We start from the raw sequence: 189,829 nt of genomic DNA on the forward strand, positions 1-189,829 counted from the left end.
CCCTAATTAATTATTTTTCCAAGGCAAAGGCTTATCAAAAACCAAACAGTGGAGAGATAAATTTGGCCTTTGAATCCATGCAAGGGTTATGGAACAAGGATAAGAAATTATTTATTCGGGTTAATCATGCTAAGGCAATAATGCAATCAGTATTGTTTTGTGAAAAATTTGGGATCAAACCAGTAATTGTGGGCGGGGATGATGCTTGGAAAATCACTGACTTCTTAAAGAGCAGAAGTATTTCCATTATTCTTGGTAGATTGCATAGTTTGCCAACCCGGGAAGATGAGCATGTACTTCAGTCTTACATGAATCCATCTATATTAAAGAAAGCGGGTATTTTGTTTGCTTTAAGTGATGAAGGATTTTGGCAGCAACGCAATCTGGCTTTTCAAGCCGGACAGGCAGTTTCAGCAGGGTTGTCTCAAGAAGATGCGCTTGCTTCTATAACATCTTCAGTTGCTGAGATTCTAGGTATATCAGACCGAGTTGGAAGTATTGAAGTTGGGAAAGACGCTACATTTTTTGTGTCGGCAGGTGATGCGCTAGACATTAAAAGTCAAAATATTATCATGGCTTTTATTCAAGGTAAGGAAGTAGATCTGGATAATTTGCACAAACAATTGTATAGAAAATTTACTGAGAAGTATAAAAATCAATAATTTTCTAGGCACTTTAATAATTAAGTATACAAAATACTTAAAAATTCCTTTCTGAGTATTTTAAAAGGTCTGGCCTTGGATACGGCTAAATCTTTGTAATTTTTTTCATTTTATAAGAATATTTAACCTACCTTTGTTTTTAACTAAATGGTTAAACCATATGGTTAAAGCAGGAAAAGAAGATAGTACGCGCGATAAAATACTGGATGCAGCCCGTAAGGTCATGACTCGGAAGGGGCTTGCAGGGGCCAGAATGCAGGACATTGCTGATGAGGCTGGAATCAATAAAGCCCTTGTTCATTATTATTTTCGAAATAAAGAGTCTTTGTTTGAATTAATTTTTAAAGAAGCCTTTATCCTCTTAATCCCCAAAATAAATGAGATATTTAAAGGATCGTCGGTTGATTTTTTTGATAAAATACGGGCGTTTACGGAAGCATACATAGAAATGGCCCTAAAAAATCCCTTTATTCCGATGTTTGTCCTGAATGAGGTAAACACCAATCCTGATGCTTTTAACAATGGACTTTTAACTCAATTGAAAAACTTACCTTTTAATGAATTCTATAAGGAAATAGATTCTGCTGTGCAAAAAAAATTAATCAGACCCATCCATCCGCCTCAATTGATGATGCATATTTTGGGAATGTGTGTATTTCCTTTTCTTGCCAAACCCATGTTTAAAAAATTTCTGAATCTCAACGATAAAGAATTTACTACCCTCTTGGAAATGCGAAAAGTGGAAGTGGCTGATTTTGTAATTCAATCTCTAAAGATTTAAATATTTAAGTAATGAATTTGATAAAATACTCATTTTTAAATTTGTTTCTTGGGATCATTTTAATTCCTTCACTTTGCGCTCAGGATTCCCTCACTCTTGAGCAACTGAATGAAATGGCTATCGGGTACTTTCCATTGTCTAAGCAAAGAAATTTAATTAATGAAGGTACAATACTACAAAATAGCATTCTCCAATCTACATTCCTGCCCCAGGCAAATATCTACGCACAGGCCGGATGGCAATCTGAGGTTACCGAACTACCGATTAAAATCCCAGGAGTGCCAATTAATACGCTCTCTAAAGACCAGTATCGGATACAACTTGAGCTTACACAGTTGTTATACGATGGTGGATTGACCAGGAATCAAAAAAAACTAAACATACTTAATTCGGCAACAGAACAGCAGAAGTTATCCGTAGAACAATACAAGATTAAAGAAAAGATTCTTATGTTGGTGGTACAAATCCACTCACTCGATGCTTTCAATAATCAAACGGTTTTGTTACAGGAAGATCTAAGGCAGGCAATTAATAAAACGGAAGCACAGGTAAGCCAAGGCGTAGCATTTAAATCCGCATTATACAGTTTACAGGCTGAATACATCCGCTCTTTACAAAAGCAAACCGAAATACTAAGTTCGCGTACAACATTATATAAAACGCTTTCAATTTTATCAGGTAAGTCTATATCAGAACAAACAAAATTAATTCTCCCATCTCCAAGTGAAATTAAATTTTCAAATAAAAATCAAAGACCGGAATTGACATTGTTTGAAGACCAAAAAAATGCCTTAAATCAGCAATATGTGTTAAATAGAATCAGAATATCACCCAAGTTTTCTGCATTTGCTCAAGGCGGTTACGGCCGTCCAGGACTTAATTTTCTTAATAATGAATTTGATCCTTTTTTTATTGGTGGATTAAAAGCATTTTGGAATCCTTCCTTATTATATAATTTAAAAAAGGAAAAACAAATGATTCAAATTAACAAAGGAATAGTTGAGTTGCAAAAGGAAAACTTTCTCTTAAATAATAATATACTATTAAGTCAAACAGAAAACGAACTTTTGAGAATAAAAAATTTAATTAAAGCCGATGAAGAACTAATTGTACTGAGACAAAAAATTAAATCTTCTGCAGCGGCTCAATTGGACCAAGGTGTAATAACCAGTGTAGATTATATTAGAGAACTAAACGCTGAAGATTTGGCAAAACAAAATTTAATTATTCACCAATTACAATACCTACAGTCTTTAATCCAATACAAATATACTTTAGGACAATAATATGAAGAATCTAAATTATCTGTTATTATTTATGTCGACCATTACTTCATGTTGGCAACAAAAAGAATCTTATGATGCTACCGGGACATTTGAATCTGAAGAAATTTTAGTATCGTCAGAAATTCCTGGAAAAATTATTCAGCTAACATTGAATGAAGGTGATACAATAGGGGCTGGAAAAGTGGCTGCTATTATGGATACAGTTCAGTTGCAATTACAGATTGAACAATTGCAATCCAGTATTCAAGCATTATATGGTAAAACATTGAATGTTATGCCCCAAATTAAACTTATTAAGGATCAGTTGGAGGTTCAAAAAATTCAACTTAGCAGTTTGCAAAAAGAAAAAATACGATTTGAAAATTTGGTAAAATCGGATGCTGCAACTAAAAAACAATTGGATGACATTAATTCACAAATGGATGTTTTGAAGCAACAAATGAATGTAAGTCAACAACAGTTAAAAGTCCAATCCAATACGACAGGAACCCAGAACCGCAGTATACTTAGTGAACAAGAGCCTTTGGAAAAGCGAATAGCGGTGTTAAGAGATCAAATAAAACGAGCTACAATCCACAATCCTGTAAATGGAACCATACTTACTATTTATGCCAAAGAATCAGAGGTAGTATTACCAGGAAAACCAATATATAAAATTGCAGACTTGAAAAACATGACTTTAAGGGCTTATGTTAGTGGTAATCAACTAAGCAGTATTAAATTAGGTCAGGAGCTTTCAATTTTTACGGATAATGGTGGGAAAAAGATGAAAGAATACAAAGGAATTATTACTTGGATTAGTGATAAAGCAGAGTTCACTCCAAAGACCATCCATACTAAAGAAGAAAGGGTTAACCTTGTGTACGCAATTAAAGTATCGGTAGAAAATGATGGTTATCTCAAACTAGGGATGTACGGTGAGATACGATTAAATAAACAGTAATGAATAGTCTTCTTATTCAAGGTATTTCAAAAAAATTCTTTAAGGAAAAGGAAATAGTTAATGCCCTTCATCCAGTTTCTTTTGAAGTTGGGCAAGGAGAATTATTTGGAATTATTGGACCTGATGGATCTGGCAAAACAACCTTGTTTAGGATACTTAATACATTATTATTAGCCGATTCGGGTGATGCATGGGTGGATGGATTTCATGTAGTTAAAGATTATAAACAAATAAGAAAGAGAGCAGGTTACATGCCTGGAAGATTTTCTTTGTATCAGGATCTAACGGTTCAGGAAAATTTAAGTTTTTTCGCAACAATATTTAACACCAGTATTGATAAAAATTATGATTTAATCAAGGACATATACCAGCAAATCGAACCTTTTAAAAATAGAATGGCCGGAAATTTATCCGGAGGTATGAAACAAAAACTTGCATTGAGTTGTGCATTGATTCATAAACCCACAGTATTATTTTTAGATGAGCCGACAACCGGAGTAGATGCAGTTTCGAGAAAGGAGTTTTGGCAAATTCTTAAGAATTTACAGAAGCAGGGTATTACTATATTAGTCTCAACACCTTATATGGATGAGGCAAATCTTTGTGATCGGGTAGCCTTGTTACAAGAAGGTAAAATATTAAGTATGGATACACCTAAGGGAATTACCGAAAGTTTCCATAAAAATTTACTCGCGATAAAATCAACGGAAAGAATTTCTTTATTAACTGATTTGCGCACGAGACAATTCACGGAACATGTTTATCCATTTGGTGAATATTTTCACTTAATCACCAAAACACCCATGAAACCAATAGAGATTGCAAATGAACTTGCATCTGGGAATCATCAGGGTTTGGAAATTGAAAGGGTAAAGGCAGATATTGAAGATGTATTTATTGACCTTATGAGAAATGAACATGCAGTTTGAAAATAAAGTAATTATCGTCGATTCCCTCACGAAGAAATTTGGAGATTTTATTGCTGTGGACCGCATAAGTTTTGATGTTGGACAAGGGGAGATCTTTGGATTTTTAGGAGCCAATGGAGCAGGCAAAACAACAGCAATGAAAATTTTGTGTGGCTTAAGTAAACCTACCAGTGGCAAGGCTATAGTTGCAGGCTACTCAATTGACAAAGATGTAGAGCTTATAAAAACCAAAATTGGTTATATGAGTCAAAAGTTTTCTTTGTATGATGATCTCACTATTTCGGAAAATCTTAATTTTTATGGTGGAATTTATGGTTTATCGTCGAAGCAGATCAAAAATAAGATGAACCAACTTTTGAACCAACTTGAATTGGAAAATGAAAAGAATAATTTGGTTAAATCCTTACCATTAGGGTGGAAACAGAAACTCAGTTTTAGTATATCCATCTTTCATGATCCTAAAATTGTATTTTTAGATGAACCCACAGGTGGGGTGGATCCTATTACTAGAAGGGAATTTTGGGAATTAATTTATGCTGCTGCTACAAGGGGTACTACTGTATTTGTGACAACACATTACATGGATGAAGCTGAATATTGTGACAGAGTATGCATCATGGTGGATGGTAAAATAGAAGCTTTGAATACTCCAGGTCAATTGAGACAAATTTTTAAAGCCTCGAGTATGGATCAGGTTTTTTACACACTTGCAAGAAATGCAAAAAGATCAGAATTGACTTAAAAGCAAATGAACGAATGAGACAGTTTGGAATTTTCATATTGAAGGAAACACTTCATATATGGAGGGACAAAAGAACCTTGTTTATTTTAATTGGTATGCCAATAGCCCAGATATTGATATTTGGATTTGCATTGACAAATGAAGTAAAAAATTCCAATATAGCCATATTGAATCCTGCAAAGGATAAAGCGAGCAGACAGATAATCGATAGAATTGAAGCGAGCAAATATTTTGATGTTTATCAGGAGTTGAATAAGCCTGAAGATATTGATCTGGCTTTTAAATCAGGTAAGATTAAAATGGTCATCGTATTTCAATCAAAATTTGAAAGCGAACTTGAAAAAAATCACAGAGGAGATATTCAGTTGATTGCAGATGGCTCGGATCCTAATACAGCCACCACTTTAGTTAATTATGCCTCTGCCATTATCAGGGATTACCAAACTGAATTAATTCAATTGAATAAATTACCATATTCCATAAGGACTGAGCTGAGAATGCTTTATAATCCACAATTAAAGGGCGCATTTAATTTTGTGCCAGGTGTGATGTCCATGATTTTACTCCTGGTATGTACCTTAATGACTTCAATCTCCATTGTTCGGGAAAAGGAATTGGGGACAATGGAAATTTTATTGGCATCTCCTGTACAACCATTTATGATTATCGGAGCAAAGGCCGTTCCTTATTTTTTACTTTCATTGGTAAATATTGCTACAATATTATTACTGAGTGTTTATGTCCTGGAAATTCCTATAAGGGGAAGTCTACTTTTGCTTGTTTTGAGTAGCATGCTATTTATCATTACTGCTTTGATCCTTGGTCTATTTATTAGCACTATTACAGATTCACAAATGACTGCCATGTTTATTGCAATGGTAGGAATGTTTCTACCCACGGTGATGTTGAGTGGTTTTATGTTTCCGATTGAGAACATGCCTCTTCCTTTAAGGATCATGTCCAATGTTGTTCCTGCTAAATGGTATTTTATTATTGTTAAGTCGATAATGATAAAAGGTCTTGGTATTTCAGCAATTATAAAGGAATTGGGTATTTTATTTGGCATGATGATTATTTTTTTGGGACTCGCAATTAGAAATTTCAAAATCAGGTTGGCATGAGTTCATTGAGATTTTTATTACAAAAGGAATTCAATCAGATCAGGAGAAATCCAGCTATCCTGAGGATGATGTTCATCATGCCAGTAATTCAACTCATAGTCCTTCCATTTGCAGCTAATTATGAGGTCAAAGAAATTAAACTGGCTATTGTAGATCAGGACCATTCTTCATATACACGTGAATGCACACAAAAAATTATTTCCGGTAAATACTTTAATCTTAGTTCTTACAATCAATCTTATGGTCCGGCTATCATAGAAGTTGAACAAGACAAAGCAGATCTGATTCTTACTTTCCCTCCAAATTTTGAAAAGGATCTAATAAGAGAAAGCGAAGCATCTGTTTTCCTTGCAGTAAATGGAATTAATGGCGTTAAGGCAAGTTTAGGAGCTGCTTATTTGCAAATGATACTTCGTGACTACAATCAAGATATTCGAAGCCGATTGATGCAGTTTCCACGTTTCAATCCGGAACCCTTGGTGGAAATCAGTTACCGATTTTTTTATAATCAACATCTTTTATATCCTGTCTTTATGGTACCGGGTATACTTACACTACTTCTGACTATGATTGGAATGTTTCTTGCATCGCTGAATATTGTGCGTGAAAAAGAAATCGGCACTATTGAGCAGATTAATGTAACGCCAATCAAAAAATACCATTTTATTCTGGGAAAGCTTATTCCATTCTGGTTAATGTCTCAGGTTGTATTGACTATTGGGCTTGTAGTTTCAAGAGTAGTATATGGTATTCATGTAGGCAATCATCTAGAGTTGATCTATTTGTTCAGTGCTATTTATATGTTGGCTGTTTTAGGTTTGGGTTTACTTATCTCGACATATTCTAATACCCAGCAACAAGCCGTTTTGGTCTCCTTTTTCCTAATGATGGTTTTTATTTTGCTTAGTGGTCTTTATACTTCTATTGACAGCATGCCTTTTTGGGCTAAAGTAATTACCTGGTTCAATCCTGTGGCTTATTTCGTTGCGGTAATGAGGATGGTTGTAATCAAGGGTAGTGGATTCTGGGATATTGCAAGCCATTTAGCAATTATCTTTGCGTTTGCATTGTTTCTCATCAGTTGGGCTATCTTAAATTACAGGAAAAGAACCTGATCTGCATTCGTAGAATTCTCAAACATTTACTTCAATGATAAAACTATCTTATTAAACTTACGGAACCTTTTTTATTTAAATTGATTAAACTACCCTGGCCTTCACCAAATTCAAGATCATAGTTAATTTGATAGAGGTAAGATTCCATAGGCGCAGGTTCATTCTCATACCTTCCATTCCAACCTGGGAGATTTGTGTCGTTGGATTCATAAACCATCTTACCCCAACGATTGTATATTTTAAATTTTAATTTAATCAATTTAGCATTACAGTCTGGAGCCAAAACAGGTCTAAAAACATTGTTTAGGTCATCTCCATTTTCGGGAGTAAATACATTAGGAATCATTAAGCAATCCTCACAAGTGGTTGCAAATAGTTGGAGATTGTAATCTTCCACCAGACATCCAGCACTATCCCTTTTTTGTACATTGTAAGTGCCAGATTTTGTATAATTTGTACCATCGATTACCTTCGCTTTTCCACAAAATAATGTATCATATTTTGGATCTGTGTTGACTTTTGATTTTTTAATTATAATTTTTGTAATTTCAAAGCAAGTGCCATTAGTCTTTACCGTATCGGTATATTCTCCTTCTTGTGAATATGTTTTATTGTTGTAATCAAAACTTGTTCCATTACAAATGTTCTTTAAGAGAATAGCCTCTTTATAGGCTGTAACATGGAGAATTCCTGTTATTGAGTCACACCCACTGATGTTTTTGACCTCTATATTGAAGTTTCCACCTTTATCATAATTTATTCCAAAGGTGCTCTTTTTTTCTCCGCATTGAATTGTATCGTAAATTTCTCCAAGGTGAGTATACTTATTTAAACTAAGATTCAAGATCACAAGTGAATCACATTGTCCTGCAGATCTAATGGTATCTATGTATATACCAGGCGTTCTAAGTTCTTTACCATTGAACAAATAAGACTTTCCAACGCATAATTCTGCGTTAATATTTTGACTGATGAAGGAAGAAACATTTATAGTTTTTTCAAATGAGCGGACGATACATCCCACTTGCATCAACCTAATAATTTTGTAAATCCCCGGTACAGAAAAAATATATTTTTTATTTCCGGCACCCTCAATAGTTTGTCCATTGATAATCCATGTGTGGATGGCATTTGGATCTCCGGTGGACAGGTCAATTAACTCGACCTCTGCATCTGCACAAACCCGATCAGGAGCATTAAATTTTGGATTTATATCGAATTCGGTTTCACAGATAGTTTTTGAATAAATTACCGAATCTTTATAATTTTTATAATTAATTATTTGTTGCCCAGACTTTGTTTGATACACAAAATCTTTGACTGTCCAGGTAGGTTCATAATGCGTGAGTTCTTGTGTAACGTCAATATCATTGCATCCGGATAAAAAGTCATTATCTGTTTTAATTACAAGACCTTGGAAATTAACATTTGCTGCGTAAGCAGTGCTGAATCCGGAAAGAATTACACCTCCAATTGATGAAACTCTAACCCGGGTGTATTGAGAACCTTTTCGATTATAAATGAAAGCATTTTTTAAAGAACCATCCTGATTAATTATATACAATGCATTTTTATTTGGAGCGTTCGGTCCGGAGGCAGCATGGGCTGTAAAAGCAAAAGTACTAACCCCTATCGCATAACTACCATCAGATAAAACAGCAAGTCCTTCTCCTATAGAACCGGCATCATTGCCGACGGTTGTTTCATAAACATTGGCAAAAATACTATTGAGATTTTTATCCGTTTTGATCAGGAAAACATCGTATTCGGAACTCTGATAATTTTCTTCAAGTATGGTGGTAGATCCTGTAATTAAGTAATTGTCAGATTTATCCACTTCAATGTCAAAGCAATAAGTTCTTTGATTTTCGTAGCCATAAGTTTTAAAACCAAGCGGAATGCCAATAGGTGAGAGCTTGGCAATAAATGCTTTAAACGTACCATCATCTATACAGCGACCACAGACCACAAGATTCCCCTCAGAATCAGACTTTATAGCATATGCCTCATCATAAGTTGTATTTGGATTACCAAAAGTTTTAGTCCAAAGAATATTTCCATCTCTGTCTAGTTTAATAATGTAAATGTCTGCAGCATTCCTATCTGTGCCATAAAATGCTGTACTTCCGGCTATTACAAAACCACTATCCTGGGTCATAACAATGTCCCTACCAAATTCACTGTTGTTACCAATTTTTTTCATCCATTTTACTTGTCCGGTAGGACTAATTCTTCCAGCAAGGATGGATCCTTGAAAAAAACCTGTTCCAAGGTTAAATGAAAAAACTACATCACCTCCGTCGGCTTCGACTATTCCAAAGTTTGTATTGGTTGGGGATCCTGAGGCCCCTAAAAATTTAGTCCAAACCGGAGTTCCTGTACAGTCGTATTTCGTTAAAATTCCTTGTGAAAAGTTAAATGTATCTGTTACAAACCCCAATGTCGCAAAGCCCCCATCTGAAAAAGATTGAATGTCATAAAAATTGGTATGAGGATTTTTTATGCCCGGTTTATAATCTGACAAAAAATAAAGCTTTTGATATTGAATATTTTGTCCAAGGGCTTGATATGTAATACAAAATATAACTAAAAAAAATAACAAGTATCTCTTCATTACGTACACTAAGAATTAAAATAATAGCCCAAGATAATAAGGATTCAAATAAGTCCGAATGTCACCCAACTAATTTAAACTAATTTAGCCCCAGATTTGGCGACTTTGAAGAAAGAGTTCATCATTAATGTTATGCTGTTGGTCTTGGCGAACGCCCTGATCAAGCCTATTTATTTATTTGGAATAGACCGGAACATCCAGCTGATTGTTGGAACAGAGGAATATGGCAATTACGTAAACATTGTGAATTTTACGTTTATCATGCAGTTTATTAGTGATTTTGGACTCCAGAATTATATGAGTCGATATGTGAGTCAGGATACGGAAAACGCCCGAATTACTTATTCGAAAATCCTTGGTTTTAAAGTCTTTCTTTCACTTTTATATTTTTTAGTGACGCTGGGATTAGCATGGATTTGGTACGGTGAAGATTTCAATATTCGTTTTGTAGCACATGTAAGTTTAAATCAAATTTTGGTAAGTAGTATATTTTTTATCAGAGCTAATATTTCCGGCCTTGGCTTATATAAAACTGATAGTATAATCTCCGTTTTAGACAGATTGTACTTAATTTTATTAGGTGCGATATTCATATTTTCCCCTTCGCTAAAATCGTTTGTAAATATAAATTTTTTCGTTTGGATTCAGACCGTTTCATTGCTGTTGTGTTTATTGAGTGGAATATTCATTATATTGAAACACCAATTTAAATTCAATATCAGTACATTGTCAAAAGATGATCTGATTAAGTTATTCTATGCGAGTATCCCATTTGCATTGATATATTTAACAAGCGCTGTTTTTTATAAATCCGATAACATCTGGCTAGTCAAACTGCTTCCTGATGGTAAACAGCAATCCGGTATATTTGCAGCTTCCTTAAGGCTTTATGAGGCTATGTCAATGATTTCTTTGGCATTTGGAAGTTTATTACTTGCTATGTTTTCAAGGAGCTTTTTGGATAAGAAAGTTCTTCATAATTTGTTGAAAACATCATTGTCAATACTTTTTATTATTTCTTTAGTATTGTCTTTCTCCGGTTACTTTTATGGAAATGAGATTAACAATTTGCTATATCATAATGAAGATCCCTATTGGGTCCGAATATTATCCATTATGATGATATGTTTTATCCCTGGAAGTATTAACTATATCTTAAGTTCATATCTTCAGGCGACTCATAGAGAAAAATTGATGCTAAAGATTTATGTTTTTGCAGCATTACTTTCTGTGATACTTAATTTGTTTTTTGTTCCAAGTCTTAAGGCGGAAGGCTCAGCTATGGTTTTTTTAGTGGTACAATTGGTATTATTTATTACACAATACTATTTTATCCATAAAGAGTTAGAATTTGAATTTTGGTCAGCTTTTAAACAATTAATATTTTTTTTAATTTCTGTATTGATCTATTTTCTTATAGAAAAATATGTTTATATTTCTATATTTTTCAAATTACCACTTTCCGCCACCCTAATCTTTATACTCGCCGTTTTATTAAATATTATTAAATTTTCTGATCTTAAGAAATTTGTACTCCTAAAGAATAAAAATCTTTAAACCCGGTAATGAAAATTACTCCAATTTTCTACCTTTTACAATGATGGTTTTCCTTTCAATGTTTTTTGCACGCTTTAAATCAATGAGTAAACAAGTAAATGCAGATTGTGACGGCGTGTAATAGATTTCATTATTATAGGTTACCTGACCACCATTTCGTTCCCATTCTTTTCCCAGTAATACATATTTATCCCCCATTTTAGGATTTGGACCAAACATCAGATACTTTGGTTTGTCACTTTGTTCGAAACTAATTGCAAATCGATTTTCCTTAGGTAAAAATTCAAGTACCCCTGGTGTGCCTTGCTCAAATACAATTTCTTCAATTTTCTCACCATTTATAGTTTTAATTTTTCCTCCTTGAATTTCTGTAGCACCGCTGGTGGCTTTTCGTCTTAAAACTATTTGATCGGAAAGATAGAATTGTATTTTAGTTAATTCCTTTTCTGTCCATTTATTTTCATCAATCAGATCTTGTGTCAATGGGGACAAAACACGACTACATGAAAATTCAATTAGTACCAAGAAAGGCAATAGAAATAAATATTTTAGATTCATGACCTGTAATTTTATACGAATATAGTTTAGACTGTATTATTGGTGTTAAGTTTAATGTTTAGTTAACCTAATTGTCTTAATTTTAAATCTATTTTAACAAATTGAAAAAAATGGAATCATTTTCTCATTATTTTTACATTTGTTAAGAAAGCTATTGTATATGTTAGAAAAAGGTTCAGTAGAGTTTCATTTTCAATATCCTGAATTTCCACTGGAGATGGATAAAATTCGCAAATGGTTTCATATCATTTGCTCAATGGATAATTCTACTATCGAAAATATCAATTGCATATTTTGTACCGATGAAGAGATTTTGGAGATTAACCGTAATTATTTGAATCACGATTACTATACCGATATCATAACCTTTCCTTTTCAGGAATCCCCAATAGTTGCCGACTTATACATCAGTGTTGATAGAATCAAGGAGCATGCTGAGGAATTGGGAATCAATATGGAAGAGGAATTGTTACGGGTCTTAATTCATGGTTTGCTCCATATGTTAGGTTATAATGATAAAACCAAAGAAGAGATTCAAAAAATCCGAGAAGCAGAGAATAGAGCCATTGCTTTATTTCAACGTGATTTTAGATCTGAGTCACATTACTATGATAAAGTTTATGATGTGGTCAGGATGATACCGCCAGGTAAAGTGACCACTTATGGTGCAATAGCTAATTTTCTTACATTAGGGTCAGCAAGAATGGTTGGTTGGGCTTTGAACCAATTGAAAGGTAGCTTAGGTGATGTTCCTGCACACAGAGTGGTGAATGCGAGAGGCGAACTTAGTGGAAAGTTATTTTTTGGGCCTAATAAAATGAAGCAGCTTTTACAGTCTGAAGGAGTATCTGTGTCGAATGATAAAATTGACAATATGGAAGGCTATTATTGGGATCCTTACCTTGAACTTAAGTGAATATATAGTTGTTTGCTCTTAGATTTAAAAGTTACATTAGGATAAATTACATTATAAATTACCACTATATGTTAAAATATTTTTGTTTTTTTATCTGTTTGTTTTTCCTGGAAGCTCAGTTGGTTGGACAAAATACTGGTATCTTGGGTATTTGGAAAACTATTGATGACGTTTCACAACAGGAAAAATCCCATATAGAACTTTACATGAAATCTGGTAAGCTATTCGGGAGGGTAATAAATTTGCTTCCCAATGCAACGACCAAAGTATGCAATAATTGCCCCGGTGAGAAAAACGGGAAATCACTCATAGGAATGGACATCATTTGGAATATGAGTGTCAATGGATCCACTTGGGAGAATGGTCAGATTTTAGATCCAAAAACAGGTAAAATATATTCCTGTTCCTTGAGTCTGGAGGGCTACGACAATTTGAAGGTTAGAGGGTACCTTGGAATTTCCCTTTTCGGACGAACCCAGATATGGAAAAGGGTAAAATAATTTGTTGCTATACAATAAAGGTGAAGACCTAACAGTTATAAAGTCAAACCACCAATCATCGCCTATGGTCGATACCTTTACACTTCATTCTCTAGTCCGGTATTCCTATCAAGAATGTTCCTTAGAAGAGAGGATACTTCTCGAAGAAATAGCAGAGGTTGATAAGTGCCTCAAGGAGGAAATGAATTTCTTGAAAAAAGCCAAGAGTTTTCTTCCGGATGTGCTTTTCTATCCAAAATCGGGTACCATTGACAGAATTAAGGACTACAGTCAAAGAGCAAGGTAGCTTAGCTGGAATTGCTCTTCAAAAGCCTTTAAGTATTAAGATTAAGGGCTTTTTTTATACAATTAACTTTCTTCGAATAAATATCATATTGCCAGATCTTGTCGGATGCAATTTTGTGTTTAATTTCAAATTTCCATCTTCTAAGCTTGCAGGTTCAAATTGATATGTTTTTAAAAGATTTATAATTTTATGTATTTCCGTTTTATCGTATTCCAATATTAATAATTTTAATTGCGGACTACTTAATATGGATGAAGCGCCTAGAAGGATATTTAACTCATGGCCTTCTGTATCAATTTTTATCGCATGTGGTTTAGTCAGATGGTTTAAATTATCTAGTCTATTAGTTTCTACTGTTTTTCTGCATCCATTTGAAATAATTTTATTGTTAATTCCTAAATCAGTACTAAATTCAGTAAACCCATTTACATCACTTATTGCAAATGGAAATACGGTAACCAGATGTGTAATTGAGTTAAGTATTTGATTTTGCTCATTTAATATGGCGGCGTGTTCATCAGGTTCGAATGCGTAACACTTTATTTTATATTTGGCGGCAAGAAAAATGCTATACAAGCCAACGTTTGCGCCAATATCATAAAAAACGTCACCTTCTTTTAATATTTTGGAAAGGATTATAAATTCCTCCTGTTCAACATGATTATAATAAAATGGATTTTTTGAAGACTGAAATCTTGAATCTACAATCCATTTAATTTGATCAGTCCATGAAATTATAGTTCTTTTTTTAATTACATTAATCCAGAAGGATTTCAATAAATAAATGAGAAAGGATTGATCGGAGTCGGCATATTTTCTAAATAGCCTGTATTTATTTCTCAGCAATTCGTTTTTTATTATGATTTACGTAATTGCATTTCCGCAACTGAAAAGGCTTTATAAATATCTAAACCTATAAGGTTTTGCATTTTATTCGTTGAGTTAAATTTTATTTTTTCAAATATTTTTTTCTGATTTGGTGATAGTAGATGATCTGGATTTTTATTTTCACTAAGAAGTTTATTGATTCTAGTCGCCTGAAGTTCGCTCATTGGAACGTATTTATATAAAGAATTAAATAAGTAATACTTTAATTCAGGATCAACTTTAAATTCACCCAATTTTACATGTTTGATATCGATATTTTTAATATTTGAGACATTCGGATTATCCACATAGATTCTATCTGCATTATTTGATTTTTTTCCATGTGCTATTAATTGTTCTAAACTAATTTTATTTGGATTGTATTTCACTTCAACCACTTCTGCGCCATTTATAAAACCAGCTCTTGTGCCAATGACACCATCCAATTGGGCGTAATTTTTTTCACCGCTCCAAAAACAAAACATTCCCAAAAACGCCTTTTCTGTCCCTAATGCTTTGGCCATTAGTTCCTCCTCCAATAAATTAAGATAATCGGGAATTTTATGGCCGCTTTTCAATAGTGCTGCGGTGATTTTTGCAACCAACCCAAATGCCGTATAATTTCCACTTAATCGATCTACCAATGGACTTAAATCCGGATGTACAATCCTTACTACCGGATTGTTCCAAGAAGGTTCTTTAAAATAGTCTAATGCTATCTGATCCTTACCAGATTTATTATTGTGGATGGCCAAAGGAATAAAGTAACTTTCTATAGCTTCAACAATTAATGGGTGTGACAGGACTTCTGAACCATAATATTTACATGTGCTACAACCCGGGATTTCCTGAAAGAGTATAAAGATTGGTTTTTTATTCTGGACAGCTTTATTTTGAGCTTCTTCAAGATTTCTATTCCAATGAACTGTTCCTAATTCCATGGGGTTTTTGTCAGGAACCTGCTGTTGGCTTAAAGGAATCAATCCCAATATGATGAGTAGGCATTTTAACATTTTTGAACCAGTTTATTTGTTCGCTTAAAATTAACTTTCATTGATGATATCCTTTAAGGATTTTGGATAAAAATCACTTTCTTTGCAAAACAAACAATGGAATTGAAGAAGCTTAGCCCACATGAACGTTTTGAGCTTGAGTTTTTGCCTCATATTGAAGCATTAAATACTTTTGCTTTCCACTTAACTTATAACGAAGAGAATGCCGCCGACCTTGTTCAGGAGACTTACCTTAAAGCCTTTAAATTTATAGATAAGTATGAAGAGGGAACTAATGCAAAGGCTTGGTTGTTTAAGATTCTGAAGAATGCGTACATCAACGATTATCGGAAGAAGAATAAACGTCCGATACAAGTTGATTATGAAGAGGTGTCCGGATACCACGATGGTGATGACGCGCCTTTAGCTAGTTATTTTGATTTGAGGGAAGAGCTCTTTGATCATATGATGGGTGATGAGGTTACTGCTGCAATGAATTCATTGCCTGAGGACTTCAGAACTGTCATTTTACTCTGTGATATTGAAGATTTTAGCTACGAAGAAATCTCAAAAATCATAGATGTTCCAATTGGAACAGTAAGGAGTAGACTCTTTCGAGCCAGGAATATGCTGAAAGAAAAATTAAATACATATGCCAAAACAATGGGTTACAAGGACCATAGAGGTGGGCATGATGATCAGGATTTAAGTGAATAGAATTTACGTGCCCGGTTGTTTCTGGGCAGTTTTAATAATAGCTTTTTTGTCGGATAAACGATTTTGTATGGACCAATTTAACTTTGCTGAAATCAGAAAAAAAATTACCTCCTATTTAGATCACGACATGAGCCCTGAAGATCAGGACAGTTTTCTGACTCAAATACAAAAGGACCCTAATGGTCAGAGTGAGCTTATTCGGGAGCGATTGATTCGTTCTAAAATAAGAGAAAACATACATCGACCACATTTATCTCCAGGCCTTGTAGATCGTATTAAAAACAAGATTGTAAGATAATTTTATTGCCATATTGGGATTTTCGTTAATATAATCGGCTCATTATTTGGGTTTGTCTTATTTAAAGATCGGTTTCATTTTCCGTTTTAGATTTTTTTTTATGTACCTACAGTATAGAAGTTTGTTGTTCATCATGCTAGGTCTTTTCATGACCACATGTTCTCGTAATCCGGTTACCGGAAAAAAGGAGTTGTCTTTAATGTCCGAATCTCAAGAAAAAGCTTTGGGGCTTGAATCTGATCCACAGATACAAGCTGAGTTTGGAATGTATCCGGATTCAAGTTGGCAAAGGTTTCTTCGTGAAAAGGGACAGGCAATGGCTAAAATTTCACATCGTCCTACATTGGGATTCCAATTCAGAGTTATTGATTCTGAGGTGGTCAATGCTTTTGCAGTACCGGGTGGATATATTTATTTTACCCGCGGAATATTGGCACATTTTAATGATGAGGCCCAATTGATGGGCGTTTTGGGTCATGAAATTGGCCACGTCACCGCCAGACATGCCAATGAGCAATACACAAAACAAACTATCGCTCAAATTGGATTGACTGCCGGGATGATATTATCTCCAAAGTTCAGGCAATTTGGCAATCTTGCAAATACAGGTATGCAATTAATGTTTCTTAAATTTAGTAGAGACAATGAAACGCAATCTGATAAACTTGGGGTTGAATATTCTTCAAAGGTTGGATATGATGCGCATCATATGGCTGAATTTTTTCAAACCCTTGGAAGAGTATCTGACGCAGCCGGAGCAAGGATTCCATCTTTTCTATCTACCCATCCTGATCCGGGAAATCGTTTTACTAAGGTGAATGAGCTGGCAACTGAAGCACAAAAACAATATACTGCTGCCACAAAAGTGGAAAGAAATAGTTACATCAAAAGATTAGATGGCATGGTTTATGGACCGGATCCTCGACAAGGGTACAAGGAAAATGATAATTTTTATCATCCTGAACTAAAATTTCAATTTCCTGCCCCAAAAGATTGGACCTACCAAAATTCACCTGCACAAGTTCAATTTGGATCTAAAGATCAAAAGGCATTGTTGATTTTTTCCCTATCATCTGATAAAGATTTGATGAATGCAGCCAAATCTATCCTTAAAAATTTTAATTTAAATTTGATCAAACAAGAAAATATTCAAATCAATGGTATGTCCGCCATAAGATTACTGGCAGAACAAATTCCCGATCAAAATTCTCAAGGTCAGTCAACCAATGTTAACACCCTTAAAGTAGTGAGCACACTTATTCAATATGATAATCTGATTTATAACTTTATTGGTGCTGCAGCACCAAACGATTTTGGCAATTTTGAATCACAGTTTTTACAATGTATGGATGGTTTTAAAAAGCTAACTGATCAAACGAAAATAAATGTTAAACCAGATCGTATTGCAGTTAAAACTGTTCCAAACAAAATGACCTTTAAGGAGGTGTTGAAATTAAATAACCAGGATGTTAAACGGTATGAAGAATTAGCAATTCTTAATGGTCTAAAACAAACTGACATCTTAGAATCAGGAAGTTTAATAAAACTAGTTTCCAAATAACTAAAGTTGACAAATGTCGAGAAGGGATATTGACGAAAAATAGAAAGTTGGCTATGCTCAAATCTCAAACTCTATTTCAACAGTTCTTCCATTATCGGAAAAAGCTACTTTGTTAGAAAGTTTATGCATTAAAAAAACTCCTCTTCCTCCGCATCTTTCCAAATTTTCAGGTAGGGTAGGATCAGGAATTGTATTTGGATCAAAACCACGACCTTCATCTGAAATCCTAAAAGAAATACAACGGTGTTTTTTTTCACTGTTGATGTGAACAAATTTATTTGCATCTTCTCTATTTCCATGAATTATGGCATTGTTGACTGCCTCAGTTATGGAAATGAATACATTGTGATAGTGCTTCTGATCAATCTTGTATTCTTCAAAAATACCTATAAGGTATTTTTCAATCATCGCAATATTATTCGGTATAGAAGCAATTCTAATCATCCTTGCTTCTTTGTACGATTGAAATATTCTTCGACCAGTTTCTTGTAAAAAGGTCTCAAATCCGGTGATACGTGCTGGAACCATTCAGTTTCTGCCTGACGTTGTTTTAGATAATCTTCAAGTCCGGCAGGGAAGTCACGTTCAATTTTCGTACCAGTTTCTGATTTACGTTCTTCTTTATATTCTCTTTCTCTTTCAGCACGCTCTGCTTCCAACAATCTTGTTGTGATTTCTTGTTGTCTTTTAAGCGTTTCATTTGTGAGCTGCTTGTTGACCAGTTCCTTCTCTGTTTTATTCATTTGGTCAATAGCCTCTTTCATTTCCTGGGAGCCGAGACCCTGTTCTTTTTTCTCCTTTTCAAAGTCCTCTAGCATTTTCCTTAACTTGGCTTGTTCAGCCGCCATTTCAGCAAATTCTTTACTCAGTTTCCCCTCACCCTTTTTGCTTTTTTCACCCAGTTTTTTCAATTCCTCACCTACCTTTTGTTGCCCTTCAACAATTTTATCCATTGGAACCTTTCCCTTCTTCCCTTTTGGCGATTTGCTCTTGCCGGGCTTTTTACATGATTTACTTCCAGGTTTATTACAGGATGAATTTTGTTCTTTTTGTTTGTTATTCATAGTCTCAGATAACATCACTGCAAGATCATTCACATTTTTCATGATCTTTCCCTGATGGGTATTGGCCAACTGCACTTGCCTATCTTCAAGTTTTTCTATGCTTTTTCCAAAATTTTCATTAATTTCTGAAACCTTTTCCCCGACAAAGGACTCTATTTCAACTACTCTTTTACTCAAGGCCTCCAAGGTGTCTTGTATTAACTTAAAATTTGTTTTTAACTTGAACTGTTCTTGCACCAGGTTAACATATTTTGGAGATTGGATATTGGTTTGTTCAAATGATTTTGATAACAATTCCTGTTCAAAAGACAATCCCACAAGATTCTCCAATAACTGCCTGAGAACCTTTATATCTTCTTCTTCTTGTTCCTTTTCATTTTGGTCCATTTGACTTTCCATTTGGTCAGCCATTTCATTCATTTTATCTGCACCTTCTTTTTGATCTTTTGACGCACCGTCATTTTCTTTTTTCTCCAACTTATCCTTTGCTTTTTCAAGACTTTTTTGCGCCTCCTCAGCATTCTTTTTTTGATCTTCTATCTTCTTGGGCTGCTCAAGCTCTTGATTTTTTTTCTGAATCTCCTCCTGCTTTTTCTTTAGGTCATCAAATTTCTTATTGATATCCTCTTGTTGCTTTTTAAGGGATGATGGATCTTCGGTCTTCTTCTCAGTTTTATCCTTGAGCTCCATTTGTTCATTAGCCAACTCCCTTAATTTGTCAATCTGATCTTTAATGTTTTTTTCAAGTTCAAGCTGTTTAAACAATTCAAGTAAGCGATCCATTTCTTTTTTCATGTCCTCACTTTTATTCTGAAATTGTTCGGTCATTTGAATGGCTTGATCCTTTTGTAACTCTTGCATCAATTGTTGAATCTGGTTCATCAATTGCTGCATCTCTTTATTCATGCTCTCATTAAAATGTTCCTGAAGTTTTTGTTGCTTTTCCTGTAATTTTTCATCAGGATTACTATGTTGTTCTTGTTTTTTTATGTTCTCTTCAAATTTTTTCTGAGCTTTCTCAAATTTTTGCTGAATCTCCTCCTGTTGTTTTACAAGTTTTTCGAGATCCTTTTTATTTTGCCACTCAAGATCTTTTTTCTGACGTAATTTGCTTCTATACTCATCCAGCTTATCTTGGAGCTTTTGTGCTTCTTTAACAGCTTCTTCAAGATTCTTTTTAATATCCTCACTATTCGTTTCTTCTTTTTGCGCCAATTCTTCCTGACTGGCCAAATGATGTTCCATAATCGTACTTCTGGTAGACTTACTACCATTGACCCCATCATTGTCCCAAACCTCAAAATAAAATGAAATATGATCTCCTGACATAAGTCCTAATTCTTCCATGTCCATTAAATGACGAAACGTTGATGCCTTTCCCCCATTGAATCCCACTTTAACAATTTTTTCAGGGAGAGATTTACCCGATTTGGTTTTGATCTGATAATTAAAGCTTAGATCTTTCAATCCATAATCATCTGTGAGTTCTCCTCCGAAATAAATTATATTGGCTTGCGTACTGTCTTCAAACGATTCTACATTTATGAGTGGATATTGATCTGCTATAGCAGTTATTTGATATTGAATGGTATCAGGCCTGGATAATTTAAGATTATTCAAATACAAGGTATAACTCTGGTCTTTCATAATCCTTGTAGAGAATTGAAATTCATTTTCGGACCTCTTGCTGCTTTCTGATTTTTGGTTTGATTCAGAAAGCCGGAATTGCAATTGATCTGTGTTTTCTGTATTCACATTCCAGCTAACCTTGGTGCCAACCGGTACAATCAACCCACCTGTATTTTTTAGATGTTCATTTTTTCTACCAGTATACGATGGATATTCAAGATAGACCTCAAAAGACGAAATTACAGGCTTAAGTATCACTTCAAGGGTAAACTCCTCTGATTTGATTTCTCCGGAGTAGATCCTGAATTTAATATCTTTTTGGACATTTCCAAATGTGTAATGATATGTACCTGCATCCTCTCCAGGTCTAAGTCTGTATTGAAAATTATCATACTCAATATATGCTTCTGAAGGTAAAAAATTACCTGAGACAGAAACATTTAGTTCAAAGTCCTCATTCTGAATTACTTCAAGTTTTTGATCGTCAAGTCCAAAACTGAAAGGAGCTTCTTTTGAAAAATCTTTATTATTCTGTATTATTCGGGTCGTTGAATCCTTGATGAGGCTTGGGGCCAGAAAGATTATTCCCATAAGTAAGGATACAGGAATTAGTGCATACCGAATATATTTTCTGTTATTGGATAGATCAATCGCAGCTACAAAAGGAATAGGCCTTAATTCTGAGGCTTTTTGATTTATACTCGCTTCAATCAGACTTTTATCGCTGAAATTAATGGACTGAGATTTCAGCTGAAGTACATTTAACAGTTTATCCTTTACATCCTTGAAGTGAGTACCAATTATACGAGAGGCCTCTTCATGACTAATCATTTTACCTAACCTCATATAATGTAAAAAAGGGCTTATGATCCAACTGTAAAAAGCTAAACCGGTTAAACCAAGAAAAGAATAGAAAAGAATTTTCCGTGTTATTTTACTGAAATAAAATTGGTGCTCCAACAATGTGACCAAAATAAAGGCCAGGGTAAGCATACCAATAAAGTATATAGACCCCCTTAATAGCTTATTAAGGTAGAACTTCCTCGTAAACTGATCCAATTTTAAAATCAGCAGATCATAGTAATTTTGATTCCATTCCATACCTTATATATAATTAGTCACAACGCTTATTCTGCAAAAATAATTTCACTTAACAGGAATTGCTGCATCCTGATGAATATTAACAATATATCTTTCTCTTAGGTTTATCAAACTGTATGATATGTTCATCCTTAAAAAAGGTTTAAGCCAATTTTCCTTATTATTTTAAATTCTGTAAATCTGAATAATTGTATTTGTAATTGAAATAATATAAAGTAAATTAAAAATATACAAAATTTAATTTTATAATTAAGGTAAATTTATATATTAGATTTTTAAATTAATAACATTAACATTTGGATTCAAGTACAAATAATTAGATTTGCCCTTTATTTCAAAACTTAAATTCAATATGAAATTTATAACTTTTTCTTCACTTATTCTTTTCCTTTTTGTACAATCGGTAATGGAGCCTCGCAATCCCGAGTTAGAGGTCACAGGAGCTCCGGGAGAATTAACTTGTGCCAAGTCCACATGCCACAGTGGAGGAAATTTTACCGGAACTGTTAACATAGAGGGCTTACCTGATACCATTTCTCCGGGGCAGACATACAATTTGAATTTTGTTCAGAAGAGTAATGCAATTACCTCTGGTTTTGAAATAACTAGTCTTGATCCTCAAAACATGAGATCAGGGACCTTTGTTGCAGGACCAGGATCCAGTGTTGCTATTGGTAGAACTTTTAACAGACAGTATATAAGGCAAATTAGTGCCAGAGCATTAACGAATGGGGAATCAGTTTATTCTTTTAGCTGGAAGGCTCCGACAAGTTTAACCGGAGATAGCATTAGATTTTATTTTGTAGGCTTAGCTGCCAATGACAATGGTAAAAATACGCTCGACAATGTCCTTAGAGCGTCAAAAAGTGTATTTTTTCAAAACACAATATCTTCAACCGAGAATACGCTTAACAGAAGCATTACACTTAGCCCAAACCCAGTCTCAGATTATATAAATTTGACGTCTGATTATAAAGGATCTCAAGGATATCAAATCATCGATCTTGTTGGACAGGAAGTGTTGCAGGGATTAGTTTCTTTAAACGGTAAAATTGATGTTTCAAATTTGGAACATGGGTTTTATCATTTGATAGTCAAATTTCCATCTGGTAATTTAGTAAAATCTTTTCTTAAGAATTAATAAGAAGATTGACCTTCTATCCACAGTATTTTATAAGAAATCAAGCACTTAAAATAATATTTTTTCGATAATAAATTTACCACCTAAAATCAGTAGGTTTAATTTTTCCACCGAAATCTGCGGATCAGATTTTCCTCTGCAATAAGCAAATACTTTGTGTTGACTGCAAATGAGCTGATTTTGGCATTGCTTGTATAGATAGGTTCAGACGGTCTGGCTCCGGGATTCCAAGAATAAATTCGATTATCCTTTAGGTAAAACAATATATTGTCTTTCAAATCAATATATTTAATTTTACTGTCTTCCACAAAAAATTCTTCATTCAGGAATGCAGAAAACTGCCAAAGCCCGATACCCGGTAGCAACAGAAAAATCTCTTTACCATTTGTTTTTAAAATCGAAGTTGTAATTTCATTTTCCCGCTCATAATATATGGATTCACTGTTAACAATTCTTTGATCTAGTATATTTTTAACATGTATTTTTCCTTCAGAAAAATAACAGTATTGAGTTGTGCTAAAAAAACATATGGCACTTTCTAAATTAAAATTAGAATAAAATTCATCTGATAGAGTTCCCAAACTTTCATCTAGAATTTGAACACTTGAATAGGATGGAAAGAACAACATAATTTTCATGGGGTCACTAACATCCAAAGTAACATATTCACTTAGAAAAGGACTCGAAAGCTCCTGATTTGTGGACCAATCTTCGTTCAGTTTGAATAAATGTGAACTACCTTTTTTAAAAGCATAAATTTGATTTAACTTGTCCAGATATAATGAAGAAGCGCTGAGTAAAAAGGAATCCTGAAATAAATATTTTTGGGAAGTGCCAATATTGCAAAGTAAGAACAAAAATATACTATGAATAAACCACTCCTTTATCATTTTTATAAAATTTCAGCTGAAGTGAAGACCCGTCAAACTCTGCATAAGATTGAAAATTTAACCAATCTCCCAAATTTACATAACGTGATTGTGTACCATAAATATTGTAATCAATGGGCAGGTGGCGATGTCCAAAAATATAATAATCTGCCTGAATAGTGGGATGTTTTTTTTGAACATATTGGATTAACCATTCTTTATCAGGACCTAAATATTTTTGGACAGGTGCCTGTGCCTCTCTGCTTTTTCCTGAAAAGTAATTAGCCAGGCTAATCCCAATATCAGGGTGAATCCACCGGAATAACCATTGGGCAAGCGGGTTTTTAAACAATTTTTTCAATCTTTTATAGCCATAGTCACCGGGTCCAAGCCCATCTCCATGTCCAATTAAAAACTTTTTACTACCTAAATTTTCCAAGATTGGTTTTTGGTAAATTGGAATGCCCAGCTCTGTCCACAAATAATCTTTCATCCAAAGATCATGATTCCCAGTAAAAAAACGTACATCAATTCCTTTGTCTTTAAGCTCGGCTATTTTACCAAGTATTCTGATGTACCCTTTGGGAACAACTTTTTTATAATCAAACCAAAAATCAAATACATCCCCTACAAGAAAAAGATGGGTTGCATCATGTGATATTTTATCCATCCATTCCACAATCAATGCTTCTCTTAGGCGGGAAACTATTTTAGAGGAATCACCAAGGTGAAAATCAGAAGTGAAGTAAGCTTTAATCAAAGTATTTTTCTGTTATTAGCTCACAAATCGGGGGTCAGTTTCCATAACAGCGCCACATTTTTTGCAAGTTCTCATAGATTCTGAAGCATAATATTCTTTAAATCTTGGAATAAAATCTTTTTCAATATTTTCTAAAGGAAAATAGCTTTCGTGTAATTTTTCATTACATTTTTCACAAAACCACAATAATCCATCATTTTCACCCGGCTTACGTTTACATTCAATAACCAGACCAATGGTTCCTTCAGGTCTTATGGGTGAGTGGGGCGTATTGGCAGGTAAAAGAAACATTTCACCTTGCCTTATAGGTATATCAACAGGTTTGCCATCCTCTTGAATTCTGACAGTCACATCTCCTTCAATTTGAAAATACCATTCTTCTGTTTCGTTATAATGATAATCCTTACGGGCATTTGGTCCAGCCACAATCATCACGATGAAATCTCCCGCTTCATGATAGAGGTTTCTATTTCCCACAGGAGGCTTCAATTCACTCCTATGGTCCTCAATCCATTGATAAATATTGAAAGGTCTTATTATCGACATAAAGCTTAATTTTAAATAAAGATACGGTATTCAAATAGTCTGTACTAAAATTTCTATTGAATTTTAACGCTGCTGTATTTATTCATACCAGCATAATATATCAGTCTCCAGCCATCGCCGGTTTTGGCAAATCTTCTTATCAAAATAAGATCATTGTGGATATCTTTTATTTTTTCTTCAATAAGTACATCTTTAAGATTGAGGTAATCAGATTCAAAAGTATGGTCTCCTTGAAAGTCTGATTTTTGAAATATCCATTGATCTGCTGACCAAAAAAATTTTTCGCCCCCTATAAAAGCCGGATCAGCATGATTTGGTAAACCCTCCAAAGGAAAAAAAATATGGTTGATCTGGAAAACACTGTCCGCATGAAACTGGGTATAAAAATTCTTAAAATCCTCTGGTAGAAATTCAAAGCTATTTTTCTTTTGATCCTGCACAGCCCTGATTCCGGATTCATTATTTCGGCAAGAGAATATCAAAATTATAATTGCTACCCATGAGAAGTTAGCTGTCCTTAGTGGCCACCAGATAGCAAAAGTTTGCTCCAACCTCGTGATAAATTGCATAATGGATGGTATCATCGGCCAAATATAAGGATGCTGAATGAATCACTAGTGTGTTTTGTTCCACAAGTAATTTAAGGTAAATCTGTGTGTTAAATTGTATACCCCTTTTTCCATGTGCTTTATAGACGGCTTCTTTGGCACACCAGCAGAGTGTAGCAGCAATAACTAGGTCAGGATGGTTCAAAAAATTATTGTTTAGAAATTCCAGTTCGTCAGTACTTAGATATTTGTGGAGAATGCGAATGATCTTTGCATCAAGCATCTGGATATCTAATCCAACTTCATATGGTCCGGTAACAAAACCAGTGTATTCCCCTGAATGTGAGATGGAGAGAAACCTATTGGTTTGTTTAAAATTTAGTTTGCCGAATTCATTCTTAATAAATTCAGGACTTCCTGTAGTTCCCGTAAAAGTATACAGCACATACCTAGATGCCAAGTACTCCAATCTTCTTTTTGGATGAACTTCAACCAACCGGGTAAGTTCATTTTCTGCCCATGGAAATGAAGCCCGAAAAAAGGATTCAGGCTCACTTATTTGCCAGATTAAAAAATGAATATCTGACAATATTTTTTTTTGGATAAATATAGGCATACTGTTTCTGCAGCGAAGCTATATTTTATTTTGTAACTATTTGAAAATTCATTAATAATTAAGGCAGTGAAATTTATTAATTTGGGATTATAAATTAGGAAAACTCAGGGTTTACCCTGATATACCCAAATTATTTTATCTGGGTTTTCCCTGATTTTTCAGTTAAATTCTCATTTTTATTTGCACAGGTTTAAGATTGATCATATCATTGTGTCATCCTTACGGCATATCCTTATAACTTTTAGGTTTTAACATCAATATATTTTGATTATGCCGATTCCAATAATAAGAATTTTTGTCCTCTATTTAAATGTAGTTTTTGTATTAGATTTTTCGTTCGCTCAGATATCTCGACCTGGATATTTGCATGCCGCAGGTGGTGGAGAAGTTTTTTTATCTCCGTCCTTATGCCCAAATAACAGCGAGGAGTTTACCATCGCCTGCGACATGACTGAGCGAAATCTGTTGAGCCAACAATTAAATCAGAATAGCATCTTTAAGGATGGTAATCATGACTCGGAAAGGAGCGTTTAAATGACCAACTCCTTTCCGTTGTGATGATCCGGTTTTTTATTTGATCAGAATCTTTCAAAATTATTAAGTGTTTATCCACACATAAATTTTAGACTACTATGGAGTATATATTATTAAAACCGATTATTTGAAGATGAAGTAGTCTAATTGATCCCCTGGTTTTCGGCATGCTGTCAAAGCATTCGGTAAGTGCAACCAGGGGATATTTTTTATACCATTAGGTCTACTTGATCAATTTTTAATATCTTTCCAAGCGATTAGTATTTAACACCTTACAAATTTGGTAGTTGGACAATGGCAAGGAAAAGGATAAAAACTATTAAATGCTCAAATTGTGGGTATAATTTTAATCATGGAGAGAATTTTTGCCCCTCCTGTGGACAAGAAAATCACGCGCCTAATCAGCCATTTAAGCATTTATTTTTAGAATTCTTTGAATCATTGTTTCATTTTGATACTAAAGTTTTCTTAAGTCTAAAATACTTATTGTTTTATCCAGGCAGGATGACCCTTGAATTTCTTGAAAACAAACGAGCACGATTTGTTCCCCCTGTCAGGTTATATATATTCATCAGTGTCATTTTTTTTGTATTCATCAATAGATTTACAAACAGGATAACAGAAAACATAACAACTAATGAAAATTCAGGATTAGTTGTCTTTAAGGACGGACAGTACGTAGATACGAGTGATTCCGATGTTGTAAAATTGGATTCTTCTTTTAAACGGAAATTGGATACTATCAAGGATTCTGACCCTAAGCAAAGTCCAAAAGCAAATGAAAATATGCAAGATTCAGGAGATGTAAATTTTGGCCTTAGTCAGGGATTTCAACTCACTAAAAATGAGTTGGAAGAATTAATAAAAAGACCATTAAAGGATATAAATTTCGACTCCATACTGGCGATAAAAAAGGTTCCCAACAATTTTATCTACAGACAATTTTTAGTGCAATACCTGAAAGCAAAAAAAGACAGTAAAACATTTGGAATAAATCTAGTACATACATTTGTTAAAAATACAACTATGGCAATGTTCTTTCTTATGCCATTTTTTGGAATGATAATATTTCTGCTTTATTTTCGAAGGGGAAAAAACTATTATGAGTATCTAATTTATTCCATTCATTTTCATACTGCGGTGTTCGCCTATTTAATTATTGTGTTTGTTTTTGATATCTTTTTAGATATGGATTGGATATATACTTATCTCTTTTGGGGATTTCTCTTGTATCAATTCTTTGCTTTAAATTTATTGCATAAACAAAAAATTCTAACAACTGTCTTTAAAGCTTTTATTTCAATCCTGGTATATTCTGTTGTGGTATTGGTAGGACTTTTAGTGTCTATTTTAATCGGAGCTTTTATAGTGTAAATTAAAAAAAAACGGGTAAGCAAAAATGCCCACCCGTTATTAAGATTCTACAATTTGCAAAAGATTACATCATGCCATCCATGCCTCCCGGATGTGCGTGAGCGTGACCTTTATCTTCTTTAGGTTTGTCACTAATAACACATTCTGTCATTAATAACATCGCAGCTATCGAAGCAGCATTTTCCAATGCAATGCGTGTCACTTTAGTAGGGTCTATAACACCTGCTTTTTTGAGATCTTCATATTGCCCTGTGCGTGCATTGTAACCATATGCGCCCTTCTTTGCCTTAACGTGCATAACCACTACTGAAGCTTCATCACCTGAGTTTTCAGCGATCACTCTGAGAGGAGCTTCAAGTGCCTTCCTAACGATGTCGATACCGAATTTTTCATCTTCGTTAACAACATTTTTGATTTTTTCTAAGGAATCAATGGCTCTAACCAAAGCAACGCCACCACCTGCAACGATTCCTTCTTCAACTGCAGCTCGGGTAGCATGTAAAGCATCATCCACACGGTCTTTTTTCTCCTTCATTTCAACCTCTGTGGCTGCTCCAACATATAAAACAGCAACACCACCTGCAAGCTTTGCCAATCTTTCCTGAAGTTTTTCTTTGTCGTAATCGGAAGTTGTGCTTTCTATCTGTTGTTTAATTTGATTAATTCTTGCCTCAATCATCTTTTTGGTACCCTTGCCATTAACCAAAGTGGTATTGTCTTTGTCTACTTCGATCTTTTCAGCCTGTCCAAGATGCTCTAATTCAGTACTCTCCAGTTTGTATCCTTTTTCATCTGAAATTACAGTACCATTAGTAAGCACGGCAATATCTTCAAGCATTGCCTTTCTTCGGTCTCCAAAGCCAGGCGCCTTTACCGCAACTACTTTTAGGTTTGCTCTAAGTCTGTTGACTACCAGAACACCGAGTGCCTGACTGTCTACATCTTCAGCAATAATCAATAATGGCCTTCCGGAAGAAACAACCTTCTCAAGAATAGGCACGATCTCCTGCATGTTGGAGATTTTTTTATCAGTGATCAGAATATATGGGTTATCATACTCTGCGATCATTTTTTCTGCATTCGTAATAAAATATGGAGATAGATAACCTCTGTCAAACTGCATTCCTATAACTTCGTCCACATAAGTATGCGTTCCTTTAGCTTCTTCGACAGTAATTACACCATCTTTTGTTACCCTCTTCATGGCATCTGCAATTAAACCCCCGATCTCCTCATCATTGTTCGCAGATATTGATCCAACTTGCTTTATTTTATTAAAGTCGTTTCCAATTTGCTCAGATTGTTTTTTTAAATCAGCTGTGACGGCCATTACTGCTTTATCAATACCTCTTTTCAAATCCATTGGATTAGAACCACCGGTAACATATTTAAGTCCGGCATTCACCATAGATTGAGCTAAGACGGTTGCCGTTGTAGTTCCATCTCCAGCAATATCAGCAGTTTTGGATGCTACTTCTTTAATCATTTGTGCACCCATGTTTTCTACTGCATCTTCCAGTTCAACTTCCTTTGCAACGGTGACACCGTCTTTAGTGATTTGAGGTGCACCAAAGGATTTCTGTATTACCACATTTCGCCCTTTAGGACCTAGTGTTACTTTAACCGCATTCGCCAGTTTGTCAATTCCGCTCTTCAACTTTTCTCTGGCTTCACTATTGAAATTAATGTCTTTTGCCATAATATATAAATTTTTAATAATATGTTTAAATGATTTAATTATTCAATGATCACTAAAATGTCATCTTCTCTCATAATCAGGTAATCTACACCTTTATATGAAAACTCCTGACCTGCATACTTCCCATAAAGCACGATGTCCCCTTTTGTAACCGTCATCATATTTCCTTCTTTGCCTGGTCCAACTGCGATTACCTCTCCTCTTTGTGGCTTTTCTTTCGCAGTATCCGGAATAATGATTCCTCCCTTTGTTTTTTCATCGGCCGCCGCCGGTTTTACAATTACTCTATCATTAATTGGTTTCATAAAATATAAATTTTAAAAAAAATTAGACAATAAACTGTCCCTTGAGGACACACTCAGACCATTAAAACTGTGCCAATCAAATAAAGTTGAAAATCTGTCAGATTTTTCTGTCAAAAGATGAGTTTTAATCAAAATTCGATTTCATTTGCAAAAAATTAACAAAAAAATGACTTACATTTTGTCATGTTTAGCAAAAAACATTAATTTTTTTAAAAAAATATACCCGGATCTTGATTTCTTGGTATTTGATTTTTTAAATATGTAATGACCTTGACGACTTATCTTTGCGCAAATTTTATTATGCCCAAGGATAGTTCAATAAAATCCGTTCTGATTATTGGAAGCGGGCCAATCATCATAGGCCAAGCCTGCGAATTTGATTATTCAGGAACGCAAGCAGCAAGATCATTAAGAGAAGAAGGGATAGAAGTAAGTTTGATCAACTCCAATCCCGCAACCATCATGACTGATCCGTTAATGGCAGACCATATCTATCTCTGGCCACTTACGATTGAAAGCATTATAAAAATTCTTGAAGAAAGACAAATAGATGCCGTATTGCCCACAATGGGCGGGCAGACCGCTTTGAATCTCGCGATTGAAGCGGATAAGCAAAACATTTGGCAGAGGTATAATGTAAGAATGATTGGAGTCGATATTGAGGCTATCGAACTAACTGAAGACCGAGAGAAATTTAGAGCACATATGCTAAAATTGGGGATAGGCGTAGCTCCATCCCAAATTGCCAATTCTTTTCTAGAAGGTAAAGAAGCTGCACAGCACATTGGCTTTCCACTCGTCATCAGGCCTTCATTTACTTTGGGCGGAACTGGTGGTAGCTTTGTGCATAAACAGGAGCAATTTGATGAAGCATTACGACGTGGTTTAGACGCATCCCCCACCCATGAGGTGTTGGTTGAAAAAGCAGTTTTGGGCTGGAAAGAATTTGAACTGGAATTGTTGAGGGATCAAAATGATAATGTGGTGATCATTTGCACAGTTGAAAATCTCGATCCTATGGGCATCCACACCGGAGATTCTATTACTGTTGCACCTGCCATGACTTTGTCGGATACAGGTTTTCAAATGATGAGGGACCAGGCTATAAGAATGATGAGGTCTTTAGGCAATTTTTCCGGCGGGTGTAATGTTCAGTTTGCTCAAAACCCGTCAAATGAGGAATTAATTGCCGTAGAAATTAATCCCAGAGTAAGTCGTTCCAGTGCTTTGGCAAGCAAAGCTACAGGATATCCAATTGCCAAAATTGCTGCAAAACTAGCCCTCGGATACACCTTGGATGAATTGAAAAATCAAATCACAGGAACAACAAGCGCCTTGTTTGAGCCTTCTCTGGATTATGTCATTGTCAAAATGCCCAGGTGGAATTTTGAAAAATTCTGGGGTGCAGATTCTAGATTAGGATTACAGATGAAATCTGTTGGGGAGGTAATGGCCATTGGGCGTTGTTTCAATGAAGCACTACAGAAGGCCTGTCAGAGTCAGGAGAATGATCGTCATGGATTAGGTGCAGATAAAAAAGAGTGGTTCAACACCCAAGATATTCTGGAGAGATTAGAAAAAGTTAGTGATGACCGAATTTACCGACTTAAGGATGCTCTTCGGCTTGGTGTACCTGAAAAGACTGTTCAAAAATTAACTGGGATAGATCCATGGTTTATACGAGAAATAAAGAAACTTGTGCAAATGGAAGAACAATTGTTGAAATACAATCTTCCTGAAGACATTCCCGTAGACTTTTTTCTTGAATTAAAGAAAAATGGTTACTCTGATTCTCAAATCGCCTGGATTTTACGAGTAGAGGATAAGGATGTAACATCGTATCGTAAAAAAATTGGCCTGCATAGAATTTATAAAACAGTGGACACCTGCGCTGCAGAGTTTCCTGCAAAAACGCCATATTATTATTCCTGTTATGACCAGGAAAATGAAAGTATTGTAAACACAGACAGAAAAAAAATAATTGTTTTGGGTTCTGGACCTAACAGGATAGGACAAGGAATTGAATTTGACTACTGTTGTGTCCATGGAGTTATGGCCATCAAAGAAACAGGGATGGAGGCGATCATGGTGAATTGTAATCCAGAAACAGTTTCAACAGATTTTGATTTAGCGGATAAACTATATTTTGAACCCATATATTGGGAGCATATTGAAGAGATCATTGACCATGAAAAACCAGATGGAATAATAGTCCAATTAGGTGGCCAAACTGCATTGAAATTAGCCGAGAAGATTCACAACAAAGGTATTCAATTGGTTGGCACAAGTTTCAACAGCATGGACATTGCAGAGGATAGGGGTAGATTTTCAGATTTACTCAAAGAAATGGAAATTCCTTATCCGATTTATGGTGTCGCAACGGATGCAGATGAAGCTCTTGAAGTTGCGCGAAAAATTTCGTATCCGGTTTTGGTTAGACCGTCCTATGTACTAGGAGGCCAGAGGATGAGAATTGTAATTAACGATGAGGAATTGGAAAGACATGTACTTTCTATTTTCAAACATATGCCAGACAATAAAGTGCTGATAGACCAATTCCTAGAAAGGGCAAAAGAAGCAGAGATTGATGCCATCTGTGATGGAGAAGAGGTTCATATTATGGGCATCATGGAACATATTGAACCCGCCGGAATACACTCAGGAGACAGTTCTGCAGTATTACCTACCTACAGTCTTTCAGCTAAAAGTGTTGAGACCATGATCGAGTATGCAAAAAGAATTGCCTTTAAATTAGAAATTAAAGGTTTGATCAATATTCAGTTTGCAATCAAAGGGGAACAAGTTTATGTAATCGAGGCTAATCCAAGAGCATCAAGAACCACACCATTTATTGCTAAAGCTTATGAAGTACCATACTTGAATATTGCTACCAAAGTAATGTTAGGCACACATAAGCTAAAGGACTTTTCAATAACCCATAAACTCAAAGGTTATGCAATTAAAGTTCCTGTATTTTCATTTAACAAATTTCCTGGTGTAGACATAAGTCTTGGCCCAGAAATGAAATCTACTGGTGAAGCTATTTATTATATAAAAGATCTACACGATCCATTTTTTAGAGATTTGGATTCTAAGCGATATATGTATCTTACAAGATAATAAAAATGATTTTCCATTTACCTTAATGGTGATAATTTTTTAATTTGTTTTATAACTATGATTCTTCAAACCCAAGGATTGGGAATTGATTTTAAGAATGGAAAATCGATGAGATTTCCGGACTTACTTTTGGTTAAAGGAGAGACACTCTTAATACATGGTCCATCTGGTTGTGGGAAAACCAGTTTGCTCCATTTACTTTGTGGACTTATAACCCCAACTCTGGGCATTGTGGAAATTTTGAATCAGAATATCCATAACTTATCAAAGTTTGAATTGGATTATTTCCGAGGACAACATATAGGAATATGTTTGCAGAAGCCAATATTTATTAAATCTTTATCCGTATTGGAGAATCTATTCTTGGCGAGGCAATTGGCAGGAAAAAATAAAGACATCAAAATTGTAAGCAGCTGGTTAGAGAAATTTAATCTGTTGTCCTTAAAAAACAGAAAGACCTTTTCCTTGTCCCTTGGCGAGCAGCAGCGACTAATGTTCATCAGGGCGTTGGTCACCGAGCCCGATTTAATTTTGGCTGATGAACCGACATCATCTCTGGATGATGTTAATGCAGAAATGATTGCTGAAGTCTTAATGACCAGTTGTCGGGATCAAAAAACATCTTTAGTAGTGGTCAGTCATGATTCAAGATTGAAGACCAAATTTTCAAACCAGATTATTTTGCAATGAGTCTATTTTACCTAGCGTGGAAAAATCTAAGTACTAGACCAGCAAGATTTCTATTTGTGGTCCTATTAATGAGTGTAGCAGCAAGTTTGAGTTTATTAATACTGCTGGTGAATGAACAATTTAGTCAACATTTGGGAAAAAGCAGTGAAAATATAGACCTCATTTTATGTAGTAAAGGAAGTCCGTTACAATCCGTTATGTGTAATGTAATGTATGTGGATGCGCCTACTGGAAATATTTCTTCAGATGAGATAAAACCATTTTTAAATCCTAAGCATCCGGTAATTGAAAGTAGCATTCCAATTTCTAGTGGGGATAGTTATGAAGATTATCGAATTATCGGAACTACACTTGAGTATTTTCCATTTATGCAATTGCAATTAAGTGAGGGTTCTTTCTTCGCTAATGATTTTGATGCTGTTCTTGGTTCAGAAGTTTCAAAATTACAAAAATTAAAACTTGGAGATAAGTTTCAATCCAATCATGGATTAGTAAAAGAAGATGCTTCCCACGAACATGAACAGCAACTTATTGTCAAAGGAATATTATTGCCAAGTGGAACAATAAAGGACAGATTAATATTTACCAATATATCCAGTTATTGGTCAATGCATCATGACGAAAAAGAAGAAGAAAACAAAGAAGAACTTGACCATCACGAATTTGATGGCCTACCACAAAATGTTAACTCATTAGAAAATTTGAGAAACAGTTCTGGAGAAATAACCGCCTTACTTTTAAAATTTAAAGGCAATAATATACAAGCCTTGAATTTTGGCAGAAACATTAATCAAAACACAGGACTTATGGCTGTTAATCCGGCGATTGAAATCAGCAGATTATATGAGCTTAGTGGTTCTGCAAGCGAATTGTTCAATATTATTGGATGGATACTTGGGTTGTTAGCAACTTTTGCCATCATCATAAATTTGTTTCAGGCATTTGAAGAAAGAAAGATAGAAATGGCAATCATGAGGTTGGGAGGAGCAGGAAAAGTTCGTTTATTCACATTAATGATGCTAGAGGGACTAATCATAAGTATTATAGGAATTTCTGTTGCATTTCTAATAGCACATGGTAGTTTGGAAGTAGCGTCAGTATATTTTAAATTGGGGGAGAAGTACAATGTTACTGGCAAATATTTTTCAATGGACGAAATGAAGATTATTGCCGGGGGACTTTTAATAGGTGCTTTTTCTGCAATATGGCCTGCCGTAAAAGCCTATAGACAGGATTTGCATAGAGTGATTTCAAGTATAGATTAAATACTCCTACTATAGAATTGATTTAAAAATATCAGGAGAATTAAGCAATCCAAAATTTTCTATGTGAATCCTATAGTAAAGTAAAATTCCATCTAATAATTTTCTTCTATGTAAATTATTCAGTTTTATTGGAAGGGTCTGTTGAGCATCAGTTTCACTTAAAAGTAGATGCATATATTGACTTAAAACTGGCTCAAGGTGATATGGGCTTTGAATCAAGTAGGAACAAAACTGACCATTTTCTAAATCAAATGCATTGTTTGAGTCAGAAAAATTATTCTCAGGTTGGAATCCGAGAATCTTGGTTAATCTGATTAAAAATTTTAGATGGAAGTCAGAATCAACTATTTCTTGCTTATCCAGAATAATCAGACATCTTTGAATGAATTGAAAAAGCTCAGGATTGGGATGGTGGTCTTTTATTGTTTTACGACAAATTTCCAGAATGAAAGTAGATATTGCTGATTTTATAAGATTATAATATAGGTCATTGTAGACATAGGCGTAATTCACCTCTTTTAATCGGTGTAAATTTTTTTGTTCGCTAAAATAGGCAACTAACTCTATGATGTTTCCGACACTTAAAATGGCCGCAAGCCTTTGATCCCCTTTCTTAAAAACACCATTAATAAGAAAGGAATGTAATCCCAAATCCTCAGTGAAAATATCAAGAATTAAGCTGGATTCCCTGTATTTTAATACTTTAAGTACAATTCCTTTAGTACGGATCATCTTTTGGACAGTAATTAATTCATTACTGTTAAAATCTTATTTATGGTTTATCATCCACTTACTTCAGCAATCCTCTTCTTTTCATTTCCCTAGTAAGTAAATTTAATTCCCTGCTCATGTCTCCTGTAACACTAGTGTTTTCCTGCGCCCTTCTGGTCAGGTAAGGGGTGACATCTCTTATAGGTCCGTAAGGGACATATTTAGCTACATTGTAACCTTGGGAAGAAAGGTTGAATGTAAGATTATCGCTCATTCCGTACAATTGACAGAAATTCATGTGTGGATGATCCCGGGGAATTTGTTTTTGTGCCATTAAATCAACTTGGAGCTGATTGCTCTCCCAATTGTGACTGGAATTACAAAGACTTATAAGTTCAAAATTCTCAATGCAAAATCTTAGGGCATAATTATAATCACGATCTGTTGAGGATTTATCTGGTTGGATTGGATCTGAATATCCTTTCTCCTGAGCTCTTAACCGCTCCTTTTCCATATAAGCCCCGCGCACAATTTTAACACCCAGAATAAAATTATTTTCTTTTGCAGTAATGAAATTGTCCTTTAAAAATTCAAGCCTGTCTTTGCGGTATAATTGGTAAGTATTATATATTATGGGCTTTTCCTTATTGTAAATGGCCATATATTTCATAACTAATTGATCAATTGGATCTTGGATCCAACTTTCTTCTGCATCCACAAAAATCGATACACCCATTTCAAAAGCTTTCTTACACAATTGTGCAAAACGGTCCTCTAGTCTTTGAAATTGAACATTTTCTATTTCATTAAGTCTTTCTCCGGATTGGATTTTTTCAAGAACACTAATTGGCACATAGCCGGTAAGTTTTGTTGAAATTACAGGAACATTAGGATTGCTACACGCAAATTCAATGGCTTTAATATTTTCTGCTAAAGTGTGTTCAAAATCTTCTTCTTTTTCTTTTGCTTCCACACCAAAGTCCAAAATGGTCAGAGTGTTTCGGAAATTCAAACGGTCTACAACTTTCTGACATTCAAAAAGGTTGGTACCACCGCAAAACTGAAAAAAAATTGTTTCCCTAATAAAGGGATCCCCAATCCCAAAAGGCATCCTTGCAGCCAGGTTTCCAAAAAAAGAACCAAGCTTGACTAATGTCGGATTATTCATGAGTTGAAATAATCTATAAGTTTTTACAAGTTCCTTATTTGATTTATAGGAAAAAGCAATTTCCGTATTGTTAAAATCAAGATTCGGGTCTCCAGGTTCTGACATAATTTAATTTGAGATGTTTTATTTTATTTTTGAGATTCAATTGCATCACAAAAACCCTTCAAAAATAACTTTTTTTCACTCCCTGCCGACATCAATTTTACAGAAGTATCAAAATTATTTTCAAAATTTAATTTCTAAGATGATCTGGATGGAGCATTATGACATCCAACTTATGAATCTTGGCATTTCACATAATTTGATAACCCTTAAAATTTAAAATAAGTGTTTGATTTCTAATCATATAAGTATTTTTTTATCTCATTTTAATCCCATAATAATTTCTGACAATTTGTCATTTCATCGTAAATGAGCTATATTTGACCTCTTTTTTTATTACAAATGACGTACCATCAAGTTCCTACTCATGAAGCCCCATTAATGGAGGAAAATCGCCAGGGAGAGATCTTGGATTTCCCCAATATAGCTGCCCAAACTGCCACTCGTTATTTTTATATTGAGAGTTATGGCTGCCAAATGAATTTTAGTGATTCTGAAATTGTGGCATCTATCCTCTCTGAAGAAGGTATGAAATCTACCAGGGATTTTCAGCTTGCTGAATTGATCCTTTTAAATACTTGTTCCATTAGAGAAAAAGCAGAAGAAACTGTAAAAAAAAGATTGAAGGAGTTTGCCAAACTTAAAAAAAGCAAGCCGGATTTGCTCATTGGGGTTCTGGGTTGTATGGCAGAACGCTTAAAGTCCAAATTTCTTGAAGATGAAAAGTTGGTAGATATTGTTGTTGGGCCAGACGCCTATCGCGATTTACCCCGTTTAGTTAATCAAGCTTATGATGGGGATAAAGGGATAAATGTATTTTTATCCAGAGAAGAAACATATGCAGATATAGCCCCTTTAAGGTTAGAAAGTAATGGAATAACTGCATTCATATCTATTATGAGAGGGTGCGACAATATGTGTTCCTTTTGCGTAGTGCCTTATACCAGAGGAAGGGAAAGGAGTAGGAATGCCTTTACCATAATGGCGGAGGCTGAGGACCTATTTTCAAAAGGATTCCGCGAGGTAACTTTGTTAGGACAGAATGTCGATAGCTATAAGTGGGAAAACCCGGAGACTGGACAAATGGTCAATTTTGCAAATCTCTTGCAAATGATTGCTGAGATAAATCCTTTACTTAGGGTAAGATTTTCTACATCACATCCGAAAGACATAACAGATGAAGTTCTGTTGACTATGGCAAAGTATAATAATATATGCAAATATATTCATCTGCCGGTTCAATCCGGTTCCAGCAGAATACTCAAATTAATGAACCGGACCTATGATCGTGAATGGTACCTGAACCGGATTGCATCTATTAAAAGCATCATTCCAGATTGTGCGGTTTCATCTGATGTGATTACCGGGTTTTGTTCCGAAACAGAAATCGATCATCTGGATACCCTATCCATTATGGAATGGTCTGATTACAGTATGTCCTACATGTTTTATTATTCAGAAAGACCAGGGACACCGGCTGCGAAAAAATTGAGTGATGATGTTTCACTAGAAGTAAAAAAGAAAAGGCTAAGTGAAATTATCAGACTCCAGAATCAAATAAGTTACAGACATAATCAAAGGGATATAGGACAAGTTTTCGAAGTGCTCATTGAAGGTGATTCAAAGCGTTCGGATCAAATGTTTAAGGGGAGGAATTCACAAAATAAAATGATTATATTTCCTAAAAAGCCAGGACTTAAATCCGGCGATTATGTATTGGTCAAAGTTGTATCAGCATCAAGTGCCACACTTAATGGTGAGATAGTTTAGAATGATAATGGAAAGTGTTCAGGCAATAAAACAACGATATGGAATTTATGGCCGTTCAGACAAACTGAATCAGGCACTGGACACAGCCATACGTGTAGCTACAACTGATCTCACTGTTTTGATCTTTGGAGAAAGCGGAACAGGAAAGGAAGTTTTTTCAAAAGTTATTCACAACTTAAGTCCCAGAAAACATAACCAGTTTATAGCTGTTAATTGTGGAGCAATTCCAGCAGGAACTATAAATTCTGAATTATTTGGTCATGAAAAGGGATCTTTTACAGGCGCTACTTCTGATCGTAAGGGGTATTTTGAAACTGTTGACGGAGGGACTATTTTCCTGGATGAAATTGGCGAGATGCCTCAGGATACACAGGCCTTTTTACTTAGGGTATTAGAATCAGGAGAATTCATTCGTGTTGGTTCTTCAAAAACCCTCAAATCTAATGTGAGAGTGATAGCAGCAACAAATGTAAACCTATTAGAAAAAGTACGCCGTGGAAAATTTAGGGAAGATCTATACTACAGATTAAATACCGTGCCTATAAGGGTTCCTTCACTTAAAGAAAGAAGGGAGGATATCTTAATTTTCTTTAGGAAATTTGCACAAGACTTTGCTGAAAAATACCGAACCAGTCCTATAGAACTTGAAGATGCTTCAGAGGCATTGATAGAAAATTATGCCTGGCCCGGTAACATTAGGGAACTACGAAATGCTGTGGAACAATTATCTGTTCTTTCTGATCGCAAGAATATAAGCCCAAATGATATCCTTAGGATCATTCCGGATATCCACCAGACCAATTTACCTGCCATCGGGAGTAACGAACAAGGAAGTGATGGTACAGGGTATCATGAACGTGAAATTTTGTATAAACTGCTTTTTGATATGAAGCAAGATTTGAATCAATTGAAGACCATGTTTGTCCAAATGGTGCAAGCTAATGATTTAGAAATGCCACCTTCAATGGATAATGGAATGGCTATGATTCCAAATACGCCACCCTCTTCCTGGCCAGCTTATACAAACACAAGTCATGCAGATCGGCCAATAATTATTCAGAAGAATAAGGAAGAATTTGAAAATGTGGAACTGGTAGAAGAACATTTATCTTTAGATGAAATGGAAAAAGACATGATCCTTAAAGCACTTAAGAAGTTTAATGGGAAGAGAAAGGATGCCGCTGATGAATTAGGCATTTCTGAAAGAACTTTGTATCGTAAAATCAAGCAATTTTCTATAGAAATATGAAGAAATGTATATTTCTAATTTGTTGCATGATTTTTGGGTGTTATTCCTTTAAGGGAACCAGCATAGATCCTGAAATTCAGTTTTTCAATGTTGAACCCATAAAGGACATCTCAGCATCAGCACCAGGTTATTATCCAAATGATTTTGCCGAAGCACTAAACAATAAAATTCGTAGAGAATCAAGATTGGTTTTTAATCCTGCCAATCCGGATATTATTTTCAAAATCAAGATTTCTCAATATTCTGTTAGCTCTCAAGCTCCGATAGCAGGCTCCTTTACCTCCATTAACAGGCTCACTGTAACACTAGAAGTCATTTGTGAAAATGTAAAGAATGAGAAGTCAAATTGGAATGCCAACTTCACTAGATTTGAAGATTTTGATTCATCTTTAAACTTAAACACGGAAGAAAACAGACTTTTAACTAATATTAATAAACTATTGCTTGAAGATATTTTCAACAAAGCATTTTCCAATTGGTAATACTTGGTTATGGAAGAATTAATTATTAAAAAAGAAGACCTTCAGGATTTAGAAATCCTAAAAATGAGATATCCCTTGGCAGGTACTTTTTTCAATCAATTAGATCAAACAAAATCAAATCCAACCAATAATAGATTAGAGGATACCCTTTATCACCACTCTACACATTGGAATAATTTTACCAATATAAATGATCAATCTGTTGAAAATAAAAGTGCAATAGAAAATGTTGGCATTGAATCTGAAAAAAGTGAAACGTTAGAAAAAGCAGTGTCAACTAGGGTGGAACAACCTATAGAAGATTTAACAAACCAGGTGACCCAGGTATCGGTAACTAATTTGGAAACGAAACCAGATGGTCAGAAAATGCGTACTGATTCAATATTAGAATTAGCATCGAAACCTGATACCCACCCAAATGAGAAAAAATTATTAGGCGAAGACGAAATAATTATACCTAAAATTAAGGTTTCTAAAAGCCTGAAAACGCCAGCCCGCAAACTTATTAAATCAAAAGATGCGAAAGTAAAAGTGGACAAGAAAGCTGAAGGACAGTCCTCAAAATTGTCCGAAAATTCAACAGATAGCTTTTATTCTTGGTTGAGCCAGTTGGATTCAAAAGACTCAATAAAAATCAAAGTTCAAAAGCAGTCCGTTCCTAAAACAAAAGCAAAGAGAGGCCCAAAAAAATTGGATGGGATTCAACAACTTGTTGAAGAAAGTCAACACCTTAAAGAAGAAGTAGTTTCAGAAACTTTGGCCCAACTCCTTGATAGACAAGGGCATAAAGAAGAGGCTATTAAAATGTATGAAAAATTGTCCCACAAGTTTCCCGATAAAAGTGCTACCTTTGCAGTCCTTATAAAAAATCTAAAATCCTGATTCATGCTTATTACGCTGATAACCATACTGATAGCCATAGATTGTGTGCTTTTAATTGGAGTCGTATTGATCCAGAATCCAAAAGGAGGAGGGGTTGATTCTACCTTTGGTGGGCAGAGTGCTAATCAAATGTTTGGCGCGGCAAGATCTGCTGATTTTATTGAGAAACTTACCTGGTACTTGGCTGCAATTCTATTTGCTTTGTGCATAATTGTTGCTATAATGGCAGGTTCAGGAGCCGAAGTTGCTCCGTCCATACCGATTCCTCCTCCCCAGTAGTCAATTAAAGCCAATTTTTTTGATTTGGCTTTTAATTTTTATTTCCTGCCAGGGATGCAGGTGATTTATGCATAACTTGCTTCCTGTAAAGTTATGTATATGAAGATTCTGATTACGGATGAAGTACATCCATACTTGATCAGTGGTTTCAAACAAAAAGGATTTTCTGTCGATTACCATCCAAACATTACATTGGAGATGGTCCATAATTTAATTGACAGGTATGAAGGCATCGTTATTAATACAAAGATCAGAATGGATAAGACATTAATTGACAAGGCTATCCATCTCAAATGTGTAGGAAGGCTGGGCTCAGGACTTGACACTCTGGATACACAATATCTTAGTCAAAAGGGGATTCATTATTTTAACACACCTGAAGCTAATTGTCAGGCAGTTGCTGAGATGGCATTGGCAAGTTTTCTTGCACTTGCCAGAAACATTCTCCTCGCAGACCCCGAGCTTAGGAATTTCAATTGGCAAAGAGAGCAAAATAGAGGATTTGAAATAGGATCTATGCATTTTGGTATTTTTGGTGGTGGACATACTGGTCAGGCTTTCATAAAGTTACTCCAACCATTTGACTGTCGAATAATAGTTTATGACCCAAATAAAATGCTTTCATTTGAAAATGAGAAGATTGAGATTGCTAAGAATATGGATGAATTACTGGAATGTTCTGTAATCAGTCTACATGTTGATTTAAATCCAACAACAAAGCACCTTATAAATAAAAAATTTATTGATTCAATGAAACGCCCGTTTTATTTAATCAATACTTCAAGGGGAGCGGTTGTACAAACCAAGGATATAGTAGAAGCCCTGCAGATTGGAAAAATTCTAGGTGCCTGTCTGGATGTTTTTGAAAACGAAAAACCATCAACGTTTAATAATGAAGATGATAAATTGTACTCTAGCCTATACGCTCTAAAAAATGTAATTCTTACGCCACATATAGCTGGTTGGACCTTTGAATCAAAATTAAAAATTGCCGAGGCAATACTAAGGAAATGGCCAGTATAGAATTCAGGATGTAAGTGTTAAAGTTCGTCAGATTAGAAGAATGGGGGCAGCACTTTAAGTCAACTAACGTTTTGGCTTATGGAAGAAAGACATAAATAGTTTGACAAAACCCACATTTATTTAATAAAAATTCACTTTTGATGGAAATTAATTCACTAACACTTAAAATTTTACTCCATGCGTAAAATATTATCTAACAATAAGATATGCCCCAATGATGCTTACTCAAGCGGGTATTTCTTATATTTTCAGGACCCCTTCTTAAAATGGGTTCTTTTGAAAAAACTTAAGAAATACTTAACATTGCAGACTTTTTGTACAAACAAAACAACTTCTAACCACATGAAGCTAAGACTACTATTCATTTTACTGACATTCTTCGCGTTAGGTCCGGTCCTGATGGCCCAAACAAAACTTGAAGGAACAGTCAAAGACAGAGAAACAGGAGAACCACTTATCAATGCTGCAGTTAAGGTATTCAAAGGTAAAGACCTTTACCAAGGGACCATTACCGATTTTGATGGAAACTATAGCATAATTCTGGATCCCGGCAACTATAACGTTGAGGCCAGTTATGCTGGAAATACCCAAAAAATAGAGAGGGTACAGATAAATAGTGGAAAAGTTAACAAATTGGACTTCAGCATTGCCTCCGGAGTGCAGTTAGAAGCAGTTGAAGTAAAAGCTTATAAAGTTCCGATAATTGAAACAGACAAAACCACCAGTGATCAAACCATCACTGCGGAAGACATCAAAACGCTTGGGACACGTAACATCAATGCCATTGCCTCTACTGTATCTGGAGTATCCAGTGTGGATGGAGGAGATGTATCGATCAGAGGAGCCCGAACAGATGGAACGGTTTATTTTTTGGATGGGGTTAGGATCACAGGAAGAGCGCCCTCAGCCGTTGATATTGAACAAGTAACGGTTATTAAAGGGGGACTTGAACCGCAATACGGGGATGTTACCGGTGGGATTATTGCCTTGACAACAAAAGGCCCATCTTCAGAATTTGCCGGATCTATTGAAGGAGAAACTTCTAATTATCTGGATCCCTATGGATATACGTTTCTAAGTGGTAACATAAGTGGTCCTATATACAAAAAGAACAACCGCTCCATTCTTGGTTTCCGATTGTCCGGTCAATATACTAGATTGAAAGATGATGATCCTCCTGCTTTTGGTGACTATTTTGCGAAAGAAAGTACTATTGATCGTCTTTCTAAAGATCCGGTTATTTCTTTTAAAGGAAATCCTGTTACAAATGCCTTCTTTTTGAAAGAAGGGGATGATGTAGAATTTAAGAAGTATAATCTTAATGATGAGAATACTGCCTATGATGTTACTGGAAAACTGGATATAAAACCAAGCCAGAATATTGATTTAACACTTTCCGGAACTTATTCAGATGTTCGAGATCGTTTTGTACCAGGAGATGATATTATTGGTGGAGGTAATTGGCGCTTACTTAATTGGGTAAACAACCCTACTAACCAAAACAATACATATAGAGCTAATCTTAGATTCAGGCACAGACTTGGAAGATTGGCAGATTTGTCACCAGAGGCCCTAGCAAATGCGGAACAGAACAGAAAAATTTCTGTCATACAAAATGCTTATTATACGATTCAATTGGGTTACCAAAATAGAACAGGTTTAAGTCAGGATTTCCGTCACAAGGATAATTTCTTTGATTATGGTTTCGTGGGTCAATTTCAACGTGAATGGCAGCCAATTTTTGACCAAGATCTAATTCATGTGGGTTATATAGATCGGGTGGTAGACTATACGCCAGGAACTGTGAACCCTGCGTTTGCTAATTACAATAAAATTCCAGTAGCAGATACCGGAAATATCCAGTCTTATCCGGCATTTAACGGAAACCTAAGTTCGGCTTTTTCCAATACCTGGGGTGGGATACACACCAATGTAGGAAGTGTTTACAACCGTTACAATAAGTTTGACAATGACCTTTATTCTGCGCAAATTACGAGCGGTTTTGATTTTTTACCCGGAGGTTCAAAAAAAGGTAGACATAATATTCAGTTTGGAATACTTTTGGAACAAAGTATCAATAGAAACTACACTGTAATACCATTCAACCTATGGCGTTATGCACGCTTATTGCAAAATGACCACATCACAGGGGTAGATAGTAATGTAATAATTGGGTACTTTAAAATATTTAACCCTCAAATAGGAGATTCCATTGAAGTTCCAATTAAAAGAACTTTAATTACACCCAAAGATGAATCTAAGTTTTATAAATCCATCAGAGCACTCCAATTTGCCAACATTTCATTGGATTCATCACAATATTTATATGCGGACGTGGATCGGTTTAAACCATCAGACTTGACTCTGGACATGTTCTCAGCAGCTGAGTTGACCGAGCAAAGTGCTTTAGGTTTCAATGGCTTTGATTATTTGGGCAATAAACTAAAATCGAATGTAAAGTTTGAAGATTTCTTCAAGAGAGACGCCAATGGAAGACAGTCATTTGCAGTTGCTCCATTCTCTCCAATATATGCCGCAGGCTATCTTCAGGATAAATTTACTTATAAGGATATTATTTTTAGAGTTGGAGGTCGTGTAGATTACTATGATGCCAACACTAAAGTCTTAAAGGACCCTTACAGTCTTTATGGAATCCTTGGTGCAAAATCCTTTCATGATCAGAAGGGCTCAACAAAACCTTCCACCATTGGAGATGATTTCAAAGTTTACTTGGTTGAACCAGGAGCACCTGACGTAAAAGCTTATCGGGATGGTGACCAGTGGTATTTTTCCAATGGTACTGCAGCTAATAACTCCCTGGCTATATTCGGAGATAACAACCTTGTGAATCCGGCATATATTCAACCATCAGATAGTCTCAGGACCATTCGTGGTCAGTATTTTAAAGTTGATGAATCCTTTGAAGATTACAAACCACAAATCAATTGGATGCCTCGTATTGCATTCTCTTTTCCAATTTCTGATGATGCCAACTTTTTTGCGCATTATGATATTTTGGTTCAGAGACCAACATCTGACAATTTTGTATCTCCTTTATCATATTATTATTGGGATATAAATGGTAGAACGCCAAGTGCAAACGGAAATCTGAGGCCATCTAGGAAAGTTGATTATGAGGTTGGATTTCAACAAAAAATTACAAATTCCTCTTCTGTGGTGTTTTCAGCTTATTACAATGAGTTGAGAGATATGATTCAGATTACTACGCTAAGTAAAGTTGCTACAGTAGGAACCTATAATACATTTAGAAATCTAGATTTTGGAACCGTAAAAGGATTCAACTTCACTTATGATTTACGTAGAGTGAATAATTTTGAATTCAACGCGGCGTATACTTTACAATTTGCAGATGGAACAGGATCAGATGCTCGCTCTCAAGAAGGCTTGACAGGAAAAGGTATCAACATCAGAAATATATTCCCTTTTAATTATGATGAGAGACATCGATTCTCATTTAGTGCGGATTACAGGTATGCTTCTGGCAAACAGTACAACGGTCCTAGAATAGGAGGTCTTGATATCTTAGCCAATACTGGGGTTAACCTACTTTTGGTTACTGCTTCTGGACGGCCATATTCACCGGGTTTGAACGTGGTCAGATATGATGGTTCAGGTTATAGAGGATCTATTAATGGAGCCAGACTCCCTTGGAATTTCAACATTGACTTCCGCGCTGATAAGTATATTCAACTAACCAAATCGGATGCAAAGCATCCTTTGTTTTTGAATGTTTATTGTAGGGTGCAAAATTTGTTGAATACAAAAAATGTAATAGGATTATATAGAGGTTCTTCCGATGCAGCAGATGATGGATATTTGGCTTCCGGAAGGGGGGCAAATGATATTAATTCTGCCATCCAAACTTATGGACAGGAAAACCTTCAGTATTTTATTGATTCTTACAATTGGGCTTTGTTAAATCCTGACTTTTATACCTTACCGAGGAGGATTTACATAGGAGCCATTTTTGAATTTTAATTTAATCATTATTGAAATCATTCGACATGAAGAATAAATTTTTATTTTCTATAATATCGCTAATACTTAGCGTCCAGGTTTTTGCACATATCCCTAAAAATTTGCAAAAACCACCAATGAAAAGTAAAACCCTTTCTACCAGAAATGGATCTTGTGCACCTGCAACCAAACAAATAGATCAGGAGATCAACAACGTACGCGCCAGACTTTTAAATGGCGGTGATGTTTGGTGGGATTTGAATAGAGGTAGATACGTTGTCCCAAAGATCGAAGCCGGATCCGGAAAGCTTGAAGTGTCTTCACTTTATGCAGGTGGTGTTTGGGTTGGAGGATATGATCCTGCGGGAGCACTAAAATTTATGGGGCAGACCTACCGTAGATCTACAGAGAATGATTGTTGGCCAGGTCCTTTAATGGATAATGGTGAAACATGTGCAGAGGATTGTTTGAACTGGGATCAGTTTTTTAAAGTTTCAGGGGAAAATATAACTAAGTTGAAGAAGGCATGGGCAACTGCCCAAAAAGAAGGTCGGTCAGAATTAAACCGGTCAGAAATTCCTCTCGACATTCTATATTGGCCGGCGAAAGGAAATCCATATTTTGAGGCAAGATATGGTTTTAAATTACCCGATGCGAGACAGGGTTTAGCTTTATTTGATGATCTGAATTTTAATAAAACATTTGAACCTCAATTTGGGGAATATCCAATCATTGATATTCGTGGATGTCCGCTTGGAATTTTTCCTGATGAGATGATTTTTTGGATTTATAATGATGCCGGAGGAATTCACACCAATACACAGGGCGACCCTATTCGGATGGAAGTTCAGGTGCAGACTTTTGCTTTCAGAACAGCAGATGAGTTGAATGACATGACCTTTCAAAGGTATAAATTGATCAATCGTGCCCCACAGGATATTAGAGACTGCTACTTTGCTATGTGGATTGATCCGGATCTCGGGTGCTACAGCGATGATTATGTGGGATGCGACACTACTTTAGTTTTTAGAGCAAAAGATTCTGCATTCAGACAAAGAGACCTGATGTATATTTATAACATTGATGCATCAGATGGAAGTAATGGTTGTACCTGTGAGCGGAGTGTGAATACATATTGTAACAATATTCCAATTTTAGGGGTGGATTATTTTAGAGGACCTCTCGATGAAAATGGCAACGAGTTAGGTATGACTTATTTTATGTATTACAACGGGCTTGGATTAGGTGGAAATCCACCCCCAAATACCACTGACCCGACCACTTCCCAGGAATTTTATAATTATATTACGGGAAAGTGGAAGGATGGCTCTCCACTTACTGTCGGCGGGAATGGATACAATCCAGGTAGTACAAATGTAACTCGCTATGCCTTTCCTGGTGCGCCAAATAACCAGTCCGGTTGGAGCATGTGTAGTACAAATGGTGGTAGTGGCGCCGGTGAAGGTGATAGACGTACCATTCAGGCATCCGGTCCGCTTGTGTTGCAGCCTGGTGCTGTAAATGAATTGATCATTGGGGTTCCTTGGGTACCTGATCAGGTTTATCCTTGTCCAAGTCTTGATGAATTATTGAAAGCAGACCAGTTATGTCAGGATCTTTTTGATAATTGCTTTAAGCTAAAAGATGGACCTACTGCACCTGATGTTGATTTTGTGGAATTGGATCAGGAAATTATCATTCTGTTAAGCAATGATCCAAGTTCTAATAATTTTAACGAAGGACACGAAGAAGCTGGCTTGGGAGTACCTCCAGGAAGGGATGCCTTTTACAGATTCGAAGGATATAGGATATTTCAAATGTCCGGTCCTGATGTTTCTCTTTCAGATAAATCTTTGAATGACCCTTCTTTGGTAAGAGAGATCTTTACTGTGGACGTCAAGAATAAAATTAAAAAAGTATATAACTGGGATGGATTGAAAAATCCAAATCCAAGCACAACACATCCTATTGTCTACTATCCTGTGGAAAAAGTCTCTGGTTTGGATGAAGGAGTAAGACATAGTTTTAGTGTTAAGGATGATGCTTTTGCGACAGGCATTAATAATTCCCTTATCAATCATAAGAAGTATTACTTCCTGGTGGTAGCGTACAGCTACAATAACTACGAAGACTTTAATCCTAAAGAAAATACAGGTCAAAGAGTTCAGTATTGTCTAGGCCGCTTAAATGTTGGCCCGAATGGAGATGGTAAGCCTTATGGTGCAACCCCAAGACCCCAGATCTATGAATTGGTTAATTCAAAATATGGAGAAGGGTTACCTATCACTCGTTTGGATGGACATGGTGCGGGAAACAGTTTTTTAAGATTGGCCGAAGGTATGCATGATAAAATTTTAAATGGTAGTTTCAATGGTGTAATAGATTATCAAGCTGGTTCAGGACCAATTGAAGTAAAAGTGGTTAATCCATTAAAAGTCCAAAATGGGGAATATGAATTAAAATTTGTAGATGCTTTACCAAATAATGGTAAGTTGGATGAGCCTGTTACCTGGAGTTTAAAAAACATAGCTGATCCGGCAAAAGTAATTGAATCAACATCCTCCATCAACAAGTTTAACGAACAGATTATTGCCGAACTAGGAATTTCTGTAGGTATCGTTCAAACCGGTGATGCAGGTAGTGATCCACTAGGATCAAATGGAATTATTGAGTCAGGATTAGAGCAAGAATATAAAGACCCAAATGGTACCATTTGGTTTTTAGCCCAACCTGATAATAATGGACCATTTACCGATTTTATTAAAACAGCATTGGGACCAAATACATTGTATAATCTTGATCCTCAGGATAAATTTGCAAATCTTGGAGATGGTAACATCAATGGTGCATGGTATCCTTATAGAATGGTTACCGGGGATACCTTGAATTTTACTCCTGCCTGGATGGGTGGTTTTAACAAGACAATCGTTTCCTCAATAATGAAATTGGATTCACTGAATAATGTAGATATTGTTTTTACGTCTGATAAATCAAAATGGTCAAGATGCGTTGTACTTGAATCATGGAATTCAAACAACGGTTCAGAAACCGAGCCAACATTTGGACTTAAAAATTTTGGCGTAAAGCAGCTACCTTCTGTAGGTAAAAATGATGCAGATGGAGATGGTTATGCTGATCCGGATGGAGCACTTGACAATTCAGGAAAGCCACTTACAGGCATGGGTTGGTTCCCGGGTTATGCAATTGATGCTGAAACTGGTAAAAGGTTGAATATTTTCTTTTCTGAAAATTCTTTTTACTCTACGGAAAATGCACTCATTCAGCCTTGTTTAAAAAACCAGAAGGGAGTGGGAAATGACTTGATGTGGAATCCAACTGATCAAATTTTTGCAGATGCAAGTTGTGGTTTACAAGGTTTTCTTAATTTGGTTTTTGGTGGCCATCACTATATCTATGTTACAAAGCAAAAGTATGATTCTTGTACAGCTCTCAGAACCAGGTTGTCAAATCCAACAAATACCAACATGAGTTTTGCCATCCGGGAAATCACCTGGTGTACAATGCCTTTGATGTTTACCAATACAAGTTTACTTCCGTTAGGTAATGGATCCACAGGATTAATTCCAAACGATGTTACTTTCAGATTAAGGGTGGATAATCCATACCAGGTTTCTTATGGAACCAATGAAAATTTTGGTCACAATTTATACCGCTTTAAAATTGACGGAAAACAGGCAGGTTTAGTTTCTACTAAAGAAGCTTATGAGAATGCACTGGAAGATGTGAACGTTGTTCCAAATCCTTATTATGGATTTTCCAATTATGAATCCGGACAATTTAGCAATGTCGTAAAAATAACCAATGTTCCACCTAAATGTCAAGTAACCATATATTCAATTGATGGAAAGTTCATCAAGGAGTATAACCGTGATGAAAAACCAGTAAAAATTGTCAGTGGCAGGGGAATTACTGAAAGACAAATTGGTCCGGATATTGAATGGGATTTGACCAACTTCAGGGGGATTCCTGTGAGTAGTGGAGCCTATTTGATTTACATAAGACAACCAGATACAGGGGCAGAAAGAATTGTTAAGTGGTTTGGTGTTGCAAGAAAATTTGACCCGTCTGGATTATAAAATTATTTTGTGAGAGTCTGTTTCAGGACAGACTCTCCTTTCTTAATTAAATAAAGAAACTGATATGAATAAATTTTTACCATATGTAATTTTAGGCTTCATGACTTTAACTCTTGAAGCACTTTTTGCTGGCAATCCTGACAGACAAGGGGAGGCTGGTGCTTATGAATTACTCATTAATCCATGGGCAAGGGGATCGGCGATGAATAGCCTGAATGCTTCATATGCTAAAGGTGTTGAAGCCATGCGTGTAAATATATCCGGCCTTGGAAGAATTAAGCATTCTCAAGCACTTGCAGGGCATACCAGATGGTTGGTGCCAAGTGGCGTTACCATTAATTCATTTGGCTATGCCACTAAAGTAGGAAAGAATGGTGCTATAGGCATAGAGCTTATGTCTTTGAGCTTTGGTGACATTAAAGTGACGACAACTACAGCTCCTGAGGGTACTGGTGCTACCTACAGTCCAAATTTCTTCAACTTAGGGGTGGGCTATTCCCATAATTTTGGCGAAAAAGTATCTGTGGGCATATTGGTTAGAGGAGTGTCTGAAAGTATCCAAGATCTTAGTGCATTTGGTTTTGCCATTGATGGAGGCGTTCAATATGTTACAGGTCCTGAAAATAATTTTCATTTAGGAATTGCCATACGGAATGTGGGAAGCCCAATGAGATTTGGAGGAGAGGGATTATCCACACAATTGACTAGTCCAGAAAATACCGCCTTGACTTATGACGTTCGTTTGTCAAATTTTGAACTTCCTTCATTGCTGCATCTCGGATTGTCTTATGATTTTATTTTTGGAAATCTGATGACTGTTAGTCCAGTTGCGAATTTTACTTCAAATTCATTTGGCAGGGATGTAATTGGTGCTGGTGCAGAGCTCATGATTAAGGATATTTTTGGCGTAAGAGCATCCTATGTTTATGAAATAGGAGATGCTGCTGGTGCAGGCGATGGTGCTTATACCGGATTGGGTGCAGGGCTAAGTATAAATATACCTATGGATAAAAAGGGTAATAATATACTTGCAGTTGATTATGGTTATAGACCAACCAATCCGTTTTCAGGAACTCATAATATTGGCCTCGGCTTGAATTTTTAAACTAATTGGAAACTTAACGAGACTTTATATCGTTATCTAATAACTTATTTAGACAGCTAAAGAACGTTTCCTGACAAAGGGGAACGTTCTTTCGTTTTTTATTTGGCAAACAAAACCCTTATGACTACATTAAATTATTTAACCCAGGAGGGGTACGATAGGATGAAGATTGAATTGGACCATCTCAAGACCATTGGCAGGCAAGATGTAGCAAAAGCCATTTCTGAAGCTCGGGAAAAAGGGGACTTATCCGAAAATGCGGAATATCATGCCGCAAAAGATGCTCAAGGTATGCTTGAGTTAAAAATTAATGAACTGGAAAAGAAGTTGATGAACGTAAGGATCATCGATGAAAGTGCAATAGATACTTCAAAAGTGGTTTTGATGACGAATGTTCGTTTATTAAATCATAAAGTCAACAAAGAGATTATTTACAAAATAGTATCCGAAGCAGAGTCCGATATTAAAGCCAGTAAAATATCTGCAAGTTCTCCCATAGGACAAGGTCTCTTGGGAAAAAAAGTAGGAGATAAAGCTACTATTGAAACTCCAGGTGGGACAATGATTTTGGAAATCTTAGAAATTACTGCTTAATGGCCAGTATTTTTTCAAAAATAATATCAGGGGAGATACCTTGTTATAAGGTTGCAGAAACTGCTAATTGTTTTGCATTTTTAGATGTAAAGCCATTAGCCAAGGGACATTTACTAGTGGTTCCAAAATCCGAAATTGATAATTTTTTTGATTTAGGGGACGAGCATTATGTTGAAATTAATCTTTTTGCAAAGGAATTGGCAAAATCCTTAGCCTTAGTTGTCCCATGTATTAAAGTTGGTATGGCTGTGATAGGCCTGGAAGTTGCCCATGCACACATCCATTTAGTGCCAATCAATAAGATTAGTGATTTAAACTTTAACAATCCAAGAGTTGAATTAGATCATGCGCAAATGACTGCAATTGCTGCTGCTATTGCAGAGGAATATGAAAGAGGGACAAAATAATCCTAACTTTTAGTATACAGATTTTTCGTATTAAACCAGTCTTCTACTTTATTATTGACCCATTGATCTTTAGTTGGATCTTTATAAGTGATTATATTTTTCTTTAGGTCGAGTGTGTAGTCATTTGCCCACGCTATGTGATTTGTGTTAAGGTCTTTGAGGCAATGGATGATAAATTTTACTTCTTCATTTGTAGTAGTAGGATGAAGAGATAATCTTATCCATCCAGCTTTAGAAGAATAATCCCCTGCGTTAATCATTTCTGTTACTACTTTTGAATATTCCTTATCAATATTCAAAATATAATGTCCATAAGTTCCTGCACAAGAGCAACCTCCCCTCACTTGAATTCCGAAACGATCATTTAACATTTTCACACCAAGGTTGTAGTGCAAACCCTCTATGTAAAATGAAACTACACAAAGTCTTTCTTTGTGCTTTGCTTCAAGAATATGAAAACCCTCCAAATTATTTAATTCTAACCACAACATATCCACGATCTCCTGTTCTCTTTTCTTTATATTCTCAATGCCCATTTCTTCCTTCAATCGGATACACAATGAAGTTCTGATGGTTTGTAGAAATGCAGGTGTCCCACCATCTTCCCTCGATTCAATGTCATCCAGATATTTATGCTCTCCCCAGGGATTGGTCCAATCCACTGTTCCTCCACCCGGGTTGTCCGGAATTTTATTTTGATACAAGTTTTTATTAAAAATTAAAATGCCAGTGGATCCCGGACCTCCAAGGAACTTGTGTGGAGAAAAGTAAATTGCATCTAGTTTTTCATTCGGATCTGTTGGATGCATATTAATTTCAACGTAGGGTGCACTGCATGCAAAATCTACAAAACAGAATCCACCGACTGCATGAATCATGGATGCAATTTTGTGGTATGGAGTAAAAATTCCGGTAACATTTGAACAAGATGTAACTGCTGCAAATTTAATTTTCCTCGATTTATATTTATCTAATAGCAATTGAAAATAATCGAGGTCAACTAATCCATTAGTATCCGGCTGGATTATTTCAACATCAGCTATTGTCTCTAACCAACTGGTTTGGTTGGAATGGTGTTCCATATGCGTAATAAAAACAACCGGTCTTTCTGTTTCCTCAATTTTAATATGATCTTTAAATTTTTCATGAAGCCTTAAACCCAGAATTCTTTGAAATTTATTCACCACTCCAGTCATTCCAGAGTATGAGGATATTATCAAGTCATCAGAAGAGGCATTTACATGTTTTTTAATAATGTGCAAAGCTTTATGATAGGCCTCAGTCATTGCTTTACCCGTACTGTTTGTTTCGGTGTGGGTATTTGCTACAAAAGGGTAGATATTTTCCTGAAAATGATCTTCAATGGGTTTGTACATTCTGCCACTTGCAGTCCAATCAGCATATAATAATTTTAGCTTATTAGAAAAGGGACTCTCAATGAATTGATTTATTCCAATTATACCTTTTCTGAATTGTTTAAAATATTCCTCCATAAGACAAAGCTAAGGAGAAATGAAATTAAGTTTATGACTTATAGTCCGTTAATTTTTGCTATGCCCTCTGCAAATTTATTAAGAAACCAACTCTTCCTGAATTTCGGCATCCACGTTTAATGTATCCATTTCATCAGGTTTTAATTGGTCGATATCTACCCGGAGATTACCAATAATAAAATCCTGACGTTCGGGTGTATTTTTTCCCATGTAATAGCCAAGAATAGTTTCAATATGACTGTCTTCATTCAATATAACCGGTTCAAGTCTAATGTCTGGACCTATAAAATTTCCAAACTCTTCAGGGCTAATTTCACCTAATCCTTTAAATCGTGTAATTTCAGCTTTACCTCGTAAATTTTTAATAGCTTCTTGCTTTTCTTTTTCGGAGTAACAATAAAAAGTTTGTCTTTTATCTCTAACTCTGAATAATGGTGTTTCTAAAATGAATAGATGTCCATTTCTTACTAATTCCGGAAAGAACTGAAGAAAAAATGTAAGCAGTAAAAGTCGAATGTGCATACCATCCACATCGGCATCGGTTGCAATCACAACTTTGTTGAACCTTAAGTTTTCAATACCGTCTTCAATATCTAAAGCATGTTGTAAAAGATTCAGCTCTTCGTTTTCGTAGACAATTTTTTTTGTCATTCCAAAACAATTCAGGGGTTTACCCCGCAAGGAAAAAACTGCCTGAGATTCCACATTTCTTGATTTAGTTATGGATCCACTAGCAGAATCTCCCTCAGTGATGAAAAGAGTGGAATTATCCCTAATTTCCGATTTCATTTTAGAATCTGTAAGATGTACCCTACAGTCTCTTAGTTTTTTATTGTGAAGATTTGCTTTTTTTGCTCTTTGATTGGCTAGTTTTTTAATTCCTGCGATTTCTTTTCTCTCACGCTCAGATTGAAGAATTCTACTCAGCATTTCTTTAGCCGTTTCAGGTGTTTTATGCAGGTAGTTATTTAATTCTTTACTGATGAAATCCATAATAAAAGACCTTAGGGATGCCCCATCAGGCGAAATAGTTGTAGATCCCAATTTGGTTTTGGTTTGAGATTCAAATACAGGTTCTTCAATCCTCACAGAAATTGCCCCAATAATTCCAGTATGAATGTCTTTTACATCAAAATCTTTTTTATAAAATTCGCGCACTGTTTTGACAATAGCTTCCCTGAAATAATTTAGGTGGGTCCCACCTTGTGAAGTATATTGTCCATTTACAAAACTGTAGTACTGTTCGCCATATTGTAAACCATGTGTTATTACCACCTCTATATCTTCGCCTTTTAAATGAATCAATGGGTAGTGGATTGTCTCTCCATCCGTTCGGCGTTCAAGCATATCTTTCAACCCATTTTTAGAGACGTAAGTTTTATTGAGATAATGTATTCTCAGTCCGGCATTCAGGTATGCATAGTGCCAAATCCTGCTCTCAATAAATTCGTGTATAAATCTGAATTTCGTAAAAATTTTATCGTCAGGTCTGAAAACTATAGTCGTTCCATTGGGCTCATCCACTGTTTTGAGGTTATACTCTTTGGTAAGATTCCCATAACTAAACTCAGCAACTTTACATTTCCCTTCTCTAACAGATTGAACCATAAAATAGGAAGAAAGTGCATTTACCGCTTTTGTACCTACTCCATTTAATCCAACAGATTTTTTAAACGCCTTTGAATCATATTTTCCCCCCGTGTTAATCTGAGATACACATTCAATTACTTTTCCTAAAGGAATTCCTCTCCCATAGTCTCTAACAGAAACTAATCCATCGTTTATTTCAATATCTACTTCTTTACCATAGCCCATTACATACTCATCAATGCAATTGTCAATGACTTCTTTTAAAAGAATGTATATGCCATCATCTATGCTGCTGCCATCTCCCAGCTTTCCAATGTACATGCCGGGCCTAAGTCGGATATGTTCTTTCCAGTCAAGCGATCTAATATTTTCTTCTGTATAACTATGTTGCAGTGCCATATTGGGTACATTTAGATTTGCAAATATAAAACATATTATAATATTTTTTAATTTGAAATGCAGGAGAAGATTTTATGAAAAAATCCTTGAAGTTATACCAAGGAATTAATGTGCCCTGTACATTTGACCTATGGCAAGAACAGTAAATTATACTATTGAGTTGAACCACCTCAAATTTTATGTCAAGCATGGTGTTTATTCTTTCGAGAAAGAAATAAGACAATGTTTCATGGTGGATCTAAAATTAAATGTTGGACTTCCCATAGAACAAAAAATAGAACTCCAAAATACTGTGGACTATACGGAAGTATATAATTTGGTTAAACAAATAATAGAAACCCAGGAAGATTTATTGGAAAACCTGGTTTTAAAGATTTTACATGCAATTCTAAGACAATATTATAGCGTAAGTTCTTGCACATGCAGAATAGAAAAATTTCCCCAATTGGGAGGTCAGGGCTCAGTTGCAATATGTCTTAGTCTTGATCAAGAAAAGTTTATAAAATAATTCTGGTGAAATAACCCTCCCAAATTCAGTTAACAAATATTAGTAGGATAATCGTAAAAAGCAGGAATTAATATTAAATCAATTAGCCCAATAAAAGTTATATTTTTGTAAAAATTTCTAAAATGGCAAATAAATTATTTTTTACCTGTATTTTACTGTTTAGCTTATTTGGGTTAAAAGGACAGCCCTCCAACACAATTATATCCAGAAATAAGGCAAACAGTTATCTGTCTTCCATAAAAGTGCCACAAGGAGTAAGTGTTGACCAAAAGAATTTTTTTGAAGTTTTTGAAGAAATTTTGGGATTAAATCAGGAGTCCACCATGAAATTGAGTGCTCAAACCACAGATCAATATGGGATTAGCCACTTTAGATTTAAGCAGTTTTATAAGGGTATTCCAGTTTACGGAGCGGATTATATTTTACATGGGACTAAAAATAGAATTGACCATGCCCAGGGCTTAATTATACCTGAAATAAATTTCAACCCTGCACCTTCAATTTCAAGCACAGAGGCTACAAAAGTAGCTTATGGCAGAATGTCTAAAGGTTCTTTAAGTGGTTTAATCGAAAAGGAACATCCATCCACAAATTCGATTAATCAACTTGTTTTAATTAATTCACTTTTCCCACTTGAGGGCGGGGAAATCAGACTAGCATATGTTGTCGAACTACATTCTTATGAACCCTTAGAATTCAAAAAGTTTTTTATAGATGCCAATACGGGTGATGTAATTCAAGAGTACAATACACTAATGACTTGTTTTGGAGAGAAGGGCACCATGGAAACATTGTATCATGGTGTAAGGGAAGTGTCTACTGAAAAAGAAAGAGATAGCTTTGTTACGAAGGATCTGTCACGGGGAAATGGAATTGTAGTTAAGAGTGTAAAGGGTAATGTCTATAGAGATATGGATAATGTTTGGGAAGCCGGTTCGGTGGACCAAAAAAATGGAGCATTTGATTTGTTTTGGGGAGCCCAGGCAACATATGACTTTTATAAAAGTAAATTAGCCAGAGCTAGTGTAGATGGGAAGGATCAACAGATCAATGCGATATTGTTGGATACCGGTGCATATAATAATGCATTTTGGGACGGTACGCTTAGAACAATAAATTTTGGTCTTGGTGACAATAAAACATATAAAACTTTTGCAGCACTTGATGTTGTTGGGCATGAGTTAACACATGGTGTTACTCAGTTTAGCGCTGGCTTAGAATACCTCTATGAGTCAGGCGCAATGAATGAAGCATTTAGTGATATTTTTGGTAAATCAGTTGAGTATTATTATGATCCACAAGGTTTTGATTGGCTCATTGGAGGTAAAGTAACGGTTAATCCTAACTCGGCTTTAAGAAGTATGGAAGACCCGAATCGTTTCAGCAATCCTAAATTCTATAAAGGACGATTTTGGGTAACAGGGTCCTCAGATAATGGTGGAGTGCATTCAAACAGTGGAGTCTTGAATTATTGGTTTTACTTATTGTGCAACGGAGGAACAGGAAAGAATGAATTGAATAAGGATTTTGCAGTTGAAAAAATGGGTTTTGATACTGCAATTGTTGTGGCCTATAACCTCTTGGCAAATTATCTAACACCCACTTCCAGTTATCTTGAAGCAAAGGAAGCATGTATGAAAATGGTAGAAGCTTGGTGGGGCATCTGTTCGCCTGCATATTTGAATGTTGCTGAAGCTTGGAAAGCAGTAGGATTGGGAAGCAGTCCTTTGGAAAACGATCTTCAAATTTTTAATGACCGTGTTGGATTGCAGGCATGTAAGGATGGACTTTTTACCCTGGAGTCCAGAATTGTCAACAACAGTTGTACTCAAAGATTGCCTGCAGGAGATGAAATTGAACTGATTTATAAATTAGAAAATTTACCAGAGGTCAAAGAAATCTTAAAGCTAAACCAAGATTTTAATCCGGGAGACCATATTTTTTATACCTTTTCACAAAATCCGGTAATCACAAAGCCGGGAAACTCAAGAATTGCAGTAACAATTAATTTCCCTAACGATAGCGATACCAGCAACAACAAATACAATATACTCGTTTCAAGAAGTCCTAATAATTCAGATCACGATTTTTCAATTAACCGGCTTAGCCTATCAGGTTCTGCCTGTCCAACTGGTGATTCTAGATATACGGCAACTTTAATTGCAAATTATACGGGTTGTACAGTTGTTCCAGCTTTTAGTGACTTTGCACTTGAATTGAAATTTGGGGATAGCTTAGTCACTTATAATTTTAAAAACCGAACTTCGGTTTATCCTAATGCCAATCTCAGAGATCAGGGATTGATTATTCCTAGAAATTTTCTAGGGGTAAAAAAAGTCGAGGCGAGATTGATTTGGCAAAAGGATACTGTATTGACCAATAATAAAGCAAACTTTCAGGTAGTATTTATTGATAATACAAGTAAAGGAGAAATTGAAAGTTTTTCCAATGGTGGATTCGATTCTAGCAGAGTTCAGGTTTTCGTTGATTCTTTTGCAAGAGTAGGGTTGAGCACACAATCTGTTTTAAATTCATCCGCTTTGATTACTACTGGTTCAAAAGTTTTCAATGAACAAGGAAATTTGATTCCAGTTATTGCATCGGATGCCAATACTTTTATTAGACTGAATCCAAAGTTTTCATCCACTGTTTATTTGTGTGCAGACATTGTAACACTAATTAAACCAATTCTCAAATTTAAATTGATTCAAAAATTAGGTTCAGTTAATTATGATTCTTTAGGTCTAAATTCAAAATTCGCTGCACTTACCAGGGTTAGCTTTAAGGACAGAACTGGTGGTACATTATCCATAGTCTACTATCAACTTGCTGAAAAAATTCAAAATGTACATCAAATTCAAGAGGAAATTCCAAATGGAACACATCAAATAGAAATAACCAATATTTGTTTAGATGGCGTTGTAGATTCATTAAGCGGGGAAATTTCGATAGCTAATGATATGGTTGTCCTGGACGATATCGTGATTGATGATTTAGTCACAGCTGTGGATAACCCAATAGAGTCAATGATTTTCTTAACCCCAAATCCGACTGCGGGAGATCTCATGTTGGTCAACCAATCCCTAGACCACTCAGAAATTGTAAAATATCAGGTTCTGGATGTCTTGGGTCAAGTAATTTTGAATACAACCATTAAGGGCAATCGAAAAGAAGAAATTTATCTGCCACCAGGTTTAGCTCCGGGTCAGTATTTATTAAAATATTTCCTCAGTAATGGTGAACAAGGATTCAAGAAATTTTCAAAAATATAAAAGAAACAACTTTACTAAACGACTGTTATGTAATTTAATATACATTAAATATTTATTTTACATATAAGTAATTGATAAATAAGGTATATATATATTAAAAACCCCTTCTGATTTGTAAAATTGGTATTATTTTTGTGTTACCAGAACCGATACCATTTGATAAAATCAGATTATGAATCGTGTTGGCCTCTTATTAATTGTTCTGGTACAGTCACTCTTATTTATGAACACACGTCCAATTAGCGTGCAAGAACGCTATATGGATCAATACAAGGACATGGCTATGAGTGAGATGAAGCGAAGTGGGATACCTGCATCTATAAAAATGGCTCAAGGTATTATGGAATCTCAGGCAGGCAGGAGTGAATTGGCAAAAAATGCTAATAACCACTTTGGAATAAAATGTAAAGCAAATTGGGATGGGGATACTTACTTATATGTCGATGACGATCGTGATTCCCTTGGAAATTTGACTCATTCATGTTTTAGAATGTACCCATCTCCTGAAGATTCTTACAAAGACCACACAGAATTTCTAACAAAAAGATCAAGATATAAAAGTCTTTTTAATCTTTCAAAAAGTGATTATTATTCCTGGGCCTATGGTTTGAAAAAATGTGGATATGCAACCGATCCATCCTATCCAATTAAACTAATCCAAACCATTGAAAAATATGATTTATACATGTTGGACAAGGAAGTTATCCTTGCCGAGGGTCTTGAATATATACCAGTAACAGAAAAGTTGACTGTTATAGAACCAGTTAAGCCAATTATGCGAGAGGTCCAAACAAAGAAGACCGTTAATAAAAATGGTAAATTGAAAAGAAAAAAGATATATAGGTAAAAACTAAATATGAGAAATATGTGTTTATCTTTGCGAAGCCAAGGTTGTCGGGGTCGAAGTAAACCAATCTCAAACCTAGACGAATGTTAATAGAGTGAAACTAACCTACTCGCTCATTTCTTCTGACAGCTTTGGCCTTTTTCTTAATACATTCTGTCTCATCTCCACATAACCTTTTCTTAAAGCAACTATATCCTTTGCTTTTACTATAGCATGAAACATTGACTTAAAGTCCGCTTCATTTCTACCGGCTATGTCAAAAGCTGTCCCATGGTCAGGAGAAGTTCTTACGAAAGGTAATCCCGCTGTAAAATTAACCCCTTCATGGAAAGATAGAGTTTTAAAGGGAATCAAACCCTGGTCATGATACATTGCCAGGATTCCGTCAAATTTTGCGAAATGACCAGATCCAAAAAAACCATCTGCAGAGTAAGGACCAGCCACAAAGACTCCACTTTTCTTGGCCTCAATAATTGCAGGTCTTATTAATTCCTCCTCTTCAGTTCCTAGCATTCCCTCTTCCCCAGCATGAGGATTAAGTCCTAAAACGGCTATATGTGGCTTTTCAATGCCAAAATCCTTAATAAGAGATTGCTCCATAATTTGAATTTTCCTGCTAATTAATTCCTTGTTAATTTGAGCAGAAACCTGATTAAGGGGCAGGTGATCAGTAACCAGTCCAATTTTGAGTTTATCACTGACCATCATCATTAAAATTTCTTTGGAATTAGTCTTTTCTTTTAAATAATCGGTATGTCCGATATTTGGAAATCCAGCTAATTTCATCGAATACTTATGGATGGGTCCTGTTACCAAAGCATCAATGACTCCATTTTTCAGATCTTCCAATGCATTATCCAAAGCAAGTAACGCAAATTTACCACCTTCAAGTGATGGTTTTCCAAGGTTAATGGTGACATTGTCATTCCAGCTATTTACTATATTTATTCGTCCTGTTTTAGGCTTTTCTCCCGGATTAAGCACATTTAGAGAAAGATTCTCCAGATTAACAATGTTTTTATGGTATGAGGCTATTTTAATATTTCCATAAACTATTGGTATAATATATTGAAAAATACTTTCTTGCGAAAGAGATTTCAGAATAACTTCAAGACTTATACTATTAATATCTCCACTTGTAATACCAATTTTTATTTTTTCCATTGGACAATAATTTTACTTTATTAAAGAAAGCAAATATACTCTCAATTTATTGAAAAGTTAGCATCGATCAAAAACCTTCAGGATTTCTAAAGTTTAAACGGTAAGCAAACAAAGGGAAAGTAAATATAAAAAGCATGTATAATGTTCTTATTTAAATCAGATGATCCAGATCAATTTATAAATGAAATACAGACATTTAGTTAACAGGTTTTGTAAATGATTACAGCTGATCAGGATTTGTGCTGACTTGATTCGGAAATATTTTATGGTAAGCTTTACTAAGTAATTGAATATATTAGTTTGATTGGATGGAAAAAATATATTAAAAATGATACTTTAAACAAGAAACTTCAAATAAACAAATAAGAACATTAACCTAGTCAAGAAATTATTGAGCATCAATTTGAATGAACGCTGTCTTCTATTGGCCGATTTGGTTTTATAAATTTTGGAAATGAAATTTCAGGTTTTAAAGGTCTAAGTGTATCATAGGGCACATGAATACTATCAAATTTAGATTTTTTTGATTCCATCTTTAAAATGGAATCAACTTTTGATTGACTAATACTCATTAAATTTCTCTTGCATACATCTAACCTTTCATTGATGTATTTTTCTTTTCTTTCATTTAATTTTGTACGGACCAAAGCATCAAGTTTATCAGAATCTACATTCTGACAAGAAAAAAATATCAAAACAACAGATACAAAATATCTCATAATTTCCTCAGCAATTTGATTTCCGCTCTTCTGACTTCAATAATACTATCTACCAAAAAAGACATTTTATCTTCTTCTAAAGCTTTGCATAAAGAATCCGCTTCATATTGGTAAGCAATATTATGAGCATTGAAAATACTGTCGGCCAAATGAAAAGAACGATTTTCTAATTCAGTGTTTACATCCGAACAAGCAAATATTAAGCAAAAGCAAATTAAAAAACTAAAAAATTTCACGTTCTGGTTTTCTTTTTTTTAATTCAAAATTTTGTCCCAAATAAACCCTCCTTACATTTTCATCGGCGGCTAATTCTTCTGCGGTACCACTTTTTAAAATTCTACCTTCAAAAATAAGATATGCTCTGTCGGTTATGGATAATGTTTCCTGGACATTATGATCTGTAATAAGGATTCCAATATTTTTACTTTTCAAAGTGGCGACAATGCTTTGAATATCTTCTACGGCAATCGGATCAATCCCTGCAAAAGGTTCGTCAAGGAGTATAAAGCTAGGATTTGAAGCGAGGGCTCTGGCAATTTCAGTTCTACGCCGTTCACCACCTGAAAGTGAGTCCCCGGATTTTTTCTTACCTTGGATAATTGAAATTCGTCTATAAGGCTTTCTAATTTTGATTTTTGTTCTTCTTTAGAAAGACTTCCCATCTCAAGTATTGCTTTAATATTGTTTTCAACACTCAGTTTTCTAAATACAGATGGTTCCTGAGGTAGATATCCCAAACCTTTTCTGGCTCTGATATACATAGCTTCCTTAGTGACATCCATTTCATCCAAATAAACTTTCCCTTCATCAGGTGTAATAAATCCAACAATCATGTAAAAAGTAGTTGTTTTACCGGCTCCATTTGGACCTAATAAACCAACAATTTCTCCCTGTTGTACATTAATATTTACCCCATTGACTACAGTTCTGTTGCCATATTTTTTAATTAAATTTTCTGTGCGTAAAATCATTTATTTAAATTAAGCGTAACTTCTATTTCCCAATCAGGTCTTAACTCTTCCAATGGCCAAACCCAAATTTTTTCCGGTTGATTTTTTTTTATAAAATTTACAGGGTCCCATTCCTTGTTGTTGTTTTGATCTAAAATCAACCTTGCCGTATACTTGCCTGGGTCAATGGATGTTAAATTAGTAATTTGTTTTTCGGAATTTGCTAAAAAAATATTTTCTGTAATTACTTTATCTTTATCTAAAACTTGAAATATATATTGGAAACCGGGAGTTAAACCCTCGATGGTCACTTTAAGTTTGGATAAAGATTTTTCATTTATTATATTTAATCTAATTGAATCATGTGAATTATACAATCCATTTATGCTCTTTGAGAAAAATGAGTCAAGTACAACTATATCTTCCGCCAAATCATAAAAATTGGAATATAGTTCAATTATTCTTGGATCATCTTGGTTTAAAACCATCTTTAAAAAGGTACTATTAAGGATTTTTACTTTTGTGGAGTCAACAGAATTAATGGCATCTGTACTTGATATTTTCAATGGTTGGCCAGGTTTTATAAATCGGGAAATAGCAGTTAATGTTTCTTTTTTTGATTTTATCTGATTTTTATTGAATGGAGGAAGATTTACTGTGTCCGTTTTGTTCTCATATTGGAGGATGCCTAAAGAAGAGGTATCGGATTCATACCAGAATACCAAGCTATCTTTGGCATTCCATATGAATTTGTTGATTGCTTTGGTTAAATTGATTTTTAAATCACTGGATGCTCTATTAAAAACAAACGTACCTTTCCCAGGTACAATTTTAAAATCTTTAATTGTAAGCGGTAATTTTTCTTGAGAGATCCACAATAAAAAATCTTGATTTAAAGTATCACTAAGTTGAATATACTCATTTAGAAAACCTATGGATTCTGAAGGTTGGTCATAAATATAATTTTGATTTTTATCCAAAATTGTAAAAATTCTATACGTTCCTTGACGAAGATTATCTACTTCAAAATTGCCATCTTTATCAGTCCAACTGAAGTAATCTGGTTTGATTTTACTGATTACAGAATCATTAAGGTTGCTGTATAGTAGTACCAAGGCTTTTTCCTGTCCTTTTGAAGTTTTTGCATCACGGACGCTGCCTTTTATTTGAAGTGAATCAATTACGTCTCCTGTAGAAAAAATAAATTTAATATTGGATGCAGGGTTTTGAGCGGTAAGATCTTTAATAGATTCTCCAATATTGATAGTGTATGTAGTGGAGTCTTTAAGATTTTCTTTTTCATTGAATTCTATAACCAATGATTTTTTTTGTAGTTTGTATTTCAAAGGATATTCTGTGGGAGGAGATATGATAATGTTTTGGACGGGATTGTTCAGAGTTACCCATTCATTGAAAGTAAGTATTATTTTTCTACTATTAAAATTTTTACTAAAATTTTGTGTTGACCTTTCAGTTAAAATTTTTGGAGGAGTTTTATCATCAGGTCCACCAGAAATATTTTTAATATTAGCGCAAGACCCAAAAAAGAGTCCAATAAGGGACATGAGAGCTAACAATATTCTGGAATGATAAAACATCTAGACAAACATATTTAAATTAATGAATTTCCGGTCATCTTTTCAGGAACTGGAAGTTCCATTAAATTTAACAAAGTGGGTGCAATATCTGCTAATTTTCCATTCTTTACGGTTAGGGATTTATTTTTACTGATTAATATACAGGGGACAGGATTCATGGTATGTGCAGTGTTTGGACTACCATCGGCATTAATCATAAAATCTGCATTACCATGATCAGCCAGAATAATCATTTCATAGTTGTGTGATTGAGCAAAAGGTACAATTTTTTCAAGGCATTGGTCTACGGATTCTATTCCCTTTACGACTGCATTAAAATTTCCGGTATGTCCTACCATATCCGCATTTGCAAAATTTATACATACAAAATCAGGATGGTTTTTCTGAATATCCTCCAACAGGGAATTTGTGACGGCATTTGCCGACATTTCAGGTTGAAGATCATAAGTGGCAACTTTTGGAGAGGGTATAAGGATTCGTCTTTCTCCGACAAATGTGCTTTCTTTTCCACCATTGAAGAAGAAACTTACATGGGGATATTTTTCAGTTTCGGCAATCCTTAACTGAGTAAACCCATATCTTGAGAGCGTTTCACCCAATGTGTCTTCAATGTCTTCTTTGCCAAAAAGCACAGAAATATTTTTATATTCATCCTTATAATTTGTCATGGTTACATAATGTAAAGAATGCCGAGACATTCCAAATTCAGGAAAATCATTTTGGGTCAAAGCCTCAGTCAATTGTCTCAAACGATCCGTTCTGAAGTTAATACAAAGTACCGCATCTTTCTCCTTTATAGTCACTGGATTTTTTAATGAATGTGCATCTAAAAATTCATCCGTAATTCCAATTCTGTAACTATTATTAATCGCAGAATGGAAATCATTTGACTTTTGCCCAATTCCATGTATATAGAGATCATAAGCTTTTTTGGTTCTCTCCCATCGTTTGTCTCGGTCCATTGCATAATACCTTCCAATAGTACTGACAATCTTTGTCCTCTTTCCTTTTAGATAATTATTAATCTGGTCGATAAAGGAAATTCCGGAATGAGGATCGGTATCCCGACCATCAAGTATCGCATGGATTGAAATTTCCTTAATCTTTGTGCTCTCTAACAAATCAATTATACCAACCAAGTGGTTTATATGACTATGTACGCCTCCATCTGAGACCAACCCAATGATGTGAATGGGTTTGTTTTGATTTTCACAATAAGAAATTAATTCAATAAATTCTGAATTCTCTTTAAGAAGACCGGTTTTAATAGCCTGATCGATCAAGCCTAAATCCTGAAAAACGACCCTTCCCGCACCTAAATTTAAATGGCCTACCTCAGAATTGCCAAATTGTCCTTCCGGAAGACCAACTGCATTTCCGTAGGTAATCAGACTACTGTTTGGATATTGTCTAATTAGCGAATCATAGAAAGGGGTATTAGCTGCTTTAATGGCATCGGCTTTTTCAATTTGGCCAATTCCCCAGCCATCTAAAATCAATAGCATTGCTTTTTTCATATTTTTCAAAACAGCATTTTAAAAGTTAAAGTTGCAGGTAATTTCTGGAAATAGCTATAATTTTATCCAAGAAGTGGAACGATCAGTTATTAAGGTATGTTCTCAATTTAAATCGGTTATTATGAAATATTTTCTTTCCATTATTTTATTGTTTTGTATGCTTATTACTTATGGTCAGACAAAACATCCTGCATTTGATGCTTTAGGGCGGGGAGATTTGAATGCTTTGGGATTACAATTAGATGAAAGAGTTGAATTTTGTATGAATGGAAAGATCTCTTATCTTGACAAAGCAGATGTCGTAAAAGCCCTTAAGTCCTTTTTAGAAGCCAATCCTCCAAAATCTTGTACTCCATTGCATAAAGGAGCCTCGAAAGGAAATGAGTCCAACTACCTGATTGCACAGTTTTCAAGTACCAACGGCCGAAATTTTAGGGTCTTTTTGTACGCTGAAGAAAACTCAAACGGAAGACAAATACAAGAATTAAAAATTGATTCCCAATAACTAAGTAAGGTTACCTTTCGATTCCATTAATAAAGCTTCTTCTTGGGTCAGAATTTGAATGGACCCATCATCCAGGTTGAAGCGATCTCCTGTGGCCAAAATATGAGTAGTTAAATTGGCAATGGATAGTGGGGTGTCGTTTTTAAGGATGTCGAATTTATTGTGCGTTAGCCTTTTAGCATCAAACAGAATAACCATTCCGGACCCAATTACTCTACATTCAGTAGATTTTTTTATGATGATAGCAGTATCTTCTGCTAATCCAATACCCAGTAAGTTTGGGAATTGAGCCATTGCTTCTGCCAAACGCCCAAATCGACCGCGCTGAATAAAATGAGAATCAATAACTGCCTGAGTTACGAAGCCCATTCCAATTTTCATTTTCAAGTTACCCTTTCTCAAAGCATCTGGACTTGAGCCTCCAGAAATCATTTCATGACTCATACACATGGCACCCGCACTGGTCCCTGCAAGGACAAAATCACTTTCATATAATTTTCTAAAAAGTAGTTCATGCATTTTTGTTTGTCCAATTTGTTTAACAATCTCACTTTGGTCACCTCCTGAGAACATCAGACAATCTGCATTTTCAATCAATTTGAGATTATTATTGGCTTGGGCCTCATCCCTTGATCTAATATCCATAATATGTATCGATTCACAACCAAGGGTTCCAAAAGCCTGTAGGTAATTATCCCCTACCTCAATTGGAATTCTTGAAGCTGTCGTAATGACCACAATCTGAGCTTTATTTCCGCCGCTTTCCTTCACCACATTAGCTAAGATTCCTTGTTGGATAAAGTCATGGGTATACATTTCGTTAGGTCCACTTCCCTTATCTTCATTTCCTCCGATTGGGATTATTGTGCCTTTAAATTCTATTTTCTCCATATTAAGCGATGCAAAACTAAATATACTCTATTGAATACAAACTAATTTCTTAATATTGGCCAACATAATAATAGATAGAAAATATGCGAATTAGGGAAATTAACGTCATGAAAGGACCAAATTACTGGTCCATAAGGAGACATAAACTGATTGTAATGGTTTTGGATTTGGAGGATTTGGAACAAAAACCAACAAATCATATTCCTGGTTTTCTTGAGCGTATGAAAGATTTATTGCCTGGCCTTTACAGCCATCGATGTTCCGTGGGGAACGAAGGCGGGTTCTATCAACGCATAGAAGAAGGGACCTGGATGGGTCATGTGGTAGAGCATATTGCCCTGGAAATTCAAACCATGGCCGGAATGGATGTTGGATTTGGACGAACCAGAACCTATGGTGAAGAGGGGGTCTATCATGTTGTTTTTGATTATCTGGAAGAAAAAGTAGGCGTCTATGCTGCCAAAGCTTCAGTTAGAATCGCTGAGGCTCTGGTTGAAGGTTATTCATATGATCTATCTATCGATCTTCAGGAAATGAGGGAGCTTCGCGAAAGCAACCGTCTAGGACCAAGTACTGGATCTATTATTGAGGAAGCCCAGGCCAGAGGAATACCGTGGATCAGATTGAATAAATATAGTTTATGTCAGCTTGGTTATGGGAGGAATCAAAGAAGAATTCAAGCTACGGTCACCAATAATACCTCCAATATAGGTGTTGAAATTGCTAAGGATAAAGAGGAAACCAAGTATTTGCTTAATCAAGCAGAAATTCCAGTTCCAAAAGGTGAAATCGTGCGTACAGAAGCCGGTCTTAAAGATGCCGTAAATTATTTAAAGTACCCTTTAGTGATAAAACCAATTAATGGAAATCATGGTAGGGGAATTACCACCAATATCCAGAATTGGGAGCAGGCGGTGAATGCTTTGCAAATTGCGAAACGTGTCTCTTCCTCTGTGATTGTCGAACAGTTCATTACCGGAGAAGATTATCGAATTCTGGTTATTAATCACAAAATGGTAGCTGCTGCAAAACGATTGCCTGCCAGGATTATAGGGGATGGAAAGCATACTGTTCAAGAGCTGATTGACCATGTAAATGCGGATCCAAGAAGAGGATATGGACATGAAAAAGTGTTGACCAGTATCACGATTGACGACATTACCATGAAGTTATTGGAGTTAAAGGGATATACTCTTAATTCTGTAATTTCGAAAGGAGAAATATTGGTAGTAAAGGATACGGCAAATCTATCCACTGGAGGGACCTCTGTCGACGTGACAGATATAGTTCATCCCTCCATTGTATTTATGGCAGAAAGAATTTCGAGGGTGGTGGATCTGGATATTTGTGGGATTGATTTTATGACAAATGACATTAGTTCCCCGGTTTATGAAACTCGGGGGGCAGTGCTTGAAGTAAATGCAGGACCGGGATTCCGAATGCATTTGGCCCCTGCTGAAGGTTTGCCAAGAAATGTAGCAGCGCCTGTAATTGATATGCTATATCCGCCGGGTTCAGCTTCAAGAATTCCAATTGTTGCAGTTACCGGGACAAATGGAAAGACTACAACCACCAGGCTAATGGCTCATATGGTTAAAATGAAAGGTTTTACAGTGGGCTATACCACCACAGATGGCATTTATGTACAAAACCATTTGATGATGAGTGGGGATTGCTCCGGACCCGGAAGTGCGGAATTTGTTCTTAGGGATCCTACCGTGAATTTTGCAGTTTTTGAAACTGCGAGGGGAGGCATTCTCAGGGCAGGATTGGGCTTTAAAAATTGTGATACATGCATAGTCACAAACATTGCACCGGACCACCTTGGACTAAAGGGAATACATACTCTTGAACAACTCGCCAAGGTAAAAGCTGTAGTTGTTGAATCTGTTAAACCAGATGGTTATGCCATTCTCAATGCAGATGATGACCTTGTTTATGCAATGAGAGAAAAAGCAAATTGCAAAATAGCTTTATTTTCCATGGATGAGAATAACAGGAAGATAAAGAAACATATGCGGGAAGGTGGATTATGTGCTATTTATGAAAATGGATACATTACTATCTGTAAGGGAGAATGGAAGTTGAGGGTAACAAAGGCGGTAAACGTTCCATTGACATTTGGAGGAAAAGCAAGTTTTATGATTCAGAATGTTCTCCCAGCTACTTTAGCGGGTTATATTCATGGATTCGAACTTGGGGATCTCAGTTCAAGTTTGGAGAGCTTTATACCTTCTCCAGCCCAAACTCCTGGCAGACTCAATTTATTTAACTTCAAAAATTTTGATGTCATCCTTGATTATGCCCATAATGCAGCAGGATTAAATGCACTTAAGAAGCTTGTTGAGAAGATGGATGGAAGTCCAAAGGTTGGTATCATTGCTGGAATAGGTGATCGCCGTAAAGAAGATAATGAAGCTATAGGATCAGTCTCGGCTTCCATTTTTGATGAGTTGATCATAAGACAAGACAAACACCTAAGGGGAAAATCAGAGGAGGAAATTGTAGAAATGATGGAAAGAGGGATTAAAGAACACGATCCCGAGAAAAAAATAACGATAATCCCAAGTGAAAGGGAAGCAATTTCATACGCCATTGAAAATGCAAAGCCCGGGTCACTGATTGTAATTTGTAGTGATTCTGTGACAGAATCCCTTTTGCAGGTCCAAAAATACAAAGAAGAAGAAGCCAGTAAATATTATGAATTCAATAAAAATGATATTCCAAACAGAAGTTAAAGAATTACAATATAAATATTTACATATAACAAATATATATAATGTAATTTATGATATCTTACTTTGATGGAAAACAACCACTTAAACCTATAAAAAAAACTTATATATATAAAAATTTTTTTTAAGGAAAATCAAATTTGGTTAACAAAATCACGCTGAAATCTATAATTTTGCACACGTTAAACTGAACTGACCAAGCAATTCTGAATTATCAACCTATTTTCAAGTTTATGAAATCAAATTTTATAAAATTAGGGACACTATTACTTACTGTTGTTCTTATGATGCCTGCCTGTCGTAAAAGCGATCCACAGACAGAGTTTAATACAGCAGCAAGTTTTGACTACAAAGTGGTTCATTCCTGGAACGAATTATTTTTAAATATCGACAAAGACGCCTTAGGTTTCAGGCCTGGCCCTGGTCCAAGAGCTTTGGCATACATGTCTATCGCAGCTTATGAAGTTTGTGTACCTGGGATGCCTAAATACAATTCATTAAAAAATCTACCTAGCTTTCAGGGGTCCAACATACCTGAACTTACAGGATCAAGGGATATACACTATCCTACCGCTGTAAATGCAGCTTATGCTTTTCTGATGAGTAAAATGTTTGAAAAGGTAAGTTTTTTCCAATCCGGCACCGGAAGCCATATTGCAAACAATGCTGAAGCTCAACAAATGATTGAAAATTTGCGATTGAGTCTGGAAAATGAGTACAAGACCCAAATAAATAATACTAAATACATAAATTCAAAAGCTTGGGGAGAGGATGTTGCCAGAGCAGTTTGGGAATGGTCTACAACAGATAAAATTGGTCACGAAGCATATCTTAATCCTCTAAACAACGATCCAACCAAGACTCCTTATCACAATTGGAGGGAAAAAAGCCTGGATGCATCCGGGAATAGAATTCCAGGTAAATGGGCGCCAACCAATGATAATCCTGATGGTGGAATGTTTCCATTCTGGGGTCAGGTTCGCACCTTTGCCACAAATAATTCTCAAAAAATTTCAAGGCCACCTTTACCTTATAGTGAAGCAAAAAGTTCTCAGTGGTATGCTAATAATCTTGAGGTTTATGCAGCAACTACACCCAAAGCTAGTTATGAGGATGAGTGGGTTGGTGAATTCTGGTCAGATGATCTTTTTGGTTTGACTTTTGCACCTCCTCCAAGATTGGTTGCCATTATGGACCAGGTTTTTGTAAAGCAAAATTCGACTTTGGAAGAGGCAGTTTATGCCAATGCTGTTATGGGTATTACTTTGAATGATTGTGCAGTAGTGTGCTGGAATTCAAAATGGTATTACAATACGGAAAGACCGGAACATTTTATAAAAGATCAAATTGATCCATCCTGGGAATCTCAACTGGATCATCCATATACTGGACAGAAAGGGGTTACACCAGCTTTTCCAGCTTATCCTTCCGGCCATTCGACTTTTGGTGGAGGAGGTGCATTTGCCTTGGCTGCAGTTTGGGGTGATCATTATACCTTGACTGACCGTTGCCATGAGAATCGTACTGAGTTCATTGGAACCCCAAGAACTTTCTATAACTTTAGTGACCTTGGTCTTGAAGATGCATTATCAAGAATCCCACTTGGTGTTCACATCAGAATTGATTGTGTGGAAGGCGTTAGACTGGGAAGAGAGGTAGGTGCCCGTGTTTCTGCACTTCCATGGAGAAAGTAATGAACAATTTATTCTAAACTTATACATTAAAAGACCAGCTATTTTAGCTGGTTTTTTTTTTAACCTTTGCCTATGAAACTGTATATATTTATTCTTTTTGCAGTATTTGTAATTGCTTGTACGGATAAAAACAAGCGGATTTTTCATGAAGAAAAATATGAGAATGGACAAATAAAAAGAACCTACTATAAAGTTAATGGGCTATTCCAGGATACAATGTTCGATTATTACAATACCGGAGAATTAAAAAAGATAAGACTATTTAAAGATGGGAAACAGCATGGAAGAGCTTTAAATTATTATAAAACGGGAGAGCTCGAAGAAGTCCAGTATTTTATAAATGGCTTACAGGAAGGAGGGGATACTTTGTATTATAAAAATGGCAATAGGAAATTCACCGCTCAATTCATAAATAATCTAAAGACAGGTCCATTTCAAAGATGGTCAGAAAATAAGGACAGTATAGAACTTGAAACGATGTTTAGAAATGATAGCTTACTGTTGTATAAAACAGCAACAGAAAAATGACTTACTAATTTACTGAAATGTAATTTAATCGGCCAGAAGATCTATTATAGTGTGGTGTGTGGTAATATTTGTAAAAGTACTTCTATAAAAAAAGACACAAGGCCATTTCTTATTTAAGTGTTTGTTTGACTTCAGTGATTTCATAAGCTTCAACAATGTCTCCAACTTTAATGTCATTGAAATTCTTAATGGCTAAACCACATTCCATATTTTCTTTTACCTCCTTAACGTCATCCTTAAAACGTTTGAGCGATTGCAATTCGGCCATACCGCCTTCCTTGTTAGGATAAATTACTATTCCATTTCTGATCACTCGGATTGGATTATTTCTAGATATTTTACCATCTATCACTATACCACCTGCAACGGTGCCCACCTTAGTAATTTTAAATACATCACGAACTTCCACCTGACCAACAATTTTTTCTTCTTTTGTAGGTTCAAGCATTCCCTCCATGGCTGCTTTAATTTCTTCTATAGCCTCGTAGATGATCGAATAGGTTTTTATTTCTACCCCTTCTTTTTCTGCTAATGTTCTTGCTGCCGGAGAAGGCCTTACCTGGAATCCAATAACTATTGCATCCGAAGCTGAAGCCAATAATATATCGGATTCAATAATTTGACCAACCGCTTTGTGAAGAACGGAGACTTTAATGCTTTCTACAGAAAGCTTGATTAAGCTATCTGAAAGGGCTTCCACAGATCCATCCACATCACCTTTTATAATTAAGCGCAACTCTTTAAAATTGCCCAGGGCGAGTCGTCTTCCGATTTCATCCAAAGAAATCCTTTTTGAGGCCCTATTGGCTTGCTCCCTACTGATTTGGGCTCTTTTTGTAGCAATAAGTCTGGCTTCAGACTCATCCTCCATCACTTTAAACTTTTCTCCTGCAGTTGGGGCTCCTGTAAGACCAAGGACCATAACAGGTGAGGATGGACCAGCGGATTTAAGCTTTTGTCCACGTTCGTTAAACATAGCCTTAATTTTTCCTGCATTTTCACCTGCAATAACCACATCACCTACTTCCAGTGTTCCATTTTGTACCAATAATTTAGCCACATAACCCCGACCTTTATCCAAAGATGCTTCTACTACTGTACCAGAAGCTAACCTGTCCGGATTTGCTTTTAAATCAAGAACCTCTGCTTCAAGAATTATTTTTTCCAATAAAGATTCAATTCCAAGACCAGTTTTCGCGGATATTTCTTGAGAAGAATACTTTCCTCCCCATGAATCAACAAGGAAATTCATCTGAGAAAGCTCATTTTTTATTCTTTCAGGATCGGCGCCAGATTTATCTATTTTGTTAATTGCGAATACAATAGGGACGTTAGCTGCCTGAGCGTGAGCAATTGCTTCTTTCGTCTGAGGCATAATTCGATCATCAGCTGCTACAATAATTACAGCGACGTCAGTGATTTTTGCTCCTCTAGCTCTCATGGCAGTAAAAGCCTCGTGACCAGGAGTATCCAGGAAAGTAATTTTTTTCTGGTCCGGACCAACCTTAACTTCATAGGCTCCAATATGCTGGGTGATTCCACCAGCTTCACCGGAAACTACATTCGTTTTTCTGATGTAATCCAGAAGAGAGGTCTTTCCATGGTCCACGTGACCCATCACTGTTACAATCGGAGCTCTAGGAATCAAATCTTCCGGAGCATCTTCATCATCAGACTCAATTTCTGTTGTTTCTTCTGCAGAAATAAACTCTATCTTTTTATCAAATTCCTCAGCAAGTATTTCTATAACCTCTGCATCTAATCGTTGATTGATGGACACAATTATACCCATATTCATACAGGTCATGATGACATCTGTGACGGGAATATCCATTAAACTGGCGATTTCGGATACAGTTACAAATTCTGTGAGATGAATTACATCAGTATGGGCGTTAGATTCAGCCAATTCTGCCTTCTCACGCATTTCATCCCTTTTGTCTCTTCGTATTTTCTGTCTTTTATTTTTTCCACTAAAATTAAGACGGGCCATGGTGGCCTTGATTTTATCCTCTACTTCTTTTTTAGAAACCTCCTTAACTTCAGGGGCATCCTGTGTAGTTCTTCCTCTGTTTGATTGGGGATTCCTATTGTCTGACCCAAAGTCATTAGGGCTGACTTTTTTACGTTTACGTTTTCGTTTTTTCGCATCTTCATCTGATTCTTTTTAGCAGATTCAGATGGTTTAACTGTGGTATCTGTTGTTTTCTTAGGTTCTTCCTTCTTTTTAGAAGGTTCTTTGAACTTATTGGTGTCAATTTTACCAAGAATTTTTAAGCCTTTTAAGGTTGGTGTTTCAACTCTGGTAATTTCATTTTCTCCTTCTACAGTTGCTATAGTTTCAGGTTCGGACGGAGGTGGTTCTACTTCTTTAACTTCTGGTTCCGGTTTTTCCAGTTCAATTTTTCCAACAACCTTTAATTTAGGCATATCCGCCTCATCCAATTTGGCCTTGAAAATTTCTTCTGTTTCTTTATCACTTTTTATTTTTGGAGCAGGAGGAGGGGATGGAGCAGGAGGAGTTGCCGGGGTGCCAAACAAATTTATTTCTGGTTTAGGGGATATTTTTTCCTTAACCGGAGGAACAACAATTTTTTGTAATTGTGCGGCTTGCTCTTTCTCAGTAATAGACCCCTGAAACTCCTTTAGGAGTTCATTATACATTTCATCTGTAACCTTTGCTGTAGGTTTGTTGTCTATGTCAAATCCTTTCAACTGAAGGTAATCGACTATAGTACTCAATCCTATGTTAAATTCAGTGGCTACTTTTATTAATATTTTGGTCATCCTTAATTTTTACCTTTATTCTACTTTAATCAGCTGTTTTTAGCATGAAAGTTAATCTTCAAATTCCTTTGCCAGAATATCCAGTACTTCTTTAACAGTTTCTTCTTCCAAATCTGTCCTTCTGATTAATTCTTCCGCACTTAAGTTGAGCACACTTCTGGCAGTATCGCAACCTATGTTTTTAAGCGCATCAATGATCCACTCTTCAATCTCATCTTTAAATTCGTCCAAATCCACATCATCTACTTCTCCTTCCACCTGGTCACGGTAAACATCAATTTCATAACCGGTTAGTTTGGATGCAAGTTTAATATTGGACCCGCCCCTTCCGATCGCCAGTGAAAGTTGATCAGCATTAAGATAGACACTGGCCTTTTTATTTTTCTCATCAATTTCAATACTGTTTACTTTTGCAGGAGTGAGAGATCTTTGAATATATAAATTGAGATTATTTGTAAAATTTACAATATCAATATTCTCATTTCTTAATTCTCTAACAATACCATGTATTCTGGACCCTTTCATCCCGACACATGCTCCCACCGGGTCAACTCTATCGTCAAAGGATTCTACCGCAACTTTTGCTCTTTCCCCCGGTATTCTTACAATTTTTCGAATAGCAATCAAACCATCTTCTATTTCAGGCACTTCCTGTTCCATTAGTCTTTGAAGGAATGTAGAGTCAGTTCTGCTAAGATGAATAACAGGAAGACTGTTTTTCATTTCGACTTTTTTAATAACAGCTCTTACAATATCACCTTTACGGAAATGGTCTCCTTTGATCATTTCAGTTCTGGGAAGAATCAATTCATTATTAGTCGCATCATCAATGATTAACAACTCTCTTTTAAGAACCTGATTTACTTCACCGATCACCAACTCGCCTTCCCTTTCGGAATATCTTTTGAAGACATCGTCTTTTTCAAGTTCCATGACTCTTGAAACTAAAGTTTGGCGAGCTGCCATAATAGCCCTTCTGCCAAAATCATCCAAATTGACTTGTTCGTAGCATTCTGCACCAACTTCATAATCTTCATCAATAACCAATGCTTCAGAAATTGCTATTTCTTTTAAATCGTCAGTTACCTCACCATCCGGAACAATAGACCTAATCCTCCAGATTTCCAAATCACCTTTTTGGGCGTTGACGATGACATTAAAATTATCATCAGATCCATATTTCTTTTTGATCAATGAACGGAAGACATCCTCAAGGACTCTCATCATTGTTGGACGGTCAATATTTTTACCCGCTTTGAATTCAGCAAAAGTTTCTACTAATTTCATATTTTGACAATAATTTTAGCTTCTTTAATTTGTGGATATGGTACCGATAATTGCTTTATTTCTTTAATTTTCTTTTTGTTCTCTTTCCTGATTTCTTCCCATTCAAGAGTAATTTTATCATTGTCTGCCTGTATTAGTTTTCCTTGATAAATGGATCCATCCATGTGGACCATTTTCAATTCGCGACCAATATTTTTATTGTATTGTCTTGGAAATTTTAATGGTCTGTCCAATCCTGCAGAAGAAACTTCCAACACGTAATCTTCCCCAAACCATTTGTTCTGATCGAAGTGTTCTTCCAGAAACCGACTAATTTGGCGACATGTTTCCAATTGTATTCCACTGTCGCTATCCAGGAAAACGCCCAGGTTTTTACCTTTTTGCTCAATAGCTACCAGGAAACAATCCTGAAAGTTTTCTTCTTTGAACTTTTCCAATAAAAGATTATGAACTTCTTCTGTATACATTTCTTGCTTACAGGCAACAAAAAAGGGAACTTTCTGTTCCCTTTCTGTAAAACCAGTGCAAATATACATATTTTTGGCCAATATTGTATGCAAAAAGAACAGCTTTTATATAGAGCCCTGAATAAAGAATTTCTCTCTGCAGCGGAGGGGTTGTTTCTTTTTGAAAATGCCGCCACCCCGGAACTTATGTGGGTTGGAAATCAGTTGAGACAAGAGCAAGTTCCAGGTAACAGAGTGACATGGATAATTGACCGAAATTCCAACACTACAAATGTTTGTGTTGCGAATTGCAAATTTTGCAATTTTTATCGTCCACCTGGTCATTCTGAATCCTATATAACCAGCATAGATGAATACAAGTACAAAATCGAGGAAATGTTTAAGCTTGGTGGAGAACAATTGCTTTTGCAAGGAGGCCATCATCCTGATTTGGGCTTAAAATATTACGTAGATTTATTCAAAGAACTAAAGTCATTATATCCAAATCTAAAGTTACACGCGTTGGGGCCTCCGGAAATCGCCCACATCACCAAATTGGAGAAAACAAATTATTCAGAAATTTTATCCGCTTTAAAGGACGCAGGTCTTGATTCTTTGCCTGGCGCGGGTGCTGAGATATTAAATGACAGGGTCAGGCGATTGGTTTCCAAGGGAAAATGTGGGGCAAAGGAGTGGCTTGATATTATGCGAGCAGCTCACCAATTAAGACTTACTACCTCTGCCACAATGATGTTTGGTCATGTTGAAACCAATCTTGAAAGAATGGAACATTTAGTTTCCTTGCGAGAAGTACAGAGCGAAAAACCTACTGACGCCAAGGGATTCTTAGCTTTTATACCCTGGCCTTTTCAGGATGAAGGAACCATGTTAAAGAAACTTAAAAGAGCCAGAAATGCATGTACCCAGGATGAATATATCAGGATGATTGCCATAAGCAGAATCATGCTTCCTAACATAATTCATATTCAAGCTTCCTGGCTAACTGTCGGAAAAACAACTGCTCAAATTTGTCTTCATTCAGGTGCTGATGATTTTGGCAGTATCATGATTGAAGAAAATGTGGTATCAGCCGCAGGAGCCCAGCAAAGATTCACTGCTAAGGGAATTCAGGATGCGATTGAAGAAGCTGGTTTTATTCCCCAATTAAGGAACCAGCAATATGATTATTTATCAATTCCAAAGATAATTGAACAACAGATCCTTGATCCCCAAACGATGATAATAAATTAAGAATGAGTAAAAGCCTTTTTGATGAAATTCAGCAAAGTGCTGTATTTATTAAAGATAGATTTACCACCATTCCCAAGCATGTTATTGTCTTAGGAACCGGGCTGGGTAATTTAGTCAATAGACTTCAGGTTGTTAAAGAGATCAGTTATAAAGTTATACCAAATTTTGTTCCAACCACTGTAGAGAGTCATTCCGGAAAATTAATACTCGCAAAATGGGGCGGCGTAGAATTACTTTTATTATCTGGAAGACTTCATTATTATGAAGGATATTCCATTCAGGAAGTTACTTATCCTATTCGTGTTTTGCATGAGCTTGGTGTAGACAAAATTTGGCTTACCAATGCGAGTGGGTCCGTTAATCCAGATTTAAATGCTGGGGAAATTGTTTTTATTGAGGACCATATCAATTTTCACCCTGAAAACCCGCTAAGAGGAGCATATGATCCTCGGTTGGGCGTACGATTTCCAGATATGTCTTCCACCTATGACAAAGGGGAGTTAACTATCGCTAAGAAAGCATGTACAAAGTTGAGAATAAATTTTAAGAAAGGAGTTTATTTTGGGTTACAGGGACCAAGTCTGGAGACTCCTGCTGAATATAGAATGATAAAACTACTTGGCGCAGATATAGTGGGGATGTCTACCGTGCCAGAAGTCATTGTTGCGCATCAATGTGGCATGAAAATATTAGCAGCATCCATAGTTTCTAATTCGTCTCCGGAGACAGGGGTTCATGAAGTCACTACTATAGAAAGCGTAATAGAAAACATCAGAAATTCCTCGGAAAAATTATTTGATGTATTCGAACAAATGTTAAATGAAAAAGCTTGACCGTGTTTTAACAGTCAAGCTTTTAATTTTTGATACAATTATTTTTTATTGAGAATTTTAAGAGCTTCTGTAGCTCTTTCATCTGCAGGGTCTAAAGCAGTAGTCAACTCAAAATACGTTTTAGCCATTGCATAATTTTCTTCACGTACCGAGCTATAACCTAAGTAATTATAAGCATTGATAAGATTCTTCTTAACACTTGCTTTTTCTTTGTCTACAACGGCAAATTCAATATACTTTTCATAAAAAGGTTTTGCAAGTGAATTTATTTGATTTGAATCTAATTCTATATTGCATTTTGCCCTCATCAACCAACCATTAGCATAATTTGGTGTAACGGTTAAAACCTTAGCAAAACTTGAATCCGCTTTACTGTAATACCCCTGATTAAATAGAGCTAAGCCTAAGTAGTATTGGTCTGTATTGTTGAGTGCCTGAATGCTTTCTTTTTTTGCATACCATTCGGCAGACTTGTCATACATTTTTTGGTCGTAATACGCTTTTGCTAAAAGTCCATATATTTCATTAGATCTTGATGAATCAAGTTCCAAAACTTTTAAATAATTTTTTTCGGCAATTTGCATTTTCTTCAGTTTAGCGGAAGCTTTGGCGAAATATTCATAATCAGAAGGAAAAGTTTTTCTTGATGTATCCTCCTCAACAGCGGCGAATAATTTTTCACTCGCTTTAAAAGATTCTTCTGCCTTATCTGTCTCACTATAGGACCACGCTAACCACCTGTAAACGGAATACTGTTCAGGATTGGTAGCAATTATTTTATTACCCTCTAAAATAGCTCTTTCATAGTCTTTTGCCTGAAAGCAAAGGAATTTTACAAGTCGTACTTTAGCTCCAACATCATCACCTGAAAGAGCAACATACTTCTCCAATATTGGAAGTACTTTGTTGTAGTTTTTATTTTTTATATACTGCTCATAAAGTTCCTTATATGCGATAGCGTATTCAGGGTTAAGGACAATGGCAGCTTCAAGTTTTTCAATGCCAAGATCATATTTTTTACTTGCGCTCCAAATCCTTGCCATTTTCACATAGGTTTCAGGATCACTTTTATCTTTTTCGACAGCAGTTTCATAGGAAGTCATTGCCGACCCTAAGTCTGATTTTGCAAGTTGCGCATCTCCTAAGTGAATCCAATATCTAGCCACTTTCGGATCAAGATCTCTTGCTCTGGTTAAATATTCAAGGGCCTCATCAGGCAAGGGTTTTTTATTGTAGAGATAGGCATCTCCAACGAGGGCTATGATTTGATGATTTTTGCTGTTTCCTTTCAGGGCACTTTCAAATAATTTTTTTGCTTCAGCAATTCTACCATTACTTAGTTCCAATTTGCCTAATCCAATGCGACATTCATCACATTTTGAGCTTGCATTTAACCCGATTTGGTATGCTGTTTTTGCAGCATCAAAATTTTCCAAAGCATAATGCACCTCTCCGATATAGTATGCAAAAATTGGATTTTTGGGATTTGAGACATTCAATTGTGTAAAAGTATTCAGTGCGGCAGAATAATTTTCGTTTTCCAATTGTTTAATTCCATCCTGTAAGGATTGGGAATTCATTATTAAAGCATTGAAAAACAGCAATATAGAAGAAATTAAAAATTTATTCTTATTCATTTGGTTAATTTTAAAGCTGGCAAAATTAATTGTTTTCATGGTAATTTAATTTAGAATTCAGGCAGACCGCCATTTATCCATTGGACACAAAAAAAGCATTAACCGTTCGGAATTCATTGTTAAATTTAGATTAAATCATTTAACAACCTTTGGATCCATGTTTATTAACTCGATCCATCGGTCAGATTGGTATTTGGGTAAAAGACCCGATTTGAGAACAATTTTCTGACCAATTTCTCCCGCAATAAAAGAGGCAAAACCTAAACCAAGATCTGACTTTCCAGATCTGCTGATCACATAAAGATCTCTTGTAAAAGGGTAATTCCCCTGACTTAGCAAATATTGGAATGGACTTAAGAATCCGTTTTGCACGGAATCCACAGGTCTGCTTACTTTTATGATTTTAAAGTTTTTTAGTTTGGCCTTTGCCACTGTATTATCGGAATCACTCCATTCGCTCCAATCCACCACACCAAGTGAATTTTCATGGGCTGAGATATAATTTAATATTTCTTCTTTAGATTTAAGAGCAAACATTTGGTTTGATGGTTCGGCTACATTGGCTCTATTCATCAGATCTTTAGCCAATCCGGATTGCTTATCTTCAATCACAAGGTTATCAAAATTGCTTTTATTTTTAATTCCTTTGACAATGTTTATAATTTCTTCATAAGTTATGGAACTATCCACATTGGAAGCTAATGAAATAAAAGCGAGAGCGCTGGTGGCAAATGGAAATTCTCGCGGATGAATGTTTTGTGTTTTGTGCAAAAATTCCTTTTCAGAATCTGTTAGATTTCTGCATGTAATAATAGTTTGAACAGAATCAGAAAAGAATTTATTGAACAAGTCCGTTTCATTTTGAAAACTCAATTCCACCTTTGCATATGGGTATTCTCTTTCAAATATATTCTCTTGTTGTAAGATAAGGTTTTGCAAACTTTTATCACAACCGATATTTACTTCTCCCAAAGTAGGAGAACTTTCTTTTTGTGTTTCATTTTTACATGAACTTAGCATGATGATAATTGTAAAAATTAAAAAAACATCTAATCTTAATTTATAAATCATTGGCTTCAAAAATATTGGTTTAAATAAACTTGGAAATATATATTCATAATAGTTTTTAAAATCCTTACACATTCCTTTTCAATTCACTTAAGCTATGTGTTTCCTCCAAAAACAACAGGACAATTCAGTAATTGTTATTATTATCCTTAACGATTAAAATGATCCAATAGTGGCCTTAGTTTGGATTTTTGATAATTCCGTTATCTTTGCGGCTCAAAAAACGTGATAACCATGGAAAATCTTGTTTACCTCATACCATTATTTGGTATTCTTGGCTTACTTTATATGGCCTATTTATATAATTGGGTCTCTAAGCAAGATCCGGGAGATGCCAAAATGAAAGGTATTTCAGACCACATTGCTGAAGGTGCAATGGCTTTTCTAAAGGCAGAGTACAGAGTTTTGGCAGTTTTTGTGGTGATAGCAGGAACTTTATTGGGCGTTTTAAGTAGCTTGGTGGATACCACCCATTGGCTTATCGTTGTTGCATTTATCCTAGGCGCAATATTTTCAGTAAGTGCCGGGTATATAGGGATGAAGATAGCTACAAAAGCAAACGTCAGAACCACACAAGCAGCGAGGACCAGTTTGGGAAAGGCTTTACAGGTATCCTTTAAAGGAGGAACAGTTATGGGCTTGGGTGTTGCTGGATTAGCCGTGTTGGGCCTATGTGGTTTGTTTGCCCTATTTTTTATGTATTTTATGGGTGGAGCCTGGGGTGTAGTTACTATAAAAGGTATTAGCCGCGAACCAGTGGAAGCAATGAGTATAATTCTTGAGGTATTGGCGGGTTTTTCAGTTGGAGCTGAATCAATTGCTTTATTTGCAAGGGTCGGAGGAGGAATATATACTAAGGCTGCAGACGTAGGCGCGGATTTAGTAGGGAAGGTAGAAGCTGGCATTCCGGAAGATGACCCAAGAAATCCTGCTACCATTGCAGATAATGTTGGAGACAATGTTGGTGATGTTGCAGGAATGGGTGCAGATCTTTTTGGTTCTTATGTTGCAACGGTGCTTGCCGCTATGGTGCTAGGAAATTATGTAATAAGAGACATGGGAGGCAATATCACGGCCACAGACAAATTTGGAGGATTAGGTCCTATTCTGTTACCGATGTTACTGGCGGGTCTGGGTATTGTTTTTTCTATTTTAGGTTCCTTTTTGGTTAAGGTTAAAAATGATCAGGCAAGAGAGCAGGAGGTTCAATCCGCTTTGAATTTGGGGAATTGGAGTTCAATTGCATTAACCGGAGTAGCCTCTTATTTTCTAATTCAATGGATGCTTCCAGAAACTATGACCATGAAATTCTTCGGTAAAGGTGATGTAAGTGTAAGTCCAAATGAAGTTTTTTATGCGGTTTTGATAGGGCTATTTGTGGGAGGAGCGATCTCATGGTTAACAGAATTATTTACAGGTCTTGGAAAAGGACCGGTTTTAGATATTGTAAGAAAATCGGGAACTGGGGCGGCGACCAATATTATTGGTGGCTTGAGTTCAGGAATGTTAAGTACTGCTGGACCTGTTCTATTGTTTGCTGCGGCCATTTGGGGTGCATATTCTTTTGCCGGATTTTATGGAGTTGCCATTGCGGCTTCGGCAATGATGGCCACGACTGCTATGCAATTAGCCATTGATGCGTTTGGACCAATTGCAGATAATGCGGGTGGAATTGCAGAAATGAGTGAGTTACCCAAAGAGGTAAGGACGAAAACCGACATTCTGGATTCTGTGGGTAATACTACTGCCGCAATAGGAAAAGGTTTTGCAATTGCCTCTGCAGCTTTAACTGCTCTGGGTTTATTTGCTGCATATGTAACTTTTACCGGAATAGACGGTATTAATATATTTAAAGCTGATGCCCTCGCCGCATTGTTTGTTGGAGGAATGATCCCTGTGGTATTCTCGGCATTGGCAATGCGTTCTGTGGGGAAAGCCGCCATGGAAATGGTGAATGAAGTCAGGAGGCAATTTAGAGAGATTCCAGGAATCATGGAAGGTACAGGAAAGCCTGAATATGCCAAATGCGTAGCAATTTCAACCAAAGCAGCACTTCGCGAAATGATGCTTCCCGGTCTAATTACTATTGTTGTGCCTATATTGATCGGGTTTTTTATGGGCCCTGAGCCATTGGGAGCATATATGGCTGGAGTTTGTGTAAGTGGTGTGGTTTGGGCCATCTTTCAAAACAATGCTGGTGGAGCTTGGGATAATGCTAAAAAGTCCTTTGAAGCCGGTGTAGAAATAGATGGAGTAACCTATTACAAAGGGTCTGAACCACATAAAGCTGCTGTGATTGGAGATACGGTCGGAGATCCTTTCAAAGATACTTCAGGTCCTTCCATGAATATATTAATTAAGTTGACATGTTTAGTTGGATTAACCATAGCTCCTATTTTGGGTAAAATGTATGGTAAGGGGCATGCCGATTTAAAATCTCAAGAGAAAATTGAAATAGGCATGAATTACGGAAAAAAGTAATTCCAAAATATTAAAAGTTAAAGGTGTTGGTTTTTTAATGGATAAGTTTAGAGATATTCCATAAAAAAATCAACACTTTTTTAGCCCTCTTGTGATTTAAGTTTTAGTATAAATTATTTTTGTTTAGTAATACCCTAATAGAATTTAAACATCACTTCGAAGTGAAAGTACTCTATGGAAAATATAGAAAAAAGAGTTATCCACACTAAAAGTGATTTTAAAATTTTCCTACCTTTTTATAACAAAATAATTCTATTTCGCCGGTCTTTCCTTTTTTCATAAAGATCATAGGTGAAATTTTTCAAACGGACATTTCTCTTTTCAAATGACTCGGTAATTAAGGGGTTTTATTTAGTTGAGCTTCTAATTGTAATTAGTGTTTTACAATTCCTAATCTATGCTATGAAGTTTCCTGTCCTGTATTGATTTTAGGTTCAAATGGTATTCAAATTTTAGTAATCCAATAAATTCTGGATTTTATTTCTATTTGAAAAATCGCAACTCATCCAATAGTAAAAATCATTTAAAAAAAAACGGCGCTAAATCGTTTATCTAGCGCCGCTGAATGAATGAGAATGAAACCTAAAATTTTAAGAATGAAATCTGTTAGGTATTATGTAAAAACCGTACCAATTCTATAAAAAAAATATTTTTTTTATTTATATATAATCAAGTGAATTGTATAAATATATCAATAACAATAGAATATGTTATAATTCAGGCTAACATGTTGTAAATAAATTTTTGTTGATTCATGCTGATTTTTTCGCTAAAATTTTTAATATGAGCTTTTCCGTTATTTATAAGATCAATCCTTAATTCAGAATTATGTGCTAATTCAACCATTTTATGGGCTAATAATTCTGGTTCAGAGGTATCAATAAAAACTCCACCGCTTCCTGCGGCTTCTTCGACAGCCGTATGTTCGTGGCAAATCACAGGTATTCCAATTGCCAAAGCTTCCACGGCCGGGATTCCAAAGCCTTCACTTAATGAAGGGTAAATTAAGGCCTGTGCATTTGAATAGGCTACACACAGTTCATTTGAGCTTACGTTTTCTGGAAAAAAGCAATAGTTTTCTAAATTCATTTCTAAAACTGTCTTTCTGAATTTATTTTTCATGTTGCCTTCTCCAATAAATACAACCGGCATTCGGTCTGATAATTTTGTTGTTTTTAAAGCTTTTAAAATGCTTAGTTGATTTTTTCTGAGATTAAAACTGCCAACAGAAATAAAGTAATTAGATGGTAATCCATATTTTGCTTGAAATAGGATTTTGGATTTTGAATCTACATCCTGATAGAATTGAGGGGCGCAATTTTGGTATATTACTGTGATTTTATTTGGATCAGCATTGTACCATCTGATTAACTCTGATTTGGTTTTTTGACTTATCGCAATGATATGAGCAGAGTGGTGTACTGCATATTTGGTTTTGAGATGGTAGATATTTCGATCGATTAGAGAATAATCGTTTTTGCGATTTTGAAAAATTACATCATGAATGGTGACTAAAGCTTTAATAGATCTCTTATTTTTAAAATAGGGTATCTCGCCACTTAGTCCATGAAATATTTTACCTGGCGGAATGTATTCACCAAGACCAAAAATTCTTTTAATTCCCAAAGGATTTGGATATTCAATTCTTTTTATTCCGTTCAGTTCAAACTCAACTTGCCAAGGAGAAAATTTATATCCCGGTTTTAAAAGGTTTATTGAATCTTCCGGATGATGCTCGTGGTAGGATTTAATCAACCATCTTGCATAATTACCTAAACCGGTTGAATTATAGAAAAGCCTTTTTGCATCAAAGAAAATCTCCAATGGATATTGATTGAACGAACCTTAAGTTTATTCCTAAGGTTAAACAAAATTAGTTTTTATTCTTCTGCTTCTTTATGAATCGCCTGATATTCTTGCAAGAGTTTTTGCTGGATGTCCGGAGATACCGGCGCATACTCTGCAATCTTCATGGAAAATTTGGCTTTACCTTGAGAAAGAGATCTAAGTGATGAAGAATAATTATGCATTTCAGATAATGGGACCTTGGCCTTAACTTTCTGATAATGTCCATCAGAATCCATTCCAACAATGATTGCCCTTCTGGTTTGCAAATCACCCATAATGTCACCCATCACTTCATCTGAACATAATATTTCAAGGTCATAAACCGGTTCCATAATTTGGGCCCCGGCATGCTGGAAAGCTTCTTTAAATGCCATGGTACCTGCAATCTGGAAAGCCATGTCATTGGAATCTACAGGATGCATTTTACCATCATACACAGAAACTCTGATGTTGGTGCAATATGAACCAGTTAGAGGGCCCTCTATCATCTTGTTCATGATTCCTTTCTTAATTGCATTTGAAAATTTTGTATCAATGGAACCACCCACTATACACCAATAAAATGCAAATTTTCCACCCCACTCCAATTCCTCAATTTCCTTGTTTCTTACCGTTAACCCTGCCGGCTCAGGCATATTTTCATAATATGGTTCAACGCGCATATGCACTTCAGCAAACTGGCCTGACCCTCCTGATTGTTTTTTATGGCGATAGGAGGTATCTGAGGATTTTGTGATGGTTTCGAGATAAGGTATTCTTGGTTTAACAAAATCCATATGCAGTCCATGTAATTTCTCTATTCTGTATTTTACAAGATCGAGATGCATTTGTCCTTGCCCATGTAAAAGATTTTGTTTAAGCCTCATGGATTGTTCGAAAATTAGCGTTGGATCTTCTTCCTGAATTTCATGAATAGCCTTGACCAATTTTTCCAAATCATTTTTATTTTCCGTGTGGATTGCGGTTCTGATTCTTGGTTCTGGAAAAGGAATAGGTTCAATCTCAATATCATTGCCTTTGATGCTCAGAGTATTATTGGTATGGCTGTCTTTTAATTTCACCAAGGCGCCTAAATCGCCAGCTACCAATTCATTGACAGATTCACGATTTTTTCCATTTGAAACAAAGATCTGATTAATTCTTTCGTGTCCCCTATTGGAATTATTGATTAGTTCATCGCCGGCTTTCACTTTACCGGAGTATACTTTGAAGTAAGAAATTCTACCGACTTTAGGTTCGCTAAAGGTCTTATATATAAAAATTGTAGCAGGCCCAGAAGTTGAAATTGCCAATTCACCTTTAGTAAGTTTGGTAAGGGGTCTGTCTGCAGGGGAAGGACAAACATCGTTGATAAATCCCATGATTCTCCCTGTTCCCATATTTTTAATGGAAGAGACACAAAATACGGGGAACAACTGCTGCTTAGCAATACCTTTTCTTAGGCCTTCTGCGAGTTCAGATTCTTCCAAATTCCCTGTTTCAAAAAAATGTTCCATTAAGGTGTCATCATTTTCGGCAGCCGCTTCTACAATTGCATTGTGCATTTTATTTGCCCGGTCCAATTCAGAAGGTGGAATATCTTTTTTTATAGGTTTCCCCCCATCCGGGCTAAATTCATACATCACCATTCTTAAGGCATCAACAATAGCGTTGAAACTCTTTCCGGTATTAACCGGATATTGGAAAGGGATTAATTTTGGGCCAAACCTTGCTATAGCTTGTTCCAAGGTACTTTCAAAATCGGCTTTTTCATGGTCGCATTGATTAATTACAAACATTCCGGGAAGTTGAAATTTTTCCTTGTATTCCCAAATCAATTCAGTTCCAACTTCTACACCATGAGCAGCATTCAAAACCATGATACCAAGGTCGGCCACTTTCATGGAGGACAATATTTCACCAACAAAATCATCTGACCCCGGGGTATCTACAAGATTGATTTTAGACTCCTTCCAACTGACATGCATGAGTTTGCTGAATAAGCTACCTCTTCTTTCCTGTTCAATATCACTAAAATCGGATACCGTATTTCCGGCTTCCACAGTTCCTCTGCGGGTAATTGCTTTTGACTCATAAAGCATTGCTTCAATCATGCTGGTTTTGCCACAATGGGAGTGGCCCAGCAAAACTACATTTCTGATGTGTTTGGGATCAGTGCTCATTTTTGAATTGTTTTATGTGGTTTATTTGAATGTTGTAAGGTATGAAAATCTCTATGAAATATCACTCGAAAACTGCTTGATAAAATTAAGATTGACATAAAATTTTTATAATTCAAAAAATAATTTGCTAAAAATTTATTTCTTGCAAAAAATGGAAGCAATAAAGAATAAAATTTTGTTTTTCCGGAAATTATGCAGGAATGGATTTATCCCCATATTGGGATTATTCTCTTTTTTGTATGACTTTTAAGATTTAGGAAAAGATAATTGATTCAATTGTAAATACGACACTAAACCTTTTCATTCGGCGTTTGTACTTAAGGTTGAAACGACTTGGTATGTTAAGAATGGATAAATTAAAATGGCCTTTAGGTTTTGCAATCATTTTTATTCTGTGTCTGGGATCGGCGTGGAATTATAATAAGTATTTTGAGATTACCAAAAACATAGAAATTTTTGCAAATGTGTACAAAGAAATCAATGCAAATTATGTAGATGAGACCGACCCATCCAAGTTGATGAAGGCTGGGATTGATGCCATGTTAAACACTCTTGATCCTTTTACTAATTATATCTCTGAGGCCCAGATTGAAAATTACCGACTTGTATTGGAAGGCCGCTACAACGGTATTGGGGCAAAGGCCAAGAAAATCGGAGATTATGTTACCATCACTGAAATTTATAAAGATTACCCGGCATTTAAAGCCGGGTTGCAGATAGGGGACAGGGTCCTTGAAGTAAATGGACTTGACGCCAAGGGTAAGGAGAGTGAAGATCTTTACCAAATCATGAGGGGTGTACCCAAGTCAGAGGTCGAAATTAAGATTCAAAGACCCGGAGAAAAAGAAACAAGAACATTAAAATTAATCAGGGATGAGGTAAATATACCGAATGTACCATATTTTGGTATGGTAAATGATCAGGTAGGGTATTTAACTTTGGCAACGTTTACTGAAAATGCCGGTAGAAATGTTCAAGAAGCAGTAGTTAAACTAAAAAAAGAGAATCCAGGAATGAAGGGAATCATACTGGACCTCAGGGAGAATGGTGGTGGATTGTTGCACGAGGCTGTCAATGTCTGTAATACATTTCTTCCCCAAGGGCAACTTATAGCAAGCACTAAAAGTAAATTAAAAGAGACTGATCAGAATTACAGCACAATGGCAGGGGCTGTAGATGAGAATATACCCTTGGTTGTTTTGATAAACAAAAACTCCGCCTCTGCCTCTGAAATTGTTAGTGGAGCCATACAAGACCTGGACCGTGGGGTCATTATTGGGCAAATTTCTTATGGTAAGGGTTTGGTTCAGAACACCAAGGATGTGGGTTATAATGCAAAAGTTAAATTAACAATTGCCAAATATTATATTCCATCTGGCAGATGTATTCAGAGTGTGAGATATGATAATGGGCAGAAAGTTCATTTGTCAGATTCTCTGAGATCAGCCTTTAAAACAAAAAATGGAAGAATTGTATTTGACGGAGGAGGAGTGAAGCCAGACATTGAATTGAAAGAAGCGGACTACCCTATAATTGTCCAAAAATTGATAGATGAAAGTTGGATTTTTAATTATTGTACCGATTACCTGCTGAAAAATCCACCACCTGCGGATGCCAAGAGTTTTAAATTTGAAAAAACCGATGAATTTATAGATTTTCTAAAAAGCAGTAAGTTTGATGATCGATCAGTTTTAGAGCAAAAACTGAAGGAATTACAGGATTTAACATTAGATAACCCTTCGAATGGGCTAACCGAGGAACTTGGGCATATTAAAAAGGAACTTGACCAGGATCAGTGGATTCAAATTGAAAAGCACAAGGATCTTATAGGTTTTATAATAGGAGAGGAACTGGTTTCCAGAAAATTTTATGAAAGTGGTAAGCTACTAAACCGATTACAACATGACCCTTTGGTCAAAGAAGGTATAAAAATTATAGGGGATCAGGAAAAGTATAATGGCATCCTAAAAGGAAAATCAAACTAGCTTGAGTAAGCTTTTACATGTAGAGACTTCTGGTATGACCTGTTCCATTGCAGTGTCCTGTGAGGGAAGGATTGTCAGTGAAATCAATAAGAAGGCAGCAGATCCGGTTAAATTCCTGAATTTAAGTATCCAGGAATGTCTCAGTGAATCTGGGTTTAAGTTAACGCAAATAGAGGCTGTCAGTATTAACACCGGTCCAGGAGCTTATACTGCTCTCAGAGCAGGTCTTGCCACTGTAAAAGGTATCTGTGTGGGTTTGAATATACCTCTGATCCAAATTAATGGAATGAGGCTTTTGGTAGAAGTGGTTAAAAGTTCTATTGCTAATGAGGTTCAAACCATAATTGCCGCAAAGTCAATTCGAAAGGATGATTATTTTGTTTGTCTTTTCCAAAAGGACGGTACTTTAATGAAGGAGATTCAGTCAACAAGAATTGATGATACCTTTTATCTTACGCATCATTTAAAATCAGATAATGCACTTATAGTAGGTACAGATCTAAACGAAATATATTTTCAAATATTTGATAATCAAATATTTATGAAAAGTATTTCTCTTTTAGCAAGGCATCAAATAGATTTGGGATTCAGCAGTTTTAATAAGGGCAGGTTTGACTCAATTCAGAAGTCGGTACCAGAATATTTGATGGACCCAAACATTACCAAGGCGAAGCAAAAGTTACCTAACTCATTGAACTAAAACTGGATAAGAGGTATTGATGTATATAATAAAACAGAATATCAAAATTCGGTGACTAAAATAAATCCCATTGGTTCCAAAATTGGCACATTTTTGGATAATCCTTATTCGTTATTGCACATTTTATTAAATTCTGTGACATGAGGAATAAAAAAAACGAAACGATTACACTGAAAAAGGGTGGCAAAGAAATTCAGCTCGATTATGCGGATCTTAGAAAGGCCGTATTGGTTTTGCGTGCTGTCAACCACAAGCTTCGGCAAAGGGTTATTGACCTGTTGGAAGAGCAGGACAAGCTCACTGTAACCGACATTTACATCAAGTTGAGGTTGGAGCAATCTGTAGCCTCACAGCATCTTGCCATTTTGCGCAGAGCAGGGGTTGTTGCGACCGACAGGCAAGGTAAATTTATTTATTATTCTCTGGATCGTGATCGTTTGAACCAAATATCCAAGCTTGTTGAAGAATTGGCTGGATAGAAAATCAGGAACCTCTTAAAGTCTTCTTTTTTTGAATAAAGCAATTACCTTACGTTACTTGTTTTAAATGACCACACAACAAATATTAAATTTTTTTAATATTTTGTTTTGAAATTAAAAATATCTTTAGATATTTGTGCTGTCAAGGTCATAACTACGAAAATCAAAATAAGAAACTTCAATGAAGAAGACTAAGGTAACTTTCAATGCAGTTAAGCTCGACTATTCCTGTGAGCTGATGAGGGCATTAGCCCATCCACTGCGCCTGCAAATTCTGCAATTTATTGACAAGCAAGGTATTGTAAATGTAAACAAGATCTACAATGCTTTGAAAATTGAGCAATCTGTGACATCACAGCATCTCAGTATTTTAAAGCTTGCAGGGGTGTTGCAGACAGAAAAAGTGGGAAAGTATGTGCACTGTAAAATCAATTACGAGTGTGTATACCGAGCACAACAAGCAGTTAAAAATTTTATAGGAACCAGTAAAAAATCTGCCTAAGGTCAAATTTTACAAAAGGCAAATTTTTTATTCGGCAGCTTCCGGAATTTCGGTTTCGGAAGCTTTTTTGTTTATATCTAATTGATTATCAGTTACTAATTCATTTTTTACGGACATATTCTCAGGGGATAATTTACGATAGAAAATTAGAAACAAAGAAATTCCGATAAAGATTGAGGAGTCTGCCAAATTAAAAACCGGTCTAAAGAACTCAAATTCCTGACCTCCCCATATCGGGACCCAGGAAGGGAATGTAGATTGGATAAGGGGAAAATAAAACATATCCACTACCCTACCCATTAAAAATGGCGCATATCCTCCATCAGGAGGTAAAAATTCGGCAACTCCGCCATGGAAAGGTGAATAAGAAAATAACATTCCGTAAAATGCTGAATCAATGATATTCCCCAATGCCCCAGCAAGAATCATAGAAAAGGCAAGAATCAGAGCAGGATTTTCTTTCGACTTGATAAGCTTGCCAAGCAGGTAAAATAAAAAAAGCACCGCCAATATTCTAAAAATGCTCAGGGCAAGTTTGCCAGTTGCACCTCCAAAGCTTAATCCAAATGCCATGCCTTCATTTTCTACGAAGTGAATTCTTGCCCAGGATTGACCAAAAATAAGAATTTCCTGCCCTTGATGCATGTGCGTCTTGACCCAAATCTTGATGGATTGGTCAAGGAATAATATGAATAGAATAACAATTACTGAAAATAAATAAGCGTTTCGTGATTTCATAAGTCGACAAAGGTAGGTAAAGAAGGTAATATCAAATATTGGGTAATATGCAAGCTAGATTTATCATGAACCTTTAGGTAATGGGACAATTTGAATTTTATTCTCTGTCAGAGGAAAAGTAATCTGGTTTTCGTCAAAAGCTTCTTTCACTTTTTTCTGGGTTTCAAAATAGACCAGCCAGTAATCATCCTCTTTACAAAATGGTCTAACAGCAATTGTAGCACTGTTTTCAGAGAACCTGAGTATTTGAAATTCAGCAGGGGGGTCGGACAATACTTTTTCAACGGTCCTTGTTGCTGAAAGAGCTATTTTTTTAGCTTTTTCAAAATCATTATTTAAGTTCAGGGGCATCAGAATTTCCACCCTTAAGTTTCCAAAAGAAGTCAAGTTAACAATAGTGCCGGTGGACAAGGCTCCATTAGCAAGAATTATCGTTTTATTTTCATTGCTTAGTAAGTAGGTATTGAAAATTCCTTGTTCAATCACCCTGCCGGTGAACCCCTGTGCCTCTATTTGGTCTCCAAGTTTGAACGGCTTAAAAATCAACATCATTACTCCTCCGGCAAAATTGCCCAATGTTCCGTTAAGTGCGGCACCAACACCTACAGCCAACCCTGCGAGTATGGCTGCAAAGGAGGTCATGTTCACCCCTAGGATGCTAAAAACAAAAAGGAGCAATAGAATAATCAAAGACATGCGAATCAGAGAAGCCAAAAAAGATTGTAAGGATGGGTCGAAATCTCTGGCCATTAAAGCTCGTCTGACCACTGAGGAAATCCATCGGATTAACACAGTGCCGACAATATATGCCAAAATAGCTCCCAGCAACCTAGGCAAATAATCTACCACCAACGCAGCTAGGTGTGCAAGAAAATCTGTATATCCGCTTATTGCCTGGGTCGATAAAATTAGCATGAGGTTATTTGATGAAACAATTCCAAAAGTACAATGAAAGTAGTTTTTAGAAAAATCGAATATAAATTATCCCTAGAATGTCTTCAAACAAGTTGTGGTTATGAAATATTTGACCCCAGACTGCGTTTTAGCCTATCAAGAATTTATCTAATAGGTTATTTAATTTTGGTCAGTTAATCTTAATTTTGCTCATTAAACCAACCAGAAAAATTTTGGTTAATGTTGGGAGATGTTTACAGATTACCTTATAAATTATTGAATTAAAATATCAGCATGAAACAAAATTGGCACTTTAAATTTCTTATGACATTTTTGATTTCAATCAATGGATTATACGCTCAATCGGATAGCTGCCACCTCAAATTTAAAGTAAATGGTTTTAACGGAGGTAAAATCAAAATGATTGGGGTATATGCTGATCAAAATTATATAGCGGACAGCACGATGATGAATGATTTGGGGGAATTCGAGTTTAAGCGAAAATCTCCTTTCAAGCCCGGATATTTTTATATTATTCTTCCTGATTATTCGAGTTTCCATATGATGATAAATGACGAGCAATTTTTCACCATGGAGGCTAATAAGGGAGATTACATTAACAGTATGAAGGTAAGCGGCTCAATTGATAATGAACTATTATATCAATCGATGATTCTTCAAAGCAGGCATGAAAAAAAATTCGATTCTCTAAATGAGCAAAAGTCAAAGCAAGCAAACAATCCCGAAGTAATAAAAAAGATTGAAGCAGCATTAGAATTGATCAATGTGGAGAGGAAGGATTACATGAGAAATCTGGAGGCAAAATATCCAAATGTTTTTTTTACAAAATTTAAAATTGCTGGACAAAATCCTGAAGTTCCAGATTTTCGTAAGCCAAACGGGGAGCCTGACATCAGTAAAAAATTAGAGTTTTTCAGACTTAATTTTTGGAATGGTGTCGACTTGAAGGACACGAGATTGCTTGCAACTCCAGTCATTGTTAATAAGCTGAATCGTTTTATCACAGATCTTACTGTGCAGCAGCCAGATTCTATTATAAGGCAGGCAGATTTTGTTATTCAAAAATCACTGGAGAATCCGGAAATGTTTCAATTTTTTACAAATTATATTGCTTTAAAATACCAGCCATCCAAAACAAAAGTTATGGATGGGGAGGCTGTTTATGTTCATATCATTGATAAATATTTCACAAAAGACCGTGCATTTTGGTTGACTGAAAAAGAACTGGCAGATTTGCGAAAAAAGGCGTGGGAAATGAGCGCTAGTCTCTTGAACAGAATTGGTCCTGATGTAATTTCTGTTGATCCGAATGGGCAAACCAAGTCAATTTACGGAATAAAAAAACCGTATATCATTGTATTTATGTACGATCCAAAGTGTGAACATTGTCAGGAGGAGACCCCGAAGTTGAAGCAGTTTTATGAAGAATGGAAAAATAAAGGGGTAGAGGTTTTTGCAATCGTTTTGAATGCAAAAGATCAGGAATGGAGAGATTTCATAAAGAAATATCAGGTGCAAAATTGGATCAATGTGCATGATCCAACAAATGCTTCGATTTATGCAAAATATTACGTAGATATCACCCCAGAAATGTATGTGCTGAATAAGGAGCGAAAAATAATTGGTAAAAACCTAAAGGTTGAGCAGCTCAAAATAATTTTAGAACGTGATATGGGAATTTCTAATTAGAAAATTATTCCGAAATTAATTTTTGCAGATAAAAAATTTTCTAGGGATTGCTTATTTTTAGAACTAATTTCATATACTAATAGGGATTCAAAAAATAAAATAAGTTTAGATATGAACTAAACAGTCATTATCTCTTTTTCTTTTACCTCTATAATTTTATCCACTTTTGAAGAATAGTCTGTGACTAAATTTTGAATTAATTGTTCTTTTGTCTTTGCAATATCTTCAGCCAGACCATTCTTTTGTTCTTTTTTGATAAAGTCCAATATTTTGTGACGGCTGGATCGTATACTGACTTTTGCCTCTTCTCCAAAGTGTTTTACTTGTTTGACAAATTCTTTACGTCTTTCTTCGGTTAATGGGGGGATTGCAATACGAATCATCTCACCATCATTTTGTGGTGTGAATCCCAAATTAGCAGCAAATATGGCTTGTTCTATATCGCCAATGATTTTTTTCTCCCAGGGTTGTATGGCAATGGTTCTGGAATCCGCAAGACTTAAGTTAGCCACCTGAGTCAGCGGGGTAGGAGATCCATAATAGTTTACCAATATACCATCCAATATATTTGTGGAAGCCTTTCCTGTGCGCACTCTGGTTAATTCTTTTTGAAGGTGTTCAATAGCCTTCTCAAATTCGGCTTTTGTTTGGACGATATGAGTTTCTAATGCTGCAGACATAATTTTAGTTTTTTGAAATTCCAGTATTCACACATACCGGATTTGAATTAAAGATCAAAAATATAAAAAAAGCTTATTCCCGGTCTGAAGACATGTATCTTAAAATCAGAAAGATTAACATTACAAGTGAGGAAAGTGCTGAAGCGACATAGGTCATGGCAGCCCATTTCAGAGCATCCTTAGCACCTTCATATTCTTGGCCTTTAGCCACACCGGTTTCATCCAGCCACACCAAAGCCCTTCTGCTGGCATCAAATTCAACAGGAAGTGTAATCAGACTGAACAGAGTTGTGATCATAAAAGCAATTATTGTGATCAATAACAAGGTGGGAAAGGTATTGGCAAGCATAAATGCAAACACCAGTAGAAATTGTTGTGCAAGAGAGGCTATTTTAACTACCGGGACAATTTTAGAACGAAGTTGAAGCATAGCATAGGATGTATCATGTTGTACTGCGTGACCGCATTCGTGTGCAGAAACAGCAGCAGAAGCAATTGATCTACCATGATAAACTTCGGAACTCAGGTTAACTGTCTTGTTAAGGGGGTTGTAATGATCTGAGAGCATACCTTGAGATTCGTGTACCTGGACATCAAATATACCATAATGGGCGAGCATTTGTTCCGCCACTTCCTTGCCGGAAAGTCCAGATTTAATGGCTATCTGACCGTAATATTCAAATTTTGATTTTAATCTGGTATGGACCAGATACCCAATACCGGACATAACCATAGCCAGGATATTGAAAATCATATAATCGGAATTGAAAAACATATTCATACTTTGTTGCAAATTAAATTATCAGAAGTAATAACAATTTTACCTGTAAAAGATTTCAAATCAATTAAAAATTAATAATTATCTAAGAATTAATCGACTTAACAGGTTTACCAAATTTAAGGTTTAATTGATCCATTCACTTCCAAAATAGCTCTGAAGGGCCTTTGGGATTTTAATACCATTGGACGTTTGATGATTTTCAAGTATAGCGGCAACTATCCTTGCCAAGGCGAGTGCACTTCCATTTAGAGAATGGGCATATTGAGTTTCTCCATTTTCGTTCTTAAAGCGTAATTTCATACGATTTGTCTGAAAAGTTTCAAAATTGGATACCGAACTTACTTCGAGCCATCTTTTCTGAGCAGCTGAAAAAACTTCAAAATCGTAAGTTAGCGCAGAGGCAAACCCCATATCACCCCCACACAATCTTAAGATGCGATATGGGAGTTCGAGTTTTTTAAGGAGATTTTCTACATGATTTAGCATAAGTTCCAACGCTGCATACGAATTATCGGGATGTTCAATTCTTACAATTTCAACTTTATCAAATTGATGAACCCTATTCAGACCTTTAACATGAGCCCCATAAGAGCCGGCCTCTCTTCTGAAACAAGGGGTATATCCGGTCAAAAGGACAGGGAAATCGGCTTCTTTCAGAATCACATCCCGGTAAATATTAGTGACGGGCACTTCGGCAGTTGGAATAAGATAAAGTTCATCTTTTTCCACAAAATACATTTGAGCCTCCTTATCAGGGAGTTGGCCTGTTGCTCGAGCAGAATCAGCATTTACCATAAGGGGAGCCTGAATTTCTTCATAACCCAATTTGCTGGCTTCATCGAGGAAAAAATTTATGAGGGCCCTTTGAAGTTTTGCACCATTATTACGGTATAAAATGAAGCCTGAACCGGTTATTTTAACCCCTAATTCCATATCGAAAACCTTATATTTCTTAGCTAATTCCCAATGTGGTAAGGCATCTTCCGGCAGATCAGGCATTGGGTCGGTCCAATCTTTATATACAAGATTGTCATCGGCGGATTTTCCCTCCGGAACAGAAACATGTGGAATATTAGGTAACTGGATAAGCTTTTCCTCAATTAATTTGAGGCTAGAGTTGAGCAATTCTTCGTACTCCTTATTTTCTTCTTTAAGTCGTGCGACTTCCAGTTTGTTTTTTTCGGCGGAAGCAAGATCATTTGATTTCATTGCTAAGCCAATCTCTTTAGACAATTGGTTAATTTGGGATAGCCTCTGATCCATATTGGCTTGAGATAATTTACGCTGGTCGTCCAGAAATATTATTTCCTGAACCAGATCTAATTGTTCTTGGCTGATATTTCTTTTCTTTAAACCGGCAATAACCCTTTCCGTTTCGTTTCTGAGTATTTTTAATTCAATCATTTGTCCAATTTAGGGCAATTTTACGGGTAAATGATGATTTTTTGATAAAAAAAAGTACAGTCTAATAAAATGGTGTATATTTGCACCGTTAGGGCCTGGCTGCCCGTCTAAAACAAATTCCCGAATTTTTACTTTTCTTTTTCAACTTTAAGAAGTTCATTATCGGTTTGTATTTTGATTGATGCAGCAAGAAGTAGGTCTAATCATAAATATCCTATTTCAATTATTTTTTAAATTAATTCTTGACTTTGTCTATGTACGACATTTTACAATTGAACGACATGCTTGTTCCGGAGCTTAAGGAAATTGCTGAGCGTCTTGGTGTTCAAAATGCAAAAAAATTAACCAAACAGGATTTGGTTTATAAAATTCTGGACCAACAGGCTCTGGTTGGAAGTAAGAAATCTATATCGGATCAAGAGACTTCACAAAATGAATCTGAAGTTCCGTCCAAAGAAAAATCTTACGAAATATTGGAAGACGAAAACAATCTTCGGAACAGGAGACGCCGGGTTATTAAGCCGGAAGGAGCCGAGAAAGTCAGAGAAACAAAACCTGAATCAATTGTGGAGCAGGTTGAGTCCAATCCAGAAACAAAGACCGAAGAGGTAGAAACAAAACCTCAGGAAACAGAAGCTAATGTAGATCAAAGAAGAGAATTTAAACCCAGGAGAGAGGCATACCAAAATCGACATAATCGAAATCAACCCCGTCCGCATCCAAGAGACCAGCAACCTATAAATCCACCGCAGAATAGCCAAGCCAATATTTCCCAGTCCCAAAATACAGAATCGCCGGAAGATCAAACCGAACAGGAAGTTGTTCCACAAGAACCTGTTTTTGTTGTTGAGTTAGAAGGAGTAGTAGAAGGACAAGGAGTTTTGGAAATGATGCCGGAAGGGTATGGTTTTTTGAGAAGTTCCGATTACAATTATCTTAGTTCACCAGATGATGTGTATGTATCCCCTTCCCAAATTAAATTGTTTGGTGTAAAAACCGGGGATACGATAGTAGGCGCAGTCAGACCTCCCAAAGAAGGAGAAAAGTATTTTGCTTTATTAAGAGTTTCAAAGGTAAATGGTCTTGAGCCCAAACAAATTAGAGACAGAGTTCCGTTTGATTACTTAACGCCATTGTTTCCAAATGAAAAATTTAAGCTGACCACCTCTCCAACAGGAAGAGATTATGGTAACAGGATCATTGATTTGTTTACACCAATAGGTAAAGGTCAACGGGGCTTAATCGTAGCACAGCCAAAAACCGGTAAGACTTTTTTATTAAAAGACATTGCCAATGCCATTGCGGCCAATCATCCCGAGTGTTATTTGATCGTATTGCTTGTAGATGAACGACCTGAGGAGGTTACAGATATGAAGAGAAGTGTGAAGGCTGAGGTTATTTCTTCGACTTTCGATGAACCTGCGGACAATCATACCCGAGTAGCAAACATTGTACTGGAGAAAGCTAAAAGGTTGGTGGAATGCGGTCATGATGTAGTTATTTTACTTGATTCGATCACTCGTCTGGCCAGAGCGTATAATACTGTGGCTCCTTCATCGGGGAAAGTGTTATCCGGAGGAGTTGAGGCAAATGCTTTGCAAAAGCCTAAAAAGTTTTTTGGAGCTGCCAGAAAGATTGAAAATGGGGGTTCCCTTACTATATTGGCTACTGCATTAATCGATACCGGATCCAAAATGGATAGTGTTATTTTCGAAGAATTCAAGGGAACCGGTAATATGGAGTTACAATTAGATCGTAGTCTTGCCAATAAACGAATGTATCCTTCCATTGACCTTACCAAATCAAGTACCAGGAGGGAGGATCTATTGTTGGATGACACCATTGTACAAAAGATGTTTGTGTTACGAAACCACTTAGCCGACATGAAACCTGAAGAGGCTATTGAATTTATAAAGAAACATATGGTTGGGACTACAAGAAATGAAGAATTCCTAATTTCAATGAATAGTTAAAAAAATCTTTGACAATTAATAATATTGAACTACCTTTGCCATCCCTTTAAAAGAGGGCTTTTAAATTTGCAACTACGATGAAACGTACATTTCAACCTTCCAGAAGAAAAAGAGCCAATAAACATGGTTTTAGAAGCCGTATGAAGTCTAAGAACGGTCGCAGAGTATTGGCCAGAAGACGATCCAGAGGACGTCAGAGGTTGACTGTTTCAGATGAGAGCAGATTGAAATAATCAACTTGAGATCCGGATGTGGTCCGTGATTTAACATTTCCCAAAGAGTTAAGACTAAAATCAGCCAAGCAAATTGGGCTTTTATTTGAAAGTCCAAATTCGGTCTTGTGTTACCCAATTCTCGTAAAATTTCGTGTAGAGGATGAAAATTGTCCGAGGCTAATGCCAAGGGTAGCTTTTTCTGTACCTAAAAGAGCTTTTAAGTCAGCTGTGGTCAGGAACAGGATTAAAAGAAGGATGAAGGAATGTTACCGGTTAAACTGGAAGGAAAAGTTAGACCCAGAATTTTTGAATGATGTAGGCAATCTCACCATGATGTTGATTTATGTTGCCAAAGAAGAGAAAAAATACAATTTAATTCAAGATGGACTTCTTAAAATGTTGCTTCGATTAAAAAAAGAGATACTTAGCAATACAAACCCAGAAAAGTCAGGTGAAGAGTAGATTTGCAAAAACCCATACGAGTCTTAAAATAAATTTAACTTCTTATCAGTAGAACTGTGCCGTTTGGAATTTCATCATCATCGCTGATTGAATTCCAAGTTATAAGATCTTGAACAGAGATATTGGTGTATTGACTAGCAATTTCAACTAAACTTTCTCCGGTTTTTACCAAATGATAGCTACAATTTTTGAGACTTTCCACTTTAAGGGTAGGTTGAGCTTTAACATCAGCATAATCCATTGAATTATAAATCATCCCTGATGGCTCTAGATTTTCTATTGGATTAGGTTCAAGAATGAAAGGGCGAGTAAAACTTATTAAGTCCAATAAATTTCCAGGTATGGAAACATTTGCCAAATCTAAAGAATCCATTTTTGGGTAATATTCGTTCTTATAAAATTCTACAAATTCTATCATTTGGCTGTCTGGTAGACAAACATAATGTCCGGACTCAGATTTAGGGATAGAATTTTTTCTAAAAGAGGGATTTAGAAATCTAAAAAGTTCCTTAGATATTGATGTCTTCTTAAGTAATTTGGGAATATTTACCTCTTTATTGATTTTAACGAACGTCACTAAATTTGAAGTGTACTCCTCTTCACCGGGAAACAAGTTATGCTCAGAAAAATATTGCATCATATAATTGACACCTATGAAAGCAGGCACAAACAACTGCGTTTGACGGGGGAGATTTTTCCGGATGGTCCAAAAGTCCCTTGAACCGGATTTTTCAATAGCTTCCAGGACCTTATTTTCCCCACAATTATAAGCAGCCATGACAAGTGACCAGTCCCCGAACATTCCATATAGAGCTTTAAAATACTTTATTGCTGCAAGAGTAGAATTTACTGGATCAAGTCTTTGATCAATTTTGTCGTCAATTTTGAGTCCCCTGATTTTGGCTGTTCCCGGCATTAACTGCCATAGTCCGGCCGCACCCATATACGATTTTGCAGAAGGATTTAGGGTGGATTCGATTGCTGCTATGTACTTAATTTCGGCCGGAAGGTTATTATCTAAAAGTAGTTTCTCTATTAGTGGAAAATATTGATCTTTTCTATTTAAAATTTTTCTACTTGAGGTTCTGTCTATCAGGATAAATCGCTTAACTTGATCAATTACGTCCGCATCGATGACCATGTTAACCAAACAATACATCCCTTTTAATCGATCAATAATTTCTTCTTCCTGATAATTAGCATTGAGTCTATCGGAGAAGGAAAGGACCTCTTCGGGCCGCATAGCAGTCTCCGCCTTGAGCAGCGGAAAAGAGCACATAATCAGGCCTAAAAAAATCAATCGATATATCATGGTTAAAAAGAAGCAACTAATATATAACAAAAAAAACTTAAAAGAAGGAAAATTATCCAATTGGTATATTTTACTTCTGCAGGTAAAGAGAACGACAAAGGTACTTATTATGTTTTAGAATAAATTGTTAATGGGTTAAATGTTGTGTTAATACATATTATAAAATTTTATAATATATGAGATGATACCCAATATGCCTAAGGTGGGAAATTAGTTTCCTTGAATGGGATAGAGACTATTGGATCCCTTATATTTCAATAGAATTTCTATTCTAAGACAAAGAATTTCATCTTTCGTTGTTCTGCCAATGGTCGGACATGTTCGCAAGCGGTCGGAGACCTCCCTCATTTATCGTGCTTTCGTACGATACTCTGTCAAGGGCAGAAATTATTCGGTTATTCTTTAATTCTCTCTTTTCTTAAAATTTTTCGTTAGCCGCTTTCGCGGTGCCTTCACTTATCGTGCTGTCGCACGCTACTCTGCTGAAGCAGAGATCGTTCAGTCTTCCTCACAATCACAAATTCACTCATTTCCTCAATCCTTAAATAGTTTAAGTTTGATCCATTACCTACTTGATCCGCTTTGGTTAGTCAAAAAAACTTAAAGGGTCTTGATCTATGGATCCTTTTCTTTGCCTAAGGAAATCCTATTGCTTAGGATGGGTAAAATTGGAATTCGTCAGAAACATCCTCTTCATTAAAAATAAAATTTTGAATAAAAGAACACCCAATTTCATTTTGAAGAATTAGGAATTTAGGGGCTTAAGGTTAGAAGTCAATCTCAAACGAAAGTTATTTTGTAGGAGTAAATCTATCCACAATTGAATCCAATGTCAAATATTCCTGTACCCCGTTTAATTGATTTTTGACAGGATATATTTCCTTTAAGCGTTCTTCTTCTCCGATAATAAGGACATTTGGAATTTTGAGGTCTTCAGCGTATTTAAATGCTTTTTTAAGTTTTGTGAATTCGGGATAAACATCCACACTTATCTTACTTTTCCGAAGTTTACCTGCCAATGAAAAGCCATGTTTCAGGCTATTCTCATCCAGGGCTGTTATCAGAATTTGGACTGAAGAATTAAGGTCTTCCGGGAAAAGTTCCAGTTCATGCATGACATCATAAATTCTGTCTGCGCCAAAAGAAATTCCTACACCAGAAACTCCATCCAGACCAAAAATGCCAGTAAGGTTATCGTATCGACCTCCACCTCCCAAACTTCCCATTTTAATGCTTGTCGGAATTACTTCAAATATACAGCCGGTATAATACCCTAATCCCCTTGCCAGTGAGGGGTTAAAAGAAATATGGTTATATGTTTCTACATCACCGAGAAAAGAAAACACCTCTTCAATAGCGTGTACACCTTTTTCTGCTTTTTCGTTCAGACAAAAATCCTTGAGTTCAGTTTTTTTTGTAAGCTCAATAATTTCGCTTGCTGCAGTTTCTTCAAACCCAATGAGAACAAGTTCTTTTTTAACAGCCTCTTCACCAATTTTGTCTAATTTATCCAAAGTTGTAGTCATGGAAACGAAAAGATCAGGATTTCCAGCGTGTTTTGAAATTCCTTCTAAAATGTTCCTGTGATTGATCACAATCTTAACCGGAATCCCCAAGGAATGAAATACATCATCATAAATTTTTAGAAGTTCGGCCTCAAACATTAAACTTCCGGAGCCTACAACATCTGCATCACATTGGTAAAATTCTCTGTACCTACCTCTTTGGGGTCTATCCGCCCGCCAAACCGGCTGGATTTGATATCTTTTAAATGGAAAAGTGATCAGGTGACGGTTCATGGATACCACTCTGGCAAGGGGAACAGTAAGGTCATACCTCAGTCCTTTTTCAGAAATATGGGTTAAAAGTTTGTTTGAATCTCCATCTTTTAAAAATTGAGGATTGCAATCTTTTAAAAAGTCTCCGCTGTTAATTATTTTGAACAACAATTTGTCTCCTTCATCACCATATTTCCCCATTAGAGTAGAGAGATTTTCAATTGCCGGTGTTTCCAAAGGTTGATATCCGTGGCGAACGAAGGAATCTTCTATTGTGTCAAAAATAAATTTTCTTCTACGTGTCTGAAGTGGAAGAAAGTCGCGGGTACCTTTTGCTAAACTTGGTTTTTGAGACATTGGTTAGGCGCCTTTAAATTGTCTCAAAAATCTCAGATCATTTTCAAAATAATATCTGATATCGGGAATTTTATACAGTAACATTGCCTGCCGTTCAATTCCCATTCCAAAAGCGAAGCCGGAATATATTTCTGGGTCGATGCCACAATTTAACAGAACAGCCGGATCAACCATGCCGCATCCAAGAATTTCCAGCCAACCTGTTCCTTTTGTAATCCTGTGATCCGTTTCATCTTTTAATCCCCAGTAGATGTCCATTTCTGCTGAGGGTTCCGTAAATGGAAAATACGAAGGTCGCAATCGAATTTTAACATCATGGCCGAACATTTCCTTGGCAAAAAAGAGAAGTGTTTGTTTCAGGTCTGCCATGGAAACGCCTTTGTCTACATAGAGTCCTTCAACTTGATGGAACTGACAATGGGATCGTGCTGAAATGGTTTCGTTTCTATACACTCTTCCAGGAGCCAGGATCCTAATTGGTGGCTGGTAGGCCTTCATAAATCTGGATTGTACAGAAGAAGTGTGGGTTCTTAAAAGCATGTTTGGTAAGTCCTTCAAATAGAAGGTATCCTGCATATCTCTGGCAGGATGATCATCAGGAGTGTTCAGTGCGGTGAAATTATGCCAATCATCTTCAATTTCTCTGTCTTCAGCTACTTCGAATCCAATTTTTGAAAATATTCCAATAATTTTATCCATTACCTGAGAAATGGGATGTCTTGATCCTGCTCCAAGATTAATAGAGGGGAGGCTCATGTCAGGAGTCACTACAATTTTAGAGTCAGCTGAAGCGATTATTTGTGAAGCAGATGAAAATTTTTCATCTGCTGTTTGTTTAATGGCATTCAGCCGCAGTCCGTATTCTTTTTTTTGGTCTCTGGGAACAAAACTGATATTAGAAAAAAAAGCTTTTAAAATATTTTTAGACCCCAGAAACTTAATTCTAAATTGTTCCAATTCAGCAATATTGGAAATCGGATAATCTAAAATTTCCTGATTTAACTTCTCTAGAGGTGCAAACCAATCCTGGGACATCTATTTTATTATAGGGGTTTGGAAAGGTCACAAAATACGGTAGATTTTTGGATGATCAGGCATCTTGCATTTTTTTTCATCAATAATATCGAAAAACAAATATGAAGATCTTTGATCATGCGTTTGTGTTTTGTTTGAAATAAAAGAATTAAATGGGGAATAGGATTTAGAAAACAGCAAAAAGTGAATTGATTGTTAATTAACTGGAATTGCTGTAGATCTTAGTCGGAAATACCATGAATTTTAAAAATGCCCTTATTTTTGATATATTAATGAAAGTTACCATTCAGATTCAAGCAAAAGGTATACAACGAATATTCTTTTTTGCAATGTGTCTTTGTGCATGTGCACTAGGCTGGTCGAATTTTCTAATGAGCATTTCTACCATTATTTTAGGATTAACCATCTTTTTCAAAGATGAAAATGATAAAATCAGGCTCATTAATAAAGAGGATATAAATAATTTGACAAATCAAATATTCAAAGAGCCTATTCCCGGATGGATAATTTTGTATTATTTGATTGTGGTACTTTCCGGATTATGGTCTGAAAATAAAATAGAATGGTTAGATCAATTGAGAATTCAGTTGCCATTACTGGTGTTTCCACTCGCTTTTGTAGCCCATGGCAGACTAAGAATAAAGGAAATTGAATCTATTTTATTTATAGGAATATTCAGTTTGTGGATTGTTTCTGTGTATGTACTTTGGAATTATCTTAATCATTATGATGATATGAATTTGGCTTTATTAAAAGGGATTCCTATTGCAACGCCTATTTCACACGTTCGATTTAGTTTAATTCTTGCCTGTGCGTTACTTCTGCTGATAGAAAAATTGTTAAGTATACCTTTTAAGCAGTATTCCGTTAAAGAATATTTTATTTTTCTTTTGGCGATGTATTTTTTTGTTTTGATTCATGTGCTTAGTGTTAAGTCAGGAATTTTGGGTTTGTATTTAGGAATAATAATTTATCTCTTGATTTTTGCAATCAAACAGAAAAAATACTATATTTTATTTGGTGGCTTAGGTTTAATGGCTATTCTTGTTGGCCTTCTTTTTACTTTCAGCCCAAGTCTTCAAAATAAATATTTCTATACGCTGTGGCAAATTGGCGAGTATTCCAGGGGTAAGTGGCTATACTATTCAGATTTAGAGCGCATAAAATCCATTGAAATGGGTTTGGAAATGATCAAGTCGCATCCAATACTTGGAAGTGGAATTGGAGATATGCAAACAGTTACTGAGAAAACATATCTGGATCATCTAAATCACCGATTAATCAAATACCCACATAATCAATTTATATACAGTTGGGCATTTTGCGGGATTTTTAGTTTGTTAAGTCTTTTGGGGTTATTTTGGGCAATATTTATAAAGAACAATACTTCAAAATTTGTTTTATCCTTTGCAATCCAGGGGGTGATTTGGAGTTCATTTTTATATGAGCACACATTAGCAACTCAGGCAGGAATTTCATTGTTTTTAAGTATTACACTTTTATTTTGGGCGAGTCAGAAGACACATAGAATTTAGGAATTGGATTATATAAGAAAGAATTTCAGGCTAGCTCACCTTCTACTGTTTTTGGTGGCTTTAATATATGGAGCAAACTATTCTATTGCCAAAATAGTTTTAGACCCTGGCATTATAGGCGCAAATGGTTTTATACTGTTAAGGATTGTAGTGGCGACAGTACTTTTTGTATTGTTTTTCGGTTTGCCGAAGCGGGTGAATAAATCAGACCATCTTGAGCTAATAATTTGTTCCATTACAGGCGTTTTGGCTAACCAACTTTTGTTTTTTAATGGGTTGGCACTGACGAGTCCAATTCATGCAGCACTCATCATGGTATGCACACCATTGCTGGTATTGATATTAAGTACCATAGAGGGGAAGATATTGAGCAGAATCAACTGGCTGGGATGTGGGATAGGATTTGTGGGGGCAATTGGGCTTATAATGTCTGGCAATCCTAAGGATTCGCGAGGTGGGAATTGGGTCGGAGATTTGCTTGTGTTGGCGAATGCTATTTCCTATGCATTTTATCTAACAAGGATTCCAAAATTACTGAATAAATATTCTGCATTTGATATCATGAAGTGGATATTTTTGATAGCCTGTTTCATGTGTCTACCATTTGGATTCAAGGAAATTGGAAGGGTAAATTGGGCAGGGTTTACCAATACAGAATGGTATTCATTAGGATTTGTTTTAGTGTGTACTACTTTTTTAGCATATACTTTTAATGCAAAAGCTTTGGTTTTGAGTGATTCAAGTCTTGTAAGTAATTATATTTATTTACAGCCCTTAATCGCCGTAATTTTTGCGCTGATTATGAAAAAAGGGGATTTAAGTGCAAACATTACGATTAGTGGACTATTAATCATTGCCGGAGTATTTTTGTCAGGAAGAAGAGATTGAATTTTTTTTAAAAAAATCTTCAATATTTACTTTGTCATGAAAAATAAGGAGTTATGAATGTTTCAAAATAACATGCAAAATTTTAATCATTTGTATAAAGTTGAGGACAAATATTTTGAATATATAAAACTGATGAGGCATTCAACTGAGAAAATTCGCAATATTTTTTTTTATTAGACTAATCGCAAGAATTATATACTTTTACGGAGTCATTATTAATCCCTGAGAAGATAGTGTCTAGGAAAACGAAGCAAAATCCAAAACTTTCAAAACTCATAGCTGAGTTTGAGGACTCTGTGCAGAGTCTCTCGCCTGAATTATGGGTCGAAAAATCCTACCACAAATTAATCTCTCATTACGAAGAGCAGGGATGGCCTGAAAGATCCTTACAAGTCGTCGATATTGCATTAAAGCAATACAAATATCGAATTGAGTTTTATATTACCAAGGTTAGACTTTTATTAAGTTTAAGCAGGTACGATGAAGCACTTGAAATTGTAAATCAAGCTTATCATTTGTCGCCATATGATGTTGATATTCCCTTACTCAAAGCAAAAGTGCTTACTATTCAGGGATATGAGGAAGAAGCACTTCTAATCATCGATGAGCTCAAATTAATCTTCCAAAAAACCGATCTGCAGGAAATTTTATTAATGGAAGCTTTTATTAATGAGTCAATGAAAGATTTTGAAAAAATGTTCTACACGCTTAAGGAAGCGTTAACCATAAATCCTAATAATTCTAAGGCCCTCCAACAAATTTGGGTGAGCGTAGAATTTTCAAAGAAGTATGAGGAAAGTGTTGAATTGCACACTGAAATTATAGATAAAAATCCATATTCTTATCTGGCGTGGTATAATTTGGGTCATGCCCACTCCTGTTTGGGAGAATATGACAAGGCTATGGAAGCTTTGGAATATTCTTTCTTGATCAACAATAAGTTCGAGCAAGGGTACATGGATTGTGCAGAATTGGCCCTGCAGATGGGGGCATATGAAAAAGCCTACCAGTGCTACTCTGAAGCCAATGAAATGTTTGGGCCGGATACAGAGCTTGTTGCTTTTATGGCTGAATGTCTAATCAAATTAAATCGATACAAAGAGGCAAAACAAATTCTACAAAAAACAATCAGCCAGGACCCATTTAACGATGAAGTGTTTTACTATTTGGGTGAGTGTTTTTTAAAAGAGGAGAATTGGGAATTTGCACTTAAGTATTTTTTAGAGGCATTAGAGATTGATGAATATCGGGAAGAATATCATGCAGGTGCTGCAAAGGCTTATGAGCACCTTAATAATTTAAGAAAAGCGGAAATCCACTACAATAAAGCGGCCAGATGTGGTCAGGAGCAAAGTCAGTATTGGGCTATGTATATAAAGTTCCTTCTCCAACAGAACAACTTGGCAAAAGCGGAAAAGGTACTGCTTAGGGCAGATAAGTACTCTGTAGGTGCGGATCTTTGTTACTGTAAAATTGTCCTACAACTTTTAAGGGGTGACAGAAATGCTGCCATTATTGGTTTGGAAGAGGTTTTGCAGGATGACGCCTCAGGAAGCGAGTTGCTTTTTGAATTAATTCCTTCACTTACTGAGGATCAGGAAATAAAAGGAATGATCCGCTATTTTGCAGTATAGTTTAATTTTTGATGGATACATTAAGCCCATTTTGAGATTTATAAAATTGTATTCCAAGCTTAAATACTTTAAAATTTTTTATTTATTGATTTCGCGGCTGCCTTTTGAACGGAGCTATGCAAAAGTCAACCACTTAATAGACTGCGGTTCATTACTTTAATGCTAATCACAAATCGTTTATACCTGTGAGGGGCTTGACTTAATTGATAAATTGTCTTTTATCGCTCAACCTTAATAAATAAAATCAGTTCAACTTAAGATGTAGCTCAAGAGTTAAATTATCATTTGGTCAATGAAGAAATCGGATCTTCATTTTTACATCTTCGATTGGTCTATCTCCCTGTGCGGTTTGAACGGCTGCGATTTTGTCGATTACTTCTAGTCCATCAATAACTTCACCAAATACAGTATATTCCATATCCAGGAAAGGGGTCCCTCCATTTTCGAAATATATTTTTCTTTGTACATCACTGTATTTTATACCTTTCTGATCTTCAATTCTACTTAAGGTGGATTCGGACTGGATGTTTCCTTGAACGATGTAAAATTGTGAACCCGAAGATTTTTTTTCTGGATTTACAGAATCGCCAGTACGAGCTGCGGCCAAGGCACCTTTTTTATGGATGAAATTTTTATTGAACTCAGCGGGTATAGTATATCCAGGACCTCCACTTCCTAAAGGGCTTCCCGGAGAAGCTGTACGGGAATCCGGATCACCACCCTGAATCATAAATCCCCCTATCACCCTATGAAATAGGAGATCTTCAAAATAACCTTCTTCTACCAGTTTTGAAAAGTTGTCCCTGTGCAAAGGAGTTTCATCATAAAGTTGGACAAGCATTGAGCCAAATTTTGTATCAATTCTTATCAGACATTTATCAGGATGTTTGACTTCGATAACGGTACTACTCTCCAGGGTCTTTTTACCAAAGTTAGCTTTAAGGACAACTTTGTGTAAACCTGATTTAGTGAATTGGTGAATTGGATTTTTATCATATGAAATATCCCCATCGCCAAAATCCCATTCATAGGACAAAGCTTTGGAGGAGAGATTAGTAAAATTTATTTTTTCCGGTATTTTAACCACTGTTTTATCGCTTGTAAATAGGCTGAATTTTTTAGCACAGGCCGAAATGCCAAAGAGAACTGTAAATGCAGCGGTTGTAACTAAGGTCCACCTCATTTTTCCTAATCTACAAGTTTAACAGTCATTTTAATATCTGCAAGTGGTCTGTTCATTTGATCGCCCTGGACTGCTGCAATTTTATCGATTACATCCAATCCTTCCACCACTTCACCAAAAACGGTGTAGTCCCCATCTAAAAATGGAGTTCCCCCAAGCGTTGAATATTTCTTTATGTCTGATTCAGTGTAGTTTATTCCTTTTTGTAGGGCCAACATTTGTAATTGGGCAGCATCCATTGGTTGACCTTGGACGATGTAAAATTGGGAGCCTGATGATTTTTTCTGCGGGTTTACCTGATCACCCTGTCTGGCGGCACATAGCGCTCCTTTAAAATGGAACTTGCTTATTTCAGCATCGATGGTATATCCAGGTCCACCAGATCCAAGTGGTTGACCTGAAGCTGCATTTTTAGAATCCGGATCACCACCTTGAATCATAAAATTATTAATTACTCTGTGGAACAGGGTACCATCATAAAACTTCTGCTCAACCAGTTTTATAAAATTGGCCTTGTGCTTTGGGGTAGAATCGTAAAGCCTGACTTTCATATTTCCATAACTGGTTTCAATCAGTGCAAAGTTTCCTGATTTTTTAGTGTTGCAGGAAAGGGCTAATAATACAATTAGCAGTTTTGGTAAAAATTTTATCATGTTTATATTATTTAAAGCATTCTGAATAATTGTCCTGAAAATAATTAACGACCATCTTTTTTAGGTATTGCTCCTGTTCTTTAGCACCTTTTAAGGTAAAAGGACGAATCAATTCATAGTGAGGCCAGCCATCCTGATCTAGTCCTTCAAAATTATAATATCCATCTTGTGACAACAACCTACAAGAGGCAATATGCATCAAGTCTTGTTTTTCTTCTTTTGTAAACTTTTCAGTGATGGGTCTGCCCAATTCCTGAATTCCAATCAGAAATAAGATGGCGTTAAGATCAGGTAATTCTTTCCGATTCAGCCGTTCTTTAATAAAATGTCTTACTCTGAGCCACTCAAAGTCAAGTTCCCATTCTTCCATAAGACTGCAAAGTTATTCTATTAATGTCATTGGTGAAAGTCGGGATCAATTTTTGATTTTGAGAATGAGATTTTAATTAAAATTTGTCTAAGATTTAAAATGGAATATCCATCCATATGAGGCTTTTGGAAAACATATAGATATTATTAATCCTCCCTAAAAATGGCTTTTATTTCCCTGATTTTTGCTGTGGGTAAAAGGGAGGCGAGTAAAACAATAGAAAGTACCGTGAAACTTACCAAAAGGAAGTCCCCTGAGCGCAAGGCAATAGGGTAAGCATCAATAATAAATTCATCCGGCACTCTGATCAAAGCATAATTCATTTGGAGAATATAAAATATCATTGCCAGAACAAATCCAGATAAGAGTCCTATTAATCCGATTCCCAGACCAATCAGCAGAAAAATTTTCTTGATTTGTCGGGTGGTCATGCCTAAGGATTTAAGTATAGAAATGTCTTTTCTTTTTTCCAAAACAATCATCCAAAGTGTACCTACAATTGTAAAAGATACAAGAATAAGCGTAAGGCTGAATAGTAAAAAGAAAAGCCATTTTTCAAGATTCATAATTTTTAAAAAAGCTTCATCTTGTTTGTACCTGTCTTTTACAATAAAATCAGCACCACAAATCAGCTGAATTTTACGGATCAAGGAGCTGATATCCGTTTTGGGTTGAATTTTAATCTCAATTGCAGTCAGTAAATCAGGCGCATTAAGTAATTTTCTGAGCAATTCCAGATCAGCAAATAAATATTCATAATCTGCATCCTGATGAAGAGAGAAAATTGCAGAAGGAGTAAGTGGATGTCTGCTGAATTGCTCCTGAGAAAACTCATTATTGAGCTGATCTCCGTTTGGTGTAAAAACATAGAGATCAGTCATAACATTAGAAAGTGAGACACCTAATTTATTAGCTAATCCCAGACCTATCCATGTGAAGTTTGGATCAGACGAGCCTCTGAGGTTTCCTTCAACCAAAGCTGAGTCCAATAAGCTTACATGAATAAAATTGCTATCAACCCCCTTAATTATTCCAAAATCCTGTGCTTTGTCATATTGCAACATGCAGGTTTGATCCAATGTTTTTGAAAGATATTTTATATCAGGAAAAGAGCTAATGTCTTCTATTCTAAGAGATTTTTCATTGAAGGCTTTGCCAGATTTACTTACGATTTTAATATCAGGATTATGTTTACTGAATAAACCAGACAGGAGATTTTCAAAACCATTAAATACGGACAGCACAATAATTAGGGCAGCGGTACCTACTGACAGACCAAGGACAGAAATTCCTGTAATGAGATGAATAGCCTGAGAAGATTTTTTCTTTAACAGATATCTTAATGCAAGAAATGAGGTAGTATTCACGTGCGTGGTTTAATGGCGTTATAAATAGCATCATGAATTTTCAACCGATATCTATTTCTATGAAGTAAATTTATCTTACCGTTTGGAAAAGTTCTATTGGATAAAAAAACATATAAAAGATTTTGATCAGGGTCAGCCCAAGTACAGGTTCCGGTAAAACCCTGATGCCCAAAAGTTCTGGGTGATGAAAGTGAGGATACATAAGGAACTTCGACATTGCTCGTATCTCTTAGATCAAAGCACAAACCTCTTCTGCCTAATTCTTCATCCCTTCCTGTGAAGGAGCTTATTTGTTCTGCGGTAAAATATTCCCGTCCACCATAATTGCCATTATTTAAAAAACATTGCATAATGATAGCTACATCTTTGGAATTTCCGAACAAGCCAGCATGTCCACTTACTCCACCCAGCAATGCAGCACCCATATCATGTACGTGACCGCGAAGGGTCTGATGTCTGAAATAAGTATCTTCTTCGGAAGGAGCAATTTGTAAAATCAATTCATTACTTTCCCTTGGGTTATAATTCAAGAAATTTAATCCAAGTGGCTTATAAAAATTTCCTTGTAGATAATCTACCAAATTTTTACCTGTTAGAGCCTCCACTAAAGGTGGAATAAGGTAGAAACCAAGATCTGAATATAGAAATTTCTTCTGTTCGTTTAATTTGCTATTAATGATTCTCGTCCTTACTGAATCAAGAAAATCAGCTCTCAAAAATAAATCTTCTGCGACACAAATTGGAAAAGAGTCAGAGCATTGGTATCTATAATACCGATGGTCAATAAGGTTAAAAGTATCCAGACCAACCAGAGTTGATTTGTAAAAAGGAATCCATGTCAATAATTTAGCCTGATGCAGCAATATATCCCTAATCGAGATGTCCTCTTTATTGGAACCTTTTAAGAAAGGCAGATAATGAGATAGTTTTTTTTTTACATCCAAAAGATTATCGTCGTCCATCATCATTAGAGCTGGAGCTGACGCAAGGATTTTGGTTAAACTGGCCAAATCATATAAAGTTTCATCCTGGACCAGATTATTAGGATTTAAATCAAGTGTTCCGAATGATTTTTGATACAATATTTTATTGTCTTTAGCTACCAAGATTTGGCATCCCGGTGCGACTTTTAGATCTACTAACTTTTGTGCCAATTTATCAATAGCCAAAAGGCTGTCGGAACTTAATCCAGTAGCTTCTGGTATTGCATAACCCATGCGGAAGAGAGATGGTCGCTTGATAGATTTTCCAAGATAATAATCTGGTGAAATATCCAATGGCAGACTTCCTTTTATCGGGTCAGTACCAAATAGAAGTTGGGCGGAAATGTCTTGAGCAACAAAATTATCTTCATAAGCCAATAAAATGGATGGCACTTGATTAAATTCTTTTATAATGTAAGGATTTCCAAATACTACCAGAATTACTCTTTTATACTTGGCCAGATTGAGAATAATATTTTTTATGTTTTGGTTAAGTCCAAAACTATCCTTTTGTTTATAGCTTAATTTGTGTAGTGATATAATTACTAAATCCGCAGAATCAATGGTATCTAATATTTTTGTTGAGATGGTATCGTTCTTATTTATGAAAAAATGCTGAGCTTCACAAAAATCAGAAATCCTTGATTGAAATTTTGTTATCCCATTAACGCCTACACTGAGACTTACTATTTTTTTATTCAGATCGCGGATAGGAACATTGAGAAAGGTATCTTTTACTAAGGTTATTGCTTGCCTGTAGATATTTTCCTTTAATGCTTGTGCATTTGGGTGATTGATTTTTTTGAGGAGATCGATAGAGTCGGATGGCTGATAGTTTGACAAGCCTGCTTTTGATTTTGCTTCTAAAATTAATCTTACAGATTGATTCAACTTGTCTATTGAATAATTTCCATTTTCAATGACTGCTTTAATTTTTAAAATAGCTTCCTCAATATTTTCGCTTAACAATAAAATGTCGTTACCTGCTTTTAATGCTTCGATTTCCAGTTCACCGGGTTGGAAGGATTTTGAAACTGCTTTCATTTCCAGAGCATCTGTTATCACAAGCCCCTTAAATTGAAATTCCTCTCGCAGTATATTTTTAATGATGTTATGTGATAGGGTGGCAGGTACAATTTGTTGTTCTTCCAGTTTTGGTATAGCTAGATGGCCGACCATCACGGATGCAATATCTTTGGAACACATAACCCTGAATGGAAAAAGTTCCAAGGTGTCCAATTGATTTTTTTCATGGTTTAACGTCGGCAGTGCTTCATGAGAATCCATGTCGGTATCGCCATGGCCAGGGAAATGTTTGGCGCAAGCAAGAATGCCACCATCTTGTAATCCCTGCATATAAGCATAAGACTTGTTTGTAACTAAAATTTTATCTGAGCCGAACGATCTTTCATTAATGACAGGATTATTGGGATTGTTATTAATGTCAAGAACCGGTGCAAAATTGAGATGGATGCCTAACAGTTTTAGTTGGGCAGCCATTTGCTTTCCCATTTGATAAATTAGTTTGTTGTCCTGGATGGCACCGAGTGTCAATTGTTTGGGAAAATAAAAACCATCTTGTTTTAGTCTCATTCCAAGTCCCCATTCAGCATCAATACTTACAAGCAATGGAATTTTTGATACACTTTGATATTGTCTGGTGAGATCTGCCTGAGTTTGTGCATTTCCCTGAAAAAAACAGAGTCCACCAATATTTTTATCTACAATTAACCTGTAAATTGAGTTGATGTGGGCGGTGTCGTTATTGCCATAAGCCCGGACCATAAAAAGTTGTCCTATTTTTTCTGACAAGGTCATTTTGGACAATAGTGAATCAATCCAGATTTGATTAACACTTTGTAGTTGTCCAAAACTATCTTGAGAGAGAATCCAAAAAATGCTAAGTATGAAAATATTCCTGATCTTCATTACTTACTATGGGCATTGAATTTGTTTAAAATATCAGGGTCTATATCCTTGGCTGCTTTAAGCGCCTTTTCCGCATTAATTTGATCTCCTGCATTTAAATAAGTTAAATAGACATTGAAATGTGCCTCGGCATTTTTTGGATTCTTAATCAGCACCTTATTGAAATATTCCAATGCTTTGTTGTAGTCTTTCAAAACACCGTGTGCTACACCCAATAATGAAATTGTTTCCTGATCTTCGGCATTCATGCTGTATGCTTTATTAAGATATTCGATGGCTTTTACGGGATCGTTTTCCATCATGCCAGCTTGTCTTCCTTTTTCTCTATAGGATAATGTAAGATTTTTAAAAGCTTCTTCGTCTTGTGGTAAATATTTCAATATAAACTCATAACGTAATATTGCCAGGCTGTATTCTTTTGACAAAAAGTAAGCATTCCCTAAAAGCATGTAGGCATCAAAATACATTGGATGCAATTCAATAGCTTTTAACAAATGTTTTTTTGCCCGGGCTAGATTGGCTTCTATTTTGGCTGGGTCTTTTTCCTTTGCATTTGCATCCAGCAGTACACCGCCTACTGCATTATTTATTTTGGCGCTGTTGGGTGAATTTTTCACATCTGTTGTAATGAGAACAAAATCATTTTTCCATTCAAAGTTTCGGGTTATGGTTTTAGCACCATAAAGTAAAATCATAAATATGAAAAATCCTGTTCCCAGAAATTTATTTTTTTGGGTGATATATACAATAAACAATGCCATTAGAATTGAAAATCCTACTGATGGCATAAACAAGAATCGTTCACCCATGAAAGTTCCAATAGGAAATACTAGATTGCTTACCAAGCTTAAAGGTAAAAGATATGCCAAAATGGAAAATGAAAATATTGGATTGGCATTCCTGAACTTGAATATTCCGTATAAAAGTAAGGAGTATGTTGCCAGAGAAATTAGTGGAAATAAATTCCATATGGATTGAATGGCAATATGTTTAGGATAGTAATCATAAGTAAGCGGGTGTGGAAAAAAAAGCAAACCTATGTATTTCAGCAACGTATGAAAAATAGTTCCATAACGTTCTGCCGAAGTAACATAAACATATTTATCGTTTACAAATTTCAGGAAAGGATTGTTCATGAGTTCACCGGATTCACCAGCGATTGGATTCCAGCCTAATATTTGTGCACGAATGATAAAAAATAATAAACCAGGAAGGATGAGCCAAAACATGTATTTAATGGAATCACTAAATTTTTGATTGTACAATAGGAATAGACCTGCAGGAATAATCCCAATGTAAGTGATGGCATTTTCTTTAGACATTAAACCTAAAAACAAGCTAATGAGTGCAAAAAGCAAATATTTCTTATTGTTACTTTCAATAAAATTGAGTAATGAATCGAAACATAATAAAGAGAAGAGAAGAGCAACAATTTCATCCATTCCTTTAATGTTTGCTACACATTCAGTATGGACAGGATGAGCCATAAAGATTAAAGTACTCAGGAATGCGAGGATGGATGTTTTATCTTTAAATTTCAAGAGAAGCAATCTGCTTAGGACCTTATATAAAATTAAACAAAGGCATAAATAAGCCAGTAGGTTAAACAAGTGAAAAATAAAAGGCATAGCGCCGAATATTTCATACACCATGGCAAAAAATACAGGAGTTAGAGGCCGGTATCGTCCTCCCGAGACAAGTTTATCCTTACCTTCTTTTTTAAAAAAGCCCCTAAATGTATCTTTTGTTAACAAGTCAGGGATTCCACTGATTCCTTTGGTTACATATTCATTTCGAGTTATGACAATTCCATCGTCTACCGCAAATTCATTCAATAATGAATTTCCATACCATACAAACACCAGGATACCAATAAGCAGACGGTGATGTTTTGCTGAATATAGAAGGTGGTCATAAATCGATCCAAGCATTTTTATTATTTTATGAATGAATGACGAGACGAAGGAATGCAAAAAAGGTTCAAATTTTACTCCATGGTACTGTACACATTCTGTACGTCATCATCTTCCTCAATTTTATCCAGAAGTTTATTAACCTCGTCTTCCTGTTCCGTTGAAAGTTTCTTGGTGGTTGTAGGAATGCGGTCAAAACCAGATTCAATGATTTCAAAATTGTGTTGCTCAAAATATGCCTGAAGTTTTCCAAAAGCATCAAAAGCACCATATACAATCACTTCATCTCCTTCAACAGACAATTCTTCGCAGCCACAATCGATGAGTTCCAATTCCAACATTTCAGGATCTATATCTGCAGGTTTTTTGAATCTGAAATTACATTTGTGTTCAAACATAAAAGATACAGATCCTGTCACACCTAAACTTCCACCATATTTATTAAAATACGAACGGATGTTGGCAACAGTGCGGGTATGATTATCGGTGGCAGTCTCCACAAGAACTGCTATACCGTGGGGAGCATAACCTTCATAAATTATAATTTCCAAATCTTTTTCCTCCTTGGATGTTGCTTTCTTAATTGCTGCTTCCAATCTATCTTTTGGCATGTTAAGGGCTTTTGCGTTTTGCATGGCTGCCCTTAACCTAGGGTTATTGTCCGGATTTGGACCGGATGCTTTTACGGCCATAAACACATCTTTACTTATACGAGCAAACTGTTTGCTCATTTTTGCAAACCTTGCAAACATTTTGTGTTTTCTGACTTCGAAAATTCTTCCCATTTGTTCTGAAACTTAAAATTTAGGCAAAAATAGCTTATGAAAATGACTTATTTATTTAAAACAGGCTTTAAAACCAATTTTGAAAATTAGAAATAGCCTTTAGAAGCTGTGCTGAGTTTATAACCTAACCCAGGATCAGCCCGATATGCTTTTTTCATATATTCTGTAGCTGTATTTTTGTCCCCCATTTTAAAGTAAGTATTGGCAAGGTTAGCCAACATCATACCGGCGTTTGGCGGATTCATTTCAAGGGCTTTATTGAAGTATTTAATAGATTCCGGAAAATTCTCTTTTACACCATAAGCGATACCGAGAGATTCCAATAGACGAGAATCGTTAGGATTGATTTTCAATGCTTTTATCAGGTAATCTAAAGCCTGATCGAGATCTAGTTGTTTAAGGGCCATCATACGGCCTTGTTCCCTATAGGATGCTTGAAGATTTTTAATGACATCTTTTCCTGTAGGAATTAGCTCCAAGTATTTTTCATAAGTCTCAGCGGCTTTCAAATATTCTTTTCGCATGTAATAAGAGTTTCCTAAAAGGTGTATTGCATTGATGTTGCGTGGGTAGAGTTGGATGGTTTTGTCCAAATGAATGACTGCCTCATCGAGAATTCTCCGGCCTTCCAAACTATCTTTTGTGACTTTAAATTTCTCAATTCTGTTATAAGCCAAAGAACTGTGTGCTTTTGCACTATTTTTTGAAACCATAACATCTGTTGAAAAAAGTGTATAGTCATCCTTCCAAACTAAATTACGAGAACTGGTTTTTAAACTGTAGAATCCCAAAATAAGAATTAAGAAAGAAAACCCAGCCCATTTATTTTTTTGGAATAGGTAATACAATCCATAACCCATAAGCATACAAAATCCAAGAGAGGAAGCAAAGGCGAAACGTTCTCCCATCGGAGTGCCGATATTGATGACGAGGTTAGAAATCAATATTAGAGGAATCAAATAGGCCAAAGTTGAAAAACTGATCAATGGTTTAGTTTTAAAATACCTTATCGTCAAGAATATGAGGAAGCCATAGAACAATAAAGAAAGTAGTGGGATTCCTGTAGCTAAATTTACGAGTGGAATTTGTTTTGGAAAATAATCATGTGTCAATGGGTGTGGAAACAGAAGCAATCCAATGTACTTAAACAGAGAGTAAAAGATCATCCCAAATTTTTCAGCTGAAGTTGCATCTACAATATTGTTGCCTCTCATTTTTAAGAAGGGGTTTGTCATTAAGTCTCTGGTTGGTGCGTCTAAAAGACTAAATCCTAAAACAGCGAGTCTGGCGGCTATATAAATTGCAGAAGCGGTCAATATTGGGACAATATTTTTTACTGCATCAATTAATTTAATATCCCTGAACACCAACAAGCCGATAGGTATCAACAACAAATAGTGAATAGCATTTTCCTTTGAAAACAAAGCAAACGCAAATAAAGGAAGACTGATCCAGAGCCATTTTTTTTGGTTTTCGTCTATGGATTTCAAGATGCAAGAGAAAGCGAGGATCGAAAACCAAAGTGAAAATATTTCATCTAATCCCTTTATGTTAGCAACCACCTCTGTGTGAATTGGATGTGCGGCAAAAAGCAAAGTAGCAAAAAAGGAAATCGGACCTGCATAATCCGGAAATTTATTCTTTAAAAGTCTAATAAACAATAGATAAACCGATAGACAAAGTAAGGAGAAGAACAGGACATTAAAGAAATGGTAAATCCAGGCATTTTCTCCGGAAAACTCGTAAACAAGAGAGAAGAATACTAATGTAAGTGGCCGGTACCGACCACCGGTAACAGCTGTTGCACTATTTTCAGATTTTAAGAATCCTTTAAACGTGTCGTATTTCAAAATTTCCGGAATGCCGGCAAGTCCTTTTGTAACATATTCATTTTTCTTAATGACAATATTGTCATCCAGTACGAAGGAGTTATTAAGGGTATTAAAGTAAAGTGCCATTGGTATTAAGAATACCAAAATCTTATGAAGATTTTTTTGGTGAATAAGTTTGTCAATGATGTTGTTCATTCTAAAATAAGCAATTACATATGTGATCAAATTTCCATAAAATAACCCATGCAGTTGCAAAGCTGTATGGGAGCGCAAATATAGGGAAATGTGTGGTTACAACTTTTACTTGGGTTATGAGATTCCGGAATCTTTTGAATTATGATTCAAATTATGTACAAATTTTTTAAGAACATTAATATTTATTCAATTCTTGCAACCGGATAAATCTTATAGTAAGGTTCAGCTGCGCTGGAATTTTCATATATGTACTCTAAACGGGCACTCTTGTTGGATGCAAATTCTGAATCCGTGTTAATTTTATGAAGATATTTTGATTTCAGAATTGGATCTTTGAGCAGTATCTGATCAGCAATTGGGGCAAAAAGATAGTCTGAAAAATATTCCTTCCGTTGAAGTATGGCATCAAAAAAGTTCCATGCGAAATAGGAATCCACTCCCTGCGGTTCAAGTGTTTCTGTTAAAAAGCGAGCGGCGGCCTGATCAGTTGAGATTATGTAGTCCCCTTTAAAATAGGGATAGCTAAGATTCATTTTAATTATTCCCACTTTATTGTGATAAAAGTGATTTTCGTAAGGCTCCTTAGGGGATGTCAGTTCTGTTATTTTGTAGAACGAGGCATCCACAATGGTATCTTTTGTTAGGGGAATTAGTTGAACCCTATTAGCCATTAATCTTTCTGCTACCTCTTCGTAAGCTTTAGGTAGTATATAGAATTTTGGTTTTCTGACTTCAATTTCTTTAATATAGGTATTGTAGTATGGAATGTTTTGAATAAATTTTTTTTCCGAATTAAAGTTGTACAAGCTTAGTTGTAATTCCGGATAAGTCGTTAATTCAGTTTCATAGCCTCTAAACAGAAGAGTGTCTGCTTGAGATGCATCCAATTTCCACTTCAAGGTAACAAAATTGGCTTGTTTAGATTGAAGAATGGCTAATTTCCGAGCTTCCTTAATTTCATGATGATGGAGGGAAGTATAGTTGATGAGAATTGTTAATAATTTTAAAGTAGAGTGGACACGGGTCTCGAATGGTTTGAGCATATGTGTTTCTATCATCAAAGGAAAACTGTGATGAAGAGTTGCAAAGCCTGTTGAAAATCTTGGATTATCAAGAAAGCCATAGATGCCTTTTTTAGGGGTATCCTCCACATTTACATACTGTATCATTTCATCATTTTCTGTTCTCATTTCTTCAAATAAAGTGGGCATCATTTGGAGGTACATTAATTTGCTGATGGGTTCGGAAAGTTTATTTTTTTGTGAGGCAAGAAGAGTAATGTTGTAGGGATAGTCGGCTCCATCAGAGGTATGTGTTTCTACAAATACATCCGGATCCCATTTATTGTAAATTCTGGTGAATGTCTTTGCATTTCTGCTGTCACACTTAATATAGTCTCTATTAAGATCAAGGTAATTTCTATTGCCTCTAAAGCCATAAGATTCAGGTCCATTTTGATTGGCCCTGGTGTGATTGTTGCGCATTTGTGCTCCACCAACATTATAAATTGGAATAATTATGATGCTTACATGGTCAAGAATTTTGTTGTTTTTTTGAATACTGACTAATTCTCTGGAAAGCATCATAGATGCATCAATTCCTTCGGGTTCTCCAGGATGTATTCCGTTATTGATCATTAAAATGGCACGTCCCTTAGCACGGATTTTTTCGGGGGTAGAGTAGCCGTCTTTATCAATAACTACAAGGTGCACTGGGTCTCCAACATCGGATGGACCAGCTTCTAACATTTTTATTTTTTTATTCTTGCTGTCGAGGGATTTATAAAAGTCAATGCATTGGGTATAAGTAGATGTTCGCAATTTATTTTTTTCAAATGGAGTCAAGAAATCAATCTGTCCATAAGATGGCAGAAATACCCAAAAAAGCAATGGATATAGAAAGCTAATTTTAAAAAATTTATTAAAAGTGAATATCATATTAGTCCAATAGTTTTTTAATTAAATTAGGGAATATCGTCCAAAAATATCGATTATTTTAATCTTTAAAAAAAATGAAATGAATTGCAAAATGAAATAGTAGCAGTCCACTACTTATAATACATACTGGTCATTACCGGATTATGATCAGAAAAGGAAGTTTGCAGGACTTTGTGATTGCAAAACGAAAATTTCTTTTCATCACTCAGAATAAAATCTATTCTCAATCCTGGAAGTGCGCCGACATAAGTACTGCCTATTCCATTGCCGTTTTCCAGGAAGCTGTCCTTTCGTTTTTTGGATAATTGACGGTAGGCATAGGAAAATGGCGTATCGTTAAAATCACCAGCAATGATCACAGGATATTCCGAACCATTTGCATGGGTGCTTACCATTTCAGCTTGTCGAGCTCTTCGCAACGACATTCTTCTGTATTGAACCAACATTCTTTTGATCACGTTCAGCTTTTCAATACTTTTTTCTTCGTCATCATCTGTCAAAGTATTTACGTCCTTTGATATACGGTTGGACTGGAGATGCACACTATAAATTCTTGTTCTTCGTCCATTGATTAGGATATCGGCCCACAGGCAGGAATTGGTATTGGTGCCAAAATCAATTAGCCCATGATCCAGAATTGGGAATTTTGAATAAATGGCGGTGCCATGATTGATCATGTAATGAACATAAGAGAACAGTCCAGTGCTGTTGATCACATTATCAGCATAAAGATTATTTTCCTGTACACACAGGATTTCAGGATCAGTTTTGCGGAGAAAGGAAAGAAATTGATTTTTATTTTTTTGCTGACTTTGGTCTATGGTATCTTTCAGATTTTTTAGTCCATAAACATTAAAAGTCATTAAGTTAAAATTATTATTCCTGCATTTGGGGGATGGGTTGGGATCGTTCCAGGCATAAAATTTTTGCAAATGGCTAAAGCCAAGCACAAGAATTAGGAAGGAAAGGATTGCATATTGCCATTTAAAAATCAACCACCAAAAAATAAACATCAGGTTAATTCCAAAGCTGATGGGTACGAGAAGGCTGGAGATGGAAAATATCCAAAAATTCTGAGGGTTAATGCCACATACCAAATAAAGCAACACACAGGCAATGCCCCACACGATATTGACTGAAAAAAGAAATTGCATCATAATTTATGTCTACTGATGAATTCCAGATCCTTCTTTTCTTTTTCAGTAAGAGATTCTATTCCCTGATTTTTAATTTTATCAAGAAGTGCATTTAATTTTTCTTCCAAATTGTCTTCCGGAATGATCTCAGTCTTGTTGGGAGATTTGTTTTTTTTTGCGACACTCATTTTGGCGACAGTACCCATTTTTTGTTTTTTCTGGATGAAGAGACTAAGTACATCCATCTGATAACCATTTCTTAAAAGCAAGATGTATAAATATCCCCATAATGCACCTCCCAAATGAGCAAAGTGACCTCCGGTATTTTGATTTTGAGAAGCCATTAAAAGATCTAGAAATAATAAGGCGGCGGCAAGATATTTAATAGGTATTGTGCCAAACAATATCAGTCTTATCGAGTAATCCGGCGAAAGAGTGGCTGCAGCCAGCAAAAGTGCCATTACTGATGCAGAAGCGCCATAGGCAATGGTAAGGTGACCAGAATACCATGGAACAATGGCCGCAGATAAGAGAAAAAACCCCGCACCCATTAATGCGCCTTGAAAGAAAATTCGGACAAGGTGCTTTCTTCCAATAAAATCTTCTACAATCATCCCAAACCAATATAGTGCCATCATATTCCACAGTAAGTGAAATAACCCGTCATGTGTAAATATGTGGGTAATCCATACCCATGGATATTTTAAGTTGAACCACAAATCTGAGGAAAGGCTGAGATATTTTAATACTTCACTGTATTCACCAGGCGTCATACCATGGTTCCGGAGTATAAAATATGATTTTATAATATTGACGATAAAAAACACAGCCACACAAATGACTATAACTCTTATTAGAAACCCTCCTGTTCTGAGTTGGTATTTAATATCACGTGTAATGTCTGAAAACATGTACTATCTTTTCCTTGTCCAATAAAGTAACAATAAAAATCCAAAAAGTGCACCTCCCAAATGAGCAAAGTGAGCTACTCCGGTAGATTGGCCACTAAGACCCCAAAGCAGATCAGCGGCAAGTGTGAAAATAGCCAGATATTTTGCTTTAATTGGGAATGGGATGAGCATTAGATAAAGTTCAATGTTAGGGAATAGGTAAGCCAGTCCGATAAAGAGCCCATTGATAGCGCCACTTGCCCCCAAAGCAGGCACATTCATAAGGGCATAATCTCCATAAATATTGATTTGGTACCATTTAAATGCCAAATGCAACAGGGCTCCTCCAAAACCACATACTGCAAAAAAAGTAATAAATCTTTTTGTGCCTAAAGAATTTTCCATCATTGGACCTATAAAGAATAGGGAAAGCATATTAAACATCAGATGAGAGAGATTGGCATGCATAAACATATGTGTGACCAATTGCCAGGGATGGAAAAAAGGACTTTCAGGATAGAATAGTGCAAGTACATATCGGTCCTCATTCATTAAAGTAGTAGTCCCAAGAAAAACAAGAACATTAAGAATAAGGAGATGTTTTACAGCTTCAGTAATGGGAATCATAAGGCATTGAAATTTTTAAGAAAATCCTGATGTCTGATTTTGAAATAACATTTTTTACCTGTAGGGCTCAAATTGGGTTTTTCGCATAAAAATAACTGTTCAATGAGTGCGGACATTTCTTCCTGACTCAAAGCTTTCCCTTTTTTTATGGAAGAACTTAAAGCCATAGACCGTGCAATGTTTTCTATTGGTGACAATTCAAATTCAAGATTAAATTTATATTGTTCCAGTACTTTATGGATGAGTTCAGTTTCTGAAAACTTTCCTTGCAACAATGCCGGCATTCCATGAATAACAAATGAATCAGAACCGAATTCTTCCAATTCAAAACCAATGGCATTAAAATATTCCTGAAGAGAGGAAAGTATTTTTGCGTCCGTTTTACTCAGGTGAAAGGTCTGAGGAAACAATAATCTTTGTGATAATTGTGATTGTTCACTCATTGATTTTTTATAGTATTCATACATAATTCTTTCATGTGCAGCCTGCTGGTCAATAAAAGTTAGTCCATTCCGGCTTGCATAGAAAATATATGAATTATAAATCTGAAAAGGAACGATGTCAAGTATTTCTTGTTGGGGAAAAAATCCCTCATCTGAAGAATTTGGAGTAATTGGCGAAAATATCTGGTCTTCTCTTTGTTGCACAATTTCTCTTGGTACAGTTGGAAAGGCCAGATTTTTCCAATGGGTCACACTCCCACTAGTTTCAGGTCTGGGCATGAATTGACCCGAATGACCCATTAGTTGATCCAAACCGGGGTTTGCATTTTCGAAGTCCAACCGAGGAGCAAGACTGTGTTTTCCCAATGCATGTTTTACCGAAACTTTCAGAAAATTATAAATTAATCTCTCATCGTCAAATTTGATTTCATGTTTGGTTGGGTGGACGTTGATATCAATTTTAGCGGGATCTATTTGGAGGAAAAGTACATAAAATGGGAAAGCACCCGGAGCAATGAGTTCTTCATATGCTGAAATTATTGCATGATTTAGATATGGGCTTTTAATCAATCTTCTGTTGACAAATAGAATTTGTTCTCCTCGGGTCTTTTTGATGAGTTCAGGTTTTCCTATGAATCCGGTAATTTGAACAACCTCTGTATCCTGTTCCAAAGGGATCAGATCCTCAACATATTTTTTTCCATAAATATTGAGAATTCTATGTTTTAGACTTCCGGGAGGTAGGTTATAGATTTCATTTTCACCTTGGGTGTACACCCATTTAATTTCAGGATGGGCAAGGGCTTGTGAAATAAACTCATCGTGAATGTGTCTTAATTCCACTGTATCCGATTTAAGAAACTTTCTTCTGGCGGGAATGCTGAAAAACAATTGTTCAACGCTGATTTGTGTTCCGGGCAGACAAGCACATCCCTCTTGAGATCTAATTTTTGAATCAGAAATCTGAATTCTTGTTCCAATATTGTCCTCATGTCTTCTTGTCTTCATTTCAACCTGTGCGACCGAAGCAATAGAAGCAAGCGCTTCTCCTCTAAAACCCTTGGTTTGTATGGCAAAAAGGTCTTCAGCTGATTTTATTTTGGAGGTGGCATGTCTTTCAAATGACATTCTTGCATCAATTGGACTCATTCCACAACCATTGTCATTTACCTGAATTAAAAGTTTGCCTGCTTCTTTCACAAGCAGTTTAATTTCATTGGCACCTGAATCAACGGCGTTATCCAGCAATTCTTTCACTACAGAGGCAGGTCGTTGAATGACCTCTCCTGCTGCAATTTGATTTACCACGCCATCGGGCAAAAGTCTAATAAGATCTGACATACTGGGACAACGAGTGCTTTATTATGTGTATTTCCTTTGATCTGGAAAATTTGGAATTATTCGGACTTTCACAAAACTCCATTCAAAGAATTTATCAAAGGTCATAAAGATTGCAAATTTAGCCCAAATTTATAATAGCCATTTAAATTTTGACTGAATGGACAAAATACCTTATTGTTCTTATCTTTAATCAGACCCATTAATTTAATTGCTGACTTTGCATATAAACCAATCGGGACAATGGTCCAATGGATATTATTGCCAAATAATATTAAGAATCATAGTTGTGCTAATTAATCCTTCAATAGAGTAGTAATTAGTTAATTTGAAAGGTTATTGGAATACAAACGGGAATTCTATTTGTGTCAGTAACAGAAATAGCTTAATTTTGACCTGTCAAATCAACATGAGCGACCAAATCAAACACGAGTGTGGCCTGGCTTTTGTCCGCCTGCTTAAACCTCTCGAATACTATCAGGAAAAGTATGGTACGGCCTTTTATGGCCTGCAGAAGCTTCAACTTCTGATGCAAAAACAAAGAAACCGTGGACAAGATGGCGCGGGTATGGCTACCATTAAACTGAATACCCAGCCGGGAGAAAAATACATCAGCAGGAGGAGAAGTAATGCGCCAAATTACCTTCAGGCTTTATTTGAAGGAGTTTACAGTCATTTCAAGGATATTACTTTAGAACAGGCAAATGATCCAGTTTGGTTAAAAGCGAATAAACCATTTATGGGTGAGGTATTGTTGGGCCATCTCCGTTACGGAACCCATGGAGACAACAGTATTGCTACGGTTCACCCATTCATCCGAGAAAATAATTGGATCAGTCGCAATCTGGTTATAGCCGGGAATTTCAACATGACCAATATTGAAGAATTGTTTGACAAACTGGTCAGTATGGGTCAATATCCAAAAGTCAAATCGGATACTGTAACGGTTATGGAGAAGATTGGACATTTTCTGGATGAAGAGGTTCAACACCTTTTTAACTGGTATAAACCCGAAGGTTACAATCAGGTTGAAATCAACCCTTTAATTTTCGACAATCTGGACATTAGTCGAGTACTAAAAAAAGCTACCAAGAAATTTGATGGTGGATATGTGATGGCCGGGATGATTGGACATGGAGATGCTTTTATTTTAAGGGATCCGAATGGTATTCGTCCGGCATTTTATTATCAGGATGAAGAAATTGTGGCTGTAGCTTCGGAACGACCAGCTTTGCAAACTGCTCTTGGCATAAGGAGGACTGAGGTTCATGAAATCAAACCCGGAAATGCATTAATCATAAAGCATCATGGAGAGGTAAAGGAAGTATTGTGTCTTGAGCCTGGTGAAAAATTAAGTTGTTCATTTGAACGAATTTACTTTTCCAGGGGCAATGATTATGACATCTATCAAGAACGAAAAAACCTGGGCAGACAGCTGGTTCCGGCGGTGATTGAGGCCATTAATGGAGATTTGGAAAATACTGTTTTCTCATTTATTCCAAACACCTCTGAAACAGCATTTTATGGTTTGGTGGAGGGGCTTCATGATTATATGAACGATCAAAAAGCCAAGCAAATTAGAGCACTTGGGCCGGAGCCGGAAGCAAACCAGATAAAGGAAATATTGGATAAAAAACCAAGAATTGAAAAGTTGGTAGTTAAGGATGATAAAATGCGCACTTTTATCGCCAATGACAACATTAGGGGAGGTCTGGTATCCCATGTTTATGATGTAAGCTATGGAATAGTCAGGAATCACCAAGACACTTTGGTGGTATTGGATGATTCCATTGTTAGAGGAACAACCCTCCGTGACAGCATCATTAGGATTTTAGCGACTTTAAAGCCAAAAAAGATAATTGTACTCTCTTCCTCACCACAGATACGATTTCCGGATTGCTATGGCATTGACATGTCTCAAATAAATAAATTTGTAGCATTCAAAGCCCTGATCGCTTTAATTCAAAGGGATGAAAAGGAATATTTACTTGAGGAAGCTTACGATGAATGTTTAACACAGAACAAGCAACCAATGGAATACATCAAGAATGGTATTCAGAAATTGTACGATCATTACAGTTATGAGGAAATTTCTCATAAAATTGGAGAAATGCTGACACCTAAAGACCTTGGTATTCCTGTGGAGATTATTTTTCAAACCTTGGAAGGTTTGCATAAAGCCATTCCTGACCATAAGGGGGATTGGTATTTTTCCGGAATATACCCGACTCCCGGAGGTAACCGAGTTGTCAATAGAGCCTTCATTAATTTTATGGAGAAGAAAGATGTAAGAGCTTATTGATTTATTAGATGTTATCTTTAGTTGGTGGGAAGGGAATTTTTTCTAAAATCAAGTTTTGATTGTAGCAATCAAATTGCGTAGAACCTCTTTTACTATGCCATATCAATTTCTGTATTATCTCCGATGTTGTAGCTTTGAGATCTACCCTTAATTACTGCATCATTGCCAATAATGGAATTATGAAGAGTTACATTGTCCAAGATGGTATAATTCCCAATTATGGCATCTTTAATAATAACTCCTTCAATTTGAGCGTGGTCTCCAATGGTTACATGTGGACCAATAATCGAATTGGTAATTTTGGAATCTTTTCCAATTTTAACAGGTGGAATAATGATGACATGATTTGATATGGAAGACTCCAGATGCGCATCTAAATCACGGTCAAGGAGTATGGAGTTTGTCAATAAAAGTTGCTCTTTCTTCCCACAATCAAACCAGTTTTTGACTTCCATTACATCGAAGCGTTGGCCGCATTCGATCATATGCATTAATCCATCCGTAAGATGAAATTCACCTCGGGTTCTCAGGTCATTATCAATGTTGTGTTTTAATGAATGGGCCAGAATGTTAAAATCCTTGATAAAATACAAGCCCACAATAGCAAGATTGGATTTAGGTATTTGGGGTTTTTCGATCAGTCTTTTGATGGTCCCATCTTCATGAAGTTCTACCACACCAAAGGCTCTGGGATCGTTTACCTTACGGACTGCCAGGGTATGGTGTTTTGAATGCATGAGCACATTGAGGTCCACATCAAGAATGGTGTCGCCTAATTGGATAAGGACCTCACTGCCAGGAGGAATAAGATGCTTACATGTATAAATCGCATGCCCAAGGCCCATTCTTTCACCCTGGAATATATATTCCCTATTGATGTGGTTATAATTTTCATCCAGGTATTCTTTAATTTTATCACCCAAATAACCTATCACAAAGATAAAATCCTTGATTCCGGCTTCAATCATGTGATCCAGAATAAAGGCAATAATTGGTTTTCCTGCCACAGGAATGAGTGGCTTAGGTTGTGTATAGGTGAAAGGGCGCAATTTAGTTCCTGCGCCTGCAACTGGGATGATGGCCTTCATGCAGGATGACTTATGCAAAAACCGTACCTAAATCAATTTGTAGACAGAAGTTTGATTTTATAGTTCATTTTTTAAAAATGTATGGATGATTTAAATCTAAATGTAGGATGAATTTAGTGTCCACTAAAATTTTGGCTCGGATGAGGAATCTTTACAAAACAATTCATGTTTTTAGATTACAAAGACCGGATATCCAACTTCAATTCTATTGTTGCTTATCACTAGAGTGGTATTTATTTCCACAATTTGATTGAATTATTTTTCTACTTTCTTGGCTCTTGGTTGTGATGAATTTTATTGTAAGATGGTTTAATTAATGGAGTCCTTATTACAAGAGTAAAATTGAAATGAATTCTCTCAAATTACATGAACATATTAAACAAAGTCCATAAAAATCTGAATGTAATCAAAAGGAATAAATTAAATTCATATAAGGGATATCAGGATTTAATATCTCTTTCCATATGTTCAAGCTCCTCCTTTATTTTTTTTAAGCGATCTGTGATGGATATTTCATCGTTGTCCTTGTTTCTTTTTTTTCTGTCCGTTAAAAAACGACCAAGTCCAGTACAAATAAAAAATCCAGAAATGTTGGAGATCAACATCCAAAACAATCTTGTTTCAACTTCTCCCATAAGGCTACAAATTTACCACACCGTATTTTTCAAAATCAAATTAGTACAAAACAAAAAAGCCCCATCGCTATGATGAGGCTTATATAATTTTAATTTTTATTTACATCTAAAAATATCAATGAATAAGCCTCATGAGTGTTTGCTTGCACTCATGTCTCATCCAGCAATATTTATTAATCGTAATCACGATGCAAAGATAATCATCATTGTTAAATATCCAAAATATTTTTAAACGGATCTTTGAAAATGATACCTGTAAATTTTATTTTAACAAAAGTGAATTGCGGGATGGAGTAATTTAAATTATAGGCTTAAATAGTATGACATAATTTTAAGAGATCTGCTTATAGCATTTTAAATCATTCTCAACCCAAAATGCTAGATAATTTTAAAGTATATTTGCCAATAGAAGGACTATAAAGACAAAGTCTGCGTTATTCATTTACAATTTATCATGTATGTCCCCAGTTGCGCACAAGATTTATATTTCAACTTTAGCAGCAATCATAATAATTTGCACTGCTTTTCTGATTTTTTACGGTGCATCTTATTACTCAACGAGTCTGGAGGAGCGATTTTACCACCCGGCGCATACCCAATTAAAGCCAAGTGGAATATATGGTCATGGGCTGGGAATTGTTGGGACTTTGCTGATTCTTATAGGTGTATTTGGTTATATGATCCGAAAAAGAAAGAAATCTTTGGCAAGATTGGGTGCTCTAAAGTACTGGCTTGAATTTCATATCTTCTTGTGTACTCTTGGGCCTATTTTTGTTTTGTTCCACACTGCCTTCAAATTTGGGGGAATTGTATCTGTCAGTTTTTGGAGTATGGTTGCAGTGGTAGCAAGTGGAGTTGTTGGAAGATTTATCTACAAGCAGATTCCTAGGACCATTCAGGGTCGTGAACTCAGTCTAAATGAGATAAAGGAAATGAAGGATAAAATTCAGGAAGAACTTCAGTTGAATTTATCGGGTACAACAGGGTCAGGATTCGATTTGCAAATTTCCTCCTTGCTTTTGGTTGAAAAGTCTTCAGTTGGCTCTATTTCCAGTTTTTTTTCAAGATATTTTTCTGAATTCAGTAAAGTTGCAGCAATCAATCGAAATTTAAAAGAATCAGGAGTTCCTCCTTCCAAAAGAAAAAGTATGCTTAAGCTTGTTAAGGGAGAATTGGGACTTGTGCGACGCATAGAAAATCTGGTACTGATGCAAAAGCTTTTCCGCTATTGGCATGTGGCTCATCTTCCCTTTGCTTTGATAATGCTTATCATTATGGTTATCCATGTGGCTGTTACGCTTGCATTTGGGTACAAATGGATATTTTGACCATGGAAACATTGATAGAGGAAATTCTGATTTATGGTTTCGCCGGATTGTTGATGGTAGTGGTCTTATGGATTTACCTCAGAAAACAGAAACAGGAGAGTATTCTTGTTGGTCAAAAAATACAAAAAGCAAAAGAAGAAGGTGTCCACGAACCAGTTTCATTACATCCGGTGATTGATTTAAATACCTGTATTAAAAGTGGGGCTTGTCTGGAAGCTTGTCCGGAAGAAGATGTATTGGGTATTCGAAATGGAAGAGCAACCCTGGTGAATGCCTCTCATTGCGTTGGCCACGGAGCTTGTTTTCATGCATGCCCTGTTGAGGCCATAAGCCTTAGAATAGGAACTGAAAAAAGAGGAGTAGAATTGCCACATGTAAATCAGAATTTTGAAACCAATGTCCGGGGTATATTCATTGCAGGTGAACTAGGAGGTATGGGATTGATAAAAAACAGTGTAGAGCAAGGGAAACAAGCCATGGATCATATTTCCCAAACTATTCAAAAGGGACACGGCAATGAATTTGATGTATTAATTTTAGGCGCAGGGCCAGCTGGGATCTCTGCCAGTCTTCAAGCAAAAAAGCTCGGACTTAAGGCAGTTGTCCTAGAGCAAGATTCTTTGGGAGGTACTGTTTTTAATTTTCCAAGGGCCAAAATTGTGATGACTGCTCCAATGGAAATTCCTTTATACGGCAAGGTAAAGTTTTTTCAAACCAGCAAAACAGAATTGCTGACCATTTGGAAGGAGGTAATTGGTAAAAATAACATCGATATCAGGGAAAATACTAAAGTAGAAGCGATCACCATGGTGGAGTCAGGCTTTGAGGTTAAAAGTTCCCGGGAAGAAATCTACAAAGCTCATAAGGTCTTACTGGCTATTGGCAGAAGAGGAACGCCAAGAAAACTAAATGTGCCCGGTGAAATTTTGGAAAAAGTAGCTTACCGTTTATTAGAGCCAGAATTAATTAGTAGCAAACACGTGTTGGTAGTGGGAGGTGGAGATTCTGCTATTGAAAGTGCATTATTACTGGCTCCTAAAAACAAAGTTACATTGTCATACCGTGGGGATAAATTCAGCAGGTTGAAGCCATTAAATCTGGAGAGCATACAAAAAGCAATTCTTGAAAAAACTGTAGACGTTATTTTAGAATCCAATGTGATTGAAATATTGAAAGATAAAGTGTTGATGAAAAAAGGTGTTGATCCAGATAGCTTTGAATTAAAAAATGATTTAGTTTATATTTTTGCCGGAGGAGAGTTACCTACTCAGTTTCTGCAAAAGACAGGGATTGAAATAACTAAAAGGTTTGGTTATACTGTAAAATCACACCAGAAATGAGCTGTAATTTTAATTTGCAATTAAGCGTATTTAGGCTGGTTTGGCTTGTAGGTTTTATAGTTTGTTCAGAATTTGTTTTAGGACAAATTTCACCCGGAAAATTGTCTAAGGCACACAGTCATTTGGAGGGTATGAGTCAGTGTACTCAATGCCACATACTTGGGGATAAGGTTTCTGATCAAAAATGCCTTGATTGTCATGCGGATTTAAAGCGAAGCATTCAAGCAAACAAAGGATATCACGTTTCTTATGAAGTAAAGCCAAAGAATTGTATTTCCTGCCATAGTGAACATCATGGGCTCAAATTTGAAATGATCCGTTTTGATCAAAAGACATTTAATCATCGATTGACTGGATATGAACTTGAAGGGGCGCATAAATCAAAGGATTGCAGGGATTGTCATAAACCGGAGTACATCCAAAATACAGAACTGAAAAAAAACGCAAAAACTTTTCTTGGTTTGGATACAAAGTGTCTAACCTGTCATGCAGACTATCATCAAAAGACTTTATCCGGGGATTGTGCAAAATGCCACAATTTTGAAAAGTTTAAACCGGCTATAAAATTTAATCATCAGAAATCCGACTTTCCTCTTGCCGGGGCACATCAAAAATTAGACTGTGCAGCTTGTCACAAAAAAGAAATTCGTAATGGTAAGGAGTTTCAGAAATTTGCAGATCTGGAATTTAAATCTTGTGTAGCCTGCCACAAAGATGAGCATAAAGGAAGATTTGGAAATAATTGCAAAGCTTGCCATACGGAAGAATCTTTTCACAAAATCAAAACCTCCACCTCATTTAATCATTCCTTAACTGGTTTTACCCTCGAAGGAAAACATAAAGTCTTAGATTGTCGGAAATGCCATGACAACAGGGAAGGTACCCAAGGACAATTTAAAGAATTTGTTTCCCTCAGGAAGCCTGATTGTATAAATTGTCATAAGGATGTTCATGAGGGTAAATTTGGAGAGGATTGTAAGAAATGTCACCATCAGGAAAGTTTCCATATCAGTAAACGCCTTGACCAGTTTGACCATAGTCTTACAAAATTTCCATTGGAAGGTAAGCACCAAGCCGTGGATTGTAAGAAATGTCACAAGGCTGGCAGTATGACGGATCCTGTTGCTTATGACGCCTGTAAAAAGTGTCATGAAGACTACCATAAAGGTGAGTTTAATTCAAATGGCAGTTACAATGATTGTGCAGCCTGTCATTCGGTTACTGGATTTACAGAATCTACATTTGGTTTTGAGCATCATCAGAAAAGTGCCTTCCCTCTGACCGGGGCACATCTTGCGGTAGAATGTAAATCCTGCCATCACAAGGGTGATCGATGGAATTTTCGTAAGATAGGGAACCTATGTAAAGACTGTCATAAAGACCCGCATGAAGGGGTTCTGGATCCTAAATTTTATGAGTCAAACCAATGTACGAGTTGTCACATAGATGAAAGTTGGACTCAAATCAATTTTGATCATGGAAAAACTAATTTCACTCTTGAAGGTAAGCACCTACAGACAAGCTGCCGTAAATGTCATTTTAACCAGGAAAAAAATGGAACTTTTACACAAAAATTTAATAATAAGGAGAAGCAATGTGTCCATTGTCACGAAAACCCCCACGGTCAGCAATTTAACCAAGATGGTGTCACAGATTGCGCAAGGTGTCATGGGTTTAATGGGTGGGATAATAAAAATTTTAATCACGATAATGCAAGATTTAAGCTTGAAGGTGAACATAAAGTTGTATCTTGCGCTCGTTGTCATGAACCGATGATTGTTGATAACCGTAAGGTGATCAACTATCGAAATGGTAAACTTGAATGCAAGGATTGTCATTTAAAATAGCCTTTTTCTTTTTTGGCACCGTTATGTTAAGTGCCCAGTCGCCTCATGGCCCTAAGTTGATTATTGATTGTGCCAAATGCCATAGTCCGGAATCCTGGAAATTTGATCAGAAACAAGCTAGTTTTTCACACGACAGTACTGATTTTGCCCTAAAGGGTCAACATAAAGCATTGGATTGCAGATCCTGTCATGAAAATCTTAAGTTTGAAGAGGCTAAAACTGATTGTAATTCATGTCACCTTGATGTGCATAATCAAACGGTTGGTCTTAGTTGCGACCGATGTCACACAGCGACATCCTGGATCGTAGACAATATTACAGAAATTCACGATCGCACAAATTTTCCACTAATCGGGGTTCACAAATCCATAAACTGTAACCTTTGTCATACTTCAGAAACAAATATCCGTTTTAATCCTATTGGTATCCGATGTATTGATTGTCATCGACAGGATTTTGATAAGGCAAAGAATCCGGATCATCAAAAAAATAATTTTTCAAACAATTGTACGGACTGTCATAGTTTGACCGAACCAGATTGGGTGACCGATAAGATTGATCATGGGTTCTTTCCACTGGAACAGGGACATGAAATAAAAGATTGTGCCAAATGCCATAAATCTGTAATCTATTCAGATATCTCCAAGGATTGTTTTGCCTGCCATCAGTCAGATTATCAAAGTACTAAAAACCCGGACCACCAAGCCGCTGGCTTTCCAAAGGATTGCGCCGGTTGCCATACCTTATCACCCGACTGGAAGCCGGCACAGTATAGCGCGCATGATGTTTTTTTTCCTATTTACAGTGGGAAACACAAAAATAAATGGATACAATGTCTGGATTGCCACAAAAATCCAGCCGACTTTAACTCATTTACTTGCATTAGTTGTCATAAGAATCCGGAAACAGATAAAGAGCATGATAAGGTAGGTGGTTATGTCTATAATGATCAAGCCTGCCTCGCTTGTCACCCAAGCGGAAGTTCTGAGCAAACATTTGATCATAACAGCACCGGTTTTGTACTGAGTGGAGGGCATCAAGGTGTAGATTGTCTTAAATGCCATGCAAATGGTTTTAAAGGCACTCCAAGTGCCTGTGTTTCCTGCCATCAGGAAGATTTTAATAAAACTGCAAATCCCGATCACCGTCAGTTGGGTCTGAGTAATGATTGTGCAAGTTGTCATACGACTACACCCGGATGGATGCCGGCACGATTCGATAACCACGATAACTATTATGTTTTACAAGATGCTCATGCTTTAATTGCATCAGATTGTAAGGCATGTCATAATGGTGATTACAAAAACACGCCTAACACCTGTATAGCTTGTCATCAGTCAGATTTTAACGATACAAAGGATCCGGACCACAAGACAGGGCAATTTCCTACCGATTGTGCGAGTTGTCACAGCCAAAAGGCCTGGCAGCCCTCAACTTTTGATCACGATGGACAATATTTCCCTGTATTTAGTGGAAAACACAAGGGAGTATGGAATCAATGTTTAGAGTGTCATAACAACCCATCTGATTACAGCCAATACAGTTGTATAATCTGTCATTTGAATCCTGAGACAGATAAAGAACACGAAGGAATTGGTGGCTATGCTTATCAAAACAATGCTTGTCTGGCCTGCCACCCAACAGGTGATGCTGATTTTAAATTTGACCACAACACTACCGGTTTTCCATTAACTGGGGCGCATCAGCAAACCAATTGTCTGGAATGTCACAGCAAAGGCTTTAAGAATACACCAAATGAATGCATAGCCTGTCACCAAGAAAATTTTAACCAATCCCAAAACCCAAAACATAAGGAACTTGGTCTGAGTACAGATTGTATTACTTGCCATACTACACAGCCGGGATGGGCTCCGGCACGGTTTGATGTACACAATAACTATTATGTACTACAAGATGCGCATGCAATTATAGCGAATGATTGTAAGGCATGTCATAACGGGAATTACCAAAACACCCCAAATACCTGTGTGGGGTGCCATCAGAATGATTTCAACAATTCCAAGGATCCGGATCATATAGCCGGAAAATTTCCAACAGATTGTGCCAGTTGCCACAATCAAAAGGCGTGGGAGCCTTCTACGTTTAATCACGATGGCATGTATTTCCCTGTGTATAGCGGAAAGCACAAAGGAGTTTGGAACAGATGTGTGGAATGTCACCTTAACCCAAGCGATTACAGCCAATTCAGCTGTACGGTTTGTCATACCAATCCAGATACTGACGAAGATCACAAAGGGGTGGGTGGTTATATCTATCAGGACAATGCTTGTCTGGCATGTCATCCTACAGGAGATGCCGATGTGAAATTTGATCACAATACGACGAGTTTTGCTTTAACCGGGGCACACCTTCAGGCAAATTGTCTTGAATGTCATGGAACAGGATTTAAAAACACACCTACTGAATGTGTAGCCTGTCATCAGACAGATTTTGACCAATCTCTAAACCCAAAGCATAAAGATCTGGGTCTGGTGACTGACTGTGCTTCGTGTCATACCACACAACCCGGATGGAGTCCGGCGAGATTTGACATCCATAATAATTTCTACGTACTTCAAGATGCACATGCTTTAATTGCAAATGACTGTAAAGCCTGCCATAATGGGAATTATCAAAACACTCCTAATACCTGTGTGGGATGTCATTTGGCAGATTACAACAACACGAAGGACCCAAATCACATTGCCGCTCAATTCCCAAATGATTGTGCCAGTTGCCATAATCAAAAAGCCTGGGAACCTTCTACTTTTGATCATGATACCAGATATTTCCCGGTTTATAGTGGAAAACATAAGGGGGTATGGAATCAATGCATAGAATGTCATACCAATCCATCCAATTACCAACAATACAGTTGCACAGTCTGCCATATAAATCCGGAGACAGATGAAGATCACAAAATGGTTGGTGGATATTATTATCAAAATGATGCTTGTCTTGCATGCCACCCTACAGGAGACGCAGATTTTAAATTCGATCACAATGCTACCGGATTTCCATTAACTGGAGCTCACCAGCTTGTGAATTGTCAAGAATGCCACAGTAAGGGTTTCAAGGGAACCTCTACGGTTTGTGTGGATTGTCATCAAATGGATTTTGATCAATCTGCCAATCCAAAGCACAAGAATTTGGGATTCCCAACAGACTGTGCTTCTTGTCATACTACCCAGGCAGGATGGATGCCGGCACGGTTTGATATACACAGTAATTACTACGTCCTTGATGGCGCACATGTCGCAATTGCAAATGATTGTAAAGCTTGTCATAAAGGTGATTATAATAACACGCCAAACACCTGTGCGGGATGCCATCAAGAGAATTACAACAATTCATTAGACCCAAATCATAAAGATTTGATGCTTTCTACAGATTGTGCTACCTGCCACACCACTGCTCCGGGTTGGGCGCCAGCCAGGTTTGATGTCCACAATAACTATTACCCATTGAATGGCGCACATGCAAAAATTGCAAATGACTGCGTGATGTGCCATAAAGGAAATTATAATAATACTCCGAATACCTGTGTTGGGTGCCATCTAGAGGATTATGATGCTACAAAAGATCCGGATCATAAAGTGGCTCAATTCCCAACAGACTGTGCTACCTGTCACAGCGAAAGCACATGGGTTCCATCTACTTTTAATCACGATGGATTATATTTTCCGATATACTCCGGTACACATAAAATGCTTTGGGATAAGTGTGTGGATTGCCATACCAACCCAACTGATTACAAACAATTTACTTGTATTGGTTGTCACATCAATCCAGAAACAGATGAAGATCATTTGGGTGTTGGTGGATATATTTATGCAAGCTTTGCTTGTTTAGCATGTCATCCAACAGGTGAAAAGAAAATGGCTTTTGATCATAATCTCAGCCAATTTCCACTCACAGGAGCTCATAAGGTTGTGGATTGCAAGGAATGTCATGTGAATGGATTCAAGGGTACTCCAACCGAATGTAATCAGTGTCACATCAGTGATTATAATAATTCTTCAAATCCAAGTCATGTTAATTTAAATCTTTCAACCGATTGTGCTTCTTGTCATACGACTGCACCTGGTTGGGAGCCTGCCCGTTTTGATATTCATGATAATTTTTACGTTTTAGATGGAGCCCACGCGAGTATATCCAACGACTGTAAAGCATGCCATCATGGAAATTATAATAGCACACCAAGTACTTGTGTGGGATGTCATAACACGGATTATAATAATTCATTAAACCCAAGGCATGCAGCTTTAAACATTCCTAAAGATTGTTCTACCTGTCACACCACAGCACCTGGATGGGCGCCTGCCACTTTTGATATTCATAACAATTATTACGTACTTGATGGTGCTCACGAGCCTGTTGCAAAGGATTGTTTTATTTGTCATAAAGGAAATTATAACAATACCCCAAATACTTGTGTAGGTTGTCATCTGTCTGATTTTAATTCTTCTATTAATCCGAACCATGTTAGTTTGAATATTCCAAAAGATTGTGCAAGTTGTCACACTACTGCGCCGGATTGGGAGCCAGCTACCTTTGGAATCCATAACAATTATTATGTTTTAGCAGGGGCACATGCAATAATCGCCAACGATTGTGCTACTTGTCATCATGGAGATTACAACAACACACCAAATACTTGTTACGGTTGTCATCAAGCTGATTATAACAATACCAATAATCCAGACCATCAGGCTGCAAATTTCCCAACAACATGTGCTACCTGTCACAGCCAGACTGCGTGGACTCCAGCTTCGTTTAATCATGATGGTTTATATTTTCCAATCTATTCAGGAAAACATAAGAATGAATGGAATCAATGTTCAGATTGTCATACTAATTCTTCGAATTATAAAATTTTCAGTTGCTTTTCCTGTCACCCAAAAGGAGAAATGGATAATGAACACAATGGTGTAAATGGGTATTCTTACAATAGTGCGGCATGTTATTCATGTCATCCGCAGGGTAAAAAATAAAGATATTTTGCATAAGTCAATTTTGGCGTTTGGTTTTCTTTTAGTGCTGTTCGGAACTGCATTGACGGCCCAGTCAAAATATAAAATTATAGAAGGAGTAATATCCTACAAGAATGCCAGCAATATTTATATTAAATTTTACTCCACTCAGGAATTGAATATTGGAGATACTTTATACCTAAGTGAAGACAATACTAATACACCCATGTTTATCATTCAACATAAATCATCCATATCTTGTGTATGTAGTCAAATCGGAACTTTTAAAATATCAACAGGATTAAAAGTTTATGCCAAACTATTGATTAAAGAACAGGTTATTATTGAACAGATCACCCCATTAAAAAAGGACAGTAATGAGATTCAGACACTTGAGATCATTACAAATGCTCAGGATTCCATCCAATTATACAAACAGAACGAAAAGAAATCTACAAGAAAGGAGTTAATCAACGGTCGATTTTCATTTTCGACAAATGGTGATCTGGATAATCCTGAACATGCAAGATTTACCCGGATAAGGATCTCCAATTCACTTAACCTCAGTAATATTAATTCTTCTAAATTTTCCTTTCAAAGTTATTTGACTTACAGGCATCGTTATGGAATTGATCAGGAGGCCGTTGGTTTTTTTGATGACTTTAAAGTGTATACTCTGGCAGCAGGATATGAGATAAATTCCAAAAGTAATATTTGGTTGGGGCGAAAAATAAATTCAAATATTGCGAACATGGGTGCTCTTGATGGAATTCAATATGAACACTCTATTGGTAAATTTGTTGCAGGTGTTCTGGCAGGGACAAGACCGGATGTTTTTAATTATGGATTTAATGGTAAATTGGCTCAGGCAGGTGTATACCTAGTTCAAAATACCGAGTCCAAAAATGGTTTGATGCAGACATCTCTTGCATTTGTTGAGCAACACTACAACGGAAACGTCGATAGGCGATTCACCTATTTTCAACACAGCAATAACATTGTCAAGAATTTGAATTTTTTTCTTTCTGTAGAAATGGATTTATACCAACGTATTCAGGAAAGCAGTAAGCAAACATTTAGATTGACGAGTTTCTATTCCAATCTGAGATATAGAATTAATCGCCGTATATCCATTCAGGCATCCTATGATAATCGTAGAAACGTAATTTATTATGAATCTTTTAGAAATATTATTGACCAATTGTTAGCACAAGAGACCAGACAAGGATTGAGATTTCAGATTAATTATGCGCCGATAAAATTTGTTTCCATCAATGGCAGTACTTTTTTAAGATTTCAAGGAGTCAATGCAAAGCCTACAACCAATCACATGCTTAATTTAAATTTTGCAAATATTCCTGGTACAAGAATTTCTGCATCACTTTCTGCAAATTATTTAGAAACTGAATATATTAAGGGTACAACATTTAGTGGACGTGCATACCGGGATTTTTTTAAATCAAAATTTACCGTTGAACTTAATTTTCGTCAAAGCAATTATACCTATGGTAATTCCGAACAGAGAATTCAACAAGATATTGCTGGTCTCAGTTTAAGTTACCAGATAAGTAGATTATCCTCAATTTTGTTAAATTTTGAATCCGGGTTCGGAGATGGCTCTGAGTATAACCGTTATTTTGCAACTTATTTACAAAGATTTAAAAACAAGAAAAAAACTAATTAAAAATGAAATCCACTCTATACTTCATTGTACTTACATTTATTACCTTCTTAGCTTGTGATTCAAAACCGAAAGTTATAGTTGCTGATGAAAAAACAGAAACTTCAACGTTGTCAAACACAGATCAAAGTTCAGAAGCATTTTCAAGTACCACTTCTGATGTACATCAGGTAGTAATTGGTGAGATTTTAAATACAGAAAGATATACCTATGCTGAAGTTACGGAGAATCAGGAAAAATTCTGGATTGCTGTACCTAAGCAAGAGCTTGTAAAGGGTCATACCTACTATTACCGGGGAGGTCTTAAAAAGACTAATTTTCAAAGTCAGGAATTCAATCGTGTTTTTGATGTGGTATACTTGGTATCCAATATAATTGATTCAAAGGAGCATCCCGGGGGGAATTTGGGGGATGGAAGGCAAGCAGAAACTGCCCCTTCATCAGAGGGAAACACTAAGCCTGTAGCTGGTAGCATTAAGCTTTCTGAACTGATGAAGAATAAATCAAAATATGCAGGTAAAACAATATTAATTAGTGGTCAATGTGTAAAGGCAAATTATCAAATAATGGGTAAGAATTGGTTTCACATCCAGGATGGAAGCGAAGTTGCAGGAAAGAAATCAGATTTAACGGTTACGACTTCGGATGCCATACAAATGGGTGAGCAGGCCGCTTTTGAAGGTAAAATCGTTTTGAACAAAGATTTCGGAGCGGGTTATAAATATGAAATCATCATGGAAGATGCGTTATTGAAAAAATAATTTGAAAGGACTGGATCAAATCATAAAACCATTTTTAAATTTTCTTTTGTAATTTACATAGGCAAGTAAGCTGAGTAATCCAAGAGCGATTGAAGTATAATAAACGACTGGTGGAATTGGGACAGGATCCCCTGCTGCATAAGAGTGCAATCCCGATAGATAATAATTAACTCCATAGTAGGTCATGATTACTGTAGCAAATCCGAATAGACTTGCAAAATTATAAGCAAACATGCTTTGCAAAGTTGGAATAAATCGCATATGCAAAATAAAAGCGTAAACTAAAATTGTTACCAGTGCCCAGGTTTCCTTTGCATCCCATCCCCAATAACGTCCCCATGATTCATTAGCCCACACCCCTCCCAAATAGGTTCCGATACTTACCATGATAAGTCCTCCGGTGATGGTAATCTCACTGACTATAGTTAATTCCTGTATGGATCTTTTTATCACATGAGAGTTGGAAGAATTTGCTAAAGTCATCAACAATAAATTCAACATCCCTATTACAGCACCCAACATCAAAAAGCCATAGCTTCCGGCTTCCATGGAAACGTGGATGGTTAACCAATAGGATTTTAAAACCGGAACTAATGGCGTAATTTCAGGATCAAGCCAACTCATACTCGCCACTAATAATATAGTTGCTGCAAGTATGCATGTTGCAGTAAGTCCACCAATAGACTTTCTGGAAAAAATTAGACCTGCCAAAAGTGTAGTCCAGGCAATGTAAATCATGGATTCATACCCATTGCTCCATGGCGCATGACCTGAAACATACCAACGCATACCTAAGCCCGAAGTATGAAAAACAAAAGCAATTAATAATATATAGAAGGCAATTTTTGTTATGCTGCTACTTTTGACTTTCTGATTGAATACACTAAAGATAAAAAGTACAAGTAAAATTAATCCCATAAAACCATAAACTTTTAGCAGGACCGAAAACACTTTAAGTTTATTTAACCATAATTCCGTTTTAATTTGTGCATCAGAAGGCATGATGGATGCTGAAACAGATTTTTGAAAGTCTGTAAGCTTATTTAGTAATTCATCAGGTTTTGACCAATCCCTGGATTCAAATGATTCAGTCAAGGCGATCGCATATTCTTTAAAAAAGTCCTTTACAAAGTCGGCAGAGACATTATTGTTATTTTCGGTATCCGCAGGGGAAGCCCAGGTGTTTTTCGGATCATTGATCACCGGTAATATTTTCAACAGTCTGGCAGAGAAAACCATATTGGCAATATTTACTTTCTCATCCAGTTTGATGACAGCTTTTTCCAAAGTGCCATGGTCTTTAGGGTTCATGGCTTGAGCAGACCGAACAAATTCTTTTAATTTGTAGGATCCTTCGTCATTGAAAAAACTTCTATAGCTAGTCAGACCTTCTTGCACTCCTAATGTCATCAAAACTTCCGGATGATTGCCGGTTTGGATTATAGGGACCCTTTCCCAGCTTTCCGGAGAAAGGATCATGGATATAAAAATTTCTTCAGCACTGTGGTCAAAGAGTTGTTCTTTTTTTGAAAGCTTTCGCAACACCTCATTTGCCAATGTATTGAATGGTTTAAATCTCCCCTCAAAATCCTGCACAACAATTTTACCTAATTTTTCAGCATGGTCTTTACTGACTACAAATATGGGTTGAGTGGATTCCGGATTAGCCTTTAGTTCTGCATGTATTGGGAAAGTCAAAAAAATTGAAATAATTATAAATGTTTTCTGCATCTCTAATTCTTTGAGTTTGCTCATTAGATATGCAAATCTGGTTTTTGGAAGAAAGAAAATTAATAGAAGCCCAAGGGTTAATAATATATAACCAATATATGAAATCCAAGTACCCCACATATCATGATTAACACTTAGATAAGTACCTAATTCATCCTGGTCGAAAGAGGATTGGAAAAAGCGGTAACCTTTATAATCCAAAACATGGTTCATATAAATGCGTTGATTTCTTTGGTAATTATCTGCAGGATCGTTTAATGTTACCTCGCTGGCATAAGATGATGGATTATCTGTTCCAGGATACCTGTCCAGTATGAAATCGTTTAATTTAATGGAGAACGGAACTTTAATTATTTTGGATCCATAGGAAATACCCAATTTGAAATCTTCAGTTTCGATAAATTTGGCTTCACCTTCCTCACCTTTTCTTCCCAATAAATTTAGAGTATGTGGTATGTTATTGACAGAAACATTTAATTGGAGAGCAACCATACTCTCATTTTTTACTTTTGGATCTTTAGATTCTGTAATTAGTTTAGCTGAAGGTGCAAATTCACCAATTACAAAATTGGAAGAACCTAATGAATATAAAGATCTTGTTTTTAATGGCCAATAGTTGATGTCAGGATAAAGCGTGTCCAACTTTTGAGTAGCCATGACCATCTGAGTAATAGGTTGGTCAGTTTTAAAAAGAAGAGAATCATTTCTAAATATGATATTGACATATCCCGGAATTTCTTCTTTGCTGAAATTAATTCTTGTTCCACCAAGGTTCAGTTTATCACCTTGCTTCACGTGATATTCTTCCCTACCTCTGGCTCCTCCAACAACTACTTTGAGGATGGTTGTACCATCTGGATCTTCAACCATTTGTTCTACCGGATTGGGTATAAAATTTAAAAGTTCGGTTTCAATAAGTTTATCTCCTATCTGATAACTTTTCTTAAAACTATTCTTTCCCAAACTGGCAAAAAGAACAGGTTCCTCAAAAGAATAGGATTTACCATTCATTATGAGTTTAAAATTCAGGTAAGTCTCGGCAGAAATAAATTCATTGGAGGATTTATTTTCTCTGATGTGCATCATGCCTTCGTAGCCAAAATATCTGGTTACACCGGCACCAATTATAATCAGTATGATAGCAGAGTGAAAAATTAAGGAAGCCCATTTTTTTTGAGGAATTAGTCTGAACCTATGGATATTTACTAAAATGCAAATTCCAAATAAAATGAGGAGCAACTCAAACCAATAAGATTTAAAGATCACTTTTTGAGCGGCACTGGTCCCGAAATCATTTTCTATAAAAGTAGCGGCACCTATAGCAAATGCAAAAAGTAACATGTAGACTGCTGCAGCTTTTGTGGAAAATAGAAAGTCTTGAACTTTTGAAAAAAAATAAATAATGTTAGACATGACGTATGCAAATCTTTAAGGTGCAAAGTTAGTTCATTCTGATGAAACAAACGGCTTACTGTCCCAAAAGAAAAGACATTTATGGAAGTAAAAACTAAATCAATTTTTGCAATCGAGAAATTTACTATAAAAGAGATATATCAATTGATCCAGAGTCAAAAGAGTAAATATCAGTTTACTTCTCTGATAAACCCGACCGGCATTTTTTCATCATAATCACCTGCAATCATTGGTGTTTGTGCAAGCCCTGTATATTCTCTTACCTTGGTATAGACCCAATCGAAAAGCTCCTTAACGGTAATTGTCTTATTTTTATTCAGGTCTGCTTCACCTTTCAATCCACGAATTAAAAAATGAGAAAAAATTCCTTGTCTTAAACCGCCATCTTCCAATGAAAATTCCTTGCTTTTGGAAGACATCATGAAGGCAGTACCTCCAGAGGATTTATCCAGTTCATCATAAAAATAAATCAAAGAAGAGGCAAAGGCACTTTTTGCAGCCAGGAGACTGCCTGAATGACATGCATCAGCATAACAAATTTTGTGTTTTGCTTTTGATTTATTAAACATGTCTTTGACTTCATCATGACCAAGTGCATTTTCAAACCCATCGTAATCAATCGGAATAAAAGTTCCTTCCAGCCCATGACCTGAATAGTATAACATGATCACATCATTTTCATCTGCTTTCATATAGACTTCATTCATGGCTTTAAGAATATTGTTACGAGTTGCATCTTCATCAATTAATATTCTGACTTGTTCGTCAGGTAAAGCACCACCTTCAGGGCTTTTTAAAAAAGCAAAAATTCGGTATGCATCGTCATCGGCAAACTTAAGTGCAGGCATGTGTTCATAACGTGCAATACCGACCACTACAGCCCAAATTTTTACTGCATCATCCTTATCTACTTTTACTTTATTGTCAAAAACGAATTCTTTTTTACTGTGCAATTGTTTTGTTGCTTCACCATGATTCCAAATTGCGCCATAAATCAAGCCTGATTTGAAATACATCACGCCTTCACCATGAGGGGCATGAGCGTCCCATTCCCCTTCATATCTATCCCCATTGGCATATTGACAGATGCCTTTGCCTTTTGGTTCTCCATTAACAAATTCTCCTATATATTTTGAACCATCTGCATAATCAAGACTTCCTTTCCCAGATTTACAAAAGGATTTATTGCAATTGGGAATCAAATCCTTGTCTTTAATTTTTTCTTTTATTGGTTGTTCTTTAGATTCTGGTTTTTGAGCAAAATCTTCTGCCAGTACGGATATAGCTTTATCGAATTGCCATTGTCCGGACACGGTTTTATTTTTTCCATCAAAGAATTCTCCATAGCCATGACGTTTATTATTTTTCCATTCACCTTTGTAAGTAGATCCATCAGAATAAAAATAGCTACCCTGACCTTCAAACTTACCTTTGAGAAATTCTCCTTCATAGCGCTCACCTGAATGGAGATAATAAGATCCCTTGCCTCCGGGAAGTTCATTTTGCCATTGGCCCACATAGCGATCACCGTTTTTATATTCCATGGTTCCGTATCCCTGGATTTTGTCCATAACAAATGCGCCTACATATTGATCCCCATTATTAAAGATGAATTTCCCTTCTCCATGTCTGGTGCCGGATTTCCAGGTACCGAGGTATTTACTTCCATTAGCAAAATAAAAGATCCCCCTTCCCTGAATTTTTCCATTTACGAATTCTCCTGTATACCTTGATTTGTCAGTCATTATCATGGTGCCAAAACCATTGGTGCAATTACCTTTTACACAAGACTGCGCATCCACTAAAGAAATATGTACCATGAAAATTGTGAAAGCGATAAATAATTTCATTTTTTTTGTTTTCAATTTTGGAATGGTAAAGATATATGGATAGACAACAAGATTTAAGGATTTGATAGTTATATTACAATTAATCTTAATATAAGCAATTTTGAGGAACGTGTAAAATGTTACTCATATCCTAACAAATCAAAGGGGTCATTTATTATATGATCTTCTGGATTATATTTGCGGGATAATTTATTTTATGAAATATTTAAGTTTTGTATGTTTATTAGGTTTGCTTGTTTCCTGTAAAAATGAGCCCAAAATGTCCGCCCCGACATCAGAGACCCAATCCACTCATTCTCTAGGAGTTTATGGGGATACCATCAATACTGAAGGAGCTTTAAGTGTTGCAGATGCTATGGAAGCACTGAAGACCAATGATTCTGTAATGTGTGCGATCAGCGGTTATGTAACTGGTGTATGTCAGGCAAAGGGTTGCTGGATGGTGTTGAGTTCAAACCCTCAAGACAGTACCGGCTTTTTTGTTAAATTTAGAGATTATGGTTTTTTTGTCCCTCTTGATCTCGCCGGCAGCAAGGTAGTGATCAAGGGAAAGGCATTTAAAGAGGTCACCTCCATTGAAGAGCTTCAACACTATGCTGAAGACGAAGGTAAATCAAAAGAGGAAATCGCGTTGATCACTCAGCCTCAGGAAGAAATTAAGTTTTTGGCCGATGGTGTAGTCGTAGTTGAGGGTAAAAAATAATTGGTAATTTAATTACAAGTAATTCAAATGGCGAACCAGAAAATAGTTGATTGTCTAGGAGATAGAGCTTCCTATTACCTTGACCACCAATGTAAAACTATAAATAAAAGTCATCTCCACCTACCTTCTCCAGATAACATTGAAAAGGTTTGGATGGACAGTAACCGAAACATACCTACCCTAAGAAATTTACAGAGCATTTTTTTAACCGGTAGACTGTCTAACACTGGGTACGTATCCATTTTGCCGGTTGATCAGGGAATAGAGCACAGCGCCGGTGCTTCATTTGCACCTAATCCAATATACTTTGATCCTGAAAACATAGTAAAACTTGCTATTGAAGGGGGTTGTAATGCTGTTGCGTCAACTTATGGAGTTTTGGCGGCAGTATCCCGCAGATATGCGCACAGGATTCCATTCATTGTTAAGGTGAATCATAATGAATTATTGACTTACCCTAATAAATTCGATCAGATACTTTTTGGGACTATCAAGGATGCTTACAATATGGGTGCCGCCGCCGTTGGGGCAACAATTTATTTTGGTTCTAACGAAAGTGGGCGTCAAATTGTAGAAATTGCAGAAGCTTTCGAGCAGGCTCATTCTTTAGGTATGGCAACCGTGTTATGGTGTTATATCAGAAACAGTGGATTCAAAAAAGATGGAGTGGATTATCACACTTCAGCCGATCTTACCGGTCAAGCCAATCATCTTGGTGTGACCATTCAAGCAGACATCATTAAGCAAAAGTTACCAACTCTCAATAAGGGTTATGAAGCACTTAATATGGGAGGGTCTTCTTATGGTAAGTTAAATACCAAAATGTATACTGAATTAAGTAGTGACCACCCCATTGATTTATGCCGATATCAGGTAGCCAATTGTTATATGGGTCGAGCAGGTCTAATCAATTCAGGTGGTGAATCTAAAGGAGCTACGGATCTTGCAGAGGCAGTTACCACAGCCGTTATTAACAAGCGAGCTGGGGGAATGGGTTTAATTTCAGGTAGAAAGGCATTCCAAAAATCCATGGATGACGGGATTGCTCTTTTGCAAGCCATACAGGATGTGTATCTTGATTCCGAGGTTACAGTTGCATAAGCTAAATTTATTTTAACCCCAAGTTCGACTTGAAGCCTGGGTCCAAGACTTCACCAAGTTCCTGAGCTTTCAAAGCAATCGGGATTGCTTCCTCTTTTTTACCATCCGCATGAAGCGCCATGGCTTTTAGAACCCAATAATTTGCATTTAAAGAATCGTAGGAGATCGCCTTACTAAAATCTTCAGTGGCTTCGGTAAATCTTTTCAATTGATAATAAGTCATACCCCTTCCATAGTAAATGTCAGGACTGACGGGTAAAATTCTCAGGTAGTTAGTATAATCTGAAATTGACTTTTCATATTTTCCAAGAGTAGCGTGAAGGATGCCTAAATTTTTATAAGTTTCAGCAAAATTCGAATCCAGCCTAATTGCATGCCCGAAGTCTGATTCTGCTTTTTCCATCTCGCGCATCCTTGTAAAAATAATGCCACGGTTTACGTATGCTTTAATCTGTGTAGTATCCACGGAAATTGCATTGTTATAGCTGATCAATGCCTGAGGATCATTTTTTTCTTCTTTAAAAAAGTAGGTTCCCAGATTATAATGCGCAATAGTACAAAAGGGATATTTTTTACTGACATCTGTCCACAAGGACCTATCTGTTTTCCAGACTTTTGTTCTTGAATAGGATATACCTGAAAAGGCAATCAAAATAAAAACTGCACACGCTGAAACTAACGGTTTTACCCATAGTAAAGTACCATATTTTTTTATAAGTTGATCAATAATTATGGCAATAGAAAAGTACAATCCCAGATAAGGAATATAAGTATAGCGTTCTGAATAAAGTGCATTTCCAACTGTAACGAATTGCAATACCAGGGCAATGTTAAAAAAGAAAAACAGGAACCCAAATAAAGTAATTCGTCCTATTGCTGAGCTTCTGTACAATAAATAAAATAAAGGAATCAAACCAAACGGCGCGATCCTATAAATCCAAGGAAAATTTCCATCTGTCCTAAATGGAAATGGGTGTAATGCGGAAAGATGAATTGGAAAAAATAGATTGATCAAATAGCTAAAAAGTGCATAGCTCGATAACATAATTCTCTCCAACAAATTGTAATCCTCAAAATTGCCCACTGCAGAACCCTGTGCTTTTATGGTAATAAGTCCTAAAACGACAGAACCAACGAAGAATGGAATTTTTTCTAAAACTGAAGCGATATTGAATTTTCTTTCTCTATAGAAATCAATGACCATTAAACTTAGTGGAAAAGTCACTGCAGCTGGTTTTGAAAGTAACGAGAGAACAAACAGGATTAAACATAAAAGATAAAATATCCATTTATGCCAATTTTGTCTATCCAGGTAAATTAAATAGACAACAAGACCAAGAAGATAAAAAAATCCAAATAACACATCTTTGAACTGTGAAATCCATGCAACCGATTCTACATGCATAGGGTGAATCCCAAAGAGCAAGGCCACTGTTGAGGCGATCCAAATATTTCTTCTGCTGAGCAGAAAAGCAAATATAAATGCAAGAGATACATTTAATAAGTGTATCAAAAGATTTGTGTTATGGTAAAGTGCCGGATTAAGATTAGCGGTTTTATATTCCAGTAAAAAACCTATCATAGTAAGTGGATGATAGTTTCCTACAAAGTAGTTTGTATCAAAATAAAAGGGAATCGCCTCAGATAAAGGTTTTTTAAGCGTTTCGTTTCTAACGATATACTCCGCATCATCCCATACAAATTTATTGTTTATTACTGGGCTTAAAACTACTGCAGTAATAACGACAACTGCAATAAGGGTCAGGCTAAATTTGAATTTATTGGCTGATTTAGATTTTAGAGGGTCCTCCTGTTTGTTTATTTTATCTTTTTTCATTTCCGGATTAATGAGGTACTTGAAAATTTATGATCAAGTTGTATCAAATTTTAGAAATCTAAGATAAACAGTAATGAGTAATTGAGGCATATATATTTGAAAAGGGAAAATTTATGCTTAATCAATCACCATTAATTTTTTAGATAATTGTTTTCCATCCACACTAAGCACAACAAAATAAGTACCGGATTTTAGATTAAGAGATTGAGTATCGATTTTTTCCAGATATTTTCCGCTAGAGCGAATTTCATTATTTATAATTGAGCTCAACTTATTTCCCTGAAAATCCGAGATCCATAAGCTAACCAAACTCTTTTTCCTCAGTTTGAATGAAAAGCCTGAAGATTGGGATAAGGGGTTAGGATAAGGAACTTCAATAGAAGGTGACAATGGCGAGGAAGTTTCCTGAATAGAAGTCGCAATAATTTCAGGTTTTACCAAAGCTGTCCAAACCGATAGTTCGTTACCAGAAAGTCTGGTCCAGATTGGTCTGACAATATTATTATGCGCACTAATTCCGTTATAATCTCCAAAGAAAAAATTGGCTGAAGGAAAAAATGCAGATTCAGAAATCTTGAAATTTATAAATGTTTCGCCACCATCTTTAGATAAAGCCATATAGACATCTGTATTTTCATTTCTGTGATTCCTTCTATCATAAAATACAAACCAAAGCCAACCGGTAGTTTGATCAATAGTTACATTGGTAAAAAACTGATGAGCATTACTGTTATCGTTGTTGACTTTATTGGGAAGGGACCAAGTTTTTCCACCATCCTTACTTTTTGATAGCCAAATGTCTGTATTGTTTTCTCCATTGCGCTGATCAGACCAGTTGACATATATGGTCCCATGATGAGGTCCATGACTAAGATCACAAACGGTAAATGGCAATCCGTTTGCTCTATAAATTCCGGGGATACTGTAATCCCATCCGCCTGGTTGTTCACTGATAAAAATATCTTCGTTTAACCAGGTCTCACCCTTGTCCAAAGAGCGGTCGAACCAGATTTTATTTTGGTTTGACCAGGCAACATAAATTTGTCCTTCAGGACCTACACATGGAACAGCACCTTCCGCAGTATTATCGCTGTCCACACAATCACCTGATAGTTTATTTATTCTTTTAGCAACAGACCAGGTTTCTCCTCCGTCATCACTTTTTGAAAATAAGATGTTAGAACTATCCTTAGCGTTGTTGGAACCATATTTGTCAAATTGTGTCCAACATATATAAAGAGCATTTGTTTTTTTGTCTACAGTGATCCAATGTTTGTCTTGAGCCTTATTTCCATTAAGCCCGGTAAAACTTCCCTGGGACCAAGTTTTTCCACCATCTAAACTCTTTTGTGTGATGATTCTATCAATCCAATTCCCTGGTGCAGGTGGATTTGATAAATGTAAAAAATAAAATGCTCCGGCTGTGTCTGCTGCCAATACAGGATCCCCCCAAATACCCCATGGACAACTTAATGAAACCTGATTCCAACTTGCCCCGGCATCCTTTGAATAATAAACATTATCAATATTGGCAGCTGCAACCATTTGATCAGTATTATTGGGATTTATACAAATGGATGGTTCGTTTGGTGCATTTCGATCCCCTATAAAAACATTGGTATGTTGTGCATAAACCTTATTAAAGGAAATTATGCCAAGTATTCCAATGGCAACAAGTGGCAAGTAAAATTTATTCTTTGAATTCAATTGGTTTAATTTGTTATTCTAAAAAAAGATTTATTCTATTTTCAAGTAAAAAAATTTTGCACACTAATTTTTTACAATGATTTCAATAAGCTGAACATTTTCTCCAAGTAATTTGAAATAGTAAATTCCGGAAGTCCAAAATTTTGTATTTATTTCGGTCAAAGGATTATTTATTTTCTCTTTTAATATTACTTCTCCCATTACATTTAAAATTTCAAAATGTATTGGTTTTTGAATTAATCGTTCATCTAATTTTATGAAAACAACATCAGAAGTTGGGTTAGGACTAATTTGGCAACTAATTTTCTCCATAACATCAACTGTACCTGTGCTCACCTGTTTGATGAAATTGTTTGCAGAAATGATTGAAAGATACGGGTCAAATTGTATACTGTCCACTTCAAAAGGAAGCAGGATGTCAAATATTTCACCATTAAAGTTGTGCTCCAACCGTATCAGGGAATCTTTGCCTTGGCCAAAGACCTTAAGAGGAAGTGGCATTTCAAAAAAATCATTACTCGGATGCGATGTTGTTTGATCAATCTTAAAGTGAATACCCGATCTTGTTTTGTTCCATAAAATCTGATAAGAAGGAAAGCCTTCCCGATAAAACCAGTCTCCAAAAAATTCATCCAAATCTATTCCAGAACTATTTTCAAAAAAAGTTTGCAGATGGTTAGTCAGGGCATATCCGTAGGCATGATCAGAATCTTTGAGATAATTTCTAAGTGCATTAAAAAAAGCCTCATCCCCTATTTTCCAACGTATCATGTGAAGCACCATAGCACCTTTGGCATAGGATAGCCTTCCATTGAAAATTCTTCCGACGTTGGTAACATCATTTACCCAGACAGAGCCACCCGGCTGACTGACCACAGCATTAATTCGTTGGCTTAAAAATCTGGACCACCATTCCGGTCTGAGAAATTGGTAGCATAAACCGCTGGCATAAGTAGAGAAACCTTCATGAAGCCAAATGTCCTCCCAGTTTCCGCAGGTTACCTTATCCCCAAACCACTGATGTGCCAATTCATGTGCTAATAATTCATAGGAAAATCCACTTACGAAACTCATGGTTTGGTGTTCCATTCCACCACCCCAACCAAATTGAGCATGCCCATACTTTTCATCTGCAAATGGATATTCGCCAAAAAGCTTATTGTATAGTTGAATCACTTCATGTAATTCTTTGGTCTGTGATTTAGCCTCATCCAGATTTTCAGGAAAGACATAATTAAGAATGTTTAATGTTCTTCCACTTTCCAATCTTACCTGCTCGTTGTACTGAGCATAATTGGTTACAGCTATTGCCACTAAATATGCAGGAATAGGGTATCTGTGTTTCCATTTGCAAATAATTTCCGAGCCATTAATTTCTTCACTGACAAGTAGTCCATTGGATGCTGTCCGAAAATTGCTGGGAGAAGATACCCATATATCGGTTGAATCTATTTTGTCATTTAAATCCTGTTTACAAGGCCACCAGCTTTTAGCTCCATAAGGTTCTGAAAGCGTCCAAATTATGGGGATGTCTGCATGCGTACTTTGAACAAAAGAACCAAATCCAGTTGAGACCGGGGCGCCTTCATATACCACAGAAATACTGTCTAAGGCACCCTTAGAAATTTTTGAAGGTAGAAAAATTTTAAGTACGTCGTTGCCTGGCTTTGAACTACTGACGCTGGCTCCATGATAGTTTACTTCTTTGATTTGCATATTATCAGCTAAATCAAAATGTATAATATCCAGTTCATCTTCCAGAGCAAGGAAATAAGAGGTAACAGTTCCTTTGATGTAGCTTACAGAGGGATCAACTGACAATTCAAGTCGTTGGTATTTAAGGTCAAAATTTTGAGTCAGAGGATTTGGGTGGAAATTCTGGATACTTTTTGGCTGACTTTCTGTGTCCGGAAAGCTTTGAATAAAATCCTTACAATGAAAAACTTCCTGACCAGATAGAGATAAGGTACAGATTAAAAGTAGTCCCAATTTAATTAACTTCATAGTTTTTGCCTTATAAACGTCAAAAAGTCCAAAATAGCTCCATTTTAGCCTAAATTTCTAAAAAATTCAGCAATGTTTATTGGATTTGTTTTAACCTTTATTATTTAATGCCTAATTATATCAAATTAAAAATAGATGATTATCTGATAAACCTTACTCATCCAATTTATTTTCCATTTTCATAAGTAAAGTATAAGCACCTTTCAATACAATATTTTTTTTGTTAAATAGTTCATGATTCATTATTTCGACCATCCCATTTTCCTGGGCACCTATCACTGCTTCTAAACGTTGATATTGATTTTTACCAAGCTTAACAAAAAGATAATTTTTACTTTCAAATGTGACAACTGCATCCTCTGAAATAATGTAGGCAGGTTTTGCAGTGGTTTCAAGGTCAGCATTCATGTACATGCCATGCATCAATGATTTATCCTTGGTTTGAAAATTGCAAAGAATTGAACTGGCGCCATCCGATGTGATATCTTTATTTATGAGTAAAATATTACCAAAATATTTTTTCTCAGGATTAAAATTGTTGTACGCAATAATTTGTTGTCCAATTGAAATTTTATTCATATCTTTTTCAAATACCTTTAATACCAAATGGTAGTCTGAAGGATTAATGAGTTCAAAAATGATGTCTGTAGGATTCACATATGTTCCAATATTCATGTTTACTTTAGAGACATAACCGTTGATTGGAGAAATGATGGCTATGCTTTTCGAGATGTTATTTTCCGTAAGACTAGCAGGATTTACGTGAATCAGTTTTAATTTTTCAATCAATGCATTCAAGGCTACTTTTAGTTGTTCAAATTCCATTTGGGTTTGTTCAAAAATCTTATCACTTGTGGCTTTACTTTGATTAAGATCTTTTTGACGTTTAAATTCAGATTCTGCATATTTTAATTTTAATTTAGTATTTAAGAATTCCTGCTGCAAATGAATATACTGCTGGTCTTCCATAGTAGCAATTCTCTCACCTTTGGAGACCCGCATTCCTGGCATTAATTTTGAGTGACTCAAAAATCCACCCAATGGCATACCAACAGAAATTAAATTTTGTGGAGGAACCTGGATGTGGCCGTTTAATTTAATTACGGATGAGATATTTTTAGATTCCAACGTTCCAAATTCAATCTGAATAGATTCACTTTGTGCTTCAGTTAAATCTATTATGTCTAATTCATTTTCAATAATTTCTTGTTTTGGGGTGTTTGTTTCTTTAGTTCCACAAGTCGTGAACAATAGTAATATGATAATTGAGATTATATTTTTCATTTTAATAATTTGTTGAATTTAAGTAATTGATTTCGATAATGCTATCATTTAATTCTTTTACAGCATTCAGATAATCATTTTGTACAGTAATGGTTTGATTCATAATCATCACCCATTCCAAATAATTGATGTCCCCTTTTTTAAGTTGCGTATCGATGGTCTGGACAAGAATATTTGCGTTTTGGAGAGCATAGTTTTCAAAGTATTCCACAGAAGCAAGTAAATTTTGATAATTTAACATTGAATTTATTATACTGTTTTGAAGCCTTTGTATTTGTTCCTCTTTAGATAAATCGGCTTCTTTTTCAATATAATGAGAAGCATTAATCCTGGCCTTCTGCGCTTTAAAGGATATGGGGATCCCAATTCCAATCATGACAGAATTAAACCTTTTGGATGAATTGTATAAAACATTGTCGGCTCCGGTACCTCTCATGCTCATGTTTGAGTATCCAAGACTCATTATGGGCAACAATTTAGATTTTTCCAACTGTGTCATTTGATGAGCAAGTAAGATCTGTTGTTCTGCTGCATGGACAATTGGGTGTTGATTGTTTATTATTTTCGACTGAATAGGTGGAGGTTCAAATTTGATGGTTTTGAATTCAGGTTCAAAATCAAATGAAATATTTAATAAATTTTTTAGATTATTTTTGATGACAACCAGATTTTGTTGAACATTCGTTTTCTGAAGACGTATATTACCTAGCATTAAATCATAGGTTGTTTTTTCCATTATATTGCTTTCACCTTTATCGTATCGGAGTGTAGCTTGTTGCACAAGAACAGAGAAGATGCTATCTGATTTATTCAGAATATTTTCTTTTTCAATAAGTATTATTAAATTGGAAAAATTTTGCATTACTATTTTTTTGATGTCAGCCTGCTTAAGATTCATAAATGAAAGTTGAATCTGATATTCTTGTTCATACACCTTTCTTTGTCTTTTATATACAATAGGAAGGCTGACCGATTGATTGATTCCAAATGCAAAATCTGTATAGACACTGTTAATTTGACCAATATCAGAGGAAATGTTGGTAAATGGAATGTCAAAAGCAGATTTGATTATTTCCCGTTTATGTTCTGCATTGGCTTTTATTGTCTTTAAGCTTAAATTGTGCTTAAGAGCCTGGTCCACAGCTTCCTCCATAGTGAATGATTTTTGTGCGTGAGTGTTTATGGTGGAGCTTAGGATAATTATTAGAATTGTTGTAATGGAATGTTTCACTGATTTCATTTTTATATTTTTTTCAAAAATTACATAAAGAACCGGAAGGACAAAAAGCGTTAGGAGAGTAGCTACAATCAAACCTCCTATAACTACGGTAGCAAGTGGACGTTGTACTTCGGCTCCAGCACCATCGCTTAAGGCCATGGGTAGAAAACCTAACGAAGCCACCATTGCGGTCATTAACACCGGCCGAAGACGTACCTTGGAGCCCATAAGTACAATTCGGTGAAGATCTTTTAAGCCTGATTCTTTTTGTCTGTTGAATTCTGCAATAAGTACAATCCCATTAAGTACTGCTACGCCAAATAGTGCTATAAATCCGACTCCGGCACTGATGCTAAATGGCATACCTCTTATTGAGAGAAACAAAATTCCTCCAATTGCAGAGAGCGGAATAGCAGTATAAATTAGTAAGCTGTGTCGGATGGAGTTGAAAGCAAAGAACAGTAAAATGAAGATCAAAATAAGGGAAACAGGAACTGCAACACTTAGTCTTTTTTTAGCCGCAATCAAATTTTCGAACGCACCCCCATAAGTGACATAATATCCTGCAGGAAACTTTATATTCTCCTCTACTTTTAATGTTAATTCGTCAACGATACTTTGAATGTCGCGGCCTTCAATGTTAAACCCTACCACTATTCTGCGTTTGGCATCTTCTCTCTGAATTTGGTTAGGCCCATTTTTGATTTCCACTTTGGCAAGGAGATATAGTGGAATATTTTGTCCGTCGGGTGTAGGAATAAGAAGATTTTTAACATCGTCAAGCTTTTTTCTTTGATCAAGATTTAGTCGTACTATTAGTTCAAATCTTTTTTCTCCTTCATAAATTTGTCCAGCCGAGTACCCTGCGAAAGCAGTATTGATTACATTATTTATATCTTTGATACTAAGTTTGTATTGAGCAACCACATCCCTTTCAAAATTAATAATGATTTGTGGTATTCCTGAGATGGGTTCAATGTATAAATTCTGGCTACCTTCCACCTGATTTACGAGAGCGCCAAGTTTTTCTGCATACGATGCAAGTGTGTCCAGATCTTCACCAAATATTTTGCATACCACATCTTGTCTTGCTCCTGTCATGAGTTCGTTAAATCTCATTTGTACAGGATATTGAAAACTTGCTGTAATTCCTGGTACATTTTGTAAAGAGAGAGACATTTTTTCTGCCAATTCATCAAATGTCTTGGCAGAGGTCCATTTTTTTTTATCTTTCAGTATGACCATCATGTCACTTGCTTCCATTGGCATAGGATCGGTGGGTACTTCACCGCTTCCAATCTTAGTTACCACTTTTTCTACTTCAGGAAAATCTGTGATTAGAATATGAGCAGCTTTTTGAGTGTGTTCGATGGTGGTTTTGAGGTTGCTCCCTGTAAGCACTCTCGTATCCACAGCAAAATCCCCTTCTTCCAATGCTGGAATAAATTCTCCACCTAACATTGTAAGTCGAATAATTGCCAATGTAAATAATGTAAATGCTAGGAGTAGGACAGTTTTTGGGAACTCTAAAATTTTAGTCAGTGAATTTTGATATAATTTTTCAATGCGAAACATTATCCTATCTGAAATATTGGGTTCATGTCTTAATTTTTTACTTAATACTATGGCACTCATCATTGGAATGTAAGTTAGAGAAAGAAGAAATGCGCCTACAAGTGCAAAGGCAACAGTCTGTGCCATTGGTTTAAACATTTTTCCTTCAATACCCTGCAGTGTAAATATTGGAAGATAAACGATTAAAATTATAATCTGTCCGAATACGGCACTGTTCATCATTTTTGAGGCAGATGATTTTACATTATTATCCATTTCTGACTGTGTGAGTCTGTTAATATGGACAAAACTTTTACTGTGGGTTAATTGGTGCATGACTGCTTCTACGATGATTACTGCTCCATCTACAATTAGACCAAAATCCAAAGCACCAAGACTCATCAGATTCCCGCTGACCCCGAAAGTATTCATCAATATTATGGCGAATAACATTGCCAATGGAATGACCGATGCTACAAGAATACCTGCGCGAAAATTCCCAAGAAATAAGACAAGAATGAAGACAACGATTAAAGCTCCTTCCAATAGATTTTTCTCAACAGTGCTAATTGCGTTATTCACCATTTTAGTACGATCAAGAAACGGTTCGATGACAACTCCTTCAGGTAAAGTTTTTTGGATTTGGGAAATCCTTTCCTTAACATTTTTAATAACTTCGCTACTGTTGGCTCCTTTTAGCATCATCACGATGGCTCCGGAAACCTCACCCTGGTCATTTAGACACATGGCACCATAACGAGTCGCAAAGCCAATATTGATGTCAGCAACATCCCTTAAAAAAATTGGGGTGCCCAATTCAGAAGTTTTTACCAGGATGCCTTGAATATCTTCTTTGCTGTTAAGTATGCCTTCACTCCGTATATATAGAACTGATGGTCCTTTCTCAATGTATGCACCGCCAGTATTCTGATTATTTTCTTCGAGGGCAGTAAAAACGTCATGGAGCGTTATATGGAATGCCTGCAACTTATCAGGGTGTACAGAAATTTCATATTGTTTTAATTTACCACCAAAGCTACTTACTTCTGCAACCCCTTTAACACCTAGCAATTGTCGTCTGACAATCCAGTCCTGAATTGTTCTTAACTCCGTTGCATCGTATTTTGTTTCAAATCCTTTTTCAGGTCTTACTACGTATTGATATATTTCTCCCAATCCTGTGCTGATGGGACCTAATTCAGGAGTTCCAATACCCTGTGGAATTTGAGTCTGTACTTGTTGCAGACGTTCTGCTACCTGTTGACGGGCCCAGTATATATCGGTGGCGTCGTCGAATACTACAGTTACCAGAGACAATCCAAACCGTGAAAAGCTTCTGATTTCTTTAAGTCCATTTATATTGCTGTTTGCTTGTTCGATTGGGTAAGTTACCAGTCGTTCAATATCCGTTGCTCCAAATGAAGGTGCAATAGTGATTACCTGCACTTGATTATCGGTTATATCCGGCACTGCATCAATTGGTAATTGTGTTGCTTGATATGAACCATAGACTATAAGCATTATGGTGAATAATCCAATCAAGAGTTTATTTTTTATTGAGAATTCAATGATATGGTTGAGCATGCACTATTTTTTAAAGGTCAATAATTTCAAAAAAAAAAATTAAGACATAGAATAAATTTAAATTTAATTATAAATTTTCATTATACATTTTAAATATAATTGAAAATAGTTTGTCTATCCAATGACTGATTTAAAAACTAAATAATCTAATTAAAGGGAAAATGGTTTGCAAATAAGGTTAGACGAGTAATCTCTAATATTTAAATATTGTCTAAAGTAGACATTACAATTTTCTTTAAATGAAAATTAAATTCTTTTACAAGAAAAATTTATACATCAACAAAAAAGATGTATCCAATATTTTAACTATTAGATAGTACCGAATTGATTTGCAAGAATTATTATGCTGCTAACCTGGGAGGCTGCCAGATTTTGGACAAATGATTAGCATATTTAAAATTATTCTTATATGCAATAATATCGTTCTTTTCAATAGTAGCTATTGCCAAAATTTCCTTGACATAGTAAACTGTAGGTAGTTCCAAAAAATCAGATGATATTAAACTTACATTCGACTTGAATGGTAACTTCATATCTTTATCATAATCCTCATCAATTGTAAGATGATGTGCATAATGAATGGCAATAAACTTGAATAAATTCATTTCAGGGTCTTGGCTGCTATGTTCCAAATAATGCTCAATCAAAGTTGAAATCCTCAGTAGTTGGAAAAATTCAGATTTGCCCAGGAGGAACACAATTAAAATGGATATGGCCACAAATTTTCTCACCAAACGCAAATATACCTCAGTTATAAGAAACCCAACGGAAAATAAGATAAAATGTTTTGAATCATAAAATAAATTTGAAGTATTTCATAAGTGTTTTAAGCAATACCTTCCTGTGGGTTATTTCACCAGTATGGATTTACTACTCCAAATATTAATCATTTAGGACTATTTTTCCTGTTTTACAAAATGCTTTACCACAAATTTTCCAGATGTATAAACCAGATTGAGAAAGTTTAACAGGGATAGAAATTAATTGTTCTGTATTTATATTCTCCAGATTTTGGCTGAACAATAGCTGTCCTTGTACACTGAATATATTAAGTTGGACGGATCCTTCATAAAGATTTTGGATAAATTTAAGTTGCAAATTTTCCCGTGTTGATGGATTGGTAAAGTAAAAGAAATCTGCTATCTTGTTATGGTAACTGCTGACCCCAACAGGGGCTTTACTCAAAATGGGCACTTGATAAAAGCTTAATGCACCTATATATCTGGAATTCTTAATATAAGGTCCCTGATAGATTGTTGATGTATTATGATAGTAAATTTCAGGCAAGTAAGTTAAAAAATTTCCCCCAGCGCCGGTTTTGAGATCTAAAAATATGGTGTCATTACTGGTACTTATTTCATTGATTACATAGGGCAAGTCATCCAGATAAAAATAATCTTTTAGTCTGATGTTAACATTGGCTACCGTGGTATCACCGGGAATGATAAATTCCTTAACACCTGGTTCGAATATCAGTGCGATTCTGTTTTTATCCGATGAAGTGTAAAAAGCATACTTGAGATTTGGGGCAGAAATATCCTGAAGATCCTGCTTGTTGTAAAAATCTCTTTCTACCAGGGGTGTGAGCCATTCTGCAAGTTTTTTATATCCATTAACCGAATAGTGACAACCATCATGTTCAGGCAGGCCGTTGGTGCTCATTACCGTAATGTCTTGGTAGGATTTTGGAAGATTTCGTTGGACTTCGCGGACACCGCTATTATCACCTGTACCACAGCCATGATGTATTTGAACAACATAGATTTTTTGAAGTTTCGGGTAGTCATTTTTCCAATCCTGGTAAAGCGCTAGGAAATTTTCAAAGTATTGTGGTGTAGCATTGCTTTCACCCTGATACCAGAAAAGGATTTTGGCTGAATGCGCAAGTTTTGATTGATTAGCTCGATAGAGAAGGCTGCCATAAATTCCGTTAGGTTCATAAGGGTTTAAATCATTGCGCTGGTGTTGCTGTATGGTAGTTCCTCCTACGCCACCGTTAATTACACAGACAGGTACTTTATGATTATTTACAATATTTTTTGCAAGCTGCATTCCCCATGCACCGATATTCGGACCACCTCCATATCCTGTTGCGATGGCGTGAGTAAAGAAGGTGTCTTTTTTGTCTTGTGAATAATTGAGGCCAAATGTTTTTATAAACGGATCAGAATCGGTTGATCCACCAAAAATGGAATTAGATTGTCCATTAATCAGAATTACATCTCCACACAAAAGGTGGTCCCGAATATATAATGAACTGTCTCTGTCAGGAGCTTGTGCAGTTAATTCAATTCGATAATCTGAAAGCCCAGATAAAAGAATTGGAGAAAATTCATACAGAGCTTTTTGTTCTTTGAAATTAAGCTTTACGGAAGTTTTGGATTTCAATTCTTTATTTTCGAATAATTTTAAGTGTACCGAATCAAAGTGAGCATCAAAGCAGTATCCCTTCACGTCAAATTTACAATAGTCATTTTCATCTCTTGCATAAAAGTGATGATTTCCCGGAACAGAAACCAGGCTTGAATCAAGGATTGGTGGTCCGGGTATTTTGTATTCTGTCATCAGTTTTTTCTGAATAGAATCTCTGGTAACTTTGGGAAGCAATCCAGAAAATAAAATGATACAACTTATATTGCCATTATAAAAATAAGATCTGTTATATGCACCAATGAATAAAGTCGAATCGGTGTTAGTTGGGCAATATGCAGAATCGGCGAATTTACCGTTTACATAGAATGCTCCATTTTGTGTGCTTTGGTTGTATTCAGCAATGATCAAAGCGGGATCTAAACCTGGATCGACAGTGGAGACAACCTGGCTGTTAAAATTTCCCTGATGCAGCATTTGAGGATTAGTATTTCCTGCCAACCATAGCGTTCTGTTTGCTCCTCCTAAAATGTTATAGGAAGGAGCATTCGTTTTAACAATTAGAAACAATGTGTAATCCTTTTGAACAGGAAAAACAGGGGGTAGATCCAAGTACGCGCTACTCCCATTTAATTGAATTGCAGGCAAGCCATTAATTCCGTTTTTTATTAATTTTGGTCTGGCCTTCTGATTGGTTTGTATCGCATTTATGTCCGTTGTATGGTCTTTCCAGGAAACGACACTGCTGTCTGTACCAAGACTTACCCCAGTATTTGCATTCAGATGAAATATTGGTTTAAAGTTCTGCTGGCCATTTGTTGTAAGACTGTAGAGAAAATGTACTATAATTAAAAAACGTCCCACTGACATAGGTTTGTTGAACAAGGTAAGCAGGAATTTTATAATTTTCAACAAATTTATAAAAGCAGGACTATGGTAAATTAAATCCCGTAAAGTTTTGGGCGAGACTTATAGAAGAATCTACTATATTTTCTTTTAACATTTCAATTTTCCCATCTTCAAGATGATACATTGCACCTACTATGAGTATTTCTTTTTTGTTTATTAATTCTTTAAGATAAGGATCAGAATGTTTTAAATAATTAACACCATGAATCACATTCGCCCGAACAGCGGCATCAAAGTAATTGGTCTGATTTTCATCCAGGATTGCCTCCTCCTCTTCGGATTTAATATAATTTATTATGGACTGAATATGGTCGCCCGAGATATCATTTTTATGCTCAATGAATGCGCCAATCGCACCACAGTTTTCATGCCCAAGAACCACGACTAAACGGGCATTTAGATGTTCAACTGCATATTCAATGCTTCCGAGTTCAAAGTCGCCAATTACATTCCCTGCAGTGCGAATAACAAAGATATCGCCAAGACCCTGATCAAAGATTAGTTCTGGGGGAACTCTAGAGTCCGAGCAAGATACTATTATTGCAAAGGGATGCTGACCTTTTTGTAATTCTTTTATTCTAGAAAGGGTCTGGTCCGGATGTAAAGGGCGCTCTGTCATAAATCTTTCATTACCCTGAATAAGTCTTTCTAAAGAAGAGTTGACATCGAGCTCGAGTAAGTGGCAAGTGGATTTAGCTTTAGTGCATCCCAAAATATAGAAGCTGATCAAGATACACGACACACAAACAGAATATAAATATTTTACTGGTTTCATGGTCAGAAGTTATTATTCATGATATCTATACCTAACTGTTTAACATTGTGAGCTGAAACTTCCCAAATAAACGATCCCATCCGGTAAATCCATTGACCAATATCACGACTATTTCATTTCGTTTCAAATAATTTCAGCAATCCTAATGTGACTAATTTTCGATACCATTTTTGTTCGATTTTACCATGGCAAAAATCAACACTATAACCTAACTCTAACTGCCAGCAAATACCAAATCACTCTTCATGATTTAAGCTAAAATGCCCAAGGAAATTATTTATATTAACTCGCCAAATTCAACTAGGTCAATAAAACAAAAATATTAAAATTAAGACATTCGACAAATGACCATCATCATGCTATTAAATGATTTTAATTTAGTGGAGAAGCTAATGGGTTATAGAAATCGTTGGGATGGTCAGATACAAAATTAGAGACTAATTCTCAAAAGGAATTGTTTGTAATCCGTGCAGACGATTTGTTTTCTAATTTTAGAAAAAGTAAAATTTGAGTGAGTTTAATTCCAAATATGTAATTTATTTCTTTAAAATGAACGTGTTTTATAGACTTATTCATGGTAAAAAAATGGGACCTTCATTTGAAGGTCCCATTTTCTTTATTGTCGGATCAGAGGGAATAAGATTTTTTTTATTAATTATTTCTTATCTGAAGTGGAACTAACGTTCATGTCTCTAACACAAACATATTTGCCATCCCGCTTTTGAAAAAGTGACATATAATGACCCTTTTTTGTTTCAGCCCCAGTGGAGTCTAATCGAGTCCAGGACCCGATTTCTACTGCCATGTTACCATCAGCGAAGAGATCTACCACCTTGTAAACGTTTGAACTATTGGTACTGTCTTTGGCAATATCGTCAGCTATTTTTGCCTGGATGGCAGCCTTTCCTGAAACCGGTTCGGAATTTCTACCATAGCTAATCGCGTCATCACTATAATAAGCAGCCACTGCAGCAGCATCTTTAGCTTTTTCTCCTGCAGCAAAAGCATCTTCCATTTTTTGGATGTCCATTTTTAAAGCATCCATGTCAATGGGTTTTGGAGCCTCAACAGGTTTCGCGCATGAACTAAGGAATAGAGCAATTCCTCCTGCCAGAATGGACAATTGTTGGTTAACTTTCATTTTAATTTGTTTTGTTTGTTTAAATAATTTTGCAATTTAGGAAAATTATTTAACTTCTATTAGATTAGAGTTCAGGAAGATGAAATCTAATTTTGATAAATTCTTTCCAAATTTTATACCCAAATATGTTGAGAGTAAATTCACTGTATTGAATAAGCAACAATTCTTGATAAATGGAATTATTCAGAATAGACTAGTGAAAAAGCATTATTGATAATTATACAAATATCCATTCCAGATAGTCCAATGCCAAATCCTGAAAACTTTGCTAAAATTGTTAAGGTTAGTTTATTCCTTTGAAAATGCGAACATTATTTTACGAATAATCAAGCCACCCACACCAGAAAGTCAGTGACGTAAATGATTATAAAAAGTTGTAAAACACAGAAATACAAATTAAAATAGTTTATATATATAAGTTTTAATACTGTATCTTTCATGAATACCCCAAATCGAGTAATTTTGTTGCTCATTTTGTTTTAAGTTTTACATAACCATTATTGCATAAACGGGAAAAACGAAATTGTGAAGCCCTCAAAAGGGCTTGAAAAAAGTAGCTTATGTTCGAAGATTTATTAAACAAGAGAAAATCCATCGGAATTGTAGGTCTTGGATATGTTGGACTTCCTCTGGCTCTTGTGTTGGCAAAAAAATTTAAAGTAATTGGCTTTGACATAAACCTCTCCAGGATCAATAAGATGAAGGAGCATATAGATCCTTCAAGGGAACTTAGTCCTACCGATTTTGAAGGTACAGATATTGAATTCAGTACTGAATTAAGTGATTTAGCCAAAGCCAGCTTTTATATTGTTGCAGTACCAACGCCAGTAGATGAACATAAGGTCCCTGACTTAAAACCGATTTTAGGTGCAACAAGCTCTGTTGCAAAAGTTTTGAAGAAGGGTGATTATGTCATTTATGAATCTACAGTTTACCCTGGTTGTACTGAGGAAGACTGTAAACCCATACTGGAAAACATTTCAGGGCTAAAATTTGGCTTGGATTTTAAGTTGGGATATTCACCTGAAAGAATAAATCCTGGTGATAAAAGCAGGACACTGGAAAATATTTTAAAAATTGTATCAGGTAGTGATGAGGAAGCACTGGACAACATATCAAAAGTTTATGGCACAATTATTCATGCAGGAATTTATAAGGCAAGCAGCATTAAAGTAGCTGAAGCGGCAAAGGTTATTGAAAACACGCAGAGGGATCTCAACATTTCCTTTATGAATGAACTCTCTATTATTTTTGATCGCATGGGAATTGATACGCGTGAAGTGATTGAAGCTGCAGGTACAAAATGGAATTTCTTAAAATTCTATCCCGGCCTAGTTGGGGGCCATTGTATTGGAGTGGATCCATACTACCTCGTGCATAAAGCTAAGGAGTTAGGATATGACCCACAAGTCATATTAAGTGGTAGGAGAATAAACGATGGAATGCCCGCTTTTGTAGCTAAAAAGTTGGTCCAGTTGTTGATTTCCAAAGAAAAAAATCCTGGTAGTTGCAAAGTCTTGATTCTTGGTATCACCTTTAAAGAAAACGTATCAGATATTCGCAATTCCAAGGTTGCAGATTTGTATCATGAATTACATGCTTATTCCGTTCAAGTTGACGTTGTTGATCCTTATGCGGATCCTGAAGAAACGGAAGAAGAGTATGGAATTCATATTAAAGCTCATCCGGACAATGATTATGATGCAATAATTGTAGCAGTTGGGCATGATGAATTCAGGAAGATGACCATGGAGGATTTTAAAAAACTGATGAAAGAAAAGCCCGTTTTAATAGATTTGAAGGGATTGTATTCGCGTCCAGATGATACAGTACATTATTGGCGCTTATAAAGTGGAAATATGAAAATTGCAGTAATTGGAACAGGGTATGTAGGTTTAGTGACTGGAACTTGTTTTGCAGAAACAGGTCATCATGTGATTTGTGTGGATAACAATCAAGAAAAGGTGACCAGACTTCAACATGCCGATATTCCAATTTTTGAGCCTGGTTTAGAATTATTATTTGATAGAAACACTCGCGACAAAAGACTATCATTTACCACTGAATTAAAGGCTGCTGTGGATTTTGCAGAAATTATTTTTCTGGCTTTACCAACTCCGCCAGGAGAAGATGGCTCCGCAGACCTGAGTTACGTTATGCAAGTTGCAGAGGAACTTTCTGGATTAATTACACACTATACGGTCATTGTGAATAAAAGTACTGTTCCTGTAGGTACTGGTGAAAAAGTAAAAGAAATTTTATCAAAGAAATTACGGCCTGAAGAATTTGACATCGTTTCAAATCCTGAATTTCTTCGAGAGGGTGTCGCCGTGGATGATTTTTTAAGACCAGACCGGGTAGTGATTGGAACCCAAACAGAACGGGCAACAAAAAAAATGAAGGAATTGTATGAACCCTTTGTAAGGCAGGGGAATCCTATCTATATCATGGATTTACGCAGTGCAGAACTTACAAAATATGCAGCAAATGCCTATTTAGCCGCACGGATCAGTTTTATGAATGAAATGGCTAATTTGTGCGAGGCTACTGGTGCCAATGTTGACATGGTTAGGATTGGTATGGGTTCAGACAACCGTATAGGAAAACGTTTTTTATTTCCAGGGGTTGGTTATGGGGGTTCTTGTTTTCCAAAGGATGTAAAGGCACTTTACCATACTGCCGAAAATCATGATTACCATTTTAGGATTCTTAAGGCAGTCATGGAGGTGAATGAAATTCAGAAGAAAATCCTTAGTGATAAAATTTATAAATATTTCAAAGGTGATTTGCGGGGGAAAAAGATTGCAATCTGGGGACTTGCCTTCAAACCTAATACAGATGATATTCGTGAGGCTCCGGCAATGCAAATTATTTCTGAACTTTTGTCAGAGGGTGCCATCATTTCAGCTTATGATCCGGAAGCCAATAAAAATGTAAAAGTAATATTTGGAGATCGTATCGAAATTACAGAAGAAATGTATTCCGTACTAGACAATGCTGATGCATTGGCGATTATTACAGAGTGGAGTGTTTTTCGATCACCTGACTTTGATCAAATGATTAAACAGATGAAGAATCCGCTCATTTTCGATGGTCGAAATGTTTTCGAACCAGAAAAAGTGAGAGAAAAGGGCTTTGATTATTTTAGTATTGGGCGGGAATAATTCTGTAATGTCCAAATGATTTATATTAAAAAAAATTACAGTTATAGGAAATTTTTTAAAGGGACTTAAAAATGATATATTAGTTAAATGAATTTTAGTTGAACAAAAAAGTATGTCCATCTAATTATTCTAGAAGAAAATTAGTAACTTATTTTAAGTCTGTAAAAATATATTTTAAACCAATCGCAAAGAAATAATAAAAATAAAATACCATGATAAAATTACAAATGGTTGATCTCGTTTCACAGTATCATAAAATCAAACCTGAAGTGGATGCTGCTGTAATGGAGGTAATGGGGAAGGCCATGTTTATTGGTGGAGAAAAGGTGAAGTCCTTTAAAGAAAATTTGGAAACCTATTTAGGCGTGAAACATGTGATCCCTTGTGCCAATGGAACTGATGCATTACAAATTGCATTTATGGCACTTGATTTACAACCAGGAGACGAAGTCATTGTACCTGCATTTACTTATGTTGCAACAGCCGAGGTCATAGCATTGTTGAAATTGAAACCTGTTATGGTTGATGTTTATAAGGATGATTTTAATATTGACACAGAAGCTATCCGTGAAGCCATTACAGCTAAAACAAAAGCAATTGTTCCAGTGCATTTATTTGGTCAGTGTGCTGATATGGAAGCCATCATGAAAATTGCTGACGAGCATAATCTTTATGTTGTTGAAGATAATGCTCAGGCGATTGGCGCGAATTTTTATTATCACGATGGAAGGAAAGCAAAAGCAGGGACAATAGGGCACATAGGATGTACTTCTTTTTTTCCTTCCAAAAATCTTGGATGTTATGGAGATGGAGGAGCATTATTTACAAATGATGAATCACTTGGTAAAATAATTACAATGATTGCTAATCATGGGCAGTCAGTTCAATATTATCACGATGTCGTAGGAGTAAATTCAAGATTGGATTCCATTCAGGCAGCAATATTGGATATTAAACTAAAACACTTGGATGATTACATAGCAGCGAGGGTTAAGGCTGCTGATTATTATGATAAAAGATTTGCAGGTCATCCGGACATCATCACGCCAGTAAGAAATGTTCACGGAAACCATGTATTCCACCAATATACTTTAAGGATCACAAATGGTAAACGAGACGCGCTGAAAGAATTTCTGAGCCTTAGTCAAATTCCATGTGCCATATACTATCCGCTTCCTTTATATGATCAAAAGGCATTTAAATCCTTTAGTGGATCCTTAAGTTATCTTCCTGTTACTGATGTTTTATGTAAGCAGGTTTTATCTCTGCCAATTCATACAGAGTTGACAGAAGAAATGCAAGACATCATTATAGACAAAGTAATTGAATTTTTATCTTGAAAATATGAATGATAAGACAAAATTCTTTGTCCACGAAACCGCTGTTGTCGATTCTGATTGTTCGATAGGAGAAGGCACTAAAATCTGGCACTTTTCACACATCATGTCGAGATGTATAATTGGTAGGAATTGTAACTTAGGCCAAAATGTGGTGGTCAGTCCGGAGGTTATTTTAGGAAATAATGTAAAGGTTCAAAATAATGTTTCTATATACACAGGTGTAATTTGTGAGGATGATGTTTTTCTTGGGCCATCCATGGTATTCACTAATGTAATCAATCCAAGGTCTGCTGTCATAAGAAGAGATCAATATTCCAAAACGCTTGTCCGGAAAGGAGCATCAATAGGAGCTAATGCAACGATTGTTTGTGGACATGACATTGGGCAGTTTGCTTTTATTGGTGCTGGTGCAGTTGTTACTAAGGAAGTCCCTGATTATGCTTTGGTAGTAGGAAATCCAGCTCGTCAGATGGGATGGATGAGTGAATATGGACATAAGTTGGAATTTGATCTGGATGGATTCGCTTTTTGTCCTGAATCAGGACAGAAATATAAATTAGAACATTCAAAAGTTACCAGAATATCATGAATGAAAAATTTGCCATAGTTGGTGCAGCAGGTTACATTGCGCCACGTCATATGAAAGCCATTAAAGAAACCCAAAACAATTTGGTGGCTGCATATGATAAAAATGATTCAGTAGGAATAATTGATAGTTATTTTCCAGGGGCTGATTTTTTTACAGAATTTGAACGCTTTGACCGACATTTGGAAAAAATCAAGCGACAAGGGAATGCCATTGATTATTTGAGTGTTTGTTCACCAAATTATCTGCACGATGCACACATCCGTTTTGGGCTAAGATTAGGAGCTCATGTGATTTGTGAAAAACCGCTTGTACTTAATCCGTGGAACATTGATGGTCTGATGGAAATCGAAAATGAAACAGGATGCAAAGTTAACACCATTCTTCAATTGCGACATCATCCAAAAGTAAAGGAACTTAAGGAAAAAATTGCATCTGAAAATCGAAAGGAAAAGCACGAAGTAGATCTTGTATACATCACTTCAAGAGGTAAATGGTATTATACTTCCTGGAAAGGGGACATACATAAATCGGGAGGCATCGCAACCAATATTGGTGTCCATTTTTATGATCTTTTAGGTTGGTTATTTGGAGACCTTCAGGAAAATATTGTGCACGTACAAACACATGATCGTGTAGCAGGTTACTTGGAATATTCTCGCGCCAGGGTTAGATATTTCCTAAGTATAAATGAACAGACCTTGCCAGAAACAATCTTATCTGAAGGAAAAAAAACGTACAGGTCATTGCAAATAGATGGTCAGGAATTTGAATTCAGTGAAGGATTTGGTGACTTGCATACGGTTTCCTATCAACATATTTTGGATGGAAGTGGATTTGGTTTGAACGATTCCAGAAAATCAATAGAAACTGTTTATGGCATTCGTTCTGCAATTCCATTAGGCTTGGTTGGCGATTATCATCCTTATGCTAAAAAGCCAATTGCCAAACACCCATTTGATTGATGCAAAAAAAAACATTTGGTTCAACCAAATCATTTAGAATATGAAAATCCTCAGTATTGTTGGAGCGCGTCCAAATTTCATGAAGGTAGCTCCACTGCATCGAGCTTTTACACATATCGATTCAGGTATTCAATCCAAAATTGTACATACAGGGCAGCACTTTGATGAAAAGATGAGTGAGATTTTTTTCAAACAGCTTGCTCTTCCTAAGCCTGATTATTTTCTTGGTGTAGGTCAGGGATCACATTCAGAAGTAACTGCAAGAATATTGTTGGGATTTGAACCCGTACTGTTAACAGAAAAGCCTGATTTGGTAATTGTTGTGGGTGACGTTACTTCAACTTTAGCCTGTGCGTTAGTTGCTCAAAGAAATGGCGTTAGACTGGCGCATGTGGAAGCAGGTTTACGTTCCGGTGATCGTAATATGCCTGAAGAAATAAACAGAATACTTACGGATCAAATTTCGGATTTTCTTTTTACCACTGAAAGGTCTGCTTATTCCAATTTAGTAAAAGAAAATGTACAAGCGGATAAGATTCATTTTGTTGGAAATTGTATGATTGATTCACTTGAATTTTATTCTGAACTTACAATGAATAGGGATGTTTGCCGGCAATTTGATGTTGTGCCGAATGAGTATGTTATAATGACCATGCATCGTCCATCCAATGTTGATTCAATGGAAGGATTGATAAAAATTTATCAAATGCTAAAGGGAATTGAACATCATCCATTGAAGGTGATTTTTCCAATGCACCCTCGTACTAAAGCAAAGCTGATTGAATTCAATTTACTGCAGGAATTTACCCAACTTAAAAATTTAATCATCACTGAGCCATTGGGATATATTGAATTTATTACCTTAATGCGTTATGCCACTCTAATTTTGACGGATTCAGGTGGGGTACAAGAAGAAAGTACATATCTTAAAATACCTTGTTTAACTTTTAGAAAATCAACTGAAAGACCCATTACCGTTGAGATAGGCAGCAATTTATTGTTAGATGAATTAAATCCGGAAATAGCCATAGTAAAGTGTAATGAAATTTTGGAGGGCAGAGTGAAAGAATCTGGCGTTCCTGAATTGTGGGATGGGATGGCATCCATTCGGATAATGGATGTCCTTAGGCATACAATCAATTAGTAAACATGAATTTGGGACTTTATTTAAGAACATTGACAAAGCTTAGGGCATCCCAAATTTATTTTCAAGTTTATTATAGAATCAAAGGCATCTTACCCCAAAAAAATTATCAAAGATACTTTACGAAGGAAATATTTCCATTAGAGACAATTTATAAACCTGTTTACACTGGTCTAAAGCAAAGCGGATGTAATAAATTTTCTTTACTCAACATAAGCCATGATTTTGGGGAGCTTATTGATTGGAATATTTCTGTACATGGCAGATTGTGGAATTACCACCTTCAATATCTTGATTTTTTAAGTGATGTAGGATTAGAACTTCATGAGCGTTTAGCTTTGTTGGAGGATATATCAAATTGTATATTAGAAGGAAGTTTAAGATTAGAACCTTATCCGGTGTCTATAAGGTTAATTAATACTTTGGTCTTTTTTCATGGAATACCGGAGAGGAACGTTCTTATTGAAAAAGCAGTATTGAAGCAAATTGATTTTCTTGAATCAAACCTCGAATATCATATTCTTGCAAATCATTTTTTGGAAAACTTGATTGCGATGTGTTTGGCAGCACACTTTGTAAAAGACCGGATTCTGATCATAAAATTTACAAAACGACTCCTGATCGAATTAGAAGAGCAAATTCTTCCCGATGGAGCGCATTATGAGAGATCCGTGATGTACCACATGAATATATTGAACAGACTGATGATTTTAGTTAGTTTGCAGGATTTAAGTCAGGAAGCTTATTTTCTTTTAAAACGGTACATAACCCTGATGGCATCATGGCTATTTACATTTTCAGAAGAAAACAATGAATTACCCTTATTTCAGGACTGTGCAAGGAACGAATGTTTAAGTCCAGATAAGTTATTGGAAGAATGTAGAAACCTTAAAATACCATACGAATTTATACCATTGAAGGAATCCGGTTATCGAAAGTTTCGACTACAGAATTCTGTTCTGTGGATCAATAGTGGAAACATTTCTCCTGTTTATCAACCCGGACATAGTCATGCGGATTTGCTAAATTTTGTTTTACACATAAACCAAATTCCTCACATCGTAGACACCGGAATTTCTACTTATGAGGTAAATGAACGCAGAAAATATGAACGTGGTTCTGGCGCCCATAATGTTGTCATCATTGATGAAAAAGATCAATCTGAAATGTGGGGGGCTTTTCGTATCGGTAGGAGAGCTAAATTGAAAATAATAAATGAAAATTCAGAATCCTTGGTTAGTGAAGTTTATCAACTTTGTAAACCTGAATGGCGCCACCAGAGAAGTTTTACTTGCCATCCATCAGAATTTGTCATCCACGATTTTATAAAGGGTATAGAGAATTGTACAGGGTGCGCATTGTTTCATTTTGATAGAAATATTACCTCAATATTGATTGATCAAAAAGAAAAATTTGTAGAAGCTGGACAAATAAAGCTATTTTTTGAAGGTGCCCGTCAAATTTATCTGGAAGATTACAAGCAAGCTATTGGGTTTAATCAAATAGAAAATGCACAATGTCTAAAGGTAGATTTTGCAGATATGTTGATCACGAGAATTGAAGTTCATGTCTAGAAGAATTTTATATCTCAGTTATTTTTATTCACCGGATTTGGGGGCGGGATCCTTTCGAAATACTGCCTTGACGCAAGCCCTTTCTAAAAAATTAAATAGCGATGATCATATTGATGTGATGTCTACCCTTCCAAATCGATATAAAATGGATAATTTGATGGCGAGCGTGTATGAGCAGATAAATAACCTATACGTTCACAGATTCAAAGTTGCAAGTCATGGAAATGGTTTTGTGAAACAGATATTTTCATTTTTGACTTTCCGAAAGCAGGTCTTGAATAAAATACACAATCAGAAATATGATCTTGTTTTTGCATCAAGTTCAAAGTTGTTTACTGCATATTTGGCTTATAAAATCGCCAAGAAAAGGGGATTGCCATTGTATGTTGATCTGAGAGATTTGTTTTCAGAGAACTTAGCAGAACTTATTAAAATTCCATTTATAGGTACATTTTTATCCTATATAGTGCGCATTTATTTTGAAAGACCTGTTGTCCAATATGCAACTCATATTAATGTAAATTCAGAGGGATTTTTAGAATCTCTGAAAGGTCTAAGAAATGCAAAAATTAGTTTCTTCCCTAATGGTATTGATGATTTTTTTCTTGGTCATGTGCAAGATGTTCTCTTGGCAAATGAGCCTAAAATTATATGCTATGCGGGCAATATTGGAGAAGGACAGGGTCTTGAAAAAATTATTCCGCCTTTGGCTAAAATATTGGGATCTAAATTTTTGATTAGAATCATTGGCGATGGTTCAACCAAGCATAAATTGCAGAGAGAAATTATCAGTCATGGTTTAATAAATGTGGAAATTCTTCCCCCAGTTCCTAGAAGCGAATTACATCAATATTATTGTCATGCCCATTATTTATTTGTTCATTTGAATGACTACCATTCTTTTAAAAAAGTACTTCCCTCTAAATTATTTGAATATGCATGTTTTAATATTCCTATTGTTGCAGGAGTGGCAGGATATGCAAAAGAATTTATAGAGAAACACATCAAAGACAATGTATTTGTATTTGAGCCATGCGATGTGGACAAAGCTGCAAATTATTTTTTGAATTCTGAATATCAGCTTAAGTCAAGAATTGAATTTATTGATCGTTTTAAACGAACTCAGATCTCTGAAGATATGGCTGATTCAATTATTCAGTATTTACCCTCCGCCACATGAGAATTCTACTCCTCAGTAATTCTGCCTGGAATATTTACAATTTCAGACTTGGATTGATAGAAGCATTAAATGATCTCGGTCATGAGATATATCTATCCAGTCCATTAGATGAATTTGTTTCCAGAATTCCTGCTGATAAATACAAAGAGTTTTATCCAGTAAAACATCTTACTCCAAGAGGGCAGAATCCAAATAAAGATTTATTGTTAATTTTGGAATTGAAAAAAATATTTAATTATTGTAATCCTGATCTGATTTTATTATTTACCATTAAGCCTAATATCTATGGTGGCATTGTATCCCGATATCTAGAAATTCCATTTGTAGTTAATATTACCGGATTAGGATCACAGTTTACTTTGCATAATCGATTTGGATTTATTGTTCAGAAATTATTTCTCATTTCTTTAAAGAAATGTAAACTTGCATTATTTCATAATCAGGAAGATTTGGATTATTTTGTAGAACATAAATTATTATTTCCTGAAAGGGTCTCTGTTGTGAATGGTTCCGGTGTAGATGTAAATAGGTTCAGGCCGGAACCAAGAAAAAGTAAAGATCGATTGGTTTTTCTATTTTCCGGCAGGTTGCTAAGAGAAAAAGGATTAGGTGAGTATATGGAAGCCGCTAAAATTTTAAAAGAGAAAAATCATGCCATAGACTGTTATGTATTAGGACCTATTGAGAGCATTGAGTATGATACGGATCTAAAAAACGAATTTGATCTGGCAAGGCAGAATAAGGATATATTTTATTTTGATGGAACTCATAATGTTATCCCCTTTCTACAAGCTGCAGATGTCTTCGTGCTTCCTTCCTATCGTGAAGGAAGATCAAAGGCTATTTTAGAGGCAATGTCTATGGGTTTACCCATTATTACATGCGATGTTGCAGGATGCAGAGATGTTGTTGTGGATGGAGTAAATGGTTATTTAGTAAGAGAACAGGACCCTGTTAGTCTTTATCATGCCATGGATAAAATGAATAGTTTAAGTTTTGAAGATCGGCAACAGATGGGTTTTTACAGCAGGCAATTTGTTATGGATAAATTTGAGATGAGCAAAGTACAGATCCAATATATACAGGCATTAAAGAAGTGGAAACTAATTGGGTAATGCAATCAGTGAAAAGCTTATATCAAAAAAACAGATTATATTATCAAAAGAGGCTTAGCCTGGTTTTGGAGAGACTAAATTGGAAGAATAAAAGAATTCTTGACCTTGGCTGCGGAGAAATGTTGCTTAAGAATTTTATACAAGGCGATGAGATCGTTGATTATTTGGGTGTAGACAATATTCCATACCAGCATACTCCCGATTTCATTTGTATGGATGTAATACAATTTCTAAGTGAGTATAAGATGGACAATGAACTTATTTTTTGTTTAGGTTTAATAGATCATCTGGAGGTTGAAGCGCAAAATAGATTAATTGAATTACTTTCATTAAAAACTTTTTATAGAATTATAATAAGTAAGTCGAATGAGAATAATATATTATTCAAAAATTTGAACATTGGACGTGAGATCAATTTGCCCAATTGCTTTGTAATCATAGAAAAAATGTATTTATTAAAAATTCCATTTACTTCTAAGATTATTCTTTTAAAATATTTTGGCGATATATTTGCTACAGAAATAATTTATTACTTAGCAAAAAAAGTTGAGCCTAAATGATGTATGAAAATTTATTTTTTTTAATGTTTAGTTGACATTAATCCTCTAAAAATATTCTTTTTACTCTTGGCGAGATACCACATAAAATTTCATAAGGTATTGTTTCACTTACTTTAGCTAAATTTTCAATGGGAATATGGTTTCCAAAAACTTCGACCTCGTCACCCACTTTGGCTTCAGAGCAATTACTGATGTCTACCATGCACATGTCCATGCAAACTACACCAACAATTGGTATCTCTTTTCCGTGTATCCACATTTTATATTTTTTGGTTCCCGCAATTCTTGGAAGTCCATCTGCATATCCTAGACTAAGAACCGCAATTTTGCTGTCTTTGTTCAACTGGCCCGAACGGTTGTAACTAATGGATTCATCCTTGGCAATATTTTTAATTTGAGTAATTTTAGTTTTTAGAATATGTACTTTCTCCAGTTGCCCACCCACGTTAGGATCACTCTCTATGCCATACATACCAATTCCAAGTCGGACCATATCTAATAGCATATTTGGATGTCTTGCGATTCCTGAACTATTTAAAATATGAAGTAATGGAATGTATCCAATTTGATTAGTAATCATTTTTGCAAATGATTTAAATGTTTTGTATTGTACATTAGTGAATTCATCCCATTTAGCATCACTACTTCCAGAGAGATGACTAAATATTGAACCAATTTTTATATAGGGATTTAATTTGAGAATAGAATTCAATTCCTCTACTTCTTTTTGCTGAAATCCCAGCCGGTTCATTCCAGTTTCAAGTTTAAGATGAATGATACATTGTTTGTGTTGATCTGTTTCTTTGATAAATCTTCTTAATTGATCAATGGAAAATATTTCAGGTTCGAGTCTGTGACTAAGGAGTTCATCAAAATCTGCATTTCCTGTATTCATCACCATAATTGGTTTCTGAATTCCTTTTTGACGCAGCAGGACTCCTTCATCTGTGTATGCTACAGCAAGATAGTCAATGCCGCGGTGCTCAAGATATCGTGCAATTTCATATTGTCCGGATCCATATGCAGAGGCTTTAACCACTGCCATGATTTTTGTTTTTTTGTTGAGGCAGGATTTATAAACACTTATATTGTGTGCAATTGCTTTTAAATTTATTTCCAGTATGCTGTCGTGTCTGGACAATGCAAATTCTGTAAAAAATTTTTCCAAAGTGAAATTTCGAGCACCTTTTATCAGTATGCATTCATTTTTAAATGAGATCTCATCTAGAGATTTCAGAAATTCTTCAGTTGACGAAAAGGATAAAAAGTGAATACTTTCAGGAAGATGAGCTTTTAGTTTTTTAATCTTATTGCCAATTGCAACCACTCTGCTGAAGCCAAATTGTTTTAAGAGATGGGTAATTTCTTTGAATAAAGATATATCATGTTGGCGTGAGGCAAAATCAGAAATAACCAGGCTTCGTTTTAGATTTTGGTTTTGTTGATCCACAAACTGAAACGCAAGTTTAAGAGACTTTAAATCCAAACTGTAACTGTCGTTAATCAAGACACAGCCATAAAGTCCTTCTTTTTGTTCTAATCTTAATTTTAAACCGTGAAATCGATTAATGGTCTCTTGAATAACAAAAGAATCAATTTTATAATGAATGGAAGTAATGATGGCATGCAAAGCATTTTCTATTGCAGATGAATCGGTAAAAGGTAAGTTAAATGAATAGGAAATATTCTTCCATGAAAAATTTAAGGATGTCGTTTGATTTGGATTATTATCTCTGGAGACCACAATTTCATTATGCGGTAAGTATCCCCAAGTTATTGTATTTTTTTTCTTCCGGAGAATTTTATGAATAGCCTCATGATCACCACAATAAAGTAGTAGATTAGAATTTTTAAATAATTTTATCTTTTCGGTTAATTTTTCAGTTTGGCTTTTAAATCCACTTTCGTGGGCATCCCCAATGTTTGTAAAAATTCCGAAATCTGGTTGGATAATTGCTTCTAATCGCGGCATTTCTGACTTCTGTGAAATACCGGCTTCGAAAATAGCTATTTCGTGATTTTTTTCCAATTCAAGAATGGATAAGGCTACTCCAATTTGAGAGTTGTAACTTTTTGGATTTTTACATACTTGTAAATTATTTTGAAGAATTTGTGACAGCCATTCCTTCACAGTAGTTTTTCCATTACTTCCGGTAATTCCTATCACCGGTATTGCGAATTGGTTTCTATGTGCAATAGCTAATTTCTGCAAAGCGGTCAGACTGTTTTTGACTAAAAGAATGCAGCAATTTTCAGGAGCTTTTCTTAAATGCTGACTCACAAAAACTCTTACACCTTTTTCTGCAAGTTCAGGAATGAACTGATCACCATTGGTGTGTTGTCCTTCAAGAGCAAAGAAGATACTTGTTGAAGGGTAGCTTATGTAGCGTGAGTCAGTTTCGACATGACTGACTTTTAATTCAGAATCAAATTGTCCAATGATTCTGGCATTAATAATTTTAGCAATTTCTTCAATTTTGTACTCCATGGTTTAGAGGTCAAACCCTATATCTTTGCGATAGTATTTGCCTTCAAATTTAATTTGTTCAGCCAATTTAGTTGATTTATTTATTGCATCAGATTTGGAATTACCCAAACTGCTCACTGCAAAAACTCTACCTCCTGAGGTAGCAAGAAGATCGTTATTTTTACTAACCCCTGAAAAGAAAATTACAGAATCATTAGATTTATGCTCAGGTAAAGTGATGGATTTATTTTTTTCAAAATCTCCCGGATAACCCCCGCTTACCAGACAAATTGTTGCAGCATATTTTTCCGAAATATCTAATTTAACATCTTCTAATTTATTTTGATCACAAAGAAGAAAGAGTTCAAGCAGATCATTGTCTAGCCTTAGTAAAACAGACTCTGTTTCAGGATCTCCCATACGGCAGTTGTATTCAATTACATACGGCTCACCTTTGACAACAATCAAACCAAAGAAGATGAAACCTTTGTATGGGATGTTTTCATTTTGCAATCCGGAAAGTGTCGGAAGAATTATTCTATCCCTCACCTTCTTCATTAATTCTGTGGATGCAAAACTCACAGGGGAGATGGCACCCATTCCTCCGGTGTTTAAACCTGTATCGCCTTCCCCAATTCTTTTGTAATCTTTCGCTTCCGGAAGTAGTACATATTGAGTTCCATTGGTTAAAACGAAAACTGAAAATTCTATTCCAGATAAAAATTCTTCAATCACTAAATGGCTGGATGCTTTGCCGAATTTCCCACCCAACATCTCTTCGATCTCCATAAATGCCTGCGCTTTTGTCTCGGCAATGACTACTCCTTTACCAGCTGCCAAACCATCCGCTTTGATTACAATTGGCGTATTCATAGTTTGGATATAGTTAAATGCCAATTCCAATTCATACCGGTCAAAAGCTCGATAACCTGCCGTGGGTATATGATGTCTCACCATAAATTCTTTGGCAAACTGTTTGCTTCCTTCCAATCTGGCACCCAAAGCCCCAGGGCCAATCAATATTGGTTTATCAGGAAATTCAGCTTCTTCAATGAGGTCCATAAGACCTTCTGCCAAAGGCACCTCCGGTCCACAAAGAACCAAATCAATTTTTTTATCTCTAATGACCTCCAGAATGCCATTAAAATCATCTGCACTGATGCTAATATTTTCCCCAATTTCAGCTGTACCAGGATTTCCTGGCAGAATATATAGTTTTGTTAGTTTCGGGCTTTGTGCAAGTTTCCAAGCAAATGCATGTTCACGACCACCAGAGCCAATTAGAAGAACTTTCATATTTAATCATGTGCTAGTTACAAGTGCAAAGAAACGGATAAGTTTTTATATCGTTTACTGCACTATTAATGTGTTAAGGAACTCCATTTTCTTGATGGAAAAACATACAAATTTAAAAAAGATCAATTCCTCAATTCTCTTCTCAATATCTTTCCTACATTGGTTTTAGGTAAAGACTCTCTGAATTCTACTGCCTTTGGAATTTTATAATTGGTAAGATAGTTTCGGGTGAATTCTATCACCTCATCTTCGGTTAGACTTTTATCTTTTTTAACTACAAACGCTTTTACAAGTTCACCAGATTTTTCATCGGGTATACCGACGACTGCTACTTCCAGGACCTTTTCATTTTTAGCAATGACGTCTTCTATTTCATTTGGATAAACATTAAAACCGGATACTAGAATCATGTCTTTTTTTCGGTCCACTATTTTAAAATAGCCATCTTCTTCCATGATTCCTACATCACCGGTACAAAGCCATCCGTTTTTAATTGTGTTGGCTGTTTCTTCAGGTTTGTTGTAATAACCCTTCATCACTTGTGGTCCTTTCACTTGAATTTCTCCGGGTTCTCCGAAATTACAAATTCTTCCATTATCGTCTACAATTCTGACATCTGTGGAAGGGACGGGTAAGCCGATGGTTCCTAGACGTCCGGAACCATCTAGTGGATTCAAACTGACCACAGGAGAAGCCTCTGTCATTCCATATCCTTCCACCAGGTTACATCCGGTCACTTTTTTCCATCGTTCAGCTACGCTGGATTGCACTGCCATAGCTCCTCCTACTGAAACCTTCAAACCACTAAAATCACACTTTTCAAATCCTGGGTAATTCAGTAGTGCATTGAATAGAGTATTTACTCCTGCCATTAAACTGATCTTATGGGTTTTAAAAGCTTTGGCTACAGATCCAATATCTTTGGCATTCACAATCAAAACAGTATTGGCCCCAATGGACATCATCGCTAAAACATTGACCGCAAAAGCAAAGATGTGATACATAGGAAGGGGAGATAAAGCTGTTTCTTGTTTCTCTTTAAGTAAGTAACAGATCACCGCTTTTATTTGCATTACATTCGCCACTAAAGAACGATTGGTTAACATGGTTCCTTTGCTTACGCCGGTAGTCCCGCCTGTGTATTGCAACATAACTACGTCATCCAGTGAATGAACTACCGGATTTATAGAAAATTTTGCGCCCTCATCCACAGCATGATTAAAACCTATAGTATTTGGAATATTATAAGCCGGTACCATCTTTTTAATATGCCTTACCATAAAATTAACGATACCTCCTTTTATCGATCCAAGCATTTCACCTACAGACGTGGTAATTACCACCTGGATTTCTGTTTTAGCCAAAACCTTTTCAAGATTGGCTGCAAAGTTTTCTGCAATAACGATTGCTTTAACACCGGAATCAATAAATTGATATTCCATCTCATATGGCGTGTAGAGTGGATTTGTATTCACAATGATTAGTCCGGCCCTCATGGCGCCAAAGATTGCAATTGGATACTGCAACAGATTAGGCATCATCAGAGCAATCCTGTCACCTGGTTTTAGTCCTCTGGAATGCAAATAGGCAGCGAAATTTCTTGATTTTCTATCAATTTCACCATATGTGATCGATTTACCCATGAAGGTAAATGCATTCAACTGTTTGTATTTTTGAAAGCTTTCCTCAACAAAGGCTAATAAGGAAGAATAAGCTTCCGCCTCTATATTGGCGGGAACTCCAGGAGGATAGTGTTTTAACCAGGGTCTTGATTCCATATGGTATGAATTAGTTGGTAAAAATATAAATACAGCGAAGAATTGTTACAGTTATCCTCAGAATGATCAAATATTATTTTTTTGAACAAGGCTGTTAACCATTTTTGTTGATATTTGAAGGGAAATGGAAAAAATCACCTCAGTGGACCAATACATCCAATCCATTCCCGCTTCCAGGGGAAAGGAAATATCCTGGCTCAGAGAAATTATTATGACCAATGACTTGAATCTCGAGGAAAATATAAAGTGGGGAACCCCGGTTTATAGTTTAAATGGTAAAAATGTAGTTGGAATAACCGCTTTTAAAAGTTACGTGGGTCTTTGGTTCTTCCAAGGTATCTTCCTTAAAGATCCATTTAAATATTTGGTAAATGCCCAGGAAGGAGTAACTAAAGCCCAACGCCAGTGGAGGTTTCAGGATTTAGAGCATTTAAAGTTACATAAAAACCACATCCTGGATTATATAAAGGAGGCAACATGGAATGCAAATAATGAACTGGAAATGAAGCCAAAGAAGAACCTTGAACCGGTAGTTTTATCGATAGAATTTGAAACCAGACTCAAAGAGAACTCTGAAGCATTTAGAAATTTCTATTCGCTTTCTAAATCCCATCAGAGGGCATATGTAAGCTATATTAATGAAGCTAAAAGGTTAAAAACAAAATTAATACGCATTGAAAAAAGTCTAATCATGTTGGTTGAAAAGAAATTACCAAACATCTAAGTTCAGGGCAGAATTGTATTGAGTGTCAAAAATAGACTTCCCTTTATTCTACAAATAGTATTGTTTTAAGCCTGCATTTGGCTCTTAATCTTATGATCCAAAGATAAATTTCCTTCCAATAAAAGTATTTGTACTAAATTTGCGCCGCTAAAATTATTTCTTAACCTTTAAAAATGCCAAAATGTTGGACGAAAAAGATTTATTACAAGACGACGATCTGAATCCGGAAGAGATCCAGGAATCACTGGATAACCCCGCACTACTTGAAAAAGACGTGCCTGTTGTTGAACTTCTGGAAGAAGAAGTTGCCCTTGAGACCCTCGTCGAAGCCGACGATTATTCCGGCCCTCATGACGAGTTTGACTGGAGTGTAACCAATAAGAATGCAGTCAATTATTCACCAGAAGTTGAACAAAAGTATTTAGCAGATTACGATGCTACATTCAGCACCATTCAGGATGGGCAGGTGCTTCAGGGGGTGGTGGCAAGTGTAACCGGCAATGATGTAATATTTGACATCAGATTCAAATCTGACGGTTTGATTCCGCTTTCAGAATTCAGGGAACTGGATCTAAAGCCAGGAGATAAAGTTGAAATTTATGTTGAACGTACCGAAGATGAGCACGGTCACCTGGTTCTTTCCAGAAAGAAGGCTAAGCTTTTGCGTGCTTGGGAAGGTTTGGTAGATTCTTACAAAAACGGGACAATCATCAAAGGTAGCGTTATCAGCAAGACCAAAGGTGGTTTGATTGTGGATTGTAATGGATTGGAGACCTTCTTACCAGGATCACAAATAGATATCAAACCTATTGTTGATTATGATGCATATGTAGGGAAAACTATGGAATTTAAGGTGGTGAAAATTAACGAAACCATTAAAAATGCGGTAGTTTCTCACAAAGCCTTGATTGAAGGAGATCTTCAAGAGCAAAGAGAGCAAATTATTTCTGGTCTGGAAAAAGGACAGGTTCTTGAAGGAACGGTTAAAAACATCACTGATTTTGGCGCATTCCTGGATTTAGGAGGTGTGGATGGACTTCTTTACATCACAGATATCAGTTGGGGTAGAATTAACCATCCATCTGAAGTATTGGAGAAAAACCAGAAGATCAATGTTGTGGTACTTGATTTTGATGAAAACAAAAAGAGAATCTCTCTTGGTTTGAAGCAACTTCAACCGCATCCATGGGATGTGTTACCTGCTGACGTTGTAGAAGGCTCAGTAGTTAAAGGAAAAATTGTAAATATTGAAGATTACGGAGCTTTTCTGGAGATTTATCCTGGTGTAGAAGGCTTGATTCACGTTTCCGAGGTCAATTGGAACAGTCAGCCTGTTCATGCAAAGGATTTCTTCTTCCAGGGTCAGGAGTTTGAAGCAAAAGTAGTGACCATCGACCGTGAAGAACGCAAGATGTCCCTATCCTTAAAACAGCTGACCGAAGATCCATGGATGCATGTTCAACAGAACTTCTCAGTAGGTACAAGACACACTGGTGTGGTTAAAAACTTAACCCCTTATGGTGTCTTCGTTGAAATGGGCGAAGGAATTGGAGGAATGGTTCATATTTCAGATTTGAGCTGGACCAAAAGATTTAACCACCCATCTGAATTTACCAAAGTAGGAAATAAGTTGGATGTTCAAGTGTTGGACATTGATATGGAGAACAGAAAACTTTCACTTGGTCATAAGCAATTGGAGGAGAACCCATGGGATACTTTTGAAAACGTTTTCCCGGAAGGATCTTATCACGAAGCAACGGTACTTAGAAAAGATGACAGAGGCTATACTGTTCAATTGCCTTATGGTTTGGAAGCTTATGCTCCGATCAAATTTATGAAAAAGGACAATGGACAAAATGCTAATGTGGAAGAAATCCTGACCGTTAAAGTAATTGAGTTTAACCGGGATGAGAAAAAGATCATTGTTTCACATACCCGATATCTTGAGGATATCAGAAGAGAGGCAGATGACAATGTTCGCAAGGAAAAGGACCAGGAGCGTCAAGTAACCAAGAAAGCTGTTGAAAAACAGCAATCTAAGGTGGAAATGACTACCCTAGGTGAAATTGAAGGATTTAGTGCTTTGAAGGAGCAACTTCAAGAAAATGCCAAAGCAAAGTTGGAAGCCGCAGCAAAAACTGAGGTCAAGGAAGAATCTAAAGTTGAAGCGCAAGCCACAAATTTGTTTAACGAACCAGTTGTTTCGGAAGAAAAGCCAAAGGCAAAAACAACAAAAGCGGCTAAAGGCGATGACCTTAAAATTATCGAAGGAATCGGCCCAAAGATTGCTGAGTTGTTGCACGCAGAAGGCGTTGTATCTTTTAAAGATTTGGCGGCAACACCGTTAGATAAATTGAGAGAAGTGTTGGAAGCGGCTGGATCCAGGTATAGAATGCATGACCCCACCACTTGGCCAGAGCAAGCTAATCTTGCGGCAGAAGGAAAAATGGAAGAGCTTAAAACTCTTCAAGACAGCCTAAAAGGTGGAAAGGCTGAATAATTAGATAATTAAATGATAAGTTTAAAGCCCTTGGTCCTCAGCCAGGGGCTTTTTGTTTAATTAAATTTATTAAAAGTTAAACAAAATTGATTTTATTTTGTCATAGATTCGTAAAATTAAATACTGTTTTGAAGGCGGATACTAAAATTGCAATAATAGGAAGTGGAATAGCGGGAATGACTGCTGCCATTGATCTTGCTTCCAAAGGATATAATGTGCAGGTTTTTGAAAAAAATAGTACTCATGGTGGTAGGGGAAGGGCATTTGAAAAGGAAGGTTTTGTCTTTGACATGGGCCCTAGTTGGTATTGGATGCCGGAAGTATTTGATGAATTTTTTAAGAAACACCACGAAGATCTTAAGGATTATTTTCAACTCATCAGACTTGACCCCTCTTACAGAATTTTTTTTCACGATAAAATAATTGATGCCCCGTCCCAAATCGAAGAGACTTATCAAATATTCGAAGACCTAGAGAAAGGTTCCTCGACATTTCTAAAAAAATTCCTGAATGAAGCAAAATACAAGTATGAAGTCGGGATGAAAGAATTTGTAAGGAAACCGGCACTAAGCGTATGGGAATACCTGGATAGGAGAATTCTAAAAAGTCTCCTTAAGTTACAAATGCTGAAATCCATCGAGAAGGTCATAAACAAAGGAATAAAAAATCCTAAATTAAGGTCATGGTTGTCTTTTCCGGTATTGTTTTTAGGAGCCAAGCCAGCAGATACACCAGCACTTTACAGTTTGATGAATTATGCTGATTTGGTCCTAGGAACCTGGTTTCCAAAGGGAGGAATGATTAAACTGTTTGATGCATTTTATCAATTAGCACTCAAGAAGGGAGTTGTTTTTCATTTTAACACTCCTGTTGAAAAAATAAATATACTAAAGAATAAGGTTTACTCCATTTCCATTGAAAATCAATCTATAGAATTTGATTACGTGGTTGCCGCTGCCGATTATCATCATGTTGAACAATCGCTTTTAGAAAAAGCTCACAGGCAATATTCAGAGCGCTACTGGGAAAAAAGGGCTATGGCACCGGGAAGTCTGATCTTTTATATTGGGCTAGACATTAAGGCACCTAATTTGCTTCACCACAGTTTATTTTTTGATGCTGATTTTGAAGCCCATGCCGACGATATTTATGTCCATAAAAAGTGGCCCGAGGATCCCTTATTCTATGTTTGCGCCTGTTCGAAAACGGATACTGGTGTTGCTCCAGAAGGTGGGGAAAACATTTTTATATTGATGCCCATTGCGGCTGGTATTGAAGATAAAGAGGAACTAAGAGAAAAGTATTTCGATATAATTATGTCAAGGATGACAAATAAATGTGGTGTGGATTTAAGGCCGCATGTCATTTACAAGAGGTCCTACTGTACAGATAATTTTATAGCCGACTATAATAGTTATAAAGGTAATGCCTATGGGTTATCAAATATTTTAAGGCAGACATCTTTATTAAAACCAAGAATCAGACATAAAAAAATAAAGAATCTGTTTTATGCTGGTCAGCTGTCACATCCCGGTCCTGGACTTCCACCATCCATGATTTCCGGTGAAATTGCTGCCCAGCTTATACACGAAAAAATAAAAGCCAATGAATCATAGAAAGCTATATGATAAGGTTTGTATCCTTATGAGCGAACAGATGACAAAGGAATACAGTACCTCTTTCTCTTTGGGTATACGAATGTTTGAAAAATCTCTGCGCCAACCTATTTATGCAATTTATGGATTTGTAAGATTGGCAGATGAGATTGTAGATACTTTTCATGGGATTGATAAGGCTTATTATTTGAAACAAATCAGGGAAGAGACAATGTCTGCTATTTCAAATAGAATTAGTCTTAATCCTATACTGCATTCATTTCAGGAAACGGTCCAT

General features: G+C 36.0%; 141 protein-coding genes and 2 pseudogenes (2 of these 143 cut by a window edge). 75 read left to right on the top strand and 68 right to left on the bottom strand.

Annotated features, from left to right (window positions below; all coding sequences use genetic code 11):
• From IPJ83_02270 to IPJ83_02305, 8 genes are all read left to right on the top strand, one after another.
• Positions 1-662, top strand: partial view of an amidohydrolase family protein gene (locus tag IPJ83_02270; GenBank protein MBK7879373.1) — the 3' portion only. 649 nt of this gene lie to the left of the window's left edge; 662 of the gene's 1,311 nt are visible here — the last part of the coding sequence; its start codon lies off the left edge, out of view; the stop codon is at positions 660-662.
• A 160-nt stretch (positions 663-822) separates the two neighbouring features.
• Entirely contained in the window at positions 823-1,443 is a 621-nt protein-coding gene (locus tag IPJ83_02275) for a TetR/AcrR family transcriptional regulator (protein ID MBK7879374.1), read from the top strand.
• An 11-nt stretch (positions 1,444-1,454) separates the two neighbouring features.
• Complete coding sequence (locus IPJ83_02280; protein MBK7879375.1) at positions 1,455-2,729, top strand: TolC family protein; 1,275 nt, start codon at positions 1,455-1,457, stop codon at positions 2,727-2,729.
• 1 nt (position 2,730) lies between these two features.
• Positions 2,731-3,672: an HlyD family efflux transporter periplasmic adaptor subunit gene (locus IPJ83_02285; protein ID MBK7879376.1), complete on the top strand. Its 942-nt coding sequence runs from the start codon at positions 2,731-2,733 to the stop codon at positions 3,670-3,672.
• Positions 3,672-4,601, top strand: a complete 930-nt coding sequence (locus IPJ83_02290; protein ID MBK7879377.1) for an ABC transporter ATP-binding protein — start codon at positions 3,672-3,674, stop codon at positions 4,599-4,601. Before IPJ83_02285 ends, IPJ83_02290 begins: the two co-directional genes overlap by 1 nt.
• Positions 4,591-5,343 carry an ABC transporter ATP-binding protein gene (locus tag IPJ83_02295; protein MBK7879378.1) on the top strand — a complete coding sequence of 251 codons (753 nt, stop codon included), beginning with the start codon at positions 4,591-4,593 and terminating at the stop codon, positions 5,341-5,343. Before IPJ83_02290 ends, IPJ83_02295 begins: the two co-directional genes overlap by 11 nt.
• A 14-nt stretch (positions 5,344-5,357) precedes the next feature.
• Complete coding sequence (locus IPJ83_02300) at positions 5,358-6,464, top strand: ABC transporter permease (GenBank protein ID MBK7879379.1); 1,107 nt, start codon at positions 5,358-5,360, stop codon at positions 6,462-6,464.
• A complete protein-coding gene (locus IPJ83_02305; protein MBK7879380.1) occupies positions 6,461-7,579 on the top strand; it encodes an ABC transporter permease in 1,119 nt (372 codons plus the stop codon). Before IPJ83_02300 ends, IPJ83_02305 begins: the two co-directional genes overlap by 4 nt.
• A gap of 43 nt (positions 7,580-7,622) precedes the next feature.
• Here IPJ83_02305 and IPJ83_02310 read toward each other — a convergent pair whose 3' ends face one another.
• Positions 7,623-10,103, bottom strand: coding sequence for a gliding motility-associated C-terminal domain-containing protein (locus IPJ83_02310; protein ID MBK7879381.1), 2,481 nt, complete (start codon positions 10,101-10,103; stop codon positions 7,623-7,625).
• A gap of 195 nt (positions 10,104-10,298) precedes the next feature.
• Between IPJ83_02310 and IPJ83_02315 the strand changes: the two genes are divergently transcribed.
• Positions 10,299-11,750, top strand: a complete 1,452-nt coding sequence (locus tag IPJ83_02315) for a polysaccharide biosynthesis C-terminal domain-containing protein (GenBank protein MBK7879382.1) — start codon at positions 10,299-10,301, stop codon at positions 11,748-11,750.
• A 15-nt stretch (positions 11,751-11,765) separates the two neighbouring features.
• Here IPJ83_02315 and IPJ83_02320 read toward each other — a convergent pair whose 3' ends face one another.
• Entirely contained in the window at positions 11,766-12,308 is a 543-nt protein-coding gene (locus tag IPJ83_02320; GenBank protein ID MBK7879383.1) for a hypothetical protein, read from the bottom strand.
• Between the two features lie 499 nt (positions 12,309-12,807).
• Between IPJ83_02320 and IPJ83_02325 the strand changes: the two genes are divergently transcribed.
• Positions 12,808-13,224 (top strand): MGMT family protein, encoded by a 417-nt coding sequence (locus IPJ83_02325; GenBank protein ID MBK7879384.1) that lies wholly within the window; start codon positions 12,808-12,810, stop codon positions 13,222-13,224.
• A 68-nt stretch (positions 13,225-13,292) separates the two neighbouring features.
• Complete coding sequence (locus IPJ83_02330; protein ID MBK7879385.1) at positions 13,293-13,724, top strand: DUF2147 domain-containing protein; 432 nt, start codon at positions 13,293-13,295, stop codon at positions 13,722-13,724.
• 340 nt (positions 13,725-14,064) lie between these two features.
• On the opposite strand, the gene IPJ83_02335 is transcribed toward IPJ83_02330, so the two are convergent.
• Both IPJ83_02335 and IPJ83_02340 read right to left on the bottom strand, forming a co-directional pair.
• Positions 14,065-14,856 (bottom strand): FkbM family methyltransferase, encoded by a 792-nt coding sequence (locus IPJ83_02335; GenBank protein ID MBK7879386.1) that lies wholly within the window; start codon positions 14,854-14,856, stop codon positions 14,065-14,067.
• An 11-nt stretch (positions 14,857-14,867) separates the two neighbouring features.
• On the bottom strand, positions 14,868-15,890 hold the full coding sequence (locus IPJ83_02340) for a thioredoxin family protein (GenBank protein ID MBK7879387.1): 1,023 nt from the start codon (positions 15,888-15,890) through the stop codon (positions 14,868-14,870).
• Positions 15,891-15,986: 96 nt separating this feature from the next.
• On the opposite strand from IPJ83_02340, the gene IPJ83_02345 reads away from it, so the two are divergent.
• The 3 genes from IPJ83_02345 to IPJ83_02355 all read left to right on the top strand — a co-directional run bounded on the left by IPJ83_02345 (position 15,987) and on the right by IPJ83_02355 (position 18,445).
• Positions 15,987-16,586, top strand: a complete 600-nt coding sequence (locus tag IPJ83_02345) for a sigma-70 family RNA polymerase sigma factor (GenBank protein MBK7879388.1) — start codon at positions 15,987-15,989, stop codon at positions 16,584-16,586.
• Between the two features lie 67 nt (positions 16,587-16,653).
• Entirely contained in the window at positions 16,654-16,884 is a 231-nt protein-coding gene (locus tag IPJ83_02350) for a hypothetical protein (protein ID MBK7879389.1), read from the top strand.
• Between the two features lie 100 nt (positions 16,885-16,984).
• Entirely contained in the window at positions 16,985-18,445 is a 1,461-nt protein-coding gene (locus IPJ83_02355) for a M48 family metalloprotease (protein ID MBK7879390.1), read from the top strand.
• 57 nt (positions 18,446-18,502) lie between these two features.
• Here IPJ83_02355 and IPJ83_02360 read toward each other — a convergent pair whose 3' ends face one another.
• Positions 18,503-18,889, bottom strand: a complete 387-nt coding sequence (locus IPJ83_02360; protein MBK7879391.1) for an ATP-binding protein — start codon at positions 18,887-18,889, stop codon at positions 18,503-18,505.
• Complete coding sequence (locus tag IPJ83_02365; protein ID MBK7879392.1) at positions 18,886-22,239, bottom strand: DUF4175 domain-containing protein; 3,354 nt, start codon at positions 22,237-22,239, stop codon at positions 18,886-18,888. The genes IPJ83_02360 and IPJ83_02365 overlap by 4 nt, the downstream gene beginning before the upstream one ends.
• Before the next feature lie 352 nt (positions 22,240-22,591).
• On the opposite strand from IPJ83_02365, the gene IPJ83_02370 reads away from it, so the two are divergent.
• Positions 22,592-23,380 (top strand): T9SS type A sorting domain-containing protein, encoded by a 789-nt coding sequence (locus IPJ83_02370; GenBank protein ID MBK7879393.1) that lies wholly within the window; start codon positions 22,592-22,594, stop codon positions 23,378-23,380.
• A 98-nt stretch (positions 23,381-23,478) separates the two neighbouring features.
• Here the strand turns inward: IPJ83_02370 and IPJ83_02375 are convergent, their stop codons facing one another.
• From IPJ83_02375 to IPJ83_02395, 5 genes are read right to left on the bottom strand one after another with little or no spacing between them, the layout of a single operon-like run.
• Entirely contained in the window at positions 23,479-24,270 is a 792-nt protein-coding gene (locus IPJ83_02375) for a hypothetical protein (GenBank protein MBK7879394.1), read from the bottom strand.
• Complete coding sequence (locus tag IPJ83_02380; GenBank protein ID MBK7879395.1) at positions 24,245-25,006, bottom strand: UDP-2,3-diacylglucosamine diphosphatase; 762 nt, start codon at positions 25,004-25,006, stop codon at positions 24,245-24,247. The genes IPJ83_02375 and IPJ83_02380 overlap by 26 nt, the downstream gene beginning before the upstream one ends.
• 18 nt (positions 25,007-25,024) lie before the next feature.
• Positions 25,025-25,555, bottom strand: coding sequence for a 3-hydroxyanthranilate 3,4-dioxygenase (locus IPJ83_02385; protein MBK7879396.1), 531 nt, complete (start codon positions 25,553-25,555; stop codon positions 25,025-25,027).
• Positions 25,556-25,608: 53 nt separating this feature from the next.
• Complete coding sequence (locus IPJ83_02390) at positions 25,609-26,037, bottom strand: hypothetical protein (protein MBK7879397.1); 429 nt, start codon at positions 26,035-26,037, stop codon at positions 25,609-25,611.
• A gap of 25 nt (positions 26,038-26,062) precedes the next feature.
• On the bottom strand, positions 26,063-26,692 hold the full coding sequence (locus IPJ83_02395) for a 4'-phosphopantetheinyl transferase superfamily protein (protein ID MBK7879398.1): 630 nt from the start codon (positions 26,690-26,692) through the stop codon (positions 26,063-26,065).
• A gap of 297 nt (positions 26,693-26,989) precedes the next feature.
• On the opposite strand from IPJ83_02395, the gene IPJ83_02400 reads away from it, so the two are divergent.
• Together IPJ83_02400 and IPJ83_02405 are read left to right on the top strand one after the other, a co-directional pair.
• Entirely contained in the window at positions 26,990-27,253 is a 264-nt protein-coding gene (locus IPJ83_02400; protein ID MBK7879399.1) for a hypothetical protein, read from the top strand.
• 294 nt (positions 27,254-27,547) lie between these two features.
• Positions 27,548-28,627 carry a DUF3667 domain-containing protein gene (locus IPJ83_02405; GenBank protein MBK7879400.1) on the top strand — a complete coding sequence of 360 codons (1,080 nt, stop codon included), beginning with the start codon at positions 27,548-27,550 and terminating at the stop codon, positions 28,625-28,627.
• 64 nt (positions 28,628-28,691) lie between these two features.
• On the opposite strand, the gene groL is transcribed toward IPJ83_02405, so the two are convergent.
• Together groL and IPJ83_02415 are read right to left on the bottom strand one after the other, a co-directional pair.
• Positions 28,692-30,326, bottom strand: a complete 1,635-nt coding sequence (groL, locus tag IPJ83_02410; protein MBK7879401.1) for a chaperonin GroEL — start codon at positions 30,324-30,326, stop codon at positions 28,692-28,694.
• Positions 30,327-30,364: 38 nt separating this feature from the next.
• Entirely contained in the window at positions 30,365-30,631 is a 267-nt protein-coding gene (locus tag IPJ83_02415; protein MBK7879402.1) for a co-chaperone GroES, read from the bottom strand.
• 300 nt (positions 30,632-30,931) lie between these two features.
• Between IPJ83_02415 and carB the strand changes: the two genes are divergently transcribed.
• The 3 genes from carB to IPJ83_02430 are packed head-to-tail and all read left to right on the top strand — an operon-like array spanning position 30,932 to position 35,706.
• On the top strand, positions 30,932-33,751 hold the full coding sequence (carB, locus tag IPJ83_02420) for a carbamoyl-phosphate synthase large subunit (GenBank protein ID MBK7879403.1): 2,820 nt from the start codon (positions 30,932-30,934) through the stop codon (positions 33,749-33,751).
• A gap of 57 nt (positions 33,752-33,808) precedes the next feature.
• On the top strand, positions 33,809-34,441 hold the full coding sequence (locus IPJ83_02425; protein MBK7879404.1) for an ATP-binding cassette domain-containing protein: 633 nt from the start codon (positions 33,809-33,811) through the stop codon (positions 34,439-34,441).
• A complete protein-coding gene (locus IPJ83_02430; GenBank protein ID MBK7879405.1) occupies positions 34,438-35,706 on the top strand; it encodes a hypothetical protein in 1,269 nt (422 codons plus the stop codon). Before IPJ83_02425 ends, IPJ83_02430 begins: the two co-directional genes overlap by 4 nt.
• Positions 35,707-35,715: 9 nt before the next feature.
• Here the strand turns inward: IPJ83_02430 and recO are convergent, their stop codons facing one another.
• Both recO and IPJ83_02440 read right to left on the bottom strand, forming a co-directional pair.
• Positions 35,716-36,438 carry a DNA repair protein RecO gene (gene recO, locus IPJ83_02435; GenBank protein ID MBK7879406.1) on the bottom strand — a complete coding sequence of 241 codons (723 nt, stop codon included), beginning with the start codon at positions 36,436-36,438 and terminating at the stop codon, positions 35,716-35,718.
• A 58-nt stretch (positions 36,439-36,496) separates the two neighbouring features.
• Positions 36,497-37,690 carry a proline dehydrogenase family protein gene (locus tag IPJ83_02440; GenBank protein MBK7879407.1) on the bottom strand — a complete coding sequence of 398 codons (1,194 nt, stop codon included), beginning with the start codon at positions 37,688-37,690 and terminating at the stop codon, positions 36,497-36,499.
• A 378-nt stretch (positions 37,691-38,068) separates the two neighbouring features.
• Here IPJ83_02440 and miaB point away from each other — a divergent pair, with 378 nt between their 5' ends.
• From miaB to IPJ83_02495, 11 genes are all read left to right on the top strand, one after another.
• Positions 38,069-39,457, top strand: a complete 1,389-nt coding sequence (gene miaB, locus IPJ83_02445) for a tRNA (N6-isopentenyl adenosine(37)-C2)-methylthiotransferase MiaB (protein MBK7879408.1) — start codon at positions 38,069-38,071, stop codon at positions 39,455-39,457.
• Positions 39,458-39,461: 4 nt separating this feature from the next.
• A complete protein-coding gene (locus IPJ83_02450; GenBank protein MBK7879409.1) occupies positions 39,462-40,706 on the top strand; it encodes a sigma-54-dependent Fis family transcriptional regulator in 1,245 nt (414 codons plus the stop codon).
• A gap of 26 nt (positions 40,707-40,732) precedes the next feature.
• Positions 40,733-41,188: a hypothetical protein gene (locus tag IPJ83_02455; GenBank protein MBK7879410.1), complete on the top strand. Its 456-nt coding sequence runs from the start codon at positions 40,733-40,735 to the stop codon at positions 41,186-41,188.
• Positions 41,189-41,197: 9 nt separating this feature from the next.
• On the top strand, positions 41,198-42,070 hold the full coding sequence (locus IPJ83_02460; GenBank protein ID MBK7879411.1) for a hypothetical protein: 873 nt from the start codon (positions 41,198-41,200) through the stop codon (positions 42,068-42,070).
• A gap of 3 nt (positions 42,071-42,073) precedes the next feature.
• Entirely contained in the window at positions 42,074-42,349 is a 276-nt protein-coding gene (gene secG / locus IPJ83_02465; protein MBK7879412.1) for a preprotein translocase subunit SecG, read from the top strand.
• A gap of 99 nt (positions 42,350-42,448) precedes the next feature.
• Entirely contained in the window at positions 42,449-43,372 is a 924-nt protein-coding gene (locus IPJ83_02470; GenBank protein ID MBK7879413.1) for a hypothetical protein, read from the top strand.
• 276 nt (positions 43,373-43,648) lie between these two features.
• On the top strand, positions 43,649-47,371 hold the full coding sequence (locus tag IPJ83_02475; GenBank protein ID MBK7879414.1) for a TonB-dependent receptor: 3,723 nt from the start codon (positions 43,649-43,651) through the stop codon (positions 47,369-47,371).
• Between the two features lie 116 nt (positions 47,372-47,487).
• Positions 47,488-51,447, top strand: coding sequence for a hypothetical protein (locus IPJ83_02480; GenBank protein MBK7879415.1), 3,960 nt, complete (start codon positions 47,488-47,490; stop codon positions 51,445-51,447).
• A gap of 64 nt (positions 51,448-51,511) precedes the next feature.
• A complete protein-coding gene (locus IPJ83_02485; GenBank protein ID MBK7879416.1) occupies positions 51,512-52,552 on the top strand; it encodes a PorV/PorQ family protein in 1,041 nt (346 codons plus the stop codon).
• Between the two features lie 120 nt (positions 52,553-52,672).
• Positions 52,673-53,146, top strand: a complete 474-nt coding sequence (greA, locus tag IPJ83_02490) for a transcription elongation factor GreA (protein MBK7879417.1) — start codon at positions 52,673-52,675, stop codon at positions 53,144-53,146.
• On the top strand, positions 53,146-53,553 hold the full coding sequence (locus IPJ83_02495) for an HIT family protein (GenBank protein MBK7879418.1): 408 nt from the start codon (positions 53,146-53,148) through the stop codon (positions 53,551-53,553). Before greA ends, IPJ83_02495 begins: the two co-directional genes overlap by 1 nt.
• Before the next feature lie 2 nt (positions 53,554-53,555).
• On the opposite strand, the gene IPJ83_02500 is transcribed toward IPJ83_02495, so the two are convergent.
• Together IPJ83_02500 and IPJ83_02505 are read right to left on the bottom strand one after the other, a co-directional pair.
• Positions 53,556-55,046, bottom strand: a complete 1,491-nt coding sequence (locus tag IPJ83_02500) for an aminotransferase class V-fold PLP-dependent enzyme (GenBank protein ID MBK7879419.1) — start codon at positions 55,044-55,046, stop codon at positions 53,556-53,558.
• A 78-nt stretch (positions 55,047-55,124) separates the two neighbouring features.
• The gene (locus IPJ83_02505) at positions 55,125-57,035 is read right to left on the bottom strand and encodes a type IIA DNA topoisomerase subunit B (GenBank protein ID MBK7879420.1); all 1,911 of its coding nucleotides are present in this window, start codon (positions 57,033-57,035) and stop codon (positions 55,125-55,127) included.
• A 130-nt stretch (positions 57,036-57,165) separates the two neighbouring features.
• Here IPJ83_02505 and IPJ83_02510 point away from each other — a divergent pair, with 130 nt between their 5' ends.
• The 3 genes from IPJ83_02510 (at position 57,166) to IPJ83_02520 (ending at position 61,662) form a co-directional block, all read left to right on the top strand.
• Positions 57,166-57,543, top strand: a complete 378-nt coding sequence (locus tag IPJ83_02510) for a dihydroneopterin aldolase (protein ID MBK7879421.1) — start codon at positions 57,166-57,168, stop codon at positions 57,541-57,543.
• Between the two features lie 122 nt (positions 57,544-57,665).
• Entirely contained in the window at positions 57,666-60,815 is a 3,150-nt protein-coding gene (locus IPJ83_02515) for a M4 family metallopeptidase (protein MBK7879422.1), read from the top strand.
• 172 nt (positions 60,816-60,987) lie between these two features.
• Positions 60,988-61,662 carry a glucosaminidase domain-containing protein gene (locus tag IPJ83_02520; GenBank protein MBK7879423.1) on the top strand — a complete coding sequence of 225 codons (675 nt, stop codon included), beginning with the start codon at positions 60,988-60,990 and terminating at the stop codon, positions 61,660-61,662.
• Positions 61,663-61,767: 105 nt separating this feature from the next.
• Here the strand turns inward: IPJ83_02520 and pdxA are convergent, their stop codons facing one another.
• The 6 genes and pseudogenes from pdxA to IPJ83_02550 all read right to left on the bottom strand — a co-directional run bounded on the left by pdxA (position 61,768) and on the right by IPJ83_02550 (position 67,610).
• Positions 61,768-62,826 (bottom strand): 4-hydroxythreonine-4-phosphate dehydrogenase PdxA, encoded by a 1,059-nt coding sequence (gene pdxA, locus IPJ83_02525; GenBank protein ID MBK7879424.1) that lies wholly within the window; start codon positions 62,824-62,826, stop codon positions 61,768-61,770.
• Between the two features lie 398 nt (positions 62,827-63,224).
• On the bottom strand, positions 63,225-63,545 hold the full coding sequence (locus IPJ83_02530; protein ID MBK7879425.1) for a hypothetical protein: 321 nt from the start codon (positions 63,543-63,545) through the stop codon (positions 63,225-63,227).
• Positions 63,542-63,781: a hypothetical protein gene (locus tag IPJ83_02535; protein MBK7879426.1), complete on the bottom strand. Its 240-nt coding sequence runs from the start codon at positions 63,779-63,781 to the stop codon at positions 63,542-63,544. Before IPJ83_02535 ends, IPJ83_02530 begins: the two co-directional genes overlap by 4 nt.
• Positions 63,768-64,516 (bottom strand): annotated as a pseudogene (lptB, locus tag IPJ83_02540) (LPS export ABC transporter ATP-binding protein). Before lptB ends, IPJ83_02535 begins: the two are co-directional and overlap by 14 nt.
• Entirely contained in the window at positions 64,513-66,093 is a 1,581-nt protein-coding gene (locus IPJ83_02545) for an Ig-like domain-containing protein (protein ID MBK7879427.1), read from the bottom strand. The pseudogene lptB and the gene IPJ83_02545 overlap by 4 nt, the downstream one beginning before the upstream one ends.
• Before the next feature lie 14 nt (positions 66,094-66,107).
• Complete coding sequence (locus IPJ83_02550) at positions 66,108-67,610, bottom strand: 2,3-bisphosphoglycerate-independent phosphoglycerate mutase (protein MBK7879428.1); 1,503 nt, start codon at positions 67,608-67,610, stop codon at positions 66,108-66,110.
• A 121-nt stretch (positions 67,611-67,731) separates the two neighbouring features.
• Between IPJ83_02550 and IPJ83_02555 the strand changes: the two genes are divergently transcribed.
• On the top strand, positions 67,732-68,115 hold the full coding sequence (locus tag IPJ83_02555) for a DUF4783 domain-containing protein (protein ID MBK7879429.1): 384 nt from the start codon (positions 67,732-67,734) through the stop codon (positions 68,113-68,115).
• Here IPJ83_02555 and IPJ83_02560 read toward each other — a convergent pair whose 3' ends face one another.
• Entirely contained in the window at positions 68,116-69,006 is an 891-nt protein-coding gene (locus tag IPJ83_02560; GenBank protein ID MBK7879430.1) for a cyanophycinase, read from the bottom strand.
• A gap of 83 nt (positions 69,007-69,089) precedes the next feature.
• On the opposite strand from IPJ83_02560, the gene cphA reads away from it, so the two are divergent.
• The 3 genes from cphA to IPJ83_02575 all read left to right on the top strand — a co-directional run bounded on the left by cphA (position 69,090) and on the right by IPJ83_02575 (position 73,963).
• On the top strand, positions 69,090-71,744 hold the full coding sequence (gene cphA, locus IPJ83_02565) for a cyanophycin synthetase (protein ID MBK7879431.1): 2,655 nt from the start codon (positions 69,090-69,092) through the stop codon (positions 71,742-71,744).
• A 230-nt stretch (positions 71,745-71,974) separates the two neighbouring features.
• Positions 71,975-73,435, top strand: a complete 1,461-nt coding sequence (locus IPJ83_02570) for a vanadium-dependent haloperoxidase (GenBank protein ID MBK7879432.1) — start codon at positions 71,975-71,977, stop codon at positions 73,433-73,435.
• 72 nt (positions 73,436-73,507) lie between these two features.
• Entirely contained in the window at positions 73,508-73,963 is a 456-nt protein-coding gene (locus tag IPJ83_02575) for a hypothetical protein (protein ID MBK7879433.1), read from the top strand.
• A 109-nt stretch (positions 73,964-74,072) separates the two neighbouring features.
• On the opposite strand, the pseudogene infB reads toward IPJ83_02575, so the two are convergent.
• The 3 genes and pseudogenes from infB to IPJ83_02590 form a co-directional block, all read right to left on the bottom strand.
• A pseudogene (infB, locus tag IPJ83_02580) lies at positions 74,073-76,750 on the bottom strand (translation initiation factor IF-2).
• Positions 76,751-76,801: 51 nt separating this feature from the next.
• Complete coding sequence (gene nusA / locus IPJ83_02585) at positions 76,802-78,037, bottom strand: transcription termination/antitermination protein NusA (GenBank protein MBK7879434.1); 1,236 nt, start codon at positions 78,035-78,037, stop codon at positions 76,802-76,804.
• Positions 78,034-78,573: a ribosome maturation factor gene (locus IPJ83_02590; GenBank protein MBK7879435.1), complete on the bottom strand. Its 540-nt coding sequence runs from the start codon at positions 78,571-78,573 to the stop codon at positions 78,034-78,036. The genes nusA and IPJ83_02590 overlap by 4 nt, the downstream gene beginning before the upstream one ends.
• An 18-nt stretch (positions 78,574-78,591) precedes the next feature.
• Here IPJ83_02590 and mqnC point away from each other — a divergent pair, with 18 nt between their 5' ends.
• Both mqnC and IPJ83_02600 read left to right on the top strand, forming a co-directional pair.
• Positions 78,592-79,734: a dehypoxanthine futalosine cyclase gene (mqnC, locus tag IPJ83_02595; protein ID MBK7879436.1), complete on the top strand. Its 1,143-nt coding sequence runs from the start codon at positions 78,592-78,594 to the stop codon at positions 79,732-79,734.
• A gap of 2 nt (positions 79,735-79,736) precedes the next feature.
• A complete protein-coding gene (locus IPJ83_02600; GenBank protein ID MBK7879437.1) occupies positions 79,737-80,567 on the top strand; it encodes a purine-nucleoside phosphorylase in 831 nt (276 codons plus the stop codon).
• Between the two features lie 38 nt (positions 80,568-80,605).
• Here the strand turns inward: IPJ83_02600 and IPJ83_02605 are convergent, their stop codons facing one another.
• Together IPJ83_02605 and IPJ83_02610 are read right to left on the bottom strand one after the other, a co-directional pair.
• Positions 80,606-82,243: a tetratricopeptide repeat protein gene (locus IPJ83_02605; protein MBK7879438.1), complete on the bottom strand. Its 1,638-nt coding sequence runs from the start codon at positions 82,241-82,243 to the stop codon at positions 80,606-80,608.
• A 96-nt stretch (positions 82,244-82,339) separates the two neighbouring features.
• The gene (locus IPJ83_02610) at positions 82,340-83,284 is read right to left on the bottom strand and encodes a substrate-binding domain-containing protein (protein ID MBK7879439.1); all 945 of its coding nucleotides are present in this window, start codon (positions 83,282-83,284) and stop codon (positions 82,340-82,342) included.
• Between the two features lie 222 nt (positions 83,285-83,506).
• On the opposite strand from IPJ83_02610, the gene IPJ83_02615 reads away from it, so the two are divergent.
• Positions 83,507-85,753, top strand: coding sequence for a sodium-translocating pyrophosphatase (locus tag IPJ83_02615; protein MBK7879440.1), 2,247 nt, complete (start codon positions 83,507-83,509; stop codon positions 85,751-85,753).
• Between the two features lie 717 nt (positions 85,754-86,470).
• On the opposite strand, the gene IPJ83_02620 is transcribed toward IPJ83_02615, so the two are convergent.
• Positions 86,471-87,577, bottom strand: coding sequence for a glycosyltransferase family 4 protein (locus IPJ83_02620; GenBank protein MBK7879441.1), 1,107 nt, complete (start codon positions 87,575-87,577; stop codon positions 86,471-86,473).
• Between the two features lie 56 nt (positions 87,578-87,633).
• Positions 87,634-89,763 carry an elongation factor G gene (locus IPJ83_02625; GenBank protein MBK7879442.1) on the bottom strand — a complete coding sequence of 710 codons (2,130 nt, stop codon included), beginning with the start codon at positions 89,761-89,763 and terminating at the stop codon, positions 87,634-87,636.
• A 347-nt stretch (positions 89,764-90,110) separates the two neighbouring features.
• Between IPJ83_02625 and IPJ83_02630 the strand changes: the two genes are divergently transcribed.
• The 4 genes from IPJ83_02630 (at position 90,111) to IPJ83_02645 (ending at position 93,429) form a co-directional block, all read left to right on the top strand.
• Complete coding sequence (locus tag IPJ83_02630; GenBank protein MBK7879443.1) at positions 90,111-91,748, top strand: S41 family peptidase; 1,638 nt, start codon at positions 90,111-90,113, stop codon at positions 91,746-91,748.
• A 1-nt stretch (position 91,749) separates the two neighbouring features.
• Complete coding sequence (gene tsaB / locus IPJ83_02635; GenBank protein MBK7879444.1) at positions 91,750-92,448, top strand: tRNA (adenosine(37)-N6)-threonylcarbamoyltransferase complex dimerization subunit type 1 TsaB; 699 nt, start codon at positions 91,750-91,752, stop codon at positions 92,446-92,448.
• A gap of 140 nt (positions 92,449-92,588) precedes the next feature.
• A complete protein-coding gene (locus IPJ83_02640) occupies positions 92,589-92,927 on the top strand; it encodes a helix-turn-helix transcriptional regulator (protein MBK7879445.1) in 339 nt (112 codons plus the stop codon).
• Between the two features lie 181 nt (positions 92,928-93,108).
• A complete protein-coding gene (locus IPJ83_02645) occupies positions 93,109-93,429 on the top strand; it encodes a helix-turn-helix transcriptional regulator (GenBank protein MBK7879446.1) in 321 nt (106 codons plus the stop codon).
• Positions 93,430-93,456: 27 nt separating this feature from the next.
• Here IPJ83_02645 and IPJ83_02650 read toward each other — a convergent pair whose 3' ends face one another.
• Positions 93,457-94,167, bottom strand: coding sequence for a lipoprotein signal peptidase (locus IPJ83_02650; GenBank protein ID MBK7879447.1), 711 nt, complete (start codon positions 94,165-94,167; stop codon positions 93,457-93,459).
• A gap of 63 nt (positions 94,168-94,230) precedes the next feature.
• Complete coding sequence (locus IPJ83_02655; protein MBK7879448.1) at positions 94,231-95,082, bottom strand: mechanosensitive ion channel; 852 nt, start codon at positions 95,080-95,082, stop codon at positions 94,231-94,233.
• Positions 95,083-95,355: 273 nt separating this feature from the next.
• On the opposite strand from IPJ83_02655, the gene IPJ83_02660 reads away from it, so the two are divergent.
• Positions 95,356-96,771 (top strand): redoxin domain-containing protein, encoded by a 1,416-nt coding sequence (locus IPJ83_02660; protein MBK7879449.1) that lies wholly within the window; start codon positions 95,356-95,358, stop codon positions 96,769-96,771.
• A 116-nt stretch (positions 96,772-96,887) separates the two neighbouring features.
• Here IPJ83_02660 and frr read toward each other — a convergent pair whose 3' ends face one another.
• The 3 genes from frr to serS all read right to left on the bottom strand — a co-directional run bounded on the left by frr (position 96,888) and on the right by serS (position 99,636).
• Positions 96,888-97,451, bottom strand: coding sequence for a ribosome recycling factor (frr, locus tag IPJ83_02665; GenBank protein MBK7879450.1), 564 nt, complete (start codon positions 97,449-97,451; stop codon positions 96,888-96,890).
• A 73-nt stretch (positions 97,452-97,524) separates the two neighbouring features.
• A complete protein-coding gene (locus IPJ83_02670) occupies positions 97,525-98,205 on the bottom strand; it encodes a zinc metallopeptidase (protein MBK7879451.1) in 681 nt (226 codons plus the stop codon).
• 150 nt (positions 98,206-98,355) lie between these two features.
• Positions 98,356-99,636 (bottom strand): serine--tRNA ligase, encoded by a 1,281-nt coding sequence (gene serS / locus IPJ83_02675; GenBank protein MBK7879452.1) that lies wholly within the window; start codon positions 99,634-99,636, stop codon positions 98,356-98,358.
• Positions 99,637-99,890: 254 nt separating this feature from the next.
• Here serS and rho point away from each other — a divergent pair, with 254 nt between their 5' ends.
• The 3 genes from rho (at position 99,891) to IPJ83_02690 (ending at position 102,286) form a co-directional block, all read left to right on the top strand.
• Positions 99,891-101,609, top strand: coding sequence for a transcription termination factor Rho (rho, locus tag IPJ83_02680; protein MBK7879453.1), 1,719 nt, complete (start codon positions 99,891-99,893; stop codon positions 101,607-101,609).
• 77 nt (positions 101,610-101,686) lie between these two features.
• The gene (gene rpmH / locus IPJ83_02685) at positions 101,687-101,842 is read left to right on the top strand and encodes a 50S ribosomal protein L34 (protein ID MBK7879454.1); all 156 of its coding nucleotides are present in this window, start codon (positions 101,687-101,689) and stop codon (positions 101,840-101,842) included.
• A gap of 18 nt (positions 101,843-101,860) precedes the next feature.
• Entirely contained in the window at positions 101,861-102,286 is a 426-nt protein-coding gene (locus IPJ83_02690) for a ribonuclease P protein component (GenBank protein ID MBK7879455.1), read from the top strand.
• Between the two features lie 34 nt (positions 102,287-102,320).
• Here the strand turns inward: IPJ83_02690 and IPJ83_02695 are convergent, their stop codons facing one another.
• From IPJ83_02695 to pheS, 3 genes are all read right to left on the bottom strand, one after another.
• Positions 102,321-103,598, bottom strand: coding sequence for a transglycosylase SLT domain-containing protein (locus tag IPJ83_02695; protein ID MBK7879456.1), 1,278 nt, complete (start codon positions 103,596-103,598; stop codon positions 102,321-102,323).
• 791 nt (positions 103,599-104,389) lie between these two features.
• Positions 104,390-105,733, bottom strand: coding sequence for a histidine--tRNA ligase (locus IPJ83_02700; GenBank protein ID MBK7879457.1), 1,344 nt, complete (start codon positions 105,731-105,733; stop codon positions 104,390-104,392).
• Between the two features lie 3 nt (positions 105,734-105,736).
• A complete protein-coding gene (gene pheS, locus IPJ83_02705) occupies positions 105,737-106,768 on the bottom strand; it encodes a phenylalanine--tRNA ligase subunit alpha (protein MBK7879458.1) in 1,032 nt (343 codons plus the stop codon).
• Between the two features lie 236 nt (positions 106,769-107,004).
• On the opposite strand from pheS, the gene IPJ83_02710 reads away from it, so the two are divergent.
• The 3 genes from IPJ83_02710 to IPJ83_02720 all read left to right on the top strand — a co-directional run bounded on the left by IPJ83_02710 (position 107,005) and on the right by IPJ83_02720 (position 110,825).
• Complete coding sequence (locus IPJ83_02710; GenBank protein ID MBK7879459.1) at positions 107,005-108,303, top strand: O-antigen ligase family protein; 1,299 nt, start codon at positions 107,005-107,007, stop codon at positions 108,301-108,303.
• Positions 108,304-108,357: 54 nt separating this feature from the next.
• A complete protein-coding gene (locus IPJ83_02715) occupies positions 108,358-109,191 on the top strand; it encodes a DMT family transporter (GenBank protein ID MBK7879460.1) in 834 nt (277 codons plus the stop codon).
• Positions 109,192-109,424: 233 nt separating this feature from the next.
• Positions 109,425-110,825, top strand: a complete 1,401-nt coding sequence (locus tag IPJ83_02720) for a tetratricopeptide repeat protein (GenBank protein MBK7879461.1) — start codon at positions 109,425-109,427, stop codon at positions 110,823-110,825.
• A 289-nt stretch (positions 110,826-111,114) separates the two neighbouring features.
• Here the strand turns inward: IPJ83_02720 and IPJ83_02725 are convergent, their stop codons facing one another.
• The 13 genes from IPJ83_02725 to mutL form a co-directional block, all read right to left on the bottom strand.
• Positions 111,115-112,008: a peptidylprolyl isomerase gene (locus IPJ83_02725; GenBank protein MBK7879462.1), complete on the bottom strand. Its 894-nt coding sequence runs from the start codon at positions 112,006-112,008 to the stop codon at positions 111,115-111,117.
• A gap of 5 nt (positions 112,009-112,013) precedes the next feature.
• Complete coding sequence (locus tag IPJ83_02730) at positions 112,014-112,661, bottom strand: peptidylprolyl isomerase (GenBank protein MBK7879463.1); 648 nt, start codon at positions 112,659-112,661, stop codon at positions 112,014-112,016.
• 7 nt (positions 112,662-112,668) lie between these two features.
• The gene (locus IPJ83_02735) at positions 112,669-113,031 is read right to left on the bottom strand and encodes a hypothetical protein (protein MBK7879464.1); all 363 of its coding nucleotides are present in this window, start codon (positions 113,029-113,031) and stop codon (positions 112,669-112,671) included.
• Between the two features lie 146 nt (positions 113,032-113,177).
• Positions 113,178-114,398 carry an FtsX-like permease family protein gene (locus IPJ83_02740; protein MBK7879465.1) on the bottom strand — a complete coding sequence of 407 codons (1,221 nt, stop codon included), beginning with the start codon at positions 114,396-114,398 and terminating at the stop codon, positions 113,178-113,180.
• The gene (locus IPJ83_02745; GenBank protein ID MBK7879466.1) at positions 114,395-117,310 is read right to left on the bottom strand and encodes a serine hydrolase; all 2,916 of its coding nucleotides are present in this window, start codon (positions 117,308-117,310) and stop codon (positions 114,395-114,397) included. Before IPJ83_02745 ends, IPJ83_02740 begins: the two co-directional genes overlap by 4 nt.
• On the bottom strand, positions 117,310-119,241 hold the full coding sequence (locus tag IPJ83_02750; GenBank protein ID MBK7879467.1) for a tetratricopeptide repeat protein: 1,932 nt from the start codon (positions 119,239-119,241) through the stop codon (positions 117,310-117,312). Before IPJ83_02750 ends, IPJ83_02745 begins: the two co-directional genes overlap by 1 nt.
• 56 nt (positions 119,242-119,297) lie before the next feature.
• Positions 119,298-120,008, bottom strand: coding sequence for a YebC/PmpR family DNA-binding transcriptional regulator (locus tag IPJ83_02755; protein ID MBK7879468.1), 711 nt, complete (start codon positions 120,006-120,008; stop codon positions 119,298-119,300).
• 86 nt (positions 120,009-120,094) lie between these two features.
• A complete protein-coding gene (locus tag IPJ83_02760) occupies positions 120,095-122,035 on the bottom strand; it encodes a glycosyltransferase family 39 protein (GenBank protein MBK7879469.1) in 1,941 nt (646 codons plus the stop codon).
• A gap of 182 nt (positions 122,036-122,217) precedes the next feature.
• A complete protein-coding gene (locus IPJ83_02765; GenBank protein ID MBK7879470.1) occupies positions 122,218-123,783 on the bottom strand; it encodes a hypothetical protein in 1,566 nt (521 codons plus the stop codon).
• A 299-nt stretch (positions 123,784-124,082) separates the two neighbouring features.
• Positions 124,083-125,129 (bottom strand): endonuclease/exonuclease/phosphatase family protein, encoded by a 1,047-nt coding sequence (locus IPJ83_02770; protein MBK7879471.1) that lies wholly within the window; start codon positions 125,127-125,129, stop codon positions 124,083-124,085.
• Positions 125,126-126,019: a rhomboid family intramembrane serine protease gene (locus IPJ83_02775; GenBank protein MBK7879472.1), complete on the bottom strand. Its 894-nt coding sequence runs from the start codon at positions 126,017-126,019 to the stop codon at positions 125,126-125,128. The genes IPJ83_02770 and IPJ83_02775 overlap by 4 nt, the downstream gene beginning before the upstream one ends.
• 3 nt (positions 126,020-126,022) lie before the next feature.
• On the bottom strand, positions 126,023-126,625 hold the full coding sequence (locus tag IPJ83_02780; GenBank protein MBK7879473.1) for a rhomboid family intramembrane serine protease: 603 nt from the start codon (positions 126,623-126,625) through the stop codon (positions 126,023-126,025).
• Complete coding sequence (gene mutL, locus IPJ83_02785; protein MBK7879474.1) at positions 126,622-128,409, bottom strand: DNA mismatch repair endonuclease MutL; 1,788 nt, start codon at positions 128,407-128,409, stop codon at positions 126,622-126,624. Before mutL ends, IPJ83_02780 begins: the two co-directional genes overlap by 4 nt.
• 406 nt (positions 128,410-128,815) lie before the next feature.
• On the opposite strand from mutL, the gene IPJ83_02790 reads away from it, so the two are divergent.
• Positions 128,816-130,708, top strand: coding sequence for an amidophosphoribosyltransferase (locus IPJ83_02790; GenBank protein MBK7879475.1), 1,893 nt, complete (start codon positions 128,816-128,818; stop codon positions 130,706-130,708).
• 92 nt (positions 130,709-130,800) lie between these two features.
• Here the strand turns inward: IPJ83_02790 and IPJ83_02795 are convergent, their stop codons facing one another.
• Together IPJ83_02795 and IPJ83_02800 are read right to left on the bottom strand one after the other, a co-directional pair.
• On the bottom strand, positions 130,801-131,796 hold the full coding sequence (locus IPJ83_02795) for a glucose-1-phosphate thymidylyltransferase (GenBank protein MBK7879476.1): 996 nt from the start codon (positions 131,794-131,796) through the stop codon (positions 130,801-130,803).
• 440 nt (positions 131,797-132,236) lie between these two features.
• Positions 132,237-132,431 carry a hypothetical protein gene (locus IPJ83_02800; protein MBK7879477.1) on the bottom strand — a complete coding sequence of 65 codons (195 nt, stop codon included), beginning with the start codon at positions 132,429-132,431 and terminating at the stop codon, positions 132,237-132,239.
• A 458-nt stretch (positions 132,432-132,889) separates the two neighbouring features.
• Between IPJ83_02800 and IPJ83_02805 the strand changes: the two genes are divergently transcribed.
• From IPJ83_02805 to IPJ83_02830, 6 genes are read left to right on the top strand one after another with little or no spacing between them, the layout of a single operon-like run.
• A complete protein-coding gene (locus IPJ83_02805; protein ID MBK7879478.1) occupies positions 132,890-133,759 on the top strand; it encodes a hypothetical protein in 870 nt (289 codons plus the stop codon).
• A 2-nt stretch (positions 133,760-133,761) separates the two neighbouring features.
• The gene (locus tag IPJ83_02810; GenBank protein MBK7879479.1) at positions 133,762-135,099 is read left to right on the top strand and encodes an NAD(P)-binding domain-containing protein; all 1,338 of its coding nucleotides are present in this window, start codon (positions 133,762-133,764) and stop codon (positions 135,097-135,099) included.
• Complete coding sequence (locus IPJ83_02815) at positions 135,096-136,946, top strand: cytochrome c family protein (protein MBK7879480.1); 1,851 nt, start codon at positions 135,096-135,098, stop codon at positions 136,944-136,946. The genes IPJ83_02810 and IPJ83_02815 overlap by 4 nt, the downstream gene beginning before the upstream one ends.
• Complete coding sequence (locus IPJ83_02820) at positions 136,931-141,940, top strand: hypothetical protein (GenBank protein ID MBK7879481.1); 5,010 nt, start codon at positions 136,931-136,933, stop codon at positions 141,938-141,940. Before IPJ83_02815 ends, IPJ83_02820 begins: the two co-directional genes overlap by 16 nt.
• 7 nt (positions 141,941-141,947) lie before the next feature.
• A complete protein-coding gene (locus IPJ83_02825; GenBank protein MBK7879482.1) occupies positions 141,948-143,603 on the top strand; it encodes a hypothetical protein in 1,656 nt (551 codons plus the stop codon).
• Between the two features lie 2 nt (positions 143,604-143,605).
• The gene (locus tag IPJ83_02830) at positions 143,606-144,361 is read left to right on the top strand and encodes an SH3-like domain-containing protein (protein ID MBK7879483.1); all 756 of its coding nucleotides are present in this window, start codon (positions 143,606-143,608) and stop codon (positions 144,359-144,361) included.
• Between the two features lie 15 nt (positions 144,362-144,376).
• Here IPJ83_02830 and ccsA read toward each other — a convergent pair whose 3' ends face one another.
• Positions 144,377-147,505 (bottom strand): cytochrome c biogenesis protein CcsA, encoded by a 3,129-nt coding sequence (gene ccsA / locus IPJ83_02835; GenBank protein MBK7879484.1) that lies wholly within the window; start codon positions 147,503-147,505, stop codon positions 144,377-144,379.
• 170 nt (positions 147,506-147,675) lie between these two features.
• Positions 147,676-149,355, bottom strand: a complete 1,680-nt coding sequence (locus tag IPJ83_02840; GenBank protein MBK7879485.1) for a caspase family protein — start codon at positions 149,353-149,355, stop codon at positions 147,676-147,678.
• A 196-nt stretch (positions 149,356-149,551) separates the two neighbouring features.
• On the opposite strand from IPJ83_02840, the gene IPJ83_02845 reads away from it, so the two are divergent.
• A complete protein-coding gene (locus tag IPJ83_02845; protein ID MBK7879486.1) occupies positions 149,552-150,058 on the top strand; it encodes a DUF4920 domain-containing protein in 507 nt (168 codons plus the stop codon).
• 27 nt (positions 150,059-150,085) lie between these two features.
• On the top strand, positions 150,086-151,159 hold the full coding sequence (locus IPJ83_02850; GenBank protein ID MBK7879487.1) for a class I fructose-bisphosphate aldolase: 1,074 nt from the start codon (positions 150,086-150,088) through the stop codon (positions 151,157-151,159).
• 7 nt (positions 151,160-151,166) lie between these two features.
• Here the strand turns inward: IPJ83_02850 and IPJ83_02855 are convergent, their stop codons facing one another.
• From IPJ83_02855 to IPJ83_02895, 9 genes are all read right to left on the bottom strand, one after another.
• Positions 151,167-152,996, bottom strand: coding sequence for a tetratricopeptide repeat protein (locus tag IPJ83_02855; GenBank protein MBK7879488.1), 1,830 nt, complete (start codon positions 152,994-152,996; stop codon positions 151,167-151,169).
• 117 nt (positions 152,997-153,113) lie between these two features.
• Positions 153,114-154,703, bottom strand: coding sequence for a T9SS type A sorting domain-containing protein (locus IPJ83_02860; GenBank protein ID MBK7879489.1), 1,590 nt, complete (start codon positions 154,701-154,703; stop codon positions 153,114-153,116).
• Between the two features lie 63 nt (positions 154,704-154,766).
• A complete protein-coding gene (locus tag IPJ83_02865) occupies positions 154,767-156,707 on the bottom strand; it encodes a T9SS type A sorting domain-containing protein (protein ID MBK7879490.1) in 1,941 nt (646 codons plus the stop codon).
• Positions 156,708-156,860: 153 nt separating this feature from the next.
• Positions 156,861-157,991 (bottom strand): efflux RND transporter periplasmic adaptor subunit, encoded by a 1,131-nt coding sequence (locus IPJ83_02870; GenBank protein MBK7879491.1) that lies wholly within the window; start codon positions 157,989-157,991, stop codon positions 156,861-156,863.
• Between the two features lies 1 nt (position 157,992).
• Positions 157,993-162,348 (bottom strand): CusA/CzcA family heavy metal efflux RND transporter, encoded by a 4,356-nt coding sequence (locus IPJ83_02875; GenBank protein MBK7879492.1) that lies wholly within the window; start codon positions 162,346-162,348, stop codon positions 157,993-157,995.
• Between the two features lie 341 nt (positions 162,349-162,689).
• Positions 162,690-162,953, bottom strand: a complete 264-nt coding sequence (locus IPJ83_02880; protein MBK7879493.1) for a hypothetical protein — start codon at positions 162,951-162,953, stop codon at positions 162,690-162,692.
• A gap of 277 nt (positions 162,954-163,230) precedes the next feature.
• Positions 163,231-165,582 carry a T9SS type A sorting domain-containing protein gene (locus IPJ83_02885; GenBank protein ID MBK7879494.1) on the bottom strand — a complete coding sequence of 784 codons (2,352 nt, stop codon included), beginning with the start codon at positions 165,580-165,582 and terminating at the stop codon, positions 163,231-163,233.
• A 67-nt stretch (positions 165,583-165,649) separates the two neighbouring features.
• Complete coding sequence (locus tag IPJ83_02890; protein ID MBK7879495.1) at positions 165,650-166,402, bottom strand: carbonic anhydrase; 753 nt, start codon at positions 166,400-166,402, stop codon at positions 165,650-165,652.
• Positions 166,403-167,057: 655 nt separating this feature from the next.
• Positions 167,058-167,543: a nuclear transport factor 2 family protein gene (locus IPJ83_02895; protein MBK7879496.1), complete on the bottom strand. Its 486-nt coding sequence runs from the start codon at positions 167,541-167,543 to the stop codon at positions 167,058-167,060.
• A gap of 560 nt (positions 167,544-168,103) precedes the next feature.
• On the opposite strand from IPJ83_02895, the gene IPJ83_02900 reads away from it, so the two are divergent.
• From IPJ83_02900 to IPJ83_02945, 10 genes are all read left to right on the top strand, one after another.
• Positions 168,104-169,393: a nucleotide sugar dehydrogenase gene (locus tag IPJ83_02900; protein MBK7879497.1), complete on the top strand. Its 1,290-nt coding sequence runs from the start codon at positions 168,104-168,106 to the stop codon at positions 169,391-169,393.
• Between the two features lie 9 nt (positions 169,394-169,402).
• A complete protein-coding gene (locus IPJ83_02905; GenBank protein ID MBK7879498.1) occupies positions 169,403-170,707 on the top strand; it encodes a UDP-glucose/GDP-mannose dehydrogenase family protein in 1,305 nt (434 codons plus the stop codon).
• Positions 170,708-170,919: 212 nt separating this feature from the next.
• Entirely contained in the window at positions 170,920-172,047 is a 1,128-nt protein-coding gene (locus IPJ83_02910; protein ID MBK7879499.1) for a DegT/DnrJ/EryC1/StrS family aminotransferase, read from the top strand.
• Positions 172,048-172,051: 4 nt separating this feature from the next.
• Positions 172,052-172,636 carry an N-acetyltransferase gene (locus IPJ83_02915; GenBank protein MBK7879500.1) on the top strand — a complete coding sequence of 195 codons (585 nt, stop codon included), beginning with the start codon at positions 172,052-172,054 and terminating at the stop codon, positions 172,634-172,636.
• Complete coding sequence (locus tag IPJ83_02920; GenBank protein MBK7879501.1) at positions 172,633-173,598, top strand: Gfo/Idh/MocA family oxidoreductase; 966 nt, start codon at positions 172,633-172,635, stop codon at positions 173,596-173,598. The genes IPJ83_02915 and IPJ83_02920 overlap by 4 nt, the downstream gene beginning before the upstream one ends.
• Positions 173,599-173,638: 40 nt before the next feature.
• Entirely contained in the window at positions 173,639-174,742 is a 1,104-nt protein-coding gene (gene wecB, locus IPJ83_02925) for a UDP-N-acetylglucosamine 2-epimerase (non-hydrolyzing) (GenBank protein MBK7879502.1), read from the top strand.
• 5 nt (positions 174,743-174,747) lie between these two features.
• The gene (locus tag IPJ83_02930; protein MBK7879503.1) at positions 174,748-176,316 is read left to right on the top strand and encodes a heparinase II/III-family protein; all 1,569 of its coding nucleotides are present in this window, start codon (positions 174,748-174,750) and stop codon (positions 176,314-176,316) included.
• The gene (locus tag IPJ83_02935; protein MBK7879504.1) at positions 176,309-177,496 is read left to right on the top strand and encodes a glycosyltransferase family 4 protein; all 1,188 of its coding nucleotides are present in this window, start codon (positions 176,309-176,311) and stop codon (positions 177,494-177,496) included. Before IPJ83_02930 ends, IPJ83_02935 begins: the two co-directional genes overlap by 8 nt.
• Complete coding sequence (locus IPJ83_02940) at positions 177,493-178,611, top strand: glycosyltransferase family 4 protein (GenBank protein MBK7879505.1); 1,119 nt, start codon at positions 177,493-177,495, stop codon at positions 178,609-178,611. The genes IPJ83_02935 and IPJ83_02940 overlap by 4 nt, the downstream gene beginning before the upstream one ends.
• Positions 178,593-179,171, top strand: coding sequence for a hypothetical protein (locus IPJ83_02945; GenBank protein MBK7879506.1), 579 nt, complete (start codon positions 178,593-178,595; stop codon positions 179,169-179,171). Before IPJ83_02940 ends, IPJ83_02945 begins: the two co-directional genes overlap by 19 nt.
• A gap of 37 nt (positions 179,172-179,208) precedes the next feature.
• On the opposite strand, the gene IPJ83_02950 is transcribed toward IPJ83_02945, so the two are convergent.
• The 3 genes from IPJ83_02950 to IPJ83_02960 all read right to left on the bottom strand — a co-directional run bounded on the left by IPJ83_02950 (position 179,209) and on the right by IPJ83_02960 (position 184,712).
• Positions 179,209-181,659, bottom strand: coding sequence for a bifunctional UDP-N-acetylmuramoyl-tripeptide:D-alanyl-D-alanine ligase/alanine racemase (locus IPJ83_02950; protein MBK7879507.1), 2,451 nt, complete (start codon positions 181,657-181,659; stop codon positions 179,209-179,211).
• Between the two features lie 3 nt (positions 181,660-181,662).
• Positions 181,663-182,934, bottom strand: coding sequence for a phosphoribosylamine--glycine ligase (purD, locus tag IPJ83_02955; GenBank protein MBK7879508.1), 1,272 nt, complete (start codon positions 182,932-182,934; stop codon positions 181,663-181,665).
• 122 nt (positions 182,935-183,056) lie between these two features.
• Complete coding sequence (locus tag IPJ83_02960; protein MBK7879509.1) at positions 183,057-184,712, bottom strand: AMP-binding protein; 1,656 nt, start codon at positions 184,710-184,712, stop codon at positions 183,057-183,059.
• A 124-nt stretch (positions 184,713-184,836) separates the two neighbouring features.
• Here IPJ83_02960 and IPJ83_02965 point away from each other — a divergent pair, with 124 nt between their 5' ends.
• The 4 genes from IPJ83_02965 to IPJ83_02980 all read left to right on the top strand — a co-directional run.
• Positions 184,837-185,436 (top strand): YdeI/OmpD-associated family protein, encoded by a 600-nt coding sequence (locus tag IPJ83_02965; protein ID MBK7879510.1) that lies wholly within the window; start codon positions 184,837-184,839, stop codon positions 185,434-185,436.
• Between the two features lie 181 nt (positions 185,437-185,617).
• Positions 185,618-187,936 carry a 30S ribosomal protein S1 gene (gene rpsA / locus IPJ83_02970; protein ID MBK7879511.1) on the top strand — a complete coding sequence of 773 codons (2,319 nt, stop codon included), beginning with the start codon at positions 185,618-185,620 and terminating at the stop codon, positions 187,934-187,936.
• A gap of 176 nt (positions 187,937-188,112) precedes the next feature.
• On the top strand, positions 188,113-189,552 hold the full coding sequence (gene crtI / locus IPJ83_02975) for a phytoene desaturase (protein MBK7879512.1): 1,440 nt from the start codon (positions 188,113-188,115) through the stop codon (positions 189,550-189,552).
• Positions 189,542-189,829 carry the 5' end (the start) of a phytoene/squalene synthase family protein gene (locus IPJ83_02980; protein MBK7879513.1) on the top strand. The gene runs 558 nt beyond the window's last position, so the window shows 288 of its 846 coding nt (coding positions 1-288); its start codon is at positions 189,542-189,544; its stop codon lies beyond the right edge, outside the window. Before crtI ends, IPJ83_02980 begins: the two co-directional genes overlap by 11 nt.

It is taken from the genome of Candidatus Vicinibacter proximus, from assembly GCA_016713905.1.
Taxonomy (GTDB): domain Bacteria; phylum Bacteroidota; class Bacteroidia; order Chitinophagales; family Saprospiraceae; genus Vicinibacter; species Vicinibacter proximus.

What these genes read in the sequence shown, in the direction of transcription:
- IPJ83_02780 (MBK7879473.1), bottom strand. Translation starts at nt 126,625, where the DNA reads ATGATTCCCATTACTGAAGCTGTAAAACATCTCCTTATTCTTAATGTT.
- IPJ83_02965 (MBK7879510.1), top strand. Translation starts at nt 184,837, where the DNA reads ATGGAAAAAATCACCTCAGTGGACCAATACATCCAATCCATTCCCGCT.
- IPJ83_02730 (MBK7879463.1), bottom strand. Translation starts at nt 112,661, where the DNA reads ATGATAAAATTTTTACCAAAACTGCTAATTGTATTATTAGCCCTTTCC.
- mqnC (MBK7879436.1), top strand. Translation starts at nt 78,592, where the DNA reads ATGCAAAAAGAACAGCTTTTATATAGAGCCCTGAATAAAGAATTTCTC.
- cphA (MBK7879431.1), top strand. Translation starts at nt 69,090, where the DNA reads ATGCGAATTAGGGAAATTAACGTCATGAAAGGACCAAATTACTGGTCC.
- IPJ83_02290 (MBK7879377.1), top strand. Translation starts at nt 3,672, where the DNA reads ATGAATAGTCTTCTTATTCAAGGTATTTCAAAAAAATTCTTTAAGGAA.
- IPJ83_02590 (MBK7879435.1), bottom strand. Translation starts at nt 78,573, where the DNA reads ATGTATATTTGCACTGGTTTTACAGAAAGGGAACAGAAAGTTCCCTTT.
- IPJ83_02805 (MBK7879478.1), top strand. Translation starts at nt 132,890, where the DNA reads ATGTCCCCAGTTGCGCACAAGATTTATATTTCAACTTTAGCAGCAATC.
- IPJ83_02750 (MBK7879467.1), bottom strand. Translation starts at nt 119,241, where the DNA reads ATGCTTGGATCGATTTATGACCACCTTCTATATTCAGCAAAACATCAC.
- pdxA (MBK7879424.1), bottom strand. Translation starts at nt 62,826, where the DNA reads ATGGAAAAAATAAAAATTGGTATTACAAGTGGAGATATTAATAGTATA.
- IPJ83_02570 (MBK7879432.1), top strand. Translation starts at nt 71,975, where the DNA reads ATGAAATCAAATTTTATAAAATTAGGGACACTATTACTTACTGTTGTT.
- IPJ83_02790 (MBK7879475.1), top strand. Translation starts at nt 128,816, where the DNA reads ATGAGCGACCAAATCAAACACGAGTGTGGCCTGGCTTTTGTCCGCCTG.
- IPJ83_02280 (MBK7879375.1), top strand. Translation starts at nt 1,455, where the DNA reads ATGAATTTGATAAAATACTCATTTTTAAATTTGTTTCTTGGGATCATT.
- IPJ83_02765 (MBK7879470.1), bottom strand. Translation starts at nt 123,783, where the DNA reads ATGTTAGAAGCTGGTCCATCCGATGTTGGAGACCCAGTGCACCTTGTA.
- IPJ83_02795 (MBK7879476.1), bottom strand. Translation starts at nt 131,796, where the DNA reads ATGAAGGCCATCATCCCAGTTGCAGGCGCAGGAACTAAATTGCGCCCT.
- IPJ83_02895 (MBK7879496.1), bottom strand. Translation starts at nt 167,543, where the DNA reads ATGAAAGTTAACCAACAATTGTCCATTCTGGCAGGAGGAATTGCTCTA.
- IPJ83_02915 (MBK7879500.1), top strand. Translation starts at nt 172,052, where the DNA reads ATGAATGATAAGACAAAATTCTTTGTCCACGAAACCGCTGTTGTCGAT.
- groL (MBK7879401.1), bottom strand. Translation starts at nt 30,326, where the DNA reads ATGGCAAAAGACATTAATTTCAATAGTGAAGCCAGAGAAAAGTTGAAG.
- IPJ83_02485 (MBK7879416.1), top strand. Translation starts at nt 51,512, where the DNA reads ATGAATAAATTTTTACCATATGTAATTTTAGGCTTCATGACTTTAACT.
- rpsA (MBK7879511.1), top strand. Translation starts at nt 185,618, where the DNA reads ATGTTGGACGAAAAAGATTTATTACAAGACGACGATCTGAATCCGGAA.
- serS (MBK7879452.1), bottom strand. Translation starts at nt 99,636, where the DNA reads ATGATTGAATTAAAAATACTCAGAAACGAAACGGAAAGGGTTATTGCC.
- IPJ83_02285 (MBK7879376.1), top strand. Translation starts at nt 2,731, where the DNA reads ATGAAGAATCTAAATTATCTGTTATTATTTATGTCGACCATTACTTCA.
- IPJ83_02555 (MBK7879429.1), top strand. Translation starts at nt 67,732, where the DNA reads ATGAAATATTTTCTTTCCATTATTTTATTGTTTTGTATGCTTATTACT.
- IPJ83_02775 (MBK7879472.1), bottom strand. Translation starts at nt 126,019, where the DNA reads ATGTTTTCAGACATTACACGTGATATTAAATACCAACTCAGAACAGGA.
- IPJ83_02605 (MBK7879438.1), bottom strand. Translation starts at nt 82,243, where the DNA reads ATGAAAACAATTAATTTTGCCAGCTTTAAAATTAACCAAATGAATAAG.
- IPJ83_02405 (MBK7879400.1), top strand. Translation starts at nt 27,548, where the DNA reads ATGGCAAGGAAAAGGATAAAAACTATTAAATGCTCAAATTGTGGGTAT.
- IPJ83_02560 (MBK7879430.1), bottom strand. Translation starts at nt 69,006, where the DNA reads ATGGAGAAAATAGAATTTAAAGGCACAATAATCCCAATCGGAGGAAAT.
- mutL (MBK7879474.1), bottom strand. Translation starts at nt 128,409, where the DNA reads ATGTCAGATCTTATTAGACTTTTGCCCGATGGCGTGGTAAATCAAATT.
- IPJ83_02745 (MBK7879466.1), bottom strand. Translation starts at nt 117,310, where the DNA reads ATGAAGATCAGGAATATTTTCATACTTAGCATTTTTTGGATTCTCTCT.
- IPJ83_02300 (MBK7879379.1), top strand. Translation starts at nt 5,358, where the DNA reads ATGAGACAGTTTGGAATTTTCATATTGAAGGAAACACTTCATATATGG.
- IPJ83_02840 (MBK7879485.1), bottom strand. Translation starts at nt 149,355, where the DNA reads ATGAAATTATTTATCGCTTTCACAATTTTCATGGTACATATTTCTTTA.
- IPJ83_02755 (MBK7879468.1), bottom strand. Translation starts at nt 120,008, where the DNA reads ATGGGAAGAATTTTCGAAGTCAGAAAACACAAAATGTTTGCAAGGTTT.
- IPJ83_02440 (MBK7879407.1), bottom strand. Translation starts at nt 37,690, where the DNA reads ATGTCAGAACCTGGAGACCCGAATCTTGATTTTAACAATACGGAAATT.
- pheS (MBK7879458.1), bottom strand. Translation starts at nt 106,768, where the DNA reads ATGTCCCAGGATTGGTTTGCACCTCTAGAGAAGTTAAATCAGGAAATT.
- frr (MBK7879450.1), bottom strand. Translation starts at nt 97,451, where the DNA reads ATGTCTGCAGCATTAGAAACTCATATCGTCCAAACAAAAGCCGAATTT.
- IPJ83_02905 (MBK7879498.1), top strand. Translation starts at nt 169,403, where the DNA reads ATGAAAATTGCAGTAATTGGAACAGGGTATGTAGGTTTAGTGACTGGA.
- IPJ83_02935 (MBK7879504.1), top strand. Translation starts at nt 176,309, where the DNA reads ATGTCTAGAAGAATTTTATATCTCAGTTATTTTTATTCACCGGATTTG.
- IPJ83_02545 (MBK7879427.1), bottom strand. Translation starts at nt 66,093, where the DNA reads ATGTTTTATCATTCCAGAATATTGTTAGCTCTCATGTCCCTTATTGGA.
- crtI (MBK7879512.1), top strand. Translation starts at nt 188,113, where the DNA reads ATGACTGCTGCCATTGATCTTGCTTCCAAAGGATATAATGTGCAGGTT.
- IPJ83_02320 (MBK7879383.1), bottom strand. Translation starts at nt 12,308, where the DNA reads ATGAATCTAAAATATTTATTTCTATTGCCTTTCTTGGTACTAATTGAA.
- rho (MBK7879453.1), top strand. Translation starts at nt 99,891, where the DNA reads ATGTACGACATTTTACAATTGAACGACATGCTTGTTCCGGAGCTTAAG.
- IPJ83_02760 (MBK7879469.1), bottom strand. Translation starts at nt 122,035, where the DNA reads ATGAACAACATCATTGACAAACTTATTCACCAAAAAAATCTTCATAAG.
- carB (MBK7879403.1), top strand. Translation starts at nt 30,932, where the DNA reads ATGCCCAAGGATAGTTCAATAAAATCCGTTCTGATTATTGGAAGCGGG.
- IPJ83_02550 (MBK7879428.1), bottom strand. Translation starts at nt 67,610, where the DNA reads ATGAAAAAAGCAATGCTATTGATTTTAGATGGCTGGGGAATTGGCCAA.
- IPJ83_02900 (MBK7879497.1), top strand. Translation starts at nt 168,104, where the DNA reads ATGTTCGAAGATTTATTAAACAAGAGAAAATCCATCGGAATTGTAGGT.
- IPJ83_02920 (MBK7879501.1), top strand. Translation starts at nt 172,633, where the DNA reads ATGAATGAAAAATTTGCCATAGTTGGTGCAGCAGGTTACATTGCGCCA.
- IPJ83_02355 (MBK7879390.1), top strand. Translation starts at nt 16,985, where the DNA reads ATGTACCTACAGTATAGAAGTTTGTTGTTCATCATGCTAGGTCTTTTC.
- nusA (MBK7879434.1), bottom strand. Translation starts at nt 78,037, where the DNA reads ATGAAATTAGTAGAAACTTTTGCTGAATTCAAAGCGGGTAAAAATATT.
- IPJ83_02865 (MBK7879490.1), bottom strand. Translation starts at nt 156,707, where the DNA reads ATGAAGTTAATTAAATTGGGACTACTTTTAATCTGTACCTTATCTCTA.
- IPJ83_02640 (MBK7879445.1), top strand. Translation starts at nt 92,589, where the DNA reads ATGAGGAATAAAAAAAACGAAACGATTACACTGAAAAAGGGTGGCAAA.
- IPJ83_02430 (MBK7879405.1), top strand. Translation starts at nt 34,438, where the DNA reads ATGAGTCTATTTTACCTAGCGTGGAAAAATCTAAGTACTAGACCAGCA.
- IPJ83_02850 (MBK7879487.1), top strand. Translation starts at nt 150,086, where the DNA reads ATGGCGAACCAGAAAATAGTTGATTGTCTAGGAGATAGAGCTTCCTAT.
- IPJ83_02710 (MBK7879459.1), top strand. Translation starts at nt 107,005, where the DNA reads ATGAATTTTAAAAATGCCCTTATTTTTGATATATTAATGAAAGTTACC.
- IPJ83_02810 (MBK7879479.1), top strand. Translation starts at nt 133,762, where the DNA reads ATGGAAACATTGATAGAGGAAATTCTGATTTATGGTTTCGCCGGATTG.
- IPJ83_02470 (MBK7879413.1), top strand. Translation starts at nt 42,449, where the DNA reads ATGAAGATTCTGATTACGGATGAAGTACATCCATACTTGATCAGTGGT.
- IPJ83_02700 (MBK7879457.1), bottom strand. Translation starts at nt 105,733, where the DNA reads ATGTCTCAAAAACCAAGTTTAGCAAAAGGTACCCGCGACTTTCTTCCA.
- IPJ83_02800 (MBK7879477.1), bottom strand. Translation starts at nt 132,431, where the DNA reads ATGGGAGAAGTTGAAACAAGATTGTTTTGGATGTTGATCTCCAACATT.
- IPJ83_02630 (MBK7879443.1), top strand. Translation starts at nt 90,111, where the DNA reads ATGGATAAATTAAAATGGCCTTTAGGTTTTGCAATCATTTTTATTCTG.
- IPJ83_02275 (MBK7879374.1), top strand. Translation starts at nt 823, where the DNA reads ATGGTTAAAGCAGGAAAAGAAGATAGTACGCGCGATAAAATACTGGAT.
- IPJ83_02415 (MBK7879402.1), bottom strand. Translation starts at nt 30,631, where the DNA reads ATGAAACCAATTAATGATAGAGTAATTGTAAAACCGGCGGCGGCCGAT.
- IPJ83_02870 (MBK7879491.1), bottom strand. Translation starts at nt 157,991, where the DNA reads ATGAAAAATATAATCTCAATTATCATATTACTATTGTTCACGACTTGT.
- IPJ83_02330 (MBK7879385.1), top strand. Translation starts at nt 13,293, where the DNA reads ATGTTAAAATATTTTTGTTTTTTTATCTGTTTGTTTTTCCTGGAAGCT.
- IPJ83_02385 (MBK7879396.1), bottom strand. Translation starts at nt 25,555, where the DNA reads ATGTCGATAATAAGACCTTTCAATATTTATCAATGGATTGAGGACCAT.
- IPJ83_02615 (MBK7879440.1), top strand. Translation starts at nt 83,507, where the DNA reads ATGGAAAATCTTGTTTACCTCATACCATTATTTGGTATTCTTGGCTTA.
- recO (MBK7879406.1), bottom strand. Translation starts at nt 36,438, where the DNA reads ATGATCCGTACTAAAGGAATTGTACTTAAAGTATTAAAATACAGGGAA.
- IPJ83_02770 (MBK7879471.1), bottom strand. Translation starts at nt 125,129, where the DNA reads ATGATGCAATTTCTTTTTTCAGTCAATATCGTGTGGGGCATTGCCTGT.
- rpmH (MBK7879454.1), top strand. Translation starts at nt 101,687, where the DNA reads ATGAAACGTACATTTCAACCTTCCAGAAGAAAAAGAGCCAATAAACAT.
- IPJ83_02735 (MBK7879464.1), bottom strand. Translation starts at nt 113,031, where the DNA reads ATGGAAGAATGGGAACTTGACTTTGAGTGGCTCAGAGTAAGACATTTT.
- IPJ83_02890 (MBK7879495.1), bottom strand. Translation starts at nt 166,402, where the DNA reads ATGAAACCAGTAAAATATTTATATTCTGTTTGTGTGTCGTGTATCTTG.
- IPJ83_02515 (MBK7879422.1), top strand. Translation starts at nt 57,666, where the DNA reads ATGGCAAATAAATTATTTTTTACCTGTATTTTACTGTTTAGCTTATTT.
- purD (MBK7879508.1), bottom strand. Translation starts at nt 182,934, where the DNA reads ATGAAAGTTCTTCTAATTGGCTCTGGTGGTCGTGAACATGCATTTGCT.
- IPJ83_02495 (MBK7879418.1), top strand. Translation starts at nt 53,146, where the DNA reads ATGGCCAGTATTTTTTCAAAAATAATATCAGGGGAGATACCTTGTTAT.
- IPJ83_02365 (MBK7879392.1), bottom strand. Translation starts at nt 22,239, where the DNA reads ATGGAATGGAATCAAAATTACTATGATCTGCTGATTTTAAAATTGGAT.
- IPJ83_02910 (MBK7879499.1), top strand. Translation starts at nt 170,920, where the DNA reads ATGATAAAATTACAAATGGTTGATCTCGTTTCACAGTATCATAAAATC.
- IPJ83_02855 (MBK7879488.1), bottom strand. Translation starts at nt 152,996, where the DNA reads ATGAAAAAAGATAAAATAAACAAACAGGAGGACCCTCTAAAATCTAAA.
- IPJ83_02830 (MBK7879483.1), top strand. Translation starts at nt 143,606, where the DNA reads ATGAAATCCACTCTATACTTCATTGTACTTACATTTATTACCTTCTTA.
- IPJ83_02460 (MBK7879411.1), top strand. Translation starts at nt 41,198, where the DNA reads ATGGAAGAATTAATTATTAAAAAAGAAGACCTTCAGGATTTAGAAATC.
- miaB (MBK7879408.1), top strand. Translation starts at nt 38,069, where the DNA reads ATGGAGGAAAATCGCCAGGGAGAGATCTTGGATTTCCCCAATATAGCT.
- wecB (MBK7879502.1), top strand. Translation starts at nt 173,639, where the DNA reads ATGAAAATCCTCAGTATTGTTGGAGCGCGTCCAAATTTCATGAAGGTA.
- IPJ83_02600 (MBK7879437.1), top strand. Translation starts at nt 79,737, where the DNA reads ATGAGTAAAAGCCTTTTTGATGAAATTCAGCAAAGTGCTGTATTTATT.
- IPJ83_02500 (MBK7879419.1), bottom strand. Translation starts at nt 55,046, where the DNA reads ATGGAGGAATATTTTAAACAATTCAGAAAAGGTATAATTGGAATAAAT.
- IPJ83_02575 (MBK7879433.1), top strand. Translation starts at nt 73,508, where the DNA reads ATGAAACTGTATATATTTATTCTTTTTGCAGTATTTGTAATTGCTTGT.
- IPJ83_02340 (MBK7879387.1), bottom strand. Translation starts at nt 15,890, where the DNA reads ATGTTAAAATGCCTACTCATCATATTGGGATTGATTCCTTTAAGCCAA.
- ccsA (MBK7879484.1), bottom strand. Translation starts at nt 147,505, where the DNA reads ATGTCTAACATTATTTATTTTTTTTCAAAAGTTCAAGACTTTCTATTT.
- IPJ83_02650 (MBK7879447.1), bottom strand. Translation starts at nt 94,167, where the DNA reads ATGAAATCACGAAACGCTTATTTATTTTCAGTAATTGTTATTCTATTC.
- IPJ83_02400 (MBK7879399.1), top strand. Translation starts at nt 26,990, where the DNA reads ATGCCGATTCCAATAATAAGAATTTTTGTCCTCTATTTAAATGTAGTT.
- IPJ83_02510 (MBK7879421.1), top strand. Translation starts at nt 57,166, where the DNA reads ATGGCAAGAACAGTAAATTATACTATTGAGTTGAACCACCTCAAATTT.
- IPJ83_02695 (MBK7879456.1), bottom strand. Translation starts at nt 103,598, where the DNA reads ATGATATATCGATTGATTTTTTTAGGCCTGATTATGTGCTCTTTTCCG.
- greA (MBK7879417.1), top strand. Translation starts at nt 52,673, where the DNA reads ATGACTACATTAAATTATTTAACCCAGGAGGGGTACGATAGGATGAAG.
- IPJ83_02325 (MBK7879384.1), top strand. Translation starts at nt 12,808, where the DNA reads ATGTTAGGTTATAATGATAAAACCAAAGAAGAGATTCAAAAAATCCGA.
- IPJ83_02425 (MBK7879404.1), top strand. Translation starts at nt 33,809, where the DNA reads ATGATTCTTCAAACCCAAGGATTGGGAATTGATTTTAAGAATGGAAAA.
- IPJ83_02845 (MBK7879486.1), top strand. Translation starts at nt 149,552, where the DNA reads ATGAAATATTTAAGTTTTGTATGTTTATTAGGTTTGCTTGTTTCCTGT.
- IPJ83_02520 (MBK7879423.1), top strand. Translation starts at nt 60,988, where the DNA reads ATGAATCGTGTTGGCCTCTTATTAATTGTTCTGGTACAGTCACTCTTA.
- IPJ83_02815 (MBK7879480.1), top strand. Translation starts at nt 135,096, where the DNA reads ATGAGCTGTAATTTTAATTTGCAATTAAGCGTATTTAGGCTGGTTTGG.
- IPJ83_02295 (MBK7879378.1), top strand. Translation starts at nt 4,591, where the DNA reads ATGCAGTTTGAAAATAAAGTAATTATCGTCGATTCCCTCACGAAGAAA.
- IPJ83_02660 (MBK7879449.1), top strand. Translation starts at nt 95,356, where the DNA reads ATGAAACAAAATTGGCACTTTAAATTTCTTATGACATTTTTGATTTCA.
- secG (MBK7879412.1), top strand. Translation starts at nt 42,074, where the DNA reads ATGCTTATTACGCTGATAACCATACTGATAGCCATAGATTGTGTGCTT.
- IPJ83_02950 (MBK7879507.1), bottom strand. Translation starts at nt 181,659, where the DNA reads ATGGAGTACAAAATTGAAGAAATTGCTAAAATTATTAATGCCAGAATC.
- IPJ83_02930 (MBK7879503.1), top strand. Translation starts at nt 174,748, where the DNA reads ATGAATTTGGGACTTTATTTAAGAACATTGACAAAGCTTAGGGCATCC.
- IPJ83_02645 (MBK7879446.1), top strand. Translation starts at nt 93,109, where the DNA reads ATGAAGAAGACTAAGGTAACTTTCAATGCAGTTAAGCTCGACTATTCC.
- IPJ83_02370 (MBK7879393.1), top strand. Translation starts at nt 22,592, where the DNA reads ATGAAATTTATAACTTTTTCTTCACTTATTCTTTTCCTTTTTGTACAA.
- IPJ83_02505 (MBK7879420.1), bottom strand. Translation starts at nt 57,035, where the DNA reads ATGGCACTGCAACATAGTTATACAGAAGAAAATATTAGATCGCTTGAC.
- IPJ83_02305 (MBK7879380.1), top strand. Translation starts at nt 6,461, where the DNA reads ATGAGTTCATTGAGATTTTTATTACAAAAGGAATTCAATCAGATCAGG.
- IPJ83_02655 (MBK7879448.1), bottom strand. Translation starts at nt 95,082, where the DNA reads ATGCTAATTTTATCGACCCAGGCAATAAGCGGATATACAGATTTTCTT.
- IPJ83_02350 (MBK7879389.1), top strand. Translation starts at nt 16,654, where the DNA reads ATGGACCAATTTAACTTTGCTGAAATCAGAAAAAAAATTACCTCCTAT.
- IPJ83_02375 (MBK7879394.1), bottom strand. Translation starts at nt 24,270, where the DNA reads ATGATAAAGGAGTGGTTTATTCATAGTATATTTTTGTTCTTACTTTGC.
- IPJ83_02625 (MBK7879442.1), bottom strand. Translation starts at nt 89,763, where the DNA reads ATGAGCACTGATCCCAAACACATCAGAAATGTAGTTTTGCTGGGCCAC.
- IPJ83_02880 (MBK7879493.1), bottom strand. Translation starts at nt 162,953, where the DNA reads ATGAATTTATTCAAGTTTATTGCCATTCATTATGCACATCATCTTACA.
- IPJ83_02875 (MBK7879492.1), bottom strand. Translation starts at nt 162,348, where the DNA reads ATGCTCAACCATATCATTGAATTCTCAATAAAAAATAAACTCTTGATT.
- IPJ83_02725 (MBK7879462.1), bottom strand. Translation starts at nt 112,008, where the DNA reads ATGAGGTGGACCTTAGTTACAACCGCTGCATTTACAGTTCTCTTTGGC.
- IPJ83_02530 (MBK7879425.1), bottom strand. Translation starts at nt 63,545, where the DNA reads ATGAGATATTTTGTATCTGTTGTTTTGATATTTTTTTCTTGTCAGAAT.
- IPJ83_02940 (MBK7879505.1), top strand. Translation starts at nt 177,493, where the DNA reads ATGAGAATTCTACTCCTCAGTAATTCTGCCTGGAATATTTACAATTTC.
- IPJ83_02345 (MBK7879388.1), top strand. Translation starts at nt 15,987, where the DNA reads ATGGAATTGAAGAAGCTTAGCCCACATGAACGTTTTGAGCTTGAGTTT.
- IPJ83_02960 (MBK7879509.1), bottom strand. Translation starts at nt 184,712, where the DNA reads ATGGAATCAAGACCCTGGTTAAAACACTATCCTCCTGGAGTTCCCGCC.
- IPJ83_02455 (MBK7879410.1), top strand. Translation starts at nt 40,733, where the DNA reads ATGATTTTTGGGTGTTATTCCTTTAAGGGAACCAGCATAGATCCTGAA.
- IPJ83_02480 (MBK7879415.1), top strand. Translation starts at nt 47,488, where the DNA reads ATGAAAAGTAAAACCCTTTCTACCAGAAATGGATCTTGTGCACCTGCA.
- IPJ83_02670 (MBK7879451.1), bottom strand. Translation starts at nt 98,205, where the DNA reads ATGATTTTCAATATCCTGGCTATGGTTATGTCCGGTATTGGGTATCTG.
- IPJ83_02360 (MBK7879391.1), bottom strand. Translation starts at nt 18,889, where the DNA reads ATGATTAGAATTGCTTCTATACCGAATAATATTGCGATGATTGAAAAA.